This window comes from Williamsia sp. SKLECPSW1, from assembly GCF_054332755.1.
This window is the reverse complement of record NZ_JBTGLI010000001.1, coordinates 807,791-1,035,584: the sequence shown is the minus strand read 5'-3', so window position 1 is coordinate 1,035,584 and position 227,794 is coordinate 807,791. Positions and strand designations below refer to the sequence as shown.

The 227,794-nt window shown below is 69.3% G+C and carries 226 protein-coding genes (2 of these 226 cut by a window edge); 139 read left to right on the top strand and 87 right to left on the bottom strand.

Going from position 1 to position 227,794, the window contains the following annotated elements; genetic code table 11:
- Positions 1-734 carry the 3' portion of an amidase gene (locus tag ACXVUM_RS04660; protein WP_458520675.1) on the top strand. The gene continues 634 nt to the left of window position 1, outside the view, so the window shows 734 of its 1,368 coding nt (coding positions 635-1,368); its start codon lies beyond the left edge, outside the window; it ends in the stop codon at positions 732-734.
- Complete coding sequence (bluB, locus tag ACXVUM_RS04655) at positions 731-1,384, top strand: 5,6-dimethylbenzimidazole synthase (protein WP_458520674.1); 654 nt, start codon at positions 731-733, stop codon at positions 1,382-1,384. The genes ACXVUM_RS04660 and bluB overlap by 4 nt, the downstream gene beginning before the upstream one ends.
- 24 nt (positions 1,385-1,408) lie before the next feature.
- On the opposite strand, the gene ACXVUM_RS04650 is transcribed toward bluB, so the two are convergent.
- Both ACXVUM_RS04650 and ACXVUM_RS04645 read right to left on the bottom strand, forming a co-directional pair.
- Positions 1,409-2,227: a hypothetical protein gene (locus ACXVUM_RS04650; protein WP_458520673.1), complete on the bottom strand. Its 819-nt coding sequence runs from the start codon at positions 2,225-2,227 to the stop codon at positions 1,409-1,411.
- 128 nt (positions 2,228-2,355) lie between these two features.
- Positions 2,356-2,841 carry a PPOX class F420-dependent oxidoreductase gene (locus tag ACXVUM_RS04645; protein ID WP_458520672.1) on the bottom strand — a complete coding sequence of 162 codons (486 nt, stop codon included), beginning with the start codon at positions 2,839-2,841 and terminating at the stop codon, positions 2,356-2,358.
- A 137-nt stretch (positions 2,842-2,978) separates the two neighbouring features.
- On the opposite strand from ACXVUM_RS04645, the gene ftsH reads away from it, so the two are divergent.
- The 14 genes from ftsH (at position 2,979) to ACXVUM_RS04575 (ending at position 15,555) form a co-directional block, all read left to right on the top strand.
- Positions 2,979-5,438, top strand: coding sequence for an ATP-dependent zinc metalloprotease FtsH (gene ftsH / locus ACXVUM_RS04640; protein ID WP_458520671.1), 2,460 nt, complete (start codon positions 2,979-2,981; stop codon positions 5,436-5,438).
- A 71-nt stretch (positions 5,439-5,509) separates the two neighbouring features.
- Positions 5,510-6,121: a GTP cyclohydrolase I FolE gene (gene folE / locus ACXVUM_RS04635; RefSeq protein WP_458520670.1), complete on the top strand. Its 612-nt coding sequence runs from the start codon at positions 5,510-5,512 to the stop codon at positions 6,119-6,121.
- 38 nt (positions 6,122-6,159) lie between these two features.
- Positions 6,160-7,047 (top strand): dihydropteroate synthase, encoded by an 888-nt coding sequence (gene folP, locus ACXVUM_RS04630; RefSeq protein WP_458520669.1) that lies wholly within the window; start codon positions 6,160-6,162, stop codon positions 7,045-7,047.
- Positions 7,040-7,417 carry a dihydroneopterin aldolase gene (gene folB, locus ACXVUM_RS04625; protein WP_458520668.1) on the top strand — a complete coding sequence of 126 codons (378 nt, stop codon included), beginning with the start codon at positions 7,040-7,042 and terminating at the stop codon, positions 7,415-7,417. The genes folP and folB overlap by 8 nt, the downstream gene beginning before the upstream one ends.
- A 10-nt stretch (positions 7,418-7,427) precedes the next feature.
- Complete coding sequence (gene folK / locus ACXVUM_RS04620) at positions 7,428-7,964, top strand: 2-amino-4-hydroxy-6-hydroxymethyldihydropteridine diphosphokinase (RefSeq protein WP_458520667.1); 537 nt, start codon at positions 7,428-7,430, stop codon at positions 7,962-7,964.
- Positions 7,961-8,494, top strand: coding sequence for a DUF3180 domain-containing protein (locus ACXVUM_RS04615; protein WP_458520666.1), 534 nt, complete (start codon positions 7,961-7,963; stop codon positions 8,492-8,494). Before folK ends, ACXVUM_RS04615 begins: the two co-directional genes overlap by 4 nt.
- A gap of 86 nt (positions 8,495-8,580) precedes the next feature.
- Positions 8,581-9,642: a DUF6779 domain-containing protein gene (locus ACXVUM_RS04610; protein ID WP_458520665.1), complete on the top strand. Its 1,062-nt coding sequence runs from the start codon at positions 8,581-8,583 to the stop codon at positions 9,640-9,642.
- A gap of 142 nt (positions 9,643-9,784) precedes the next feature.
- Positions 9,785-10,726 (top strand): Rossmann-like and DUF2520 domain-containing protein, encoded by a 942-nt coding sequence (locus ACXVUM_RS04605; RefSeq protein WP_458520664.1) that lies wholly within the window; start codon positions 9,785-9,787, stop codon positions 10,724-10,726.
- Positions 10,723-11,637: a pantoate--beta-alanine ligase gene (gene panC / locus ACXVUM_RS04600; protein WP_458520663.1), complete on the top strand. Its 915-nt coding sequence runs from the start codon at positions 10,723-10,725 to the stop codon at positions 11,635-11,637. Before ACXVUM_RS04605 ends, panC begins: the two co-directional genes overlap by 4 nt.
- A gap of 28 nt (positions 11,638-11,665) precedes the next feature.
- Positions 11,666-12,106 carry an aspartate 1-decarboxylase gene (gene panD / locus ACXVUM_RS04595; RefSeq protein WP_458520662.1) on the top strand — a complete coding sequence of 147 codons (441 nt, stop codon included), beginning with the start codon at positions 11,666-11,668 and terminating at the stop codon, positions 12,104-12,106.
- 1 nt (position 12,107) lies between these two features.
- On the top strand, positions 12,108-12,950 hold the full coding sequence (locus ACXVUM_RS04590) for a type III pantothenate kinase (RefSeq protein WP_458520661.1): 843 nt from the start codon (positions 12,108-12,110) through the stop codon (positions 12,948-12,950).
- 87 nt (positions 12,951-13,037) lie between these two features.
- A complete protein-coding gene (locus tag ACXVUM_RS04585) occupies positions 13,038-13,511 on the top strand; it encodes a rhodanese-like domain-containing protein (protein ID WP_458520660.1) in 474 nt (157 codons plus the stop codon).
- Between the two features lie 64 nt (positions 13,512-13,575).
- Complete coding sequence (gene lysS / locus ACXVUM_RS04580) at positions 13,576-15,087, top strand: lysine--tRNA ligase (protein WP_458520659.1); 1,512 nt, start codon at positions 13,576-13,578, stop codon at positions 15,085-15,087.
- A 144-nt stretch (positions 15,088-15,231) separates the two neighbouring features.
- Positions 15,232-15,555: a histone-like nucleoid-structuring protein Lsr2 gene (locus ACXVUM_RS04575; RefSeq protein ID WP_458520658.1), complete on the top strand. Its 324-nt coding sequence runs from the start codon at positions 15,232-15,234 to the stop codon at positions 15,553-15,555.
- A gap of 33 nt (positions 15,556-15,588) precedes the next feature.
- Here ACXVUM_RS04575 and ACXVUM_RS04570 read toward each other — a convergent pair whose 3' ends face one another.
- Entirely contained in the window at positions 15,589-17,145 is a 1,557-nt protein-coding gene (locus ACXVUM_RS04570; protein ID WP_458522779.1) for a FadD3 family acyl-CoA ligase, read from the bottom strand.
- An 81-nt stretch (positions 17,146-17,226) separates the two neighbouring features.
- Between ACXVUM_RS04570 and ACXVUM_RS04565 the strand changes: the two genes are divergently transcribed.
- The 3 genes from ACXVUM_RS04565 to ACXVUM_RS04555 are packed head-to-tail and all read left to right on the top strand — an operon-like array spanning position 17,227 to position 20,475.
- Positions 17,227-18,480 carry an acyl-CoA dehydrogenase family protein gene (locus tag ACXVUM_RS04565; protein WP_458520657.1) on the top strand — a complete coding sequence of 418 codons (1,254 nt, stop codon included), beginning with the start codon at positions 17,227-17,229 and terminating at the stop codon, positions 18,478-18,480.
- Positions 18,477-19,280 carry an SDR family oxidoreductase gene (locus ACXVUM_RS04560; protein WP_458520656.1) on the top strand — a complete coding sequence of 268 codons (804 nt, stop codon included), beginning with the start codon at positions 18,477-18,479 and terminating at the stop codon, positions 19,278-19,280. The genes ACXVUM_RS04565 and ACXVUM_RS04560 overlap by 4 nt, the downstream gene beginning before the upstream one ends.
- A gap of 37 nt (positions 19,281-19,317) precedes the next feature.
- Entirely contained in the window at positions 19,318-20,475 is a 1,158-nt protein-coding gene (locus ACXVUM_RS04555; RefSeq protein ID WP_458520655.1) for an acetyl-CoA C-acetyltransferase, read from the top strand.
- A gap of 304 nt (positions 20,476-20,779) precedes the next feature.
- Here the strand turns inward: ACXVUM_RS04555 and ACXVUM_RS04550 are convergent, their stop codons facing one another.
- The gene (locus ACXVUM_RS04550; RefSeq protein ID WP_458520654.1) at positions 20,780-21,166 is read right to left on the bottom strand and encodes a hypothetical protein; all 387 of its coding nucleotides are present in this window, start codon (positions 21,164-21,166) and stop codon (positions 20,780-20,782) included.
- Between the two features lie 108 nt (positions 21,167-21,274).
- Here ACXVUM_RS04550 and ACXVUM_RS04545 point away from each other — a divergent pair, with 108 nt between their 5' ends.
- From ACXVUM_RS04545 to ACXVUM_RS04535, 3 genes are read left to right on the top strand one after another with little or no spacing between them, the layout of a single operon-like run.
- Positions 21,275-22,834, top strand: a complete 1,560-nt coding sequence (locus tag ACXVUM_RS04545; RefSeq protein ID WP_458520653.1) for an aldehyde dehydrogenase family protein — start codon at positions 21,275-21,277, stop codon at positions 22,832-22,834.
- Positions 22,835-22,871: 37 nt separating this feature from the next.
- Positions 22,872-23,627, top strand: coding sequence for a class I SAM-dependent methyltransferase (locus tag ACXVUM_RS04540; RefSeq protein WP_458520652.1), 756 nt, complete (start codon positions 22,872-22,874; stop codon positions 23,625-23,627).
- 41 nt (positions 23,628-23,668) lie between these two features.
- Positions 23,669-24,265, top strand: a complete 597-nt coding sequence (locus ACXVUM_RS04535; protein ID WP_458520651.1) for a TetR/AcrR family transcriptional regulator — start codon at positions 23,669-23,671, stop codon at positions 24,263-24,265.
- Positions 24,266-24,274: 9 nt separating this feature from the next.
- Here ACXVUM_RS04535 and ACXVUM_RS04530 read toward each other — a convergent pair whose 3' ends face one another.
- Positions 24,275-24,562 (bottom strand): putative quinol monooxygenase, encoded by a 288-nt coding sequence (locus ACXVUM_RS04530; protein ID WP_458520650.1) that lies wholly within the window; start codon positions 24,560-24,562, stop codon positions 24,275-24,277.
- A gap of 53 nt (positions 24,563-24,615) precedes the next feature.
- The gene (locus tag ACXVUM_RS04525; RefSeq protein WP_458520649.1) at positions 24,616-25,239 is read right to left on the bottom strand and encodes a TetR/AcrR family transcriptional regulator; all 624 of its coding nucleotides are present in this window, start codon (positions 25,237-25,239) and stop codon (positions 24,616-24,618) included.
- Between the two features lie 197 nt (positions 25,240-25,436).
- Between ACXVUM_RS04525 and ACXVUM_RS04520 the strand changes: the two genes are divergently transcribed.
- The 5 genes from ACXVUM_RS04520 to atzF are packed head-to-tail and all read left to right on the top strand — an operon-like array spanning position 25,437 to position 32,184.
- On the top strand, positions 25,437-26,996 hold the full coding sequence (locus ACXVUM_RS04520; protein WP_458520648.1) for an amino acid permease: 1,560 nt from the start codon (positions 25,437-25,439) through the stop codon (positions 26,994-26,996).
- Positions 26,993-27,838 carry an urea amidolyase associated protein UAAP1 gene (locus ACXVUM_RS04515; RefSeq protein WP_458520647.1) on the top strand — a complete coding sequence of 282 codons (846 nt, stop codon included), beginning with the start codon at positions 26,993-26,995 and terminating at the stop codon, positions 27,836-27,838. Before ACXVUM_RS04520 ends, ACXVUM_RS04515 begins: the two co-directional genes overlap by 4 nt.
- 22 nt (positions 27,839-27,860) lie before the next feature.
- Positions 27,861-28,490 (top strand): urea amidolyase associated protein UAAP2, encoded by a 630-nt coding sequence (locus tag ACXVUM_RS04510; RefSeq protein ID WP_458520646.1) that lies wholly within the window; start codon positions 27,861-27,863, stop codon positions 28,488-28,490.
- Complete coding sequence (locus tag ACXVUM_RS04505; protein ID WP_458520645.1) at positions 28,487-30,499, top strand: 5-oxoprolinase/urea amidolyase family protein; 2,013 nt, start codon at positions 28,487-28,489, stop codon at positions 30,497-30,499. Before ACXVUM_RS04510 ends, ACXVUM_RS04505 begins: the two co-directional genes overlap by 4 nt.
- Entirely contained in the window at positions 30,496-32,184 is a 1,689-nt protein-coding gene (gene atzF / locus ACXVUM_RS04500; RefSeq protein ID WP_458520644.1) for an allophanate hydrolase, read from the top strand. Before ACXVUM_RS04505 ends, atzF begins: the two co-directional genes overlap by 4 nt.
- Positions 32,185-32,272: 88 nt before the next feature.
- Here the strand turns inward: atzF and ACXVUM_RS04495 are convergent, their stop codons facing one another.
- The 7 genes from ACXVUM_RS04495 to echA20 form a co-directional block, all read right to left on the bottom strand.
- Positions 32,273-33,019, bottom strand: coding sequence for a class I SAM-dependent methyltransferase (locus ACXVUM_RS04495; RefSeq protein ID WP_458520643.1), 747 nt, complete (start codon positions 33,017-33,019; stop codon positions 32,273-32,275).
- Between the two features lie 122 nt (positions 33,020-33,141).
- A complete protein-coding gene (locus tag ACXVUM_RS04490) occupies positions 33,142-33,903 on the bottom strand; it encodes a class I SAM-dependent methyltransferase (RefSeq protein ID WP_458520642.1) in 762 nt (253 codons plus the stop codon).
- A complete protein-coding gene (locus ACXVUM_RS04485; protein ID WP_458520641.1) occupies positions 33,900-34,934 on the bottom strand; it encodes a TIGR03617 family F420-dependent LLM class oxidoreductase in 1,035 nt (344 codons plus the stop codon). The genes ACXVUM_RS04490 and ACXVUM_RS04485 overlap by 4 nt, the downstream gene beginning before the upstream one ends.
- A gap of 17 nt (positions 34,935-34,951) precedes the next feature.
- Entirely contained in the window at positions 34,952-36,022 is a 1,071-nt protein-coding gene (locus tag ACXVUM_RS04480) for an NAD(P)H-dependent flavin oxidoreductase (RefSeq protein ID WP_458522778.1), read from the bottom strand.
- A 14-nt stretch (positions 36,023-36,036) separates the two neighbouring features.
- Entirely contained in the window at positions 36,037-36,807 is a 771-nt protein-coding gene (locus ACXVUM_RS04475; RefSeq protein ID WP_458520640.1) for a CoA-transferase subunit beta, read from the bottom strand.
- Entirely contained in the window at positions 36,804-37,772 is a 969-nt protein-coding gene (locus ACXVUM_RS04470; protein WP_458520639.1) for a CoA transferase subunit A, read from the bottom strand. Before ACXVUM_RS04470 ends, ACXVUM_RS04475 begins: the two co-directional genes overlap by 4 nt.
- Complete coding sequence (echA20, locus tag ACXVUM_RS04465) at positions 37,769-38,527, bottom strand: (7aS)-7a-methyl-1,5-dioxo-2,3,5,6,7,7a-hexahydro-1H-indene-carboxyl-CoA hydrolase (RefSeq protein ID WP_458520638.1); 759 nt, start codon at positions 38,525-38,527, stop codon at positions 37,769-37,771. Before echA20 ends, ACXVUM_RS04470 begins: the two co-directional genes overlap by 4 nt.
- An 80-nt stretch (positions 38,528-38,607) precedes the next feature.
- Here echA20 and ACXVUM_RS04460 point away from each other — a divergent pair, with 80 nt between their 5' ends.
- The 3 genes from ACXVUM_RS04460 to ACXVUM_RS04450 are packed head-to-tail and all read left to right on the top strand — an operon-like array spanning position 38,608 to position 40,691.
- Positions 38,608-39,396 carry an SDR family oxidoreductase gene (locus tag ACXVUM_RS04460; RefSeq protein WP_458520637.1) on the top strand — a complete coding sequence of 263 codons (789 nt, stop codon included), beginning with the start codon at positions 38,608-38,610 and terminating at the stop codon, positions 39,394-39,396.
- Positions 39,393-40,313, top strand: a complete 921-nt coding sequence (locus ACXVUM_RS04455; protein ID WP_458520636.1) for an SDR family oxidoreductase — start codon at positions 39,393-39,395, stop codon at positions 40,311-40,313. The genes ACXVUM_RS04460 and ACXVUM_RS04455 overlap by 4 nt, the downstream gene beginning before the upstream one ends.
- Positions 40,314-40,337: 24 nt before the next feature.
- On the top strand, positions 40,338-40,691 hold the full coding sequence (locus ACXVUM_RS04450; RefSeq protein WP_458520635.1) for a hypothetical protein: 354 nt from the start codon (positions 40,338-40,340) through the stop codon (positions 40,689-40,691).
- 37 nt (positions 40,692-40,728) lie between these two features.
- On the opposite strand, the gene ACXVUM_RS04445 is transcribed toward ACXVUM_RS04450, so the two are convergent.
- Positions 40,729-42,342 (bottom strand): sulfatase-like hydrolase/transferase, encoded by a 1,614-nt coding sequence (locus ACXVUM_RS04445; RefSeq protein ID WP_458520634.1) that lies wholly within the window; start codon positions 42,340-42,342, stop codon positions 40,729-40,731.
- Positions 42,343-42,415: 73 nt separating this feature from the next.
- Between ACXVUM_RS04445 and ACXVUM_RS04440 the strand changes: the two genes are divergently transcribed.
- The gene (locus ACXVUM_RS04440; RefSeq protein ID WP_458520633.1) at positions 42,416-43,009 is read left to right on the top strand and encodes a TetR family transcriptional regulator; all 594 of its coding nucleotides are present in this window, start codon (positions 42,416-42,418) and stop codon (positions 43,007-43,009) included.
- 177 nt (positions 43,010-43,186) lie between these two features.
- Positions 43,187-45,442, top strand: a complete 2,256-nt coding sequence (gene katG / locus ACXVUM_RS04435; RefSeq protein ID WP_458520632.1) for a catalase/peroxidase HPI — start codon at positions 43,187-43,189, stop codon at positions 45,440-45,442.
- Between the two features lie 7 nt (positions 45,443-45,449).
- Here the strand turns inward: katG and ACXVUM_RS04430 are convergent, their stop codons facing one another.
- From ACXVUM_RS04430 to ACXVUM_RS04410, 5 genes are all read right to left on the bottom strand, one after another.
- Positions 45,450-45,818: a DUF1304 domain-containing protein gene (locus ACXVUM_RS04430; protein WP_458520631.1), complete on the bottom strand. Its 369-nt coding sequence runs from the start codon at positions 45,816-45,818 to the stop codon at positions 45,450-45,452.
- A gap of 8 nt (positions 45,819-45,826) precedes the next feature.
- The gene (locus tag ACXVUM_RS04425; protein ID WP_458520630.1) at positions 45,827-46,501 is read right to left on the bottom strand and encodes a GNAT family N-acetyltransferase; all 675 of its coding nucleotides are present in this window, start codon (positions 46,499-46,501) and stop codon (positions 45,827-45,829) included.
- Between the two features lie 41 nt (positions 46,502-46,542).
- Positions 46,543-47,913 carry a WS/DGAT/MGAT family O-acyltransferase gene (locus ACXVUM_RS04420; RefSeq protein ID WP_458522777.1) on the bottom strand — a complete coding sequence of 457 codons (1,371 nt, stop codon included), beginning with the start codon at positions 47,911-47,913 and terminating at the stop codon, positions 46,543-46,545.
- A gap of 107 nt (positions 47,914-48,020) precedes the next feature.
- Positions 48,021-48,515, bottom strand: coding sequence for a nitroreductase family deazaflavin-dependent oxidoreductase (locus ACXVUM_RS04415; RefSeq protein WP_458520629.1), 495 nt, complete (start codon positions 48,513-48,515; stop codon positions 48,021-48,023).
- Positions 48,516-48,527: 12 nt separating this feature from the next.
- On the bottom strand, positions 48,528-49,694 hold the full coding sequence (locus ACXVUM_RS04410) for a steroid 3-ketoacyl-CoA thiolase (protein ID WP_458520628.1): 1,167 nt from the start codon (positions 49,692-49,694) through the stop codon (positions 48,528-48,530).
- 125 nt (positions 49,695-49,819) lie between these two features.
- Here ACXVUM_RS04410 and ACXVUM_RS04405 point away from each other — a divergent pair, with 125 nt between their 5' ends.
- Positions 49,820-51,091 carry a cytochrome P450 gene (locus ACXVUM_RS04405; RefSeq protein ID WP_458520627.1) on the top strand — a complete coding sequence of 424 codons (1,272 nt, stop codon included), beginning with the start codon at positions 49,820-49,822 and terminating at the stop codon, positions 51,089-51,091.
- Between the two features lie 3 nt (positions 51,092-51,094).
- Here the strand turns inward: ACXVUM_RS04405 and ACXVUM_RS04400 are convergent, their stop codons facing one another.
- The gene (locus tag ACXVUM_RS04400) at positions 51,095-51,610 is read right to left on the bottom strand and encodes a putative immunity protein (RefSeq protein WP_458520626.1); all 516 of its coding nucleotides are present in this window, start codon (positions 51,608-51,610) and stop codon (positions 51,095-51,097) included.
- A gap of 60 nt (positions 51,611-51,670) precedes the next feature.
- On the opposite strand from ACXVUM_RS04400, the gene bla reads away from it, so the two are divergent.
- Positions 51,671-52,552: a class A beta-lactamase gene (gene bla, locus ACXVUM_RS04395; protein ID WP_458520625.1), complete on the top strand. Its 882-nt coding sequence runs from the start codon at positions 51,671-51,673 to the stop codon at positions 52,550-52,552.
- A 4-nt stretch (positions 52,553-52,556) separates the two neighbouring features.
- On the opposite strand, the gene ACXVUM_RS04390 is transcribed toward bla, so the two are convergent.
- Genes ACXVUM_RS04390 through ACXVUM_RS04375 form a run of 4 tightly spaced genes read right to left on the bottom strand, consistent with a single transcriptional unit; the run spans position 52,557 to position 56,222 of the window.
- Positions 52,557-52,997: a nuclear transport factor 2 family protein gene (locus ACXVUM_RS04390; RefSeq protein WP_458520624.1), complete on the bottom strand. Its 441-nt coding sequence runs from the start codon at positions 52,995-52,997 to the stop codon at positions 52,557-52,559.
- The gene (locus ACXVUM_RS04385) at positions 52,994-54,163 is read right to left on the bottom strand and encodes a thiolase domain-containing protein (protein ID WP_458520623.1); all 1,170 of its coding nucleotides are present in this window, start codon (positions 54,161-54,163) and stop codon (positions 52,994-52,996) included. The genes ACXVUM_RS04390 and ACXVUM_RS04385 overlap by 4 nt, the downstream gene beginning before the upstream one ends.
- Positions 54,164-54,165: 2 nt before the next feature.
- Positions 54,166-55,206 carry a thiolase domain-containing protein gene (locus ACXVUM_RS04380; protein WP_458520622.1) on the bottom strand — a complete coding sequence of 347 codons (1,041 nt, stop codon included), beginning with the start codon at positions 55,204-55,206 and terminating at the stop codon, positions 54,166-54,168.
- A complete protein-coding gene (locus ACXVUM_RS04375; RefSeq protein WP_458520621.1) occupies positions 55,203-56,222 on the bottom strand; it encodes a Zn-ribbon domain-containing OB-fold protein in 1,020 nt (339 codons plus the stop codon). The genes ACXVUM_RS04380 and ACXVUM_RS04375 overlap by 4 nt, the downstream gene beginning before the upstream one ends.
- 59 nt (positions 56,223-56,281) lie before the next feature.
- Between ACXVUM_RS04375 and ACXVUM_RS04370 the strand changes: the two genes are divergently transcribed.
- A complete protein-coding gene (locus ACXVUM_RS04370; RefSeq protein ID WP_458520620.1) occupies positions 56,282-57,319 on the top strand; it encodes an LLM class F420-dependent oxidoreductase in 1,038 nt (345 codons plus the stop codon).
- A gap of 69 nt (positions 57,320-57,388) precedes the next feature.
- The gene (locus ACXVUM_RS04365; protein ID WP_458520619.1) at positions 57,389-58,951 is read left to right on the top strand and encodes an acyl-CoA synthetase; all 1,563 of its coding nucleotides are present in this window, start codon (positions 57,389-57,391) and stop codon (positions 58,949-58,951) included.
- A gap of 124 nt (positions 58,952-59,075) precedes the next feature.
- Here the strand turns inward: ACXVUM_RS04365 and ACXVUM_RS04360 are convergent, their stop codons facing one another.
- The gene (locus ACXVUM_RS04360; protein WP_458520618.1) at positions 59,076-60,500 is read right to left on the bottom strand and encodes a cytochrome P450; all 1,425 of its coding nucleotides are present in this window, start codon (positions 60,498-60,500) and stop codon (positions 59,076-59,078) included.
- A 65-nt stretch (positions 60,501-60,565) separates the two neighbouring features.
- Here ACXVUM_RS04360 and ACXVUM_RS04355 point away from each other — a divergent pair, with 65 nt between their 5' ends.
- Positions 60,566-61,219: a TetR/AcrR family transcriptional regulator gene (locus ACXVUM_RS04355; RefSeq protein WP_458520617.1), complete on the top strand. Its 654-nt coding sequence runs from the start codon at positions 60,566-60,568 to the stop codon at positions 61,217-61,219.
- Here the strand turns inward: ACXVUM_RS04355 and ACXVUM_RS04350 are convergent.
- Positions 61,206-62,012 (bottom strand): crotonase/enoyl-CoA hydratase family protein, encoded by an 807-nt coding sequence (locus ACXVUM_RS04350; protein WP_458520616.1) that lies wholly within the window; start codon positions 62,010-62,012, stop codon positions 61,206-61,208. The two genes, ACXVUM_RS04355 and ACXVUM_RS04350, sit on opposite strands and share 14 nt — an antisense overlap.
- Before the next feature lie 78 nt (positions 62,013-62,090).
- On the opposite strand from ACXVUM_RS04350, the gene ACXVUM_RS04345 reads away from it, so the two are divergent.
- The gene (locus ACXVUM_RS04345) at positions 62,091-63,749 is read left to right on the top strand and encodes an acyl-CoA synthetase (RefSeq protein ID WP_458520615.1); all 1,659 of its coding nucleotides are present in this window, start codon (positions 62,091-62,093) and stop codon (positions 63,747-63,749) included.
- A gap of 32 nt (positions 63,750-63,781) precedes the next feature.
- On the top strand, positions 63,782-64,927 hold the full coding sequence (locus tag ACXVUM_RS04340; protein WP_458520614.1) for an NAD(P)H-dependent flavin oxidoreductase: 1,146 nt from the start codon (positions 63,782-63,784) through the stop codon (positions 64,925-64,927).
- Positions 64,928-65,176: 249 nt separating this feature from the next.
- On the opposite strand, the gene ACXVUM_RS04335 is transcribed toward ACXVUM_RS04340, so the two are convergent.
- The 3 genes from ACXVUM_RS04335 to ACXVUM_RS04325 form a co-directional block, all read right to left on the bottom strand.
- Complete coding sequence (locus tag ACXVUM_RS04335) at positions 65,177-66,742, bottom strand: long-chain-fatty-acid--CoA ligase (protein ID WP_458520613.1); 1,566 nt, start codon at positions 66,740-66,742, stop codon at positions 65,177-65,179.
- Entirely contained in the window at positions 66,739-67,971 is a 1,233-nt protein-coding gene (locus ACXVUM_RS04330; protein ID WP_458520612.1) for an acyl-CoA dehydrogenase family protein, read from the bottom strand. Before ACXVUM_RS04330 ends, ACXVUM_RS04335 begins: the two co-directional genes overlap by 4 nt.
- A gap of 114 nt (positions 67,972-68,085) precedes the next feature.
- The gene (locus ACXVUM_RS04325; RefSeq protein ID WP_458520611.1) at positions 68,086-69,288 is read right to left on the bottom strand and encodes an acyl-CoA dehydrogenase family protein; all 1,203 of its coding nucleotides are present in this window, start codon (positions 69,286-69,288) and stop codon (positions 68,086-68,088) included.
- A 134-nt stretch (positions 69,289-69,422) separates the two neighbouring features.
- Here ACXVUM_RS04325 and ACXVUM_RS04320 point away from each other — a divergent pair, with 134 nt between their 5' ends.
- From ACXVUM_RS04320 to ACXVUM_RS04265, 12 genes are all read left to right on the top strand, one after another.
- Positions 69,423-69,611, top strand: coding sequence for a ferredoxin (locus tag ACXVUM_RS04320; RefSeq protein WP_253647153.1), 189 nt, complete (start codon positions 69,423-69,425; stop codon positions 69,609-69,611).
- 78 nt (positions 69,612-69,689) lie between these two features.
- Complete coding sequence (locus ACXVUM_RS04315; protein WP_458520610.1) at positions 69,690-70,580, top strand: 3-oxoacyl-ACP reductase; 891 nt, start codon at positions 69,690-69,692, stop codon at positions 70,578-70,580.
- Between the two features lie 222 nt (positions 70,581-70,802).
- Positions 70,803-71,567, top strand: a complete 765-nt coding sequence (locus tag ACXVUM_RS04310; RefSeq protein ID WP_299576486.1) for an MlaE family ABC transporter permease — start codon at positions 70,803-70,805, stop codon at positions 71,565-71,567.
- A 2-nt stretch (positions 71,568-71,569) separates the two neighbouring features.
- Positions 71,570-72,418 carry an MlaE family ABC transporter permease gene (locus ACXVUM_RS04305; RefSeq protein WP_458520609.1) on the top strand — a complete coding sequence of 283 codons (849 nt, stop codon included), beginning with the start codon at positions 71,570-71,572 and terminating at the stop codon, positions 72,416-72,418.
- Between the two features lie 3 nt (positions 72,419-72,421).
- The gene (locus ACXVUM_RS04300; RefSeq protein WP_458520608.1) at positions 72,422-73,594 is read left to right on the top strand and encodes an MCE family protein; all 1,173 of its coding nucleotides are present in this window, start codon (positions 72,422-72,424) and stop codon (positions 73,592-73,594) included.
- Entirely contained in the window at positions 73,587-74,660 is a 1,074-nt protein-coding gene (locus tag ACXVUM_RS04295) for an MCE family protein (RefSeq protein WP_458520607.1), read from the top strand. Before ACXVUM_RS04300 ends, ACXVUM_RS04295 begins: the two co-directional genes overlap by 8 nt.
- Complete coding sequence (locus ACXVUM_RS04290; protein ID WP_458520606.1) at positions 74,657-75,823, top strand: MCE family protein; 1,167 nt, start codon at positions 74,657-74,659, stop codon at positions 75,821-75,823. The genes ACXVUM_RS04295 and ACXVUM_RS04290 overlap by 4 nt, the downstream gene beginning before the upstream one ends.
- Complete coding sequence (locus ACXVUM_RS04285; protein WP_458520605.1) at positions 75,820-77,112, top strand: MCE family protein; 1,293 nt, start codon at positions 75,820-75,822, stop codon at positions 77,110-77,112. Before ACXVUM_RS04290 ends, ACXVUM_RS04285 begins: the two co-directional genes overlap by 4 nt.
- A complete protein-coding gene (locus ACXVUM_RS04280) occupies positions 77,109-78,365 on the top strand; it encodes an MCE family protein (protein ID WP_458520604.1) in 1,257 nt (418 codons plus the stop codon). The genes ACXVUM_RS04285 and ACXVUM_RS04280 overlap by 4 nt, the downstream gene beginning before the upstream one ends.
- Entirely contained in the window at positions 78,362-79,798 is a 1,437-nt protein-coding gene (locus tag ACXVUM_RS04275) for an MCE family protein (RefSeq protein ID WP_458520603.1), read from the top strand. The genes ACXVUM_RS04280 and ACXVUM_RS04275 overlap by 4 nt, the downstream gene beginning before the upstream one ends.
- Positions 79,795-80,745: a hypothetical protein gene (locus tag ACXVUM_RS04270; protein ID WP_458520602.1), complete on the top strand. Its 951-nt coding sequence runs from the start codon at positions 79,795-79,797 to the stop codon at positions 80,743-80,745. Before ACXVUM_RS04275 ends, ACXVUM_RS04270 begins: the two co-directional genes overlap by 4 nt.
- Positions 80,742-81,422, top strand: a complete 681-nt coding sequence (locus ACXVUM_RS04265; protein WP_458520601.1) for a hypothetical protein — start codon at positions 80,742-80,744, stop codon at positions 81,420-81,422. Before ACXVUM_RS04270 ends, ACXVUM_RS04265 begins: the two co-directional genes overlap by 4 nt.
- Before the next feature lie 11 nt (positions 81,423-81,433).
- Here ACXVUM_RS04265 and ACXVUM_RS04260 read toward each other — a convergent pair whose 3' ends face one another.
- From ACXVUM_RS04260 to mhuD, 4 genes are all read right to left on the bottom strand, one after another.
- The gene (locus ACXVUM_RS04260) at positions 81,434-82,051 is read right to left on the bottom strand and encodes an FKBP-type peptidyl-prolyl cis-trans isomerase (protein ID WP_458520600.1); all 618 of its coding nucleotides are present in this window, start codon (positions 82,049-82,051) and stop codon (positions 81,434-81,436) included.
- Between the two features lie 47 nt (positions 82,052-82,098).
- A complete protein-coding gene (locus tag ACXVUM_RS04255; protein WP_458520599.1) occupies positions 82,099-83,580 on the bottom strand; it encodes an aldehyde dehydrogenase in 1,482 nt (493 codons plus the stop codon).
- Between the two features lie 90 nt (positions 83,581-83,670).
- Complete coding sequence (locus ACXVUM_RS04250; RefSeq protein ID WP_458520598.1) at positions 83,671-84,324, bottom strand: LON peptidase substrate-binding domain-containing protein; 654 nt, start codon at positions 84,322-84,324, stop codon at positions 83,671-83,673.
- Between the two features lie 153 nt (positions 84,325-84,477).
- Positions 84,478-84,786 (bottom strand): mycobilin-forming heme oxygenase MhuD, encoded by a 309-nt coding sequence (gene mhuD / locus ACXVUM_RS04245; protein WP_458520597.1) that lies wholly within the window; start codon positions 84,784-84,786, stop codon positions 84,478-84,480.
- Between mhuD and ACXVUM_RS04240 the strand changes: the two genes are divergently transcribed.
- Entirely contained in the window at positions 84,785-85,621 is an 837-nt protein-coding gene (locus ACXVUM_RS04240; RefSeq protein ID WP_458520596.1) for an alpha/beta fold hydrolase, read from the top strand. The genes mhuD and ACXVUM_RS04240 overlap by 2 nt on opposite strands.
- Here ACXVUM_RS04240 and ACXVUM_RS04235 read toward each other — a convergent pair.
- Positions 85,576-86,541, bottom strand: a complete 966-nt coding sequence (locus ACXVUM_RS04235; protein ID WP_458520595.1) for an A/G-specific adenine glycosylase — start codon at positions 86,539-86,541, stop codon at positions 85,576-85,578. The two genes, ACXVUM_RS04240 and ACXVUM_RS04235, sit on opposite strands and share 46 nt — an antisense overlap.
- Here ACXVUM_RS04235 and ACXVUM_RS04230 point away from each other — a divergent pair.
- Together ACXVUM_RS04230 and ACXVUM_RS04225 are read left to right on the top strand one after the other, a co-directional pair.
- Entirely contained in the window at positions 86,540-87,193 is a 654-nt protein-coding gene (locus ACXVUM_RS04230; protein ID WP_458520594.1) for a carbonic anhydrase, read from the top strand. The two genes, ACXVUM_RS04235 and ACXVUM_RS04230, sit on opposite strands and share 2 nt — an antisense overlap.
- Before the next feature lie 128 nt (positions 87,194-87,321).
- A complete protein-coding gene (locus ACXVUM_RS04225) occupies positions 87,322-88,083 on the top strand; it encodes a hypothetical protein (protein WP_458520593.1) in 762 nt (253 codons plus the stop codon).
- A 51-nt stretch (positions 88,084-88,134) separates the two neighbouring features.
- On the opposite strand, the gene disA is transcribed toward ACXVUM_RS04225, so the two are convergent.
- Positions 88,135-89,217, bottom strand: a complete 1,083-nt coding sequence (gene disA / locus ACXVUM_RS04220; protein WP_458520592.1) for a DNA integrity scanning diadenylate cyclase DisA — start codon at positions 89,215-89,217, stop codon at positions 88,135-88,137.
- 77 nt (positions 89,218-89,294) lie between these two features.
- Between disA and ACXVUM_RS04215 the strand changes: the two genes are divergently transcribed.
- The gene (locus tag ACXVUM_RS04215) at positions 89,295-89,807 is read left to right on the top strand and encodes a PaaI family thioesterase (RefSeq protein WP_458520591.1); all 513 of its coding nucleotides are present in this window, start codon (positions 89,295-89,297) and stop codon (positions 89,805-89,807) included.
- A 220-nt stretch (positions 89,808-90,027) separates the two neighbouring features.
- On the opposite strand, the gene radA is transcribed toward ACXVUM_RS04215, so the two are convergent.
- The gene (gene radA, locus ACXVUM_RS04210; protein WP_458520590.1) at positions 90,028-91,404 is read right to left on the bottom strand and encodes a DNA repair protein RadA; all 1,377 of its coding nucleotides are present in this window, start codon (positions 91,402-91,404) and stop codon (positions 90,028-90,030) included.
- 41 nt (positions 91,405-91,445) lie between these two features.
- Entirely contained in the window at positions 91,446-92,234 is a 789-nt protein-coding gene (locus ACXVUM_RS04205) for a hypothetical protein (protein WP_458520589.1), read from the bottom strand.
- Positions 92,235-92,524: 290 nt separating this feature from the next.
- On the opposite strand from ACXVUM_RS04205, the gene ACXVUM_RS04200 reads away from it, so the two are divergent.
- From ACXVUM_RS04200 to rlmB, 5 genes are read left to right on the top strand one after another with little or no spacing between them, the layout of a single operon-like run.
- Positions 92,525-93,013 carry a CarD family transcriptional regulator gene (locus ACXVUM_RS04200; protein ID WP_458520588.1) on the top strand — a complete coding sequence of 163 codons (489 nt, stop codon included), beginning with the start codon at positions 92,525-92,527 and terminating at the stop codon, positions 93,011-93,013.
- A 14-nt stretch (positions 93,014-93,027) separates the two neighbouring features.
- Positions 93,028-93,723, top strand: a complete 696-nt coding sequence (gene ispD, locus ACXVUM_RS04195; RefSeq protein WP_458520587.1) for a 2-C-methyl-D-erythritol 4-phosphate cytidylyltransferase — start codon at positions 93,028-93,030, stop codon at positions 93,721-93,723.
- On the top strand, positions 93,720-94,199 hold the full coding sequence (gene ispF, locus ACXVUM_RS04190; protein ID WP_458520586.1) for a 2-C-methyl-D-erythritol 2,4-cyclodiphosphate synthase: 480 nt from the start codon (positions 93,720-93,722) through the stop codon (positions 94,197-94,199). The genes ispD and ispF overlap by 4 nt, the downstream gene beginning before the upstream one ends.
- A 45-nt stretch (positions 94,200-94,244) precedes the next feature.
- Positions 94,245-95,633: a cysteine--tRNA ligase gene (gene cysS / locus ACXVUM_RS04185; protein ID WP_458520585.1), complete on the top strand. Its 1,389-nt coding sequence runs from the start codon at positions 94,245-94,247 to the stop codon at positions 95,631-95,633.
- Positions 95,633-96,619, top strand: coding sequence for a 23S rRNA (guanosine(2251)-2'-O)-methyltransferase RlmB (gene rlmB / locus ACXVUM_RS04180; RefSeq protein ID WP_458520584.1), 987 nt, complete (start codon positions 95,633-95,635; stop codon positions 96,617-96,619). The genes cysS and rlmB overlap by 1 nt, the downstream gene beginning before the upstream one ends.
- A 27-nt stretch (positions 96,620-96,646) precedes the next feature.
- Here the strand turns inward: rlmB and ACXVUM_RS04175 are convergent, their stop codons facing one another.
- The gene (locus ACXVUM_RS04175) at positions 96,647-97,522 is read right to left on the bottom strand and encodes an SDR family NAD(P)-dependent oxidoreductase (RefSeq protein ID WP_458520583.1); all 876 of its coding nucleotides are present in this window, start codon (positions 97,520-97,522) and stop codon (positions 96,647-96,649) included.
- Between the two features lie 204 nt (positions 97,523-97,726).
- Between ACXVUM_RS04175 and ACXVUM_RS04170 the strand changes: the two genes are divergently transcribed.
- Genes ACXVUM_RS04170 through ACXVUM_RS04125 form a run of 10 tightly spaced genes read left to right on the top strand, consistent with a single transcriptional unit; the run spans position 97,727 to position 107,844 of the window.
- The gene (locus ACXVUM_RS04170) at positions 97,727-98,512 is read left to right on the top strand and encodes an MlaE family ABC transporter permease (RefSeq protein ID WP_458522776.1); all 786 of its coding nucleotides are present in this window, start codon (positions 97,727-97,729) and stop codon (positions 98,510-98,512) included.
- Positions 98,513-98,522: 10 nt separating this feature from the next.
- Entirely contained in the window at positions 98,523-99,386 is an 864-nt protein-coding gene (locus ACXVUM_RS04165; RefSeq protein WP_458520582.1) for an ABC transporter permease, read from the top strand.
- An 11-nt stretch (positions 99,387-99,397) separates the two neighbouring features.
- Complete coding sequence (locus ACXVUM_RS04160; protein WP_458522775.1) at positions 99,398-100,435, top strand: MlaD family protein; 1,038 nt, start codon at positions 99,398-99,400, stop codon at positions 100,433-100,435.
- The gene (locus ACXVUM_RS04155; protein WP_458520581.1) at positions 100,432-101,442 is read left to right on the top strand and encodes an MlaD family protein; all 1,011 of its coding nucleotides are present in this window, start codon (positions 100,432-100,434) and stop codon (positions 101,440-101,442) included. Before ACXVUM_RS04160 ends, ACXVUM_RS04155 begins: the two co-directional genes overlap by 4 nt.
- Complete coding sequence (locus ACXVUM_RS04150) at positions 101,439-102,431, top strand: MlaD family protein (RefSeq protein ID WP_458522774.1); 993 nt, start codon at positions 101,439-101,441, stop codon at positions 102,429-102,431. Before ACXVUM_RS04155 ends, ACXVUM_RS04150 begins: the two co-directional genes overlap by 4 nt.
- On the top strand, positions 102,425-103,489 hold the full coding sequence (locus ACXVUM_RS04145) for an MlaD family protein (protein WP_458520580.1): 1,065 nt from the start codon (positions 102,425-102,427) through the stop codon (positions 103,487-103,489). Before ACXVUM_RS04150 ends, ACXVUM_RS04145 begins: the two co-directional genes overlap by 7 nt.
- Positions 103,486-104,529: an MlaD family protein gene (locus ACXVUM_RS04140; protein ID WP_458520579.1), complete on the top strand. Its 1,044-nt coding sequence runs from the start codon at positions 103,486-103,488 to the stop codon at positions 104,527-104,529. The genes ACXVUM_RS04145 and ACXVUM_RS04140 overlap by 4 nt, the downstream gene beginning before the upstream one ends.
- Positions 104,526-105,485, top strand: coding sequence for an MlaD family protein (locus ACXVUM_RS04135; protein ID WP_458520578.1), 960 nt, complete (start codon positions 104,526-104,528; stop codon positions 105,483-105,485). Before ACXVUM_RS04140 ends, ACXVUM_RS04135 begins: the two co-directional genes overlap by 4 nt.
- A 46-nt stretch (positions 105,486-105,531) precedes the next feature.
- On the top strand, positions 105,532-106,170 hold the full coding sequence (locus tag ACXVUM_RS04130; RefSeq protein ID WP_458520577.1) for a hypothetical protein: 639 nt from the start codon (positions 105,532-105,534) through the stop codon (positions 106,168-106,170).
- Between the two features lie 30 nt (positions 106,171-106,200).
- Positions 106,201-107,844, top strand: a complete 1,644-nt coding sequence (locus tag ACXVUM_RS04125; RefSeq protein WP_458520576.1) for a long-chain fatty acid--CoA ligase — start codon at positions 106,201-106,203, stop codon at positions 107,842-107,844.
- A gap of 95 nt (positions 107,845-107,939) precedes the next feature.
- Here the strand turns inward: ACXVUM_RS04125 and ACXVUM_RS04120 are convergent, their stop codons facing one another.
- The 5 genes from ACXVUM_RS04120 to ACXVUM_RS04100 form a co-directional block, all read right to left on the bottom strand.
- The gene (locus ACXVUM_RS04120; protein WP_458520575.1) at positions 107,940-109,187 is read right to left on the bottom strand and encodes an acyl-CoA dehydrogenase family protein; all 1,248 of its coding nucleotides are present in this window, start codon (positions 109,185-109,187) and stop codon (positions 107,940-107,942) included.
- A complete protein-coding gene (locus ACXVUM_RS04115; protein WP_458520574.1) occupies positions 109,184-110,263 on the bottom strand; it encodes a 2'-hydroxybiphenyl-2-sulfinate desulfinase in 1,080 nt (359 codons plus the stop codon). Before ACXVUM_RS04115 ends, ACXVUM_RS04120 begins: the two co-directional genes overlap by 4 nt.
- A complete protein-coding gene (locus ACXVUM_RS04110; RefSeq protein WP_458520573.1) occupies positions 110,263-111,627 on the bottom strand; it encodes an LLM class flavin-dependent oxidoreductase in 1,365 nt (454 codons plus the stop codon). The genes ACXVUM_RS04115 and ACXVUM_RS04110 overlap by 1 nt, the downstream gene beginning before the upstream one ends.
- 166 nt (positions 111,628-111,793) lie before the next feature.
- A complete protein-coding gene (locus tag ACXVUM_RS04105) occupies positions 111,794-114,880 on the bottom strand; it encodes an MMPL/RND family transporter (RefSeq protein WP_458520572.1) in 3,087 nt (1,028 codons plus the stop codon).
- A 92-nt stretch (positions 114,881-114,972) separates the two neighbouring features.
- The gene (locus ACXVUM_RS04100; RefSeq protein ID WP_458522773.1) at positions 114,973-115,314 is read right to left on the bottom strand and encodes a DUF4873 domain-containing protein; all 342 of its coding nucleotides are present in this window, start codon (positions 115,312-115,314) and stop codon (positions 114,973-114,975) included.
- 137 nt (positions 115,315-115,451) lie between these two features.
- Between ACXVUM_RS04100 and ACXVUM_RS04095 the strand changes: the two genes are divergently transcribed.
- From ACXVUM_RS04095 to ACXVUM_RS04070, 6 genes are all read left to right on the top strand, one after another.
- Positions 115,452-116,420 carry an AurF N-oxygenase family protein gene (locus tag ACXVUM_RS04095; protein ID WP_458520571.1) on the top strand — a complete coding sequence of 323 codons (969 nt, stop codon included), beginning with the start codon at positions 115,452-115,454 and terminating at the stop codon, positions 116,418-116,420.
- A 129-nt stretch (positions 116,421-116,549) separates the two neighbouring features.
- Entirely contained in the window at positions 116,550-118,073 is a 1,524-nt protein-coding gene (locus tag ACXVUM_RS04090; RefSeq protein WP_458520570.1) for a flavin-containing monooxygenase, read from the top strand.
- A 50-nt stretch (positions 118,074-118,123) separates the two neighbouring features.
- The gene (locus ACXVUM_RS04085; RefSeq protein WP_458520569.1) at positions 118,124-118,990 is read left to right on the top strand and encodes an SDR family NAD(P)-dependent oxidoreductase; all 867 of its coding nucleotides are present in this window, start codon (positions 118,124-118,126) and stop codon (positions 118,988-118,990) included.
- On the top strand, positions 118,987-120,057 hold the full coding sequence (locus ACXVUM_RS04080) for a 2Fe-2S iron-sulfur cluster-binding protein (RefSeq protein ID WP_458520568.1): 1,071 nt from the start codon (positions 118,987-118,989) through the stop codon (positions 120,055-120,057). The genes ACXVUM_RS04085 and ACXVUM_RS04080 overlap by 4 nt, the downstream gene beginning before the upstream one ends.
- Positions 120,047-120,949, top strand: a complete 903-nt coding sequence (locus ACXVUM_RS04075; RefSeq protein WP_458520567.1) for an alpha/beta fold hydrolase — start codon at positions 120,047-120,049, stop codon at positions 120,947-120,949. The genes ACXVUM_RS04080 and ACXVUM_RS04075 overlap by 11 nt, the downstream gene beginning before the upstream one ends.
- Before the next feature lie 44 nt (positions 120,950-120,993).
- A complete protein-coding gene (locus ACXVUM_RS04070; RefSeq protein WP_458520566.1) occupies positions 120,994-121,746 on the top strand; it encodes a TetR/AcrR family transcriptional regulator in 753 nt (250 codons plus the stop codon).
- Here the strand turns inward: ACXVUM_RS04070 and ACXVUM_RS04065 are convergent.
- The 5 genes from ACXVUM_RS04065 to ACXVUM_RS04045 are packed head-to-tail and all read right to left on the bottom strand — an operon-like array spanning position 121,732 to position 126,446.
- Complete coding sequence (locus tag ACXVUM_RS04065) at positions 121,732-122,817, bottom strand: BtrH N-terminal domain-containing protein (RefSeq protein ID WP_458522772.1); 1,086 nt, start codon at positions 122,815-122,817, stop codon at positions 121,732-121,734. The two genes, ACXVUM_RS04070 and ACXVUM_RS04065, sit on opposite strands and share 15 nt — an antisense overlap.
- A 2-nt stretch (positions 122,818-122,819) precedes the next feature.
- Positions 122,820-123,515 (bottom strand): transglutaminase-like domain-containing protein, encoded by a 696-nt coding sequence (locus ACXVUM_RS04060; protein ID WP_253655367.1) that lies wholly within the window; start codon positions 123,513-123,515, stop codon positions 122,820-122,822.
- Positions 123,512-124,711, bottom strand: a complete 1,200-nt coding sequence (locus ACXVUM_RS04055; protein ID WP_253655368.1) for an NAD(P)/FAD-dependent oxidoreductase — start codon at positions 124,709-124,711, stop codon at positions 123,512-123,514. The genes ACXVUM_RS04060 and ACXVUM_RS04055 overlap by 4 nt, the downstream gene beginning before the upstream one ends.
- Positions 124,708-126,099 (bottom strand): cytochrome P450, encoded by a 1,392-nt coding sequence (locus tag ACXVUM_RS04050; RefSeq protein WP_253655369.1) that lies wholly within the window; start codon positions 126,097-126,099, stop codon positions 124,708-124,710. Before ACXVUM_RS04050 ends, ACXVUM_RS04055 begins: the two co-directional genes overlap by 4 nt.
- Before the next feature lie 26 nt (positions 126,100-126,125).
- Complete coding sequence (locus ACXVUM_RS04045; RefSeq protein WP_253655370.1) at positions 126,126-126,446, bottom strand: 2Fe-2S iron-sulfur cluster-binding protein; 321 nt, start codon at positions 126,444-126,446, stop codon at positions 126,126-126,128.
- Positions 126,447-126,545: 99 nt separating this feature from the next.
- Between ACXVUM_RS04045 and ACXVUM_RS04040 the strand changes: the two genes are divergently transcribed.
- Positions 126,546-127,571, top strand: a complete 1,026-nt coding sequence (locus ACXVUM_RS04040) for an AraC family transcriptional regulator (protein WP_253655371.1) — start codon at positions 126,546-126,548, stop codon at positions 127,569-127,571.
- Between the two features lie 5 nt (positions 127,572-127,576).
- On the opposite strand, the gene ACXVUM_RS04035 is transcribed toward ACXVUM_RS04040, so the two are convergent.
- Positions 127,577-128,053, bottom strand: coding sequence for a PaaI family thioesterase (locus ACXVUM_RS04035; protein WP_253655372.1), 477 nt, complete (start codon positions 128,051-128,053; stop codon positions 127,577-127,579).
- Between the two features lie 102 nt (positions 128,054-128,155).
- Between ACXVUM_RS04035 and ACXVUM_RS04030 the strand changes: the two genes are divergently transcribed.
- The 3 genes from ACXVUM_RS04030 (at position 128,156) to ACXVUM_RS04020 (ending at position 132,640) form a co-directional block, all read left to right on the top strand.
- Complete coding sequence (locus ACXVUM_RS04030; RefSeq protein WP_372505037.1) at positions 128,156-128,764, top strand: TetR/AcrR family transcriptional regulator; 609 nt, start codon at positions 128,156-128,158, stop codon at positions 128,762-128,764.
- Between the two features lie 111 nt (positions 128,765-128,875).
- The gene (locus tag ACXVUM_RS04025) at positions 128,876-131,896 is read left to right on the top strand and encodes an MMPL/RND family transporter (RefSeq protein ID WP_253655373.1); all 3,021 of its coding nucleotides are present in this window, start codon (positions 128,876-128,878) and stop codon (positions 131,894-131,896) included.
- 237 nt (positions 131,897-132,133) lie between these two features.
- Positions 132,134-132,640, top strand: coding sequence for a DUF6764 family protein (locus ACXVUM_RS04020; RefSeq protein WP_253655374.1), 507 nt, complete (start codon positions 132,134-132,136; stop codon positions 132,638-132,640).
- 383 nt (positions 132,641-133,023) lie between these two features.
- Here ACXVUM_RS04020 and ACXVUM_RS04015 read toward each other — a convergent pair whose 3' ends face one another.
- On the bottom strand, positions 133,024-133,791 hold the full coding sequence (locus tag ACXVUM_RS04015) for a LamB/YcsF family protein (RefSeq protein ID WP_253655375.1): 768 nt from the start codon (positions 133,789-133,791) through the stop codon (positions 133,024-133,026).
- Between the two features lie 22 nt (positions 133,792-133,813).
- Between ACXVUM_RS04015 and ACXVUM_RS04010 the strand changes: the two genes are divergently transcribed.
- The gene (locus ACXVUM_RS04010) at positions 133,814-135,379 is read left to right on the top strand and encodes a carboxylesterase/lipase family protein (protein ID WP_253655376.1); all 1,566 of its coding nucleotides are present in this window, start codon (positions 133,814-133,816) and stop codon (positions 135,377-135,379) included.
- On the opposite strand, the gene ACXVUM_RS04005 is transcribed toward ACXVUM_RS04010, so the two are convergent.
- Positions 135,308-136,159: an alpha/beta fold hydrolase gene (locus ACXVUM_RS04005; RefSeq protein WP_253655377.1), complete on the bottom strand. Its 852-nt coding sequence runs from the start codon at positions 136,157-136,159 to the stop codon at positions 135,308-135,310. The genes ACXVUM_RS04010 and ACXVUM_RS04005 overlap by 72 nt on opposite strands.
- Positions 136,160-136,257: 98 nt before the next feature.
- On the opposite strand from ACXVUM_RS04005, the gene ACXVUM_RS04000 reads away from it, so the two are divergent.
- From ACXVUM_RS04000 to ACXVUM_RS03990, 3 genes are read left to right on the top strand one after another with little or no spacing between them, the layout of a single operon-like run.
- Positions 136,258-136,677, top strand: a complete 420-nt coding sequence (locus tag ACXVUM_RS04000) for a DUF2599 domain-containing protein (RefSeq protein ID WP_253655378.1) — start codon at positions 136,258-136,260, stop codon at positions 136,675-136,677.
- A gap of 39 nt (positions 136,678-136,716) precedes the next feature.
- The gene (locus tag ACXVUM_RS03995) at positions 136,717-137,121 is read left to right on the top strand and encodes an ArsR/SmtB family transcription factor (RefSeq protein WP_253655379.1); all 405 of its coding nucleotides are present in this window, start codon (positions 136,717-136,719) and stop codon (positions 137,119-137,121) included.
- On the top strand, positions 137,118-138,149 hold the full coding sequence (locus ACXVUM_RS03990) for a cation diffusion facilitator family transporter (protein ID WP_253655380.1): 1,032 nt from the start codon (positions 137,118-137,120) through the stop codon (positions 138,147-138,149). The genes ACXVUM_RS03995 and ACXVUM_RS03990 overlap by 4 nt, the downstream gene beginning before the upstream one ends.
- A gap of 182 nt (positions 138,150-138,331) precedes the next feature.
- On the opposite strand, the gene ACXVUM_RS03985 is transcribed toward ACXVUM_RS03990, so the two are convergent.
- The 5 genes from ACXVUM_RS03985 to ACXVUM_RS03965 form a co-directional block, all read right to left on the bottom strand.
- Entirely contained in the window at positions 138,332-139,216 is an 885-nt protein-coding gene (locus ACXVUM_RS03985) for a metal ABC transporter permease (RefSeq protein ID WP_253655381.1), read from the bottom strand.
- Positions 139,213-140,031, bottom strand: a complete 819-nt coding sequence (locus ACXVUM_RS03980) for a metal ABC transporter ATP-binding protein (RefSeq protein ID WP_253655382.1) — start codon at positions 140,029-140,031, stop codon at positions 139,213-139,215. Before ACXVUM_RS03980 ends, ACXVUM_RS03985 begins: the two co-directional genes overlap by 4 nt.
- Before the next feature lie 28 nt (positions 140,032-140,059).
- The gene (locus tag ACXVUM_RS03975; protein ID WP_308214019.1) at positions 140,060-140,998 is read right to left on the bottom strand and encodes a metal ABC transporter solute-binding protein, Zn/Mn family; all 939 of its coding nucleotides are present in this window, start codon (positions 140,996-140,998) and stop codon (positions 140,060-140,062) included.
- Positions 140,999-141,110: 112 nt separating this feature from the next.
- Positions 141,111-143,306 carry a SulP family inorganic anion transporter gene (locus tag ACXVUM_RS03970; protein ID WP_458520565.1) on the bottom strand — a complete coding sequence of 732 codons (2,196 nt, stop codon included), beginning with the start codon at positions 143,304-143,306 and terminating at the stop codon, positions 141,111-141,113.
- Positions 143,307-143,474: 168 nt separating this feature from the next.
- Positions 143,475-144,449 (bottom strand): pirin family protein, encoded by a 975-nt coding sequence (locus ACXVUM_RS03965; RefSeq protein WP_253655383.1) that lies wholly within the window; start codon positions 144,447-144,449, stop codon positions 143,475-143,477.
- Between the two features lie 287 nt (positions 144,450-144,736).
- Between ACXVUM_RS03965 and ACXVUM_RS03960 the strand changes: the two genes are divergently transcribed.
- From ACXVUM_RS03960 to ACXVUM_RS03945, 4 genes are read left to right on the top strand one after another with little or no spacing between them, the layout of a single operon-like run.
- Complete coding sequence (locus tag ACXVUM_RS03960) at positions 144,737-145,582, top strand: alpha/beta fold hydrolase (protein ID WP_372505054.1); 846 nt, start codon at positions 144,737-144,739, stop codon at positions 145,580-145,582.
- Complete coding sequence (gene mshA, locus ACXVUM_RS03955) at positions 145,579-146,931, top strand: D-inositol-3-phosphate glycosyltransferase (RefSeq protein ID WP_458520564.1); 1,353 nt, start codon at positions 145,579-145,581, stop codon at positions 146,929-146,931. The genes ACXVUM_RS03960 and mshA overlap by 4 nt, the downstream gene beginning before the upstream one ends.
- Positions 146,932-146,988: 57 nt before the next feature.
- A complete protein-coding gene (locus ACXVUM_RS03950) occupies positions 146,989-147,654 on the top strand; it encodes a YbjN domain-containing protein (protein ID WP_458520563.1) in 666 nt (221 codons plus the stop codon).
- Between the two features lie 53 nt (positions 147,655-147,707).
- A complete protein-coding gene (locus ACXVUM_RS03945) occupies positions 147,708-149,324 on the top strand; it encodes a 4-coumarate--CoA ligase family protein (protein WP_458520562.1) in 1,617 nt (538 codons plus the stop codon).
- 204 nt (positions 149,325-149,528) lie between these two features.
- On the opposite strand, the gene ACXVUM_RS03940 is transcribed toward ACXVUM_RS03945, so the two are convergent.
- Entirely contained in the window at positions 149,529-151,076 is a 1,548-nt protein-coding gene (locus ACXVUM_RS03940; RefSeq protein WP_458520561.1) for an MFS transporter, read from the bottom strand.
- A gap of 72 nt (positions 151,077-151,148) precedes the next feature.
- Between ACXVUM_RS03940 and ACXVUM_RS03935 the strand changes: the two genes are divergently transcribed.
- The 4 genes from ACXVUM_RS03935 to ACXVUM_RS03920 all read left to right on the top strand — a co-directional run bounded on the left by ACXVUM_RS03935 (position 151,149) and on the right by ACXVUM_RS03920 (position 154,576).
- A complete protein-coding gene (locus ACXVUM_RS03935) occupies positions 151,149-151,916 on the top strand; it encodes a phosphoglyceromutase (protein WP_458520560.1) in 768 nt (255 codons plus the stop codon).
- A gap of 48 nt (positions 151,917-151,964) precedes the next feature.
- Positions 151,965-152,264: a GNAT family N-acetyltransferase gene (locus tag ACXVUM_RS03930; protein ID WP_458520559.1), complete on the top strand. Its 300-nt coding sequence runs from the start codon at positions 151,965-151,967 to the stop codon at positions 152,262-152,264.
- Between the two features lie 156 nt (positions 152,265-152,420).
- Complete coding sequence (locus ACXVUM_RS03925) at positions 152,421-153,890, top strand: sensor histidine kinase (protein ID WP_458520558.1); 1,470 nt, start codon at positions 152,421-152,423, stop codon at positions 153,888-153,890.
- A complete protein-coding gene (locus ACXVUM_RS03920) occupies positions 153,887-154,576 on the top strand; it encodes a winged helix-turn-helix domain-containing protein (protein ID WP_458520557.1) in 690 nt (229 codons plus the stop codon). The genes ACXVUM_RS03925 and ACXVUM_RS03920 overlap by 4 nt, the downstream gene beginning before the upstream one ends.
- A gap of 68 nt (positions 154,577-154,644) precedes the next feature.
- Here ACXVUM_RS03920 and ACXVUM_RS03915 read toward each other — a convergent pair whose 3' ends face one another.
- On the bottom strand, positions 154,645-155,496 hold the full coding sequence (locus ACXVUM_RS03915) for a hypothetical protein (RefSeq protein WP_458520556.1): 852 nt from the start codon (positions 155,494-155,496) through the stop codon (positions 154,645-154,647).
- Positions 155,497-155,575: 79 nt separating this feature from the next.
- Between ACXVUM_RS03915 and ACXVUM_RS03910 the strand changes: the two genes are divergently transcribed.
- The 9 genes from ACXVUM_RS03910 (at position 155,576) to ACXVUM_RS03870 (ending at position 163,950) form a co-directional block, all read left to right on the top strand.
- Positions 155,576-156,553, top strand: a complete 978-nt coding sequence (locus ACXVUM_RS03910; RefSeq protein WP_458520555.1) for a Ppx/GppA phosphatase family protein — start codon at positions 155,576-155,578, stop codon at positions 156,551-156,553.
- A gap of 69 nt (positions 156,554-156,622) precedes the next feature.
- A complete protein-coding gene (locus ACXVUM_RS03905; RefSeq protein WP_458520554.1) occupies positions 156,623-158,149 on the top strand; it encodes a hypothetical protein in 1,527 nt (508 codons plus the stop codon).
- A 24-nt stretch (positions 158,150-158,173) separates the two neighbouring features.
- A complete protein-coding gene (locus ACXVUM_RS03900; RefSeq protein ID WP_458520553.1) occupies positions 158,174-159,058 on the top strand; it encodes a sugar phosphate isomerase/epimerase family protein in 885 nt (294 codons plus the stop codon).
- Entirely contained in the window at positions 159,055-159,921 is an 867-nt protein-coding gene (locus ACXVUM_RS03895; RefSeq protein ID WP_458520552.1) for a thioesterase family protein, read from the top strand. The genes ACXVUM_RS03900 and ACXVUM_RS03895 overlap by 4 nt, the downstream gene beginning before the upstream one ends.
- Positions 159,918-160,754 carry a pyrroline-5-carboxylate reductase gene (proC, locus tag ACXVUM_RS03890; RefSeq protein WP_458520551.1) on the top strand — a complete coding sequence of 279 codons (837 nt, stop codon included), beginning with the start codon at positions 159,918-159,920 and terminating at the stop codon, positions 160,752-160,754. The genes ACXVUM_RS03895 and proC overlap by 4 nt, the downstream gene beginning before the upstream one ends.
- Positions 160,755-160,950: 196 nt before the next feature.
- Positions 160,951-161,199, top strand: coding sequence for a helix-turn-helix domain-containing protein (locus ACXVUM_RS03885; protein WP_458520550.1), 249 nt, complete (start codon positions 160,951-160,953; stop codon positions 161,197-161,199).
- A 225-nt stretch (positions 161,200-161,424) separates the two neighbouring features.
- Complete coding sequence (locus tag ACXVUM_RS03880; RefSeq protein ID WP_003402602.1) at positions 161,425-161,526, top strand: 30S ribosomal protein bS22; 102 nt, start codon at positions 161,425-161,427, stop codon at positions 161,524-161,526.
- A 101-nt stretch (positions 161,527-161,627) separates the two neighbouring features.
- Positions 161,628-162,677, top strand: a complete 1,050-nt coding sequence (locus ACXVUM_RS03875) for an NAD-dependent epimerase/dehydratase family protein (protein WP_458520549.1) — start codon at positions 161,628-161,630, stop codon at positions 162,675-162,677.
- Between the two features lie 109 nt (positions 162,678-162,786).
- Positions 162,787-163,950 carry a lysophospholipid acyltransferase family protein gene (locus ACXVUM_RS03870; RefSeq protein ID WP_458520548.1) on the top strand — a complete coding sequence of 388 codons (1,164 nt, stop codon included), beginning with the start codon at positions 162,787-162,789 and terminating at the stop codon, positions 163,948-163,950.
- Between the two features lie 57 nt (positions 163,951-164,007).
- Here ACXVUM_RS03870 and ACXVUM_RS03865 read toward each other — a convergent pair whose 3' ends face one another.
- Complete coding sequence (locus tag ACXVUM_RS03865) at positions 164,008-164,832, bottom strand: DUF559 domain-containing protein (RefSeq protein WP_458520547.1); 825 nt, start codon at positions 164,830-164,832, stop codon at positions 164,008-164,010.
- A 150-nt stretch (positions 164,833-164,982) separates the two neighbouring features.
- On the bottom strand, positions 164,983-166,041 hold the full coding sequence (locus tag ACXVUM_RS03860) for an HAD family hydrolase (protein WP_458520546.1): 1,059 nt from the start codon (positions 166,039-166,041) through the stop codon (positions 164,983-164,985).
- A 93-nt stretch (positions 166,042-166,134) separates the two neighbouring features.
- Here ACXVUM_RS03860 and ACXVUM_RS03855 point away from each other — a divergent pair, with 93 nt between their 5' ends.
- From ACXVUM_RS03855 to ACXVUM_RS03810, 10 genes are all read left to right on the top strand, one after another.
- Entirely contained in the window at positions 166,135-166,383 is a 249-nt protein-coding gene (locus ACXVUM_RS03855; protein WP_253655404.1) for a glutaredoxin family protein, read from the top strand.
- A gap of 97 nt (positions 166,384-166,480) precedes the next feature.
- Positions 166,481-167,221 (top strand): redox-sensing transcriptional repressor Rex, encoded by a 741-nt coding sequence (locus ACXVUM_RS03850; protein WP_458520545.1) that lies wholly within the window; start codon positions 166,481-166,483, stop codon positions 167,219-167,221.
- A complete protein-coding gene (locus ACXVUM_RS03845) occupies positions 167,218-168,582 on the top strand; it encodes a glutamyl-tRNA reductase (protein ID WP_253655406.1) in 1,365 nt (454 codons plus the stop codon). Before ACXVUM_RS03850 ends, ACXVUM_RS03845 begins: the two co-directional genes overlap by 4 nt.
- On the top strand, positions 168,579-169,514 hold the full coding sequence (gene hemC / locus ACXVUM_RS03840; protein WP_458520544.1) for a hydroxymethylbilane synthase: 936 nt from the start codon (positions 168,579-168,581) through the stop codon (positions 169,512-169,514). The genes ACXVUM_RS03845 and hemC overlap by 4 nt, the downstream gene beginning before the upstream one ends.
- A gap of 45 nt (positions 169,515-169,559) precedes the next feature.
- Positions 169,560-171,143, top strand: a complete 1,584-nt coding sequence (locus ACXVUM_RS03835) for a uroporphyrinogen-III synthase (RefSeq protein WP_458520543.1) — start codon at positions 169,560-169,562, stop codon at positions 171,141-171,143.
- A gap of 20 nt (positions 171,144-171,163) precedes the next feature.
- Entirely contained in the window at positions 171,164-172,147 is a 984-nt protein-coding gene (hemB, locus tag ACXVUM_RS03830; protein ID WP_458522771.1) for a porphobilinogen synthase, read from the top strand.
- Positions 172,148-172,183: 36 nt separating this feature from the next.
- A complete protein-coding gene (locus ACXVUM_RS03825) occupies positions 172,184-173,176 on the top strand; it encodes a hypothetical protein (RefSeq protein WP_458520542.1) in 993 nt (330 codons plus the stop codon).
- A 5-nt stretch (positions 173,177-173,181) separates the two neighbouring features.
- Positions 173,182-173,583 carry a hypothetical protein gene (locus tag ACXVUM_RS03820; RefSeq protein WP_458520541.1) on the top strand — a complete coding sequence of 134 codons (402 nt, stop codon included), beginning with the start codon at positions 173,182-173,184 and terminating at the stop codon, positions 173,581-173,583.
- Complete coding sequence (locus ACXVUM_RS03815) at positions 173,576-174,229, top strand: DUF3093 domain-containing protein (protein WP_458520540.1); 654 nt, start codon at positions 173,576-173,578, stop codon at positions 174,227-174,229. Before ACXVUM_RS03820 ends, ACXVUM_RS03815 begins: the two co-directional genes overlap by 8 nt.
- Positions 174,226-174,504, top strand: coding sequence for a hypothetical protein (locus tag ACXVUM_RS03810; RefSeq protein ID WP_458520539.1), 279 nt, complete (start codon positions 174,226-174,228; stop codon positions 174,502-174,504). The genes ACXVUM_RS03815 and ACXVUM_RS03810 overlap by 4 nt, the downstream gene beginning before the upstream one ends.
- On the opposite strand, the gene ACXVUM_RS03805 is transcribed toward ACXVUM_RS03810, so the two are convergent.
- Positions 174,482-176,500 (bottom strand): acyl-CoA dehydrogenase family protein, encoded by a 2,019-nt coding sequence (locus ACXVUM_RS03805; protein ID WP_458520538.1) that lies wholly within the window; start codon positions 176,498-176,500, stop codon positions 174,482-174,484. The genes ACXVUM_RS03810 and ACXVUM_RS03805 overlap by 23 nt on opposite strands.
- Before the next feature lie 290 nt (positions 176,501-176,790).
- Between ACXVUM_RS03805 and ACXVUM_RS03800 the strand changes: the two genes are divergently transcribed.
- Entirely contained in the window at positions 176,791-177,237 is a 447-nt protein-coding gene (locus ACXVUM_RS03800; RefSeq protein WP_458520537.1) for an Hsp20/alpha crystallin family protein, read from the top strand.
- 453 nt (positions 177,238-177,690) lie between these two features.
- The gene (locus ACXVUM_RS03795) at positions 177,691-178,488 is read left to right on the top strand and encodes an SDR family NAD(P)-dependent oxidoreductase (RefSeq protein WP_458520536.1); all 798 of its coding nucleotides are present in this window, start codon (positions 177,691-177,693) and stop codon (positions 178,486-178,488) included.
- Here ACXVUM_RS03795 and ACXVUM_RS03790 read toward each other — a convergent pair.
- Positions 178,482-179,738 (bottom strand): EAL domain-containing protein, encoded by a 1,257-nt coding sequence (locus ACXVUM_RS03790; RefSeq protein ID WP_458520535.1) that lies wholly within the window; start codon positions 179,736-179,738, stop codon positions 178,482-178,484. The two genes, ACXVUM_RS03795 and ACXVUM_RS03790, sit on opposite strands and share 7 nt — an antisense overlap.
- Before the next feature lie 194 nt (positions 179,739-179,932).
- On the opposite strand from ACXVUM_RS03790, the gene hemL reads away from it, so the two are divergent.
- Genes hemL through ccsB form a run of 6 tightly spaced genes read left to right on the top strand, consistent with a single transcriptional unit; the run spans position 179,933 to position 186,113 of the window.
- The gene (gene hemL, locus ACXVUM_RS03785; RefSeq protein ID WP_458520534.1) at positions 179,933-181,249 is read left to right on the top strand and encodes a glutamate-1-semialdehyde 2,1-aminomutase; all 1,317 of its coding nucleotides are present in this window, start codon (positions 179,933-179,935) and stop codon (positions 181,247-181,249) included.
- A gap of 52 nt (positions 181,250-181,301) precedes the next feature.
- Entirely contained in the window at positions 181,302-181,931 is a 630-nt protein-coding gene (locus tag ACXVUM_RS03780) for a histidine phosphatase family protein (protein ID WP_458520533.1), read from the top strand.
- Positions 181,932-181,949: 18 nt separating this feature from the next.
- Positions 181,950-182,612, top strand: coding sequence for a TlpA disulfide reductase family protein (locus ACXVUM_RS03775; protein WP_458520532.1), 663 nt, complete (start codon positions 181,950-181,952; stop codon positions 182,610-182,612).
- Complete coding sequence (locus ACXVUM_RS03770) at positions 182,609-183,403, top strand: cytochrome c biogenesis CcdA family protein (protein ID WP_458520531.1); 795 nt, start codon at positions 182,609-182,611, stop codon at positions 183,401-183,403. The genes ACXVUM_RS03775 and ACXVUM_RS03770 overlap by 4 nt, the downstream gene beginning before the upstream one ends.
- Entirely contained in the window at positions 183,400-185,121 is a 1,722-nt protein-coding gene (gene resB, locus ACXVUM_RS03765; RefSeq protein ID WP_458520530.1) for a cytochrome c biogenesis protein ResB, read from the top strand. Before ACXVUM_RS03770 ends, resB begins: the two co-directional genes overlap by 4 nt.
- Before the next feature lie 5 nt (positions 185,122-185,126).
- Entirely contained in the window at positions 185,127-186,113 is a 987-nt protein-coding gene (ccsB, locus tag ACXVUM_RS03760) for a c-type cytochrome biogenesis protein CcsB (protein ID WP_458520529.1), read from the top strand.
- 36 nt (positions 186,114-186,149) lie between these two features.
- On the opposite strand, the gene ACXVUM_RS03755 is transcribed toward ccsB, so the two are convergent.
- From ACXVUM_RS03755 to ACXVUM_RS03745, 3 genes are all read right to left on the bottom strand, one after another.
- Positions 186,150-186,593, bottom strand: a complete 444-nt coding sequence (locus ACXVUM_RS03755) for a helix-turn-helix domain-containing protein (protein ID WP_458520528.1) — start codon at positions 186,591-186,593, stop codon at positions 186,150-186,152.
- A 242-nt stretch (positions 186,594-186,835) separates the two neighbouring features.
- On the bottom strand, positions 186,836-187,051 hold the full coding sequence (locus ACXVUM_RS03750; RefSeq protein WP_458520527.1) for a hypothetical protein: 216 nt from the start codon (positions 187,049-187,051) through the stop codon (positions 186,836-186,838).
- 120 nt (positions 187,052-187,171) lie between these two features.
- Positions 187,172-187,396 carry a BldC family transcriptional regulator gene (locus ACXVUM_RS03745; RefSeq protein ID WP_458520526.1) on the bottom strand — a complete coding sequence of 75 codons (225 nt, stop codon included), beginning with the start codon at positions 187,394-187,396 and terminating at the stop codon, positions 187,172-187,174.
- A gap of 156 nt (positions 187,397-187,552) precedes the next feature.
- On the opposite strand from ACXVUM_RS03745, the gene ACXVUM_RS03740 reads away from it, so the two are divergent.
- From ACXVUM_RS03740 to ACXVUM_RS03715, 6 genes are all read left to right on the top strand, one after another.
- Positions 187,553-187,903, top strand: coding sequence for a DUF4229 domain-containing protein (locus tag ACXVUM_RS03740; RefSeq protein ID WP_458520525.1), 351 nt, complete (start codon positions 187,553-187,555; stop codon positions 187,901-187,903).
- Between the two features lie 4 nt (positions 187,904-187,907).
- Positions 187,908-189,029: an L-cysteine desulfhydrase Cds1 gene (gene cds1, locus ACXVUM_RS03735; RefSeq protein WP_458520524.1), complete on the top strand. Its 1,122-nt coding sequence runs from the start codon at positions 187,908-187,910 to the stop codon at positions 189,027-189,029.
- A 53-nt stretch (positions 189,030-189,082) separates the two neighbouring features.
- Positions 189,083-189,715, top strand: a complete 633-nt coding sequence (locus ACXVUM_RS03730; RefSeq protein ID WP_458522770.1) for an ABC transporter ATP-binding protein — start codon at positions 189,083-189,085, stop codon at positions 189,713-189,715.
- Positions 189,712-192,276 carry an FtsX-like permease family protein gene (locus ACXVUM_RS03725; RefSeq protein ID WP_458520523.1) on the top strand — a complete coding sequence of 855 codons (2,565 nt, stop codon included), beginning with the start codon at positions 189,712-189,714 and terminating at the stop codon, positions 192,274-192,276. The genes ACXVUM_RS03730 and ACXVUM_RS03725 overlap by 4 nt, the downstream gene beginning before the upstream one ends.
- A gap of 187 nt (positions 192,277-192,463) precedes the next feature.
- Positions 192,464-192,685, top strand: a complete 222-nt coding sequence (locus ACXVUM_RS03720) for a helix-turn-helix domain-containing protein (RefSeq protein WP_458520522.1) — start codon at positions 192,464-192,466, stop codon at positions 192,683-192,685.
- Position 192,686: 1 nt separating this feature from the next.
- Complete coding sequence (locus ACXVUM_RS03715) at positions 192,687-193,490, top strand: Clp protease N-terminal domain-containing protein (RefSeq protein ID WP_458520521.1); 804 nt, start codon at positions 192,687-192,689, stop codon at positions 193,488-193,490.
- A gap of 55 nt (positions 193,491-193,545) precedes the next feature.
- Here the strand turns inward: ACXVUM_RS03715 and ACXVUM_RS03710 are convergent, their stop codons facing one another.
- Complete coding sequence (locus ACXVUM_RS03710; protein WP_458520520.1) at positions 193,546-194,421, bottom strand: 1,4-dihydroxy-2-naphthoate polyprenyltransferase; 876 nt, start codon at positions 194,419-194,421, stop codon at positions 193,546-193,548.
- Between the two features lie 101 nt (positions 194,422-194,522).
- Here ACXVUM_RS03710 and ACXVUM_RS03705 point away from each other — a divergent pair, with 101 nt between their 5' ends.
- Positions 194,523-197,759 (top strand): ATP-binding protein, encoded by a 3,237-nt coding sequence (locus ACXVUM_RS03705; RefSeq protein ID WP_458520519.1) that lies wholly within the window; start codon positions 194,523-194,525, stop codon positions 197,757-197,759.
- Here the strand turns inward: ACXVUM_RS03705 and ACXVUM_RS03700 are convergent, their stop codons facing one another.
- Both ACXVUM_RS03700 and ACXVUM_RS03695 read right to left on the bottom strand, forming a co-directional pair.
- Positions 197,760-198,581 carry an ABC transporter permease gene (locus tag ACXVUM_RS03700; protein WP_458520518.1) on the bottom strand — a complete coding sequence of 274 codons (822 nt, stop codon included), beginning with the start codon at positions 198,579-198,581 and terminating at the stop codon, positions 197,760-197,762.
- Complete coding sequence (locus ACXVUM_RS03695) at positions 198,578-199,579, bottom strand: ATP-binding cassette domain-containing protein (protein WP_458520517.1); 1,002 nt, start codon at positions 199,577-199,579, stop codon at positions 198,578-198,580. The genes ACXVUM_RS03700 and ACXVUM_RS03695 overlap by 4 nt, the downstream gene beginning before the upstream one ends.
- A 343-nt stretch (positions 199,580-199,922) precedes the next feature.
- Between ACXVUM_RS03695 and ACXVUM_RS03690 the strand changes: the two genes are divergently transcribed.
- The gene (locus tag ACXVUM_RS03690) at positions 199,923-201,323 is read left to right on the top strand and encodes an LCP family protein (RefSeq protein ID WP_458520516.1); all 1,401 of its coding nucleotides are present in this window, start codon (positions 199,923-199,925) and stop codon (positions 201,321-201,323) included.
- Between the two features lie 27 nt (positions 201,324-201,350).
- Here ACXVUM_RS03690 and ACXVUM_RS03685 read toward each other — a convergent pair whose 3' ends face one another.
- The 4 genes from ACXVUM_RS03685 to ACXVUM_RS03670 form a co-directional block, all read right to left on the bottom strand.
- Complete coding sequence (locus ACXVUM_RS03685; protein ID WP_458520515.1) at positions 201,351-201,614, bottom strand: LuxR C-terminal-related transcriptional regulator; 264 nt, start codon at positions 201,612-201,614, stop codon at positions 201,351-201,353.
- Positions 201,615-201,755: 141 nt separating this feature from the next.
- A complete protein-coding gene (locus tag ACXVUM_RS03680; RefSeq protein ID WP_458520514.1) occupies positions 201,756-202,805 on the bottom strand; it encodes a hypothetical protein in 1,050 nt (349 codons plus the stop codon).
- 4 nt (positions 202,806-202,809) lie between these two features.
- Complete coding sequence (locus tag ACXVUM_RS03675) at positions 202,810-204,036, bottom strand: sensor histidine kinase (RefSeq protein ID WP_458520513.1); 1,227 nt, start codon at positions 204,034-204,036, stop codon at positions 202,810-202,812.
- Between the two features lies 1 nt (position 204,037).
- Positions 204,038-204,625 carry a LuxR C-terminal-related transcriptional regulator gene (locus tag ACXVUM_RS03670; RefSeq protein WP_458520512.1) on the bottom strand — a complete coding sequence of 196 codons (588 nt, stop codon included), beginning with the start codon at positions 204,623-204,625 and terminating at the stop codon, positions 204,038-204,040.
- A 242-nt stretch (positions 204,626-204,867) separates the two neighbouring features.
- Here ACXVUM_RS03670 and ACXVUM_RS03665 point away from each other — a divergent pair, with 242 nt between their 5' ends.
- Positions 204,868-205,518 (top strand): nitroreductase family protein, encoded by a 651-nt coding sequence (locus ACXVUM_RS03665; protein ID WP_458520511.1) that lies wholly within the window; start codon positions 204,868-204,870, stop codon positions 205,516-205,518.
- 37 nt (positions 205,519-205,555) lie between these two features.
- Here ACXVUM_RS03665 and ACXVUM_RS03660 read toward each other — a convergent pair whose 3' ends face one another.
- The 8 genes from ACXVUM_RS03660 to ACXVUM_RS03625 all read right to left on the bottom strand — a co-directional run bounded on the left by ACXVUM_RS03660 (position 205,556) and on the right by ACXVUM_RS03625 (position 210,677).
- A complete protein-coding gene (locus tag ACXVUM_RS03660) occupies positions 205,556-205,714 on the bottom strand; it encodes a hypothetical protein (protein WP_458520510.1) in 159 nt (52 codons plus the stop codon).
- A gap of 62 nt (positions 205,715-205,776) precedes the next feature.
- The gene (gene menE, locus ACXVUM_RS03655; RefSeq protein WP_458522769.1) at positions 205,777-206,934 is read right to left on the bottom strand and encodes an o-succinylbenzoate--CoA ligase; all 1,158 of its coding nucleotides are present in this window, start codon (positions 206,932-206,934) and stop codon (positions 205,777-205,779) included.
- On the bottom strand, positions 206,931-207,260 hold the full coding sequence (locus ACXVUM_RS03650; protein WP_458520509.1) for a DUF3349 domain-containing protein: 330 nt from the start codon (positions 207,258-207,260) through the stop codon (positions 206,931-206,933). Before ACXVUM_RS03650 ends, menE begins: the two co-directional genes overlap by 4 nt.
- A 102-nt stretch (positions 207,261-207,362) precedes the next feature.
- Entirely contained in the window at positions 207,363-207,668 is a 306-nt protein-coding gene (locus tag ACXVUM_RS03645; RefSeq protein ID WP_458520508.1) for a DUF3349 domain-containing protein, read from the bottom strand.
- Positions 207,668-207,955, bottom strand: a complete 288-nt coding sequence (locus tag ACXVUM_RS03640) for a hypothetical protein (RefSeq protein ID WP_458520507.1) — start codon at positions 207,953-207,955, stop codon at positions 207,668-207,670. The genes ACXVUM_RS03645 and ACXVUM_RS03640 overlap by 1 nt, the downstream gene beginning before the upstream one ends.
- Positions 207,956-207,991: 36 nt before the next feature.
- On the bottom strand, positions 207,992-209,230 hold the full coding sequence (locus tag ACXVUM_RS03635; protein WP_458520506.1) for an anion permease: 1,239 nt from the start codon (positions 209,228-209,230) through the stop codon (positions 207,992-207,994).
- 136 nt (positions 209,231-209,366) lie between these two features.
- Positions 209,367-209,756 carry a VOC family protein gene (locus tag ACXVUM_RS03630; RefSeq protein WP_458520505.1) on the bottom strand — a complete coding sequence of 130 codons (390 nt, stop codon included), beginning with the start codon at positions 209,754-209,756 and terminating at the stop codon, positions 209,367-209,369.
- Between the two features lie 324 nt (positions 209,757-210,080).
- Positions 210,081-210,677 carry an RsiV family protein gene (locus ACXVUM_RS03625; RefSeq protein ID WP_458520504.1) on the bottom strand — a complete coding sequence of 199 codons (597 nt, stop codon included), beginning with the start codon at positions 210,675-210,677 and terminating at the stop codon, positions 210,081-210,083.
- Here ACXVUM_RS03625 and ACXVUM_RS03620 point away from each other — a divergent pair.
- Both ACXVUM_RS03620 and ACXVUM_RS03615 read left to right on the top strand, forming a co-directional pair.
- Complete coding sequence (locus ACXVUM_RS03620; RefSeq protein ID WP_458520503.1) at positions 210,667-210,879, top strand: hypothetical protein; 213 nt, start codon at positions 210,667-210,669, stop codon at positions 210,877-210,879. The two genes, ACXVUM_RS03625 and ACXVUM_RS03620, sit on opposite strands and share 11 nt — an antisense overlap.
- Before the next feature lie 134 nt (positions 210,880-211,013).
- Positions 211,014-212,066 (top strand): LLM class F420-dependent oxidoreductase, encoded by a 1,053-nt coding sequence (locus ACXVUM_RS03615; protein ID WP_458520502.1) that lies wholly within the window; start codon positions 211,014-211,016, stop codon positions 212,064-212,066.
- A 39-nt stretch (positions 212,067-212,105) separates the two neighbouring features.
- Here the strand turns inward: ACXVUM_RS03615 and ACXVUM_RS03610 are convergent, their stop codons facing one another.
- A complete protein-coding gene (locus ACXVUM_RS03610; RefSeq protein ID WP_458520501.1) occupies positions 212,106-212,423 on the bottom strand; it encodes a histone-like nucleoid-structuring protein Lsr2 in 318 nt (105 codons plus the stop codon).
- A 234-nt stretch (positions 212,424-212,657) separates the two neighbouring features.
- Between ACXVUM_RS03610 and ACXVUM_RS03605 the strand changes: the two genes are divergently transcribed.
- Positions 212,658-213,749: a diguanylate cyclase domain-containing protein gene (locus tag ACXVUM_RS03605; RefSeq protein ID WP_458520500.1), complete on the top strand. Its 1,092-nt coding sequence runs from the start codon at positions 212,658-212,660 to the stop codon at positions 213,747-213,749.
- Between the two features lie 286 nt (positions 213,750-214,035).
- Here the strand turns inward: ACXVUM_RS03605 and opgC are convergent, their stop codons facing one another.
- Positions 214,036-215,127, bottom strand: a complete 1,092-nt coding sequence (gene opgC, locus ACXVUM_RS03600; RefSeq protein WP_458520499.1) for an OpgC domain-containing protein — start codon at positions 215,125-215,127, stop codon at positions 214,036-214,038.
- A gap of 144 nt (positions 215,128-215,271) precedes the next feature.
- On the opposite strand from opgC, the gene ACXVUM_RS03595 reads away from it, so the two are divergent.
- The 4 genes from ACXVUM_RS03595 (at position 215,272) to ACXVUM_RS03580 (ending at position 219,007) form a co-directional block, all read left to right on the top strand.
- A complete protein-coding gene (locus tag ACXVUM_RS03595) occupies positions 215,272-216,177 on the top strand; it encodes a sialate O-acetylesterase (RefSeq protein ID WP_458520498.1) in 906 nt (301 codons plus the stop codon).
- A gap of 156 nt (positions 216,178-216,333) precedes the next feature.
- A complete protein-coding gene (locus ACXVUM_RS03590; protein WP_458520497.1) occupies positions 216,334-217,224 on the top strand; it encodes a cutinase family protein in 891 nt (296 codons plus the stop codon).
- Between the two features lie 323 nt (positions 217,225-217,547).
- Entirely contained in the window at positions 217,548-218,159 is a 612-nt protein-coding gene (locus ACXVUM_RS03585; RefSeq protein ID WP_458520496.1) for a cutinase family protein, read from the top strand.
- 86 nt (positions 218,160-218,245) lie between these two features.
- Complete coding sequence (locus ACXVUM_RS03580; protein ID WP_458520495.1) at positions 218,246-219,007, top strand: DUF6882 domain-containing protein; 762 nt, start codon at positions 218,246-218,248, stop codon at positions 219,005-219,007.
- Positions 219,008-219,208: 201 nt separating this feature from the next.
- Here ACXVUM_RS03580 and ACXVUM_RS03575 read toward each other — a convergent pair whose 3' ends face one another.
- Complete coding sequence (locus ACXVUM_RS03575) at positions 219,209-220,999, bottom strand: DUF4012 domain-containing protein (RefSeq protein ID WP_458520494.1); 1,791 nt, start codon at positions 220,997-220,999, stop codon at positions 219,209-219,211.
- Positions 221,000-221,140: 141 nt separating this feature from the next.
- On the opposite strand from ACXVUM_RS03575, the gene ACXVUM_RS03570 reads away from it, so the two are divergent.
- The 4 genes from ACXVUM_RS03570 to gmd all read left to right on the top strand — a co-directional run bounded on the left by ACXVUM_RS03570 (position 221,141) and on the right by gmd (position 224,373).
- On the top strand, positions 221,141-221,518 hold the full coding sequence (locus ACXVUM_RS03570) for a hypothetical protein (protein WP_458520493.1): 378 nt from the start codon (positions 221,141-221,143) through the stop codon (positions 221,516-221,518).
- Position 221,519: 1 nt separating this feature from the next.
- On the top strand, positions 221,520-222,185 hold the full coding sequence (locus tag ACXVUM_RS03565; protein ID WP_458520492.1) for a class F sortase: 666 nt from the start codon (positions 221,520-221,522) through the stop codon (positions 222,183-222,185).
- A gap of 117 nt (positions 222,186-222,302) precedes the next feature.
- The gene (locus tag ACXVUM_RS03560) at positions 222,303-223,262 is read left to right on the top strand and encodes a GDP-L-fucose synthase family protein (RefSeq protein WP_458520491.1); all 960 of its coding nucleotides are present in this window, start codon (positions 222,303-222,305) and stop codon (positions 223,260-223,262) included.
- Between the two features lie 40 nt (positions 223,263-223,302).
- Complete coding sequence (gene gmd / locus ACXVUM_RS03555) at positions 223,303-224,373, top strand: GDP-mannose 4,6-dehydratase (RefSeq protein WP_458522768.1); 1,071 nt, start codon at positions 223,303-223,305, stop codon at positions 224,371-224,373.
- Here gmd and ACXVUM_RS03550 read toward each other — a convergent pair.
- The 4 genes in view from ACXVUM_RS03550 to ACXVUM_RS03535 are tightly spaced (each overlapping or abutting the next) and all read right to left on the bottom strand, a layout consistent with a single transcriptional unit that may run on beyond the window.
- A complete protein-coding gene (locus tag ACXVUM_RS03550; protein ID WP_458520490.1) occupies positions 224,362-225,381 on the bottom strand; it encodes a cellulase family glycosylhydrolase in 1,020 nt (339 codons plus the stop codon). The genes gmd and ACXVUM_RS03550 overlap by 12 nt on opposite strands.
- Positions 225,378-226,601 carry a lipopolysaccharide biosynthesis protein gene (locus ACXVUM_RS03545; protein WP_458520489.1) on the bottom strand — a complete coding sequence of 408 codons (1,224 nt, stop codon included), beginning with the start codon at positions 226,599-226,601 and terminating at the stop codon, positions 225,378-225,380. The genes ACXVUM_RS03550 and ACXVUM_RS03545 overlap by 4 nt, the downstream gene beginning before the upstream one ends.
- Positions 226,598-227,425, bottom strand: coding sequence for a glycosyltransferase (locus tag ACXVUM_RS03540; RefSeq protein WP_458520488.1), 828 nt, complete (start codon positions 227,423-227,425; stop codon positions 226,598-226,600). The genes ACXVUM_RS03545 and ACXVUM_RS03540 overlap by 4 nt, the downstream gene beginning before the upstream one ends.
- On the bottom strand, positions 227,422-227,794 hold the 3' portion of the coding sequence (locus tag ACXVUM_RS03535) for a YveK family protein (RefSeq protein ID WP_458520487.1). The gene runs 731 nt beyond the window's last position; the window shows 373 of its 1,104 coding nt (coding positions 732-1,104); its start codon lies beyond the right edge, outside the window — the gene reads right to left on this strand; its stop codon occupies positions 227,422-227,424. The genes ACXVUM_RS03540 and ACXVUM_RS03535 overlap by 4 nt, the downstream gene beginning before the upstream one ends.

Below are 227,794 nucleotides of genomic sequence, written 5' to 3'. Positions count from 1 at the left end.
CCGTCGCCGACGCCGCCGTGATGCTGGGTGTCATGGCCGACGCCCCCACGCTCGCGGCGGCCGGTCGGGACACCGGGCACGCCCCGGTCGGCGTCGTCGTCGCCGACAACTTCCCGCTCGCCGTCGGGTCGACCGACCGCCACTGGGCCGGCGCCCTCTCCGACGCCGCGGGCGCGCTCACCGAGATCGGCCACCGCGTGACCGCGTCCCCGCTGCCCTATCCGACGAACCCCGCGCCGCTGCTGTTGCGGTGGGTCGGCGGTGCCGCCGCCGACGCCGACGAGATCGCCACAGAGGGAGGCGATCTCGGTCGTCTCCAGTCGCGGACACGTCGCCACACCGCGCTCGGACGCCTGGTGAACCGCCGCGGTCTGGTCCGCGACGGACAGCGCACCGCGATCGTCGCGCGCGTCGAGGAGTATCTCGACCGCACGGGCAGCGACCTCGTGATGACGCCGATGCTCGCGCGCCCCCCGATCCGCGCGCAGGAGTGGAACCGTCGCGGCTGGTTGTCGAACATGTACGCCAACATCGGCTACGCGCCGTTCGCCGGACTGGTGAACCTGCTGCACTGGCCGGCGATGTCGGTCCCGATGGGTGTGCACCCGGAGTCGAGGACGCCGATGGCGGTGCACCTCTTCGGTCGCCCGGGATCGGAGGCGACGCTGCTGGCCGTCGCCGCCCAGCTGGAGCAGGCGCGGCCCTGGCAGCGCGTCGCCCCCGCCTACACGTGACCGGGCCGTGTGACCCGTTCGCCGACGCCGAGCGGGCCGGGGTCTATCGCGCCATCGAGAATCGGCGCGACACACGTCATTTCGCCGGGGGAGAGGTCCCCGAGGATGTCCTGGCGCGGCTGCTCGCGGCGGCGCACCACGCACCCAGCGTCGGGTTGATGCAACCGTGGCGGTTCCTGCGGATCGTCGACCCGGCTGTACGCGTGTCGATCCGCGACGTCGTCGAGGCCGAACGCGTACGGACCGCAGCCGCCCTCGGCAGTCGGGCCGAGGAGTTCGGGCGACTCAAGGTCGAGGGCATCACAGAATGCGCCGAGGTGATCGTCGTGGCGCTCGGGACGGGCCGCGACGCGCACGTCTTCGGGCGGCGCACGATGCCGCAGATGGATCTCGCGTCGGTCGCCTGTGCCATCCAGAACATGTGGCTCGCCGCACGCGCCGAGGGATACGGGATGGGCTGGGTGTCGATGTTCGATCCCGTGGAACTGGCTGCGCTGCTGGGTATCCCCGAGGCCGCGCAACCCGTCGCGGTGCTCTGCCTGGGGCCTGTCGATGCCTTCTACGAGCGGCCGATGCTCGTGGAGACCGGCTGGGCGGTGGAGCGCCCGCTGTCCGAACTCTGCGCGACGGACCGCTGGCCCGCCACCTGAGCGGCCCCTCCGTCGAGCGTGCGGTCAGACCCTTGGGATCGACTGCAGCGCAGCGATGTAGCGATCGGCGGACCGTTGGACGGCGTGCCAGGCGTCGTCGACCTGCTGATCCCAGAACGCGCTGTGCAGGACGTCGAACTCCAGGCCGGCGAGGACGTCGGCGATGCGTCGGACCTCGATCGCGGGTAGCGGCACCATGTTCGGGTAACTCCACATGAACGACACCCACCGACGATCGGCCGCCGCGAGCGGGAGGTCTCCGGAGAGCAGCGCGGCCCGACGATCGTCGGCCGCCGGGACGTGCAGTGCCGCCGCACCCGGGAAGTGGCCGCCGAGTCGATGCACCGACAGGCCGTGGTCGAGCTCGAGGACGTCGCCGTCCCAGAAGCGGATCGCGGGGTCGGGACGCATGACCCACCGCTCGTCGACGCGGGGTAGGTGGATCGGGCAGTCGAACCGACGGGCCCACTCGACCATCGTCGACCAGTAGTGCGGATGGGAGATGGCGATCCCGGCGAGACCGCCACGGTCCTCGATCGTCTCGGCGACGTCGTCGTCGAGCAGGGCGACGCAATCCCACAGGAGATTGCTGTCGCCGTAGGGGACCAGAAGAGCGCGCTGGCCGATGCCGACCTTCGGCTCGGCGCCGACACCGAGGAAGTCGCCTTGCATCCGTGTCACGGAGTGGTGGTCGCGGCGGATCTCGCTCGATGACGTCCATCGTTGGCCGCCCTCGCCCACGTACTGCCGCGGGTCGACGCAGATCGGGCACTCGACGGGCGGGTCGTCGACGGGTGCCGCGAACTGCACCGCGCACGTCACGCAGACCGCGAGATCACTCATCCGGTGTGACCCTCACGTCCGTAACCGCCCACTCGACGTCTGGAAGCGCCCACTCGACGTCTGGAAGCGCCCACTCGACGTCTGGAAGCGCCCACTCGACGTCTGGAGCCGCCCACTCGACGTCGGTGTCAGCTGCCCTGCGCGTCGAGCTTGTCGGCGACGTCCCGGGGGAAGCCGCCGGTCGCGATCGGACCCCAACGGGTGGGGGTGACGCGGATCAGCGACTTGTCCTGTGTGGCCATGGCGGCCCGGTACTCGTCCCAGTCGGGGTGCTCGCCGGAGATGGACCGGAAGTACTCGACGAGGCCGTCGGTCGACTCGGGCTGGTGCAGCACCTCCGCGGTCCCGTCCACCTGCACCCACGCGCCGTCGAAGTCGTCGGAGAGCACGCACACCGACACCTCCGGGCGACTCTCGGCGTTCTTCGTCTTCGCCCGCCCGGGATAGGTCGAGATGACGATTCGCCCCTCGCCGTCGACCCCGCCGGTCACCGGTGAGACCTGCGGCGATCCGTCCGCTCGGGTGGTCACGAGGATCAGGTGGTGTCGGCTTCGTACGAATTCGAGCAGCTCGTCGAGCTCCACGCGGTCGGTGGTCGCGATGTTCCTCGCCATGTCCCCAGCGTAAGCGGTGTCACCACCCGCCCCGGGCTCATCGGGAACGCCCGACCGCCCCCCGGCGTTGACAGGTAGCCTGACTGGTCAGGTGTACCTACTGCGAAGGGACGCGCCGGCGCCGCCCGGGGCATGTGATGAATCGAAAGACTGTTTTCCGCAACCTCGCCATCGTTGCTGTCATCGTGCTCGCCATCTGGGGATGGACGGTGCTGCGTGACGGCAACCGCGAGTACAAGAGTGTGGACACGTCCGTCGCGCTGACGCAGCTGAACACGAAGAACGTGAGCAGCGTCCAGATCGACGACCGCGAGCAGCAGCTCCGCATGGAGCTGAAGAACGAGGTCGACGGCACCACCAAGATCTCGGCCAAGTACCCGGCCCGGGCCTCGGAGTTCGTCTTCACCTCGGTCCGCGACTCGGGCGCGAAGTACCAGACCAACGTCACCCAGGAATCCGTCATCTGGCAGATCCTGATCTTCGTCCTCCCGATGCTGATCCTGTTCGGCCTCTTCTTCTTCGTGATGAGCCGGATGCAGGGCGGCGGCAAGGGCGGGGTCATGGGCTTCGGCAAGTCCAAGGCCAAGCAGCTGTCCAAGGATCACCCGAAGACCACCTTCGCCGACGTCGCCGGCTCCGACGAGGCGGTCGAGGAGCTCTACGAGATCAAGGACTTCCTGCAGAACCCGTCGCGCTACCAGGCGCTGGGTGCGAAGATCCCGCGCGGCGTCCTGCTCTACGGCCCCCCGGGCACCGGCAAGACCCTGCTGGCCCGTGCCGTGGCCGGCGAGGCGGGCGTGCCGTTCTTCACCATCTCCGGATCGGACTTCGTCGAGATGTTCGTCGGCGTCGGTGCATCCCGTGTCCGTGACCTGTTCGAGCAGGCCAAGAACAACAGCCCCTGCATCATCTTCGTCGACGAGATCGACGCCGTCGGCCGCCAGCGCGGCGCCGGTCTCGGCGGCGGCCACGACGAGCGCGAGCAGACCCTCAACCAGCTCCTCGTCGAGATGGACGGCTTCGGCGAGCGTTCCGGCGTCATCCTGATCGCGGCGACCAACCGCCCCGACATCCTCGACCCGGCGCTGCTGCGTCCCGGCCGCTTCGACCGCCAGATCCCCGTCGGCAACCCCGACATCGCGGGCCGCAAGGCGATCCTCAAGGTGCACGCCGCGGGCAAGCCGATCGACCCCGACGCCGATCTGGACGGCCTGGCGAAGCGGACCCCCGGGATGTCCGGTGCCGACCTCGCCAACGTCATCAACGAGTCGGCGCTGCTGGCCGCGCGCGAGAACCGCACGACGATCACCGCCGAACTCCTCGAGGAGTCGGTCGACCGCGTCGTCGGCGGACCGCGTCGCAAGAGCCGCATCATCAGCGAGCAGGAGAAGAAGATCGTGGCCTACCACGAGGGTGGGCACACCCTCGCCGCGTGGGCGATGCCCGATCTCGACCCGATCTACAAGGTCACCATCCTCGCCCGCGGGCGGACCGGCGGTCACGCGCTGGCCGTGCCGGAGCAGGACAAGGACCTGATGACGCGCTCGGAGATGATCGCGCGCCTGGTGATGGCCATGGGTGGACGTGCGGCGGAGGAGCTCGTGTTCCACGAGCCGACCACCGGCGCGTCCTCCGACATCGACCAGGCGACGAAGATCGCCCGCGCGATGGTCACCGAGTACGGCATGAGCGCCAAGCTCGGTGCCGTCCGCTACGGCCAGGAGCAGGGCGACCCCTTCCTCGGCCGGTCGATGGGTGCCCAGAGCGACTACTCGTCCGAGGTGGCCGCCGAGATCGACGACGAGGTCCGTCGTCTCATCGAGGCCGCGCACACCGAGGCGTGGGCCATCCTGAACGAGTACCGCGACGTCCTCGACGATCTGGCGACCCAGCTGCTCGAGCGCGAGACGCTGACCCGCAAGGACCTCGAGGTCATCTTCTCGAACGTCGAGAAGCGTCCGCGGATCACCACGTTCAACGAGTTCGGTGACCGCACGCCCAGCGACAAGCCGCCGGTGAAGACCCCGGGCGAGCTCGCCATCGAACGCGGCGAGCCGTGGCCCCCGGTGCCGGCCCCGGACCTCCGCAAGGAGCCGGTCGGTGCGCCCGGCTACGGCCAGAACGGTCACGGACAGAACGGCCAGGGTCAGAACGGCCAGGGTCAGAACGGCTACGGCGGGCCCGGCCCGAACGGGTACGGACAGAACGGCTACGGCCAGGGTCAGAACGGCTACGGCGGCCAGGGCGGTTACGGCCCCCCGAACGGCGGTCAGAACGGCCACGGCGACACCGGGTACGGCCAGAACGGCTACGGCCAGGGCGGCCCGACGCACGGTCAGCCGAACCCACCCGGCCGCGGTGACGACTACCCCGGGTACCCGCAGGGCTACCCGGCACCCGGATACGGCGGTCCCGGCTACGGGAACCCCGGACACCAGCCGCGGCCGCAACCCGTCCCGCACGAGCAGGACCCGTCGCAGGGCAACCGCCCGACCGGACCGGACTACGGCCAACCCGACGGATGGTCGGCGCCGGGGTGGCCGCCCCGCGACAACGATCCGCGCCCGCCGAACGGCACCCCGCCGTCGCGCTGGTGACCCCTCGCCGACCCCTGGCCGGGGTCGGCGTCACTTCCGCCGCTCTCGAGAAATGGGTAGGCACCTCGACGATGACCGACATCACCGACGCCCCGATCGCCGGGGAGATGACCGAGTTCGACCAGCCGCGGGCGGAGGCGGCGGTCCGTGAACTGTTGCTGGCGATGGGGGAGGACCCCGACCGCGACGGTCTGAAGGACACCCCGGCGCGGGTGGCGCGCGCCTACAAGGAGATGTTCGCCGGGCTCTGGGTCGATCCCGACGAGGTCCTCGCGACCACGTTCGACGTCGGCCACGACGAGCTGGTGCTGGTGAAGGACATCCCGATGTACTCCACCTGTGAGCACCACCTGGTGTCGTTCCACGGGGTGGCCCACGTCGGGTACATCCCCGGCGCGACGGGTCAGGTGACCGGCCTGTCGAAGTTGGCGCGCGTGGTGGACCTGTACGCCAAGCGCCCCCAGGTGCAGGAACGGTTGACCACACAGATCGCCGACGCCCTGGTGCGCAAGCTCGATCCGCGCGGGGTGATCGTCGTCATCGAGGCCGAGCACCTGTGCATGGCCATGCGGGGGATCCGCAAGCCCGGTGCCAGCACCACCACGTCGGCGGTGCGCGGCATCTTCAAGACCAACGCGATCAGCCGCGGTGAGGCTCTCGAGCTCATCGCGCGACGGACCTGACACCCGTTCTCACGCCGCCCACGCCTACCGTGGACGGCGTGTCCACCCCGGTCGACCTGACACCCGGCACCCGCACACGGGTGCTGGGTGTGCTGAACGTGACGGCCGACTCCTTCTCCGACGGTGGCCGCTACCTCGATCCCGAACTCGCCGTCGAGCACGGCCTGATGCTCGCTGCGCATGGCGCCGACCTCGTCGACGTCGGCGGTGAGTCGACGCGCCCCGGCGCGTCGCGTGTCGATCCCGACGTCGAACGCGACCGCGTCGTGCCGGTCATCCGCCGGCTGGCCGCCGAGGGGGTCGCGGTCTCCGTCGACACCATGCGCGCATCGGTCGCGGCGGCGGCCGTGGAGGCCGGCGCCGTCGTCGTCAACGACGTGTCGGGTGGACGAGCCGACCCCGACATGGCGACGGTGGCCGCCGAGACCGGTGTCCCGTGGATCCTCATGCACTGGCGCCCCACCGTCGACACCTCCGGTGCCCCGCGCTTCGCCCACCGCGTCGACGACATCGGCGGATACCGCGACGTCGTCGCCCAGGTGAGTGCCGAACTGCTCGCCCAGGTCGACGCCGCGGTCGCCGCCGGGGTCAGCCCCGATCGGCTCGTGCTGGACCCGGGTCTCGGGTTCGCCAAGGCCGCCGAACACAACTGGGCGCTGCTGCATGCGCTGCCCACACTCGTCGGGCTCGGGTACCCGATCCTCGTCGGGGCGTCGCGCAAACGGTTCCTCGGCGCCCTGCTCGGCGGTGACGGCGACCCCCGACCACCCGACGGACGTGAGGTCGCCACCGCCGCGGTCAGCGCGCTCGCCGCCGCGCACGGGGCGTGGGGTGTGCGGGTGCACGACGTCGTCGCCGGTCGCGACGCCGTCGCGGTCGCGACGGCATGGACATCCGGCGGGAGAAGGGGATCGGTCGATGACTGACCGCATCGAACTGCGCGGCCTGGTGGTCCGCGGCAACCACGGCGTCTTCGACCACGAGAAGCGCGACGGACAGGGCTTCGTCGTCGACCTGATCCTCTGGCTCGATCTCAGCGGAGCCGCGGCGTCCGACGACCTCGCCGACACCGTCGACTACGGCGGGCTCGCGCAGCGTGCCCACGACATCGTCGCCGGTCCGTCGCGCGACCTCATCGAGACGGTCGGGGCCGAGATCGCCGACGATGTCATGACCGACGACCGGGTCGCCGCGTGCGAGGTGACCGTGCACAAGCCGTCGGCACCCATCCCGCTGACCTTCGCCGACGTGGCCGTCGTGACGCGCAGGTCGCGCAAGCCGGGCCGGACGTCGTGAGTCGGACATCGTGAGCCGGGCCGTCCTGTCGATCGGCGCGAACATCGGTGACACCGTCACGACGCTGCTCGGTGTCCGCGAGCACTTCGCCGACCGGGTCGTCGCGGCGTCCGCGATCCATGCGACGCCGCCGTGGGGCCCGGTCGCGCAGGACGACTTCGACAACGCCGTGCTCGTCGTCGAGGATCCCGCCGCATCGCCCCGCGACTGGCTCGAGGAGGGATTCGCGTGCGAGCGTGCGGCCGATCGGCGCCGTGAGGTGCGCTGGGGTCCACGAACTCTCGACGTCGACGTCGTGTCGGTGAGTGTCGACGGGCGCGTCGTCGTGGACGACGATCCCGAACTGACCCTTCCGCACCCGCGCGCCGCCGTCCGCGCGTTCGTCCTGATCCCGTGGCTCGACGCCGACCCGGCCGCCGTGCTGTGGACATCCGCCGGCGAGCGTCGGGTCGACGACCTGGTTGCGGCACTCCCCGCCGACGAGCGCTCCGGTGTCCGCCGACGTGACGTCGCGGGATGGACCGTCCTCCCGGAGGCCCTCCGATGACCACCGGTGACCCGCGTCGGCGTCCGCCCGACGATCCCGATCAGCCGGGCCTCAAGCCCACCCGGATCCGGGATCTGTTCGGCGTCGCCGTGGTGACCGGCGTCGTGGTCTGGCTGTTGGTGCGCGTCAGCTACGGCCAGCTCCCCCCGCTCCCGCTGCTCGCCGGACTCGTCCTCTACGTCCTCGCTCTCCTCGAGGCCGTCATCGCGGTGATCGTGCGCTCGCGGGTGTCGAGCTCACAGGTGGGTCGGGCATCGGGTCAGCTGCACCCGCTGACCGCGGCGCGGGTCCTCGCGTTGGCGAAGGCGTCGGCGTTGCTGGGTGCTCTCGCGGTCGGGGTCTGGGCCGGGATGGGTCTGTACCTGCTGTCGCTGTCGGAGTCCTCGGCAGCCGACCACGACCGGCCCGCCGCGATCGTCGGCCTCATCGGCGGCGTGCTCCTCGCCGCGGCCGCGGTGTGGCTCGAATATTGCTGTCGCACACCGGACGACCCCGAGGACGCCGCGAACGCGTCGCCGTCGGGGACGTGACCGGTCCCGCGACGCCGCGTCACCACGGCCCGACACCACCCGCGGGCTCGCACGTACCGGGCCCCGACGCCAGTAGGGTGGCCCGCATGACAGGGACGGGCGGTCGCTCCGCAGGCGCGCGCGGCTCGCGGCGCAGTCCCGCCCAGTGGCTCCTCGGCCTGCTGCTCCTGCTGGCCATCGGTGCGTCCATCGCCATGATCTTCTCCACCGATCGCAGCGTCGTCGCGTCCCTCGCGGTGATCGCCGCGCTGTGGGCCGCGGTCATCGGTGCCATCCTCGTCACCAAGTTCCGCCGCCAGGCCGACTCCGCCGAGGCCAAGACCCGCGACCTGCGGGTGGTCTACGAGCTGCAGCTCGAGCGGGAGATCGCCGCGCGCAGACAGTACGAACTCGGTGTCGAGGCGCAGATCCGTCGCGAGGTGCGTGCCGAGTCGTCCGAGGAGCTGCGGGCACTGCAGGAGCAGGTCGCGTCGCTGCGTGCCAGCGTCGAGGCCCTCGTGGGCGAACTGCCCGACCCGCGCACCGCGCTGGAGGCCGAGCGGCGTCACGCGCTGGGCCCCGTCGACGATTCGGCGCTCTCGGACGGCGCGGCCGCCGAACGCGATTTCGCGCGCACCGCACCGGAACCCGACGCGGTGCCCACCGCGCCGCCGCACGCCCGGACCGAGGTCATCGGTGTCGTCGACGACGCCGACGACCGGCCGCAGTTCGTCGACGAGACACCCACCGACGAGTGGGCGACCACCCCCGCCCAGGAGCCTGCCGCCGCGTCCACGTCGTCGGCTCCACCCGCCACCGCCGCCGCGGAGCCGACCGATGTTCCGGACGCCGGCCGGCCGCAGACCGAGCCCGCACAGGGTGGAGGACGCCACGGGCGCCCCGCCACGACGCAGCCCGCCGAGCCCGCCGTCACCCAGGCCTCGGCCGAGTCCGCGGCCTCGTCGGCGCAGACCGAGCCCGCCGAGGACGAGGCGATCGACGACGCGACCCCGGCGTGGACGACGTCGGTCGACGCACCCGCCCGGCGGGACCGTCACCGTGCCCGCGAGGCCGACAGCGGCGCACACAGCAACGGACGCTCCGTCGCCGAACTCATGGACTCCCTCCGCACCGCCGGCGGAGGACGCCGGCGTCGTCGCGAGGACTGACCCGCGGTCGCTCACCCGGTGGTCTCCCGGGTGAACCCGGTCACTCCCCGTTCCACCGAGTCGATCGCAGCGCCTATCCTCGACTGCAGAACACGTCCGGTACCCGCCACGCGGGACCGGAACGCTGCATGGGAGGACATCGGTGACCTCATCGGGCATCTCGAACTGGCCCGCGCCTGCTCGTCTGACGGTCGGCGTGGTCTCTGCCGGTCGGGTGGGATCCACGGTGGGGGCCGCCCTCGAGGCCGCGGGACATGTCGTCGGAGGCGTGGTGGCGCGCTCGGACCACTCGCGTGCGCGTGCCGCACGACTCCTGCCGGACTCGCAGATCCTCGATCTCCCCGACGTGGTGTCCCGCAGTGAACTGCTCGTCATCGCGGTCCCGGACGCGGAACTCCAGCAGGTCGTCGCCGACATCGCCGCCTCCGGCACCCTGAAGCCGGGGACGCTCGTCGCCCACACGGCCGGAGCCCACGGGATCGGCATCCTGCACCCGCTCGCCGCCCTGGGGGCCACGACGCTGGCGATGCACCCCGCGATGACCTTCGTCGACTCCGACGACGACGTCCGACGTCTGCACACCGCGTGCTTCGGCGTCACCGCCGCCGACGAGATCGGGTACGCGGTCGCGTCCGCGCTGGTCCTCGAGATGGGCGGGGAGCCGGTACGGGTCCGCGAGGAGGCCCGCACCCTCTACCACGCATCCCTGGCACACGGGGCCAATCACCTCGTCGCGCTGATCTCCGACGCCCTCGAGGGTCTGCGCATCGCCCTGGCGGGACAGGAACTCCCTGGGCAGGATCTCGTCGACGCCCGCCCGGGTGGTCTGCCCGCCCGGGTGCTGGGTCCGCTCGTCACCGCGGCCCTGCAGAACACGCTCGAACTCGGGCCTGCCGCACTCACCGGACCCGTCGCGCGCGGTGACGCCGACGCCGTCGCCCGCCACCTCGCAGCGCTCGACGAGGCCGACCCCGACCTCGCCGGCGCCTATCGCGCGATGGCTGCCCGCGCCGCCCACCATGCCGACGCCCCGGCCGCGGTGCGTGCGGTCCTCGACACCGATCACCTCGGAGGCTCACGATGACCGCGCCCGCGCGCCCCTACACACCGGGATCGCTGACGGTGCACCGCGATCCGGCGACGCTGGCGCAGGTGTCGCGCGCGCTGCGGGCGACCGGCAAGCGCGTCGTGCTGGTCCCGACGATGGGTGCGCTGCACGCCGGGCACCGCGAACTGATCCGAGCGTCCCGCGCCCAGGGGCCGACGGTCGTCATCGTGTCGATCTTCGTCAACCCGTTGCAGTTCGGCGCGAACGAGGATCTCGACGCCTACCCGCGCACCCTCGACGCCGACCGCGCGATCTGCGAGGAGGCCGGCGTCGAGCTGCTCTTCACGCCCACCGTCGCCGACATGTACCCGGCCGGGCGGCGGACCACCGTCCATCCCGGGCCGCTGGGCGACGAGCTCGAAGGTGCTTCACGGCCAGGGCATTTCGCGGGGATGCTGACCGTGGTGGCGAAGTTGCTCACCATCGCGGGCCCGCACGCCGCGTTCTTCGGGGAGAAGGACTACCAGCAGCTCGTGCTGGTGCGCCAGATGGTCACCGACCTGAACCTCGGCGTCGACATCGTGGGCGTGCCGACGGTGCGCGAGCCCGACGGTCTCGCGCTCTCCAGCCGCAACACCTATCTGAGCCCGGCGCAGCGTGATTCGGCGACGGTGCTCTCGGCCGCCCTCGTCGCCGGTGCCCACGCCGCGGCCGGCGGCGCCGACGTCATCGTCGACACCGCCCGGCAGGTGCTCGCCACCCACCCGGAGATGGAGGTCGACTACCTCGAGGTCCGCGGGCCCGATCTCGGGCCACCGCCGCAGCAGGGCGACGGCCGACTCCTCGTCGCCGCCCGCGTGGGCTCCACCCGCCTGATCGACAACGTGGGTGTCGCCGTCGGTACCGGCTTCCTCGCCCGCGGCACCACCCCGGACCCCGTCTCCTGACCGCCTCCCCGATCCGAGAGGACACCCCATGCTCCGCACCATGATGACGTCGAAGATCCACCGCGCCACGGTCACCCAGGCCGACCTGCACTACGTCGGCTCGGTCACCGTCGACGCCGATCTGCTCGACGCGGCGGGCCTGCTCGAGGGCGAGCAGGTGACCATCGTCGACATCGACAACGGCGCCCGCCTCGTCACCTACGCCATCGCCGGCCCGCGCGGCAGCGGTGTCATCGGCATCAACGGTGCCGCAGCCCATCTCGTACATCCCGGTGATCTGGTGATCATCATCGCCTACGGGGTGCTCAGCCCCGAGGAGGTCGCCGAGTACGCACCGAAGGTGGTCTTCGTCGACGCCGCCAACCGCGTCGTCGACCTCGGGTCCGACGCCGCGCACGTGCCGGACGGGTCGGACTTGCTCGACCCGAGGGTGCTGGACCACTCGCTGCTCACCGACGCCACCCGCTGAGATGCTGCTGGTCCTCGACGTCGGCAACACCAACATCCACCTCGGGGTGTTCGCCGGCCGGGGCGACCACGCGACCCTGGTGCGCGACTGGCGGATCCGGACCGAACCGCGGATGACCGCCGACGAGCTCGCCCTCACACTCGAGGGTCTGCTCGGCGACGACACCGACCGCATCGTGTCCGTGGCCGCGCTCTCGACGGTGCCGTCACTGTTGCGGGAGATGCGCGTGATGATCCCGAAGTACTTCGGCGCGGGCCCGCACGTGCTCTTCGAACCGGGTCTGCGGACCGGTGTCCCGCTGCTCGTCGACAACCCGCGTGAGGTCGGCACCGACCGCGTCGCCAACGCCCTCGCCGCACGCGAGACCTACGGGACCGCCTGCATCGTGGTCGATTTCGGTACCACGACGCTCGTCGACGTCGTGTCGGCCAAGGGTGAGTTCCTGGGTGGGGCGATCGCACCGGGAATCGACATCGCCGTCGACGCGCTCGCCCAGCGGACCGTGACGCTGCGGACCGTCGAACTGCTGCCCCCGCGCAGTGTCGTCGGGAAGAACACGGTCGAGGCCCTGCAGTCCGGCATCCTCTACGGATTCGCCGGGCAGGTCGACGGACTGGTGACCCGTGTCCGTCGCGAGGTGCCCGGGTTCGCCGACTCCGACGACGTCACCGTCGTCGCCACCGGCTTCCTCGCCCCGCTGGTGTTCGACGAGTGCCGCACCCTCGACATCGCCCACCCGTACCTCACGCTGGAAGGTCTGCGGCTGGTGTTCGAACGCCAGCAGGAGGTGCGGAGGAAGCGGGAGAACGCCGATGGCGTGCGCCGGGCGGCTGTGTCAGACTGAGCGGCGTGACGATGCGCTGTCGTGAGTGTTGCCGGGCCTGACGGCCCCACCTCACCCTGCCCGCATCACCTCTCGAGGACTCCTCCCATGCCCGACGTGGCTCTGCGTTCCCGCTCCCTGTCGACCTCCCTGCGCACACACCCGCTCACCCCTGGGCGTACGCACCCGATCACCTCGGCGCGCCGCATCCGGCTCGGTCTCGCCGTCGCCGACCTCGATGCCGCCCTCGCCGACGGCCACCGTCTCGTCGACGTCCGTGACCAGCGTGATCGCGACCTCGACGGCGTCGTCTCGGGGGCCGTCGCCCTCGACCCCGCGGTCGCCGTCGCCCGCCTGACCCCCGGCACGTCGGACTCGCTGCGGTTCGCGCAGGCGACGTCGCGGTGGGTGCTCGTCGGCACCGACGGTCACGACGCGGAGTGGCTCACCTGGCATCTCCACGCCGCGGGCGTCGTCGGGGCGCGCTTCCTCCTCGGTGGTGCGCGCACGCTGCGGTCCCGGACGGTGCTGCCCGTCACCGAGTCGCAGCGGCGTGAGGTGGCCGCGATCGTCGCGCACTGAGCGCGACGATCGTCCGCACGGCGCGACGACCGGGGCCGACCGGCGGGGACGATAGGGTCGTCCGGTGAGCGAGACCGCCCCGACCCCCGAGACCGACCACCTGCCCGAACAGCTGCGCATCCGTCGGGAGAAGCGTGCACGGATCATCGCCGAGGGCGGTCAGGCCTACCCCGTCGCCGTCGACCGCACCCACACCCTCGCCGCCGTCCGCGCCGCCTACACCGACCTGGAGACCGACACCGCGACCGGCGATCACGTCGGCGTCGCGGGACGGGTCATCTTCCTGCGCAACAAGGGCAAGCTCTGCTTCTCGACGATCCAGGAGGGCGACGGGACACAACTGCAGGTGATGATCAGCCTCAACGGTGTCGGCGAGGACCGCCTCGCCGCGTGGAAGGCAGACGTCGACCTCGGTGACTTCGTGTTCGTCCACGGCGAGGTGATCACCTCGCGTACCGGGGAGCTGAGCGTCATGGCCGACGCGTGGCAGATGGCGTCGAAGTCGCTGCGCCCGCTGCCTGTCGCGCACAAGGACCTCAGCGAGGAGACGCGCGTCCGGCAGCGTTACGTCGACCTGGTGCTCAACCCGGCCGCCCGCGAGACCGCCCGCACCCGCATCGCCGTCGTCCGCGCGGTCCGCGACATCCTCACCGAGCAGGACTTCGTCGAGGTGGAGACGCCGATGCTGCAGACGCAGCACGGCGGGGCGGCCGCGCGGCCGTTCGTGACCCACTCGAACGCGCTCGACATCGACCTCTATCTGCGGATCGCGCCGGAACTGTTCCTCAAGCGCGCCGTCGTCGGTGGCATCGACCGGGTCTTCGAGATCAACCGCAACTTCCGCAACGAGGGCATCGACTCCACCCACTCGCCGGAGTTCGCGATGCTCGAGACCTACCAGGCCTACGGCACCTACGACGACTCCGCCCGCATGACCCGCGAACTCGTGCAGGAGGTGTCGCGGCGCGCGCTGGGCACGCTCACCCCGACCTTGGCCGACGGCACCACCTACGACCTGTCGGGGGAGTGGCGGAGCATCTCGATGTACCCGTCGCTGTCGGAGGCCGCGGGTGCGGAGATCACCCCGCAGACCTCCGTCGAGGACCTCCGACGTCTCGCCGACCGCGTCGACCTGTCGGTGCCCACCGACAAGGGGTACGGCCACGGGAAACTCGTCGAGGAACTCTGGGAACACCTCGTGGGTTCGCACATCGTCGAACCGTTCTTCGTGCGTGATTTCCCGGTCGAGACATCGCCGTTGACCCGTGATCACCGGTCCATTCCGGGTGTGGTCGAGAAATGGGACCTCTATGTCCGCGGATTCGAACTCGCGACGGGATATTCGGAGTTGATCGACCCGGTCGTCCAACGCGAGCGATTCGTCGACCAAGCGCGTCTCGCCCGCGCCGGCGACGACGAGGCGATGGTGCTCGACGAGGAATTCCTCACCGCCATGGAACACGGCATGCCCCCGACCACGGGAACCGGCATGGGGGTGGATCGGCTGCTCATGGCGCTGACGGGTCTCGGGATCCGGGACACGATTCTCTTCCCGTTCGTCAAACCGTCCGACTGATCGGACGAGAGATCATGAATTCTCCGCAAGAATTGTCGACGAAGTCGGTTCTGGTTACCATCTGAATTCGATCGGGGGGTCGGTGGGGGCTCCGCATTCGAATCCCCGACTTCATCGGTTCGGGATGTCAGTGGGGAATTCGGGATGGCGAAAAAGGTGACGGTCACACTCGTCGACGATGTCGACACGAGCAGGTCGGCGGACGAGACGGTCTCCTTCGCGATCGACGGGGTCACCTACGAGATAGACCTGTCCCGCTCCAACGCCGAACGACTCCGCTCGGAGCTGCAGACCTGGGTGGAGCATGCCCGCCAGGTCGAGGGCGTACCCCGGGTCGCCGGGGCGGCGCGCGCCGATCCGGGTACCGCCGCCGCCATCCGTGACTGGGCCCGTCGGAACGGGATCGGGGTGTCCAGCCGCGGTCGCGTGGCCGGTGAGGTCGTCGACCTCTACAACGCCGCCCACTGAGCCGTCCCGCCGGTGTCGGGGAGACGCCGGCGATCAGCCCAGCTCGCGTTTGAGGATCTTGCCGGAGGCGTTGCGGGGGAACGAGTCCACCACGACGACCGATCGCGGGACCTTGAAGTTCGCGAGGTTCGCCCGGCAGAACGCGACGACGGAGTCGACGTCGAGCTCGGTTCCCGGGCGCAGCGTGAGGAACGCTCTGCCGACCTCACCGAGCCGTTCGTCGGGGACGCCGATCACGGCGGCCTCGGTGACCTCCGGGATCCGGGCGAGGGTCTGCTCGATCTCCGCGGGGTACACGTTGAACCCGCCGCAGATGTACATGTCCTTGAGTCGGTCGGTGATCCGCAGGTTCCCGGCGTCGTCGACGGTCCCGATGTCGCCCGTGTGCAGCCAGCCGTCGGGGTCGATGGTCTCGGCGGTCGCCGTCGGGTCGTCGAGGTAACCCCGCATCACCATCGCGCCGCGGGCGAGCACCTCACCTGCCTCCGACAGCGCGATCTCCATCCCCGCGAACGCCCGACCGCACGTGGTGGCGACGGTGACGTCGTCGTCGTCGGGGGTGCACGTCGACACGAACCCGCTGCACTCGGTGAGCCCGTAGGCCGTGATCACGGTGTCCACGCCGAGGTCACGCTGGATCCGTTCGACGAGCACCACCGGGACGATCGACGCGCCGGTCACCACCAGGCGCAGCGACGACAGGTCCCGACCGGCGCGGCCGGGATCGTCGAGGATCGTCTGGAAGACGGTCGGCGCGCCCGGGAAGACGGTCAGCCGGTACCGCTCGACCATGTCCATCGCGGCGGTCGTGTCGTAGACGGCGAGCGGGTACATCGTGGTCCCGGACAGCAGGCACGGCAGGATCCCGGCCTTGTAGCCGAAGGTGTGGAAATACGGGTTGACCATCAGATAGCGATCGGTGGGCGAGAGGCGCCCGTTGGCACCCCACGCCCGTGAGCCGGCGAGAGTCTGCCGGTGCTCGGCCATCACGCCCTTGCTGCGGCCCGTCGTCCCCGAGGTGAACAGGATGTCCGAGAGGTCGTCCGGCGCGACTGCCTCGGCGCGACGATCGGCCTCGGCCCGGCCGTCCTCCGTCCCCGACGCCGCGAGGTCGTCCCAGTCGACGGCGTCGTCACGCACCTCGTCGTGGGGGTCGAGTCGGATCCGCACCGCGACCGGCCGTCGCGGCAACCGGCTCCACCCGTCGAGGGCGACGAGGTCGGCGAGGCGGTCGGTGCCGAGGAACTCACCCGAGACGACGAGCACCCGGGCGTCGACGCGCTCGAGCACGTCGAGCACCTCGGGTGCGGTGTAGCGGGTGTTCAGCGGGACCAGGACCGCTCCCACCCAGTGGGTGGCCAGTGCCGCGATCGGCCACTGCACGCAGTTGGGGGCCCAGATGGCGACGCGGTCGCCGACACCGACGCCGTGGGCGACCAGCGCCGCGGCCGTCGTCCGCACGGCGTCGAGCAGGGCGGACCAGGTCAGTTCGACCGGCGTCGCCCACTGGTCGTCGACGATCGCCACCCCGTCGGGCCAGCGCGTCGCGGCGCGGCGGAGGGCGGCCGGCGTGGTGTGGACCGTCTCCACTTCCGCGGTCTCCGTGGTCACCGGACACTCCTCCCGATCGGGCAAAACCTAGCAAACGCTTGGTAGGTTATCCTAGGCCGCATGACCGTCATCGATCTCGCCGATCGTGCCGTCGACCTCGGCCGCGCGGAGGTCTCCGACGACGATTTCGCGCTGTCGGTCCGGTCGTGGCTGGAGTCGAACCTGACCGGTGAGTTCGCCCATCTCCGCGGCCGCGGGGGGCCGGGCAGTGAACACGAGTTCTTCGCCGAGCGACTCGCATGGGACCGTCACCTCGCAGCGTCGGGGTGGACGTGCCTGGGCTGGCCGACGGAGTACGGCGGTCGCAACGCGACCATCGCACAGCGCATCGCGTTCCACACCGAATACGCGCGCGCCCAGGCGCCGGCGCGGGTGAACCACCTCGGCGAGGAACTGCTCGGGCCGACGTTGATCGCGTTCGGGACCGACGCCCAGCGCGCGCGCTTCCTCCCGGGTATCGCCGACGTCACCGAACTGTGGTCGCAGGGCTACTCCGAGCCCGGTGCCGGCTCGGATCTCGCGAACGTCGCGACCACCGCACGTCTCGAGGACGGTCGGTGGGTCATCTCCGGCCAGAAGATCTGGACGTCGCTGGCGCACGTCGCGCAGTGGGCGTTCGTCCTGTGCCGGGTGGAGCGGGGGTCGGCCCGACACAAGGGCCTCGGCTTCCTCCTGGTCCCCCTCGACCAGCCCGGCGTGACCGTCCGCCCGATCCAGCAGCTCACCGGCACATCGGAGTTCAACGAGGTCTTCTTCGACGACGCCGTCACCGACGGCGACCTCATCGTCGGCGAACCCGGCGACGGGTGGCGGGTCGCGATGGGGCTCCTGGAGTTCGAGCGCGGGGTCTCGACCCTGGGGCAGCAGGTCGGATTCGCGCGCGAACTCGAGCGCGTCGTCGCGATGGCCCGTGCGAACGGCACGGCGACCGACCCGCGCATCCGGGAACGGATCGTCCGTGCGCGGATCGGGTTGCGCGCCATGCGCGCCCACGCCCGTCGCACCCTGGCCGAGGTCGACACCGGCGGCGCCGGTGGGCAGGCATCGGTGTCGAAATTGTTGTGGGCCAACTGGCATCGCGATCTCGGTGAGCTCGCGATGGCCGTGCAGGGTGCGCCGGGACTGGTCGCCCCGGAGGCCACGACCGAGGACGCACCCAACGACATCACCGCTCCCGACCGCGTCGAGCTGGGGGAGTGGCAACGACTGTTCCTGTTCTCTCGCGCCGACACGATCTACGGCGGGTCGAACGAGGTGCAGCGCACCATCATCGCCGAGCGCGTGCTCGGCCTGCCGAGAGAGGCCCGCCCGTGAGCGACCCGCGCCCCCTGTCGACCCCGCCCGAGGAGATCCCCGGACACGGCCTGCTGACGGGCAAGAAGGTGGTCGTCACCGCGGCCGCCGGCACCGGGATCGGTTTCGCGACGGCCCGTCGGGCCCTGCTCGAGGGTGCCGACGTCGTCGTCAGCGACTACCACGAGCGGCGCCTGGGCGAGACCGCAGAGAAGCTGGCCGCCGAGTTCGGCGGGCAGCAGGTCGAGGCGGTCACCTGCGACGTGTCCAGCACGGCGCAGGTCGACGCGCTGATCGACTCCGCCGCAGCGGCTCTCGGCCGCATCGACGTCGTCGTCAACAACGCCGGGCTCGGCGGTGAGACCCCGGTCGTCGAGATGACCGACGAGCAGTGGGACCGCGTCCTCGACATCACGCTCACCAGCACCTTCCGGTCCACGCGTGCGACCCTGCGGTACTTCGCCGGTGTCGACCACGGCGGGGTGATCGTCAACAACGCGTCGGTCCTCGGCTGGCGTGCCCAGCACGGGCAGGCGCACTATGCCGCGGCGAAGGCCGGGGTGATGGCCCTGACGCGCTGCTCGGCGATCGAGGCCGTCGAGCACGGCGTCCGCATCAACGCCGTGGCGCCCTCGATCGCCCGACATCCGTTCCTGGCCAAGGTCACCAGCGACGAACTCCTCGACGACCTCGCCTCGCGCGAGGCATACGGCCGCGCCGCCGAGGTGTGGGAGATCGCGGCGACCATCGCCATGCTCGCCGGCGACTACACCACCTATCTCACGGGAGAGACCGTCTCCATCTCGAGCCAGCGCGCCTGAGCATCACTCCAGGCGCAGACGGACAAGGAATCCAGTCATGACACAACCCCAGGCATACATCGTCGACGCGGTGCGGACCCCCGTCGGCAAGCGCAACGGGTCGCTGGCGAAGGTCAACCCGATCGACCTCGGCGCCCATGTCATCAACGCGGTCCTGGAGCGCACAGGGATCGACCCGAACGCCGTCGACGACGTCGTGTTCGGGTGCGTCGACACGATCGGCCCGCAGGCGGGCAACGTGGCGCGGTCGGCGTGGCTCGCGGCCGGCCGGCCGCTCGCGGTCCCCGGCACCACCGTCGACCGTCAGTGCGGATCGTCGCAGCAGGCGATCCATTTCGCGGCGCAGGCGGTGATGAGCGGGACCCAGGACGTGGTGCTCGCCGGTGGTCTGCAGAACATGAGCGCCATCCCGATCTCCGCCGCCATGATCGCCGGCGCGCAGTACGGGTTCGACAACCCGTTCCACGACTCGGTCGGGTGGCGGGAACGGTTCGGCGACGCCGAGATCTCGCAGTTCCACGGCGCGGACATGATGGCGCGCAGGTGGGACATCAACCGCGAGGATATGGAACGGTGGGCTCTGCAGAGTCACGAACGTGCCCGCGCCGCCATCGCCGACGGTCGCTTCGACGCCGAGACGGTGCCGCTGGGCGACTGCGTCGTCGACGAGTGCCCGCGCGAGACGTCGTTGGAGAAGATGGCCGGTCTGCCCGTCCTCGCCGAGGGGTCGTCGCTGACCGCGGCGGTCGCCTCGCAGATCTGCGACGGGTCGTCGGCCACGCTCGTGGTGTCGGAGGCGGCACTGAAGGAGCACGGGCTCACCCCGCGGGCGCGCATCCACCACATGAGTGTGCGCGGTGACGACCCGATCATGATGCTGTCCGCGCCCATACCCGCGACGAAGCACGCGCTGGAGAAGACGGGTCTGAGCATCGACGACATCGACGTCGTCGAGATCAACGAGGCGTTCGCGCCGGTCGTGCTCGCGTGGCTGAAGGAGACGGGTGCGGATCCGTCGCGGGTCAACCCGAACGGTGGCGGCATCGCGCTGGGGCACCCACTGGGTGCGACCGGGGCGAAGCTGTTCGCGACGCTGCTCAACGAACTCGAGCGTCGTGGTGGTCGCTACGGCCTGCAGACGATGTGCGAGGGCGGCGGCACCGCCAACGTCACCATCATCGAACGCCTCGGCTGAGGCCCCGCGCGATTCCGCGTGGCACCGAGCGACTCCCCCCCCGTCGGTTGGGCGTTACCGGACGTCGGTTGGGCGGTTCCGGACGTCCGTTGGGCAGTAGGAACCGTTCGTTGGGCAGTAGGAACCGCTTGTTGGGCAGTTGGAGCACGCCGAGTGTCCCAGCCGCCCAACGAACGGCTCCGGCCGCCCAACGAACGGTCGCAAGTGCCCAACCGACGTCGGTAACCGCCCAACCGACGTCGGCAACCGCCCAGTGGACGTCGGTAACCGCCCAACCGACGTCGGTAACCGCCCAGTCGACGGGTCAGTGGGCGAGGGTCTGGGCGATCGCCACGACGACGAGACCCAGCGACAGGCAGACGAAGGACACGCCCGACACCGCCTTGAAGAACATGTTCTGCTGGATCTCGGCGCGGAACGCCAGCGGCGCGAACAGGACGGGGTTCACCAGTCCGCCGATCGCGACGAGCACCAGCGACCAGTCGGGTGAGTCGTCCGCGACGGCCCCGACGGCGACCATCAGCACGCCCATGATCACCCAGTCGAGGTGCAGTTGGAGCACGCGGCGGGGGTGGCGGATGCCGATGGCGGCGAGCGCGTCGGGCTTCTCGACCATCAGCGTCACCGCGAATCCCGACACCGCGCCCACAGCCGCCGACCACAACCCGATGAGCACGAGGATGTCCGCCACGAGGCCCGAGCCTAGAGCCCCCTGGCGCGGTGGGTGTGACGTGGCGCATACTGTCAAAGCGACACATCGAAGATTTTGTTTCATTGCACGGTCGAAGGAGATCGCCCCATGACCGAACCGGCCACCCGCCCACACGCCGACTCCGCCGCCCCACGGTCCGACGCGACCGACCGGAGTGGCACGGTCGCGTCGATCCGCCCGCGCTCGGCCACCGGCATGTCGCTGAAGGAGATCCTCGACACCCAGCGCGCGGCGTTCCTCCGCGACGGGATCCCTGACGCGCGGACCCGCATCGACCGCATCAACCGGTTGTCGTCGCTGCTGCTCGACAACGCCGACGAGATCGCTGAGGCGCTGAGCGCCGACTTCGGTTCGCGTCCCCGAGAGCTGTCGATCGCCGCCGACGTCGCCGGCTGCATGATCGACCTCGCCGATCAACGTCGTCACGTGCGCAGGTGGATGGCGACGGACAAGGTCGCGAAACCCGCGGCGCTGATGGGCTTCTCGCAGCGGATCCGCCACGATCCGCTCGGTGTCGTCGGCATCATCGGACCGTGGAACTTCCCGTTGCAGCTCACCGTCGTCCCCGCCGGCGCGGCGTTCGCCGCCGGGAACCGCGTCATGATGCGCCCGTCGTCGGCCACCGCGCGGACCACCGCGGTGCTCGCAGCGCACGCGCCCGACTACTTCTCGGTCGAGGAACTCGCTGTCCTCACCCCCGAGCACGGCGGTGGGTCGGACTTCGCGAAGCTGCAGGTCGACCACATGTTCTTCACCGGCTCTCCCGAGGTGGGCCGGTCGGTCGCCGCGGAGGCGGGTAAGAACCTCGTCCCGGTCACGCTCGAACTCGGGGGCAAGAACCCCGTGGTGGTCGACGTCGACGCCGACATCCCCGCCGCCGCCGAGCGCATCGCCGACGCCAAGTTGGTCAACTCCGGCCAGGTCTGCCTCTGTCCCGACTACGCGTTCGTCCCCGCGTCACGGGTCGACGAGTTCGTCGACACCGTGGTCGCACGGTGGCGCACCGCCAACCCGACGATCGCCGACAACGAGCAGTACACGTCGACGATCAACGAGAAGAACTACACGCGCATCGTCGATCTCATCGACGACGCGGTCGCCCGTGGTGCGCAGAAGCGTCAGGTCGTCCCGCCGGGTGAGTCGCTGCCCGACAGCGTGACCCGCAAGATCCCGCCGACTGTCCTCACGAACGTCCGCCCGGGCAGCGACATCGAGGGCGACGAGGTGTTCGGGCCGGTGCTGACGGTCTACCCGTACCGGGACCTGTCGGAGGCGATCGAGTACATCACCGCCCATCCGCATCCGCTGACGATGTACTGGTACGGCCCGGACAACGACCGGTACGAGCAGTTGCAGGCGTCGACGCGGTCGGGGTCGGTGAACGGCAACGACTTCGCGCTCAACCTGCTCAGCGGCGCCATGCCGTTCGGCGGTGTCGGGACCAGCGGGATGGGCAGCTATCACGGACATTTCGGGTTCGCGACGTTCTCCCATGCTCGCGCGGTCACGCATTCGCGGATGCCGATCAGCTTCGGCCGCATGATGTCCGCGCCGTTCACGGCGTCGGATCGCCGCACCACCAACGTCCAGCTGGCGATGTGGAAGACCATCACCAAGCGGGCGACCGCGAAGAACAAGCGCCGCTGACCCGCAGGAGACGCCGGCGTCGGCCTATCCTGGCCGGATGTCCGACGGCATCCGCAGCTTCGACGACCGCCGACGGGCCGAGTCCTTCGGATCCGCGGCCGCCGCCTACGACAGGTGGCGGCCGCGGTATCCCGAGGCCCTGATCGATGCCCTCGACGTCGGCCCCGGTTCGCGGGTGCTGGACGTCGGGGCGGGAACGGGGATCGCGTCCACGCAGCTGGCCGCGACAGGGGCCGAGGTGCTCGCCGTCGAACCCGACGAGCAGATGGCGGAGATCGCGCGGTCGACGGGCCTCGCCGTCGAGGTCGCACCGTTCGAACGATGGGACCCCGCGGGCCGCACGTTCGACGTCGTGACCTTCGCACAGTCGTTCCACTGGGTCGATCCGGTCCCGTCGCTGGCGACGATCGCCGACATCCTCACGCCGCGTGGTCGACTCGGGCTGTTGTGGAACCGCATTCGTCCCGTCGAGCCGTCGCTGGAGGAGCTCGATGCGGTCCACGCCGAGCTGCGTGGTCCGGACACGGCGGCGGTCGTCGGTGGGACCTCGCAGGACCAGCTACTCGAGATGTTGTCGCAGAGCGGCTTCGACGTCGAGGAGCGTCGCGCCCCGGTCGAGATGCGCTACGACGCAGAGTCCTACGTCGAGATGCTGTTCACCTACTCCCGGCAGCTGATCCTCGACGCCGACACGCGTGCACGGCTCCGAGCACGCCTGACGGCGATCATCGGGAGCGCGGGTGTGACCGCGGTCAACGACGCGATCGCCCTGATCTGCACGCGCAGGATGTGAGACGACTCGCGGCCACCCAAGCGCTTGCTAGGGTGACAGACGTGCCGTCCAACGCCCCGACCCGCTCGACGCGGCGTGAGGAACTGTTGACGCTCGCCGGCCGGATGTTCGCCGAGCAGGGGCTGCGTACGACCACGGTCCGCGACATCGCCGACGCCGCGGGGATCCTGTCCGGGAGTCTGTACCACCACTTCGACTCCAAGGAGTCGATGGTCGACGAGATCCTGCGGGGCTTCCTCGATCGCCTCTTCGCGCGCTACCACGACATCGTCGACGCCGGTCGCCCTGCGGACGTGACGTTGACCGAACTCGTCGTCGCGTCGTTCGAGACCATCGACCGCGACCACAACGCCGTCGCGATCTACCAGGACGAGGCGAAACGCCTGTCGGTGCAGGATCGGTTCGCCTACATCGGCGAGCGCAACCGCGAGTTCCGTGGTCTGTGGGAGACGGTGCTGCGCACCGGCGTCGAGGACGGCACGTTCCGCGCCGACCTCGACATCGAACTCGTCTACCGGTTCCTCCGCGACACCGTGTGGGTGGCGGTGCGGTGGTACCGCCCGGGCGGATCGCTCGACGCCCACCGTGTCGCCGAGGAGTACCTCGGTGTCGTCCTGAGGGGTCTCACACCCCGCTGACTGTCGGGGTCAGTACGACTTCAGCGGGTGGATCGCGACATTGTCGATCGCCTCACCCTGGGTGGCGAACGCGTCGGCCACATGCGGGGCAGCCATGTGCGCGTCGAGTGCCTCCTGGCTCTCCCACTTCTCGACGGTGATGAAAGTGCCCGGGGTGCTGGCGGATTCGTACACCTCGTAGGCGATGCACCCGGCGTCCCCGCGGGATGCCTCGGCGAGCTTCTTCAGCGCGGCACCGAGGCCGTCGGCGGTGCCCTCCTTGGCCGAGATCGTCGCCACCACGTGCAAGTCCGCCATCGGATCCTCCGTCGCATCCGGTCCGGCGTTGTCGCCGGACGCTGGGTCCAAACCTACCCGCGGGCGGTGCCGAGGAGTATGCATTCCACCGCCTCGACGATGGAGTCGGCGAGCGGCCCCGCGTCGGTCTCGGTGATCTCGCCGTCCGAGCGCAGCCCGATCACCGACTCCACCAGCCGGAACGGCAGTCCACAGCGCGGGTCGTCGACGTCGGCCCCGAGCACCTCCGCAGCGAGATCGCGGTAGAGGTCGCGCAGGGCGAGCCGGTCGGCGCGGAACGCGTCGAAGGCGGCCGTGCGGATCTCCGGCAGCAGGTACAACACACCGAGATTCCATCGGGACGTGAGGAGTTGGGTCACGTCGAATCGGATGATCTCGACGAGGCGCTGAACCGCCGGTCGCAACGGATCCTGCGATCGCGCGACGTCGAGTGTCGGCACCACCGTCTGCCGGAGCAGCGCGATGAGGATGTCCTCCTTGGTGGAGAAGTGGTGGTAGAGCGACGCCTGCCGCAGACCCACCGCCTCGGCGATCGCGCGCGTCGAGGTGCCCGCATAGCCCTGCTCGGTGAACAGTTCGCCGGCGGCGTCGAGGATCTCGTCCTGCGGTGTGCCGCCGACACGACGACGCGGCATCAGTCGGGGACGTCCCCTGGCCGGCGTCTGTGGGGAGTTCATCGCCGCTCACGCTACCCAGCGCACGACGCCCGGTGCGCGGTGATCGGTCGTCGACCGTCGTGAGCACTCGTTGACACAGCGTTCACAGAGCGGAAACCCGTCGGGACCACGCTCTCACTACCTTTTCGATCACTCGACAGAAAACCGCCCCGAGGACGCGGCGGAGTCCGATCCCCCGTGTTCGTCAGGAGAGTCCCATGACCGCAGTCGACAGCCCCGCGGGTCCCCCGCACGGCGCGCCGCCCCCGCGCTCACCTCAGCCCGTCTCGTCCCACGCCGATGCCGACGCGCTGGCCGAGCTGGGATACACCCAGCAGCTCCACCGGGGGATCGGCGCGTACGCCGCCTTCGCCGCCGGGTTCTCGTTCGTGTCGATCCTGACGACGGTGTTCGCGCTGTTCGCCCTGGGATTCGGTCTCGGTGGCCCGGCGTTCTTCTTCACCTGGCCGATCGTGTTCGTCTGCCAGTTCTGCGTCTGCCTCGTGTTCGCCGAGCTGTCGGGCAAGTTCCCGGTCGCGGGGGCGGTCTACCAGTGGTCACGCCGCCTGGCCGGTGAGACCGTCGGCTGGTTCGCGGGATGGTTCATGCTCGTCGGCTACATCGTCTCGGTGGCCGCTCTGGCCATCGCGATGCAGAGCGTCCTGCCCTCCATCTGGTCCGGTTTCCAGCTCGTGGGCTCCGACACCGGTCTCGCGACCGTGTCGGGGGCGACCAACGCGATCATCCTGGGCACCATCACGATCGCGCTGTGCACGCTGATCAGCGCGATCGGTGTCTCCTTCATGGGCAAGGTGACCGTGATCGGCGTCAGCATCGAGATCGTCGGCGTGGTCCTCCTCGTCGGGCTGATGTTCGCCCACGCCGAACGCACTCCCGTCGCCGCGGTCACCGACACCGGCGGTCACGGCTCCGGCCTCGGATACGTCCCGGCGTTCCTCGCCTCGATGCTCATGGCCGCCTACGTCATGTACGGATTCGACTCCGCTGCAGAGCTGTCGGAGGAGACCACCGATCCCCGACGAACCGCGCCGAAGGCGATCATCACCGCGCTGCTGGTCTCGGCGGTCGGCGGCGGGTTGATGATCCTGGCGACCCTGATGGCTGCGCCGTCGCTCGGTGCGCCCGAGCTCTCCGCCGACGGCATCGCCTACGTCATCACCAGCCAGCTCGACACGTGGATGGGTCGCACGCTGCTGACGATCGTCGCGATCGCCATCTTCTCCGCCACCCTCGCCATCCAGGCGTCGGCATCGCGCGTCATGTTCTCGATGGCCCGTGACGGCCGACTCCCGTTCTCCGACTTCCTCGCCCGCGTGCACCCGCGCACCGGGACCCCGATCAACACCGGTGTGGTGGTCAGTGCGCTCGCCATCGTGGTGCTGCTGGTGAACCTCGGTCAGGCAGGTGTGTTCGCGGCCATCACCAGTGTGTCCGTCGTCATCGTCTACATCGCCTACCTGATGGTGACGGTGCCTGCTCTGGTGCACCGGATGCGTGGTCGCAGTCTGGCGTTCGGGCCAGGGGTGTTCGATCTCGGTCGCTGGGGGATCCTCGTCAACGCCATCGCCGTGGTCATGGGTGCGGCATTGATGGTGAACATCGCGTGGCCTCGTCAGGAGGTCTACGACCCCGACGGCACGTCGTGGTTCCTGCACTACTTCGCGATCATCTTCACCGCGGGCACGCTGGTGGTCGGCGCGCTGGCACACCTCCGGGTCCGGCGCACCGCCCCGACGGCGACGGCGGTGACCCGATGAGCATCACCCACGACGAACAGACCGCCTCCACCGCCGGCGCGCGTGCCCATGCCCGCGCGCAGGCCGCGGCCGCCGACGGGCCGATGCCCGTGGTCCCCGCGTCGGACTGGCCGACCCCGCCCGAGGGCGTCGATGCAGCGCGTCTCACCTGGGCCGAGACCGTGCCGGGTGGGCGCTACACGGCGAAGGTCCTCGGCCGTGGGACGCGTCTACGCCTCACCGATCTCGACGGGACGGCCTGCGCGCACATCCTGCTGTGGCGCGCCGACGCCCCGTGGGAGCGACTGAGCGTCGCCGACACGGTGAAGGTCCCGTGGCAGGCGTATCTGGGTGCCGGCCACCCTCTCCTCAGTGACCAGGGCCGCGTGCTCGCCACCATCGCCGAGGACACCTCCGGACACCACGACGCGCTCTGCGGCACCAGCACCCTCGCGTCGACCACCGAACGCCACGGCGACGGCGCACCGCAGTCGGCGACGCCGGCCGGTCGGGAGCTGTTCGTGCTCGCCGCCGCCAAGCACGGCATGGGGCCCGCCGACGTCCCGCCGAGCCTGTCGTTCTTCCACGGTGTGCGGGTCGACGACACCGGGTCGCTCGTCGAGACCGGGTCCGCGGGACCGGGCACGCATGTCGACCTGGTGCTGCATCTGCCGTGTGTGGTGGCCGTCGTCGACACCGCGCATCCGCTCGACGACGCGCCGGTCGTGGGGCCGGTGGAGGTGCTGGCCTGGTCCGCACACGACGATCTCGCCGGACTGATCGCCGGCGCGTCCGATGCGGACCCCGAATACGCACGTGCGGTGGCGAACTCGGAAGACGTGCACGCCGCCGCCCACCCCTGATCGACAGAGTCACGGAGACACCATGAACACCGCCATCGCATCCGACGTCCTCATCGACACCGAGATCGGCCCTCGCGCAGCGTGGTCCGGGATCGTGCCCGCCGGGGCGACCCTGGAACTGATCGACCTGCACGGCAACCAGGCCGTCGACACGCTGTTCTACGGCGCCCACGACCACGGCGTCCGCTACTCGGCCCAGGCGACCATCGCCGCACAGCGGTCGATCTTCCTCACCACGGGAACGGTCATCCGCGACCAGGAGTCGCGGCCGCTGATGACGATCGTCGCCGACGAGGTCGGCAACCACGACACCCTCGGGGGTGCCTGCTCGCAGGAGTCGAACACGCTGCGGTACGGCCACCACACGAAGCACCAGCACGCGTGCGTGGAGAACTTCCTCGCCGAGGGCGCACGACACGGGCTGGGCAAGGCCGACATCGTCGGCAACGTCAACTTCTTCATGAACGTGCCCGTCGACCCCGACGGCACACTCGGGATCGTCGACGGTCTGTCGGCGCCGGGGAAGTCGGTGACGCTGCGGGCCGAGGTCGACACCCTGGTGCTGATCTCGAACTGCCCGCAGATCAACAACCCCTGCAACGGTTTCGACCCCACCGCGGTACGCGTCGTGGTGCGCGGGGCGACGTCATGACCGTCGAGGTGCTGCGCGCCGGCCCCATGACGACCATCCAGGACTGGCCGGGTCGCGTCGGGTACTGGAGCGTGGGTGTGCCGCCGTCGGGTCCGATGGACGACCTGTCGTTCCGGCTCGCCAACGTGGCGGTCGGCAACCCGGAGGGTGCACCCGCCCTGGAGGCCACCCTTCTCGGTCCGCGCCTGCGCTTCGCCGCGCCGACGGTGGTCGCGATCACCGGTGCCCCGGTCGCGGTGAGCGTGACGACGGCCGGCGGTGGCGATCGCGCTGTGGCGCAGGGGGTACCGCTGTCGGTGGAGGCCGGCGACGTCGTCGACGTCGGGCCGGTCGGTGCCCTCGGGATGCGGGTGTACGTCGCGATCCGTGGTGGGCTCCTCGCGCAGGAGTACCTCGGCAGCACGGCGACGTTCGGCCTCGGGCGGTTCGGCGGCCTCGACGGACGTGCGCTGGCCGACGGCGACGACCTCGCCCTGAGGGCATCGGTCACCACCGAGCCACGCAGGCTGCAGCTCGACGAGTACCCGGCCATCGGGAACTCCTGGCAACTCGCGGTGACGATGGGCCCGCACGGCGCGCCGGAGTTCTTCACCGACGACGACATCGCCACCGTCCTCGGCACCGACTACGAGGTGCACTTCAACTCCGATCGCACCGGCGTGCGGCTCGTCGGACCGAAACCCACCTGGGCGCGCGACGACGGGGGAGAGGCCGGACTGCACCCGTCGAACATCCACGACACGGCCTATTCGGTGGGCGCACTGGACTTCACGGGCGACACCCCGATCCTGCTCGGGCCCGACGGCCCCAGCCTCGGCGGCTTCGTCTGCCCGGTCACCGTCACCACCGCCGATCGGTGGAAGCTCGGTCAGCTCAAGCCCGGCGACACCGTGCGCTTCGTGCCGGTCCGCGCCGACGACGCCGCCAGCCCGTCGGCTCTCGGCGCGGCCCGTCGCGCCCAGTTCACACCGGTCGTCTCCGCCGGATACGACACGGACAACGGCATCCTCGCGATCGATGCGACCGCCGACGGCGAGAGTTCGGTGACGTATCGCCGCAGCGGCGACGACAACATTCTCGTCGAGTACGGCGACATGTCTCTCGATCTGGAGCTGCGGGCACGCGTCCACGCCCTCGCCGCGCACATCGAGGACCATCGGCCTCGCGGCCTGGTCGACCTGACCCCGGGGATCCGGTCGCTGCAGGTCAAGGTCGACCCCACCGTGTGGTCTCCCACGCGCGTCCTGGAGTGGCTGCGTGAGGTCGAGGCGGCGCTCCCCGCGGCCGACGACCTCGTCGTGGACAGTCGTGAGGTTCACCTGCCGCTGTCGTGGGACGACCCCTCCACCCGAGAGGCCATCGAGCGCTACATGTTCGGTGTGCGGTCCGACGCCCCGTGGTGCCCGTGGAACATCGAGTTCATTCGGCGGATGAACGGACTCGACTCGGTCGACGAGGTGCACCGGATCGTCTTCGACGCCGAGTACCTCGTGCTCGGGCTGGGCGACGTGTATCTCGGTGCGCCGGTGGCCACCCCGATGGACCCGCGTCACCGCCTGGTCACCACGAAGTACAACCCGGCGCGGACGTGGACGCCGGAGAACGCCGTCGGGATCGGTGGCGCCTACCTGTGCGTCTACGGCATGGAGGGGCCGGGTGGATACCAGTTCGTGGGGCGGACGACCCAGGTGTGGAACCATCGACATCCGTTGCGGGCGGCCGGTTTCGATCCCGAGAACCCCTGGCTGCTCCGTCATTTCGACCGGATCCACTGGTACCCCGTCAGTGCCGACGAACTCCTCGACCTCCGCGCCGACGTCGCGGCCGGACGCGGCGACGTGACCATCGAGGCCGGCTCGTTCGCGCTGTCGGAGCACCGTGCCTATCTGGCGCGCAACGCCACCGACATCGCTGCCGTACGTGGGCGCATGGAGGAGGCGCGGGCGGAGGAGCGTCGGCGGTGGGCCGCGGACGGCGAGTTCGCGGTCGCGACGAAGGCCACCGCGTGACCGGGGTCCTCGACCGTTCGACGTCGGCGGTGGACGACCTCTTCGCCCGGCTGGAGGCGGTGGACCGGCCGGAGATCTTCCTGCACCTGCGGTCGCGCGAGGACGTCCGTCGCGATCACGCGGCCTCCCTCGCGGCCGGAGGGCCGCTGGCGGGTCTGATCCTGGTGGTGAAGAACAACGTCGACGTCGCCGGGTTCCCGACGACCGCCGCGTGCCCCGGTTTCGGCGTGGTGGCGCACGCGGATGCGCCGGTGGTGGCGGCGTTGCGTGCGGCCGGCGCGGTGCTCCTGGGGACGACGAACCTCGACCAGTTCGCCACCGGTCTGGTCGGGACACGCAGCCCCCACGGCGCGGTTCGCGACAGCCGTCGGCCCGAGTTCATCTCCGGAGGGTCGAGCTCCGGGTCCGCGGTGGCGGTCGCGCTGGGTGTCGCCGACATCGCGATCGGGACGGACACCGCCGGTTCGGGTCGTGTGCCCGCAGCGTTGCAGGGGATCGTCGGGATCAAACCCACCGTCGGGGTGGTGTCCACCGAGGGCGTCGTCCCCGCGTGTGCGAGCTACGACTGCGTGACCGTCTTCGCCCGCGACCTGGGCACCGCCGATGCGGCGATGGGGGTGATGGCCGGTGCGGCGGGGCCACGCCCGTTCCCGCTCGACGTGCGTCTCGCGGCTCCGCCGGTCCCGACGATCGCCGTCCCCGACACGCTGACCGCGATGAGCGAGACCTGGAGCGCCGCGTTCGCCGACGCGGTCGCGAGATGCCGCCGGCATGGGTGGGAGATCCGCGAGGTGCCGTTCGACGACTTCCTCGGCGCGGCCGCACTTCTCTACGACGGCGCCCTCGTCGCCGAACGGTACGACGCGGTCGGGGAGTTCGTCGCCACCGCCGACGGCGCCGTCGAGCTCGACCCGACGGTCGCCGGGATCATCGGTGCGGCAGGCGAGATCCGCGCCGTCGAGCTCCTGGCCGACCGTCGGCGCGTCGACGAGTTGCGCCGACGCGCGATGCGCTCGATCGCGGGCTGCGACGCGCTGATGGTGCCGACGGCCCCGTTCCACCCGTCGCTCGCCGCTGTCGCCGACGAGCCTGTCGGGACCAACGCACGGATGGGCACCTACACCAACTTCTGCAACCTGTTCGATCTGTGTGGGATCGCGATCCCGGCCGGTGAGATCGACGAGGGAGTCGACGGCACAGCACAGTTCGGCGTCACCGTGCTCGCCCCCGCGTACCACGACGCCGTCGTGGTCGACCTCGCCCGACGGTTCCGGGAGGAACCCACCGATCGGCCGTCGTGGCCGGAATCGGTGGCGAGCGTCGTCGAGCTGATCGTGGTCGGTGCGCACCTGCGAGGTCAGCCGCTCGAGCATCAGCTCACGTCGCGGGGTGCACGGTGGTCCGGCGAGGTGCGGACCGCCCCGGGCTATCGACTGGTGGAGTTGGCGACGCAGCCGGCCAAGCCGGGGCTGGTGGCCGACAGCACCACGACGCGATCCGTGCGCGGGGAGCGGTGGACGCTGTCGCCCGCGGCCCTGGGGTCGTTCCTGGCCGACCTGCCGCAGCCGATGTCGCTGGGCGCCATCACCCTCGACGACGGGACGTCGGCCATCGGATTCTCGTGTGCGCACGACGCGCTGGACTCCGCGCGGCCCCTCGACGTGGACCACTGGCTCGACCGCTGACCCACCCTCGCCGAGGGTGCCGAAACCACGCGCCCAACGTGCGGAAACCACTCGCCGAGTGGGCCGACAACCGCCGCCGAGCGTGTGGTCAGCGCATCCGGTGGGCGATGACCGCGCGCGGGGTGCCCTCGACGGTGACCGGTCCAGGCCCGATGGCGTCGGCGAGATCCCGGCGGAGTCGCGCCTTCTGGTCGGGGTCGAGCACGAGGAACCGTGAGTAGGTGAACATCGCGTCGAGCCACTCGTCGACGTCGACCACGGTGGTCGTCGGGAACTCCTCGACGTGCACGTCGAATCCGGCGTCGGTGAAGAGCCCGACGGTGCGGTCGTCGGTGGGGCGTCGGCGGGGCGTGTCGTCGCGTCGCACGTACTTCTCGACCACCGACTTCACCGGCTCGTGCGCGAACAGCGACCAGCTCGCCTCGTGGGTGAGCAGTGCGACGTGCCCGCCGGGAACGACGATCCGCACCAGCTTCTCGATGGCGGACTGCGGATCGACCCAGTGCCACGAGCGCGCGAAGGTGACGAGGTCGAAGACCCGCCCTCGTGGAGCCCACTCCTCGAACGTGCCGGGCTCGACGACGACGTGTTTGCGGCGGGCGATCGTCGCCATGTGCACGTCGGGTTCGACGGCGAGGACCGAGCAGCCGCGGTCGAGCAGGGCGCGCGCGGCCTTGCCCGTCCCGGCACCGACGTCGAGCACTCGGTGTCCCAGCCGGGCGACGACGTCCATCATCTCCGGTGGGAAGTCGGGTCGGTGCTCGTCGTACGACTCCGCCTCCGATCCGAAGCTGAGCGCGAGCGCCCGGTCACCGTGTAGCGGGGTGTCGGTCATGGCACCGTCCTCTCGTGTCCTCTGCCCGGTCGACGTCACTTGTGCCCACTCGGCGGGCAGTTTGTGCCCGCTCGGCGGGTCGTTTGTGCCCGCTCGGGGGGTGGTTTCGGCACGCTCGGCGGTCATGACGGGCGGGCGTCGATCCAGTAGGTGATCGCGGTGACGGTGAGGCCGTCCGGGCCGATCGCGATCGCCAACCGTTCGCGCAACTCGTCTGCGGCAGCGGCGTCCATGACGATGTGGTTCGAGAAGGTGAACGCCGTGTCCAACCAGTCGTCGGTGCGCAGGTGCAGTTCGGTGTTCGCGGTGTGGTCGGTGAACGTCCATCCGGCAGTGGTCAGTCGATCCCCGATCGACGGGGTGGCGGAGGGTCCGACGACACCGGACATGCCCGACTCCGCGTACGCGGAGTCGATCCGCTCGGTAACCGGGCCGCTGGGTGCGGTCACGTGCCAGAGCAGGACGAGATGTCCATCGGGGGTGAGGATCTCACGCAGGGTCGGCAGGACCGTGTCGACGTCGACCCAGTGCCAGGAGTTCCCGAACGCGATCAGCGAGAACTGTCGGCCTGCGGGCAGCCAGGTCTCGGCGGTCGCCTCCTCGACGGTGATCCCCTTGGCGCGGGCGACCGCAGCCATCTCCGGGTCCGGCTCGACGGCGAGCACGTCGAGACCGCGGTGCACCAGGGGCTCGGCGAGCATGCCGGTCCCGGCGCCCACGTCGAGCACGCGACCCCCGGCGGCCAGTGCGGCGATCTCGTCCACGACGGCCGCGGGGTAGCGAGGTCGGTATCGGTCGTAGGCGGCGGCGACGGAGCCGAAGGAACCCGCTCGGTCCCGCTGGGCGTGCAGGGGCGCTGCGCCCCGAGACTGTCGGCCGGTCACCCGGCCGATGGTACGACCGCTTCCTGCAGATGCCGCACGAGCGCGGACAGATCGGACGAATCCGGCTCGTAGTGCGGGAAATAACAGCACATCTCGGACGCGAACCCGCCGAAACGGTCGACGATCTCGTCGGCGCACTCGCGGGGTGTGCCGACGATCGCGAAGCGTCGGACGTCGTCCTCGGTGACCAGCGCCCGCATCTCGGCGTACCGGCCCTGCTTGGACAGGGCGTTCAGTTCCGGCTGCAGCTCGCCGCGACCCTCGGCGTCGAGAACAGGCCGGTAGGCCGGTGTGGAGGCGTAGAAGGCGATGAGCATCGCGACGGCGTCGATCGCCGTGCGGATGGAGGCGTCATCGGAGCCGACGGCGACCATCGCCTGTCCGACGACGGTGAAGACACCATCGTGGGCGCGCTGCGCCAACCCCCGGTCGACGGCGGGCAGTGTGCGCTCCACGAGGTGCCGACGGCTGTGGAACGGCATCACCAGTAGACCGTCGGCGACCTCGGCCGCGGTCCGTGTCATCACCGGGCCGAGCGCGCCCATCAGGATCGGGGGTCGACCGAACCCGGTCGCCGGTGGCACGAAGTTCGGCGGCATCAGGGTGTGCGTGGTGAACTCACCCCGGAAGTCCAAGGGGGCGCCGGACTCCCACGTGTCGAAGATCGCCCCGATCGCGCGGACGGTCTCGCCGAGACGTGCGGCGGGCCGACCCCACGTGGCTCCGTACCGCTTCTCGATGTGCGGTCGGATCTGCGACCCGAGGCCGAGTCGGAAGCGACCACCGCTGTAGGCCTGCAGATCCCACGCCTGGTGTGCGAGGTGCAGCGGACTGCGCGGACCGGCGATGGCGACGTTGGTCATCAGGTCGAGCCCGCGCGTCTCGTCGACGGCGGTCGCACGCACGAGCGGTGCGAAGACGTCGTGCGGACCCTCGAAGGTGAAGACGCCGTCGACCCCGAGGCGGGTCAGGGCGGTCACGTCGTCGACGACTGCGCCGGGATCGCCGGTCAGTTGCAGGTGGACGCGCATCGTCCTGCTCGCCGAGTTCAGCCGAGCGTGCCGAGGTGGCGGATACGCTCGCGCGCCCCGGCGACGATCGACTGGACCAGATCCCCGCAGCTGGGAAGGTCGTCGATCATCCCGACGACCTGGCCCGACGCGAGGACGCCCGCGTCGGTGTTCCCCTCCACCAGGCCGGCTTTCAGCAGCATCGGAGTGTTGCCCGCCATGATGATCTGCTGCCACGTGCGGTCCCCGGAGCGCCGCATCGATCGTCCGTCGCGGAGCATCGTCGTCCACCTCATGCCGGTCATCTGCTTGAACTCGTTGGCGTTCCTGGCCGCCGCGGCGAGCGCGGCCACGGGGTTCCCGCCCTCCAGCTTCGTCACGAGCGACGTCCGCAGGACCCGGTGGGGCATGCCGTCGACCTTGGTGGACACGACCGTGTCGGTGAGGCTGCGCTCCAGGTACTCCTGCTTCACCGAGTCCGGGACGGTGGAGTCCGACGTCAGCAGGAAACGCGTGCCCATCGCGACCCCGTCGGCGCCGTAGGCCAGGGCAGCGGCCAGTCCGCGGCCGTCGAAGAACCCGCCCGCGGCGACGACGGGGATGCTCGGCCGGCCGTCCTCGCCGGCGAGCGCGTCGAGCACGGACGGCAGGAGCAGGGTGGTCGCGACCGGGCCGGTGTGACCGCCGCCCTCCCCGCCCTGCACGATCACGGCGTCGGCGCCCCAGGAGGCGACCTTCACCGCGTGCTTCGCGGCGCCGATCGACGGGATCACGACGACGCCGTTGTCCTTCAACTTTCCGATGAGGTCCTTCTTCGGCGCCAGCGCGAAGGACGCGACCCGCACCCCCTCGCGGATGAGCAAATCGATGCGATCCTCGGCGTCGGTGGCGTCGGCGCGGATGTTGACGCCGAACGGCTTGTCGGTCAACGACTTCGTGCGCGCGACCGCCTTCTCCAGCTCCTCGAACGTCATCGTCGCCGACGCGAGGATCCCGAGGCCGCCGGCGTTCGACGTGGCCGAGGTCAGCGACGCACCGGACACCCAGCCCATCCCGGTCTGCACGACGGGGTAGTCGACACCGACGAGTTCGCTGAAGCGGGTCCGCATCGGCGCCTGACGGGTCACCGCGCCGCTCCTGCGTCTGCCGGCTTGACCTCTTTGTCCCGCAGGTTCGTCGGATCGAGCGTGTCGCGGATGAGCGACAGCTCCTCGTCGGTCGGGGTACGCGTCTCGCCGGCGTCGTCGAGTCCGTCGACCTCGAACCCGGTGTTCTCGACGACCTCGTCGGCGGTGACGCCGGGATGCAAGGACAGCGCGCGGAACGCGTGGTCCGGGCCGCCGAAGTCGAACACTCCGAGATTGGTGACCACCCGGTGGATGTGGTGGAAGCGACAGGCCGGGTTGTGCGGATCCAGCTGGTCGTACCCGACGCCGGAGATGATGTCGACGGTCTCGGTGAAGACCCGCGACGAGTGCCGGGCCACCCAGTAGCTGGTGGGGTGGTTGATGGTGTTGCCGGGAGCGCCACGGACACCGAACATCTGGCGCGTCGGGTGCTGCAGCGGCCCGAACGCCGAGAGGTTCTGGTTCCCGTACCGGTCGATCTGGTTGGCGCCCATCACCACATGGCGGCGGCCCGACGCGACCACGTCGAACACCTTGCGGAACGGCATCCACCCCTCGATGGGTGCCGACTTCCCGACCGCGGGGGTGTCGGCGAAGATCAGCGCCTCACCGTCGGTGATGAGCAGGTCGGGTTCTGTGGTGAGTCGGGCGAGTCGGGCTCCGATCAGCGGGGTCGTCGCCATGGGTGACGCCATGATCTCGCCGGCGCCGGTGAAGATCTCGGCGCAGGCGATCACGCAGATCTCGGCGCGGGTCACGTCGCTCATGCGGGTGCTCCCTCCTTCTGTGCGGTCGCCTTCTGAGCAGTCGCCTTCTGCGCGGCGCGCTCACGCGTCCACTCGACCACCCGTTCCTGGTAGGTCTCCTCGTCGACGGACAGGAAGTGGTCGCGGAACTCCGCCCACGACTCGGGATCGGCTGCGGCCTGGGCGTAGTGGCGCTGGAACGCCTCGTCGCGGCGGTAGTCGCCGGCGAAGGTGAAGTGCGCGCCGTTGGGCGCGTGGATCACACGGTCGACGTTCATGCGGTTGAGCAGCAGTCGTTGCATTTCGACGGAGTCGACGAGTTCCGCGGTGTCGACGACACGGTCGGCCTCGACGAACCGTCGACGTGCGGCGCCGCAGAACAGGTCGTCGAAGTACGGGTCGACGCCGGTGTAGGCGGCGTTGCCGTGGACGTCGGCGATGTCGAGATGCACCAGCGCCACGTCGAGATCGAGTGCGGGCATGGCGACCAGGGTCTCGGTGCGGCCGTCGGCGTCGGGGTAGGGGGAGTCGACGGTGCGCAGCTCGTTGCCCCAGAACTCCCGGACCGCGGAGCCGAGACCGGCGCGGATGGGCAGGAACGGCAGGCGCGCGGCGGCGGCCTCGAGACCGCACTTCACCATCCCCTCGTCCATCTCCCGGACCTCGATGGACCCGCTGGTACGCGCGGCGGCGAACCACGGGTCGTAGAACGGCGGCGAGTCGAGCGAGACGAACCCGTAGTAGGCCTTGCGGACCTTCCCGGCGGCACAGAGCAGTCCGAGGTCGGGACCGCCGTAGGTGACGACGGTGAGGTCGGTGACCGCCGACCGGGCGAGCGCGCGGACGAGCGCCATCGGCTTGCGCCGCGACCCCCACCCTCCGATGCCGATGGTCATGCCGTCACGGATCTCGGCGACGGCCTCGTCGAGGGTCGACGTCTTGTCGGTCTGGGCGCGCCGGGTGCCGTTCTGCGTGGTGCTGCTCATCGGCCACCTGCCTTGCTGGTGCCCGCGAAGGCGTCCCGGTGCTCGTCGGCGACGCCGGCGAGGTTCAACTCGAAGGTGTATCCCTGCTCGAGGCGATAGCTGGTCTTGACGTCGACGGGGTCGATGCCGTTGATCGCCTCCTTGGCGGCGCGGATCACGCGGGTGTCCTTCGCGGCGATCATCCGGGCGACGTCGAGGGCCGCGTCGAGCAGTTCCTCGCGGGAGACGACGCGGTAGACCGACCCGAAGTGGTGCAGTTGCTGCGCGGTCACGTTCTGCGCCGTGAAGTACAGGGTCCGCATCATGTGCTGGGGGACCAGTCGGGCGAGATGCGTTGCCGCGCCGAGAGCGCCGCGGTCGACCTCGGGGAGTCCGAACACGGCGTCGTCGGAGGCGACGATCACGTCGGCGTTGCCGACGAGACCGATCCCGCCGCCCACGCAGAACCCGTTGACCGCGACGATCACCGGCACCTTGCAGTCGTAGACGGCGCCGAACGCGTGTGCGCAGCCGCGGTTGGCGCCGATGAGGGCGTCGAAGCCGTCGGTGTTCTGCATCTCCTTGATGTCGACGCCGGCGTTGAACCCGCGGCCCTCGGCGCGCAGGACCACCACCGAGGTGGCGGGGTCGGCGCCGGCGGCCAGGATCGCGTCGCCGAGGTCGAACCACGCCGCCGACGGCAGCGCGTTGACCGGGGGGAAGTCGACGGTGACGGTCACGATCCCCGGCTCGATCGTCGATGTGGTGATGGGCACGGGCGTCCCTCTCGCTATGGTTACCAACCAAACACTTGCTTGGTAGCGTAGCAGGCAGCCGGAACCCGGAAGGGGGCACGATGGCCGATCTGGGCCTGTCGGACAGGGTGGTGCTGGTCACCGGAGGCGCGCGCGGGGTCGGCGCCGGGATCTGCACCGTGCTCGCCGATCTCGGTGCGATCCCGATCGCGTGCGCCCGTCGTCCCCCCGACGACGAGGGGACGTTGCCGACGGGGGTCGAGTTCGTGTCCTGTGACATCCGCGACGCGGACGCGGTCGAGGCGATGGTCACCGGCGTGGCCGACCGCCACGGTCGGCTCGACGGACTCGTCAACAACGCGGGCGGATCACCGTTCACCCTCGCATCCGCCGCGTCGCCGGGGTTCCACCGCAAGATCGTGGAGCTCAATCTCCTCGCGCCGCTGCTGGTCTCACAGGTCGCGCGTCCGCTGTTGGCCGAGTCCGACGGCGGCAGCATCGTCAACGTCTCCAGCGTCAGCGGGCACCGGCCGTCGCCGGGAACGGCCGGATACGGCGCCGCCAAGGCGGGCCTCGACAACCTCACCGGGACGCTCGCGGTCGAGTGGGCGCCGACGGTCCGCGTCAACAGCGTGGTCGGCGGACCCGTCGAGACCGAGCTGTCGGAGATGCACTACGGCGACGCCGAGGGTGTCGCCGCGGTGGGACGCACCATCCCGATGGGGCGGATGGCACGCCCGACCGACATCGGCCACGCGGTGGCCTTCCTGCTCTCCCCGCTGGCCGCCTACATCACCGGCGCGGCCCTCACCGTCCACGGGGGCGGCGAGAAGCCGGCGTTCCTCGACGCCGGCACCACAGACAACCGATTGGAGACGAAGACACCGTGAGCGGCATCAACGAGGGACGGGTCGTCGTGGTCACCGGCGCCGGTCGTGGCATCGGCCGTGAGCACGCGCTCGCGTTCGCGGCGTCGGGCGCGAAGGTCGTCGTCAACGACATCGGCGCGGGACTCGACGGCAGCGCGACAGGCGAGTCGCCGGGCGAACAGGTCGTCGCGGAGATCGTCGACGCCGGCGGCGAGGCCGTCGTCAACGGCGCCGACGTCGCCGACTGGGAGGGCGCGAAGAGCCTCGTCACGACCGCGGTCGACACCTTCGGCGGCCTCGACGTCCTGGTGAACAACGCCGGGTTCCTGCGCGACAGGATGTTGGTGTCGATGAGCGAGTCCGACTGGGACGACGTGGTCCGTGTCCATCTCAAGGGACACTTCGCGACGTTGCGCCACGCGGCCGAGTACTGGCGTGCCGAGTCGAAGGCGGGTCGGCAACGACAGGCCCGTGTGGTCAACACCTCGTCGGGTGCAGGTCTGTACGGGTCGGTGGGACAGGGGAACTACTCCGCGGCGAAGGCCGCGATCGCCGAGCTCACGATCCAGGCCGCGGCGGAGATGAAGGGCTACGGCATCACCGTGAACGCCATCGCCCCGTCTGCGCGCACCCGCATGACGACCAGCGCCGGCGACGCGATGGCGGCACAGATGGCCGCACCCGACGACGGCTCGTTCGACGCGATGGATCCCGCGAACGTCTCCCCGCTGGTGGTGTGGCTGGGGTCGCCGGGTTCCGGCGACGTCACCGGCCGTGTCTTCGAGGTGGAGGGCGGCAAGGTCTCGGTCTCCGACGGCTGGCAGCGCAGCGCGCAGCGGGACAAGGGCGCGCGGTGGGATCCGGCCGAACTCGGCCCCGTCGTCGCCGAGATCCTGGCCGAGGCGCCCACGCCGTTCCCGGTGTACGGCGCGCGTTGACGGTCCGTCGGCGATGATGGTGCGGTGACCGCCACCGCCGAGACCGTCGCCGCCGCCCGCGCCTACATCGAGGCCCTCGCGAGCCACGACGTCTCCGCCGTGCGCCTCGCCGAGGGGTGTCGCCGGGTGGAGAACGGGGTGCCGACGGGATCGAGTGGGCCCGCGATCATCCGGGATCTGGACCGCGGACGGAAGTATCGCGTGATACGTCGGGTGGAGATCACGAGCATCGGCATCGAGGGGGTCTCCGTCGACGCGGAGTTCCTCGTCCACGTCGTGTTCGGACTCTCCGCACGGGTCCGGGAGCGCTTCGACGCCGACGAGTCCGGTGCGATCGACCGCATCACCGCCCGCATCGGACTGCCTCGACGGCGCTGAGCGTCGCCGGGGCGATCGACGGCTCCGGCAGGCGATCTCAGCCGAACAGTGCGACCGTGTGGACCTTCTCGCGATAGTCGGCGAGACCCTCCGACTGGGCGGCGTGCAGGTGTGCCGGAAGCGGTGCGTCGGTCTCCGTGGGGATCACCGTCTTCTCGAGTGTGTCCATCAGCGGGGTACGGGGTCGCGAGCCGTGTGCCAGGTTGTCGATCTCCATCCGGCCGTGTGCGGTCGACAGGTCGTAGTGCTCGTACTCGATCTCCTGATGCCGGTCGATCTCGATGGTGTCGGGGCGCCAGTGCGCGTACATCGCGACCTTCTCGGTCTGCGTGCGGACGGCGGTGACGTGCGCGGGGGCGTCGTGCTGGAACGCCACCGCGCCCTCCTCGATGGCGTGCTCGTCGGTGACATGGGCGATCCACGGCCGTCCCGGCGCATCCGGGTCGGCGAGGATCGAGGCGATGTCGCCGCGGCCCGCGATGTGCGCCCACTGCGGATCCCGACGCCAGCGGGAGCCGCCGGACGCGACGGTCAGCAGGTAGGGGGCGAGGTCGACGCTCGACACCAACTGCGAGCGCTGCGCCGGTGTCGTCTGACCGGGTGCAGCGATGTACAGCGGGACGCGGATCGCCTCGTCGTAGGCGCCACCGCCCTTGCCGTGCAGACCGTGGGAGCCCGCGTAGTCACCGTGGTCGGCGGTGAAGACGACGATGGTGTTCGCCGCGACCTCCGGGGCGCTCTCGAGCTCGTCGAGGACGCGACCGATCTGTCGGTCCACCTGCTGCTGCAGCCAGAGGTACAGGTCGAGGAGGCCGGCGAACGCCCGGTCGCCTGCGGCGCCGAGGGTGGGCGGGACGCCGAACGCGATCTCCGCCACCTCGCGGAGTGCGGACTGCAGACGCGGCTTGTTCGCCGAGAGTGCCTGCGGGGTCTCGTAGTTGGGGGCGGCGTGTGCGAACACGCGGGGGATCTTCTCCTGCAGTTCGAGCAGCCGGGTCCACCGCGGCCACCACTGGACGTCGTGCGGGTTCACCAGGGACACGGTGGTGAACCACGGGCCGGCCGCGGACGACGAGGAGAACCAGGCCCGGAACTGGTCGACGATCCCGGGGTCGGAGTGCAGGCCCTGGTTCGGTGCGCCGTTCGGGGACGGGTAGGTGCCGCCGTCGAACCCGTAGGGCTCGAGGCCGCCCACCGTCGTGTCCGGGGTGTGCCCGAGATGCCACTTCCCGTACCACGAGCTCCGATACCCGTTGGCGCGCATCATCGTCCCCCACGTGGGGAACCGCGGTGACAGGGTCGACTGGTTGGTGAGCATGCACCCGGTCTGATGCGGGTAGAGCCCCGTCAGCAGCGCACCGCGCGACGGTGTGCACATGTTCGCCGCGGTGTAGTACTCCGTGAACTCGGTGGCGCGACGACGGATCCGCGCGATGTTCGGCAGCAGTGTGTCCATCCGGGCCTGATCGGGGAACCACTGATGTGCGCGCATCTCGTCGACCATGATGACCAGCACGTTCGGGTGGCGGGGGTCGAGGTCGGCCCGGGGTCGGGCCTCCGCGACCGGCGCCTGCGCCCATGTCGTGCCGGCAGCGGCAGCGGCGCCGACGGTGCCGCTTGCGAGAAAACCTCGACGAGTCATCCGGACCATGACTGAATGATTCAACAAATCGTTCAGCGGCGCAAGCGGGAGACGCGTCGGCGCCGCTCGCTAGTGTCGGGTGGTGGGAACCTCTGCAGATCACGGTCGCGCCGCGGCCACCCGGACCCGACTCCTCGACGAGGCGGCCCGGTCGTTCGCCGAGCACGGGTTCCGGTCGACGTCGATCTCCGCGGTCGCACGCAGCGTGGGGGTGAGTCCGTCCACCGCGTACTTCCATTTCAGCGACAAGAACGCGCTCTTCGTCGCGGCGTTCGATCGGGAGGCGGATGCTCTGTGCGACAGGGTGATCGGTGATCCCGAGGCGGTCGGTGAGGGATACTGGCAGACCGTGCTGGTGCGCATCGCGGCCGAGATCGGTGAGTTCCCCCTGATCCATCGCGTGGTGTCCGGGCTCGAACCCGGACTGCTGCGCAGACTGTTCGAGGGGAGCTTCTCGCGCCGTGTCCGCGAGGCCATCGCGACGTCGGTCCGCCTCGGTCGGGACGAGGGTGTCATCCGCGCGGACGTCGACCCCGAGGTCGCCGCACTCGGGCTGGAGACGGTGTTCGTCTCGCTGGTGCTCAGCGCCGTCCAGGTCGGCGCGCCCGGCGACGGGGAGCGCGCGGCCGCCGTGCGCTACGTGTTGGGGTCGGCACTGGCGTCGTCCGCCGGCTGAGTCCGGCGTCGAGGCGGAGGGGCGACCTCCGGTCGTTGCCGGGTCGACACCCTCGGCCACAGCATCGCAACTCTCCTCGCCCGCGCGCCGCGATGTGCGTATGAATGGAAGGGAGACCCAGACCCGGTCGCCGGTGGTCTGGTCCGTGCAGCCCACCGTTCGACGAGAGGTCCCGCCATGACCACCTATTCCGAGTACTCCGAAGTCCTCGAGGGCGCATGCCCGTTCGGGGGCAACACGATCGGCGGGGCGGAGACCTCACCTCCCACGCTGTCCGACTGGTATCCGGACCGTCTGCGTGTGGAGCAGCTCCACACCGACGGTCCGGCGGCGAACCCGTTGCGCGACTTCGACTACGAGGCGGCCTTCTCCGCCATCGATCTCGACGCGCTCAAGGACGAGATCAAGCAGTTCCTCACCACGTCGGTGTCGTGGTGGCCGTCGGACTACGGCAACTACGGGCCGCAGATGATCCGGATGGCGTGGCACGCCGCCGGCACGTACCGCATCGCCGACGGACGTGGTGGCGCCGGTCAGGCGCTGCAACGCTTCGCGCCGATCAACAGCTGGTGGGACAACGGCAACACCGACAAATCACGTCGCCTGCTGTGGCCGATCAAGAAGAAGTACGGGAACGCCTTGTCGTGGGCCGATCTGATGATCCTCGCCGGCAACTGCTCGCTGGAGATCATGGGCTTCCCGACCTACGGTTTCGGCGGCGGCCGTCGCGATGCGTGGGAGGCGGACGACGCGACGTACTGGGGTGCCGAGTGGATCGAGAACAGCAACCCCGAGTCGTACGACGCGATGGTGATGCGGAGCAAGCGGTGGACCGGGCAGCCCGGTGACGCCGACTACGAACTCGAGCAACCGCTCGCGGCGTCGCACCAGGCCCTGATCTATGTCAACCCCGAGGGGTCGAACGCCGACGGCGACCCCGCCGCCTCGGCCATCGACATCCGGATCACGTTCGGCCGCATGGCGATGAACGACGAGGAGACCGTCGCGCTCATCGCGGGCGGCCACGCCTTCGGCAAGAGCCACGGGAAGGTCGCCGCCGACAAGGTCGGCCCGCCGCCGGAGATCGCACCGATCGAGGCGATGGGCCTGGGCTGGCACAACCCGGAGGGGCCCGGGTTCGCGGAGTACACGATGACCAACGGCATCGAGGGATCGTGGACGCCGAACCCGACCCGGTGGGACAACTCCTACCTGGAGAACCTCTTCGCGTTCGAGTGGGAGAAGACGCAGAGTCCCGCGGGGGCGTTGCAGTGGACCCCGACCGACCCGACCGCACCGCAGACCCCGGACGCCCACATCGAGGGCCGGACCGAGCCGCTGATGATGATGACGAGCGACATCGCGCTCAAGGTCGACCCGGTCTATCGCGAGATCTGCCAACGCTTCCTGGCCGACTTCGACCACTTCACCGAGCAGTTCTCGAAGGCATGGTTCAAGCTGACCCACCGGGACATGGGCCCCAAGTCGCGGTACCTCGGTCCGGAGGTGCCCGCCGAGGACTTCTCGTGGCAGGACCCGCTGCCGGCCGCGGAGGGACCGACTGTCGGCGACGACGACATCGCCGGCCTCAAGCAGGCCATCACCGACTCGGGCATCTCCGTGTCCGACCTCGCCTACACCGCGTTCTCGTCGGCGGTCACCTTCCGCATCTCCGACAAACGCGGCGGCGCGAACGGCGCGCGGATCGCGCTCGCACCGCAGAAGGACTGGTCGGTCAACGCACGCACCGTCGACGTCGTCGCGGCCCTGCGCGGCATCGCCGAGTCGAGCGGTACCTCGGTGAGCCTCGCCGACGTCATCGTCCTCGGCGGCTGCGTCGCCGTCGAGAAGGCCGCTGCCGCCGCAGGGGTCCCGGTGACCGTCCCGTTCACCCCGGGGCGGGTCGACGCCTCCCAGGAGCAGACCGATCCCGAGCAGTTCGCCTGGCTCGCACCGGTCGTCGACGGGTTCCGCAACTACGTCCTGCCCGACTACCACTCGGTGTCCTCGATCGCACCCGAGCGGATGTTCCTCGACCGCGCCGCCCTGCTGGGGCTGTCGGCGCCGCAGTGGGTCGCGCTCACCGGCGGCCTCCGGGTGCTGGGATGCAACCACGACGGCTCGGCGACGGGCGTCTTCACCGATCGCGTCGGCACGCTCAGCACCGACTTCTTCGACGTCGTCACGACCATGGATCTGGAATGGACCAAGGCCGACGACGCGGGCACCGCGTTCACCCTCGACGACCGCGAGACCGGGGAGACCCGGTTCCACGCCTCACGCAACGATCTGTTGTTCGGCTCGAACCAGCAGTTGCGTGCGGTCGCCGAGGTCTATGCCGGCAGTGACGGCCTCGAGCGGTTCGTGCACGACTTCGTCGAGGTGTGGGACAAGGTCATGATGGCCGACCGCTATGACGTCGTGACGGGCTGAGAGGGGTCTACAGGACCGCGAACAGCACCAGCGCGACGACGGCGAAGGTTGCCTGCGACGCGGCTGCGCGCAGGTACGACAGGCCCGTCGTGAGGAGCACCGCGGCCGCGGCGACGATGCAGGCGCAGCAGAACACCACCAACGCCGTGCCCGCATCGCCGCCGATCGCGATGCCGACGACGATCCCGACGGCCAGGAAGAGGTTGTAGAACCCCTGGTTGTACGCCATCGAGCGCGTGGCCTCCGCCTCGGCGGTGGAGGCGAGTCCGAACCGGCGGAACACCGCGGGCCGCGTCCACAGGATCGACTCCATCGCGAAGATGGCGACGTGCAGGAGCGCGGCGAGCCCTGCGAAGACCGTTGCGAGAACGGGCATCGGGGACGTCAGGCAGGTGCGCCGGGAGCGCGGACGACCATCGGCACGCCCGGGAACGCCGACGCCATCTCCGACCGCGACTTCCGCAGTGCGGCGGTGCCGTAGCCCTTCTTGCGGTGATCGGGGTGGATCCAGATGCGGACGTTGACCTCGCCGTCGACGAGTTCGCCGAACACCAGACCGACCTTCTGCGTGCCGTCGGCGGTCAGCTCCTCGGCGACGTACCAGGCGGCCTCCTCGACGCGGACCCGCTCGATGGCCAGGGCGATCTCCTCGTCGAGGCCGGCGGCAGGGTTGCCCGAACCGTCACCGGCGGCACCGATCTCCTCGGTGCGGGCACCGAAGATGTCGCTGTCGGTGGTGCCGTGGAACGCCCGCAGCGCGAGTGACTCACCGGTGCTGCCCGGGCGGTCGGCGAGGGTGAACGTGAGCTGTTGGTCGAGGTCGTCGAGTTCGGCCTGGTTCGCCCGGCGCTCGTCGACGGTGAGCTGCTGCAGGGACATGCCCATCACCGCCTCGGCGCCGAGGGTCGATGCGTCGAGCAGTCGGGTCAGTGCGCGCACCGCACCGTCCCGGTCGGGGGCGTCGACGATGGCGTCGAGCACCTCGTGGCGCTTGTCGAAGGCGGTGAGGAGGGCGTTGGTGATCTCCCGGCGCGCTGCTGCACGGTCGTGATCGGTCATGGCGTCATCGTAGGACAGCGGCGCACCGACGTGTCCGGGTCTCAGGCGATGGACGCCTTCTCGAGATCGGTGAGCGCGTCCTCGAGATGGTGGATCATGCGTTGCAGACTGGGCAGTGTCTGACGACATCCGACGATCCCGAAGTCCAGCGAGTCGTCGTTGCTGGTGAACGTGATGTTCATGGCCTGTCCGTCCAGCACGATCGACGCCGGGTAGACGCCGTCGAGGCGAGAGCCGTTCCAGTACAACGGCTTCGTCGGCCCCGGGACGTTGGAGATGATCACGTTGAACGGCGGTCGGGTCAGCGAGACGTACCCCGGGATGGGTGACAGCGCCAACGCCGACATGTTGACCGCGCTGAGCAGGAGGATCTGCAGCGGCGTGAGCTCGCGCATCAGTCGCTTCGACGCCTGGGCCGACTCGCGGATGGTCCGCAGACGTGCCAGCGGATCGTCGAGATCGGTTGCCAGCGAGCAGATCACGGCGCCCACGGCGTTTCCGCCGGAGCTGTCGGCGTCCGAGCGCAGCGACACGGGGACCATCGCCGTCAGCGACTTGTCGGGCAGCGCGTCGAGCTCGGTCAGGTAGGCCTTCAACGCGCCGCTGCACATGGCGAGGACGACGTCGTTGAGGGTCGCGTCGGCCGCTTCCGCGACGCCCCGGACACGGTCGATCTCCCACGACTGGGCGACGAACCGCCGCGCACCGCCGATGGGCCCGTTGAGGATGCTGCGCGGCGCCTCGAACGGTGTGGTGAAGCTGTGGTCGCGCACGGCCTGCCCCAGCACCTTCAGCGATGCGGGTACGAGGCCGGCCGCCGTCGTCCCCAGCGAGACGCCCTTGCCGACGAGCGAGAGCGGCAGCGCGAGCGGGCCGCCGCCCGACGACCGCGTCGTGGCCTTGCCGGGCCGCGGATCCCAGGGGACACGGACGTCGGTCTCGTCGGGGTCGTCGGTGAGGGTCTCCTGCAGCATGCGCAGTGCCGACACACCGTCGACGAGGGAGTGGTGCACCTTGGTGTAGACGGCGAATCGCCCGTCCTCGAGGCCCTCCACGAGATGGGTCTCCCACATGGGGCGGTGGCGGTCGAGCAGGGTTCCGTGCCACCGGGAGGTGAGCTGGAACAGCTCACGGATGCGCCCCGGGCGGGGGACCGCCGAGTGGCGGATGTGGTAGTCGAGGTCGACGTCGGATTCCGTGGCCCACCACAGGTTGCCGACCGAGCTGACGGGGTCCGCCGGACGTCTGTTGAACCGAGAGTTGATGTCGGTGTGCGATCGGAGTTCGGCGACCATCGTCCGGACGTAGTCCGGGTCGGCACCGTCGGGTGGGGTGAACAGCTGGAGCCCACCGACGTGCATGGGGTGCTCGCGCGATTCGGCGAACAGGAACATCGCGTCGGTCGGGGGCATGTACGTCACGGGGTCAGTGTTCTCCCCGGATGCCCTGCGTGGTGACGGTTTGGCGGACCGTTTGGTCATCCGTGACCCGGGTCACGGAGAGGTCACCGACACCCGCGTCAGTCCGAGGGGACGCAGACCACCAGCGGGATGGTTCGGTCGGCCCAGTGCTGGTACTGGTCGACGTCGGCGTAGAGCTCGGCCATCTTCGGCCAGAGGCGCTCACGCTCGTCGTCGTCGGCGGGGTGTGCGCGATACGGACGGGTGGTCTTGCCGATCTGGATGGTGACCGCCGGGTCGGCGACGAGGTTCAGATACCAGAGCGGGTGGTTCTTGCGCCCACCCTGTGAGGCGACGAGGACGACGTCCTCCCCGTCGCGTAGGCACAGCAGCGGCACGGTCCGCGGCTCGCCGGACTTGCGGCCGGTCGTGGTGAGCAGGCAGACGGGCACAGGCTTGTGGAAGCCGGCGCCGATGCGCCAGCGTCCGCCGATGCGACCACCGGTGGCCTTGTACAGCGCGGTGTTGGCCTTCGACCCCCACTTGAGGATCGTCCCGACCGCGGCCGAGTCCAGCGCGTCGGGCTTCTCACGGTGCTGCTTGTCCGTCGTCATTGGAACATCTTCTCAGATTCGTTCCAATATGGTCCCGGTGGACAGGGCGCCGCCCGCGCACATGGTGATGAGCGCGGTCGAGGTGTCGCTGCGCTCGAGTTCGTGCAGGGCTGTCGTGATGAGCCGGGACCCCGTGCTGCCGACCGGGTGGCCGAGCGCGATGGCACCCCCGTTGACGTTGACCTTGTCCATGTCGGGCTCGTGCACCGACGCCCAGCTGAGCAGGACGGACGCGAACGCCTCGTTGACCTCGAAGCGGTCGATGTCCGACATCGACATGCCCGCCTTGGCCAGGACGCGCTCGGTGGCCTGGACCGGTCCGTCGAGGTGGTAGTACGGCTCGGCGCCGACGAGCACCTGGGCCCGCAGGCGTGCCCGCGGGGTGAGGCCGAGTTCGCGCGCCCGGTCCTCGTCCATCAACAGGACGGCCGCGGCGCCGTCGGACACCTGCGACGACGTCCCCGCGGTGTGGATGCCGTCGTCGAGGATGGGCGTGAGGCGGCCCAGCGACTCGAGGGTGGTGTCGCGCAGACCCTGATCGCGGGTGACGTCGAGCATCTCGCCGGTCAGCTCACCGTCCTTGGTGCGCTCGGGAGCCTTCATCGACAGCACCTCGCGGTCGAACCGGCCCTCGTCCCACGCCTGCTTGGCCAGGCGCTGACTGCGCTCGCCGAGGGCGTCGGTGTCCGCGCGGGTGATCCCGCGGCGCTGCGCGATCCGCTCGGCGGCGTCGAATTGGGTGGGCATGTCGATGTCCCACGATTCGGGTCGACGGGGTCCCGCGCCCTCGAGCATCACGTTCGCCCCGAGGGGGACCATGCTCATCGCCTCGACACCGCAGGCGATGCCGACGTCGATGGCGCCGGTCGCGATGAGACCCGCGACGAGGTGGTTGGCCTGCTGCGCGGACCCGCACTGGCAGTCGACGGTGGTCGCACCGGTCTGCCACGGGAGGCCCTCGTTCAACCAGGCCGTTCGCGTGATGTTGTTGCCCTGCGCGCCGACCTGCATGACGCAGCCGCCGATGACCTGCTCGACGAGCGCGGGGTCGATACCGGTGCGCTCGACGACTCCCCGCTGGACCGCGCCCAGGAGCTCGACCGGGTGCAGGCCCGAGAGCCACCCCGCCCGCTTGCCGATCGGCGACCGTACTGCTTCCACGATGACAGGAACACCCATGGGTCAAAACTAGAACACGTTCTCGCGGGAGTCCACATCGGACGGCGAAAGTGCTGTACGACCGGCACGGACGGGTCCACACTGGGAAGTGGAACAGGTTCACCTCCCGTGAAGGAAAATCGATCATGTCCGACACCCCGACCCACTCTGCCGCATGTCCGGTGTTCTCCGACCCCGTGCTGCGGGACGGCACGGACCTCACGAGTCCGTCGCTGTTGCAGGACGGGATCCCGCATGCGACCTTCGCCGAGCTCCGGCAGACCGCACCGGTGCACTGGATCGACCAGCCCGCGGGCAGCGGCGGCGGATTCCACGACGGCGGGTACTGGGCGGTCACCCGGCACGAGGACATCCGGGCGATCTCGAAGAACAACGAGCTGTGGTCGGCCAACGCGAACGGCGTCATCGTCCGGTTCGACGACGACATGGAGCCCGAACAGCTCGAGGTGACCAAGGCGCTCGTCATCAACCACGACCCGCCCGAGCACACGCGGCTGCGCAAACTGGTCGCGAAGACGTTCACGCCGCGCTCGGTGCATGCACTCGAGGAGGGGTTGGCGCAGCGGGCGCGACAGATCGTGGAGAAGGCGGCGACCCAGGAGGGGCCGGCCGACTTCGTGCACGACGTCGCGGTCGAGCTGCCGCTGCAGGCCATCGCCGACCTGCTCGGCGTACCGCAGGACGATCGTCAGAAGCTGTTCGCCTGGTCCAACGCGATGATGAACTACGACGACCCCGACTTCACCGACGATCCGCAGCTGGCCTCCGCGCAGATGCTCGGCTACGCCTACGAGATGGCCGAGGACCGCAAGAAGTGTCCGGTGGGGGACATCGTCACCGAACTCGTCCACGCCGACATCGACGGCCACGCACTCGACGAGCTCGAGTTCGGCTACTTCTTCATCATGCTGAGCGTCGCGGGCAACGAGACGACCCGCAACGCGATCACGCGCGGCATGAACGCATTCCTCGACAACCCCGACCAGTGGGACCTCTTCAAGCGGGAACGGCCTGCCACCGCCGCCGACGAGATCGTGCGCTGGGCGACGCCCGTGAACTGTTTCCAACGGACGGCGAAGGCCGACGTCGAACTCGGTGGCGCGCAGATCAAGCAGGGGCAGCGGGTCGGGATGTTCTACGGATCGGCCAACTACGACACCACGGTGTTCGACGACCCGTTCACCTTCGACATCACACGAGACCCCAACCCGCACCTCGGATTCGGCGGTCACGGCGCGCACTACTGCGTCGGCGCGAACCTGGCGCGGATGGAGATCGACCTCATCTTCTCGGCGATCGCCGACCACATGCCGGACATCGCCAAGATCGACGAACCGCGCTACCTCCGCCACGGGTGGATCAACGGCATCAAGGAGCTGTCGGTCCGCTATCGGTGACGGTCAGTCTCCGAAGACGTCCCAGCAGATCGCGTCCCGACGGATCTGGTCCTCGACGACGAGGTCACGCAGGCGGTCGGGGACGAGTGCGCGCTGCCGATCCCGGGTCCTCAGACGCACGGTCTCCCGGCGACCCGGTTCCGCGGCCGCGACCGCTGCCCTGATCGCGTAGGCCGCCGCGCCCAGATCGTGCTCGGGGACGTGGGCGACGCAGGCGGCCTGACCGGCCGAGTAGGCCGCCCACCGCGGCGCACCGGACAGTGGCCGGGCCGCGCCCATCGCATGCCCGCCCGCGGCGCGACAGGCCGTCATCCGCATCGCGCCGTCGGCCCACGCCCGCGTGGCGGCGATCGCCTCGCGGGGGCGGGTGTCGTCGGCGACATGTGACTCGACGAGGGCGAGAACGGATTCCGCGCACTCGGCAGCCCACAGGGCGAGCAGTCGGTGATCCTCGTCGGTCAGCGTGCCGCCTCGTCGCACGGTCACCAGACGCGGGTCGCGGACGGTCGGCAGGATCACGAGGGGCGATGCTACGGCCGGTCGAGCACGACTGCTTCCCGGCAGGGCACACTGTTCGCCATGCGTACAGTCCGATCGATCGTCGTGGCGCTCCTCGTCCCCGCCGCCCTCGCGGCCGGGCTCACCGCCGCTCCCGCACACGCGTCGCCGACCGTCGACGCCCAGATCCGATCGCTCTCCTCCGCATCTCGACTCGACCTCGGGGTGTGGGCCCGCGACCTCACGACGGGGCGTGTGATCGCGTCGACCGGATCGGATCACAGGTTCCCGGTCCTCTCGATGTCGAAGGTGTACCTCGCGGCGGCCGTGCTGGACGCCGCTCGCCACGGCCGGCTCCGCCTCGACAGCCCGGTACCCGTCCGGCGCGAGGACATCGTCACCCATTCACCGGTCACGCAGACCCGGGTCGGTCGCACCATGACCTACGCCGAGATCGCCACCGCCGCCCTGCAGCAGAGCGACAACACCGCGGCCAACCTGATGTTCGCGGCGATCGGCGGACCCCCGGGGGTGACGGCCTTCGCGCGCAGCGCCCACGACCCCGCGACGGTGATGGTGCGGCAGGAGACGGCGCTGAACTCCGCGATCCCCGGCGACCACCGCGACACCACCGTGCCGCAGGCGTTCGCGGCCGGCCTGCGGGCGGTCATGGTCGGCACCCGACTCGATCCCCGCGACCGGGCGACACTCGTCGGGTGGATGCGCGGGACCCGCACGTCGGACGAGCGGTTCCGTGCGGACCTGCCGGCGGGCTGGACGTCGGCGGACAAGACCGGCTCGGGCGACTACGGCACCGCGAACGACGGAGGTCTGCTCATCGGGCCTCGTGGACAGCGCATCCTGCTGGTGGTGCAGACCCGTCGCAGCAGTGTCGACCCCGACGCGACCGCCGATCAGGTCGTGATCGGGCGGGTGGCGGCGCTGGTGGCGCGCTCGGTCTGACCTGTCAGGCCTTCCGCATCGACTCCATGGTCTTCTGGACCTCCCAGAAGGCACGGAGGGCGACGAGCTTCCCGGCGTCGTCGGCGCGATAGGTGAACACCCCGCGCGAGGTGGTGACGTGCCCGCCGATGTGGGTGACGATGCGCCCGATGTAGGCGACCTCGTTCCCGCAGATGATCTCCTCGTCGAACTCGAAGTCGAGCCGCTCGGTGGTCGCGATCGTCATGTCCCAGAAGGCGGAGATGGCGTCCCGTCCGCGGTGGCCGACACCCTGCTCGTCGAACATCGAGGGGCCCACGGGATCCTCGACGATCGCGTCGTCGGCGAAGTTGTCGAGCCATCCCTGCTTGTCGCGGGCGGCGACCATCTCGCGCGAGACACGACCGGCGACGACGGCCGGGTTGTTCTCGCGGTCGATGTCGAGGTAGGCGGGTGTGTCGCTCACGGCTTGTCCGCGCCGAGCAGCCACATCGAGAAGTACTGCGACCCACCGCCGTAGGCGTGTCCCATCGCGGTGCGGGCCCCGTCGACCTGGTGGTCGCCGGCCTTCCCCTGCACCTGACGGGCGGCCTCCGCGCAGCGGATCATCCCGGACGCGCCGATCGGGTTCGACGAGAGCACACCGCCCGACGGGTTGACCGGCATCCGACCGCCGAAGTCGGTCTCACCGGCCTCGGTGAGCTTCCACCCCTCGTTGATCGCGGCGAAACCGAGGTTCTCCAGCCACATCGGCTCGAACCACGAGAACGGGACGTAGATCTCGGCGACGTCGACCTCGTCGAGCGGGTCGGTCACGCCGGCATCGCGCCAGAGCGCCGCCGACGCGTCGCGTCCCGCCTGCGGGCTGACCACGTTGCGGTGGGCGTAGGCGAGCGGCTCGGTACGCATGGCGGTCGCGCGGATCCACGCCACCGGGGTGCCGGATGCGACCGCGTCGTCGGCGGACTTCTCGTCGCCGATGACCACGGCGCAGGCGCCGTCGGACGACGGGCAGGTCTCGTCGTAGCGGATGGGGTCCCAGAGCATCTGCGACGCCATGACGCTCTCGACGGTGATGTCGGGCTGATGGAGGTGGGCGAGCGGGTTCTTCGCGCCGTTGCGACGGTCCTTCGCCGCGACGATGGCGCCGATGTGCTCGGGTGCGCCCGACTGGCGGATGTAGGCGCGCACGTGCGGCGCGAAGAAGCCGCCCGCGCCGGCGCCCACCGGCATGGTGAACGGGACGGGGATCGACAACGCCCACATGGCGTTCGACTCCGACTGCTTCTCCCAGGCGACCGCCAGCACCCGCTTGTGGATGCCCGACTTCACCAGCGACGACGCCACCACGGCGGTCGACGCGCCGACCGATCCGGCGGTGTGCACGCGGATCAGCCGCTTGCCGACCGCACCGAGCGAGGCCGCCATCGACAGCTCCGGCATCATCGACCCCTCGAAGAGGTCGGGGGCCTTGCCGACGACGACGGCGTCGATGTCGTCCATCGTGTAGCCGGAATCGGCGAGGGCGGCGTCGATCGCCTCCCGGCACATGCCCGCCATCGTCACGTCGTGACGCTTGGCGACGTACTTGGTCTGCCCGGTCCCGATGACCGCGGCGCGGTTGGCACCCATGCTCATTCCCCGCTTCCGGCGGCACCGGAGAGGGCCACCACCATGTTCTGCTGCAGCAACGGTCCGCTGGTCGCGTGTGCGAGCGCGGTCGAGGCCTCCCCGGCCAGGATCGCCGTCGCCGCGAAGCCGATGCGTTCGAGGCCGGCGGCGAACATCGGGTTGGCGGCGAGTGCTCCGCCCGACGGGTTGATCTGTACCGAATCGGGCAGCCGCAGTTCGTTTCTCAGGATGATCTCCTGGTGGGTGAACGGCGCGTACAGCTCGGCGACGTCGACGGAGCGGTCGTCGCCGAGTGCGGCGTCGCCGGCCAACCGGGTCGACGGTGACGCGGTCAGATCCCGCGCGCCGAAGTTCGGTGTGTCGATGCGGTGGTCCCAACCGGTGACCCAGGCGGGGTTGGCGACGAGCTGCTTCGCCCGCTCCTCACTCGCCAGGATGACGGCGGCGGCGCCGTCGGTGTACCGCGAGCTGTCGTGTGCGCGCAGGGGTGCGGCGGTCACGGGCTCGGCGAGGAGCTCGTCGACGTCGCGTCCGAGCGTGCGGGCGGCGACCTCGGCCATCTGACGTTCCGTCCACGCCCCGGACTCGAGACCCAGTCGCGCCTGCATGCCGGCCAGGGAGACGGCGTCCGGCCACAGCGGTGACACGGTGTAGGGGTCGGTCTGCAGCGCCAGGGTGAGGTCCATCGTGCCCGCCGACGTCTTGCCGAACCCGTAGGCGAGGGCCAGGTCGACCTCGCCGGTGGCGATCTTGACGTACGCCTCGTAGGCGGCCCATGCGGCGTCCATCTCGACGTGCGACTCGTTGATCGGCGGCACCGCGCCGATCGAGTCGATCGCGGAGATGAACGAGAAGGCCCGGCCGGCCAGGTAGTCCGAGGACCCGCTGCACCAGAACTCGATGTCGGTGCGGCTGATGCCGAGTTCGGCGTAGAGCTTCGCGAAGCACGGCATGAGCATCTCGACGCCGTTGGTGGTGCCGAAGCTCGCGTCGACATGGGGGCTGTGGGCGAATCCGACAATCGCCACGCGCGGTGCGTTCACAGGTGACTCCGGTAGGTCTCGTAGTCGGCGTCGGGCTCGCCGGACGGCTTGAAGTGGCTGATGTTGCGCAGCGTGTGGTCCCACTCGGACTCGTCACGCCACACGGCCTTCACGCGCATGCCCATCCGGACCTCGTGGGCCTCGCACTCGAGGATGAGGTGCAGGAACCCGATGTCGGCGCCGTCGAGCACGACGTAGGCGGCGACGTAGGGCGGCTTGATCTGCTGGCCCAGGAACGGGACGTTGACGATGCAGAAGGTGGTGACGATGCCGGTGTCGGGCAGTTCCACCCGCTCGGTGGTGGGGTCGCCGTTCGCCGGGCTGGAGACGCGCGGTGGGAAGTAGACACCGTCGCTGGCGCGGCCACCGATCAGCTTGCCCTCCTTGAGGCCCTCGAGGTACCAGGTCTCGACAACCGTTGCCGCGTGGTCGATCTCGAGACCGATGGGGTAGGTGACCACCCCGGGGGTCTCCTGCTCCGCGGTCGAGTCCGGCGCGTCCTGCGCGCTGTCGCCGAGGGCGAAGTGGGTGATGTCGGTGATGCGTCCGGTGCGGTCCGTACCCCACACGGGCACCACCCGGGAACCGGTCGACAGCGCGTCGGGGGAGTCGACCGCGACGGCGTGGAGCAGATCGGTGTCCGCACCGTCGAGACGGATGAGCGCCCAGGCGAACGGTCGGTCGAGCGGCTGACCCGGCAGGGGTGTGGGTTGCCAGGACCAGGTCGTGACGGTGCCGACCGGTCCGACGTCGACGAAATCGGTGGTGGGTGCGCCGGTCTCGGGATCGAACTCGCTCGGCGGCACCATCACGGTCCCCGCCGCGGTCCGCCCCGCGACGATCCGCCCCTCGCGGATGCCGTCCGCGAACCGGCCCAACACCGGTCCCAGCGAGCGGGTGTAGTCGAAGCTGTTGCGCAACGGTGCGGTCAGCACCGGCGTCTCTGGTTCGGGTACGTCGGCCTCTGCCGACGCCAACACGGCGGCCAGTCCGGGCCCGGTCTCGCTGATGGTCACCCAGCGAGTAGAACAGGTTCTAGTATTGCTCCGCAAGGAACCGTCGCCAGGAGGCTCGCGTGAAGCTGGGACTGCAGTTGGGCTATTGGGCCGCGGGGCCCATCGACGACGCCCCGGAACTGATCGCCGCAGCGGAGGAATCAGGCTTCGACGCGGTGTTCACCGCCGAGTCGTGGGGGTCGGATGCCTTCACGCCACTCGCGTGGTGGGGTAGTGCGACGACCCGTGTCCGGCTGGGCACCGCCGTCGCCCAGATCTCGGCGCGTCCACCGACGTCGCTGGCGATGCACGCCCTCACGATCGACCACCTCTCGGGCGGCCGCCACGTCCTCGGCATCGGCGTCTCCGGGCCGCAGGTCGTCGAGGGGTGGTACGGGCAACCGTTCGCCAGGCCGCTGGCGCGGACGCGCGAATACGTGCAGGTCATCCGGGATGTACTCGATCGGAAGGGTCCGGTGACCAACGACGGCCACCACTACCCGCTGCCCTACCCCTCCGATGCGCCCGGCGCGACCGGTCTGGGCAAGTCGCTGAAGCCGATCACGCATCCGCTGCGCTCGGATCTGCCCATCTGGCTGGGTGCCGAGGGGCCCAAGAACATCGCCCTCGCCGGCGAGATCGCCGACGGCTGGCTCGCGATCTACTACACCCCCCGCCTGGCCGATCGCTACGAGGAGTGGCTCGCCGAGGGCATGAGCCGGCCGGGCGCGCGGCGGACCCGCGACGAGTTCGAGGTGGCGGCGACGGTGCAGGTCGAGATCACCGACGACGTCGCCGCGACCGTCGCGTCGTACAAGCCCATCACCGCGTTCTACCTGGGCGGGATGGGGGCCAAGGGCCTCAACTTCCATGCCGAGGTCTACCGCCGGATGGGGTACGCCGAGGCCGTCGACGAGATCAGCGCGCTGTTCGCCGAGGGTCGTCGTGACGATGCGATCGCCGCGGTCCCCGACGAGCTGGTGCGCGAGACCATGATCGTCGGCGACGAGGAGGCGGTCCGCCGCGACATCGAACGATGGGAGGCCGCGGGCGTCTCGATGCTCATGGTGACCGCTCGATCGGCCGACCTTGTCCGCCGACTGGGGAAGCTGGTCTAATGAGCGGTCGAGCCAACTAGAACATGTTCTAGAAATCGCGGCATCCCGCCGCTCTGCGAGGAGGCACCCGTGTCCGACACCGACGCGCCCATCGGCCTGTGGAACATAGCCCGCGAGACCCCCGAGAAGATCGCCCTCGTCGACCCCGACGGCGTCGAACACACCTACGGCGAGATCGCCTCCCGGGCCAACCGGCTGTCCAACGGGCTGCGTGCCCACGGATTCGTCACCGGTGACACGCTCGTCATCGCGACCCCGAATTGCGTGGAGACGGTCTGCCTCCAGTTCGCGGCGCTGCAGATCGGCCTCTACCTCGCGCCGGTGAACTGGCACCTGACCGGTCCGGAGATCGCGTACATCCTCGGCGACAGCGAGGCGAAGGTCTTCATCGCGCACGAACGCTTCGCCGACACCGCCCGGATCGCGGCGCGCGAGGCGGGTTTCGCTCCCGAGGACCTCTTCGCCGTCGGATCCGTCGACGGCTTCCGTCCGCTCGACGACCTCGTCGCCGACGTCGACGACAGCCTGCCGTCGGACCGTACGACCGGCGCTCCGATGCTGTACACGTCGGGCACCACCGGGAAACCCAAGGGCGTCCGGCGTCCGCTGACCGGGGCCGCCCCGGAACAGGCCGCGCTCGGCGGGATCGGGTTCTTCGGGGTGATGGGGTTGGTCCCGCACGACGACCACGTCCACATCTGCGGGTCGCCGCTCTACCACACGGCCGTCGTCAACTTCGTGATGATCTCGATGCAGTTGGGCCACAAGGTCGTTCTCATGGACAAGTGGGATCCCGAGCGGATGCTCGCCCTCATCGAGAAGCACAAGGTGACCCAGAGTCACATGGTCCCGACGCAGTTCCACCGTCTGCTCGCGCTGCCGGAGGAGGTGCGTGCGAAGTACGACGTGTCGTCGCTGCGCAACATGATCCACGGCGCCGCACCGTGTCCCCGGGAGATCAAGCAGCAGATGCTCGAGTGGTGGGGACCGGTCGTGACCGAGTACTACGCAGCCACCGAGGGCGGCGGGACGACGATCTTCGGCGACGAGTGGCTCACCCATCCGGGATCCGTCGGCAAGGCGTGGTCGTACTCGGTCGTCAAGGTCCTCGACGACAGCGGGGAGGAGGTCCCGCGCGGCGAGAGCGGTCAGGTGTACATGGAGATGAAGGGCTCCTCGTTCGAGTACTACAAAGACAAGGAGAAGACCCAGAAGGCCCGCGTCGGGAACATGTTCACCACCGGCGACATCGGCTACATGGACGACGAGGGCTATCTGTACCTGCTCGACCGCAAGAACGACATGATCATCTCCGGCGGGGTCAACATCTACCCGGCCGAGATCGAGGGTGAACTCGCCGTGCACCCGAAGGTCGCCGACGTCGCCGTGTTCGGTGTGCCCCATGCGGATTGGGGCGAGGAGATCAAGGCCGTCGTGCAGCCGGCGCCGGGTGTCGTCGGGGACGAGGCGCTGACCGACGAGCTGATGACGTATGCCAAGGAGCGGCTCGCCAAGTTCAAGCTGCCCCGCTCGATCGACTACATCGACGAGATGCCCCGCGCCGACAACGGCAAGCTCTACAAGCGTCGTCTGCGGGATCCGTACTGGGAGAAGGCCGAACGCGCCATCTGACCCCACCCGTCGACTGGGCGTTTCCGGACGTCGACTGGGCGTTTCCGGACACTACGACGTCTGGTACCGCCCACTGGACGTCTGGTACCGCCCACTCGACGTCTGGTACCGCCCACTCGACGGGTCAGGCGGTGGGCACCACCGCGTGCGTGCGGGGACGCAGGGTGAGCTCGAACCCCTCGGGCAGCATCGTCAGACGCTCGGTGACCGTGAGGTCGTAGCCGGGGTCGCCGGCGAACTCGTAGCGGTGGATCAACGTCGCGAGGACGAGGACCGCCTCGTGGATGGCGAACTGACGCCCGATGCATGCGCGCAGACCCGCCCCGAACGGCTTGTAGCTGTGCGGGGGCCGCTTCTTGACGTTCACGGGGAGGAACCGGTCGGGCTCGAAGCGGTCGGGGTCCTCCCACACCGCGGGATCCTTGTGGACGGCCCCGAGACTGACGACCACGTAGTCGTCGGTGTCCATGCGGTACTCGTCCGCCAGGGTGGTCGCCTCGCGGGGGCCGCGCGCGAACCCGGGCACCGTCGGCCAGATGCGCAGCGACTCGTCCAGCACCCGTCGGACGTACCGGAACTTGGCGACCTGCTCGAACTCCGGCATGGCGTGAGGATCGGGGCCGAGGAGCTCGTCGACCTCCTCCCGGGCCCGGGCCAGGCACTCGGGGTTGCGCGCGAGGTAGTACAGCGCGAACGACAGTGCACCCGAGGTCGTCTCGTGTCCGGCGACGAGGAACGTGAGGATCTGGTGACGGATGTTCACCGGGGACAGCTTCTCCCCGGTCTCGGGGTGCGCCACGTTCAGCATGATGCCCAGCAGGTCGTGGCTGTCGTCGACGGCCGATCGGGCGCTGATGAGCTCGTCGAGCATCGAGTCGAGGTATCCCTGGTGCCGTGCGTACCGCCGGTCCAGCAACCAGCCCAGGGCGTTGCCCCCGGGCAGTGTCCGCAGCATGCCCTTGCGACGGCCGGTCTCCAGTGCGGTCACCATCGCCGCGACGAACGGGTGCGGCTTCTCCGACCGGAACGACCCGAAGTCCTGACTGAACGCCGTGCGCGTGAGCGTCTCCATGGTCAGCTTCGTCATGTCGCGGGACACGTCGACGGGGCCGTCGTCCATCCGGCTGTCCCAGTAGCCGAACAGCTCGCCGGCGGTCTCCACCATGATCGGGTGATACGACCGCATCGCCGGCTTCGTGAACGCCGGGACCAGGAGTTCGTGCGCCAGTTGCCAGTTCGGCTCGTCGTTGTACGCGGTGAACAGTCCGTCACCCGCATAGTCGCGCAGGGCGGCGACGGCAGGCGGCAGGGCCTTGCAGAAGCGGGTCTCGTCGCACAGCTCGGCGGTCAGCGCCGCGGTCGTCGCGAAGACCAGTCGCGTCCGCAACACCTGCAGCTCGTACAGGGGCCCGAGCCCGACGGCCGCCTCCGTCATGCTCTGGATGGGACGTCGTCGGTCGACGCTCAGCAGGTCGCCGATCACGGGTCGGCGGCGTCCCGGGTGGGGGAACCGTCGGCCGAACCAGTCGTTGGGTGTCCGTCTCGCCACGACCCGACTGTCCACCGCTACTGAACCCGTGTCAAGTAGTGGCGTCCGCGAGTAGCGTGAGCGCGGTGAACCGACGTACCCGGATGAGCCCCGAGCGGCGCCGGGATCAGTTGCTCGACCTCGGGGTCGAACTGTTCGCCACGCACCCGTACGACGAGGTGCACATCGAGCGGGTCGCCGAGATGGCCGGTGTCTCCCGCGGCCTGCTGTACCACTACTTCCCGGGCAAACGGGAGTTCTTCGTGGCCATGCTGACCCGCGAGAACGACCGACTGATGGAGGAGACCGCGCCCGACCCGACACTGCCGGCCACGGCGCAGTTGGAGAACGGGATCCGGGCGTTCGTCGATCACTGCCGTCTCCACGAACACGGGGTGCGTGCCGTCTTCCGGGGCGGTGTCAGCTCGGACCCCGAGGTCGTGTCGATGGTGTCGGGATCGATCGACGTGCAGGTGTCACGGATCCTGGCCGCGACCGGCGCCGACGACGACCCGGCGCCGATCCTCGCGCTCGCCATCCGCAGTTGGATCGGTCTCCTGCGCGCCGCCTGCTACGAGATGCTCACCGACAAGAGGATCGACCCCGACGAGGTCGTCGGGATGTGTGGTGCCGCGTTCTTCGGGACGATGGCCGGACTTCCCCCGGCGGTGCTCCCGCCGGTGGTGGCGGAGATCCTCGCCGACGGCGTGCCGCGAACGGACTCCGTCACCGCCCCGTGAACACCGGCTTCTCCTTGTTCGCGAACGCCTTCGGGCCGATCTTGGCGTCGTCGCTGGAGAAGACCTTCTTTCCCAACGCCGTCTCGACCGGGAACGCGTCGAGCTCGTGCATCCCCTCGGTGTCGCGGATGGTCCGCAGGATGTTCTGCACCGCCACAGGTCCGTTGGCGGCGATGCGTTCGGCGATCTCGAGCGCCTTGTCCAGTGCCGTGCCGTCGGGGACCACGTATCCGATCAGCCCGTAGGACAGCGCCTCCGGGGCCGTCACCTGGCGGCCGGTGAGCAGCATGTCCGCGGCGATCGTGTACGGGATCTGCCGCACCAGGCGGACCGCGCTGCCCCCGATCGGGAACAGACCCCACCGGGCCTCGGCGACGCCGAACCGGGCGCTCTCGCCCGCGACGCGGATGTCGGTGCCCTGCAGGATCTCGGTACCGCCCGCGATCGCGGGACCCTCCACCGCGGCGATCAGCGGCTTGCTCAACCGGCGACCCTTCAGCAGTGCCGGCAGGTGGGTGGGGTCGAACTCGCCGGAGTCGAAGCTGTCACCCGGGGCCCTGCTGTTCATCGACTTGAGGTCGGCGCCGGCGCAGAAGTACCCACCCGCACCGGTGAGGACGGCGACGCGGATCTCGTCGTCGGTGTCGACGCGGTCCCACGCCTCCTCCATGGTCCGCATCATCTCGGTCGACAGGGCGTTGCGCGCCTGGGGTCGGTTGAGCGTGACGACGAGGACGTGGCCGCGTTGCTCGACGAGGCACTCGGGTTCGCGGGTGGCGGGGTTGTCGGACACGCGGCGACTCGCTCTCGATCGGGCAGGTGTTCTGCGGTTTTCTTGCCCAAAACGGTAACACGTTCTAGTTTTGACCCCATGGCCTTCACCATCGCCGACCTCATCGAGCACGCCGTCGACCTCATGCCCGATCGCGTCGCCCTCGAGACCGACGGCGCCGCGCGCACCTACGCCGAACTCGAGGCGCGCAGCAACGCCCTCGCGCACCAACTCCGCGCCCTCGGCGTGCAGCCCGGGGACACCGTCGGGCTCTACAGCCGCAACACCCTCGAGTGCGTCGAGGCGATGGTCGCGATCTTCAAGGCGCGAGCGGTGATGGTCAACGTCAACTTCCGCTACGTCGAGGCCGAGCTCGAACACATCTTCACCGACTCGCAGATGTCGGTGCTGATCTACGAACGCCAGTACACCCAGAAGGTCTCGAAGGTGCTGGCGAAGGCGCCCGACCTGAAGCATCTGATCGTGATCGAGGACGGGACCGGCAAGGACGTCGCCGACGCCCTCAACCACGGGCACCTCACCGCCGACGCGATCGAGTTCGACGCCGCCGTGGCGGACAACTCCACCGACCGCGACTTCGAGGAGCGGTCCGACGACGACCTGTACATCCTCTACACCGGCGGGACGACGGGGAAGCCGAAGGGCGTCGTCTGGCGCCAGTACGACGTCTTCCGTGTACTCGGCGGTGGAACAGACTGGTATACAGGGGAACCCGTCACCGACGAGTGGAAGTTCGCGAACGAGGGTGCGGCCGGCGGACAGCTGGTGCGGTTCCCGATCCCACCGTTCATCCACGGCGGCTCGCAGTGGGCGGTGTTCCAGGCGCTCTTCGGTGGGCAGAAGGCGATCATCTACCCCGAGTTCGGCGCCCACCAGACGTGGGAGATCGTCGAGCGGCACAAGGCGAACGTCGTCTTCATCACCGGTGATGCCATGGGACGCCCCATGATCGAGGCGCTGCTGGAGAAGGACTACGACACGTCGTCGGTCGTCTCGATCGCGTCGTCCGCGGCGATCTTCTCCCAGAGCGTCAAGGACCAGTACGTCGACCGCTTCCCCAACGCGGTCATCGTCGACGCGATCGGCTCGTCGGAGACGGGGTTCGGTGGCATGACCGCCGTCGAGAAGGGGCAGGCGCACGCCGGCGGTCCGCGGGTGAAGGCCGACCCCAACACCGTCCTGCTCCGTGAGGACGGCACCGTGATCCCCGTCGGGTCCGACGAGGTCGGCCTGATGGCCCGGACCGGCAACATCCCGCTGCGGTATCACAACGACCCGGAGAAGTCGGAGAAGACGTTCAAGACCTTCGACGGTGTCCGGTATTCGATGCCCGGCGACTTCGCCCGCTATGAGCCCGACGGGACCATCACCATGCTCGGCCGCGGGTCGGTGTCGATCAACTCCGGTGGCGAGAAGATCTTCCCGGAGGAGGTGGAGCAGGCGCTCAAGGCGCACCCCGACGTGTTCGACGTCGTCGTCGTCGGTGTACCCGACGAGCGGTACGGCAGCAGGGTCGCCGCGGTCGTCGCGGCACGCGACGGGCACCGTCCCGCGCTGGCCGACCTCAACACGGTCGCCCGCGACCAGATCGCGGGGTACAAGTGTCCGCGCAGCGTGTGGTTCGTCGACGAGATCAAGCGGTCGCCCGCGGGGAAGCCGAATTACCGCTGGGGACATGAGATCACCGACTCCCGACCGGCCGACGAGTCGCTCGAGGTCACCTCCACCCGTTCCTGACACGCACCCATCCGCACACAGACAGGGCCACCATGCGCACCGCACTCGCCGACCGGTTCGGCATCGAGTACCCCATCTTCGGGTTCACACCGTCCGAGCACGTCGCCGCGGCCATCAGCCGGGCCGGCGGTCTCGGTGTGCTCGGGTGCGTCCGCTTCAACGAGGCCGACGAGCTCGACCGGGTGCTGACGTGGATGCACGAGAACACCGACGGCAAGCCGTTCGGCGTCGACATCGTGATGCCCGCGACGATCCCGACCGAGGGCACGAAGGTCGACCTCGACTCGCTGATCCCGCCGGAGCACCGTGCGTTCGTCGAGCGGACACTCGACGAGCTCGGCGTGCCCGCGCTCGACGGCGAGGAACGGGTGAACGCGGGTGTGTTGGGCTGGCTGCACTCGGTCGCGCGGTCGCACGTCGACGTCGCGATGGACCATGCCGACCGGCACGGCCAGATCACGCTCATCGCCAACGCACTGGGATCGCCGCCCGCGGACGTCATCTCGACCTCCCACGCGCACGGTGTCCAGGTGGCGGCGTTGGCCGGCGCGCGTTCGCACGCGCTGCACCACGTCGACGCCGGCGTCGACATCGTCATCGCCCAGGGCTACGAGGCCGGTGGGCACACCGGTGAGATCGCGTCGGTCGTGTTGTGGCCCGAGGTCGTCGACGCCGTGGAGGGTCGGGCATCGGTGTTGGCCGCCGGTGGCGTCGGCAGCGGCCGCCAGATCGCCGCGGCCCTGGCCTCCGGCGCCGACGGGGTGTGGATGGGCTCGTACTGGTTGACCGCGGCCGAGTACCGGCTCGGGGCGACCGGCGACGGGCCGACCACCATCCAGCAGGCGCTGCTGGCGGCCACCTCCCACGACACCGTGCGCCGTCGCATCTACTCCGGCAAGCCCGCGCGGCTGCTCAAGACGAAGTGGACCGACGCGTGGGACGCGCCGGATGCTCCTGCGCCGCTGCCGATGCCGCTGCAGAACCTGCTCGTCGCCGAGGCGCACTCGAGGATCTCCGCCGCGGACGACCCGCAGGTCGTCGCCATGCCGGCCGGGCAGATCGTCGGCCGGATGAACGCGATCACGCCGGTCGCCGAGCTGATCGACGGCCTCGTCGACGAGTACACCCGGACCGTCGAACGCCTCGCCGCGACGCTTCCCCACGCCGCGCCGGCCTGACGCTCCACCCGTGGTGCCCTGTGGTGCCGTGATGCTGGCGCTCCACTTCTGGTGGTGACGCTCCACTTGCAGGGCGGTCTCCGCGTGAACGCTCCACTTGTTCGAGGACGCTCCGCCTGCAAACGGAGCGTCCTCGAACAAGTGGAGCGCGAACCCTGGAACCGGAGCGGGAACCCTGGAACCGGAGCGCGAAGCCTGGAAGTGGAGCGGGAAGCCTGGAAGTGGAGCGCGGAGCCTGGAAGTGGAGCGTCAGAGATAGGTGCGGGTCACGGGGTCCAGCGACCACGTCGGGTCGGGTGCCGACGACGCGATCTCGCGGCGGAGCACCTTGAACGTCGCGGTCGTCGGGAGCTCGTCGACGAGGCAGATGTGGGACGGCCACTGCTTGGGTCCCAGATCCGACTGCGCCGCGAGGAACTCCGACAGGCCGTCGGCGGTGAGACCGTCGGCGACCAGCGACGCCACGATCTCGTCGCCGACCCGTCCACCGATCCCGTACACCGTGGCGAGGCGGATCGACGGGTGGCGCAGCAGGATCCGCTCGATCGGACCGGTCCCGATGTTCTCGCCGTCCACCCGCACCCAGTCACCGATCCGGCCCGCGAAGTGGACGAAGCCCGCACGGTCGACGTAGGCGAGATCGCCGGAGTGGTAGATCCCGCCGCGCATCCGCTCGGCGTCGGCGGCGGTGTCGCCGTAGTAGCCGGTGAAGGCGCCCCCGCCCGAGGTGTTGACGATCTCGCCGACGGCCACGTCGGCGTTCAGCAGTCGGCCGTCGTCGTCGAACTCCGCAGGTGGACAGGGGAGTCCGGTACCGGGGTCGACGACGGCGACGGGTGCCACCAGCGGACCGAGCGCCTCCGGCGGTGTCTCTGCGGTGCGTCCGATCGCGATGCCGCCTTCGGTGGACCCGTACCCGTCGACGACGCGAACACCGAAACGTCGACCGAACGCCACGATGTCACCGGCGGACGCCTCGTTGCCGTAGACGATCCGGAGCGGGTTGTCGGCGTCGTCGGCCCTCTCCGGCGTGGCCAGGACGTAGCTCAACGGCTTGCCCACGTAGTTGGCGTAGGTGGCGCCGTAGCGGCGGACGTCGTCGAGGAACCCCGAGGCCGAGAACCGCGGCCGCAGAGCGACGGACGCACCGGCCGCGATCGCGACACCCCATCCGGCGATGATCGCGTTCGAGTGGAACATCGGCATCGACAGGTAGACGACGTCGTCGGCACCCAGACCGAATCGGTCGGCGAGCATCACGCCGGCACCGGTGACCTTCGCGTGGTCGCACCGCACCGCCTTCGGGTCCCCGCTCGTCCCCGAGGTGAAGATCAGCATGAACAGGTCGTCGGGTCGCGGGGTGCGCGACCGGGCGACGGGGGCGGTCGTCACCTCGTCGGACCAGGAGGGCGCGGTGACGTCGACGACGTGCGCGTCGCCGAGATCGACCCCGTCGAGCAGCGCGATGGTCGTCGGTTCGACGAGGACGACCTGGCAGTCGGCGACCGCGATGTCGCGGGACAGCGCGGCGCCACGTCGCGTCGTGTTCAGCCCGACGACGACGAGTCCGTCGAGCGCGGCCGCCGACAGCACCGTCGCGAACTCGGTGGTGTTGTCGAGCAGGACCGCGACGTGCGGTGGCCGATCGGGGTCGAGGCGGGCGCGCAGCGCTCCCGCCCAGCGGCGAGCGGTGTCGAGGTGATCGCGCCACGAGAGGACGACGTCCCCGCACCGGACACCCCGGTCGTCGACCTCGGAGAGGCGATCGAGGAGGTCGGCGAGTGCGACCGTCCCGGCCGCCACTCCGGGACTCACACCGGCTCGGCCGCCAACGCCGCACCGATCCGACGCAGCGCGGTCGTCGCCGACCCCGATGCGAACTCGTTCTGCTTGGCGCGCAGGAAGTACCGGTGCAGCGGGTGGCTGGTGTCGATGCCGACGCCGCCGTGCACGTGGACCGCGGTGTGCGCGACGCGGTGCCCGGCCTCGGCGGCCCAGAACTTGGCGGTGGCCAGTTCGGTGCCGGCGTTCTCGCCGGCACCGACGCAGTAGGCGGCCTGCAGCGTGGTCAGCGTCGCGGCCCGCACGTCGATGTACCCGTCGGCCAGACGTTGCGCGACAGCCTGGAACGAGCCGANTTTTGTGCCTTTTTTCTCTCCCCCCCCGACGCAGTAGGCGGCCTGCAGCGTGGTCAGCGTCGCGGCCCGCACGTCGATGTACCCGTCGGCCAGACGTTGCGCGACAGCCTGGAACGAGCCGATCGGTCGGGAGAACTGTTCCCGTTCACGGGCATACGTGGCGGTGTGGTCCAGTGCCCCGGTCACCACACCGACCTGGTCGGCGCACTGGGCGAGTGTCAGGCGGTCGACGACGAACGCGACGGCATCGGCGCGGCCCAGGACGTCGTCGGCACCGACCCGCACACCTGTCAGCTCGAGATGAGCCGCGGGGACCTGGCCGGTGGTCCGCGCGTCCTCCCGGCCGACGCCCTCGGCGTCGGTCGCCACGAGCGCGGCGAGCGTCCCGTCGGGTGCGGTCGCCGTGACGACGACCGCTGCCGCGGACGCACCGAACGGCACCGCCAGCACCGTCCCGTCGAGCACCCATCCGTCGCCGTCGGGGCGGGCGGAGACCGTCGGGGCCAGCGGGTCCTCCGACAGCTCGCCGTCGACGGCGACGGTGACGACCGACGACCCGTCGGTGACCCGCGGGAGCCAGGTCGCACGCAGACGTCCGCCACCAAGTCCTGCGATCAGCGGCACGGCGACCATCGCGTGGGGCCCGAACGGCACGCGGGCCAGGACCTTGCCGAGTTCGGTGGCCACCGCGACGTTCTCGGCGACACCGAGTCCGGCACCCCCGTCGGCCTCTTCCGCCTCCAGGGCGAGCAGACCCGCGTCGGCCAGTGCCGACCACATCTCGGTGTCGATCGGGTCGCCCGCGGTCTCCGCGGCGGCGATCCGCTCGTCGGTCGCGAACCGGGCGGCGATGTCGCGCGCGAGTCCGGCGACGTCGCCCGACTCCTCGGAAGGACGGAAGTCCATGGTGTGCCTCTCGTCAGCGCCTGGGGGGGGGGGGGGGGGGGTCGACGCTCGTGTACCGGACGTCTGCTGTGTCAATGCTTCTGGGTCAACGCTTCTGCGATCAAAGCTTCTGGATCAACGCTTCTGGGCGGGCTGGCCCAGGGCGAGCATCGCGATGATGTCGCGCTGGATCTCGTTGGTGCCGCCGCCGAAGGTGAGGATCAGCGAGGACCGGTGGAAACGCTCGATCCGACCGGCCAGCTGCGCGCCGGGGGAGGTGCGGCGCAGTGTCGCCGCCGGTCCCAGGACCTCCATGAGCAACCGGTATGCCTCGGTCGCGAACTCGGTGCCGAACACCTTCGTCGCGGAGGCGTCCGCCGGCGACGGCGACCCGCCCTGTGTCGCCGTCGACGCGATGTTCCAGTTGATCAGCTTCAGGAACTCGACCTTGGCGTGCACGCGCGCGAGGTTCAGCTGCACCCACTCGGCGTCGATCACCCGGTCGCCGTCGGCGCGCTTGGTGTTCTGCGCCCACTCGACGGTCTCGCGCAGCGCCTGCTGGATCGGCGCCGCCGAACACAGTGCGACACGCTCGTGGTTGAGCTGATTGGTCACCAGCGGCCACCCGCCACCGAGCTCGCCGACGAGCGCCGAGCGGGGGACCCGGACGTCGGAGTAGTAGGTGGCGCTCGTGTCGACACCGGCCATCGTGTGGACCGGCGTGTAGCTGAACCCCTCGGCGTCGGTCGGCACGATGAGCATCGAGATGCCCTTGTGCTTCTTGCCGCCCGGTTCCATCGACGCCGGGTCGGTGCGGCAGGCCAGCCAGATGTAGTCGGCGTACTGGATCAGGCTCGTCCACATCTTCTGGCCGTTGATCACGAACTCGTCGCCGTCGAGGCGGGCGGTGGTCCGCAGCGACGCGAGATCGGTGCCGGCGCCGGGCTCGGAGTAGCCGATGGAGAAGTGCAGTTCGCCGGCCGCGATCTTCGGCAGGAAGAACGCCTTCTGCTCGTCGGTGCCGTAGTGCATGATCGTCGGCGCCACCGAGTTGATCGTCAGGAACGGCACCGGCACACCGGCGATCGCGGCCTCGTCGGTGAAGATCAGCTGATCCATCATCGGGCGGTTCTGTCCGCCGAACTCCGTCGGCCATCCCAGCGCCAACCAGCCGTCGGCGCCCATCTGCGCGACGACCTCCCGGTAGACGTTGCCGGCCCCGACCTCACCCGAGTCCGACGCGAGCGCGGCACGACGCTCGGGCGTCATCAGTTGCGCGAAGTAGGACCGGAGCTCGCGACGGAGCTCCTCGTGAGCCTCTGTATAGGCGATGCGCATCGGGGACTCCGTGAGAGTATCGGTGACGGAACGTTCGGTCGGTGGACTGACCGATGGTCAGATTCTAGAACACGTTCTAACGTGAATCGATGGAGTGCGTCAACCGACGTGCCCGGGGAACGGAAGGCCACGACATGCGCATCAAGGCAGATTTCGACCTCTGTGAGTCCAACGCCGTCTGCGTCGGCATGGCTCCGGATGTGTTCGACCTCGACGACAACGACTACCTGGTGATCCTCCAGGAGGAGGTCCCCGACGACCGCCTCGAGGAGATGCGTCAGGTCGTCGCGAACTGCCCCAAGGCGGCTCTGTCGATCGAATGACACCCGATGTCGGGCGCGGGTGCGCCCGACATCGCCGCGCCCCTTGACATCGCAGCAGAATTAGAACAGGTTCTAGCTGTGCAATCACTCGAAGGGCGCGTCGCCGTCGTGACCGGGGCGGCTGCGGGCCTCGGTCGCGCCGAGGCCATCGGACTGGGCGCGCTCGGCGCGACCGTCGTCGTCAACGACCTCGCCGCGGCACTCGACGACAGTGACGTCGTCGACGCGATCTCCGCCGCGGGCGGAAAGGGCGTCGTCGTCGCCGGTGACATCGGCGACTCCGCGACGGCCACCGAGATCATGCGCACCGCGGTCGACGACCACGGGTCGCTCGACGTCCTCATGTGCAACGCGGGCGTCGTGCGCGATCGCATGCTGTTCAACATGAGCGACGACGAGTGGGACCTCGTCGTTCGCGTACACCTGCGGGGCCACTTCCTGCTCAACCGCAACGCCGCGGCGCACTGGCGTGCTGCGTCCAAGGCGGCCGAGGCACCCGTGTACGGGCGCATCATCAACACCTCGTCGGAGGCCGGGCTCCTCGGGCCCGAGGGGCAGGCGAACTACGGAGCCGCGAAGGCCGGGATCACCGCGCTCACCCTCTCCGCGTCACGCATCCTGGGTCGCTACGGCGTGACCGCGAACGCCATCTGCCCGCGGGCGCGCACCGCCATGACCGCCGCGGTGTTCGGCGAGCCGCCGGCCGACGGCGTCGACCCCCTCTCGACCGACCACGTCGTCTCCCTCGTGCAGTTCCTCGCCGGGCCGGACTCGGCGGCGGTCAGTGGCCAGGTGTTCGTCGTCTACGGCCCGAAGGTGACGCTGATGGCGGCACCCACCGTCGAGGAGACGTTCGCCGCCGACGGCGATGCGTGGGATCCCGCGGACCTCTCCAGCCGTCTGAGCAGCTATTTCGCAGATCGTGACCCGTCGCGGACGTTCTCCGCGGCGAACGCGTTGGCGCAGTGACGACAACTCTCTGTGTATTCCTCGAATCATCCATGGCAACCAATTGGACGCATGCTAAGTTGCCTTCGACCACGCGCCGCCGACGGTGCGAATTCCGTTGTCTCATCGAGTCGAGAGGTGGCGACGGGTGCGGGTCTCAGTGATCGGACGTCGTGGGTTCGCCTCCCGGGCCGGGGCCGAACGGGTCGGGCTCCACGACGTGGCTGGGTGTGAGGAGAGTCGGTGAGGACACGACTGGCGGCCCCGTTCGCAGGCGTCGGCGACTTCGTCGGCCTCGCCGTCGCCGCCGCACGTGAGCTGCCGCGGCGGCCCTTCCAGGCCCGCGAGACCGTCGAGCAGTCCTGGGCGATCGCCCGCGTCTCGATGGTCCCCACGCTGCTGGTCGCGATCCCCTTCACCGTCCTGGTCAGCTTCACCCTGAACATCCTGTTGCGCGAGATCGGTGCCCAGGACCTCTCCGGCGCCGGCGCCGCCCTGGGCACCATCACCCAGATCGGTCCGATCGTCACGGTCCTCATCGTCGCCGGGGCGGGCGCGACCGCCATCTGTGCCGACCTCGGTGCGCGCACCATCCGCGAGGAGATCGACGCCCTCCGCGTGCTCGGCATCGACCCGATCCACCGTCTCGTCGTCCCCCGCGTCATCGCGTCGACCATCGTCGCTCTGCTGTTGAACAGCCTCGTCTGCACCATCGGGCTCGGCGGCGGGTTCGTGTTCTCGGTCTACCTCCAGGACGTCAACCCGGGTGCGTTCATCGCGAACCTCACGCTGCTGACGGGCCTCGGCGAACTCATCATCTCGATGGTCAAGGCGGCGCTGTTCGGACTGTTCGCCGGGTTGGTCGGCTGCTACCGCGGTCTCACCGTCAAGGGTGGCGCGAAGGGCGTCGGCGACGCGGTCAACGAGACGGTCGTCTACTCGTTCATGGCCCTGTTCGTGGTGAACGTCGTCGTCACCGCGGTCGGACTGAAGGCGACGGGAGGGTAGTCATGGCCTTGCCGCACAGCCTCGCGTTCCGCGGGTCCCGACTCGCGCGCCGCTCGACGGGGGAGTGGGACGCCCTCGGCGACCAGGCGATGTTCTACTTCGACAGCCTCGTCGCCATCCCGCGCGCCCTGCGTCAGTACAAGAAGGAGACGCTGCGGCTGATCGCCGAGATCAGCATGGGCACCGGTGCGCTCGCGCTCATCGGTGGCACGGTCGTGGTCGTCGGGTTCCTCACCCTGTTCACCGGCGGCACCATCGCCGTCCAGGGGTACAGCTCGCTGGCGAACATCGGCGTCGAGACCCTCACCGGCTTCTTCTCCGCCTTCATCAACGTGCGGATCGCGGTCCCCGTGATCGCGGGCATCGCCCTCGCCGCGACGATCGGGGCCGGCGCCACGGCACAGCTGGGCGCGATGCGGGTCAGCGAGGAGATCGACGCACTGGAGTCGATGGCCATCGCGTCGGTCCCCTACCTCGTCAGCACGCGGATCATCGCCGGACTGATCGCGATCATCCCGCTGTACGCGCTGGCCTCGGTCGCATCGTTCCTGGCCGCGCGGTTCGCCACGGTCGTGTTCTACGGGCAGTCGTCGGGCGTGTACGACCACTACTTCTCGACGTTCCTCATACCGTCGAACATCCTGTGGTCCTTCGTGCAGGCCATCGCGATGGCGGTCGCGGTCATGATGATCCACACCTACTACGGCTACAACGCCTCCGGCGGCCCGGTCGGCGTGGGCATCGCGGTCGGCAACGCCGTGCGCGCCTCGCTGATCGTCGTCGTCGTCATCACCCTGCTCCTGTCCCTCGCCATCTATGGCTCCGACGGCGACTTCAACCTGGCGGGCTGAACGATGGCGACCGGTCACTCCACGTTCAGCCGACGTCTCGCCGCGGTGGTGCTCGTCGCGGCGATCGTCGGTGCGGTGACCCTGTCGGTGATGCAGTTCTTCGACGCGTTCCGCTCGACCGTCCCGGTCACGCTCACCGCGGACCGCGCCGGACTGGTGATGAACCCCGACGCGAAGGTGCGCCTGCGCGGGGTGACCATCGGACGCGTCACCACGATCCGCCCCGACGGCGACAAGGTGGTCCTGCACCTCGACGTCGACTCCGGACAGCTGTCCCGTGTCCCGGCCGACGTGACCGCGCAGATCCGCTCCAACACCATCTTCGGCGCCAAATCGGTCGATCTGAGCGCCCCGCCCGACTCGTCGGGGCCGCACCTGCGCGCGGGGGCCACGATCTCCTCCGACCGCGTCCAGGTCGAACTGAACACCGTCTTCGGACGGCTCGTCGACGTGCTCGCGCAACTGCAACCGGAGAAGCTCAACGCGACGCTCGGCGCCGTCGACACCGCGCTGCACGGGCGCGGCGCGCAGATCGGGCAGGGTCTGGCCGACCTGTCGGAGACCGTCGGGGCCATCAACCCGTCGCTGGACGCGCTCAACGCAGACTTCCGGGACACCGCGACGGTGACGAACGTCTACGCCGACTCCTTCGCCTCGATCGCCCGCGCATTGGACAACACGACCACCGTGGGGAACACGTTGCTGGACAACGCTTCCGCGCTCGACGCCCTCCTGGTGAACACCACCGGGCTGGCGAGCACGGTCGACTCGATCGTGGGTCCGAAGAAGCAGACCCTCATCGGTGCGCTGACCAACCTCGACCCGGTGTCGGAGTTGCTGGGCTACCAGTCGCCGGGCCTCGCGTGTTTCCTGCGCACCGCCGCCGGCGTACTCCCGAAGGCGCTGCCCATCTTCGGTGACAAGACGGGGTACATCTCGCTGAACGCGGGCGCCCTGCCGGGCAAGGAGCCGTACCGGTACCCCCAGGATCTGCCCAGGGTGAACGCGCAGGGGCCGCCGACGTGCGCGTACGGGTTGTCGAACGTGTCCGACCCCCGGCACCCGCCGTTCTACGTCACCGACAACGCCCCCCAGCCCTACCAGCCGCGGTTCACCGCGAAGTTCGACCCGTCCAAGCTGTTCGAGATCATGTTCGGACCGGCGCCCCGTGGCTGATCCCCTCAAGCAGCGGCACATCGAGTTCCGTCGCACCGCGATCAAGCTGGGTGCGTTCGCGGTGGCGATGGTGCTCGTCTTCGTCGGCCTCGTCGTCGTCTTCAGTCAGTACCGCAGCGGGTCCACCAGCGACTACACCGCCACGTTCAGCAACGCGTCGCAGCTGAAGTCCGGCTCGAAGGTGCGCATCGCGGGTGTCGAGGTGGGCAAGGTCGGCAGCGTCTCACTCGACCACGACAACACCGCGTCGGTCGACTTCTCCGTCGACCAGCAGTACCGCCTGCCGCGGTCGGTGCACGCGAACGTGCGGTACGAGAACCTCACCGGGGACCGGTATCTGGAGCTCACCGAGGGCTCCGGCGACCCGACGGCCCTGCTGCCCGCCGGTGGTCACATCCCCGTCGCGCAGACGTCGCCGGCACTCGACCTCGACAAGCTGCTGGGCGGGTTCAAGCCGCTGTTCAACACCCTCTCGCCCGACGAGGTCAACAAGCTCTCGAACTCGCTGATCCAGGTCTTCCAGGGCCAGGGCGCGGGGCTGACCGAGCTCCTGCGCACCACGGCGTCGTTCACGAACTCCATCGCCGACCGTGACCGACTCATCGGCAGCGTCATCGACAACCTCAACCGGACGCTGGGCACCCTGGATGCGGACCGGTCCGGACTCGACTCCAGCCTGGACCGGTTGCAGCAGCTGGTGTCCGGGCTCGCGTCGGACCGGGGGACCATCGGTCGCGCGGTCACCGACATCTCGCAGGCGACGAACGGGCTGGCCGACCTCCTCGACACCAACCGGCCGAACCTGAAGCAGGTGGTCAGCAGCACCGGCGCGGTGGCCGGAGCCATCGACGCCGACGGGCCGTACCTGCGTGGTCTCCTCAGCCGGTTGCCCGAGGACTTCAAGAAGCTGACCAACCTCGGCAGCTACGGTGCGTGGCTGCAGATCTGGCTCTGCCGCGTCGACATCTACATCACCGGGCCGAACCACCAGGAGATCGTGTACCGGTCGGTCAACGATGCGAGCCCCACCACCAACCCCGGCGGGAGGTGTGCGACGCCGAAATGACGTTCTCCTTCACACCCCGACGCGGCAACGGGCGCGTCCGGATCGGCATCATCGGCGTGGTCGTGACCGCGCTGATCGTGATCACCGCGCTGCAGATGGACAAGCTGCCCTACCTGACCACCGGGAGCGTCTACACCGCCTACTTCGCCGACGCCGGAGGTCTGCGCCCCGGCGACGTCGTCGTGGTGTCCGGGGTCGACGTCGGGAAGGTCAACGCGATCTCGTTGGCGCACACCGACGACGGCACGCCGCGCGGACGTACCGCCGCGAAGGTGTCGTTCACCATGGCCGACGGGACGATCGTCGGCGCGGACAGCCAGGCGTCGATCAAGACCGAGACGGTGCTCGGACGCCGCAACCTCACCGTCGAACCGCACGGCAGCGGGCGGCTGCAACCGGGTCAGTCCATACCCTTCCGCAACACACTCGCCCCGTACTCGCTCACCGACGCACTCGACGACACCACGTCGACCCTCGAGCAGACCGACACCGGCACGCTGAACCGGGCGCTGAACACCCTGTCCGACACCTTCTCCGACACGCCGCCGCAGGTGCGCGGCGCGGTCGACGGTGTCGCGCGGTTGTCGAAGTCGATCGCCGACCGCGACGACGCGCTGCGATCGCTGCTCGGTCGGGCGAAGTCGGTGACCGACGTCGTCGCGAAACGCAGCTCGCAGATCAACACCCTCCTCGTCGACGCGAACTCCCTCCTCGGGGAACTCCAGGCCCGGCGGATGGCGTTGGGCGAGTTGATCGTCGGTGTGAAGAACGTGTCGGCGCAGATCAGCGGGTTCATCGCCGACAACAACGCCCAACTGCAGCCCGTGCTGACGAACCTGAACAAGGCGCTGACGATCTTCGAGGACAACCGGCAGAACCTGAACGTCACCCTCGACCGACTCGGCCCCTACGCGAACGTGCTCGGCGAGGCCGTCTCCAGTGGGCCGTACTTCTCGTCGTACGTGGGCATCCCGACGTTCGGCGACTACACGAACACCTTCCTGAAACTGCTCGAGCAGAAGTACCCGGAGGCGTACAAGGCGTTCACCTACAGCGGCAACCCGTTGTTCCCGTCGAACTACTTCACCCGCCCCGACGCCGAGACCGATCCGAACAAGTCGATCCCCATCCCGGGGACGCCGCGCGACAGGGGACAGGGATGAGCTTCAGCGTCCAGAACCTCAGTCCCGCCAACCTCGGCCGCCGCTTCTGGATCGGCCTGATCGCGACGCTCGTGATCATCGCCGTGGTGATCGCGGGCTACATGGCCTACCAGCGGGTGACCTACAAGACCTACACCGCCTACTTCACCGAGGTGAACGGTCTCTACCCGGGTGACCCGGTGAAGGTGATCGGCGTCGACGTCGGTTCCGTCGCGTCCATCACGCCGCGCTCCGACGACGTGAAGGTCGAGTTCCACGTCGACCGCGACGTGCGGGTGCCCGCGAACGCGTCCGCGGTGATCGTCGCGCAGAGCCTGGTGTCGGGTCGTTTCATCCAGCTCAACCCCGTCTACGACACCGGCCCCACGATGAAGGCCGGCGCAGCGATCCCGATGGACCGCACCGCGGTCCCCGTCGAGTGGGATCAGATCAAGGCCCAGCTGGCGAAACTGTCGGAAGCCGTGGGCCCCGACGGTGCGGACCCGGGGTCGGTGGCACGGCTGGTCGACACCGCCGACAAGAACCTCGACGGGAACGGGAAGGCGATCGGCGCCTCGATCCAGGAGCTCTCCGCACTCACGAAGACCCTGTCGGACAACCGCGGTGACCTGTTCTCGACCATCCGCAACCTGCAGTCGCTCACCGACGCCCTGGCGCAGAGCCACGAGGAGATCGTCCAGTTCAACGGCCGGATCGCCTCGGTGAGCCAGGTTCTGGCCGACAACACACGCAACCTCGACGGGGCGCTCACCAACCTCGACGGCGCCCTGGGTGATCTGAAGACGTTCATCGACAGCAACGGGCGCCGACTCACCGAGTCCGTCGCCCGCCTGGCCGACACGACCGACATCCTGGCGCGGAAGGACGAGCAGATCCGCGGGCTGTTGCACTCCGCACCGACGCAGCTGTCGAACTTCTACAACATCTACAACCCGATGACCGCGTCACTCAGCGGTATCTTCGGCCTCGGTCAGTTCGGCAACCTGGTGAACCTGTTGTGCGGCACCATCGCCGGCAACGACCGGCCCGGGAGCACACCGGCCGACGCGGAGAAGTGCGTCGACGTGCTCGGCCCGCTGATCTCGACGATCTCGGTCAACTATCCACCGGCACTGGTGAACCCGGTGACGGGCCGCAACGCCCTGCCGGGACAGGTGACCTACCAGAACGCGTCCGTGGAGGCGCGTGCCAAGCAGGGGATCATCGACCAGGACGCGAAGACGCGTCGGGCCTACGGCGGCAACGTCGGACTGGCGGGCCTGCTGGTCCCGTTCGGAGGACAGGGATGAGCGCCCGCCGGATCCGTGCCGCGGCGATCGGGGCGACGTGCGCCGCGGTGCTCGCCACGTCGGCCTGCTCGTTCTCGGGCCTGAACTCGCTGCCCGTCCCCGGCGCCCAGGGAACCGGCGACGGCTCCTACGAACTGACGGCGCTGCTCCCCAACGCGGCGAACCTCGTCGAGAACGCCCCGGTGCTGATGAACGACGCCACCGTGGGCAGCGTCGGCCCCACCACCGTCGAGGACTGGAAGGCCCGTATCACCGTCCGCCTGGACAAGGGGACACGCGTGCCCGTGGGGTCGTACGCGATCGTCGGCCTCACCAGCGTGCTGGGGTCGCTCAACCTGCAGATCGTGCAGCCGCAGAACCCGACCGGCGGGATCCTGCCGCCCGGTGGCCGGCTCTCGACGGCGAACTGCCCGGAGCAGCCCGAGGTCCCGACACCCGACAACCGGCCCGCGATCGCCGACGTCACCGAGGCGCAGCAGGTCGCGCAGTGCACCTACCCGACGGTCGAGCAGGTTCTCAGCTCGCTGTCGGTGGTGCTCAACGGCGGCGGCCTGTCGCAGATCGGTGACATCGTCCACGAACTGTCGAGCGCGCTCAACGGTCGCGAGAGCACCATCCGCGCGCTGATCCCGCGCCTGACGACCCTCGTCGGTGACCTCGACGATCAACGCGACAACATCATCGACGCCATCTCCGGCATCGATCGGCTCGCGGCGAGCGTCAACGCCCAGCAGCCTGCCGTCGACCGGGCGCTGACGCAGCTGCCGGCCTCCCTCAAACTCCTCGTCGACCAGCGGTCGAACCTCACCGAGACGTTGGGGTCGACCGGCAGGTTGAGCCGGACCGTCGACGACATCCTCGATGCCAGCGGTGACGACATCACCACCATCGTCAGCAACCTGAAACCCGTGCTCGCGCAACTACAGGAGAGCGGGCAGTCGCTGACACGGTCGCTCGGGGTGCTGGTGACGTTCCCCTTCGCGGAGTCGGTGATCCCGAAGATCGTCAAGGGCGACTTCGTCAACGGTGTCATCAACCTCGACCTCACCGACGGGCGGCTCAGCCGCGGTGCCTTCGCGAGTCTCGGCGCGGCAACCCCGTCGTTGATCTACGGGCCCGAGGCGGCGCTCGGCACACCCGCGGGCGCGGCGAAGCGCAACGTCAACCCGTTCCTCGCGCCCCTGCAGGACACCGCACCCACCCCCGCCCCCGCCCCGCGGACACCCGCCCCGACGACGGGAGGCCGTCCGTGACCATCTCCCGGTTCGTCCGCATCCAGTTGGCGATCTTCGCGTTGGTGTCCGTCGTGTCGCTCGTCGTCGTCGGCGTCTACTACATCCAGGTGCCCGCGATGCTCGGGATCGGCCGCTACACCGTGCATCTCGACCTGCCCAGCACGGGCGGTCTGTACGCGAACGCCAACGTCACCTATCGGGGTGTGACGGTCGGCCGGGTCGACGCGGTCCGTCTGACGTCGACCGGGGTCCGCGCCGACCTCTCCATCGACAGCGACCGCAAGATCCCCGCGTCGTCGGCCGCGTCGGTGCAGAGCGTCTCGGCCGTGGGCGAGCAGTACGTCCAGTTCACCCCGCGCCCCGACGCCGGTGATGCGCTGCTGCGCAACGGGTCGGTGATCCGCAACGGGTCGGTGCCCACCGAGATCTCGACCCTCGTGAACCGCACGAACGCGCTGCTGCAGTCGGTGCAGAGCAGCAAGTTGCGCCGCGTGCTCGACGAGACCTTCGACGCGTTCAACGGCAACGCCGAGGACCTCCAACGACTGCTGGACTCGCTGACGTTGTTCGCCGGTGAGGCGAACCGCAACTCGGCCGTGACACGCACGCTGATCGAGCAGGCCGAGCCGCTGTTGGCGACGCAGACCGCCACGGTCGGCGACATCCGTCGGTGGACGGCCAACGTCGCCGCGGTGACCGACCAACTGCGCGAGAACGATCCGGAGATCCGCGGGATCCTCGCGAAGGGCCCCGGGACGGTGTCGCAGGCGCGGGACCTGTTCACCTCCTTCAACCAGACGCTGCCGCTGCTCATCGACAACATCGCCACCGCGGGTAAGACGCTCGCGGTCTATCTCCCCAACCTGCGCCAGGTACTCGTGCTCTACCCGCGCGTGTTGCAGGCGCTGGTCTCGGCGGTCAACAACGAGGATCCGCGCAAGGGCGCCAACGTCGACTTCGCACTCGGGTTCCAGGATCCGGGCACCTGCACGGTCGGGTTCCTGCCCGCGTCGGAGCGACGGTCGCCGGCGATCCAGACGCCGCAGGATCTCCCGCCCGGACTGCTCTGCCGGGTGCCGCAGGACTCCAACGTCGCCGTGCGCGGCTCCCGCAACTTCCCGTGTGCGGAGTTCCCGGGCCGTCGTGCCCCGACCCCCGCGGAATGCCGCAGCGGGTACAAGCCGCTCGCCGAGAACGTGCCCTTCCCCCAAGGCCTCCCGGGCGTCAGTGGCCTGCCCGACGGCAAGCTCACACCGGCGACGCCGTCCGCCTACGACGGCAAGCCCTCGGTGTACGCCGGCGCGTACGATCCGGGGTCGGGCACCGCCATCGGACCCGACGGCAAGACCTACGCCGTCGCCGCGCCCGATCCGACGGCCGCCGGCCAGGGCGGTGCCGGAGGAGGAAACACCACATGGCAGGGCCTGATCACCGGGACGGTGACGGGATGAGCACGACGGCCGACGACCGCGTCGAGCGCGAGGGCCGACGCACCCGTCGCCGGGTCCGACGACCCGCGGGACCGCCCGGAGCCGACACGACGTCGACGACAGCACCGACCGCCCCGTCCGCCGGTGCCCCGTCCGCGTCGCCGCGGCCCGTCCGACGCTCGGCACCCATCACGGGGCTGCGCCGCAGCACGCGCGCAGGCGACCCCGGTGCGCACGCCGGTCCGGACACCGACGCGGTGACCCCTGCGGACACGGCGCCTGCGGATACGACGCCTGCGGACACGGCCCCTGCCGAGACATCCCCCGCCGACGCCGTTCGAGACGGCAGCACGGCCGACGAGGCCCGCATCGGCACCGCCACCACCGAGCCGTCGACGGAGGCCGCCCCCGACCGGTCCGGCGCGACTCTGAGCTACCGCGAACGGCGGCGTGGCGCCCCGACCGTCGCGAAGCGAGCACCGGTGCGGCGGTCCCGGCTCGGTCTGTACCTCGCGGGCACGCTCGCCGTACTCGTCGTCGCGGCGCTGGCCGCGGTGTCGGTCTTCTTCGCCGTCGGGACGCACCGCATCGACGACCGCGCCGCGCAACGCGCGGAGTACGTCGCCTTCGCGCGGCAGATGGTGGTCAACCTGACGTCGCTGAGTCCCTCGACCGTCGACGCGACCCTCGCCGAGTTCCGCAAGGACGCGAGCGGCAAGGCGCTCGAGGACACGCAGCAGACGCTGCAGCAGACCGTCGACCTCATCAAGTCGCAGAACGTCACGACGAAGGGCACGATCCTCGCCGACGCGGTGGAGTCCAGCGACTCCGAGCAGGCGACGGTCCTCATCGTGTCGGGCTGGACGATGGACAACCCGCAGCCGGTGGTGCAGACGTTCCGGTGGAAGGTGACCGTGAGTCGGATCGACGGTGCGTTGAAGCTGACCGGATACGAGTGGGTGACATGACGATCGACACCCCGGTCTCCGAGACCGACCCGACGCCCCCGCCACCGGTGAGCCCGTGGAAGTCGACCCGGGTCCGCATCGTCGCGGCGGTGCTCGCGCTGCTCGTCGTCGCGGGGGCGGTCACGGCCACCGTGCTCGGCATGCGGTGGTCGTCGGCGAACGACCGCGAGGATGCCCGCGGTGCCGCGGTCGCCGCCGGGGAACGCTACGCACGCGTCATGTTCGGCTTCGACCCGGCCACCGTCGACGGCAACGTCGCGACGGCCAAGGGGGCGCTCGTCGGCAAGGCGCGGACCACCTACGACGACATCATGCAGTCGAGTGATCTGTCGGCCCAGGTGAAGAAGCAGAAGGTCACCTCGTCGGTGACCATCCAGGAGGCCGGTGTCTCCTCGGCGAGTGCCGACCGGGCGACCGTCCTCATATTCATGAACCAGTCGGTGTCCAAGGGCGACAACCAGTTGGTGCGCGTGGAGCCGAGCCGCGTCGAGTACTCGATGGTGAAACGCGGCAGCCGGTGGCTCATCGACGACATCACCGTGATCACCGACGACTCGCTGCGCTCCAAGCTGAAGCTGGACCCGTCGAGCGCGCCGTCGGCGAGCGGTGCGGTCACCCCGCCCGGGTCGTCGTCACCCGCGCCGCCTCCCGCGTCGTCACCCGCTCCCGCGGGCTGACCGCGACCCGCTCAGCTGATGCCGACCAGGTCCACCACGAAGACGAGGGTCGACCCGGCCGGCAGGCCCGGCTGCGACTGGTCGCCGTAGCCGAGCGCCGGCGGGATCACGATCTCGCGGCGGCCGCCGACCTTCATCCCCTCGATGCCCTGTGCGAACCCCTCGACGACACCCGAGAGCGGGAAGTCGACGGGAGTGCTGCCCGCCTTCCAGCTCGCGTCGAAGACGGAGCCGTCGGAGTAGAGGGCGCCGACGTAGCGGACGGACACGGTGTCCGCGGCCGTCGCGACGCGGCCGTTGCCGGGCACGAGGTCGGCGATGCGCAGATCGCTGGGCGGGGTCCCGGAACCGGCGGCGATGGTGGGTTCCTTGCCGGTGTCGGTCGCGTTCGCGGTGATCCGCGGGATCCCGTCGGAGCCCGGTGTGCCCGAGCGCACCGTCGCGGTGTCGGCCGGCGCCGCCGGAGTGGTGTCGGTGGTGCCTGCGTCGGCGCTCGGGGTGTCGGCGGTCGTGGTGGTGCTCGACGCGGACGAACTCGGCGAGTCGGAGTCGCTGCATGCCGCGCCCACGAGGGAGACGGCGACGGCGAGGGACACGGCGGCGGTGGCGGTCTTGAGGTCTCGGCGCATGTCCAGACCGTAGCCTGCGCGACCGCGCACGCCGCCGACCCCGACGGTCAGGCGGTCGGCTCGTACCCCATCGGGAGGATGATCGACTTCGTCTCGAGGTAGCTCTCCACGCCCTCGCGGCCGTTCTCCCGGCCGACACCGGAGTTCTTGTAGCCGCCGAACGGGGAGCCGGGATCGATGGCGTACCAGTTGATCCCGAGCGTGCCGGTCCGGATCCGCCCCGCGATCTCGATGCCGCGCTCGACGTCGGCGGTGTAGATGGCGCCGGCGAGTCCGTACTCGGAGTCGTTCGCGATGTCGACGGCCTCGTCGACGGTGTCGTAGTCGATGATCGACAGGACCGGCCCGAAGATCTCCTCCTGCGCGATCTGCATGTCGTTGGTGACGTCGGCGAACACGGTCGGGGCGAGGTAGTAGCCGGCGTCCATGCCCTCCGGGCGACCGCCCTCCACGACGGCGGTCGCGCCGGCCTCCTTGCCCAGGCGGATGTAGTCCTCGATCTTGTCGCGCTGCTTCTCGGTGATGATCGGGCCGAGGACGAGTCCCGGCGCCATCGCCTCGGCGGCCGCGGCGACGGCCGCGACGATCTCGTCGTGGCGGGCGCGCGGGATGAGGATGCGGGTCTGGGCCACACACGCCTGGCCGGTGTTGAACAGTCCGTAGAACGCCAGCATGCCGGCGATCTCGTCGATCGCTGCGTCCTCCAGCACGATCGCGGCGGACTTGCCGCCGAGCTCGAGCTGGCAGCTCTTGAGCTGCTCGCCGCAGGCTGCGCCGATCTGCTTGCCCGCCCGGGTGGAGCCGGTGAAGGTGATCTTGTCGACACCGGGGTGGTCGACGAGTGCCTTGCCGGTGTCGACGCCGCCGGTGACCACCGAGAGCACGCCCTCGGGCAGGCCGGCCTCGGCGAAGATCTCCGCGACGACGAACGCGCTCAGCGGCGTCTCGGGTGCGGGCTTGAGCACCACCGAACAGCCGGCGGCGAGCGACGGGCCGAGCTTGTTGCACGTGAGGAACAGCGGCACGTTCCACGCGGTGATCGCGCCGACGACGCCGACCGGTTCGCGCTCCACACGCGTCGTGCCGAACAGGCCGGTCCGGTGCTCGACCCAGGCGACCTCGTTCTCGATCGCGTCGGCATAGGCACGCAGCACACCGGTTCCGGGCAGCTGCTGCAGTGTGGCGATGTCGCCCTCGCTGGCGCCCATCTCACCCGACACCAGCGCGGCGATCGGCGAGATGCGCTCCTCGATCAGGTCGGCCACGCGTCGCAGCACGGCGGCGCGGTCGGCGGGGGAGGTGCGGCTCCACACCCCCGACTCGAACGAGGCGCGGGCGGCCTGCACCGCGGCGTCGATGTCCTGGGCGTCGCCGTCGGGCGCGCTGCCGACGTGCTCGCCGGTGGCGGGCGACCGCACCTCGAGCCGGTCGGTGGAATGCGGCGTCACCCAGCGTCCCCCGATGTAGAGCTTGTCGTGATCGTGCGATCCCGTCGTCGCTGCTGTGGGGGTGTCGATGGTGTCGGTCATGAGGGTGCGCGCTCCAGTCCGCCGAGGTGTGATGCTCGACACCGATACTAGAACACGTTCCAGTTTTGCGGAACGTCGTGTGGTGGCCGGTCAGTCCATCAGCTGGAAACGGATGGCCGCCGTCACCGACTCCACCGCGTCGGCCAGCTCCTCGATGCGTTCCAACGGCGAGGGCGCAGCGAGGATCGCGTAGCGGTCCGCCTGCCCGATGGGCAGTTGTCCGGCCCAGCGGAAGGCCCGGTCGATCTCGTCGAGATCGTCGACGTCCGAGGTGTCGTCGAACTCGGCCTCGGTACGGCCCGCCTGACGGACGAGCTCGAACAGCTCGCGGATGCTGTCCGCGACCGCGCGGTACTGCGAGTCCAGCGACTCGGTGCCGAACGAGACGATCGGCTCGTCGGGGTACTCCTCGACCAGGGCACGCGGATACGGGTCGTCCGGGAGCCAGTCGACGACGCGGAGCCGATCGGTGCCGACGCAGCGGACCAGGGCGCGGCCGTCGACGTTGACGTGATGCTCGACGATCGACGCGCGGGTGGCGACCATGTGCCGCTCGTCGCTGCCGCCGACCTCGGCTCCACGGGCGATGAGGACCACACCGAAGTGCGGGTCCTCGGACTCCAGGCAGGCCGCCAGCATCTCGCGGTAGCGGGGCTCGAAGATCTGCAGGGGCAACAGCTCCCCGGGGAGCAGCGCCATCCCCAGCGGGAACATCGCCATCTGCTGCACCGGGGGAGCGGCCATGACCCACGGTAGCTCGCGCGCTCGCCTGCGCGCCGCCGTCAGGAGGACCTGTGCGTGACCCTCACGACGATCGCAAGCGGCCCGTCACGACGACGGACGTGCGACTGTCACGACGACGGACGTGCGACTGTCACGACGATGGACGTGCGACTGTCACGACGATGGACGTGCGTCCAGGACAACCTCGAACTCGAGCAGATCCGCGCCGCTGGACACCGGGTTCGCCCGCTCGCCGGCGTGCGCTTCCCGGGCCGGGCCCTGCGCCCAGGCGGCGAACGCCTCGTCGGACTCCCACTGGGTGACGACGAAGTAGCGGTCGTCGCCCTTCACCGGTCGCAGCAACTGGAAACCGAGGAAACCCGGCGTCCCGTCGACGGAGTGGGCGCGGTTGGCGAAGCGCTTCTCGAGCTCGGGGCCGGCGCCCTCGGGGACCGAGATCGCATTGATCTTCACGACTGCCATGACCGCTATCGTATCGGCCGTGTCAGCCGAGGCAGGATTGCGTGATCACGGGGCCGCCGTCGGCGGAGGAGACCACGAGGCCGGGGCCGACGAGGACGCCGCTCCGATCCTGTTGCTGCACGGGCTGATGGGTCGCGGTCGGACGTGGCGGCGGCAGATCCCGTGGCTGCGGAGGTACGGACGGGTGTTCACCGTCGACGCCGCCTTCCACACCGGGGCCGGTCGGCACGCCGGGCTCGACGATCTCGCCGCAGACGAGGTCGCGACCGAGCGGTTCGTGGCCGACATCGCCGAGATCCTCGTGTGGATCGATCGGGGCCCGGCCGTGCTCGTCGGGCACTCGATGGGCGGGCTGCACGCCTTCTGCACCGCGGCCGCCTACCCCGAGTTGGTGTCGGCCGTGGTGGTGGAGGACATGGCGCCGGACTTCCGCGGGCGGACGACCGCCGAGTGGTCCGACGTGTTCGCGCAGTGGCCCCGGCGGCTGGACTCGCCCGAGCACGCCGAGGAGGTGTTCGGTGCGGTCGCCGGCCGCTACTTCTTCGAGGCATTCGACGACGGGGCGATGCACGGTGATCTCGACATCTGGCAGGCGATCGCCGACGAGTGGGGTCGCCGTTCGTTCTGGGACGACTGGGCGGCGGTGTCCTGTCCGGCGTTGCTGATCGAGGCGGGCAACGGGGTGACACCGCCGGGCCAGATGGCTCGGATGGCCGAGATGAACCCTGAGGCAACCCATCTCGCTGTCACCGGGGCCGGGCACCTCGTCCATGACGACCGGCCGGAGACCTACCGGGGTGCGGTCGAGGCGTTCCTGTCGGCGACGCTGCCCTGATCGGCGGGCACCGCCGCGCTCTCGCCGGCGAGCCAGAACAGCGATCCGTCGGTGGTCTCCACCAGCCCGTCGGCGAGCAGGGAGTCGAGGGCCCGCTCGCGCTGTCCCGGGTCACGGGTCCACACCGTGTCGAGCCGTCCGCGCTCGACGGGGCCGGTGGCGGAGCGGAACTCGTCGAGGATCAGCCCCCGGACCTGCCGGTCGGTGCCGGCGAACTTCTGGACCTTCTTCGCGGTGGTCACCTCGGGTCGCCCGGCCTGCACCCAGGCGCAGTCCGGGAGCGGACAGACGGCACACGACGGGGTGCGCGCGGTGCACACCAGTGCGCCGAGTTCCATCAGCGCCGCGGAGAAGCGTGGCGCGAGGTCGACGCGGGTCGGCAGCAACGCCTGTGCGTCGGCGAGATCGGTCCGAGCGGGCGATCCGGCGTCGCCGCGGCCGTGGATCGCCCGGGCGATCACGCGGCGCACGTTGATGTCGACGACGGGAACCGGTGCGGAGTAGGCGAAGCAGGCGACCGCCCGAGCGGTGTAGTCACCGACACCCGGCAGGCTCAACAGCGTCTCGACGTCGCGGGGGACCTCGTCGTCGAAGCGGTCCGCGAGGACGGTCGCGCATTCGTGCAGGCGCATCGCGCGACGCGGATAGCCGAGTTTCCCCCAGGCGCGGACCACCTCGCCGACGCCGTCGCGAGCCATCGCCGACGGGACCGGCCAGCGGTCCACCCACTCCAGCCACTTCGGGATCACGCGGGCCACCGGTGTCTGCTGGAGCATGATCTCGCTGATCAGGATCTGCCACGCGGTGACGCCCTCGGCACGCCAGGGCAGGTCGCGTTCGTGGTCGTCGAACCAGGTCAGCAGGCTGTCGTGGAATGTCACAGAGGCGTCCTGTCCGGTTTTCGGCACAATGTCATGCATGGCAGACATCACTCCCGCACAGGCATGGCGCGATCTGCGCGACGGCAACGACCGGTTCGTCTCGGGGACACCCGCTCATCCGAGTCAGGGTATCGAGGACCGCACGCGCCTCACCGAGGGGCAGCATCCCAAGGCGATCCTGTTCGGGTGCTCGGACTCCCGCGTGGCCGCCGAGATCATCTTCGACCAGGGTCTCGGTGATCTCTTCGTCGTCCGTACGGCCGGCCAGGCGATCGACTCCGCGGTGCTGGGGTCGATCGACTTCGCGGTGGCGGTGCTGCAGGTGCCGTTGATCGTGGTCCTCGGTCACGACAGCTGCGGGGCGGTCGGCGCCACCATCAAGGCGCTCGACACCAACGAACTCCCCGGCGGTCACATCCGCGACGTCGTCGAGAAGGTCACCCCCAGCATCCTGCTCGGTCGCAGCGAGGGGCTCTCCACCACAGCCGATTTCGAGGCCAAGCACGTCTCGGAGACCGCGGCCCGTCTGCTCGAGCGCAGTTCGATCGTGTCCGACAAGGTCGAGTCGGGCGAGCTGGGCATCGTCGGACTCACCTACAGCCTGGCCGAGGGCAAGACGTACCTGCGCCAGGCGATCGGTGCCGTCGACGACGCTCCGGATGCGGCGCACGCGATGGCGGCGTCGTCGTAGGACGGAGCCGGTCCCGTCGTCGTCGACGACGGGCGAACCGCTGAATCGTCAGTAGTGCCCGTCACTTTGTGACGACACGCCGTTGGAGGTCGGGCCGCATGTGTGGCCCGACCTCTAGCGTTTGGTCTGTGTTGGAACCGCAGGGGCCGCTGCCACCGGAGATCTACTGGCGCCGTCGTGCGCTGGCGATCGCTGTCGTGGTGGTGGTCGTCGCGGTGATCGTCGGGCTGATCGTGTGGGCGTCGGGCGGTTCGGACTCCCCGCGCAACACGAGTGCGTCGGCGAGTTCGTCGTCGCAGACGTTCCCGTCGCTGTCGCCCTACGCGTCGGACAGCGCCGTCCCCGGCAGCGGGTCGGGGGGCTCGGGCGGATCCGGCGGTGGCGGTGGCGCTCCCGGCCAGTCACCGGCGTCGTCGGACGTCCCCGGCGGCGCCGTCCCGGGGACCACGTCGTCGACGGCCCCGACCGCGGTTCCCGCGTCCGGCCTCTGCCCGGATCAGAACATCTCGGTGGTCCTCTACACCGACAAGCCGACCTACACGGTCGGCGACAAGCCGGTGTTCACCATCGTCGTGACCAATGCCGGTCTCGCGGACTGCACCCGCGACGTCGGCAAGGACATGCAGAACGTGACCGTGCGCAGCCTCGACGGCACCCGGTACATCTGGTCGGCCACGGACTGCTCGCCGATCGCGTCGGTGAACAACCAGACGCTCAAGCCCGCCCAGCAATTCAAGGACACCATCGTGTGGTCGGGGACGACGAGCAGCCCGGGATGCAAGACCCCGCGTGTGGTGGCGCCCGCCGGTCCCTACCAGGCGGTCGGCAACCTCGGCACCAAGGTCAGTGCCCCCATCACCTTCAACTTCACCGATCCGCCCAGTCGCTGAGTCCCCGCCCCGTCTGTCGGGCGGTCGGGACCGTTTGTCGGGCGGCCGGGTTCAGTCGAAGCGTTCGATCGTGGTCTCGGCGAGGCGGGACAGGCCTTCGCGGATGTGGCGGGCCCAGATCTCGCCGATCCCGTCCACGGCCTGCAGGTCCGCCGCGCTGGTGGCGAGGAGCGCCTGCAGCGTCCCGTAGTTCCGCACGAGCCGGTCGACGTGGGCGAACTGCAGGCCCGGGATCCGGGACAGCAACCGGTAGCCCCGCGGATTCATCGTCGTGTCCTGGGCGTCGAGGGTGGTCGGGTAGCCGAAGGCGCCGGCGAGCAGGGTCGAGTCCAGCAGGTCGGTGTCGTTCAGCGTCTCGATCGCCTCGAGGGCGAGCCGCACCTCCTCGGTGGTGGCCGGCTCGGGGCTCGAGTAGTAGTCGCGGACGACGAGCTCGCGGACGGTGTCGTTGTCGCCTTCGAGCTCCTCGAGTTGCAGGCTCAACTGGCGGCCGTTGCTGCCGAGTTCGAGGACGTACTGGCGGATCTCGACCGACACGCGACGGACCATCTCCATGCGCTGCACGGCGGTCATCGCCTCGCGCAGGGAGACGTAGTCCTCGATCTCGGCGCGGGACAGTCCGGCGCTGACCTCGTCGAGCCGTGTCTTGTACCGCTGCAGGGTCGCGACGGCGAGGTTCGCGCGGGACAGGATCGGGTCCGAGCCCTCGACGACGTGCCGGACGCCGTCGACGTAGGCGGAGACGATCGACATCGAGGCGCTCACCGAGATCACGGGGTGGCCGGTCTGTACCGCGGTGCGCTCGGCCGCACGGTGGCGGGTGCCGGACTCCTCGGTCGGGATCGACGGGTCGGGCACGAGCTGCACGTTGGCGCGCAGGATCTTGCTGCCGTCGGTGGACAGGACGACAGCCCCGTCCATCTTCGACAGCTCCCGCAGGCGCGTCGGCGCGAACTCGACGTCGAGGTGGAACCCGCCGTCGCAGATGCGTTCCACGGCGTCGTCGTAACCGAGCACGATGAGAGCGCCGGTGCGTCCCCGGAGGATGCGTTCGAGCCCGTCCCGGAGGCCGGTGCCCGGGGCCACCCGTGCGATCGTCGCCCGCAGCAGGTCGCCGTGCGCCACGTCCACCATCGAGAAATCCCTTGTCGTCGGGGCCGCGGCAGGGGTCGCGACCGGGACAAGCGTAACGACGACTAGATTCGCGCTGCGTGAAGACCACCTTCGTCGTCCCCGCCGACCTCGAGCCGGTCCAGCGCGATCCGGCTGCCCCGGCGGTGGGTGAGGTGATCCCGCCGCACAACCGCCGGTGCCACGGGTGCGGACCCGACGCCGAGAACGGGCTGCACCTCCGCGCGATCGTCGGTGAGGATCTCACCGCCACAGCGATTTTCGAGGTGACGAGCCGGTTCGAGGGCGGGCCCGGTGTCATCCACGGCGGCGTGGTCGCCACGGTCTTCGACGAGATGATGGGACTGGCGAACATGCAGCTCGGCAGTACGGCCGTCACCGTCGTCCTCGATGTCGACTACGCGCTCCCGATCCCGATCGGGACGACGCTGCGGCTCACCGCGCGCGTCCTGGGCCGTCAGCGCCGGAAAGTGTTCAGCGCCGTGGAGGCGTTCGACGCCGCCGGTCCGGCCGACAGCCCTCCGCTCGCTGCCGGTCACGGGATCTTCGTGATCGTCGATCCGCGCGCGCACTTCGGCGCCGCACGGCCCTGAGGGATTTCCTGCCGGCGCACTCGTCGATCAGCCGTCTGTCCGCCGGCGCCGGCGTGGTTCGCACGCTGGACGCGCTCTCGCATTCTCGGGGGCCGTTCGCATGGTTCCGGCGGCATGCGAACGACCTGCGGCCGTGCGAACGACGGGCAACCGCTCCAACCGCCCACTGAACGGCTCCGGCCGCCCACCGAACGGCTCCGGCCGCCCAACAGACGGCGGGTCAGAACGAGAAGGCGTCGACCGAGGTGACGAGGGCGGCGCGGACGGCCTCGTGGAGGTCGGCGACCTGGGTGATCCTGATGCCCGACGGGAGGTCGTCGGATCCGGCGGGGACGATCGCGTGCCGGAAGCCGAGGCGTTTGGCCTCGGCGACGCGACGTCCGATGGCGCTGACCCGACGCACCTCGCCGGCGAGACCCACCTCGCCGATGGCGACGGTGGACCGGGGGAGGGCCTTCATGCGGCGGATCGACCCGACGGCCAGTGCGATCGCGAGATCGGCCGCGGGTTCGGTGATCTTCATCCCGCCGACGGTCGCGACGTACACCTCGACGTCGGACACCTTCACCGCGATGCGCCCCTCGAGCACCGCGAGGATCATCGCGACCCGCGACGAGTCGAGGCCGCTGACGGCGCGACGGGGCGACGCCATGTGGGTGTCGGTGACGAGCGCCTGGACCTCGGCGACCATGGGCCGTCGGCCGTCCATCGCGACGGTGATGGCGGTGCCGGGGACGTCGTCGTCGCGGTGGTGCAGGAACAGTCCTGTCGGGTCGGGCACTTCATGGATACCGTCGCCCCGCTGCTCGAAACACCCCACCTCGTCGGACGCCCCGAAGCGGTTCTTGATCCCGCGCACCATCCGCAGCGCGGAGTGCTTGTCGCCCTCGAACGCCAGCACGACGTCGACCATGTGCTCCAGGGTCCGGGGTCCGGCGACGGCGCCCTCCTTCGTCACGTGTCCGACGAGGACCACCGAGATCCCGGTGTTCTTGGCCAGCGAGGTGAGAGCGGTGGTGACGGAACGGATCTGGGTGACGCCGCCGTTCACGCCGTCGGCGCCGCCGGCGATCATCGTCTGCACCGAGTCGACGATCATCAGCGTCGGCGCGACCTGCTCGGCGTGCCCGAGGACGGTGTCGAGGTCGGTCTCGGCGGCGAGGAACACCTCGGCGTGGACGGCGCCGGTGCGTTCGGCGCGCAGCCGCACCTGCGCGGCCGACTCCTCGCCGGTGACGTAGAGCGCGCGGCGACCCTGTTCGGCCCAGCGCTTCACCGTCTCCAACAGCAGCGTCGACTTGCCGACACCGGGCTCACCGGCGAGCAGCACCACCGATCCCGGTACGACTCCGCCCCCGAGGACGCGGTCGAGTTCACCGATCCCGGACGGCAACGCGCCGGCCGACGTCGCGTCGATCTCGGTGATGCGGCGGGCCGGGGACGCGGGTGCCGAGCTGGTGGAACCGGGGCGACCCGTGGCGACCGTGGGTGCCTCGTCGACCGTGCCCCACTCCCCGCACTCGGGGCATCGGCCCACCCATTTCGCGGCGCGCGCGCCGCAGGCGGTGCATCGATAGCTCGGACGGGGTTTGGCCACGGCGTGACCCTATCGGCGGGGGCCGACAGTGCGGGCGGGCGTCAGCCCGTGGTGCCGCCGGACCCGTTGTTCGGCTTGTTCGAGCCGTAGTTGCCGAGGCCGGACTCGGCCTCGCTGCCGGCGTTGGTCCGCTCGTTCTGCTCGGTGGCCTCGGCGTTCTCGCGGTTGAGGAACTGCGAGTCGCGGCGGCCGTTCTCGGAACCGGCGTCGACGGGGACCCGGACGGTGATCTTCCCGGCGCGCTGGAAGGTGAACTCGAGCGGGACGGTGAGGCCCGGGCGGACCTTGGTGCCCATGCCGGTGAGGGTGACGGTGATGCGGTTCTCGCTCGGGTCTGCGGAGTTCCCGGCCGACCCCTCCGCGGATTCGGCGACCGACGCCGCGGGAGCCGCGGTGAGCAGCTGCGACGGCTGGCCGGCGCGCAGGGACTTGGTGGCCGGGAGTGCGCGGCTGCCGGTGATGGTGGCGCTGCCGCCGCCGGGCACGCTGATCGACTCCAGGGTGTCGTCCTGGTAGGCGCTGTTGTTCGAGATCAGGAACGCCATCTCGAACGGTCCGCCGTTGACGAAGGCGTCGTCGGCGTTGACCTTCGGGTAGACGATGTGGACGTCGCGCAGGGCGAGCTGCCCGACACCGGCGGCGTTGCCGTTGACGGCGGCCTCCTGACCGGCGGTCTGCGAGATCTGGCCGGCGCCACAGGCGCCGACGCCGAACACGACAGCCGATCCGATGGCGGCCGCGGCGACGGCGCGTGCGACGCCGTGGGGCGAGGTCAGACGGGCGACGACCCGCTGTGAGCGGGCGACCTGGGCGGGGGACTGCTCTGCCACCGGGATTCCTCTTCAGCCTGAAGGACCCGTGCGGGTCACGCCGACGATGCACTACGGAGCGTAGTGGCTGCGGGCCGTCGCCGGTGCCGCGGGTGCGCAAACAGGTTGTCGCCCGGTGCCGCCCGGGCCGCTGCGGGGTGTCCGACGGCGTGTCCGTGACGCCCGTGTGGGCTCCCCCCGGGGGCTCTCCGTGTGGCGATCGCTGCTGGTAGGCCCCTGACCTGCACCGTTGTGTGATGCACGGAACACCCCCGTGCTAGACTGGCCCCATCGAAAGGGGCTAGTGAACAGTGAATTTCAAAGTCGGTGACACCGTCGTATACCCCCACCACGGAGCTGCGAAGGTCGAAGACATCGTGGTCCGCACCATCAAGGGTGAGCAGGTGGAGTACCTCGTCCTCAAGATCGCCGATGGTGACATGACCGTCCAGATCCCGTCCACCAAGCTCGAGTACGTCGGAGTCCGCGACGTCGTGGGCGAGGAGGGTCTCGGCAAGGTGTTCGACGTCCTGCGTGCCCCGCACACCGAGGAGCCCACCAACTGGGCCCGTCGCTTCAAGGCCAACCAGGAGAAGCTCATCTCCGGCGACATCATCAAGGTGTCGGAGATCGTCCGCGACCTGTGGCGTCGTGAGCAGGATCGTGGTCTGTCCGCCGGTGAGAAGCGGATGCTGACCCGTGCCCGTCGCGTCCTCGTCGACGAGCTGTCGCTCGCCCAGGGCACCGACGAGGCCAAGGCGTCGACCATGCTCGACGAGGTTCTCGCCGCCGCGTCCTGACGGACAGCGAGACCATGACGTCCGCCGCCTCGACGGTGGCGTTGATCCCTGCTGCCGGGTCGGGGACCCGACTCGGCGCGGGGATGCCCAAAGCATTCGTCGACCTCGGCGGCCGCACCATCCTCCGGCGTTGCGTCGACGGTGTGCTCGCCGCCGGGGTCGACCAGGTCGTGGTCGCCGTCCCGGCCGATCTCGTCGACGTCACCCGTTCCGATCTGCCCGACGCCCACGTGGTGGTCGGTGGATCGGTGCGCAGTGACTCAGTCCGCGCGTGCCTCGCCGCGACCGTCGGCTCCGGTGCCGCCGAACCCGACGTCGTCCTCGTCCACGACGCCGCCCGTGCCCTGACACCGCCTGCGGTGTTCGCACGGGTCGTCGACGCCGTTCTCGCCGGCCACGACGTCGTCATCCCCGTCGTCCCGGTCACCGACACCCTCAAGCAGGTCGACGGCGACGGCACCGTCGTCGCGACGGTCGACCGAGGCCCGCTGCGCGCCGTCCAGACCCCCCAGGGTTTCCGGCCCGAGGCCCTGGTCCGCGCCCATGCGTCGAGCGGCGACGCCACCGACGACGCCGGCCTCGCCGAGGCGCTCGGGACCCCGGTCCACGTGGTCGACGGCGACCTGATGGCCTTCAAGATCACCACCGAGTGGGACCTCCGACTGGCCCGCATGCTCTGCGCGCAGGGCGCGGCCGCGGCGTCGACATGACCGGCATGCGGGTCGGCATCGGCACCGACGTCCATCCCGTCCAGCCGGGCAAACCCTGCTGGATGGTGGGACTGCACTTCCCCGACGACGACGGCTGCGAGGGCCATTCCGACGGCGACGTCGGCATCCACGCGCTGTGCGACGCACTCCTCTCGGCCGCGGGTCTCGGTGACCTGGGCGCGGTGTTCGGCACCGGGCGACCCGAGTGGGACGGGGTCGACGGCGCCACCATGCTCACCCACGTCCGTGGCCTCGTCACCGACGCCGGCTGGGACGTGGGGAACGCCGCGGTGCAGGTCATCGGCAACCGCCCGAAGATCGGACCCCGGCGCCACGAGGCGCAGACACTGCTCACCGACCTCCTCGGCGGGCCGGTGTCGGTGTCGGCGACCACCACCGACGGCCTGGGCCTCACCGGACGGGGTGAGGGCATCGCCGCCGTCGCGACCGCACTGCTCGTCGCCCGCGGGGCCTGAGCGACCGCCACGACCACAGGCATCTCTCCAGTAGGATCGCCGCACGTGACCCTTCGCCTGTACGACTTCGCCGCGCGCGAGCTGCGTGACTTCGAGCCGCTGCGTGCGGGCGAGGCGTCGGTCTACCTGTGCGGCGCGACGGTCCAGGGCGTCCCGCACATCGGACACGTCCGCAGCGGCATCGCGTTCGACATCCTCCGCCGCTGGCTCGCGCACTCGGGTCTCGACGTGCGGTTCGTCCGGAACGTCACCGACATCGACGACAAGATCCTCACCAAGGCCGCCGACGCGGGCCGGCCGTGGTGGGAGTGGGCGGCGACGCACGAACGGGAGTTCTCGTCGGCCTACGACGCCCTCGGGGTGCTGCCGCCGTCCGCGGAACCGCGGGCGACGGGCTTCATCACGCAGATGGTCACCTACATCGAGCGCCTGATCGACCGCGGGCATGCCTACGCCTCCGACGGCAACGTCTACTTCGACGTGCGGAGCCTGCCGGAGTACGGGGCGCTGTCCGGGCATCGCCTCGACGACGTGCATCAGGGCGAGAGCGCGGGCACCGGCAAGCGTGACGAGCGGGACTTCACCCTGTGGAAGGCCGCCAAGCCGGGTGAGCCGTCGTGGCCGACGCCGTGGGGACCCGGCCGACCGGGCTGGCATCTCGAGTGCTCGGCGATGGCGACGTCGCTGCTCGGTGCCGAGTTCGACATCCACTGCGGCGGGATGGATCTGATCTTCCCGCACCACGAGAACGAGATCGCCCAGTCCCACGGCGCCGGAGACGGTTTCGCGCGGTACTGGCTGCACAACGGCTGGGTCACCATGGGCGGCGAGAAGATGAGCAAGTCGCTCGGCAACGTCGTGTCGACCCCGGCGATGATCCAGCGTGTGCGACCGGTCGAACTCCGCTACTACCTCGGGAGTGCGCACTACCGCTCGATGCTGGAGTACTCCGACGGCGCGCTGACCGAGGCCGCCGCGGGATACCGCCGGATCGAGAGCTTCGTCCACCGGGTGCGGTCGCGGTTCGGTGACGTTCAGATCGGCGGCGTGACAGACGGATTCGCGGCCGCGCTCGACGACGACCTCGGGGTGCCTGCCGCGCTCGCTGAGATCCACGCGTCGGTCCGACAGGGGAACTCGGCCGCCGAATCGGGCGACGCCGCAGGAGCTCTCGAGGTCGCGGCAGCGGTGCGGGCGATGACCGCGATCCTTGGTGTCGACCCGCTCGACCCGCGATGGGAGAGCGCCGGCGACGACTCGCAGGCGATGTCCGCGCTCGACGTGCTGGTGCGGGCGGAGCTCGAGCGACGGACCGCCGCACGGGCCGAGAAGGACTACGCGACCGCCGATGCCGTGCGGGACCGGTTGGCCGCCGCCGGTGTCGAGGTGACCGACACCCCCGACGGCCCGCAGTGGAACCTGAAGGGGCAGTGATGGCCGGCAACTCGCAACGCAAGGGCGCGGTCCGCAAGACCGGGTCGAAGAAGGGGCAGGTCGCAGGGTCGGGCGGCAATCGTCGTCGCGGCCTGGAGGGCCGTGGCGCCACGCCGAAGGCCGAGGACCGGCCGTACCACGCCGCCCACAAGCGGGCCAAGGCCGCGTCGAAGGCCGCACCCGCCGGCCGGGGTGGCCGGTCCACCACCCGTCGTCGTGACGAGGACGGTCCCGAGTACGTGGTCGGGCGCAACCCGGTCGTGGAGTGCCTGCGCGCGGGCGTGCCCGCGACCGCGCTGTACGTCCAGGTGGGTGGCAACCCCGACGAGCGCTTGTCCGAGGCGGTCGCGATCGCCGGCGATAAGGGGATCGCGATCCTCGAGGCGAGCCGCGCCGAGCTGGATCGGTTCAGCGCCAACGGCCTTCACCAGGGTGTCGGGCTGCAGGTGCCTGCCTACACCTACGCCCACCCCGACGACGTCATGCGCGCCGCCGTCGACAGCGGCACGCCGCCGCTGCTGGTCGCGCTCGACAACATCACCGACCCCCGCAACCTCGGTGCGGTGATCCGGTCCGTGGCCGCGTTCGGCGGGCACGGCGTGGTGATCCCGCAACGTCGCAGTGCCAGCGTCACCGCGGTCGCGTGGCGGACCAGTGCCGGCGCCGCAGCGCGGCTCCCGGTGGCCCAGGCGCCGAATCTCACCCGCACGCTGAAGGACTGGGCTGCCGACGGTGCGCAGCTCGTCGGACTCGACGCGGACGGTGACGTCACCCTCGACGAGTACGACGGCACCGGCCCGACCGTCGTCGTCGTCGGGTCCGAGGGCAAGGGGCTCTCGCGGCTGGTGCGCGAGTCGTGCGACTCGATCCTGTCGATACCGATGTCGGGTCCCGTCGAGAGCCTCAACGCCTCCGTCGCCGCGGGCGTCGTCCTCGCCGAGTTCGCCCGCCAGCGTCGGGGCGGTTCAGGGTCCACTCGGGCATGATCAGCAGGACGGCGCACGTCCCTCGTGTCAGGGTGCGCCTCTGGCGGCAAGCCAGTCCGCAGCCACCGGCGAGAGAGCGCCGAGGCCTCGCATGAACGAGGCCATCACCGGGATCACCTCCGCGCCGCGCCGCGAGGCCGCGTGAACGATCCAGTCGGCGGCTGCCTCGGGAGTTATCGCCGGGGCCTCAGCGTAGTCGGCGGTGGGCGCGATCATCGCGGTCCGGACCAGAGGGAAGTAGACGAGGGTCACCGCCACCCCGGTTCCACGCAGGTCGGAGGCAACTGCCCTGCTGAATGCCGTCAAGGCCCCCTTTGAACCCGCATATGCCGAGAACATCGGCATGGCGCCTATAGGAATCCCGCAGGTCGACACGTTGATGAAGTGTCCGCGGCCCCGTTCCTTCATCGCCGGAAGGAATCCGAGTGTCAACTGAACGGGTGCGAGATAGTTCAGCGCCAGCGTGCGATCGAAGTCGTGGAGACGGTCGGTCGACTCGAGCACATGTCGACGAATGGACCGGCCCGCGTTGTTGACGACGATGTCGGGGCACCCGTGTTTGTCGAGCACGTCCCCGATCATCCGTTCCGTGGCGACACGATCGGACAAGTCGACCGGCCAGGCGGATGCACTTCCTCCGTCGCGATGTATGCGTGCGACGACATCGTCCAACTCGCTGGTGCGTCTCGAAGCCACGAGCACGTGCGCGCCGCGCCGCGCAAGACTCGCAGCCGTCGCGGCGCCGATACCTGACGAGGCGCCGGTCACCAACACGGATTGTCCGTTCAGGTCGTCTGCTCGAGATCGCCAGCGCGACAACGGATAAGTCCGCGGAACCGCCATGCGGGGTCTGTCGATCACCAGCTGCAGCACGGGGTTGGGAACACGCCGATGGGCCTTCATGCGCCATGACGGTAGCCGACGACGACGAAGCACCTTCGCAGACTGATGTCGCCGACTCCGGTACCGGCTCGTCGAAACGCGGCGACCGCGAGACCGATCTGTGAGAACGTAGGTAATACGCCAAGTACCTGATACTGTGCTGAACGCATTCCAGGGTGACCTGGTCCATTATCGTGACGACGGGAGACGGTGATCACCACACGGATCAGTGACCGCGCGGTCGACGGTGCGGCGACGTTCGGCAGCACCATCGGCCTCGCCGGGCAAGCACTTCGATGGGCGATCGGCGACATCGTCGCCGCGCGCTTCCCCTTCAGGGAGTTCGTGACCCAGACGTGGTTCGTGATCACCGTCACCACGCTCCCGGCCATCCTGGTGGCGGTTCCCTTCGGCGTGATCGTGTCGGTCCAGGTCGGCAGTCTCACCCAGCAGGTCGGCGCGACGTCCATCGCGGGTGCCGCCGGCGGCCTGGGGATCATCCAGCAGGGAGCGCCGATCGTCACCGCGCTCCTCCTCGGCGGAGCGGCCGGTTCGGCGATCGCCTCCGATCTGGGCGCACGCACGATCAGGGAGGAGATCGCGGCGATGGAAACGATCGGGCTGAACCCGATCCGCCGCGTCGTGGCTCCGCGATTCGCCTCGGTGCTGTTCGTCGCTCCGCTGCTGTGCATGCTGATCGTGTTCACCGGACTCCTGGCCGGGTACCTCATCAGCGTCAACGTCCAGGGCATCACGGCCGGTAGCTACGTCGCGTCTTTCGCGTCGTTCGCGTCGGTCACCGACGTCGTCGTGGCACTCGTGAAGTCCTTGATCTTCGGTCTCGTGGTGGTCTCCATCGCGTGTCACCGCGGTTTGTCGACGAAGGGCGGACCGAAGGGGGTGGCCACCTCGGTCAACGCGACCGTGGTGCTCGGTGTGGTCGCATGTTTCGTCATCAACGTGTTCGTCACCCAGCTCACCACCATGTTCATCCCGCAGACCATCGGATGAGGACCATCGCGTGACCACCGTTCCATCCAACAAATTCCCGACGCTGACACAGATTGCCGGAAAGACGCTCGGTCCATTCGCCGACGTGCCTGAGCAACTGGGACACGTGAGCACATTCGTGATCGAGACGGCAGGCGGTATCAGGCACGTTGCGACTTCCTATCGCCGTCAGACGATGCTCTACATCCAGGAGTTCGCGTGGGGACGGGGTGCGATCCTCGTCGGAGGTGGCACCGCCATCGTGCTCGCCATTCTCGGCATCGCGGTCGGCGCGTCGATCGGCATCCAGGGATACGCATCGCTGGACCTCGTCGGGATGGGGTCGCTGACAGGCTTCCTCTCGTCCTATGCAAACACTCGCGAACTCGCACCCATCATCGCCGGTATAGGGTTCGCGGCGCAGGCTGGGTGCCGGCTCACCGCGGAGATCGGGTCGATGCGCATCGCCGAGGAGATCGACGCATTGGAGTCGATGGCCGTCCGGCCGATCCCGTTCGTGGTGAGCACCCGTGTCGTCGCAGCAATAACGACAGTCATCCCGCTCTACATCGTGACCCTCATCCTCGGCTTCTTCGCAGCCAAGCTGGTCGTCACCCAGGTCCACGGTCAGTCCGGGGGCACTTACGACTTCTACTTCAACGAGTTCCTCAAACCGCAGGACCTGGTCTTCTCGCTCATCAAGGTCCTCGTGTTCGTGGTCTCCGTGGTCATCGTGCACAGCTACCAGGGTTACTACGCGACCGGTGGGGCCGAGGGCGTCGGCAGAGCGTCGGGGCGGGCGATCCGCAGCAGTCTCATCATCATCGTCGTGGAGGACATGATCTTGACTCTCCTGATGTGGGGATTCGACTCCGGCGTGCGGATCTCGGGATAGGCGGCGATCAGGTGGCAGTGTTCCAAGACCCGTCTGGCCGCGCTCCGTCGCGCCGGAACCTGATCGTTCGCGGCCTCATCCTCATCGTCGTCGGCGTGACCGCGGCGTACTTCCTCATCGGGAACGCGAACGGCGACTACACCAACACGTCGACGCTGACGATAAACACGGACACGATCGGCGACGGCCTGAAGAGCGGTTCGGAGGTGAAGTACCTCGGATACACCGTGGGAAAGGTCTCCGATGTCGTGGTCCGCGATCGCGGAGCCACACTCACGGTGGACTTCACGGGCTCGCGCGACGACTTGCAGTTACGACAAGGGTTGAGCGTGAACTACACGTCCGCCAACGCGCTGGGGCCCACCGCGCTGGAGATCCTCGATCCGGGCCACGGACCGCGCGTGCGCAACGGCGGCACGGTGTACGTGAACCGACAGCAATCTGAACAGACGTCGGTCTCGACCCTGATCCGCAAGATCTCCACCCTTGTCGAGGCGCTTGATCAGCCGTCGTTCAACGCCGTGGTGAAGTTCGTGGTCGACGACTCACAGACGCTCGCGGACACCGGCAAGCTCGTGTTCGAGATCGCGCAGCTGACACGAGAGGTTCAACGGCGGCCGGTGGGCGCCGACCTCGCCATCGCTGCCGACCTGTCCAACGGTGTCGCCGACTTCATGACGCCATTTGTACCTGGCGTGCTGAAGAACGTGGACATCGCAGACTTCTTCGCCTCACAGCAGAACATCGCCCGCACGAAGAGCAACCTGAACGACACCGGAAAAGTCTTGTTCGGTGCGCTGGGCGGCCTGCTGACCAAGAATTACCCGGCACTGAGCTCGCTGCTCGACGTCGGACTCGACCTCGCCAGGCCGGTCGCTCGCTCGGCCTCGGGGTTGGTGCGAACCATTTACACCATCCCGCAGATCCTCGACAGCATCGACAAGGCGACGCCGATGGTGGGTGGGCGCGCTCAGCTGCAGCTTGCGCTGGTCGTCCAGACCTCGCCGGCACTGCAGAGTGCGCTGGGGATGGGAGGGCCCACGCGATGACACTTCGATCCATCACACCGACGATTCTCAAGATCGTCGCCTTTGTCGCGGTGATCGGCGTCCTGTCGTACACGATCGTCGCGCTGCTCCAACCGTCGGGCGACGGGTCGATGCGTCAGCGCTCGGCGGTCTTCTCCGACGCTTCGGGACTGAAGCCACGCGACGGTGTGCGCCTGGCAGGTGTCAAGGTCGGATATGTCACCGACGTCGAGCTGAGAGGCTCGACTGCACTCGTCCGGTTCGACCTGGACGACAACGTGTCCATCACACCGCAGACCACCGCGGCAGTCCGTTACCAGAATCTTCTCGGCCAGCGGTATGTCGAACTCATCGGAGCTGCGCAGGGCTCGTCGGCGAACTCGATCGCCCAGGTGGCTCTGGACAAGACGATCCCCTCGTTCGATGTGTCGACGCTCTTCAACGGCTTCAAACCGGTGTTCGACACGCTCAACGCGAACGAGATCAACGAATTGCAATCCAACCTGCTGCGTGTCGCCCAGGGGGATGGACGCGGTATCGCACCGGTGATGCGGCAGATCGCGAACATCACCGCCTACGGGACGCAGAGAACGTCGATCATCACCAACATCGTCACGAGTCTCGGTCAGGTGTCCGACCAGCTGAAGGGTCGCTCCGCCCAACTCGTCGAGTTGATCGACAAACTGGGGTCGATCGTCGACGCTTTCAGCCGGGTGAGCGACCGCCTCCGTGCGTCGCTCCGGGAGGTGAACCGCTCGTTGTCGAAGACGGTGCTCAGCGGTGAGCAGCTGGAGTCGACCTACGACGCGAGTTTCGATGCCATCTACGGCCGACTGTCCCGAGAGCCCGGTGACTCCGAGGCGCTGCTGAACGGCGCGGTGCTGCTCAAGCCGGTTCTCGAGGCTCTTTCCGCGGCGTCGAACGCCCCACCCGCAGCAGCCGGCGCAGGGTGTTCTCGAGGAACCATGACCTTGCCGAGGACGGCGCAGGTCGCGTTGATGGGACAGCGATTGGTGGTCTGCCAGTGAAGTCGTGGTTTCGGACCCGCCCGCACCATCGCCCGCAACGACGGCGAGATCTCATCGTCGCCGGTGTGGTGACGGTGGTCATCGTGGTCGGGTTGGTGATCGCGGGCGTCGTGTACGTTGCGCCGCCGGGCCAGCGCACGTATTCCGCCCAGCTGGTCAACACCGGTGGGTTGAAGCCGGGTGATCAGGTTCGTATTGCCGGCATACGCGAGGGCAAGGTATCGACCGTCGAGTTGACCGGCACATTCATCACGGTGACGTTCCGGCTGGCCACTTCTGTGGCCTTGCGTTCGGATGCAACTGCAAACGTGCGTCTCATCACCCCCATCGGCGGGCGAGTTCTGGACCTCGACCCGGGGCGCGGTCCAGCGAACCTGGACCGAGCGATCCCGCTCACCCAGACGGGGAGCACCTACGACATCTCCAGCACCCTGGAAACGACGACACCGGTGTTCCGAGATGTGCGTGGTGTCGATCTGCGCAGGACTGCATCGCTGCTCCAGGGCGCGTTCTCCAACGGGAACACCGACATCCCCGACGCGCTGCGAAACTCGAGCGCTCTGATGGACCTGCTCGAACGCCAGTACGGGCAACTGGACAAGACGGTGGCGCTCTCCGACGAGTACGTGGCGGCTCTGGCCGACCGGAAGCAGGTCCTCGTCGACTTCCTCCGGCAACTCAGCTTCCTCGCCCGCACCCTGGGGCCCGACATACAGAACGTCCGCGACGGGTTCGACTACCTACGACGCCTGTTCAAGCTGCTGACCCGGCCCATCGTCGCGTACCGGGACGGGATCGAGCCGTCGGTGCAGGAGTTCAAGGGACTGTTGACCAAAGTGTCCGATCAGATGCCCGGCTACGCAAATGCTCTGTCGCAGGTGGATCAGATATCCCGGCGACTGAGCGTCCTGTTGGACGCTCCGGTCGGGGGCCCCGCCGCCGAACCCGCGGTGCGGCTGTGTATCCCGAGTGGTGATGTGAGGTGCTGACAGACATGCAGCGACGGCTTCTGCTTCCTCTGGCCGCGGTCCTCGTGCTCGTGGTGGTGATCGTCGGCGTGGTGGTGGCGCGGACGTCGGCTGCCGACGACACACGGGCGCTGTGCGCCGACTTCGGCGACGCGTCGGGGTTATATCCGGGAAACGCGGTCGCGATGCTCGGCAAAAAGGTCGGAAGCGTCACGGGTATCCACCAGAACGGCGATCAGCCGGGCGTGCGAGTCGACATGAAGATCGACAAGAACGTTCCGCTGCCCTCGGATGTGGGCGCGACGTTGGTGTCACTGTCGATCGTCACCGAGAGGCAGATCGAGTTCTCGAAACCGTTCGCCGGCGGGGCGCGATACGACTCGAACGAGTGCATCCCGCTGTCGCGCACCAGGACTCCGCTGGGTGTCAGTCAGACACTGGACTCGATCAGCAACCTGTCCGACGACCTCGTGCGGGACAACGGCCGCAACACCGACGCTGTCATGCAGTCACTCAAGCTCGTCTCCGCGAACCTGCAGGGAACCGCAGGTGACGTCTCCGGCATCATCAAGGACTCGGCGGCCCTCATCGACGACCCCGCCAAGCGGGACGGCCAGATCCGCCGCATCGTGTCTAATCTCGCCACCCTGACCGGGGTCGCGACGGAGAACAGTACCGAGGTGACACAGCTGTTCGACAACTTCGTCGGTGCGATCGAGGTGATCATCGCGTTCGGTCAGACATTCGGCGCCGCGACCGAATACGCGGGCACCTTCGTCCCGATCCTGTCGCGCCTCGCCTCGGATTTCGGTCCGCCGATCTTCGCGATAGGTGACGCCGCTGTCCCGCTCATCGCGAACGCCGCCAAGCAGCCGAACGTGGTGGCGACAGTCGCGGCACGCACAGCCAAGCTCATCGTCGATCATCCTGACTCGGAGTCGATTCTGAAGGCCTTCGCGACGTCGGTGCCTCTCGCTCGAGTCGCCGGGGCGTGCGGGTCTCCGGCCGCACGAGGGGTATGCCAGACAGCGGCATCGGGTGCAACCATCGCCGGATTGATCGGCGGTCGATCTCGATGATCAGAACAGTCAACGCATCACGGCGCGTAGCCGGTGCTGTAGTCGTCTTTGTCACTCTCGCAGTACTGGTGGCGTCATGCGGTATCAGCGCGGACAACCCGCCGACCCTGGGGGGCTCCGGCGAAGGTGGCTACGACGTTCGCATCGAGTTCACGAGTGCACTGAACCTGCCTGCGCGGGCCAAGGTGCTTTCCGAGGGCGCCGAGGTGGGGGCGGTCGACAGCGTCGACTACGACCGCGGCCACGCGGTGGTGACCGCACGGATCAAAGACAAGGCTGTGTTGCCGGCGGATTCTCGAGCCGAACTCCGCCAGGACACCCTTCTCGGCGAGATCTACGTCGCGCTCCTGCCGCCGTCGCAGCCGTCCACCACCCAGACATTGCACTCGGGCTCGGTGATCCCGTTGTCCCGAACCGCTCCGGCCGCGAATGTCGAGGACGTGATGCGCGGGATGGCCAACGTCCTCGGGGGTGGCGAACTGGGCAAGATCCACACTGCCATCGCGACGCTGAACACGACATTCCCGTCCGACGCCGCCCAGTTCGACGCGTTGTACCGCACCACTCTGCAGACGGTGTCCCAGGTGTCGGCGAACACGGACAAGCTCGACGTCGTCCTGCAATCGGCCGATCGCACGCTCAAAGTCATCCTGGCCGACCCGACCGGCACCGATCGGATGCTCACCAAAGGCGGCACCAATTTCTACGGACTGGGCTATTCACTGATCGACGTGGCGCTGCTGATCGCGAACCTGCGCGACTTCGCGGTCGCGGCGGGCAGGATCGTCGACCCGGAGTACACGAGGATCAAGGAGTCGGTCGGAGCCATCGCGCCGGTGATCGCGTCGATCGCCAACTCCGACCTGTACAGCAAGGCCGTCACGGACAAGGCGACCCGCGTCATCCGCGACAAGCTCATCCCGTTCGTGGGCCGGCCGGACGTCAACGTGTCGGATGTCTCCATCGACGGCCGCGACCTCGCGCGACGTGACGCCGGGTCGTTCGTCGCCGTCCTCAGATCGATCGGAATGATGCCGTGAGCCGTAGCACTCTCGCGTCGCTTGTAGCGCTCGCCGTCGTCCTGGTCATAGGTACGGCGTACCTGGTCGTCGACGTCGCACGGGTCGATCCGACCCGCTCGTCGTACACCATCTCCGCAAGGATCGACAGCTCGGGTGGATTGCTCGACACCTCGCCGGTGATGTGGGAGGGCGTCCCGGTCGGAAAGGTGACGTCGATCCATGTCGACGGAGCGCAGCTGGTGGTCGACATGTCGATCGACTCGACGCACGAGATCCCCAGGGACACCGTCATGTCGATCCAGAACCTGTCGGTGGCTGGTGAGCAGTACGTGAACTTCGTCCCCTCGAACACGACGACGGCAGGTGGTTATCTCCGGGGAGGCGACGTCATCCCCGCGAGCGCAGTCCACGTCTCAACCTCGGTACCCGAGGTGCTCCCGAAGATGTCCGCGGTCGCCGACGCGCTCGACCCGGCGTCGATCGCATCGATCGATTCGACGATCGCGGCGGCTGTCGACGGTCGATCGCGAGACCTCGACACCATCGGTGACATGATGCGCCGTCTGGTCGACTTCGTCGGCAAGGACGGGGCGGTCCGTGTCACCGCCGACAACGCCGAGTTCCTCCTCGGCCTCATGTCGAACGTCGGTGGCGTCCTCAGCAGAGCGTCGGTACGCACGCCTGCAGCGGTCGACGGGCTGGCGAGGATCCAGCGGGCGTTCATCGTGTTCACCTCCACGTCTTATGACAAGTGGCCACCCATCTTGAAGCTCGTCGAGAAGTTGAGCGGCTACATCCAGATACTGCAACCCGACCTGCTGACCATCACCCGGGCGGTGAAGCCGGCCACCGCGACCATCGCCGACACGTACGTAGACTTCGGGTCGATCGGAGACCTGCTGGCTCGGACCTTCCCCGCGTCGCGGCCGGGACGGGCAGAGGTCCCCGTCGCCGTCCAGGCGGCGCCACGATGACTCGATGCCGAGCACAATCCTTGCAAGCGCGAAGAGGAAGCCGATCATGACAAAGCACGTCGATGTGAGAGAGTCCCCGACCAGTGGCGGCGCTGAACCGGCGGAACAGGTGACAGCGGCCGACACCGCAGACGAATCGGGTGTCCCACCCGATGCCACCAAGTCCGTCGGGCGTAACGGGTGGTGGCGATCAGCACGTACGCGTGCGACGTGTGCGGGCGCCCTGATCGCGGTCCTCGCGGCGCTGGTAGGGGTGTTCGCGTTCCTCTACTCCGACGCCGACGAGGCGAAATCGTCGATGGAGGATGCGGCCGCTCAGCACGCTGCTGCCGGCAAGGTGGCAGCGGATTACACGACCAGATCGCTGACCTACAGCTATCAGAACACCGATGCATTCTTCACGGCGGTGAAACAGGACGCCGGTGATGCATTGGTCAAGCGCTACGACGACGTGAGACCGACGTTGACGCAGATCATGCAGCAGGCGCAGGTGCAGGCCTCCGGCCGCGTGCTGGGGACGAGCGTCAGCGGCGCTGACGGAAAGTACACGGTTCTCGTGTTCGCGAGCCAGAAGACGCAGAACGTCCAGAACCCGCAACCCAGCGAGCTCCCGACCTTGCTGAAGGTCGTTGTGTCCAACACCGGTCGCGGCTGGCAGATCGAGGACTACGGTCCTGCTCAGTGACGCGGCAGACGCCGCAGAAGGGTTCTGACGATGAAGAGCACGATGCAGGACATGTCGCTGACGGTTGCGTCGATACTGCGACATGTGACCACCAACCACGCCACGCGCCGGGTGATCACCTACATGGGAGACGGGCCCGCCCGGACCGCCTCCTACGGTGAGATGGAGGAGCGGTGCGCGCGGCTGGCGAATGCGCTGCGACGGGTGGGTGTGACCGACGACGATCGCGTCGCGACCATGCTCTGGAACAACCAGGAGCACCTCGAGGCCTATGCCGCCATCCCCTCGATGGGCGCGATCCTGCACACTTTGAACATTCGCCTTTCCCCGGCGCAGTTGCAGTTCGTCGCGAACCACGCCGAGGACAAGGTCGTCATACTCGACAGTTCCCTGATCCCGTTGCTCGCTCCGGTACTGCCCGGCCTCACCACGGTCCGGGTGGTCCTGGTCACGGGCGACGGCGACATCTCCTCGCTCGAAGGCGGCGACGTCACGGTGCTCCGTTACGAGGAAGCGCTGGCAGCCGAGTCGTCGGTGTTCTCGTGGGTCGACCCGGACGAGAGGTCGGCCGCGGGGATGTGTTACACGAGCGGTACCACCGGGGATCCGAAAGGTGTCGTGTACAGCCACCGTTCGGTGTTCCTGCATTCGATGGCAGCGTGCACGGGCAACGCTCTTGCGTTGGAGGAAGCCGATCGCGTGCTGCCCATCGTGCCCATGTTCCACGCCAGCGCCTGGGGCCTTCCCTACGCGTCGTTGATGGCGGGTGCGGAGTTGCTCATGCCCGACCGGTACCTGCAGGCCGCTCCCCTGGCTGACATGATCCAGACACACCGCCCGACGAAAGCGGGTGCGGTGCCGACGATCTGGAACGACGTGCTCCAGTACGGCGCCGCGAACCCGGATGTCGATCTGTCGTCGATCGACCTTGTCGCCTGTGGCGGCGCCCCGGTGCCGCAGTCGCTGATCCAGGGCTTCCGGGATCGCTTCGACGTCCAGATCATGCAGGCATGGGGTATGACCGAGACGTCGCCACTCGCGACCAGCGGGCGCCCGCCCGCGGGGACGAGCCTGGAGGACGAGATGTCGTTCCGCAAACGACAAGGCCGGTCCATCTGCGGTGTCGAGATGCGGCTCGTGGATGACGACGGCCTGCTCGTTCCGCGCGACGACAAGTCGGTGGGGGAGCTCGAGGTCCGCGGGCCGTGGGTCACCGGCAGTTACTACCGCCTCGACGACGCCGACAAGTTTCGCGACGGTTGGCTGCGCACCGGCGATGTGGGGCACATCAGCCCGGACGGGTTCCTCACCCTCACCGATCGGACGAAGGACGTGATCAAGTCCGGCGGAGAGTGGATCTCGTCGGTCGAACTCGAGAACCTCATCATGGCCAATCCGGACGTGTCCGAGGCCGCCGTCGTCGCGATGCCGGATCCCCGCTGGCAGGAGACCGCGCTTGCCGTGGTGGTTCCCGCCCCCGGGCGCGAGGTGACGGCCGATCAGCTCCGCACGTGGTTCGCGGAGAACTGCCCGCAGGAGATCCCACGGTGGTGGATCCCGAGGAACTGGGCGTTCGTGCACCAGGTTCCCCGCACCAGCGTCGGCAAGTTCGACAAGAAGGTCTTGCGCGCTCAACACGAACGCGGTGAGCTGACCGTCGTCGTGTCCGACTGACTGACGACACGACTGACCGACGACACGACTGACTGACGATACGACTGTGCCCGTCGGACCCGCCGACGGGCACAGTCGCCTCTCATGGCACTGCGTCAGGACGTGAAGCCGGGAACCGGGTCACGACCGTTCAAGAAGTACTGCCCGACGTCGGCGATCTTGTAGGACACCGGGTCGTGCAGGCTGTGCGTCCGAATGTTGCGCCAGAACCGGTCCAGTCCGAAGCGCGGGTGGGTACCGCGTGCCCCGATCACCTCGAAGATCCGGCTGCCGATCGACAGCCCCGCCTCGGTGGCCAGCACCTTCACCCCGGATACCTGGACCATCAGTGAGGCGCGGTCGGCGGGCGTCAGAGCGGCACCCTTTTCCCACACCCGCTGCACACTGTGCGCGGCGTCGCGGGCCGCCGCGTCCGCGCCCTGCAGCGCGATCGCGAGCTCGCCGAAGGTCCGGACGACGTAGGGATCCTGGGTCGCTTCGGTGACACCCGCGGGGGTCCACGGTCGAGCATGCGCGAGTGTGTAATCACGCGCCGACTCCAGCGCGCCGGTCGCGATCCCCACGTACACGTTCGAGAAGATCAGCTGTACGAGCGGACCGAAGAGGCTGGCTCGTCCGAAGGTGAAGAACTCGGTGATGACGCTGTTCGGTGCTCCGAGAACCTCGTGCGGGAGCACCTCGACCTGGTGGAAATCGGTCGTCCCGCTGTCGGTCCGCCGCATGCCGAGGGCGTTCCAGTCGTTGTTGGGTCGCACACCCTCGCGATCGGTCGGTATGACGGCGGTGATGATCCCCGACCGCTCGGGTGCATCGTCGTCCTGCGCGACGCCGAACACCAGGAGCAGATCGGACCCCAGCGCTCCACTGCAGAAGTGCTTGGTCCCGTCGAGCACATAGCCCCCGTCCTCCCGGGGCGTGGCGCGGACCTTCCAGTCCAGGATGTGGCTGTTGTTCTCACTGGACGCGTTGCCTGTCCACGATCCCTCCACCACCCGCCGGTAGGTTGCGTCGCGCTGATCCGGTGAGCCGAGCAGTTCGACGAACGCGGCGCACACCAGGTGGTACCCGTAGAGGTGGCCGAGCGACCCGTCGACCTTCGCGATCTCACGGATGACCGCGAAGACGGTCGGCCAGTCGGCACCCCAGCCGCCGTACTCTTCCGGCACGGCGAGGGAGAGCAGACCGCTGCGCCGCAGATCCTCCTTCTCGCGGGACGCCGGCCCGCCGTCCCGATCGCGCTCCACGAGTCCCTCCCGCCACCCTGCGGCGAGTCTGCGGGCGACGGCGACGGGATCGCCCCGGTGCGTGCTGATGTTCGACGTCGTGTCGTCGGTGAGTGTCATTCGATCTCTCCGTTCGCTGTTGAGCGCAGACTCGTCTCGAGGAATTCCGGCGCCGCCCAGCGCTCGAGGTCGATCTCGCGATCGACGAGGTTGTTCTCGACGAGATACCGCTGGGTGTTCGCAAGCGCGGCGAGCGCGTCGTCGCCGAGGGTCGGGACCAGGTGGTCGACGAAGTCGGCCCCGAACCCTCGGAGGACGGCAGGCTCGGTCACACCGAGGTTCCGGGCATGGATGCCGATGGTCTCCGCACGGTGCTCCCGAGCCCACGTGCCCGCCTGCACCACCGTGTCCACCAACCGCGCGACGAGTTCGGGGTCCTCGTCGACGAGCTGTGCACTGACGGTCCAGACACTGGCGTAGTGATTCGCTGCGTCGGCTTCGAGGTCCACCAGCGGCGCAACGCCGGCGAGGTCCTCGAGCTCTGCAGCCCAGGGAAGCCAGCTGAACAACGCGTCCACCTCGCCACCGGCGAGGATCTTCGCCTGATGCGCCCCGACGGCGGGAAAGAGGTCGGCGCCGTTGACACTCGCCGACGCCGCCAGCCGGTCCGGCGGGAGGTCCACACCGGCCACCTCGATGGGAACCAGCTCGACCTGGTCGAGCGTGACACCTGACCCCCGCAGCGTGTTCTGCAACGCCCGCGCCTCCCACGTGCCCAGCGCCACGAGGGTCTGACGCCACGGATCCAGCGCGCGGTAATCACCGAGCACGCCACGCAGGATGCGGATGGCCGACGCGGACACCCCAACCCGCCTCCCGGCGAGGTCAGCCGGCGAGGACACCGCGGGGTCGGACGAATAGAAGCCCTGCCGACCACGGAAGACCGTTGCGCCCAGGAGCCTGGTACGCCCCGGTGCTCGCAGTCCCTCGCTCACCAGTGGTGGTATCTCTCCGCCGAACCGCGTGTACGCAGGGTGGTCATAGGTGAAGTGCAGAGTGCCCTGCGCCCCACCCAGGACTGCGAGGTCGATCCCGACACAGGAGAGCAGCTGCGACTCTCGGGCCACCAAGAGACCGTTGGGCACCGGGCAATTGCTGTACGCGAGTGTGTCGGTGCGGGTCGATGCGCCGGTCATCACGTGTTCACCGCGCTCGGCAGTTCGAGCCCGAGGTGGTCGCGCAGGGTTGCGCCCTCGTACTCGTCGCGGAACACCCCCCGCTCTTGGAGCAGCGGCACCACCTGGTCCACGAAGTCCTCGTACACACCGGGGAGGTACGCGGCGGAGATGATGAACCCGTCGGCCGCGCCTGCGTCGAAGTGCTCCACCAGTGCGTCGGCGATCTGGGTGGGCGTTCCAGCCCACTGGGGTACGAATCCGACGTTGGTGCCGTATCGGCGGCCCAGATCGGCCACCGTGAGGTCCTCGCCGCCTCCGGCGACGGTCGAGAACATCCGGAGCATCGTCGGGATGTGCGCGTCGCCGAGGCTGGCGACGATGTCGGAGTATTTCGTGTCGAGGGGAAATGCCGACAGATCGATACCGCTGTGGCTCGACAACGTGGACAGGCCCACCTCGGGATGGACCAGGCTGTTGATGTATTCCAGGCGTTCGCGCGCGATGGCCTCCGTCTCACCGAGAACCGGCATGACCGCGGTGAACACCTTGGTCGCGTCCGGGTTGCGGCCCGCCGCAGTGACCTGAGCCTTGATGTCGCGATAGGTGTGCTGCATCGTCTGCAGCGTCGGGGAGATGCTGAAGACCGCGTCGGCCCACCGACCCGCGAATTGACGGCCGCGGGGGGACAACCCCGCCTGCAGGAGTACCGGCTCGCCTTGACGCGACGGCGGGATCTGCAGAGGGCCGCGGACGTCGAACCACTTTCCCCGATGGTCGACGTAGCGAACTTTCTTGGGATCGGCGAAGCGTCCACCGACCTTGTCGAGCAGCAGCGCGTCGTCGTCCCACGAGTTCCACAGCTTCCGAACGACTTCCACGAATTCGTCCGCGCGGTCGTACCGGGTGTCGTGCTCGAGATGTGTGTCGATGCCGAAGTTCTGCGCCTCGGAGTCGTTCAACGAGGTGACGATGTTCCAGGAGACCCGTCCGTCCGACAGATTGTCCAGAGTGGCGAGTATCCGTGCGACGTGGAAGGGGGGGTAATACGTCGTCGAGATGGTCGCCCCGAGTCCGAGGCGGTTCGTCGCCCCCGCCATCGTCGCCACCACGGTGGCAGGTTCGAGGGCCACCGCGCCCTGTCCGCCCAGGCCGACCCCCGTCTGGAGATCGTGGCCATAACTGTCCTCGACCGCGAGCGCGTCCGGCAGGAAGAGCAGGTCGAACTTGCCGCGCTCCAGGGTCTGCGCAATCTTCTTGTAATAGGCGCCGGAGAGGAACTCGTTCGTGGCCGCCAGGTGGCGCCACGCGCCGTGCGCATGGGTGACGTTGCCCGCCGAGAAGAACCCGGCGAGGTGAAGGTGACGGTCTCGGACCGTGGCCATGGTGAAGCCTCCTGTGGAAGTTGGTCGGCCACCAGGTTCGGCCCGTGCGAGACGTCCGGCAACGATTGCGTTCAGGGCGAACGCAACCCGGACGCGCCACACGAACGAGTCCGGCGCGGCACCCGTGGACGGGTACCGCGCCGGGGAGTCGGCTTCGATCAGGTTGTCAGCGGCCGACGCTCGTGAGATCGGCCTCGGGCACCGTCCAGTCGGTCTCGTTGTCCGGGACGCGTCGGAATCGGTCGAGGTTTCCAGGCCACCAGCTCGCATTGCCCAGCAGCGCAGCGAGAGCGGGCACGACGAGGGTACGCACGAGGAAGGTGTCGACCAGCAATCCGACACCGATGATGAAACCGATCTGCACCATCACGTCGATCGAACCGACCATCAGTCCGAACATGCTCGCTGCGAAGATCAGGCCGGCCGAGGTGATCACCGACCCGGTGTGCGCCACCGTACGAAGTACACCGAGTCTGATGCTTCCGGTCGTCTCCTCCCTCAGTCGGGACACGAGCAACATGTTGTAGTCGGCGCCCACCGCCACCAGCACGATGAACGACACCAGCGGGACAGGCCAGGCGATCCCCTGCCCGAAGACGTGCTGAAGCACCAGCACGCCGATGCCGAGAGCTGCCGCGTAGTTGAGCACGACGGTGGCCAACAGGTAGAGCGGTGCGACGACAGCGCGTAGCAGCATCATCAGGATCAGCCCGACGATCAGCAGGGTCGCGATGCCGAGGAGCTTGAAGTCATGCGCCAACAGGCGCTGCACATCGGCGTTGATCGCGGGAAAACCGGCGACCGATGCGCGCGACCCCTCGAGCGTGGTGTTGGGCATGGCATCCTCGGCGACTCGTGACAGCTTGTTGGCCAATGTCATCGCGTCCGCCGTATAGGGGTCGTACGAGGTCTGGACGGCGTACCGAACGGTCTTGCCGTCCGGTGAGATGAACTGTCGGGCGATCTCGCTGAACTGCTTGTCCTTGAAGGCGTCTGCGGGGAGGTAGAACCCGGTGGCGGAGTCGGAGTCGCCGACCTCGCGCGCGGGTGCCCGAAGCTGCGCGGCGACCTGTGACAGTCCACCCAGCAGCTGAATGTTGCTGTCGACGAGTGCGCCTACCCCACCGGAGAGCTGTCGCGCACCGTCGGCGAGAGCGCCCACACCGGTCTCGAGCTGGGACAGCCTGCTTCCAAGGTCCTGGCCGTTGATGGTCTGTAGCGCAGAGTCGAGCGTGGTCAGCGAACCCTGCAGCGCCGCGAGGTCCGACGCACCGGGTGTGTTCACCGCGCCCAGCTGGGTGGCGAAGTCTGCCAACTTCCCCAGCGACTGGCTCGTCGCGACCTCCCGGAGGTCGGCGGTCTGTGTGCGCAGAGCTGAGCACTGCGGGATCTGCCGGCACCACGGCGCGTCGAGCGCAGACAACGCGGGCGCCACGGTGTCGGCGGCTGATTGCGCCTGACGCGCAAGTCGGGACAGCTCAGGCGCCTGTTGCGAGAACTGCTCGAGGGCAGGAGCCGCATCGGCGAGCTGGTTCACCAGCGGGCGGTACTGATCGAGTTGCTCCCCGGCGGAGGACGCCTGACCCAACAGTCCCGACAGTGGGGCCAGATTCGTTGCGATCTGTGAGTTCAGCAAGGCCAGGCCGCCGGCGAGCTGCGACGAGCCTGATTTGAGAAGTTGCAAGTCCCCCTTTCTGGCGTCGGCACCGCTGGTCTGTTCGGTGATCTTGCTGCCGATCTGATCGTTTTGCCACGACAGCTGTGCTTGCTGCAACTTCTGCCCGGTGGGACGAGTGACGCCGATCACGCGGGTGACGCCTGGGGTCTGTGCGATGCGTGATGCCATCTGATCCAGGTCGGCGAGCCCTTGAGCCGTTCGAAGGTCCTTGGGTGACTCCACGACAAGGAACTCCGAGATGATGATGTCCTTGGGGAAGTGGCTGTTCAACAGCGCGTAGCCCTCGTTGCTCGGTGTGTCGGAGGGTTGCCCCTCGCGGTCGTCGTACGTGATCCGCATCGAGAGCGAGATGAGAGCCAGGCCGATCAGCGCCACCACGCTGACCGCCAGCAGGGGTACGGGACGCCGGATGACCATCGTCCCGACGCGGTGCCAGTACTTCCGCGTGAGGTCACGACGCGGGAGCCCGGCGCCTCGCTTCGCAGCGAATGAGAGTACGGGTGGCAGCAGGGTGACTGTCGCCAAGAATCCGAAGGCGATCGATATCGCGCAGGCCGGTCCGAGGGTGTTGAAGACACTGAGCTTCGCGAATGCCATCGCGAGGAAGGCGAGCGCCACGGTGGCCGCCGAGGCGAGCACGACGCGACCGATGGTCGCCGTCGCGTGTGCTATCGCGACATCCGGGGCATGACCTGAACGAATGCCCTCGTGATACCGACTGATGAGGAAGACCGAGTAGTCCACTCCCGCACCGAAGATGATGACGGTCATGAACATCGACGTGAACTGCGACACGGGCATGCCGATCTCGCCGAGACCGGAGAGGACGCCGCGACCCACGGCAAGGCTCATCCCTACCACCAACAACGGCATGAGAGCTGTGAACACGGAGCGGTAGACGATCAGCAGGATCGCTGCGATGAGTGCCACCGTTGCGACGGTGATGAGGATGAGGTCCGACTCGCCGACGGCGAGTTGGTCGCTGAACGTCGCCGGCGGACCAGTGACGCGAACTGTCGTGTTCGTTCCCGCGAAGATGCGATTCGTGGTGTCGCGCACTGCTTTCACCGCGTCGGCGGCGTCGGGGCCCCCAAGTGTGCCGGTGACTCCCAGCGGCAGATACCAGGCCTGTCTGTCCTTGCTCAACGCCTGGCTCTCGGTGAGTGGGTCACCGAGGAGATCGCGCACCGCGAGGACGTGAGTGGTGTCTGCTCGCAGGGCGGAAACGAGCTCGCTGTACCGGGCGCGCGTGGTGTCGGAGAGGCCGTTCTTGTTCTCCATCGCGACGAACACCGTTGTCTTGGCGCCGCGCTCGTCGAACGCGTCACCCATGCGGTCGAGCGTCTGGAACGACGGGACCCCGGCAGGGATCGGATCGACCGATTGCTGGCGGATGACCGATTCCAGTTGGGGGAACAGAACGGCGAGGCCCACCGCGACGACGATCCATGCAAGCGCCACGACGCCCTTGCGACGCAACGTGAACCATGCGACCCGCTCGAGGAGGACGCTGTATTCGCCCGCCTTGTCGGGTGTCCCGCTCGGACGTGAGCGGGTGGGGGACGAACTCGCCACGGGGCGCTTCCTCTCGGTCAAACGGTTGCGAACGACGTCGGGCCCGTTCCGCGCCGTCGGTCCGGCGCGACGGGCTCACCCGACACAGGAACTCAGTCGTGGTGCTCGGACTGCGCGATGGCCTCCACTTCTTCGAGGCTGCTCGGCACGTGGTACGGCGGCCGGCTCTTCCCCGAGATCCGATAGCGACCCCAGAAGTCGGGATCCCCGATCACGCACTCGGCCCGTCCTTCCGAGGTGGAGAACACCGCCACGGTGCGATTTCCGCCGAGCGCCGCGTCGAGTTGATCGTTCTTCTGAATTCGGCCGTACCAGGTGTAAAGCCCGCTCAAGGGCTGGAAGTACCCCTTGATCTTCGCCTGCACCGGGATCTCCGTCCCACGGCAGATCACGGTGCCGTGTCCGGAGAAGTCGAGGTCGTGGTCGTCGGTCACTTCGTAGTCCAATCTTCTTCACATCGAACATTGACAAAGAACGGGGTTCGTGGGGACACTATCAGTATCGGATACCCAGAGTAACGGGTATGAAGTCGAGGTCACTCGGCCCGTACGATCCACGGAGGATGTGAACCATGACCGTTCAAGACGTGCAGACCAAGCCTGACTTCTCCACTGAGGGACTGGCCCGAGTCAACGGACGCAAGCCAGTCGACATGGAGCGGTCCGCGGGCCGCCTGCTCCGCTCGTCGGCGGAGAAGTTCTACGACGCTGAGATCGACATCGACTGGGATGCACCGTGGGAGTCCGACAAGCGCTATCTCCCCGAGCATCGGGTATCGCTCTACGGCACGAAGCTATGGGAAAAGATGAGCGAAGAGCAGCGCATCGAGCTCGGACGCCACGAGATCGTCAGCATCCTCAGCTTCGGCATCTACGCCGAGAACCTGCTGAGCCAGGCGTTGCTGAGGATGACGGCCAAGGGTGGCCTCACCGACCAGAAGTCCCTCTACTCTCTCACGGAGATCGGCGACGAGTCGCGCCACTCGACGATGTTCGCTCGCCTGATCAACAAGACCGGGCTGCCCCCGTACAAGCTGCCCAAGGGATTTCTGAGCGTCGCCAAGATCCTGCACTTCGTTCCGATCGGTCCGTCGGTCTCCGGTGCCACGCTCCTCATCGAGGAGATCCTCGACCGTGCTCAGCGGGAAGCGATGAACGACCCGGGGATGCAGCCGCAGCTGCGTCAGCTCATGAAGATCCATGTGCTGGAGGAAGCGCGCCACATCACCTTCGCCCGCCTGGAGATGGTGCAGGGGATGCAGCGACGCGGAAAGCTTGCAAGGGCCTGGCACCGCGGTGTCCTGGCAGTGATTGCGAATCTCGCCTACCCGCTGCTCATCAATCCCAAGGTCTACCCAGCGGTCGGCATCAGCAGGCTGCGTGGTGTCTGGGCTCAGCAGACCAGCCCGAACTATCGGGTCAACCTCCAGTTCATGTCCGAGCCGATGATCCGGTTCTTCCACGAGGCGGGGATGATGGAAGGAAAGTTCACGATGGCGATGTGGCGCGCCACTCGGAGCCTGCCCGACGACCTTCGCTGAACCCCGAATCAGTTGTGCGACCGATAGATTCCCGCCCGGGAGTCCGGGCGGGAATCTGTTCTGCGGCGGTCCCGGGACGACCGGCACAGTCGCGGTCCGACCCAATCACCTCGTGAGGAGAAGACATACATGACCCCTTCAACAACCGCAACGACGCCAAGTGCGTCCGATACAGCCGCCCCGTCTGCGAGCGAGCCGATCAGGACGAAAGTTCTCATCGTCGGCAGCGGCTTCTCCGGCCTCGGGATGGCGGTGCAATTGCGTCGCCGCGGTTACAGCGACTTCATCGTTCTCGAAAAGGCCCAATCCGTCGGTGGTACTTGGCGCGACAACACCTACCCGGGATGCGCCTGCGATGTCCCGTCGCTGATGTATTCCTACTCCTTCGAGACCCGGGGGAGTTGGTCGAAGGTCTGGTCGTCTCAGCCGGAGATCGAGGAATACCTCAAAGAGATCTCGGACAAGCGCGGCGTCACTCAGAAGGTCCACTTCGGACAGAAGCTCGTCTCCGGTCACTGGAGCGAGTCGGAGTCGCGATGGCACCTGCAGACCGAGTCGGGGCGTGAGTACATCGCACAATATGTTGTGTCCGGCGTCGGCGCTCTGCACATCCCGAATTACCCCGAGATCGAGGGCATCGAGGACTTCGCAGGTGAAGCCTTCCACTCCGCCGAGTGGGACCATTCGGTGGACATCGAGGGCAAGCGGGTAGCGGTGATCGGGACGGGTGCAAGTGCCATCCAGTTCGTACCGTTCGTGCAGAAGGACGCCGGGACCCTCACCTTGTTCCAGCGAACGCCCGCGTGGGTGTTGCCGCGCAAGAACTTCACGGTGCCTGCCGCCGTCCGGACCGTCCTGAGCAAGATCTCGGTGTCCCGTCGCCTCGCTCGGTGGTCGGTCTACTGGGGTGCGGAGAGTCTGGCATTCGGCCTGAACGGCCACTCGAACCTCATGCGCCCGATCGAGAAGGTCGCCAAGTGGAACATCGCGCGATCCATTTCCGATCCCGAGCTCCGGAAGAAGCTGACGCCGTCCTATCGGATCGGCTGCAAGCGGATCCTGGGTTCCAATGACTACTACCCGGCGCTCGCGGCCCCGAACACCCAGGTCGTGACCGACGCGATCGAGAAGGTGACGGCTGATTCCGTCGTCACCTCCGACGGTGTCGCCCATCCGGTGGACGTGATCATCTACGCAACAGGCTTTCACGTCACCGACGGATTCGATCAGTTGGCGCTCAAGGGATCTCGCGGTGAGGATCTCCCCTCGCACTGGCACCAGACCGGTATCAACACTCACCTGGGCATCACCACGGAAGGATTTCCCAACCTGTTCTTCCTGCTCGGCCCGAACACAGGTCTCGGCCACAACTCGGTCGTCTTCATGATCGAACAGCAGATCAAGTACATCTTGAAGGCCATCGACGCTGTCGAGAGCAGGGGCGCGCAGAGCGTGGATGTGCGTCCGGCTGTCCAGGAACGGTTCAACACCGACATCCAGGACAAGCTCGCCAACGGTGTCTGGACCAACGGCGGATGCACGAGTTGGTACCTCGACTCCCACGGGGTCAACCGGACGGTCTGGCCGGGATTCACTTGGCAGTACTGGCGGGCCACGAAAGATTTCGAACCTTCAGACTACGAGATCGTCTGACGACGACCTGATGCCAAACGGACAGCCTACGAAGATGGTGAGACACGACAGTGAGTGACGTTCAGCGGCGCGATTACCACGGCAAGGTGGCCGTGGTCACCGGCGCAGCATCGGGAATCGGCCGGTCCCTGGCGGTTCAGTTGGCGGCGCGGGGTGCGACCTTGGCGCTCTCGGACATCGACGACGTTCGGTTGAAGGAGACCGCGGACCTCTGTCGTGTCGATCACGGATCCACGGTGTCGACCTCGGTCCTCGACGTGGCCGATCGTGCGGCGTTCCAGCAGTATGCCGACGATGTCCAGGCCGAGGCCGGCAAGGTGAACATGGTGTTCAACAATGCCGGTGTCGCTCTGGGCGCCGACGTTGTCGACATGTCCTGGGAGGACTTCGACTGGCTCATGGGCATCAACTTCGGTGGCGTGGTGAACGGTTCGAAAGCCTTTCTGCCGCATCTGATCGCTTCCGGTGACGGGCATCTGGTGAACACGTCCAGCGTGTTCGGATTGATCGGTATCCCGAGCCAGAGTGCTTACAACGCGGCGAAATTCGGCGTTCGCGGATTCACCGAGGCACTTCGCCAAGAGATGAAGATCAGCCGATACCCGGTGTCGGTCACATGCGTCCACCCGGGTGGTGTCAAGACGAACATCGTGCACAATGCGCGCGGTGTCTCCGAGATGGGAGACTCCGCCACCATCGCATCGATGTTCGACAAGATCGCTCGGAGCACTCCCGACAAAGCGGCGTCGACGATTCTGAAGGGCATGGACAAGAAGAAGCCTCGCGTGCTCATCGGTGCCGACGCCCGGGGATTCGATCTCGTGGCCAGGGTGGTCGGCCCCCGTTACCAAGACGTCGCAGCGCCGCTCACGCGAGCGGGATACGCCATCGCTCGCCGGCGGGGAGTCATCAGATGACAGTGGACACCGACGCACCTGTTGCGCCTCCGGCGCGGTCGCGGACACTCTCGGTCGCCGAAGTCGTGGCCGAGACGAAGGATTCGGTCACCATCTCCTTCGAGATCCCCGACAGCATGGTCGAGGACTTCAAGCACGTCCCCGGACAATTCATCACGATGAAGATCCCGTCGGACAAGACCGGGCACGTGGCGCGCTGTTACTCGCTGAGCAGTTCGCCGCACGTCGACGACTTCCGTCTTCAGATCGGCGTCAAGAGAACCGTCGGTGGTTACGCGTCGAACTGGCTGTGCGACAACGCGACTGAGGGTATGGAACTAACAATCCTCCCGCCCTCTGGTCATTTCACGGCCAAGAATCTCGACGTGGACTTCCTCTTCTTCGCCGGTGGAAGCGGGATCACGCCGGTGTTGGCGCTGATCAAGTCCGCCCTCGTCGTCGGCGGGGGTGCCGTGTCGCTGTACTACGCGAACCGCGACGCGGAGTCGATCATGTACGAATCCCAATTGGCGCAGATCGCCGACGAGTTCCCCGAGCGCTTCACTCTCGTCCACTGGTTGGAGTCCGAGATGGGGATCCCGTCGGCTGCTGTCGTCGAATCCGCTGTCGACGCGCACAAGGGGTCGCAGATCTACACCTGTGGCCCAGGGGCGTTCATGGACCTGGTTGAGAAGTCGGCCGAGTCACGCGGTGTCGACCACTCCGCGGTGCACCGTGAGGTCTTCCAGTCGTTGACCGGTGATCCGTTCGACACCGCCACACTCCGCCGGCTCGGCGATGACGACGGCGTGGCGACCGCCACGGTCTACTTGGACGGCGAATGCATCACCATGGAGTGGCCACGCAACACTCCGTTGCTCGACGTGCTGCTGTCGAAGGGGCACAACGCCCCGTACTCCTGCCGGGAAGGCGCATGCAGCGCGTGCGTCTGCAAGTTGGTCGAGGGCGATGTGGACATGGTGCAGAACAACATCCTCGTCGAGGATGACATCGCGGACGGTGAGCGGCTCGCATGTCAGGCCCTTCCTCTGACCGATGCTGTGACGGTGAGCTTCGATGACCTCTGAGGTCGCCGGGCTCGCTCCGGTGTCGCGGGATCGTGAGATCGCTTCGTTCGACGGCACGAAGCTGTTCGTGCAAGAGTACGGGCCGGAGGATGCTCCGTTGCTGGTGTTCAGCCACGGATGGGCCTGCCAGGGGCGGTTCTGGCGCCCGCAGATCGAGCATTTCGCACCCAACCACCGCGTGGTCGTCTATGACCAGCGCGGACACGGTTGGAGCGATCGCGGTCGGGTTCCGTTCTCGGCGAGCCTCCTCGCCGATGACCTGGAGTCGGTCGTCCGCGCGGTGGCGACTCCGAGCCAGAAGGCGATCGTCGTCGGCCACAGCATGGGTGGGATGTCCGTGATGAGTTGGGCTGGTGAACATCCGGACTCGGTGTCGGAGTTGGCGCGAGGCGCGATGCTGGCCAGTACCGGGCCGGCAGACCTCGTGAGCCGCTCCACTCTGGTGAAAGCGCCTCGTCGCCTTCGAGTTCGGGCAGAAAGAGCCTTCGCCGCGGGATTGTCCGTCGTGGGTCCCGAGATGCCCGACACACGGTTGTCTCGTGTACTCATCCGTTACGGGACCCTCGGACCGCGGGCGAGCGCCGCTGTGGTCGACGAGTGCGCAGATATCGTGCTGCGTTGTCCGCCGCAGGTGCGCGGTATGTGGGGCGGTGTGCTGGCGACGATCGACGTCAGTCGGGGGGTCGACGCATTGTCCGTCCCGGTCACCGTCATCGTGGGCGGCTCCGACAGGCTGACACCGACGGGTCATTCGGTGGACCTCGCTCTGCGCCTCGCGACCCGCGGCCTTTTGCATGAAATTGTGCGCGTCGAGGGAGCCGGGCACATGGTCAATCTGGAGTGCACCCAAGAGTTCAACAACGCACTGGACAGATTGGGTACTGCAGTCTGACGGGCGTCGTTCATCCCGCGTGCCTTTGATACGATGTGACGAACATGTCTGTTGTTCGTCGTATCTCGGCAGCCCCCGTAGAGGTCCAGCGTCGGGTTCGTGATGCTCGCAGCACGCGCTGGGATTCTCACCGGACCGTGGTCAAAGCCGAACTGGTCGACGCCGCGATCCGTGCGATCGAGAAGTGTGGCGACGGCGTCAGCATGGATGACATCGCGGCGGAGGCAGGCGCCTCGAAGCCGAAGCTGTACCGACACTTCGGGGACCGAGCGGGCCTGTACTCCGCCATCGCCGCTCGGCTTGGATCAATGATCTGGGATTCGGCGCAATCGACGCTGTTCGCCGACACGGAGGGAAGCTCCGTAGACGATTTGTTCCAGTCGTCGATCGCAGCGTATGTGGGACTGGTCGATGACCACCCCGTCCTGTTTCGCTTTCTCATGACGAACCATATGTTCGACGGTGCGCAGTCAGCCGACGGGAACGCTGCGGAGCAGCTGCGCTCCGTGATGGACATCGTGTCCGGCGAGTTCGCACGGAGTCTGCGGTGCGTGGGTGCGGACGAGTCTCTCGTGACCCTCACCGTCGCATCCATCCTGGGAGCGGGCGTCTCCGCCACAAGATGGTGGATCGATCAGGGTCGATCCGGATCAGTGAGCCGGTCACTCTTCGCCACCCACATCCTCGAGACCTCTTGGGGTATCATCGACGGGGCGGCTGCGTCGGTGGGTGTTCGTTTCCGTCGCGACGTCCCATTCGGGCATCCGGAATTCGCGAGTCCGCTAGCTGTTCCGTGATGTGTTCGGCTCACCTGCTTTGTCTGCAAGGCTCGCTGCGGCCATCTGTAGCGAATCTCTCAGAGTCTGTTCCGCTCCGGGCAGAGCCGCCGCATGGGTGATCACGGATCGAAGTCGCTCAGACGCATGCAAATCCCTGTTTACCGCCGCGCGCGCGACCGCAGTCCATGATGACGCCGCTCGATGGGCGTCGGACGCGAGGTCGGCGGTTGCCTGATCCCCTGTCAGGCGTGCGATCTCATCGCATCCTTCCGCCAGCAGTCGGCGGAACAAACCGCCGCCGGTACCTGCCTTCTCGATGAACGCGCCGAGGCTGAACAGGTGCATCTCGAGTTCGTCGCCGGACAGGGTCTCCCAGCTGAGGACGTCAACGGCGAGAGCGCCGGCCGCGTCGAGGCCGTGCGAGCCCTGCTCTGCGGGGCCTGCGATCGTCGACCCGCTCGGAGTGCTCAAGCTTTCGGCGGATTGTGCGAACGCCTGTGCCGCCACCTCGTGAATCGAAGGAGGCGTCTGCGGCCAATCGATGTGAAACAGCGTGTGTCGGGTCGGCTCAGGGAAGGAGGTCGAGCGGCGCGCGCGTGCGAGTGCGTCCAGTGGGATGCGTTGAAGGTCTTGACGATCGTTGTCGGCGATGTATGCGACGCCTTGTGCCCGATCGTAGCCGACCACCACGATGTCGTGGCGGCTCATGCGCAACTGGACCCGCAGATAGGGGAGTTCAGCGATCTCCGCCCAGACCAGTGCAGGGCGGCCTTGATCGATCTCGCCACGAAGGTTCTCCCAACCCTCGGCCGGGTCGTCGGTGGCGAGCACCTCTACGGTGCCGCCCAGACGGCGGGGGAGGTCGACCTCGAAACCAGGTCCTCGTCCGACCAAGTACACGGGTGGCATCAGCGCGTTTGATCGAATGTAGGTGAGGGAGAGGGCTCCGCCGAGGGCAAAGACGAGGCCCTCGTCGGGTGGTCCGTCGTAGCCGAGCCCGGTCCACTCCATCAGGTCTCGCATCGCACCGGACCCGCAGTGGCCACCCATGCGGTGCGGGTAGGGGTCGATCAACGAGGGGCCGGACATCGTCACGAGTCTCCTGTGTTGGGGCGTGAATGAAATGCATCCTTCGGCAGTGCACGCCTCGCGAGTATCAGAGGGCCGTAGGCTTCTGTGAGGGCCGCAAGGATGTCGTCGAGAGGCAGGTCGTCGAACACACCTCTCTCGCGGACGTACTCCATGTGTGTGGAGCCGTCCGCGGAGTGAGCGTGGAGCAACGCGTCGCTGTCGCCGGTGAAGTCGATCGGGGCAACTCCGAACCGTGCGCACAGCTCCGAATTGAACGCGGGTGTCGCCTTGAGCCACCGGCCGTCGATGTAGACGTGGCTGTACCCGTGATAAACGAAGACGTCGGTTCCCATCAGCTCACGCAGTGTGCCCGTTTGTAGGTGGTTGCGGACGTCGGCGAAGCCGAGCCGCGCTGGGATACGCGCGGCGCGGAATGCGGCGGTGAGCACGACGGCCTTGGGGACGCAGTATCCACGTCCGGATTCGATGATGTGGCTCGCCCGGTAGTGCTCCGGGTCGTCGGAGACGCTGTACGGGTCGTAGCGGATCTCGTCGCGCACCGCGGCGAACAGTCGGCGGGCCTTGTCCCGGTCGGTGTCCGCGGTGCCCACAGCCTCGCGAGTGAAGGTCCGAACGGTGGCGTGGTCTATGTCGAGAAAGCGCGAGCGCGCCAACGCCGCTGCCGGCCTGTTCGCGGTCATGGGGGAGGTGTTCACGAGGTGGCTCCGATCAGTTCGGCCCTGTCGATCGACGAGCGCTGCGCGATCGCGCGCTTGGCAGTCATGAAGTCCTGGGGCCGGTTGATGCAGTCAGCCGCGATCAGTTCGCGGTCGCGGAAGTAGTAACAGGTGAAGCCGCGGTCGTGGGCGGGATCACCGCTGAGAAGTACCTCGTCGTACCCGGTGTTCAGCCCGGCGATCTGCAGCTTCAAGTCGTACTGGTCGGACCAGAACCACGGCAGTGACGAGAGAGCCGAGTCGTTGCCGCAGATGGTGGCGGCCGCGACCTTGGCCTGCTCGGTGGCGGCTGCCACACATTCGAGACGGGCGCGACGGCCGTACCGCTCGATTGGGTGGCTGACGCAGTCGCCGGCCGCGAGGATGTCGGGGTCGCTGCTACGAGCGCGGTCGTCGACGAGGATGCCGTTGTCGACGTCGATGCCCGCAGCTGCTGCGAGCTCCGTGTTCGGAATGACGCCGACGCCGACGATGACCAGTTCAGCGGCCAGCGTCTCTCCGCCGGCGAGGACAACGCCGGCGACGCGTTCGTCGCCGCAGAACCCTTCGACGATTGTGTCGGTCCGTACCTCAACACCTTTCTCGCGATGAATTCGCTCAAAGAATTCCGACACGACGGGCGCCGTGACACGTTCGAGTACGCGTCCTGCCGCCTCCAGGACGGTGACCTCGACACCCAGTGTTCGAAGCGAGGCCGCTGTCTCCAGGCCGATGTACCCGCCGCCGACGATGACGACCCGCGAACCCGGGACCGCGGCGGCGCGGATGGCCTCGACGTCGGTAGCGGTGCGCAGATAGTGCACGCCCGGCAGGTCGGCACCGGGGACCGGCAGTGCGCGAGCTCGAGCGCCGGTGCACAGGGCCAACTTGGAGTAGGGCACCGCGTTGTTGTTGCCGAGAGTGACGGTTCGTTCTGCACGGTCGATCGAGGTCACGGTTGCGTCGACGAGTTGGATCCGTTGCTTGTCGTAGAACTGGTGGCTGCGGATCGCGACGTCGTCGAGATGGCAACCGCCAGCCAGGTATGCCTTGGACAGCGGTGGCCGCTGATACGGCAGGCGGCCCTCGTCGCCGATCAGCAGGATGTCCCCAGCCCACTTCTCTTTGCGCAGATTGGCCGCCAGCTGTGCGCCGGCGTGGCTGGCGCCGACGATCACGACCCGATCAGCGGTCACTTCTCCTGCTTGGGGGTCAGACGGACCATCATCTTGCTGATCCCGCGAACGAAGTTGGACTGCACGTACTCTGGATCACCGACCACCTCGATGTCGTCGAAGCGCTCGAGGAGTTCTTCCCAGAGAATGCGTAACTGCAATTCGGCCAGTCGGTTTCCCATGCAACGGTGCACGCCGAAACCGAACGCGATGTGGTTGCGTGCGTTGGATCGATCGATGATGAGCTCGTCCGGGCGGTCAAACACCCGCTCGTCGCGGTTGCCGGAGGCGTACCACATGACGACTTTGTCGCCTGCGCGGATGAACTGACCGTTGAGCATCACGTCCTTCTTGGCGACCCGGCGCATGTATGCCAGCGGGGTTTGCCACCGGATGATCTCCGACACGGCATTGGGGATCAGATCCGGGTTGGCTTTGAGTTTCTCGAACTGCTCGGGAAACTCGTTGAGAGCCAGCACTCCGCCGCTCATCGAGTTGCGGGTGGTGTCGTTGCCGCCGACGATCAGCAGCACGAGGTTCCCGAGGAACTCCATGGGGCTGTCGTCGAGAAGGTTGTTGGTGTCATCGTTGCTCTGCAGCATGGTGATGAGGTCGAAACCGGGCTCTTCGCCTGCCGCGGTCCGAGCGGCCTTGTCTCGCCACAACGCACTCAAGCCCTGTGCCATCGCGACCATCTCGCGAAAAACCTTGTCGTTGTCCGATGGTCCGCCGTTGGCCTGCTCCATCGACGTGGCCAGATCCGACCACTGGACGAGTTTGTGGCGCTGCTCGTAGGGGTAGTCGAGCAACGTCGCGAGCATCCGCGCGGTCAGTTCAACCGACACGGTCTGGACCCAGTCGAACGGTTCGTCGAGCGGTAGCTCGTCGAGGACCTCCCGGACGCGGGAGCGGATGAGGCCCTCCATCTCGCGCAGGTTCTTCGGTGCGACGACTCCCTGGACGGCGGCGCGCTGCTTGTCGTGCCGCGGCGGGTCCATGGCGATGAACATTGCGATGTCCATGAATCGGGGCGGCCGACCGATGATGATGAACGGTTCGGCGGAGAACGCGTCGTGGTTCTTGTCGACAGCGATGATGTCGGCATGTCGAGTGACCGACCAGAACGGTCCGAAGGGACTGCGGGGCTGGAAGTGAACGGGCGCCTCATTGCGCACCCGCTCGAAGTAGGACCGCCACATGCCCTGTCGGTAGAGAAATGGGTTGCTCAGATCGATGTCGGTGAGTTCGACGTCCTCGACCGGCGGGATGGGGGTCTCGGTGAAGATCTTCTTGCCGTCGGTTCGAGTGACGATCCGGCGGGTCTTGTCATAGACGTGGGCGCCACGGATCTGTAGATCGATCGGGATCATGGACTGCGCTTTGTCGGCGAGGGCAGTTGCGATGCTCATAGACGTTGCTCTTTCGCTCTAGCCGTTCACAACTGGAACTCGGGAAGGCGAACGGTCAGACCGTCCCACTCGTTGCTGGCGGTCATCTGACAGGCCAGTCGCGAATTGGCTTCACGCTCGGGATGCATGCTCAACATGCCTTCTTCGACGTCTGTGCTGTGGCCGACGGTGTCGATCCACGCGCTGTCGACGACGACGTGGCACGTTCCGCATGCCGCCTCACCGCCGCAGTCGCCATCGATGCCCGGTATCGCCTCGTCGACTGCGATCTGCATCAGTGACCTGCCGGGGGTCACCGGCGCGGGGTAGTCCTCGCCGTCGTGGGTCACGTAAGTGATCGTGGCCATGGCCACCTCCTGATTCGTGGGTCGTGGAAGTGAGTGTGCGCGCGGCGGATGTGCCTGATCCAGGCTCGGACGTCGCGATGTCTTGTTAATTTGGCTCATGTGAGCCTTGTCGAGTTGGGGATGCCGCCGCTGGCGTTCGCGCAGCTCGTCGACAGCGGTGCCCTGGGCGCGGCGGAGACGCGGGCGTTCGGACGCATCATGGCCCGCGAGGGCGTCGATCTCGCGGCCGTCATTGCGCGACAGGGCCAGGTACCTGTCCGGTGGTTTCACGAGGTGTATCCGGCGATGGACGCTCAGCAGGGGTTCCGGTTGGGTGTGGCGTTCGCCGAGCACGCCCAGCTGACCTCGTTCGGTCCCCTGAGTTTGCCGCTGGTCAGTGCGGGTTCCGTCGTCGAAGTTGTTCAACTGCTTCAGTTCTTGCCCCTGATATCGACCGCGTTGAGCACCGAGTTCCAGCACGGAGAGTCTGGACTGACGATCGCTCTGGCCGGGCGCACCGACAGCGCCGGCACCGATTGTTTCGCCGTTACCTACGGTGGTCTGGCTGTCCTGCGGTTGGTGGACATGCTCGCCGGTGCCGTCCCTTCCGTGGAGCTTCATCTGACGTGCCAGGCGCCGTCTGACCCGATCGTCGTGGGTGAGGTCGGCCATCGGATCGTTTTCGACGCGCCTGCGGCGTTCGTGCACATACCGGCTGCTGTGCTCCACGACGTGTGCCGTTTCTCCGACCCTGTGGCCTACCGGATCGGTATCGCCGAGCTTCGACGCGTCTACGAACAGCGCAGGCCCAGTTCCTACACGCAGCTGGTCCGCGCACAATTCGACGCCGATCCTGCGCGCGCTGACGGCACTCGTATCGCGGCGGAGCTCTCGACATCGGTGAGCACACTCAAGCGGCGCCTGCACGCCGAGGGCACCACCCTGCGCCGCCTGCGGCAGCAGTTTGTTCAAGAACGAGCGACAGCGCGACTGCTGGATCCTGGCATCGGTGTGGGCGAGATAGCCGCAGAACTGGGGTACTCCGACGTCGCCAGTTTCTCTCATGCGTTTACACGGTGGGTCGGGTGCTCCCCGACTCAGTTCCGCCGCGCACCGGGGAATCAGCAGGCAGCGCCGGGCACCTGAGCAGGTCAGTCCGCGCGGAGGAAATTAACGAAAAAGGTGTCCACCGTGGAGGTGTCGGCGTAGCGCGCGAAGTGCGTGAGGTCGACTTTCACGAACTCGCCGGTGGCGGAGAAGTAGGTCTCGCCCTCCACGGTCCCGCTCGCCCCGATGTGCAGGATGTGATCGACGTCCTCGTCGATCCACGCCGTGAGGCGTACTGGCAGGTGCAGGGGCACCGGTCGGCGGTACTTGACGGTCAACGTGCGCGTGACGGCCGGGGTGCCGGCGATCCACAGCGTGAATCCCATGATGTCGTCGCACGCGGCCGAGATGGCCCCTCCGTGCGCCAGGCCGGGTCCACCAGCATGCTTTTCGGTGAAGGAGTGATCGGCGAAAACTCGGTCCTCGTCGCGGTAGACCTCGAGCTGCAGGCCGCTGGCATTGTCCGGCCCGCAGCCCATGCACGATGGGGAGTGCGCGGGCAGTCTGGCGGGTGCTGACATCACAGTCCTCGAATCGATGCTCGTGCCGGTAGCGGACCGCTACCGACGGTATCGTTGGCAGAATGCCACATCTGTGGTGGACCAACAGCGAGGAGAGCGCGGGTGGCGGTGAGCATCGATGGCCTCGACGACGTCGATCCGCGGCGGGTTCGGTCCCGAAACCGGCTACTCGACGCCACGGCGGTGTTGCTGCGCAGCGGGGGAGTGGAGGCTGTGACCGTCGAGGCGGTCACCAGCGTGTCGCGGGTTGCCCGCACAACCCTCTATCGGCACTTCGGCAGTACCACCGATCTGGTGGCCGCCGCCTTCGAGCGTTTGCTGCCCCAGGCCGATGGCCACGAACTGTCGGGCTCGGTGCGCGAGGACCTGATCCGGTTGATGGACCGTCAGGCGGCCGTGATCGAACAGGCACCGCTACAGGTCACCACGGTCGCGTGGTTGGCGATGGTGCCTGAACGGGCCGGCGAGCAGAGCAACGCCCTTGCCCCACTGCGTGCGCGGGTGGTCGATCACTACCGCGAACCGTTCGACCGAGTACTCACCAGCGCCAGTGCCGTCGACGAACTCGACGATTTCGACCTCACTCTGGCCATCACCCAGCTCGTCGGGCCACTGATCTTCGCCAAACTCACCGGGATCCGGGCCGTCGACGCCGATGACCGCCGCCGCATCGTCGACGACTTCCTGACGGCGCATCGCCGCCTGCCCTGACCGCTCGAACAATCCACGCCCAGTCCGAAGACGAGCGATCGCCGCACGGTTTTCGCTACATCCTGTAGCGTACCGATCCAGCTAGTTCCGTTTCCGGCAGGAGTGGTGTTGATGGTGGTGCACCACCCTTTACGGCGATCGGCCGGCGCGCGGTCGGAACGCGCGGAATACAGCGCCACGCTTGCGCGGGTGGCTCGGTACGCGCTGGCGCACAAGGTTGTCGTCGTCGGTGCGTGGCTCGCGGTGGGTGTGGTGTTGGCGCTGGCGTTCCCGCAGCTGGAGACGGTCGTGCGCCAGCAGTCGGTCGACCCGATCCCTGCAGGGGTGCCGTCGTTTCAGGCATTCGACCGGATGGGCACGGCGTTCGGTGAGAAAGGCGCCAAGACAACGGTGTTCATCGCCATGGAGAACCGTGGCGGCCTCACCCCGACGGTGCGCGCACGCTACGACGAGCTTGTTCGGGAACTTCGTGGCGCCACCGCCGATGTCTCTTCCGTCCGCGACCTGGTGGGGGATCCGACGACGGCGTCACAGGCGGTGAGCCGCGACGGGACGGCCTGGTACCTGCCAGTGGGGCTGACCGGGACGCTGGGCGGCCCTGCCGCCACTCGCGCCCTGGAATCCGTGCGCGACCTCGCCGATCGTTCCTTCTCCGGCACCGGCACCACCGTGCACGTCACCGGGCCCACGGCCACCTTCAGCGATCAGATCGTCACGGCCGAGAAAGACCTCGTGGTGATCACCGTGGCCACGGTTCTGCTGATCGCGTTCATCCTGCTGGTGGTCTACCGGTCGCTGTTCACCGCACTCGTACCCCTGCTGGTGATCGGGATCAGTCTCGGCGTTGGGCGCGGTGTGGTGTCAGCGCTGGGCGAGCTCGGAATGCCCGTCTCACAGTTCACCGTCGCGTTCATGACGGTGATCCTGCTCGGTGCCGGCGTGGACTACACGGTCTTCTTCATCAGCCGCTACCACGAGCGACTACGGTCGGGCGCCGAGCACGCACCGGCACTCATCGACGCCACCGCCACGATCGGGCGCGTCATCCTCGCCTCCGCCGCAACCGTCGCCCTGGCGTTTCTGGCAATGGTGTTCGGGAAACTGAGCGTCTTCTCGACTCTCGGACCGGCATGTGCGATCGCGATCGTCATCGGATTCCTCGCAACGGTCACCCTGCTACCGCCGGTCCTGCACGCCGCCTCCCACCTCGGGTGGGGTGCACCACGCGCGGACCTGACACGGCGCTACTGGAACCGCATCGCGGTCCTCGTCGTGCGGCGCCCCGCCTCGCTGCTGGCAATGACACTGGTCGCACTACTCGCCCTCGGCGCAGTGGCGTTGGGCATCACCATCACCTACGACGACCGCAGCGGACAACCCGCCACCACCGACAGCAACGAGGGCTACGCGCTGCTCGACCGGCACTTCCCGACCAACACCACCGTCCCGGAATTCCTCGTGATCCAGTCCCCGACCGACATGCGTACCGCGAAAGGGTTGGCTGACCTCGACGACCTGGCATCACGAGTCGCGCAGGTCCCGGGAGTGACCCGGGTCGTCGGCGTCACCCGACCCACCGGCAGCCGCCTCGAGCAAGCCCAGCTGTCCTGGCAGAACGGACAGATCGGTGACCGACTCGCCACGGCAGTCAGTGACGGCCGATCACGCACCGGCGACCTGTTCCAACTCCGCGACGGCGCCGACCAACTCGCAACCGGACTTGCCACGCTCGACAGCCAGATCCGCGCCAACCTCACACCGCTGTCAGGGATTCTCGACCAGGCCACGACCGCAGGACAACAGATCCAGCAGTACCGGCCACTGCTCGGCCAACTCCGCACAACCGCACCCGCACTGGACCAACTCACCGCGCAGGCACCGCAACTGGCCACCGCAGCACGGCAGGCATCCGACGCTCTGAGTCTCGTGAGCGCCGCGCGGCCCTTACTCGACAACGCTCCCTGGTGCGCTCCGATCCCGCAGTGCGCCGCCGTCCAGCAGCAGCTCCGGACCCTGAGCACACTGCGGGACTCCGACTTCCTCCCCCAAATCGGCGCACTCTCCGGTCAACTGAGCAACCTGGGCACACCCATCACCACCATCACCACGCAACTCACCACCGCAGTCGACACTCTCGACACCACGCTGGGTGCTGTCACCGCCCGCGACCTCCCCGCTCAGCTCGCCCAGCTCCAGGATGGGGTGAGTCAACTCGCCGCCGGCTCCCGCGCCATCGCCGGGGGAGTGGCCGCACTCGTCGACAGCAACCTGCAACAGCTCGCCGGGATGGCCACGCTCGCCGCGCAACTGCAGACCACCGCCCGCGAAACCCGCGGCTCGGACGCCGCCACAGGCTTCTACCTACCGCCCGACGCGTTCGCCAACCAGAAATTCTCCGACGTCGCCGCGCAATTCGTCTCCCCAGACGGACGCACAGTGCGCTACGCCATCCAGAGCGACGCCGATCCATACAGCAGCCACGCGATCGAACTCACCAACACCATCACCACCGCGGCCCAGACAGCGAAACCCAACACCGCCCTACAGAACGCATCGGTGTCGCTCGCGGGATTCCCCGCCATCAACGCCGACCTGCAACGCCTACTCAGCCACGACTTCCGACTCCTGGCCCTGGCCACCCTCATCATCGTCGGCGTCATCCTGATCGCACTCCTCCGAGCACTCATCGCACCGCTGTACCTGCTGGGAACCGTCATCCTCAACTATGGCGCCGCACTCGGCATCGGGGTGCTGATCTTCCAACACATCCTTCACACCGAGATCGCATGGCCAGTACCGCTTCTCGCGTTCATCGTGCTCGTCGCCGTCGGCGCCGACTACAACATGCTGCTGATCTCCAGGCTGCGCGAGGAATCCCACCGCAGCATCCGCATCGGAGTCCTACGAACCGTCACCAACACCGGCTCCGTCATCACCTCCGCCGGCCTCATCTTCGCGGCCAGCATGTTCGGACTCATGGTCGGCTCGATCGCCATCATGACCCAAGTAGGCCTCATCATCGGTGTCGGACTACTCCTCGACACCTTCATCGTCCGAACCATCGTCGTACCCGCAATCGCCACCCTCGCCGGACCTGCGAGCTGGTGGCCAGGCAAACACGGCGTGACCTGACTCGGGTATGCCATCGGGAGGCTTGGCCGGAGACGTCGACTTTGCGCGCCCATCGGAAGGAAGTGTGCGTCAGACAGAGTCGCGCCCGTCGTCGAGCTTCCTTGATGTCCAGAACGGTGATGCGATGACCACATCGCCATGCTGGAGAATGTAATAAAGTTGTGCCGCAACGCGTTTGATGTGCCGCCGCAGCGTGCGGCACACTGATTGAGCAACCCCTTCGAACAAAGGATTCTGATGTCCACTTCTCGTCGTATCGCGACCACCGGAGCGTTCACCCTGCTCGCCGGTGCCGGCATCGCCTTCGCCGCCGCCCCGGCGTCCGCCGCGCCGCTCGCCTGCCCCGCCCTGCCGAACCAGACGTCGGTCACCGACAACTGCTCGGCCACGTCGTCACCAACCGGCACCTCGGCCGGCATCGGTGACACGAAGGGTGCCGCGTCGGCCGACGCCAAGGCCAATGGCCTGTCGCTGGCGATCGGTCTCGGTGGTGGCAGGGCCACCTCGCAGGCTCAGAACTTCGCCGCACCGGCGGCGATCGCCTCGGGTCGGGGCGCGATCGTGAACCTGACAGGAGTGAAGCCGGGCCTCGCGATCGGCATCGCCGGCCCCGGCGCGACCGTCACCGTCACCGGCACCTCGGCCGCCACCTGCACCGGCGGTCAGGGCTTCGCCGGCGACTTCCAGACGTTCTCGGGTTGCATCAACCTGGGTAATGGTTCGATCCCGCTCGGCAACCGCTGAACGCGCAGCCGTACACATGCTCCGTGACACGGGATGCGGCGTGACCACCCACACTGTGTGACGGGGTGCGCTTCGGTGACAGACGCCGAGCGGTCATCTCACCAAGATCGCGGCGGGGGAAGATGCCGACGATGAGCGTTCTGCAGTCGGTCGGACCGACGATGTCAATAATTGCGTTCTGATGTCGTCGGTTCGGCCGTCCGGCGTCGGGCGCGTGCGCAGCGCATCCCCGACATGTGACCTTCCGGAAGGGTAGAGCCGCCCCCTCTTCGGTCGTGCTCAGCCCGGCAAGACGAGAGAGCGCTATCGTCCCGTCGTGGCGGTCAGCGGCGGCTATCGATGCGCCGGAGACGGTGTGTCTCCACGTGAGTTGGTCTGAGATATCACGGCAGGAACGATCTGAGCCGGACACCGGCGTCGGCCAGCGCCGAGGCGACGGCGCGGGCGTGCTCGATCGCGCCCGGGGTGTCACCGTGCAGGCAGATGGAGTCGACGTCGACCGACACGACCGTCCCGTCGACGGCGACCACCTCGCAGGCGGTCACCATACGGACTGTGCGCGAACAGATCTCGGCGGTGTCGGTGAGCACCGCTCCCTCGGTGCCGCGCGGGGCGAGTGACCCGTCGGACCGATAACCACGATCGGCGAAGCCCTCGGCGATCACGCGGAGTCCGGCCTCGCGCGCGAACCGCGCTGCGACCGAGCCCGGCAGCGTCACCAGCGGCAGGGTCGCGTCGACCGCAGCGACCGCCGCGACGACGGCCCGCGCCTGGTCTTCCTTGTGGACGATCGTGTTGTACAGCGCGCCATGCGGTTTGACGTAGTCGACCCGACCGCCCACCGACCGGGCGATGCCGTCGAGCGCGCCGATCTGGTAGATCACGTCGGCGGCGAGGTCGTCCGGCGCTGCGTCGACGAAACGTCGCCCGAACCCGACGCGGTCGGGGTAGGAGACCTGCGCCCCGATCCGCACCCCGGCGGCGACCGCCGCGGCGCAGGTCCGTCGGAGTCCCGCGGGGTCACCGGCGTGGAAGCCGCAGGCGACGTTCGCCGACGTCACCACCGACAGCAGCGCCTCGTCGTCGCCGAGGCGCCACACCCCGTACCCCTCGCCGAGATCGGCGTTGAGATCGGTCCGCGGAGTGGCCATGAGCACAGGCTAGTGTCGATCCATGGGACACGCTGACACGCTCGTGACCACCGAGAACGGTGTCGTCGACGGGGTCGCGCACGACGGACTGCACTCCTGGCGCGGGATCCCCTACGCCGCACCGCCGATCGGGGAGCGGCGCTTCCGGGCGCCGCAACCCCCGGTCGGCTGGCGGGGCGTCCGTCGCTGCGTCAGCTTCCGCAACGCGGCACCGCAGGCACGTCGCTACACGACGACCGGCATCAACAAGCACCAGCCCGTCAGCGAGGACTGCCTCACCCTCAACATCATCGCGCCGGCGCGCCGCAGCGGTCCGCTGCCGGTCATGGTCTTCATCCACGGCGGCGCCTACATCCTCGGCTCGTCACAGACCTACCGTGGCGACTCGCTGGTCCGGGCGACCGGCGTCGTCTACGTGTCCATCAACTACCGCCTCGGCGCGCTGGGCTACCTGGACCTCACCGGGTTCTCCACCGAACAGCGACCGTTCGACGGCAACCTCGGCCTGCGGGACCAGCTCGCCGCGCTGCAGTGGGTGCAACGCAACATCGCCGGGTTCGGCGGCGACCCCGACAACGTCACCGTCTTCGGGGAGAGCGCCGGCGGCAACGCCGTGACCACCCTGCTCGCGACGCCGTCGGCGGAGGGACTCTTCGCCCGCGCGATCGCGCAGAGCTCGGCACCCGCGCTCACACTCCCGCAGGAGTGGGCGACGACGTTCGCCGAGACCTACGTCGACATCCTGGGCGAGACCCACGACGACCCGGTCGCCGCCCTGCACACCGCGACACCGGGTGAACTCGGTCGCGCCGGAGATCGTCTCGCGCGCAAGGCAGGCAAGCTCGTCCCGGGCGCGCAGCCGTTCGGCCCGACGATCGACGGCGTGCTCCTGCCACAGGACCCCATCGACGCCGCGGCCGACGGGCGCACCCACCCGGTCCCGCTGATCATCGGGACGAACCGCGTCGAGGCCAACCTCTTCGCCAAGGTGTTCCCGGTGTTGCCGACGTCGCCCGGCGCGGTACGCCGGTCGCTGGAGGGGGCCCGTCCCGAGGTCCGGGATGCGATCCTCGCCGCCTATCCCGGCTTCCCGGAACCCGCCGCGTGCCGGAAGATCATGGGCGACATGATCTTCTGGGCGCCCTCGGTGGCGATCGCGGACGGTCACAGCCGACACGCGCCGACGTACATGTACCGCTACGACTACTCGACCCGCATCCTCGACTGGGCCGGCTTCGGGCCGACCCACGCGATGGAGCTGATGGCCGTGTTCGGTCTCCTCACCTCACCGTGGGGGAGGCTGTTCACCGCGGCCGGTGACAAGCACGGTGCGCGACGCGTCACCGAGGCCGTGCAGGCCGACTGGGGATCGTTCGCGGCGACGGGTGCGCCGCGGTCCGGCTGGCCGCGCTACGACACGCAGACGCGGGCGGTACGGATCATCGACGACCCGCTGCGCGTCGAGTTCGATCCGAAGGCGCAGCGTCGCGAGGCGTGGGCCGGGTACCGCTCGTACTCAGAGGTCCCACTCGGCGGGGGGATCTCCGGCGAGGAAGGACAGCATCAGCGGGTTGAAGACGTCGGGTGACTCCAGCGGCAGCAGGTGCGTACCCGGCAACACCGCTGCCCGCGCGTCGCCCAGCGCGTCGACCACGTCGAGCGTGTGCGCGACGGTGACCTCGTCGCGATCACCCTGGATCACCAGCGTCGGCGTCTCGACCTCGGCGAGCGTGGTGAGGTCGATCTCGGGTTCCGACGTGATCATCTCCATGGTCTTGCGATGGATCTCGGGGAAGTGGTCCGGACCGTCGGGGCTCACCGCGTCGTACTCGGCCGACAGGAACCGCATCGTCTCCGAACCGACGAGCAGCGAGTCGGTGATCCCGTCGGCGACCTTGCCGTCGCTGTTGAAGTACTGACCGACGAGCACCATCCGGTCGACCAGGTCGGGGCGTCGCCGAGCGACGAGCAGCGCGACGACCGCGCCGTCGCTCCAGCCGACCAGTCGTGACGGTGCGCCGAGCACGGTGTCGAGGTAGGTGATGGTGTCGTCGGCCATGCGTGAGTAGTGGAACGGTCGCGCGTCGTCGGGGGAGTGGGCGTGCCCGGCGCGTTCCGGAGCCAGCACCCGCCACCCGGACTTCAGCAGTTCGGGGATCTGCGCACCGAACGACGACGCCCCGGCGAACGCGCCGTGGAGCAGGACGACGGGGCTGCCGTCGCCGGAGTCGAAGTGCCAGATCGGGTGGCCCCCGACGTCGACGTAGCAACCACCGTCGACACAGTCGCCGGGCCGGACGGTGCGGCCGTCGTCCTCGGGGGCGGCGGGACCAGGCTGCGTATGGTCGACGGCAGGCCGAGTGGGCATGGCGAACATGCTGGCAGATCCCGGGGAGAGGCGCGGACATCGACATCCGATCGACACCTTGCTCGCGACGGGCGTCGGCGTCTGCGGTCGGGGCCCTCGTGCTGATCGCGGTGTCCGCGTGCGGTTCGCCGGGCGCAGGCGAGACCGCGTCCGCACCGTCCTCGTCGTCTGGTCCGCCGGCCGTCGTCACGTCGTCGCTGTCGCCTGCCGCGCCGCCGTACATCGATCGCGTCGTCTGGGTGGACACCCCGTCGGGCCGCAGCCTGCAGGTGTACCCGACGTCGTCGGGCCGACGCGCCCAGGGCGACGGCGACGCGGCAGAGGCCTGGCGGGAGGTCCTCGCCGACGACCCGACCGCGGGGACGCCCGGCATGCAGGCGCAGTTCGACTGTCACTGGACCTTCGCCCGGCTCGTCGAGCCGGACAAGCCCAGCTGGAACCTCGAACCCTGGCGGCCGGTCGTCGACCAGCAGCAGATGATCGCGGCGCGCTGCAATCCCGGCGGCCCGGAGGTCTGATCCGTCGGCGGTACGGGGACCGTTCGCTACTATCTGCGTATGCATGCAGATAAGAAGGTCTGCCGCCGAACCCTCGCCGACGACCAGGTCGCCCTGATCGTCGAGGTCTTCCGGATGCTCTCCGACGCCACTCGCGTCCAGGTGCTGTGGGCCCTCGTCGACCGCGAGTGTTCGGTCACCGAGCTCGCCGAGAAGGTGGGCAAACCGGCGCCGTCGGTGAGCCAACACCTCGCGAAGCTGCGGATGGCGCGGCTGGTCCGCACCCGCAAGGAGGGCACGACCGTCTTCTACCGACTGGAGAACGATCACGTGCAGCAGATGGTCGTCGACGCGGTCTTCAACGCCGAGCATGCCGGGCCCGGTGTCCCCGGACATCACCGTGCCGACGCGCACGCCGAGCTGCCCGGGGTCGTCGAGCCGATCCGGGACGTGTCGGGGCGATGAGCGACCACGCGCACGACCATCACCATGCGCACGACGACCACGACCATCACCATGCGCACGACGGGTACGACCATCACCGCGCGCAGGGGGTGTGGCGGTTCGTCCCGCACGCGCTGACCCCACACAGCCACGACGCCGCCGACCGCATCGACGACGCCGTCGAGGGAAGTGTGCGAGGCATCAGGGCCGTCGGGATCAGCTTCGCCGTCCTGTTCGCGACCGCGCTGGTTCAGCTGGTCGTGACCCTGCTGTCGGGATCGGTGGCGCTGCTGGCCGACACGATCCACAACTTCTCGGACGCGTTCACCGCGATCCCGCTCGCGCTGGCGTTCCTCGTCGGCCGCCGCTCACCGACCCGTCGCTACACCTACGGTTTCGGACGCGCGGAGGACCTCGCCGGTCTGGTGGTGATCGTCATGATCGCGGCCAGCGCCGTGCTCGCCGGGTACGAGGCCGTCCGGCGCCTCGTCGACCCCCTGTCGCCGACGCACCTGCCGTGGGTCGCCGCGGCCGGGGCGATCGGGTTCGTCGGCAACGAGCTCGTCGCGCAGTACCGGATCCGGGTTGGTCGGGCGATCGGCTCGGCCGCGCTCGTCGCCGACGGTCAGCATGCGCGCACCGACGGGTTCACGTCGCTGGCGGTGCTCGGCGGGGCGGCGGGCACGGCGCTCGGTGCGCCGATCGTGGACCCGATCGTCGGGTTGGTCATCACCGTCGCGATCGCCGGTGTGCTGTGGACGGCCGGTCGGGACGTGCTGCGGCGGCTGATGGACGCGGTCGATCCCGCGGTGGTCGGTGAGGCCGAGCGGGTCGTCGGTGCGGTGCCGGGCGTGCTCGGGGTGGCCGGCGTGCGCATGCGCTGGATCGGCCACCGGATGCACGCCGAGATCGAGGTCGACGTCGACGAGTCGGCACCGCTGAAGGACGCCCACGCCACCGCGCACCGCGCCGAACGCGAACTCGTCGACCACGTCCCCGGGGTCTCGTCGGCGCTCGTGCACGCCTATCCAGGACATCGCGTCGCCTGACGCTCCGCTTCTGGTGGCGTCGCCCGGCGAACGCTCCACTCGTAGGGTCCCCGCTCCACATACAGGGAGTCGCCGGGCCAGACGCTCCACATGTTCGAGGACGCTCCGGATACTTCCGGAGCGTCCTCGAACACGTGGAGCGGGAACCCTGTAGGTGGAGCGCGAACCCTGGAAGTGGAGCGTCAGCTCGCTGGGGCGGTCGTGGCGGCCGGGGCCTCGACGAGCGCGCGTCCCGACGCGCGGCGCCGTCGACTGCCGACGACGCGGCAGACGACGTAGATCAGGAACGAGATCGACGTGATGACCGCCGACGACGGCACGTTCGGGGACAGCGAGAGGATGAACCCGCCCAGTGCGGAGATCTCGGCGAAGACCACCGACAGCACCACGACCCGCGCCGGTGACGCCGTGAGACGCACCGCGGCGGCGGCGGGGGTGATGACGAGCGACATCACCAGCAGCGCCCCGATGATCTGCACGCACTGCGCGACCGCCGCGCCGAGCAGGACCGCGAACACCACCGACAGGGTCCGTGTCGGCAGTCCCAGCGACTCGGCCACGACGGGGTCGGTGCTCGCGAAGAGCAGTGGCCGCCAGATGATCGCCATTACGGCGAGGACGATGGCGGTCGTGACGGCCACGGCGATCAAGCCCTGTGACCCTACGGCGACAACCTGACCGGCCAACAGCGCGAACGCGGTACCGACCTTGCCGTACAGCGACACGAAGAGGATCCCGAGTCCGAGCCCGAAGGCCATGACGACCCCGATCACGGAGTCGCGCTCCTTGGCGCGGTAGCCGAGCAGCCCGAACACGACGGCGGCGACGATCGAGCCGAGGATGCCGCCGACGTTGACGCTGAACCCGGCGAGCAACGCGGCGGCAGCGCCGGTGAAGGACAGTTCGGCGGTGCCGTGCACGGCGAACGCCATCTGCCGCGATACGACGATCGGACCCAGGACCCCACCGAGGATGCCGAGGAAGAACAGTGCGGCCAGGCTCTGCTGGACGAACTCCTTGGTCAGCAGGAAGCCGATGAGCGACGGGTCGAAGACGCTGGCGTTCACCGGCCGGTCTCCGGAACGACCTCGTTGGTGCCCGGCACCTGGCCGGCGTCGACCTGCCCGTGACAGGACGCGTCGTCGGCCCCCACCACGACCAGTCGACCGGCGACCCGGAGCACCTCGACGGGGCTGCGATACAGCTCGGTGAGTGTCTCGGAGGTCATCACGTCGGCGGTCCGTCCGATCCGGAACCGGCCGTCGACGAGGTACACGACGCGGTCGACGAAGGGCAGGATCGGCGTGATCTCGTGGGTCACGAACACCACGGCGGTCGACGCGGCGCGACGGCGGCGGTCGATGAGCTGGGCGACGCGGGCCTGGTTCTTGGGGTCGAGAGACAGCAGCGGCTCGTCGCAGAGCAGGACCGCGGGGTCGGAGGCGAGTGCCTGCGCCACCCGCAGGCGCTGTTGTTCACCGCCTGACAGCAACCCCAGTGGCGCGTCGGCGAATGCGCGGGCGTCGACCTGGTCGATCGCGGCGTCCACCGCTGACCGACGAGCCGCGCGGCGGCGGAACCCGACACCCCATCGCGCGCCGTCGACGCCGAGCCCCACGAGGTCGCGACCGCGCAGGGGGACGTCCTCGTCGTGGGGGCGCTGCTGCGGGACGTAGCCGACGGACCCGGCGACGCGCACCTCACCCGCGTCGAGGCGGTATTGGCCGAGCAGGGTGCGCAGCAGCGACGTCTTCCCCGAGCCGTTCGGGCCGAGGACGGCGATGAACTCTCCGGGCGCGATCGTCAGGTCGAAGTCGCTCCACAGCACACGGTGCCCGAAACTCAGTCGTGCGCCGCGGATCTCGACGGCGGGCGCGGTCACCGGGACCGCGGTGGAGTCGGTTCCGCGCTCACTTCGCGACCGCGGAGGCGATGGCGTCGACGTTCGTCGTCTGCCACGCGACGTAGCTCGACACGCCCTCGGGCAGTGTCTCGGAGATCTTCACGACCGGCAGGCCGTTCGACCCGGCGACCGACAGCAGCCGCTTGGTGGTCTCGTCGACCGCCTGCACGTTGTAGAGCAGGGCGGCGACCTCCTTCTTGCCGATGAGGTCCTCGGTGGTCGCGATCGCCGCGGCGGGCGGATCGTTGCCCGCCTCCACGGCGTCGGTGAACGCCGACGGCGTCGCGTCGACGAGACCCGCCTCGGCGAGGAGGTACGCGGCCAGTGGTTCGGTCTGCGCGACCTTGACGCCCGAGTGGGCCGCCTTGATCTGCGCGGCCTTGCCCTCGAGCTCGTCGATCTGCCGGCCGAACGATTCTGCGTTGGCCCGGTAGGCGTCGCGGTTCGGCGGATCCTTTTCGGCCATGGCGTTCGCGAGATCCGACGCGACGGCCTTCACGACCGCGAAGTCGTAGAAGAAGTGCTCGTTGACCTGTCCCTCGCCGGTCGGGGCGTTCGGGTTCGCCTTCTTGTAGGCGTCGAAGGCACTGATGACGGGGGTGTCGGGGTTCTTCTGCGCCTTGTCCATGTAGGCGTCGTAGTCGGCGCCGTTCTCGACGATGACGTCGGCGCCGCTGATGGTGGCGGTGTCCTGCGCGGTCGGCTCGAACTCGTGGGGGTCGCCGTCGGGGGAGGTGTAGATCGACCGCACGCCGGCCTTGTCGCCCGCGACCGCACTGGCGACCGCACCCCACACGTCGGTCGACGCGATCACGTTCAACGTGCCGGGTACCGCGGGGCCGGTGTTGCCCGAGCATCCCGACGCGGTGACCACCACCGCGGTGGCCACGGCCACCGCCGCGACACCCGCCCGCACACGTCCTGCCCTGTCGCGCAGCCTCATCATCTGGACTCCTTCGCCGTCTCGGTCGGAAATGGTAACCGTTGTCAAGAAGGCCTGCCCGCCCGGGACCCGGTTGCCGGCGCACCCCTCGTCGCGTCGGCCACCGGGTGTGCCGCTACACCGCGACCGTCACGCCGGTCGCGGTGACGTCCATGACGCGTGCGGTCGGGATGTCGAAGAACATCCCGGCGACGAGCACCCGTCCGTCGGCGATCGCCCGACCCACCAGCGGATGTCGCTGCAGTGTCTGCATCTGGACGGCGACGTTGACGATCGCGAGCTGGTCGATCTCGCCGAACCCGGCGTCGGCGGCGCTGCGGGCGGCGGGGTGCCCGCTGCGGAACGCCGCCAGGCTGCCCCGGGCGTTGCGCAGCCACGCGCCGACCGCCCCGACGGGCTCGTCGTCGGCGAGCAGCCCGGTCATCGCTCCACACGACGAGTGGCCGCACACGACGATCGAGCTGACGCCGAGGTGCTCGACCGCGAACTCCAGCGCCGCCTCGACCGACGGGTCGGTGTGGGGCTCGGTGGGCACGAGGTTGCCGACGTTGCGGACGGTGAACAGGTCGCCGGGACCGCTCGAGGTGATGACGTTCGGCACGAGCCGCGAGTCGGCGCACGTGAGGAACAGCGTGTCGGGGTCCTGACGGTCGACGAGGCCCGCCATCAGCTCTCGCATGTGGTCGACGTCGTCGCGGTGATAGCGGTCGACGCCGGTGCGGATGGGACGCAAGGCCGGGCTCTGGCCGTCCGGCGTGAGCACCCGCGAGCGCCACGGCGTCATGCCGAGGACGCGGCGTCGGACCTGGTGGCGACGCGGCGGGGCGGTGGAGGCGTCGGCGAGCAGGGCCATCCCCGTCTCCTCGACGACGACGGTGCCGCCGCCGGCCTCGTGCGCCCAGGTCCAGTCGCCGATCAGCTCCGACGCGGCGTGGTCGAGGAAGTCGGCGTCAATCGAGATGGTGACGTGCGCGCCGGCCGGGACCTCGGCCAGTGCCCGGTTCAACCGGGGGAGTGACAGGAAGCTGAGCGACCCGCGGATCGCGACCTCCCACTGTCGGGAACCGGGCGTGCCGAACGGCTGCGACGTGATCGAGGCGCGGACCACGCGCCACACCACGATCCCCACGGCGAGTGCCAGGCCGATGCCGACGCCCTCGAGCAGGTTGAGGAACACGACGCTGAGGATGGTGATCACGTAGACGACGAGGTCGCCGGTGCGCAGGGCGGTGCGCATGTGGGCGAGCTTCACCAGCTGCACACCGATGACCACGAGCAGGCCGGCCAGCGCGGCCATCGGGATCTGTTCGACGACGGCGGTGAGCATCACCGCGAACACGAGCACCCACACGCCGTGCAGGATCGCCGAGGCGCGCGTGCGCGCACCGGACGCGACGTTGGCGGTGCTGCGGACGATGACGCCGGTGATGGGCAGTCCGCCCGCCATGCCGGAGACGATGTTGCCGGTGCCCTGCCCGAGCATCTCGCGGTTGAAGTCGGTCCGCGGACCGGTGTGCATCTTGTCCACCGCGACCGCCGACAGGAGTGACTCGACGCTCGCGATCAGGGCGACGGTGATGATGCCGAGGACCACCGCACCCCAGTTCCCGGATGGCAGTTCGGGCAGGGCCAGCGCCTGGAAGAAATTGCCGTCGAGCGAGATCCGGTCGACCGAGAGTCCGGCGGCGAGGGAGACCGCGGTGGCGGCGACGATGGCCACCAGCGGGCCGGGCACCTTGCGCACCGATGCCGGCAGCGACGGCCACCCCAGCATGACGACCACGACGATGCCGCCGACGAGCAGTTCGGGCCACGAGACGTCGGCGATCGATCCGGGGAGTGCGGCGACGTTCTCCCACGCCGAGCTCTGCGTGGTGCCGCCGAGCAGCACGTGGATCTGCTGCAGGGCGATGGTGACGCCGATGCCCGCGAGCATCGCGTGCACCACCACGGGCGCGATGGCCAGCGCGGCCGACGCGATCCGGCTGAGCCCGAACAGGATCTGCAGGACACCCGCGCCGACGGTGATGAAGGTGGTGACCTTCCAGCCGAACGTGGCGACGAGTTCGGCGACGACGACGGTGAGGCCGGCGGCGGGACCGCTCACCTGCAGGGGAGCGCCGCCGAGGGCGCCCGCGACGATGCCGCCGACGACGGCGGCGATGAGGCCGGCCATCACGGGCGCGTCGGAGGCGATGGCGATGCCGAGCGAAAGAGGAAGTGCGACAAGGAAGACGACGAGCGACGACGGCACGTCGTAGCGGAGGACATCGCGGAGGGACGCCGGCGACAGGGCGGCTGGTCGGTGCATGACCGCAACGTACGGGCGAATTGTTAAAGCGATCTTAAATCGTTTACCAAGAGACATAAATGACTCGGAAGTCTGGAGCGAGCCCGATCGGGACCCCGGCGGGACTGTGGGACGTCACAGGGCCCGGGTGTGACCCCGGCCCTGCGACGGCTCGTCAGATGACGACGGTCACCGCACCGAGCGGTGCGGCATCAGCGCATCGGCGGGGATCACGCCGAACCGCCCTGCGTTGAAGTCCTCGATCGCGTCGACGACCTCCTGCTTGGTGGTCATCACGAACGGCCCGTAGGCGACGACCGGTTCGCGGATCGGGCGGCCGCCGAGCAGCAGCACCTCCATGGCGGGACGGTTCGAGTCCTGGGTGCCCGACGCCGAGACCGTGATGCGGTCCCCGGGTCCCAGCACCGCGAGCTGTCCGCCCGCGATCGGGTGACCGAGCGGGCCGACGGTGCCCTCGCCGGAGAGGACGTAGACGAGCGCGTTGTGGTCCCGCTGCCACGGCACGTTCAGCTGCGCACCCGGCTCGACGGTGGCGTGGGCCAGCGTGATCGGCGTCCGCGTCGACCCCGGTCCGCGGTGGGTGCCGATGGAGCCGGCGATGATGCGGACCAGCGACCCGCCGTCGGGCGACGAGATCAGGCGGGTCTGCTCGCCCTCGATCGACTGGTACGCGGGCGTGGAGAACTTCTCCGACCGCGGCAGGTTGACCCAGAGCTGGATGCCGTGGAAGACGCCGCCGCTCTCGACCAGTTCGGCCGGCGGGGTCTCGATGTGCAGGATGCCGGCGCCCGCGGTCATCCACTGCGTGGCGCCGTCGGCGATGAGTCCGCCGCCGCCGTGGCTGTCCTGGTGGGCGAACTTGCCGTCGATGATGTAGGTGACGGTCTCGAAGCCGCGGTGCGGGTGCCAGCTGGTCCCCTTGGGCTCACCGGGCTCGTAGTCGACCTCGCCCATCTGGTCCATGTGGATGAACGGGTCGAGGTCGGCCTTGCTGACGCCCGCGAAGGCGCGGACGACGGGGAAGCCCTCGCCCTCGTAGCCCCGGGGGCCGGTGGTGACGGAACGGACCGGACGCTCGGTGTCGGTGGGGGCGGGGCCCTCGACACGGTCGAGCGTCAACGTGTCTGCGGTGACTGCGGGCATGGTGGTCCTCCTCGCGGCGCGGTCTGGCGCGCGTCGGTGACGATCGTTGCCGATCGCGTCCCGGTGGGCGGGACACCCGATGTAACCGGACCGCGGTCCGTATTGTTCCCCGGCGTGATGTCGGTCGCGGCCGACCGTGACCGCCCGTGCCGGGTGCCTACTGTGGAGACATGTCCAGCGTGCAGCCCACGACCGCGGGCGGAGCGGCGTCGACAGCCGCAGGGGGTCCGGTGACGGCCGCGGTGCGGTCGGTGACCGGCCCCGACGGTGTCGCCGTCGCCTACCGCGTGTGGGGCGACGCCGCCGACCGCCCGACGCTGCTGCTGATCCACGGGTGGGCGCAGAACGGCGGCAGCTGGGGCGCCGATCTCCTGGCCGACCTCGCGACACGGCACCGGGTGATCGCCGTGGACCTGCGCGGCCACGGCGCCTCCGGGATGCCCGTCACCTCCGACGACCCCGGCGACGGGTTCTCCGCCGACCTCCTCGTCGGTGACGTCGAGGCCGTGCTCGCGGCCGAGGCGGGCGACGACGGGGTCGTCGCCGTGGGGTGGAGTTACGGCGGCCTGGTGATCTGCGATCTCCTGGCCTCGCGCGCCGCGGGCGTGACCGACGGTCCGCCGATCGCGGGTGTCGGTCTCGTCGGGGCCATCACGTCGCTGGGGCGCGGCGAGCGCGGTGGTCGGGTCGGGACCGCGATGCGCGCGGCGCTGCCCGACGCCTACTCCGAGGACCCGCGCACCGCGATCCGCGCGCTGTCGTCGTTCGGGGCGGCGCTCGTCCCGGCCGACCGCCCCGACCTCGGAACGATCTCGCAGTACTTCTTCGGTGCCTCGCTCTCGACCCGTCCCGCCGCCCGCGCCGGACTGTTCGCCCGCACCGCCTCCCACGACGACATGCTCCCGACGCTGGCGATGCCGGTGCTCGTCCTGCACGGCACCGACGACACCGTCGTCGACGTGAGTGCCGCCCACCACGCCGCGGGCCTGCTGTCCGGCGACGTCGACGTCGACCTCTGGGAGGGTGCGGGGCACGCGCCGTTCGTCGAGGACCCCGCGCGGTTCGCCGCCGCGCTGGACCGGCTCGTCGAGCGGGCGGTGTCGGTCGCGTCGGCCGCGGGAGGCGCGCGATGACCCTGCGTCGCGTCGCCGTCCTGTCGGTGCACACCTCACCGCTCGCCCAGCCCGGTACAGGTGACGCCGGTGGCATGAACGTCTACGTCTGGCAGACCGCCCGCGAACTGGCGCGCCGGGGCGTCGAGGTCGAGATCTTCACCCGCGCGACGTCGTCGGCGGACGAGCCCGTGGTCGACGCGGCCGACGGCATCACGGTGCGCCACGTGGTGGCCGGGCCGTTCGAGGGGCTCGACAAGCGCGACCTCCCGACGCAGCTGTGCGCGTTCGCCGCGGGGGTGCTGCGGGCCGAGGCATTGCACCCGCCGGGCCACTACGACCTCGTGCACTCGCACTACTGGTTGTCGGGGCAGGTCGGCTGGCTCGCCCGCGACCGCTGGCGGGTGCCGCTGGTGCACACCGCGCACACCCTGGCCGCGGTGAAGAACGCCTCGCTCGCCGCCGGCGACGAACCGGAACCGATGCTGCGGCAGATCGGTGAACAGCAGGTCGTCGACGAGGCCGACCGCCTCGTCGCCAACACCGACGCCGAGGCGCGTCAACTCATCTCGATCCACCACGCCGACCCCGCCCGCGTCGACGTCGCGACCCCCGGGGTCGACCTCGACGTCTATCGGCCCGGGTCGCGGCAGCGGGCCCGCGCCGAACTGCGCTCGCTCGGCGTCGATCTCGCCGACGACGAGACCGTCGTGACGTTCGTCGGCCGCATCCAGCCGCTCAAGGCACCGGACGTGTTGCTGCGCGCTGTCGCGCCGCTCATCCGCGACAGACGGCGACGCATGCGGCTGCTCGTCGTCGGTGGACCGTCGGGATCCGGGTTGGCCCGGCCCACCGCCCTTATCGACCTCGCCCGCGAGCTCGGCGTGGCCGAGTCCGTCACCTTCCTGCCGCCGCAACCGCCGCGGGACCTCGCGCGGGTGTACCGCGCCTCGGATCTCGTGGGCGTCCCCAGCTATTCGGAGAGCTTCGGTCTCGTCGCCGTCGAGGCGCAGGCGTCGGGCGTGCCCGTCGTCGCCGCGAACGTCGGAGGTCTCGGCATCGCCGTCGACGACGGCGTCAGCGGCACGCTGGTCGACGGCCACGAGATCGACCGGTGGACCGCTGCCGTCGACGCGACCCTCGCCTCGCCGGAAGCGCTGGGGCGCATGGGAGATGCCGCAGCGCGTCATGCCCGCCGCTTCTCCTGGGCGTCGACGGCGGACCACCTCCTCGACAGTTACCACCGTGCCGTCGACGACTACGCCGCCGCCCAACGCCGGGACGACGCGGACCGCGCGGCACGCAGCACCCCGGCCGCGCCTGCGCGCGCCCGACGGTGGGCCCGCCGCCGCACCGGGATCCGCGCCTGACCCACGTCGCCGGTCCCGACGACCACCACCTCGATGATCAACACGGAGGAGCACGAGATGACCCGGTCGGTCGACCCGCAACTGCACGGCACGCGACGTCCCCCACGCATCGTCGAACAGTCCGATGCGATCCAGAAGGCGTTGCGCGAGCGGGAGATCGAGTTCTCCCTGAAGCAGACCGGTGGCTCGGACACCGAGCACATCGTCATCGAGCTGCCCGGCGAGCGGAAGCTGAAGACCACCGTCCTGCTCACCGTCGGCAAACCCGGTGTGCGGGTGGAGGCGTTCGTGTGTCGTCGCCCCGACGAGAACCACGAGGGTGTCTACCGCTATCTGCTCAAGCGCAACCGCCGGCTCTACGGCGTCGCGTACACCATCGACAACATCGGTGACATCTACCTCGTCGGGCGGATGTCGGCGGAGTCGGTGAGCCCCGGCGAGCTCGACCGTGTGCTCGGGCAGGTCCTCGAGGCCGCCGACGGTGACTTCAACACCCTGCTCGAGATCGGCTTCTACACGTCCATCCAGCGGGAGTGGGCGTGGCGGGTGTCGCGCGGGGAGTCGCTGCGCAACCTGCTGGCGTTCGAGCACCTCATCGACAAGGAGAACCTGCCGACGATCGGGCCCGCCGACGACGCGCCGGAGCAGTCGGTGACCGAGCTGGCGCAGGGCGGACCGCCCGAGGCGGGACGTGTCGCGGATCCGGACGAAACGGACAGCTGAGGGTCGGGGCGAACGCCTCCGTCCGGCACGCGCGCGTTGTTAGTGTTTGCCCCATGACCTTCGCCAGTCCGCATCCTGACGTCACGATTCCCGAGTCCAGCGTCTACGACTACCTCTTCGGTGGCATCGACGACGCCGACCTCGACCGGCCCGCACTGGTCGACACCAAGCCCGAGGTCGCGACGACGTCGTATCGCGAGCTGATCGGCCGGATCGACGCCTTCGCCGGGGCACTCGCCGCCCGGGGCATCGCCGTCGGCGACGTCGTCGGGCTGCTGTCGCCGAACTCGTCGGCGTTCGCGATCGCGTTCCACGGCATCCTGCGGGCCGGCGCCACGGCCACCACGATCAACGCGCTGTTCACCCCGAACGACATCGCCAAGCAGCTCACCGACGCGAAGGCCACCATGCTGGTGACCGTGAGCGTGCTCGCCGAGGGGGCGAAGGCCGCCGCCGAGCAGCTCGGGCTGGCCGCAGACCACGTGATCGTCCTCGACGGTGAGGGGGAGGCGGCGACCGGACACCCGAACGCCGCGGATCTCCTGGGCGCGAACGCCCCGGCTCCCGACGTCTCGTTCGACCCGGCGACGCACATCGCGGTGCTGCCGTACAGCTCGGGCACCACGGCGAATCCCAAGGGTGTCATGCTGACCCACCGCAACCTGGTGGCGAACGTCTGTCAGATCCGGCCGCTGCAGGGGATGGCCGCGGACGACAAGATCCTCGCGGTGCTGCCGTTCTTCCACATCTACGGGATGACCGTGCTGCTGAACGCCGCGCTGCACGCCCGCGCGAGCCTCGTCATCATGCCGCGGTTCGACCTGCCGGAGTTCCTCGACAACATCGCCACCCAGAAGTGCACCTACGGGTTCATCGCCCCGCCGGTCGCCGTCGCGCTGGCCAAGCACCCGCTCGTCGAGAAGTACGACCTGTCGTCGCTGCACACGGTGATGTCCGGTGCCGCACCCCTCGACGCCGAGCTCGGGCACGCCGTCGAGAAGCGCATCGGCTGCCGGATGGTGCAGGGCTACGGCATGAGCGAACTGAGCCCGGTCAGCCACGTCATCCCCTTCGACGGCGGCTCGGCCATCGCCGGCCACGACGCCGAGCTGAGCTCGTCGGGCTGGACGGTCCCGAACGCGGTCAGCAAGCTGGTCGATCCCGCGACCGGTGAGGAGATCGAACTGCCGACCGAGGGTCTCAGCGAGACCGGCGAACTGTGGTTCAAGGGTCCCAACGTCATGAAGGGCTACCTGAACAACGACGCGGCGACCGCGGAGACCATCGACGCCGACGGGTTCCTCCACACCGGCGACCTCGCACAGGTCGACCCGACGGGCTGCGTCTACATCGTCGACCGGCTCAAGGAGCTCATCAAGTACAAGGGCTACCAGGTGCCGCCGGCCGAACTGGAGGCGCTGCTCCTCAGCAACCCCGACATCGCCGATGCCGCGGTGATCGGTGTGACCGACGCCGAGTCGGGCGAGGAGGTGCCGAAGGCGTTCGTCGTACGGCAGGGCGATTCGCAGATCACCGCGGACGAGGTCATGGCCTTCGTCGCCGACAAGGTGGCCCCGTACAAGAAGGTCCGTCAGGTCGAGTTCATCGACGCGGTGCCGAAGTCGACCGCCGGGAAGATCCTCCGCAAGGACCTACGCGCCTCGTCGTGACCCGCACGGGCGGGTGTCGGCCCGCTCGGCGGTGAGTTTTGGCCCGCTCGGCGGTGAGTTTTGGCCCGCTCGGCGGTGAGTTTTGGCCCGCTCGGCGGTGATCTTCTGCCCGCTCGGCGGCGTGTCGGGCTGACCCCGCCGAGTGGGCGGAAACACCACGCCGAGTGGGCGGAAACACCCCGCCGAGTGGGCGGAACACCTCCGTCAGCGGCGGCCGACGGGTGCGCGGGCGGGGGTCCCGTCGACGCGGAGTTCGCCCTCGAGGATCTCCTCGGCCACCGACTCGTCGGGGCGGTCCTTGTTCTCGGGCAGGTCGACCGGCTGACGTCCCGGAAGGTTCTTCGTGGCGTCGCCCGGGATGAGCAGGATCAGCGCGGCGGCGACGAGCGTCGCGATCGCGCCGACGATGAACACCATCTGGAACGCCGACCGGTCGGGGACCGTCGCCGAGCCGATGTTGATGGTCGAACTGGCCAGGATCGTCGCGAGCAGTGCCGACGCGATCGCGGTGCCGACGGACCGCATGAGTGAGTTCAGTCCGTTCGCCGACGCCGTCTCGGACAGCGGCACCGCGGACATGATCAGCGACGGCATCGCGGAGTAGGCGATCCCGACCCCGGAGCTGGTGACGATGACCGCCATCGCGACCTCCCACGGGGCGGCGGCGAACACGATGGCGAGCGCGTACCCGAGGCCGATGACGACGGTCCCGATGAGCAACGTGAACTTCGGGCCGATGGTGACGTTCAGGCGCGCCGAGACCGGCGACAGGAACATCATCATCAGTCCGCCGGGGGCCATCCACAGGCCGGCCTCGATGATGCTGCGGCCCATGCCGTAGTCGAGGACGCCGGGGATGTGGGGGAGCTGCAGCAGCTGCGGAGCCGCGAGGCTGATGCCCATCAGGGCGAAACCGATGACGACGGAGACGATGTTCGTCAGCGCCACCCGCGGGATGATCGAGGTCCGGATGTTGACCATCGGCGAGCTGGTGCGCAGCTCGTAGACCACCCAGGCGGCCAGGACGACGAGCCCGGCCACCACCAGGCCGAGCGTGAGCCCGCTGGTCCAGCCCCACGACCGCCCCTTGCTCAGCGCCAGCAGCAGGCAGACCAGTCCGATGGTGAGCCCGACCGCGCCGACGCCGTCGAACGTCCCGCCCGACCGGGCGGGCGACTCCCGCACCATCGTCAGGACCAGGAGGAAGACGACGGCACCGAGCGCCGCCGACGTCCAGAACAGGACGTGCCAGCTGAAGTTCTGCGAGATCCACGCCGCGATGGGCAGCCCGATCGCACCACCGACGCCGAGGGTCGCGCTCATCGTCGCGATGGCGCCGGCGATCCGGTTCGGCGGCAGCTCGTCGCGCAGCAGGCTGATGCCGACGGGGATGACGCCCATCGCCATGCCCTGCAGGCCGCGGCCGACGATGACCGGGATGAGCGAGTCGAACGTCGCGCTGACGACCGACCCGATCACCATCAGCCCGATGCTCGCCAGGATCACCGACCGCTTGCCGAACATGTCGGCGATGCGTCCCGCGATCGGCATGACGACCGCGGCCGCCAGCAGCGTGGCGGTGATGACCCACGACGCGTTGTCGGCCGAGGTGTGCAGATAGCTCGGCAGCAGCCCGACGATCGGGACCACCAACGTCTGCATGTACGAGGCGAGCAGGCCGCCGAAGCACAGCACCGCGATGAGAACGCTCGGTGACGGTGACGTGGTGGGCTGGAGCCGGATGGTACTCATTACTTGCATGATGCACGTAATGGCGCAATGCAAGCAATTCGGACGTACGTGACGTGTGAAACACTGTCTCGCATGGCAACCGGCACGTTGATCCTCATGCGCCACGGCGAGAGCGAGTGGAACGAGTCCAATCAGTTCACCGGTTGGGTGGACGTCGCGTTGACCGACAAGGGTCGGGCGGAGGCGAAGCGGGCCGGCGAGCTCCTCGTCGAACACGACCTTCTGCCCGACGTCCTGTACACCTCGCTGCTGCGGCGCGCGATCGCGACCGCGCAGATCGCGCTCGACGTCGCCGATCGCCACTGGATCCCGGTGACCCGCGACTGGCGCATCAACGAACGCCACTACGGCGCGCTGCAGGGCCTCGACAAGGCGGCCACCAAGGAGAAGTTCGGCGACGAGCAGTTCATGCTGTGGCGTCGCAGCTACGACACCCCGCCGCCCCCCATCGAGAAGGACGCCGAGTACAGCCAGGTCGGCGACCCGCGCTACGCCGACCTCGACGCGGTCCCGCTGACCGAGTGCCTCAAGGACGTCGTCGCGCGGATGATCCCGTACTTCACCGACGTCATCGCCGCGGACCTGCGGGCGGGCAAGACCGTGCTGATCGCCGCCCACGGCAACTCGCTGCGCGCGTTGGTCAAGTACCTCGAGGAGATATCCGACGACGACATCGCCGGGCTGAACATCCCCACGGGCAACCCGCTGCGCTACGACCTCGACGAGAACCTGAAGCCGCTCCGCAAGGGCGAGTACCTCGATCCCGAGGCCGCCGCCGCCGGGGCCGCGGCCGTCGCCGCGCAGGGGTCCGCGCCGAACCCGTCCGCAGCGGCCGAGTAGCCCCCTCGACTCCCTGTCGCGACCGGGGGAGCGGCGCTATCCTGGTGTATGGCCGATGTCACAGCTATTGCACGCGTGGTTCATTCGCTCTCACAGGAGAGATACGAGGCGTTCCTCGACGATGAACTGGTCGGCTTCCTGGACTATCAACCCCGTGACGACCAGGTGGTGATCACCCACACCGTGGTCTTCGATCGCCATGCGCACCACGGGATCGGGGCCCAGCTGGTCCGGCACGTCCTCGACGACGTCGCGCAGAGTGGCCGCAAAGTTGTGCCGGTGTGTTCGTTCGTGCAGCGTTTCATCGCGGACAACCCCGCCTACGCGGCGATGGTGGTCGACGCCTGAGGCCCGTATCCGCGCCGCAAGGGTGCGGCGGACGAAATCCGGGTGAACAGCGTCCCAACTGGGCACACCCGGCTTGTTACGGATGACCCGACTCGTCCATCCTGTCGGGGTGTCCGCTCGTCCCACCCATTCCGCCGATGCCGTCGCGTGGACCCCGTGAGCACCGCCCTCGCGGTCGTCGTCCCGGTCGCGGTGCTGCTGATCGGGGCGGCCGCGATCGTCGGGTGGACCCTCGGGCGGCGTCGGTCCTCGGCGGACTCGCGACGGGCCGCGGCCCTGCGGGCGGCCTCGAATCTCGGACCCGCGGCCCCGCGTCCCGATGACGTCGACGGGCCCGCGTCGGCGCATGCCTCCTCCGCCCGACCGGAGGTCCTGCTGGTCCGTGGCACCGAGACCGTCGACGGTCGGATGTCGAAGGCCGCCCTGCTCGCGCTGATCGTGCAGAGCGCCGACATCGGTGTCGCCGTCGTCGACGAGCACCGTGACGTGGTCCTGTTCAACAAGCGGGCGTCGGCGTTGGGGCTGGTCGCGTCCGGACTCCTCGACGACGAGGTCTGGCGCGCGGCGTCGGGGGTCCTGGCCTCCGGCGAGGACTGCGACGTCGAGTTGGTGCCGTCCCCGCCGGTCAACGGCTTCGTCTCCACCGCGCGCGCGATCGTGCCCCCGGTCGCGGTGCGCTGCCTCATCCGACTCGTCACCGACGGAACCGAGCGGTACGCCGTCGTCTACGGCACCGACGACTCCGACAACATGCGCCTCGAGGCCACTCGCCGCGACTTCGTCGCGAACGTCTCCCACGAGCTCAAGACGCCGGTCGGGGCGATCGGGCTGCTCACCGAGGCGCTGTTGGAGTCGCAGGACGACCCGGAGGCCGTCCGGCACTTCGGTGAGCGGGTCATCACCGAGTCGGTCCGCATGGGCAACATGGTCAACGAGCTGATCGCGTTGTCCCGGCTGCAGGGCGCGGAGAAATTGCACGACATCGACGACGTCTCCGTCGACGAACTGATCGACGAGGCCGTGCACCGCGCGCAGGTCGGCGCCGAGGCCGCCGGCATCACGCTCGACTCCGATCCCGCGAGCGGCCTGTTCGTCCGCGGCGACCGCACACTGTTGCTGACCGCGCTCAACAACCTCATCGCCAACGCGATCGCCTACTCGCCGCCGAACACCCGCGTCTCGGTGAGCCGCCGCGTCATCACCGACCGGCCCGTCGTGCCGGCCGTCCCGGATGCGACCACCGCGCCCACCGACCGACCGATGGTCGCGATCGCCGTCACCGACCGCGGCATCGGCATCGCACCACGGGATCAGCAGCGGGTGTTCGAGCGCTTCTTCCGCGTCGACAAGGCGCGTTCGCGGGCGACCGGCGGCACCGGGCTGGGGTTGGCGATCGTCAAGCACGTCGCCGCCAACCACGACGGCGCCATCACCCTGTGGAGTCGACCGGGCACCGGGTCGACGTTCACCCTGGCGATCCCGCAGTCGCGCGTCGTCGCCGACACCGACGGCCGGAGCGCCCCGCCCGCCGGGCGCGGGCACCGATCCACCCCCGCACGCACCACCCACACGCCCCGGACGAACCCGGATCCCCGGGTTCTCGAGACGAAGGAAATCAACCGGTGACGCACGTCCTGATCGTCGAAGACGAGGAATCCCTCGCCGACCCGCTGGCCTTCCTCCTCCGCAAGGAGGGGTTCGAGACCACCGTCGTCAACGACGGCACCCGCGCGCTGAGCGAGTTCGACCGCGTCGCACCCGACATCGTCCTGCTCGACCTGATGTTGCCCGGCGCGTCGGGCACCGAGGTGTGCAAGGCGCTGCGGACGAAGTCGAGCGTGCCGGTCATCATGGTGACCGCCCGCGACAGCGAGATCGACAAGGTCGTCGGGCTCGAGCTCGGCGCCGACGACTACGTCACGAAGCCGTACTCCGCGCGCGAGCTCATCGCGCGCATCCGCGCGGTGCTGCGGCGCGGGATCGACACCGCCGACGAGGTGCTCGACGACGGCGGCATGCTCGAGGCCGGTCCGGTGTCGATGGACGTCGACCGGCACACCGTGTCGGTGCGGGGAGCGTCGGTGACGTTGCCGCTCAAGGAGTTCGACCTCCTCGAGTACTTGCTGCGCAACGCCGGTCGCGTGCTCACCCGCGGCCAGCTGATCGACCGGGTGTGGGGCGCCGACTACGTCGGTGACACCAAGACCCTCGACGTCCACGTCAAGCGCCTGCGATCGAAGATCGAGGAGGACCCGGGCAACCCGAAGCACCTCGTCACCGTGCGCGGCCTGGGCTACAAGCTGGAGTTCTGAGCCTCGGGACTCGGGCACAGCCGGTGCAGTTCTTCCCGCTCAGCGGGAAGAACTGCATCGGATGACGTCTACTCCGGCGCGAGTTCGGAGTACTTGATGTCGGTCTCCCGGCGGCCGGTCGCAGCGGCGGTCGCGGGGTGGACCGCGACGATGCCCAGTCCGGCGCGGCGTCGGCAGATGCGGGCGAGTTCCTCGTAGGCGTCGGCACCGATCAGCTCGGTGAGCTCGGGGGCGTACGACTTCCACACCGGCTCGGCGCCGACGTGCGCCTCCGGCGACCCCGAGCAGTACCACTTCAGGTCGTGACCGCCCTCGCCCCACCCTCGGCGGTCGTACTCGGTGATCGTCGTCTTCAGGATCTGGGTGCCGTCGGGACGGTCTACCCAGTCCTGCTCGCGACGGACCGGCAGCTGCCAACACACGTCGGGCTTCACGGTCAGCGGCTCGAGGCCCTTCCGGAGCGCCATCCCGTGCAACGCGCAGCCGACGCCGCCGGCGAACCCGGGCCGGTTGAGGAAGATGCACGCGCCCTTGTGGACCCGGGTCTTGAGGGCAGGCTCGTCCTCGAGTTCACCCTCCTCGAGGTATCCGCGCTTGCCCAACGGGTCCTTGCCCGAGCCCTTGGCGTGGAACTGCCAGTCCTCGGCGGTCAGCATCGACATCCCGCGTTCGAGCCGCTCGCGGTCGTCGGCGTCGGACAGATAGGCCCCGTGGTTGCAGCACCCGTCGTCGGGGCGGCCCTCGATGATCCCGTGGCACGCCGGCGTGCCGAACACACACGTCCAGTGCGACAGGAGCCACGTCAGGTCCGCGCTGACGAGGTGTTCGGGGTCTGCGGGATCGAAGAACTCGACCCACTCCCGCGGGAAGTCGAGCGGGACCTCGGGCACGGGGTCCGGTCGTTCATCACGTGCCTGCACCCGGGCAACGCTAGTCGCCACGGGCGGGGTCGGCGTCGCCCTGCCCGCGACGGGAAGTGCGACGCAGTAGGTTGTCCCCGTGCGACTGGGAGTTCTCGACGTGGGCAGCAACACCGTCCACCTGCTGGTGGTCGATGCTCATCGTGGTGGACACCCCACGCCGATGAGCTCGACCAAGTCGACGCTGCGTCTGGCCGAACAGATCGGCGCGTCGGGTGAGCTTTCGTCGTCCGGGGCGGCCGCGCTCACCGAGGCCGTCGAGGAGTTCACCACCATCGCCCGCAGCAGTGGCTGTGAGCAGGTCATGGCGTTCGCGACGTCGGCGGTGCGCGACGCGACCAACTGTGACGCGGTCCTCGACGCCGTCGCCGACAGCACCGGTGTCCGCGTCCAGGTGCTCTCGGGTACCGACGAGGCCCGGCTGACCTCGCTCGCCGTGCGCCGCTGGTATGGCTGGAGCGCCGGGCGGATCCTCGCCCTCGACATCGGCGGCGGGTCGCTGGAGCTGAGCAACGGGGTCGACGAGGATCCCGACGTCGCGGTGTCGCTCCCGCTGGGTGCCGGACGGTTGACCCGCGAGTGGCTGTCGGAGGACCCGCCGGGCAAGCGACGGGTGGCCGTGCTGCGCGACTGGCTCGACGCCGAACTCGCCGACACCGCCAAGGCAATGGCCGACGTCGGCAGCCCCGACCTCGCGGTCGGTACGTCCAAGACGTTCCGGTCGTTGGCCCGCCTCACCGGCGCGGCCCCGTCGAGCGCCGGACCGCGCGTGAAGCGCACGCTGACCAGCAGTGGGCTGCGTCAGCTCATCGCGTTCATCTCGCGGATGTCGACCCCCGACCGCGCCGAGCTCGAAGGGGTCAGCGAGGACCGCGCCGGCCAGCTCGTCGCGGGTGCCCTGGTGGCCGAGGCGTCGATGCGGGCGATGGGTGTCGATACCCTGGAGATCTGTCCGTGGGCCCTGCGGGAGGGTGTCATCCTGCGACGGCTCGACGCCGAGCCCACCGCGACCGACGCGCTGCTGGCGCCGCGGCCGTCGGTGCCCAGCCGGGGCTAGCGACACCGGCGGGCACGAGCGAACCGGCGACGCCGGCGTGCACACGAATCACCCGACGAGAGGACACCGATGGCGAGAGAACCCGACCCGGAATCGCGGCCGATCTCGGTCGCGGAGATCCTCGCGCGCCGAGCGGCCGAGGATGCCGCCGGTGATCCACCGTCTGCGGGTGACGCCTCTGCGAACTCCGCGCCGACGGGTCGTCGTCGGCGCGGGTCGGAGGGGTCGGTGTCGGTGGCCGAGCTGACCGGTGAGATCCCGCGCATCCGGGGCGGTGCCCATTCCGGGTCGTTCCGCGCCATCGACCGCGACGAGGTCGAGGCCCCCGCCCCGGCCCCGGAGGAGGCGCGCGTCGGCCGCAGGCGCCGGGCCGAGCCCGTCGAGGACGAGGCACCTGCCGACGTCCGCCCCGTCGGCGTCGGTGACGAGCTGAGCGATGCCGCGCCGTCCACCGACCACCTCGCCGCCGCGTCCGCGTTCGTCCCGGATGAGCCCCACGTCCCGGAGCCGCCCGCCCGCTCGCCGTTCCCGCGGTCCGATCGGCCGACGGCGCCCGGCCACGACGGCCACTTCCCGCGGTCGGGGGAGCCACGGCCGACCTGGGGTGACGACGCCGGCGCATGGTCGCGCCCGGCCGGTCCGGATACCCCACCGGCGACGCGCGACCTGAACAGCGCCGACGTCCGCGACCGGTTCACGCGGTCGCGCCCCGAGGTGTCGGACGACGCCGACACCACCGGCGACGAGCGCGCCGACGAGGTCACCGGCATCATCCCGCGGTTCGGTGCGCCGCATGATCCCGACGGTCACGACCCCGACGACCTCGCGGGCATGACGCAGGAGGAGCGCGACCGCGCGTTCGAGAGCTACCGGAACTTCGACGACGTCGACGTCGACGAGGAGACGCCGCGGCGTCGGCGTGGACTGTTCGGCGCGCTGCGTCGTCCGCGCCCGGACAGCGACACCGAGGCGACGGCCGTGCCCGACGACGACGTCACCATGGCTCACACAAACCTGCTCGCGGGGGGCGCCGACGACCGGCTCGAGGCCCCTGACGACACCCCCACCGAGCTGACCGACGTCGCGCAGCCGGAGTGGGGAGCGCGCGCCTGGTCCGACACCGCGGACGTCGACGACGAGCCCGAGCGCGCCTCCGAGGCGCCGTGGACGACCCGGTTCGCCGCGGACCCAACCCCCGACACCGGTGTCGTCGACCTCGACAAGGCACAGGGCGACGTCCGCCCGGCCTGGCGTGGCGCGGACAGCCCGCGTGCCGACGACGACGCCACCCCGGACACCGACCGCGACACCGACCACGACACCGCCGAGCCCTCGGCCGGCCGCCAGTGGGCGATGCTCGGCCTGCAGATCGTGCTCGGACTCCTCGTCGGTGTCGGGCTGTTCCTCGGCTTCACCGAGCTGTGGCGGTGGAACGTCTACTTCGCGCTGGTCCTGGCGATCGTCGTGGTCTTCGGGCTTGTGACGTTCGTGCACGTCGTCCGGCGGAGTTCGGATCTCCTGTCGACGCTGATCGCGCTGGCCGTGGGACTGATCGTCACCCTCGGGCCGCTGGCGCTGCTCGCGTCGGGCAGCTGACGTGCGCATCGGGGGAGTCCGCCGATGAGGGTCGACATCCCTGTCGGCCTGTCCACCGCATCGGTCTACCCGCAGAACACCGAGGCGGCGTTCCAGTACGCGAACGAACTCGGCTTCGACGGCGTCGAGCTGATGGTGTGGGGTGAGGCGGTCAGCCAGGACATCGACCACGTCGCCTACCTGTCGGACCGGTACGCCGTCCCGGTGCTCAGCGTCCACGCCCCGTGCCTGCTGATCTCGCAGCGCGTCTGGGGGCGTGACCCGATCGCGAAGCTCGCCCGGTCGGTCGACGCCGCCGCGCAGCTCGGTGCGGCCACCGTCGTCGTGCACCCGCCGTTCCGGTGGCAGCGGCGCTACGTGAAGGCGTTCGCGGAGACGGTCGCCGAACTCGAGGAGAGCGGCGTGGCCGTCGCGGTGGAGAACATGTTCCCCATGCGCGCCGACCGCGTGTTCGGCAAGTACACCGAGGCGGCCGAACGCATGTCCCGTCGCGGCGGTCCGGGGCCGGCGGTGTCGGCGTTCGGCACGTCCATCGACCCCACCGACGACGGGTTCCGGCACTACACGCTGGACCTGTCGCACACGGCGACCGCCGGGCACGACGCGCTGGCGATGCTGGAGCGGATGGGCTCGGGACTGAACCACCTGCACCTCACCGACGGTGTCGGCGCGGCGGTCGACGAACACCTGGTGCCCGGCGACGGGACCCAGCCGTGTGTGGAGGTCTGCCGACGCCTCGCCGAGAGCGACTTCGACGGCGCCGTCGTCCTGGAGGTCTCCACCGGGTCGGCACGCACCAAACCCGAGCGGGCGGAGATCCTCGCCCGCTCCCTGGCCTTCGCCCGCGAGCACCTGGCCCGCGAACACCTCGCCCGCGACCCCGCGCCGACCGGAAGGGACCGCCCGTGACCGTCTCCGTGGCCGACCTCGGCCGACTGGACCGGCACCCCGACGGCGGATCGGCCGACATCGTGCGGTTCTCCACCACCGTCGACCCCGTCTTCACCATCGGCCCGAAGGTGCACGGCGGTGCGCTGCAGGCCGTCTCCGCCCACGCCGCCGTCGCGGCGTGCGGTCGCGACGACCTGATCCCGGTCGCCATCTCGAGCGACTACCTGCGGGCGCCCGAACCGCGCGACGTCGACGTCGTCGCGACCGTCGTCAAACGCGGCCGACGGGTGTCGCTGGTCGACGTGGTGGTCGGCCAGGACGGACGCGACGCCGTGCGGTCCGTCATCACCCTCGCGGCGCCCGATCACGGCACGCCCCGGCACTCCGAGGTGCCCGACGTCCTCGCGTCGATGCCCGTCGACCCGCCCGCCGACGGCGCACCGGTCCAGGGCTCCCCGGTGGCCGACATCGTGCACCTCGCCGCGGCGATCGACATGATCTACGACCGCTCGTCGGTACCGGTGATGAGCGGCGCGACCGGCGCCCCCGAGACCCGGTTCTGGGCACGGCCGATCGGTGGCGAGACCGACGGGTTCTTCGCCGTCCTGTGCGGCGACCTGTCGATGCCGGTCGTGATGAACCTCGGCATCTTCGGCTGGGCGCCCACCCTGCAGATGACGACGTACCTGCGTCGTCGGCCCGCACCGGGATGGTTGCGGGGGCGGGTCACCTCCGCCGAGATCGGTCAGGGATGGTTCGAGGAGGACCACCTCGTCATCGACAGCACCGGCGCGGTGGTCGCCCAGTCGCGACAACTCGCCCTCGTGCCGGAGGCGCCTGGGGAAGGCGCGCCGGCGGCACCTCGGAAAGGACACGCATGACCACACGGGTCGCCATCATCGGCGGCGGCAAGATCGGTGAGGCACTGCTCTCGGGACTGGTCCGGTCGGGCCGACCGACGCGGGACCTCGTCGTCGCCGAGAAGAACGCCGGGCGGGCGAGCGAGCTGACGGAGGACTACGGCGTCCGCGTCACCGACATCGCCGACGCCGTCGAGGGCGCGGCGATCGTGGTCCTCGCGATCAAGCCCGCCGACGTCGACGGCGTGCTGGGGATCATCTCCGGCGTCGAGGACAGCGGTGAGACGGAACGGCTGACCGTGAGCCTCGTCGCCGGGTTGCCGACGCGGCACTACGAGGACGCCCTGCCCGCGGGTGCGCCCGTGGTGCGGGTCATGCCGAACACGCCGATGCTCGTGGGTGAGGCGATGTCCGCGATCACCGGCGGTCGCTACGCCACCGACGAACACGTCGGGACGGTCGCGTCGCTGCTCGAGTCGGTCGGCAAGGTCATCGTCGTCGCCGAGAAGCAGATGGACGCCATCACCGCCGTGTCCGGTTCCGGACCCGCCTACGCGTTCCTGATGGCCGAGGCGATGATCGACGCCGGCGTCGGACTGGGACTGACCCGGGCGACGGCGACGCTGCTCGCCGCGCAGACCATCCGCGGCGCGGGTGTGCTGCTCACCGACTCGGGGTTGTCGCCGGTGGACCTGCGGGCCGCGGTGACCTCACCGGCGGGGACGACCGCCGAGGCCATCCGCGAGCTGGAGTCGCACGGGTTCCGACACGCCTTCTACGACGCGTTGCGCGCGAACGCGGCGGCGAGCGCCGCCCTGCGGATGCCCGCCCCGAACGGCGACAACGAGGGCTGACCAGCCGCGGAGCCCGGGTGGACGGCTCCCGCGTCACAGATATCGGCCAGATGACCGAGAAATATCGAAAAGGTCACCCACTCACGTCGCAACTTTCCCATGCGCCACGCTAAGCTGCCCTGAGCACGTGCGTGTCTGGTGTCCGCGGGAGGGGAAGCCCGCGGCCGCGACGCGTGCACCGGAGGTCGAAAATTCAATGGCGCCTGCAAACACGCCTGGCGACCGACCCAGCGCCCCCGGCGCAGGGCCGTCGAACAGTGCCGGTTCGGGTACGCAGTTCCTCACGGTCGCGGAGGTCGCGGCCCTCATGCGCGTGTCGAAGATGACCGTGTATCGCCTGGTGCACAACGGTGAGCTCCCTGCCGTGCGGGTGGGCCGGTCGTTCCGGGTCCACGCCAAGGCCGTCCACGACTACCTGGAGAACTCCTACTTCGACGTGGGGTGATCGTCCCCCTCGGACGGGACCACCGCGTCCCGGGCGACCTGCGGCGACACCCGGCCCCACCATGGGCTGATTTCGTCCGTCCCACGCCCCCGGAGTACCCTGGACCCCTGTTGCGCTCGCCGGTCCGGCGCGCGCCCGCCCGGGTTCGGGTGGGCCGCATGCCGACGCCGTGAGTCCGACGAGCCGAGTACCACCAATCGCCCGGTAGAGAACGTGAGGTGCCCCATGGGGTCAGTGATCAAAAAGCGCCGCAAGCGCATGTCGAAGAAGAAGCACCGCAAGCTTCTCCGCCGCACCCGCGTGCAGCGTCGCAAGCTCGGCAAGTGATGCATGTGTCGGCGGGCCCGCCCGACCGGCACACTCCACGACCACCCTCCGACCCGTCGCATGCGCGGCGGGTCGGAGTGCGTTGCGGCTAGCCTGACGCCATGAGCGACGCTCCCGCCTCACCCTCGGTCGTGCTCGTCACCGGGGCCTCGACGTTCCTGGGCGGGTATCTGACCACCCGACTGGCGCAGAACCCCGCCATCGAGCGGGTCATCACCGTCGACTCCCGCGTCCCCAGCAAGGACATGATGCGACGGATGGGCCGCGCCGAGTTCGTCCGCGCCGACATCCGTCGCCCCACCATCGGACGCATCATCGACGCCGCCGGCGTCGACACCGTCGTGCACGCGGCGACCTCGGTGATGGACACCGTCGGCCACACGCCGGCCATCAAGGAACTCACGGTGATCGGCGCGATGCAGGTGTGCGCCGCCTGCCAGCGGGCGCCGTCGGTCAAACGGGTCATCGTGCGGTCGTCGGGCATGGTCTACGGCGCCAGCGCGGCGGATCCCGCGCACTTCTCCGAACAGACCCGCGCCCGGGAGGAGCCGACCACCGGCTACGCCCGCGATCTCCTCGACGTGGAGTCGTACGCACGCGGCCTGTCGCGGCGACGGCAGGACATCGCGGTGACGATCCTGCGGCCCACCGCCATCCTCGGTCCGCAGATCTCGACGCGGATGAGCAACTACTTCTCGTCGCCGATCATCCCGGTGGTGCTCGGCTACCAGCCGCGCCTGCAGTTCCTGCACGAGGAGGACGCACTCGCGGCGATCGAGCACGCGACGCTGCTCGGTCGGGCGGGCACGTTCAACCTCGCCGCGGACGGCGTCGTCACCCTCGCCCAGGCCATCCGCCGGGCGGGACGCATCGAGCTGCCCGTCCCCGCGAACCTCATGGGCACGGTGGCCGGTGTGTTCCGCAACATGGGCATCAACACCCTGCACGGCGACCAGGCCGGCTACCTGACCTACGGACGTGTCCTCGACACCACACGCATGCGCGCCGAGCTGGGGTTCGCGCCCCGGCGGACGAGTCTGGAGACCCTCGACGACTTCATCGCGCGCAAGCCGCTCGAGCCCGTCGTCTCCGCGGCCGCGTGGCATCGCCTCGAGCAGCGCATCGTCGACACCGCCCGGGCGTTGGCCTGAGGTGACGGTGGGCGCGCGTGATTGAGCACGACGCGGCTTTACCTCCTACACTGAACGCGCACGTGTACGGGGGCGGAGAACGGCGGGGGACGATGGTGTCGGCAGGGGTGTGACCGTGGCAAAGAGCAACAACGCACCGGACTCACGCACCGCGAAGGTCATCCAGCTCTACGCGTCGCCGCCGGCCTCGCCGACGGATGCGGGGCGCCGTCGGCATCCCTCGCAGCAACGCTCGGCACCTGCCCCCTCGCGACGCACCACCCCGCGGCCCGTGACGCCGTCGGAGGGTTCTCTCGGGCATCCGAACACCGACGGCTTCGGCGACGCCGACGTCACCCCCATCAGCGCCGACGTCGTCCCCCGGATCGACGAGTCGGGCCTCCCCGTCCAGCGGACGGGCAGCCCGCTGTTCAGTCTCGGCGGCATCCGGTCGGCCGTCGCCGACTCCGTCGTCTCGAGCGCCGGGTATCTCCGCGAGCGGCTCACCGGCGACTACGAGATCGACGACTTCGGCTTCGACCGCCACTTCACCGAGAACGTCTTCCTGCCCGCCATGCGGGTGCTGTTCGACAAGTGGTTCCGCGTCGAGGTCACCGGTGTGGAGAACCTCCCCGACGACGGCGGTGCGCTGCTCGTCGCCAACCATGCGGGGACCGTTCCCGTCGACGCGCTCATGCTGTCGGTCGCCGTGCACGACCACCATCCGCGGGAGCGGTTCCTGCGGATGCTCGCCGCGGACCTCGCGCTGGAGTCGCCGTTCGTCGGGGCGCTCGCGCGTCGCACCGGGTCGACGCTGGCGTGCACCGCCGACGCCGAGCGGCTGCTGCGGTCGGGTGAGATGACCGCCGTCTGGCCCGAGGGGTTCAAGGGTGTCGGCAAGCTGTACCGCGATCGCTACAAGCTGCAGCGGTTCGGACGCGGCGGGTTCGTCACCACCGCCCTGCGCACCGCGGTGCCGATCGTGCCGGTCTCGATCGTCGGGTCGGAGGAGATCTACCCGATGCTCAGCGACCTCAAGCCGCTGGCCCGGGTCCTGGGGTTGCCCTACCTGCCCGTCACCCCGACCTTCCCGCTCCTCGGTCCGCTCGGACTGGTCCCGCTGCCCGCGAAGTGGCACATCCACTTCGGCAAGCCCATCGAGACCAACCGCTACGACGAGCAGGCCGCCGACGACCCCATGGTCGTCTTCGACCTCACCGACCACGTGCGCGAGGAGATCCAACAGACCCTCTACCGCATGCTCAGCCGCCGCGGTTCGGTCTATTTCGGCTGATCGGTCCACAACCGACGCGAATACGGTCCGCCGTGTGCACTGTGCACGCGGCAGACCTCATCCGTGCTGGTTGCGGCGTGGCCATCGGTGACGACGCGCCCGCACCATCTCCACGATGAGTTCCTCGGTCCGCTCCCACCTGTCGACGACGTCGGCGTAGGTGAGGCGCAAGGTGATGTACCCCAGACGGGCGGCCTCGCGATCACGTCTCCGATCCTCGGTGAACCTCTCGATCCCGGAGTGATAGCGCTCGCCGTCGGTCTCGATGATCAGTCTGTCCCCCACGACGAGGTCGACACATCCGACGTCGCGTATGACGACCTGGGTCCGGACCGGGATGTTCCGGGCGCGGAGACGTAGGCGCACCATCGTCTCCGTCCCGGATTGTGACGCACCGTCGCATCGGTCGAGCAGCGATCGGACGCGTACGGGCGCATCGCGCAGGATCGCCCGGAGGTCGTCGACGGTGAAGTGTCCCCGTTCCACGATCGAGTCGCACACGACGATCAACCCTTCGCCATCGAGACAGCGCGCCGCGTGCCGGAGCGCGATCGGGATCTCGTCGACCGGGCCGATCACCGATTCGGGTCTGCCGTGCTGTGAGCAGAACACTCCGGTGCGATCGCGGCTCACGCCCGCCCGGGCGTGGACGTCGTCAGAGCGACCCGGCACCCAGATCCCCCTGAAGCGCAGAGCCGACACACAACTCAGCACGCCGCCCCGGCGCACTGCCTCGACGACACGCTGGTCGGCAGCAGGCGTGGCGTACCACCCCCGACGGAGCCGGATCAGGGTTCCCGCCGCCACCGCTCGCCGCACGCCGGCCTGAGTTTCTCCCCGGCCCACCAACGTCTTCCATGTGTGCACCCCCACGTCCTGCATGTGGGACAGCGTGGGATCGAGTCGCGACGAATCGGCTGTGCCGGACGGAGTTGTCCACAGAGGTCACCGATCAGCGTCGACCTGTGCACAAAGCACGTGCCGAGGGCTGGCGGTGGGGGCTGTGGACGCCGCCGTGATGTATCGCCCGGATCAGTCGCGGAAACGACGGGCCGCGGCGACGGCGCCGCCACCGGCGGCGCCGAGGAGGACGGCGGTGGGGAGGCCGATCTTGGCGGCCTTGCGGGCCGTGCGGTAGTCACGGATCTCCCAGCCGCGGACCCGGGCGACGTCGCGCAGGTCGGCGTCGGGGTTGATCGCGACGGCGGTCCCGCACAGCGACAGCATCGGCACGTCGTTGTGGGAGTCGGAGTATGCGGTGCACCGCTTGAGGTTCAGCCCCTCACGGATCGCGAGGCTGCGGACGGCGTGGGCCTTGCCGAGGCCGTGCAGGATGTCGCCGACGAGTCGCCCGGTGAACTTGCCGTCGACGCTCTCGGCGACGGTCCCGAGGGCACCGGTGAGACCGAGGCGGTCGGCGATGGTCTGCGCGAGTTCGACGGGCGTGGCGGTGACCAGCCAGACCTGCTGGCCGGCGTCGAGGTGCATCTGCGCGAGAGTCCGTGTGCCGGGCCAGATCTTGTCCGCGATGACCTCGTCGAAGATCTCCTCGCCCAGGCGGACGAGTTCCTCGGTCGAGCGACCGGCGATGAAGCTCAGGGCCTTCTCCCGGCCCGACGCGACGTCGTCGGCGTTCTCGCGGCCGGTGATGCGGAACTTGGCCTGGGCCCAGATGAACTCCGCCATGTCGCGGTAGGAGAAGTAGTCGCGGGCGGCCAGACCGCGGGCGAAGTGCACGATCGACGCGCCCTGGACCAGGGTGTTGTCGACGTCGAAGAAGGCCGCGGCGGTGAGGTCGGGCGGGACGTCGGTGGGGGTGCCGGGCTCGTCGTCGAGGTGGTCGCCGTCGGCGCGGCCCCGGCGCTGCAGGGTGTTGTACGCGGCCTGGGCGCTGGCCTCACCGGCCAACGAGTGGCGCAGTTCGGCGGCGGACTGACGGAAGCGGCCGACGCGTCCCGACTGGGCGGCCCGGACAGCGCGTGAGGACACCCAGTTGCTGACGGTTCCGCCGGCGTCACGGTCGTCGTCGGGGGCCGTGGGGCCCTGTGTCGACGACCGCTCCGGATCGTTCTCGCCGGGCGTGTCGCTCACCGGATCGCCTCCTGCTGGTGCGGGTCTCCCAGAGTAGTCGTCGGGCCGGACGCGCCCCGAGCGCCGCCCCGGGGCGGTGGGAGGATCGTCGACGTGGCCGTCACCCTGCTCACCCGCGCCGGCTGTCCGGCCTGCGCACGCGCCCTCGATGACCTGCGACCGCTGTGTGCGGAGTTCGCGGCGGACCTGTCCGTCGTCGACGTCGACGAGGCCGCCGCCGACGACCCCGAACTGCGCGCGGAATTCGGCGACCGACTCCCCGTGGTTCTGCTCGACGGCGTCGAACACAGCTACGGCGAGGTCGACGCACCCCGACTGCGCGCCGACCTCCGGTCCAGGTGAGAGCCGCTTTGTGAACACGTTCACAAGCGGTATACCCTCGGATGCCGAATGCCCTCACCCGGCACACCGTGTGTCCGGGTCGACGCCGGAGGTGACAATGACGCGAGGTCCGCAGTCGTCGTCCCCCGATCCCGACATCGGCGGGCACATCCCGGCCGCGTCCGTCGCGCGGCTCGCCGCGTATTTGCACGTGCTGCGCACGCTGAGCGAGAACGGTGTCGTGGTGACCTCCAGCGGTCAGCTCGCGATCGCCGCCGGCGTGAATCCCGCGATCCTGCGCAAGGACCTGTCCCACATCGGCGCCAACGGCGTCCGCGGCGTCGGATACGACGTCGCGCGCCTCACCGCCCGCATCTCGCGCGCGCTGCGCACGTCGGACACGCACAACGTCGCGCTCGCCGGGGCCGGTCTGCTCGGGCGCGCACTGATCGCCCACACCGGTTTCGGCCGCGGGTTCCGCGTGGTTGCGATGTTCGACACGGATCCGGCCGTCGTGGGTACGGGATTCCGGTCGGAGGCCGTTGACATCACCGTGGCACCGATGTCGGATCTGGCGCGACAGTGCGTCGAACGCGAGGTGGACGTGGCCGTGATCGCCACGCCCGACCCTCTCGCGCAGTCGACCTGCGACGCGTTCGTCCACGCCGGCATCCGCCAGATCCTCAACGTCAGCACCGTGACCCTGCGCACGCCGCCGAGCGTGCACGTGCGCCCGGTCGACCTGGCGCTGGAGCTGCAGGTGCTCTCGTTCAACGCCTCCCGCGACGCGGTCGACCCGCCGTCGCCCGGGGGCCGGATCGATTCCCGCGACGGCTGCGGGGAGAAGGTGAGCGTGTGAGCGTCTTCCTGTTCGGCGTGTCCCACCGCAGTGCACCGGTGCCGGTGCTCGAGCGGTTGGCCGTCTCCGACGGTGACCGGCCCAAGCTGGTCGACCGGCTGCTGCGTGTCCCGCAGATCTCCGAGGCGATGGTGGTCTCCACCTGCAACCGCGTCGAGGTGTACGCCGTCGTCGACGCGTTCCACCCCGCTCTCGAGGCGGTCGGTGACGTCCTCGGTGAGCACTCGGGCATGAGCGTCACGGAGATGACCCGCCACGCGTACGTCCGCTACTCCGAGGCCGCCGTCGAGCACCTGTTCACGGTGGCCGCGGGCCTCGACTCGCTCGTCGTCGGCGAGCAGCAGATCCTCGGGCAGATCAGGGCCGCCTACGCCAGCGCCGACGAGCACTCCTCGGCCGGCCGCGTCCTGCACGAGCTCGCCCAGCAGGCGCTGCGCGTCGGCAAGCGGGTGCACAGCGAGACCGGCATCGACCGCGCCGGCGCGTCGGTGGTGTCCGTCGCCGTCGACCGTGCGCGCGGTCTGCTGTCGGCCGACGGGGGCACCACCCTCGACACGGCGGTCGTCCTCGGCGCCGGCGCGATGGGCGGCCTCGCAGCGGCCCACCTGGCCCGCGAGGGCGTCACCGACCTCGCCGTCGTGAACCGCACCGCCGAGAAGGCGCAGCACCTCGCCGAGTCGGTGCAGGCGCACCAGGGTGTCGCCGCCCGCGCCGTCGACATGGCCGATCTCGCCGACGCCGTCGCCGACGCCGACCTGCTCGTCAGCTGCACCGGTGCCGTCGGCGCGGTGGTCAGCGTGGGGGAGATCCACTCCGCGCTCGCGCGTCGCACCCGGTCGACGCCGCTGGTCATCTGCGACCTCGGACTGCCCCGCAACGTCGACCCGGCCGCGGCCCGACTCCCCGGCGTCCACGTCGTCGACATCGAGAGCCTGCGCGGCACGCCCGCCACCCAGGCCGCCACCGACGACGCCGCCGCGGCGCGCGACATCGTCGCCGGCGAACTCGCCGACTACCTGGCCCACCAGCGGCAGGCCGAGGTCACCCCGACGGTCACCGCCCTGCGACAGCGCGCCGCGGAGATGGTCGAGGCCGAGATCCTGCGCCTGGAGACCCGCCTGCCCGGGCTCGACGAGCCGCAACGGGACGAGGTGGCCAAGGCCGTGCGCCGCGTCGTCGACAAGCTGCTCCACGCCCCGACGGTGCGCGTGAAGCAGCTCGCCTCGACCCCGAACGGCGACCACTACGCGGAAGCGCTGCGCGAGCTGTTCGAGCTGACCCCCGGTGCGGCCGAGTCGGTCTCGGCTCCCGAGACGGGACTCGCCGTCGACGACGCACCCGCCGCACGGGGAGCCCGGTGACGGGTCGGGGGACCATCCGGATCGGCACACGCGGGTCGCTGCTGGCACGCACGCAGTCCGGGGACGTCCGGGACGCGCTGATCGAGGCCGGGCACGACGCGGAGCTCGTCGTCATCACGACGGCCGGCGACCTCTCGGCCGAGCCGGTGGAGAAGATCGGCGTCGGTGTCTTCACCACGGCGATCCGCGCCGCCCTGCACAACGACGAGATCGACGTCGCCGTGCACAGCTACAAGGACCTCCCGACCGCGCCCGAGGAGGGTCTGACCATCGCGGCCGTGCCGCCGCGGGCGGACTCGCGGGACGCGCTGGTCGCCGCGGGTGGACGGGTGCTCGGCGAGCTGCCTCCCGGCTCGACGGTCGGGACGTCGGCGCCGCGGAGGGTCGCGCAGCTTAACGCACTGGGTCTGGGTTTGGAAATCCGCCCCCTACGAGGCAACCTGGACACTCGGTTGGGCAAAGTCGCCGGCGGCGAACTCGACGCAGTGGTGGTGGCCCGAGCCGGGTTGGTCCGCATCGGTCGCGAAGACGAGGTGACCGAGGCATTCGACCCGGTCGTGCTGCTCCCGGCGCCCGCACAGGGCGCACTCGCGGTGGAGTGCCGCTCCGATGATGCCGAACTGGTGAGCATTCTCGCCGAGCTCGACGACGCCCCATCCCGGGCCACGGTCGACGCGGAACGGTCGGTGCTGGCGGCCCTCGAGGCCGGGTGCACCGCGCCGGTCGGCGCGATCGCGGAGGTGGTGGAGTCGCTCGACGACGACGGGCGCGTCGTCGACGAGCTGTCGCTGCGGGCGGGTGTGGCCGCGCTGGACGGATCCGACGAGATCCGCGCCTCCGTGGTCGGACCGGTCGCACGCGCGGTCGAACTCGGTCGGGAACTCGCCGCAGAACTGCTGGAGCGTGGGGCCGCCGAGGTCATGCGCGACTAGCAGCCACCTCGGACGACCCCAGGAGGGGTCAGGAGAGTGCACCGCATGAGCCGCACGAAGAAGGCAAGCCCCGGTCGGATCCTGTTCGTCGGGTCGGGCCCCGGGAACCCCGCTCTGCTCACCGTCCGCGCGCGTGACGCGCTCGCCGGCGCGACCACCGTCTTCGTCGACCCCGACGTCCCCGCGGGCGTGCTCGAGCTGGTCGGCGCCGACGCCCCCGTCGTCGAGCCGACCGAGACCGACGGCGACGACACCGCCCGTGTGCGTCCCGCGCTGGGTGATCCGAGTGAGGTCGCCAAGACCCTGGTCGCCGCCGCGAAGGCCGGCGACGACGTCGTCCGCCTCGTCGCGGGCGACCCGCTGACCACCGACTCCGTCCTCACCGAGGTGTCCGCGATCGCGCGGACGTCGGTGCCGTTCGAGGTCATCCCCGGTCTGCCCGCAGCCGCCGCGGTCCCGAGCTACGCCGGGATGCCGCTGGGCTCCGGCCACACCGAGGCCGACGTCCGCGGCGAGGTCGACTGGGCCGCCCTGGCCGCCGCCCCCGGACCGCTGGTGCTGCACGCGACCGCCGCCCACCTCGCCGAGGCCGCGAGCGCGTTGACCGAACACGGCCTGGCCGCGCAGACCCCGGTCGCGGTGACGGTCAACGGCACGACGTGCCAGCAGCGCACCGTCGAGGCCACGCTGGCCACCCTCAACGACTCGGCCGCCGGCCTGCAGGGTCCGCTGATCGTCACCGTCGGCAAGGTGGTGAGCCAGCGCGGCAAGCTCAACTGGTGGGAGTCGCGGGCGCTCTACGGCTGGACCGTCCTGGTGCCGCGTACCAAGGACCAGGCCGGCGAGATGAGCGATCGTCTCGTGACCCACGGCGCGGTCCCGATGGAGGTCCCGACCATCGCCGTCGAGCCGCCGCGCAGCCCCGCGCAGATGGAGCGTGCGGTGAAGGGTCTGGTCGACGGTCGCTACCAGTGGGTGGTGTTCACCTCCACCAACGCGGTGCGTGCGGTGTGGGACAAGTTCGCCGAGTTCGGTCTCGACGCCCGCGCGTTCAGCGGTGTGAAGATCGCCTGCGTCGGTGAGGCCACCGCGGCGAAGGTCCGCACGTTCGGCATCGAGCCCGAGCTGATCCCGTCCGGCGAGCAGTCGTCGCTGGGTCTGCTCGACGACTTCCCGCCCTACGACGACGTCTTCGACCCGGTGAACCGGATCCTGTTGCCGCGCGCCGACATCGCGACCGAGACCCTGTCCGAGGGTCTGCGGGATCGCGGCTGGGAGATCGACGACGTCACCGCGTACCGCACCGTCCGCGCGGCCCCGCCGCCGGCGACGACGCGCGAGATGATCAAGACCGGCGGCTTCGACGCGGTCTGCTTCACCTCGAGCTCGACGGTCCGCAACCTCGTCGGCATCGCCGGCAAGCCGCACGCCCGGACCATCGTCGCGTGCATCGGGCCGAAGACCGCAGAGACGGCAGCGGAGTTCGGTCTCCGCGTCGACGTCCAGCCGGAGAACGCGTCCGTGCCCGATCTCGTCGACGCGCTGGCCGAGCACGCCGCACGCCTGCGGGCCGAGGGTGCGCTGCCCCCGCCGCGCAAGAAGGCCCGCCGGACCTCACGGTCGTCCTGATCCCGGTGTCGGACAGCCCGATCCGTCCAGTCGGCGACATCCGGCCGCGTCGTCTGCGCACCTCGTCGGCGATGCGGCGGTTGGTCGCGGAGACTTCGGTCGAGCCGCGGCACCTCGTGCTGCCGGTATTCGTCGCCGACGGCATCGATGCGCCGCAGCCGATCTCCTCGATGCCGGGCGTCGTGCAGCACACGATCGATTCCCTGCGCGCCGCCGCCGACGAGGCGGTCGCGGCCGGTGTCGGTGGCCTCATGCTGTTCGGTGTCCCGAAGGCCGAGGACAAGGACGGAACAGGGTCCGGCGCCGACGATCCCGACGGCATCCTCAACCGCGCGCTGCGGGCCCTGCGCGACGACCTCGGCGACGCGACGGTCCTCATGGCCGACACCTGTCTCGACGAGTTCACCGATCACGGGCACTGCGGCGTCCTCGACGACCACGGTCGCGTCGACAACGACGCGTCGGTGGAGCGTTACGTGTCCATGGCCGTCGCCCAGGCGCAGGCCGGCGCCCACCTCCTGGGACCCAGCGGGATGATGGACGGCCAGGTCGGCGCGATCCGCGCGGGCCTCGACGACGCCGGGTTCCTCGACACCGGCATCCTCGCCTACACCGCCAAGTACGCCTCGGCGTTCTACGGGCCGTTCCGCGAGGCGGTCGCGAGCACGCTGCAAGGCGATCGCCGGACCTACCAGCAGGACACCGCCAATCGGGGCGAGGCGATGCGCGAGCTGGAGCTCGACCTCGCCGAGGGCGCCGACATCGTCATGGTGAAGCCGGCGATGAGTTACCTCGACATCGTCCGCGACGTGGCGAACGTCGTCGACGTGCCCGTCGCGGCGTACCAGATCTCGGGGGAGTACGCGATGATCACCGCCGCCGCCGAGCGCGGCTGGATCGATCTCGACGCCGCGATCGTCGAGTCGGTGACCTCCATCCGTCGTGCCGGCGCGTCGATCGTCCTCACATACTGGGCGACCGACCTCGCGACCCGGTTGCTCTGACCCGGTCGCTCCGACCCGACGGTTACCCTGGCGGCCATGTCAGACCGGTTCAGCCCACCGCCGACCGGGCCCGCCCCGGAGCCCGGCGCGAAGCCGACGCTGCCGTCGCCGATGGCGATCGCGACCGAGCTGTGGCTCGTCGTGGTGATCGGTCAGGCCGTCGCCTTCGCCGGCCAGTACTCCACCGCCGCCGACTCGGTCCGGGAGGCGGCGCGCAACGCCGCATCGGGCGCCTCGGCCGACGAGGTCCGCATGCTCACCTCGACGGGCACGATCGTCGGCGTGTACGTCGCCGTCGGCGTGGTGCTGTCGCTGGTGTCGCTGCTGATGGTGTGGCTCGCGCGGACCGGACACAACTGGGCGCGGCTCGTGCTCGTCTTCTTCAGCGCGTTCATCGTCGTGCAGACCGTGCTCGGGCTGTTCGGTGACGCGGCGTCGTCGTGGACGACGATCCCGTCGGTCCTCAGCGGTGTGGCCGCGTTGGGTGCCTCCTATCTGCTCGTCCAGCGGGACAGCGAGGCCTACTGCCGGGCGATGGCCGACCACCGACGCAGCGGCGGTCGGATCGGTGGGTCCGGGCCGGCCGGACCGCAGCCTCCCCACCCACCCGGTCCGCACCAGCAGGGTCCGTACCAGGGAGGCCCCCACCAGCAGGGGCCACATCAGCACGGGTCTCAGCAGTACGGCTCGCAGCAGCCGACGTACCCGTCGTATCGGCCGCCGGAGTCCGGGCCCCGATACGACCCGCACGCGTATCACCCGCCGCAGCAGCAGCAGCCGCCGTCCTGGTCCGGGCCGGACACGAGGTCCTACGGCGCACCGCCGCCGCTGTACCCGTCGACGCCGTATCCCTCGCCGCCCTATCCGTCGTCGCCGCCCCCGTCGTCGCCGCAGTCCGAGGACCGTCGACCGAGCGAGCAGTGGGAGCCGGCGCGCGGCGAGAACGTCCGCGAGCGTGAGCCGGATCGCCCCGACGACACCGATGAGGACGGTCCGGGGACCGACGGTCCGCGGCACCGGGGAGAATGACGCGCGTGACGGACAAAGAACGCGCTGAGCAGGTGCCGACGCCGAAGCAGGCGAAGTGGGCGGCCAGGTTGTGGATCGCCTCCGGGGTGTTGCTCGGACTGACGGCCGTCTACGCGCTGATCGTCGGGATCCTCGCGGTGCGCGCGTTCCCGATCGGCCTCGCGGTGATCTGCGCGGGTGTGGGGATCGCGACCGTCGTCCTGGGCCGGCGAGCCGGTGCCGGTGATCCGCGGTGGCGGTCGTCGGTCGCGGTGCTGACCCTCGTGGTCACCGTCTTGGGGATGCTGATGGCGGTGCTGTACGGCCTGCCGTTCATCCTGCTGGCGGGCCTCGTCGGCCTCGTCGGGTCGATGTTGTCCTACCGGCCGGGGGCGGAGCCGTGGTTCGCGGGACCCGCGCGTGGCTGATCCGGCCGACCGCGAGGACCCGACCGATCCGGACGATCTCGAGGATCTCGACGACCTCGAGGATCCCGACGACCCCGCGGATCCCGACGACCTCGACGGGGACACCCGGCCTGCATCTCCGAAGGCGGTGTTGCCGCCGCCGTCCGAGCGCGGCGACGTGCTGTTCCGTGAGTCCGGCGGCAGCTGGTGGGTGGTCCTCCTCGGGCCCGCGCTGATCGCCGCTGTCGTCGCCGTCGAGGCGAGCGGTCCGGGCCGTGTCCACTGGCCGGTGCTCTCGATCTTCTTCGTCGTGCTGACGGGGTTCTCGGCGTTGCAGGTCTATGCGGCCAGGCGGCACGTGAGTGTCGAGTTGACCGAGGCGACCCTCCGCCAGGGTGAGCGGACCATCGTGCTGTCCGAGGTCGCCACCATCCACCCGGAGAACACCGGCGGGGACGCGCAGGAATGGGAGAGTGCGCCGGCGCTCGGCGAGTTGTCGGGGGTGCCGCGCCGACGCAAGGGTGTGGGGCTCACGCTCACGTCGGGCGCGCTGGTCCAGGCGTGGGCGCGGGACCACCAGCGGTTCCGTCAGGAACTCACCGAGGCGGTCATGGCCGTGCAGATGGGGTTGGGTCCCCGGCATTCCCGGGGAGACGACGCGTCATGAGGTCTCTTCGCGCTCGAGCAGTGCTGGCCCTGGTGGTGGGGCTCGTGCTCGTCGGCGTCACCGTGTGGCTGGCATTGTCCGCGGTGCAGACCGCCGACTATCCGCCGTTGCAGATCGGTGACCGCACGGTCGCCGGGTCCTACCGCCTGACCGAGGTCCACGGCGACCTGGTCGGGGCGGCGACGGTCTGCGCGATCGCCGCCGTCGCCGCCCTCGCCTGGTGTGTGTCCTCGTTCAGGCGTGACTCGTCGCTCAGGGCTGCATCGCGACGGTGAGCAACGCCGGCGGCACACCGAACGCGTCGACGAGCGTCTGGGCGTGTGGCCGCAACTGGGCACACAGCTCGTTGACGCCGCGGCGGACGGCCTTCGCCCGCTCCACCGAGATGTGCCGGTGCATGAGGAACCACCCCATGTCCGCCTCGATGGTCGAGTAGACGTACAGGTCGCACACCTTCCACAGCAGGTCCTTGGCGGCCTTGGAGTCGCACGACTCGATCGCGGAGATGAACGCCTCCAACACGATTCGCTCGATGTGCACCTGCCCGACCTTGAGGATGTGGTCCTGGGCGTCGTTGAAGACCTCGAACTCGTCGGCGTCGTCGGACAGTGCGCGCCGCATGCGGTTCGCGGCCGTGCGGAGCAGGTGGTCCTCCCGGTTGCGGAACAGACGGATCTGCGTGCCGCGGTTGGTGAGATCGGACTGTTCGGGGTCCTCGTCGGAGGAGTCCATCAGCGTCTGCACGACCTGACGGGCTGCCGACTTCTCCAGGAAGACGTCGCGCGCCATGCCGGCGATGAAGCGGGCCCAGCCACGGGTGTCGTAGCCCTGGACCTCGTCGGCGTAGGCGGAGAGCAGCTCCTTGGCGACGAGCTGGGTGAGCACGGTGTTGTCACCCTCGAACGTGGTGAAGACGTCGATGTCGCCGCGCATGATCGGCAGCTGGTTCTCCGAGAGGTACCCGGCGCCGCCGCATGCCTCCCGGCACACGTTGATGGTGTGCGACGCGTGCCACGTGGTGGCCGCCTTGAGGCCGGCAGCGGTGCTCTCGAGCTCCCGCTGACGGCCCGCCATCGAGTCGTCGCCCTCGGTGTTCTCCGGGTTCGCGGTCTGCACCTCGTGCAGTTCCTCGATCATCTCGTTGGTCGCGAACTGCAGCGCGTAGGACTTGGCGACGAGGGGGAGCAGCTTGCGCTGGTGTGCGCGGTAGTCGAGCACGGGGATCTCGTCGTCACCGGACGGTGCGTCGAACTGACGACGCTGCGTGCCGTAGTCGACGGCGATCGCGAGCGCCTTGCGGCCGGCGGCGCCCGCGGTGGCACCGACGCTCGCGCGACCGCGGATCAGGGTGCCGAGCATCGTGAAGAAGCGACGGTTGTCGCTCTCGATCGGTGAGGTGTACGTGCCGTCGGACTCGACGTCGGCGTACTTGTTGAGCAGGTTCTCCCGCGGGATGCGGACCTCGTCGAACCGCAGGGTGCCGTTGTCGACACCGGCGAGACCACCCTTGGGTCCGTCGTCGCCGATGGTCACACCGGGCAGCGCGTTGCCGTCCTCGTCGCGGATGGGCACGACGAAGCAGTGCACGCCGCGGCTGACGGGTTCCTCGCCGGGGCCGGCGGTGACGAGTTGGGCGAACACGGTCGCCAGGCGGGCGTGCTTCGCGGCGCCGCCGATGTAGTCCTTCGTCGCCGACGGGGTCGACGACTGCACGACGAACTCGTCGGAGTCCTTGTCGTAGGTGGCGATGGTCTCCAGCGCCTGCACGTTGGACCCGTGCCCCTTCTCGGTCATGGCGAAGCAGCCGAGCAGGTCGAGGTTGATGAGGTCGGTGACGTACTTGTCGTGGTGGCGCTGGGTGCCGAGGTTCTCGATGGCACCACCGAAGAGTCCCCACTGCACGCCGGCCTTCACCATGAGCGACAGGTCCGCGTACCCGAGCATCTCGATGGCTGTCACCGAGGCGCCGACGTCGCCCGTGCCGCCGTGCTCCTCGCGGAAGCCGTACGCCGCGAACTTGAGTTCCGACAGCTGCTTCATCTTCTCGAACGTGGCGTCGCGCGCCTCGTCCATCGTGAGCGTCGGGTCGGGGAGGAGGTCGGCGCGGTTCATGTGCTCGCGGGTGTACTCGCGCAGACCACGCCACCGGCCGTCGAGCGTGTACCTGAGGTTGTCGACGAGCAGGCGACGTTCGGCCTCCGCGCTGTCGGGCACCGTGGCGTCTGCTGCGGAGTCCGTGGACGGGTTCTCGGATGCTGGTGCGACGGTCATGACTCCACGGTAGGCGGAGACCACCGACCCTGGTCCGCTTCATTGGTCACAGTTGCCGCCCATTTCGTCCGACCTCACCCGAGCGGGTAACAGGGAGATCACGGGCACGTCCGTCGTGGTACCGGTGATCACCCGAAGGTGCTGTCCCGGTGACGAACTGGGCCGGAATCGAGTGGTGACAGACTCTGGCACTCGACGGCATCGAGTGCTAAATTCGGTGGTGCATCAGCGACCGGCCCCGTACGGGCGGGGCCGGATGTCACGAACAGAACACAGGAGGTGTTGTGGCCATGCTGCGCTTCGATCCCTTCACGGAACTCGACACCATCACCCGCGGACTGCTCAACGGAGCTCAGGCGGGGTCGGCCCGGGTCCCGCGGTTCATGCCGATGGACCTGTGCAAGGTCGACGACCACTACCTGCTCACGGCCGATCTCCCCGGTGTCGATCCGGGCTCGATCGACGTCGACGTCGACAACGGGACACTCACGCTGTCGGCGCAGCGCACGGCCCGCTCCGACGACTCGGTGCAGTGGCTGAGCGGGGAGCGGTTCTTCGGCACCTACCGTCGCCAGCTGAGCCTGGGCGACAACATCGACGCCTCCGGCATCACCGCGTCGTACGAGAACGGCGTGCTGACCGTGACGATCCCGGTCGCCGAGCGCGCGAGGCCGCGCAAGATCGAGGTCGCCCACAGCGACAGCCCACGCTCGATCGAGGCCGAGTCCGTCACCTGATCCCACCGCCGGCGACGGTCGTGTGACACGACGCCCGCGGATCCGCACGGACCCGCGGGCGTCGTCGTCTCGAGCGTCGCCCGTTCGAGTTCTGGACTCCGGTCTGGTTGTCCCACGTCGTCGGGCCGAAAGTGCGACGGTGAGTGCTCGCGAATTCGTTTGTTGGACAGAAAAGTTCGACCGTGAGGATACTTGTGGACCGCTAAAAGCTGAATGTCGACACCGCGAGTTGGGCGCCCCTCGGTGGGGAGGAGGACCAGGCCGGCGGAGCGAACGTCTCACGGGACCACCCCGGGGCTCTGCGACTGCGACGACCGGTGTTCGCGGAAGGCATCCCGGTCCGACGCACCCCGCTGTCCCCCGCACGACCGACCGACTCGTGCCCGACAGGCCGCCGGGGCGAGACTGGTGGACGGAGACCGGTGGGCGGGACTCCGCGGAGAGGACACACACATGGACCTGGGGCTGACGGGCAAGCGCACCATCGTGACCGGTGGCAGCCGGGGGATCGGGCGTGCGATCGCCCGCGCCCTGGCGGCGGAGGGGGCCGAGGTCGTGGTCGCCTCGCGCGGCGAGGAGGCACTGCGCGCGACCGCCGACGAGCTCAGTCGTGAGACGTCGGGCCGTGTCGTGGCGATCCCGGTCGACACCGGTGACCAGGCCTCGGTGGATCGGCTCGTCGAGCAGACGGTGGCGCGGCTCGGCGGAGTCGACATCCTCGTCAACTCCGCGGCCACCCCGTGGAGCGCCGGGCGACCCACCGACTTCGCCGGCACCAGCGACGACGTCGTGCGCGAGGAGGTCGAGATCAAGGTGCTCGGCTATCTCCGTACCGCACGTGCCGTCGCGCCCCACCTCACCGATCAGGGGTGGGGTCGCATCATCAACATCAGCGGACTCGGTGCGCGACAGGCGAAGTCGATCGCACAGACCATCCGCAACGTGAGCGTCTCCGCGCTGACCAAGAACCTCGCCGACGAACTCGGGCCGATGGGCGTGACGGTCACCGTCGTCCATCCGGGCCTCACCCGCACCGAACGGTTCGTCGCGCGCCTCGAGAAGCGAAGCGCCGCAGAGGGAACGGCGATCGCTGATCTGGAGGAGGAACTGGCGACCAACTCGATCCGCAGGGTCGTCGACGCCTCCGAGGTCGCCGACGTCGTCGCGTTCCTCGCCTCACCGCGTAGCGGGGCGATCACCGGTGACGCGATCGCCGTGGGTGGCGGGATCCCCGGTGCCGTGTACTACTGACCGGACTGCCCGGCGGGCACCGGTGCGGCGCGCGGCGCGAGCCTGCGCATGATGCAGGCCGCGACCTCCCGCACGATCGCCCTGTCGTGGGTGAAACACCATGCGTACCGCCGATCCCCGAGCGGGGCGTGATCGCCGAGATCCTTCGCGACGACGGCGCAGGCGTATCCGTCGATCAGGATGGCCAGCGAGAACTCGCCGGGGAAGCCGGCGTCGGCGTCCACGGGACCCCGCACCCCGGGGACGGCGAAGTCGCCGGCACCGATGACCCCGACCAGGGTGTGCTTGCGCGCGAACTCCTCGTACCGGTCACCGAAGCGTGCCGCGAACTCACCCGGCTCCTGCACCGAGACGAGCAGCATCCCGGGCCAGGACAGCGACGACCCGAGCAGGCTCAGCTCGTCGAAGACGCGGGCGATCAACTCGTACCGCGCGACCTGACGCGGCAACCGTTCGAGGACGTCGGACGGTCGGGAGATCGGCGTCGGCACGCTGCGGAAGAGGCGGAGCGGCTCGGAAGGGAACGGCGGTGGCACCGGGGCGGGGGCCGCCGCACCGAACAGGTACCCCTGCCCCAGACTCGCCGACGCGAGCGTGGCGAGGTGTGCGTCGTGCTCGGTCTCGATCCCCTCGGCGATGACGCGTGCCCCGGTCGACACCGCGTAGTCGGCGACGAACGACGTCGTCTCGTCGTGGGATCGGGTGCCCGGGTTCATGACGACGCTGCGGTCGAGCTTCACCACGTCGGGGAGGGCGACGGGCAGCACCACCAGCGACTCGGGATTCACGCCGACGTCGTCGATGGCGATGCCGCAGCCGAAGTGGCGCGCCCAGTCGATGGCGGTCATCACCGCGCCGGGGTCGGCGAGCAGCTCCCGCTCGGTGAACTCGACGACGATCTGCATCTCCGACGACGCGATCTCGTGGAACCGTTCGAACGGGAACTTCCAGCGCGGCATGGGTCCGAGGGCGAGGGGTTCGACGTTCACGAACAGCGTCAACGGGCGGACGAGGCCGGCGTCGAGACCTCCCTCCACGGCGGCGCGGCGACACATCCAGTCGAGATCGGTGAGGGTGCCGGCCGCGGTGGCGGCGGCGAACACCTCGTCCGGGGTGGCGTCCGGGACCTCCGGCCACCGCGCGAGCGCCTCGTAGCCGACGACGGATCGGTCCACGAGATCCACGATGGGTTGGAACTGGGGGACCACACGGGTGGCGAGGGCGCGATCGGCCCTCCGATGCCGCTCCATCGGCTCCGACCTCCCCACCCCCCGGACGAGACGTCACCCCGCGTGCCCGTTCGGGCGACGATTCTCACGAGGTGGTTCGAGATATGCAACCATCTCCCGGCCGATTCGCCCGAACAACACGGATCTCCATCCCATCGGCGCAGGTCAGCGGGGTGTGGGCCCGGCCACTGTCGATCGTTTGGAACACTGGGCCCGTGACTGTCACGACCACCCGATCGGCCGAGCTGTTCCAGCGGGCGACGCAGGCCATCCCCGGCGGCGTGAACTCGCCGGTCCGTGCGTTCTCCGCCGTCGGCGGGACCCCGCGGTTCATCACGTCCGCCCAGGGGTGCCGGATGACCGACGCCGACGGCGCCACCTACGTCGACCTGATCAGCTCGTGGGGTCCGATGATCCTGGGCCACGCCCACCCTCAGGTCGTCGAGGCCGTGACCCGGGCCGCGGCCACGGGCCTGTCGTTCGGCGCCCCGACCGAGGCCGAGATCGCCCTCGCGGAGGAGATCATCGGCCGCGTCGCGCCCGTCGAGCGCGTGCGGCTGGTCAACTCCGGCACCGAGGCGACGATGTCGGCTGTCCGACTCGCCCGCGGCTTCACCGGACGGACGAAGATCGTCAAGTTCTCCGGCTGCTATCACGGCCACGTCGACGCGCTGCTCGCCGACGCGGGGTCCGGCGTCGCGACGCTCGGGTTGCCCACGACGCCCGGTGTGACCGGGGCGCAGGCCGCAGACACCCTGGTGCTGCCCTACAACGACCTCGCCGCCGTCGAGGAGGCGTTCACCCGGTACCCCGGCGAGATCGCGTGTGTCATCACCGAGGCGGCCGCGGGGAACATGGGTGCGATCGCACCCGTGGAGGGTTTCAACGAGGGCCTCAAGGCGATCACCGCCCGCGACGGCGCACTGCTGGTCGTCGACGAGGTGATGACGGGCTTCCGCGTGAGCGCGGCGGGCTGGTTCGGGATCGACGGCGTCGCCGGCGACCTCTACACGTTCGGCAAGGTGATGAGCGGTGGCCTGCCCGCCGCCGCGTTCGGCGGCAGGGCCGACATCATGGCCCACCTCGCACCGACCGGCCCCGTCTACCAGGCCGGCACCCTCTCGGGGAACCCCGTCGCCGTCGCCGCCGGTCTGGCCACGCTGCGCCTCGCCGACGCCGACGTCTACCGCACGCTCGACGCCAACGCGACGCGCCTGGGGGCCCTGATCACCGATGCGCTGACCGCCGAGGGCGTGGCGCATCGCGTGCAGTTCGCCGGGTCGATGCTCAGTGTGTTCTTCACGACCGAGCCGGACCGGCCCGTCGTCGACTACGCCGGGGTGAAGGCCACGCAGACCTGGCGGTTCGCCCCGTTCTTCCATGCGCTGCTCGAACGCGGGGTCTACCCCCCGCCCAGCGCGTTCGAGGCGTGGTTTGTGTCCGCGGCGCTCGACGAGGATGCTTTCGGTGTCCTGGCCGACGCCCTGCCGGCAGCCGCACGCGCGGCCGCGGCCGCGCAGAGCCCGTCATGAGGTGCGACAGACCCGTCGACACATGCGGGTGCGACACCGAGGAGCTCCACTGATGCAGCGCACCATCGTGCACATGATGCGGCACGGCGAGGTCCACAACCCCGAGGGCATCCTGTACGGACGCCTGCCGAACTTCCGTCTCTCGCAGACCGGATCGGGGCAGGCGCGTCGGGTCGCCGACGAGTTCGCCGACCACGACATCACCGCGGTCTTCGCATCGCCGCTGCAGCGTGCGCAGGAGACCGCGACGCCGATCGCGGCCGCGCACGGGCTCGACATCATCACCGAGGACGGGCTCATCGAGGCCGAGAACGTCTTCGAGGGTCTGCGGGTCTCGGTCGGGGACGGCGCGTTGCGCCGGCCGCGGCACTGGATGAAACTGCGCGACCCGTTCACCCCGTCATGGGGTGAGCCCTACATCCAGTTGGCCCATCGCATGCTCGGCGTCGCGACGAAGGCCCGCGAGACCGCCCGCGGTCACGAGGCCGTCTGCGTCAGTCACCAGCTGCCCGTCTACATCCTGCGACGGTTCCTCGAAGGGCAACGCCTCTGGCACGACCCGCGCCGTCGCCAGTGCTCGCTGGCCTCGGTCACCAGCCTCCTCTACGACGGGGACACCCTCGTCGACATCGTCTACTCCGAGCCCGCCGGCGCATCCGACCCGCTCGCCACAGGGGCGTGAGCGACGACCGTGTCGAGGATGTCCGTGTCTGAGGGTCTCGGGTCCAGGCTGCTGTGGATCCCGGTGGTGGTCGCTGCGCTCGTCGTGGCCCTCGCCGGATGCGCCACCGGCAAGGACGCGGTCAGTCAGGGCGACACCTTCGAGTTCGTGTCACCCGGCGGCAAGACGGAGATCACCTACGACCCGCCGTCGTCGCGCAAACGCGTCCGCGACCTGTCGGGCGAGAACGTGATGACGAACGCCCCGCTCGCCCTGTCCGACTTCGACGGCAAGGTCGTCGTCATCAACGTGTGGGGCCAGTGGTGTGCCCCGTGCCGCGCGGAGGTCGGTGACCTGGAGCAGGTCTACACCGACACCGCGCCGCTGGGTGTGGCGTTCCTCGGCATCGACTTCCGCGACAACCGGCAGGAAGCCCAGGACTACATCCGCAACAACGACGTCACCTACCCGTCGATCTACGACTACCCGGGCCGCACCCTGGTCCGGCTGACCACCCCGACGTCGGTGGTGCCCACCACCGTCGTGCTCGACCGATACCACCGTGCGGCCGCGGTGTTCCTGCGCACCATCAGCGCCGAGGAGCTCGACCCGCTGGTGCGACGCCTGGCAGCCGAGCCGTACAGCCCGCCGCCCACACCCGCGGGCACGGGGACGTCGGTGGTCCGCGGGGAGCCGTCGTGATCCTGGCGTCGGTGGGCAGCGAGTTCGCGTCGACCGCGGCGTCCGGACCGATCGTCCTGGCGCTCGTCGCCTGCGCGGCCGCCGGCCTCATCTCGTTCGCGTCACCGTGCGTGGTGCCACTGGTCCCGGGGTACCTGTCGTATCTCGCGGGGCTCGTCGGCGCCGAGGCCCCGCCGGTGCGCGCGGGGGAGAAGCCGTCGAGCGGCCGCGGCCGTGTGGCCGGTGCCGCGCTGCTGTTCGTCCTCGGGTTCACCGTCGTGTTCGTCCTCGCCACGGCGACGGTGTTCGGACTGACGTCGTCGGTCCTGGTGAACCGGGAACTGCTGCAGCGCATCGGTGGCGTGGTCACCATCCTGATGGGCATGGTCTTCATCGGTCTCGTGCCGATGCTGCAGCGCGAGGCCCGATTCCACCCCCGCCTGGTGTCCAACCTGGTGGGGGCGCCGCTGCTCGGCGCGGTGTTCGCGCTCGGCTGGACGCCGTGTCTCGGTCCGACGCTGGCGGCCGTCGTCGCGACCGCATCCGGCACCGAGGGATCGACGGCCGCGCGGGGCGTCGCCCTGATTGTCGCCTACTGCCTAGGACTGGGCCTGCCGTTCGTGCTGCTCGCGTTCGGGTCGGCCACGGCCCTGCGGGCGGTCGGGTGGATGCGCACCCACGCCCGCGCCATCCAGGTCGTCGGGGGCGTCCTGCTCATCCTGGTGGGCATCGCACTGGTGACCGGACTGTGGGACGGCTTCGTCACCTGGGTCCGCGACGCCTTCATCACCGACACGGAACTGCCGATATGACCGACACCCAGACCCGCCCCGCCGCCGCGACACCGCCGCCGCCCACCCCGTCGGTGCTGCGCCGCCGTGTGCTGTGGCCCGCGCGCAACCTGTGGCGGTCGCTGACGTCGATGCGCACCGCGCTCGCATTGTTGTTCCTCCTCGCACTCGCCGCGGTACCGGGCGCGCTGCTGCCGCAGCGGGAACTGAACTCGCAGAAGACCCAGGCCTACATCGACTCCCACGGGTTCGTGGGGCGTCTGCTGGACCGGCTCCAGTTCTTCGAGGTCTTCTCGTCGGTCTGGTTCACCGCGATCTACGTGCTGCTGTTCATCTCGCTGGTCGGGTGCCTGACCCCGCGCATGATCGAACACGCCAAGTCGTTGCGCGCGCAGCCGGTGGCCACACCGCGCGTGCTGTCACGTATGCCGCGGCACGAGCTGCGTGAGGTCGCCGGTGATCCCGAGCAGGTCGCCGCCCGGATCAGCGGCAACCTGCGTGGCTGGCGTCGTCGGACCACCGTCCGCGACGACGGCGTCGTCGAGGTGTCCGCGGAGAAGGGCTACCTGCGGGAGTTCGGCAACCTCGTCTTCCACTTCGCGCTGCTGGCGCTGCTCGTCTCGATCGCCGCGGGGAAGATGTGGGGATACGAGGGCACTCGCATCCTCGTCGCCGACGGTCAGCAGGGTCTGTGCAACTCGTCGACCGCCGTCTACGACTCCTTCCGCGGCGGCAACCTCGTCGACGGCACCGACCTCACCCCGTTCTGCATCCGGATCGACAGCTTCTCGGCGAAGTACCTGCAGAACGGCCAGCCCGACATGTACTCGGCGAAGCTGGACTACCAGACCGGCTCCGAGCTCGACAGCGGGCAGTCGAAGTCGACGACGGTGAAGGTCAACGACCCGCTGCGCATCGCCGGCGACCGCATCTACCTGCTCGGACACGGATACGCCCCGACGTTCACGGTGCGCTTCACCGACGGTGAGACCCGCACGCAGACGGTGCCGTTCACACCGAACGAGTCGGCGACGCTGCTCTCCTCGGGTGCCGCGCGATTCGACACCCCGGCCGGGATGTACCCGAACCCCGACGACCGACGGAAGAACCAGATCGCGCTCGAGGGGATCTTCGCCCCGACCGCGGCGTTCAGCGGGACGAACAACACCCTGCTGTCGTCGTCGTTCCCCGCTGCCCGGGACCCGTACGTCGCCATCCGCATCTACGAGGGCGACACCGGCCTGGACACCGGGCGGCCGCAGAACGTCTACTCGCTCGACCAGAACCTCATCAACCAGGGCCGTCTGCGGCAGCAGGTCACCACCGGCGGTTCCCGCCTGGGCACCAATCTGGGCGTCGGCCAGTCCACCCGACTGCCCGACGGCACGACGGTCAGCTTCGACGGCTACAAGCAGTGGGCATCACTGCAGGTCAGCCATGACCCGACGCAGCAGTACGTCCTCATCTCGGCGATCATGATGCTGGCCGGCCTGCTGGTGTCGCTGCTGGTGAAGCGTCGGCGGGTGTGGGCCCGGGTGTCGCCGGCGCCCGCGGGCACGGCGTCGAAGGAATCGTCCACAGCCGGGCAACGACTTACAGTAGTAGAGATGGCCGGCCTGGCCCGTACGGATCAGGCCGGTTGGGGCGAGGGTTTCTCCGACCTCGTCGACAAGGTCACGACCGAGAGGGCCGGGACCGACGGGGCCGCCTCCGACGGGGCCACCACGACCGAGAGGTGAACCAGGTGCAGATCGACGAGAACCTGTCGCGGTACTCCGACCTCCTGTTCGGCACCACGCTGACGGTGTACGTGCTGGCGATGATCATGTTCCTCGCCGCGCTCGCGTCGGCGCGGGGCCGTGTGGAGTCGGCCGCCGAGGAGCGTGTGCTCGTGAAGGCCGGGGCCGGCGGCGGGTCGACCGGTTCCGACATGCCGGTACGCACACCGGGCCGCGTCGTGGAGAAGGAGCGTCGTCCCTGGGGCGATCGTCTCGCGCGGATGGCCTTCCCCGTCGTCATCGTCGGCGCGCTCGCGCACATCGGGTCCGTGGTGCTGCGTGGTCTCGCGACCCACCGCATGCCCTGGGGCAACATGTACGAGTTCATCAGCCTGTCGTGCATGGCCGGTGTGGTCGCCGGGATCATCGTCCTGCGGCGCCCCGAGCACCGTCCGCTGCTCTCGTTCGTCCTCGTGCCCGTGAGCCTGCTGATGTTCGTCGCCGGCAAGTGGCTCTACACCCAGGCCGCGCCGGTGGTGCCCGCGCTGAAGTCCTACTGGCTGGCCATCCACGTGTCGATCGTCTCGGTCGGATCCGGGGTGTTCCTCGTGTCGGGTGTCGCGAGCGCCCTCTACCTGATCAAGCTGCGCTGGCCCGACGCCGGATCGTCCGTCGGCGGACGCATCCTCGATCGCCTGCCCAGCCCGGAGGCGCTCGACCGCGTCGCCTACAAGACCGTCGTCTTCGCGTTCCCGCTGTTCGGCCTCGGCGTCATCTGCGGCGCCATCTGGGCCGAGTCGGCCTGGGGACGTTTCTGGGGTTGGGATCCCAAGGAGACGGTGTCGTTCATCGCCTGGATCATCTACGCCGCCTACCTGCACGCACGCGCGACCGCGGGCTGGCGCAACACCAACGCGGCATGGATCAACATCGCCGGTTTCGTGGCGATGCTGTTCAACCTGTTCATCATCAACCTCGTCGTCTCGGGGCTGCACTCCTACGCCGGTCTGTGACGGCGGTCGGGCGCAGCACCCGAGGACGGGGGACGACTACGACGTCGCGGCCTGGTTCCCGGCGGCGGCCTGCTTCTTGACGACCTTCAGCAGCTCGATGACGGTGTCGATCGTCGAGGGGGAGAGGTCGCCGTGGCGGAACGCCGCGATGTGGGCGCCGGTCTCGGCGGCCAGGGCGACGTACTCGCGCTGCTGCTCGACACGCTTGAGGTCTTCCTCGGGATCGGTGAGGAAGTACGTCACGCTGATCTCGAAGGCGCGCGAGATGGCCTCGACGGTGCGGAACGACGGCGTCTTCGCCTTCCCGGTGCGCAGCTGCGAGATGTAGGCGTCCGACAGCGTGTACCCGAGGCGGTTGGCCTTCAACGCGATCTTCTTCCCCGTGTAGGGGATGCCGTTCTCGTCCCGCACCGTGTCGAACAGCTCGTTGAGGCTGTCGGCGAACGGTTTCGTGGTCCGGACGTCGTCTGAGATGGTCATGTGCGTGCTCTCCCGAATCCATCCGAGAGGCCGCATCCGCCGGATCCCCACGACCCTGGACTGCGCTGCGGGCTTCCCGTCTGGTTTGTAGTCACGCACGGCGGAGCACGCCGTGCATGTTTGACGAATGCTACCGCTCGCCGCGGATTTAGCGGAGCCGCGTCACAGAGTGGGATCGGCGTCTCACGGCCAGGGGCGGACGTTCGGAAGCGAAACGAAAAGACTCTGCGGGAGAGAGGATCTCAGGTCGGCGTCGGGGACTGGGGGTCGTCGTCCTGGTCCACATCGGATCGACCCGTCCGACGACGCTCGGCGCCGAGGTCGAGAAGGAAGTCCGGGTCGTCGTCGGGCCCGATCGGCCCGCGGCGTGAGGACGTGACGTCCTGCTCGGGCTTGAACGCACGCCACACGAGGTAGGCAACGCCGACTGCCACCACGAACGCGATCACAAAGACCACCAGACACCTCCACTACCCGTCATTCCAGGGTACGCGAGGAACGTCCACGGCAAGCGGACCTCCGACGACGGACGGGCCCGCGATCACTGCGGATCGGGGCCCGGCCGGGAAGCGGTGAGATCAGTCGGTGCGACGGTTGAGCAGCGCGACGACGTCGGCCTCACGGAACCGGCGGTGGCCACCGGGGGTGCGGATGGCGCCCAGGAGGCCCGAGCTGGCCCAGCGGGCGACGGTCTTGGGGTTGACGTTGAACATCGCGGCGACCTGACCGGGCGTCAGCGTGTGCTGGCTCGCCAGGCGGGGGGTGATCATCGACGGTGTCCCGGTGATGTGAGCTGCGGTCATGGTGCCTCCTGATACGAGGTCGAACGAGTGGGTTCGTGGTCCGACGTCGTCATGGATACACCCGAATTGCCAGGTGTTCGAACCGTCAGCGGCTGGTAAACCAGTGGTAAAAATCGGACATCGCGGGCGTGGGAGGCCCCGTCGTAGGCTGACCGGGTGAGCACCACCCCTGATCCAGTCCCCTCCGACGACCCCGCGCAGCCCGCGCCCCGACCGGGCGCCGGCGGCCGCCTCGCGTCCGCACTGGCGCTGTACACGCTGGTCCGGCTGGCCCTCGTCGTCGTGATCGCCGCGATCATCTACGGCGTCGGACGCGTCGCCGGGATCGACGTGCCGATCCTCGTCGCCGCCATCTTCGCCGTCATCATCGCGCTACCGCTGGGCATGATCGCGTTCAAGTCGCTGCGGTTGCGGGTGAACGCCGCCATCGCCGAGGTCGACGAGGACCGGCGCCTCAAGCGCGACGCGCTGCAGGCCCGTCTCCGGGGCGAGTCGGGCGGGGCGTGACGCGGTGACCGCGGGTCTCTCCGATGTCGGGAGCTGGACCGACCACCGGGCCGATCGGTCCTGGACGCAGAACGCGATCCGCCTGATCGAGGCCGACGCCACCCGCAGCGCCGACACCCACCTGCTGCGGTTCCCGCTGCCCGCCTGGAGCGGGGCGTCGGGCGGGATCGACCTCTACCTCAAGGACGAGAGCACCCACATCACGGGTTCCCTCAAGCACCGGCTCGCGCGGTCGCTGTTCCTGTACGCCCTGTGCAACGGATGGATCCGTCAGGGCGCGCCGGTCGTCGAGGCGTCGTCGGGGTCCACGGCGGTCTCCGAGGCGTACTTCGCCGCGCTGATCGACGTGCCGTTCGTGGCCGTGATGCCCCGCACCACGTCGGCGAGCAAGGTCGCTCTCATCGAGCGTCAGGGCGGGCAGTGCCATTTCGTCGACTCCGCCGGAGAGGTGTACGTCGCCGCCGCAGACCTGGCCCGGCGTACGGGCGGGCACTTCATCGACCAGTTCACGATGGCCGAGCGCGCCACCGACTGGCGCGGCAACAACAACATCGCCGAGTCGATCTTCGGTCAGCTCGCCGACGAACGACACCCCGTCCCGACGTGGATCGTCGTGGGCGCCGGCACCGGCGGCACGTCGGCCACCATCGGCCGCTACATCCGCTATCGCCGGCATCCCACGTGGCTGGCCGTCGTCGACCCCGAGAACTCGGTGTTCGCGCCGGCGTACGCCAGCGGGGATCCGTCGGTGTCGTCACAGGTGGGTTCCCGTATCGAGGGGATCGGCCGGCCCCGGGTCGAACCGTCGTTCGTCTCGCAGGTCATCGACGCGATGGTCACCGTCCCTGACGCCGCGTCCGTCGCGACGGCCCGGCTGGTCAGCGACGTGCTCGGCCGTCGGGTCGGCGGGTCCACCGGCACCAACATGTGGGGTGTGTTCGGGCTGATCGCGCAGATGGTCGCCGCCGGCCGATCGGGCAGCGTCGTCACGCTGCTCTGCGACGCGGGAGACCGATACGGCGACACCTACTTCGACGACGACTGGGTCGCGGTGCAGGGGATGTCGCTCGACAGGCCGCGGGCGATCCTCGACGCCTTCTGGCGCGACGGGTCCTGGCCGAGGTGAGCCGTCCGGGGGGATCGGCGATCGAGGCCACCGACCTCGTCCGCGAGTACCGCATGGGGGATCAGACGGTGCGCGCCCTCGACGGGTTGACGCTCACACTCGATCCCGGACAGTTCGTCTCGGTGGTCGGGCCGTCGGGCGCGGGCAAGTCGACGCTCCTGCACGTGATGGGCGCGCTCGACGTCCCCGACTCGGGCCGGATCCTGGTGGACGGGAGCGACATCACCGCGATGGACGACGACGAGCTGTCGACGTTCCGGCGGCGTCGCGTCGGGTTCGTGTTCCAGTTCTTCAACCTCGTGCCGACGCTGTCGGCGTGGGAGAACGTCGCCCTGCCGCGCCTGCTCGACGGCACCCCGTTGCGCCGCAGCCGATCCGACGCGCAGGAGCTGTTGGACCGGGTCGGGCTCGGGCACCGCGCGTCACATCGCCCGGGTGAACTCTCCGGTGGTCAGATGCAGCGCGTCGCGATCGCGCGGTCGCTGATCATGGGGCCGCGGATCGTGCTCGCCGACGAGCCGACCGGCAACCTCGACTCCCAGACCGGCGCGGCCATCCTCGAGCTGCTCGGCGAGGTCGCCCGCGACGGTGCCGGGCGGCTGGTCGTCATGGTCACCCACGACGTCGCGGCCGCGTCGGTCGCCGACCGCACGGTGACCGTGCGGGACGGCCGCATCGCGTCGTGAGCCCCACACCCCTCGGGCGGGTCGTCGCCGCCGCCGGACGCCTGCGGGTGCTCAACCTGCGGGAGACCCGCACGCACCGTCTGCGGCTGCTCACCTCGCTGCTCGTCATCGCGGTGTCGTCGTTGCTGCTGGTGGCGGTGCTCAGCACCTACGGGTCCATCACCAGTTCGGTGTCACGGCTGTCGGCGACGATCGCCGGCGACGCCGACCTCGACGTCGGCGCGATCGGGGACGCGGGCATCGACCAGGCCCTCGTCGGCGAGATCCGTCGCGGGGTCCCGCAGGCGCAGACGGTCGCGCCGATCGTGCGGTCGTCGGCGACGCTCGGCTCCGACGACAGACGCGTCGCCGTTCTCGGTGCGGACGCATCCGTCCTCGGTCTCGGTGGCGCGCTGCGGTCGGTGCTCGCCTCCGGAGGGCAGGCAGGGTCGTCGTCGCCGCGGTTCGACCCGGCGACGTCGGTGGCCGTAGGGCCCGGGCTCGGACTGTCGGTGGGCCAGACGATCCGCGTCGGCGGTGTCCCGGTGACGGTGGCGGAGATCGTGCGGTCCGCGGCCGCACGGCCGATCGCATCCGGACGGTTCGTCGCGGCGTTCCTGCCGCTCGCGCAACGCATCACCGGCCAGTCGGGCCGCGTCGACTCCATCCTCGTCGCGGCACGTCCGGGTGTCGCGACCGACGACCTGCGGGCTCGCGTCGAGGCGGTCGTCGAGGGGCGCGCGGTCGTCAACGACCCCGACTTCCGCGCCGCGCAGGTGGCGACAGCCAGTGCGGTGACCCGTGATTCGACTCTGCTCGTCGCGTTGATCTCCGTGGTCATCGCGGCGTTCCTGGTGTTCAACACGATGACGATGGCCGTGGCGTCGCGGCGACCCGTGCTCGCGATGGTCCGCGCGATCGGCGGCCGACGGGGGCCGCTCGTGCGTGACCTCGTCGCCGAGGCCGCGGTGATCGGCGCCGTCGGCGGTGTCATCGGCGTGCCGCTCGGGATGCTCGCCGGGCGGTGGATCATCGGCCGGTTGCCGTCGGCGAACATCGACAGCGTCTCGGCCACCGTGACCTACTCGCTCGCCTGGTATGCACCCGTCGTCGCGCTGGTGGCGTGTGTGCTCGCCTGCGCCGCGGCCAGTCTGCTCGCCGCGCGATCGGTGCTGCGTCTCTCGCCGGTGGAGGCGATGTCCCCGGCCCAGTCCGACGAACAGTCGCGCGGATCGGTGCGACTCGAGATCGCCTCGGGTGTCGCCGGTCTCGCCGCGATCGGTCTCGGCTGGGTCATCGCCTACACGGTCACCGATCGGGCGGTGTTCTCGGGCGCGGTGCTCTCCAGCATCGGGGGACTGCTGGTGTTCTTCGCCCTCACACGGCCGATCGTGGGTGCGATCACCGGGCTCGTCCGTCGGCTGGGCGGTCCGGGGCAACTCGCGGCCGTCACCGCCGAACGCACGCCGCGGCGGGTGTGGACGACGGCGATGACCGTCGCGGTCGCGGTGTCGGTCGGCATCGGGACGTCGGGGGCGATGAACGATCTGATCGGGTCGGTGTCCGGCGCGCTCGACGGCATCGGCGACCCCGACCTGTACGTCTCCACGCAGCCGGTGACCGACATCCCCGCGGGCCCCGTCCTCGATCCCGCCGTGCGCGAGGCGGTCTCGTCCGTCCCCGGGGTGTCACGCGTTGTCGGCGGACAGTGGGCGTATCTGAACCTGGGCGCCGCGCGGGTCGTCGTGCAGGGGCTGACGCAGGGGGTGCAGTCACCGTTCGTGAAGCGTGCCTCGCCGGAGGTGGTGCGGCAGACCATCGCCGGCGACGGGATCGTGCTGTCGAAGGTGCTGGCGTCGACCGTCGGCAAGGGCGTCGGCGACGAGGTGCGGCTCGCCACGCCCGTCGGCTACCGCACGCTGCGTGTGCTGCAGGTCGTGGACTACCCCGCGATCGAGTCGGGGACGGCGGCGATGTCGTTCGACCTGCTGCAGACGTGGTTCCAGCGACCGGGCGACACGTTCCTCCAGGTGACCGTCGCGCCCGGGGCCGATGCGACCGCGGTGCGTGCGGCGGTCACCCGCGCCGCGCAGGACGCCGTCGTCGGGAAGGCCGGGGCGGTGAGGCCGTATGTCTACTCGGGGCCGGAGACGCTCGACGCGACACGGTCGTCCGTCGAGCAGTCGGGTCAGTTCACCATCGCCATCCAGTGGATCGTGGCGCTGGTCGCTGCGGTGGCGCTGCTCAACACGCTGCTGCTGTCGGTGATCGAGCGTCGACGCGAGATCGGGGTGCTGCGCGCGATGGGTGCATCACGGCGGTTCGCGTCGAGGATGGTGGTCGCCGAGGCCGTCGGGATCGCTGGTGTCGGCGCGGTGCTCGGTGTCGCGAGCGGTGAGCTCCTGCACGGCATCAGCAACCAGGTCCTCGGGGTGACGACGGCGGTCTCCATCGACTACCACCTGCACCTGTTCACCGTCGTCTACGTGGTGGCCGCGTTCGTGTTGTGCGTCGTCGGCGCGGTGATCCCCGCCCAGCGCGCCGGCCGGCTCACCATCGTCGACGCCATCGCCGACGAGTAGAGACCCCACCCACCCCTCAGGCGTCGAGTGGGCAGTTCCAGACGTCGACTGGGCGGCTCCGGACACCGACTGGGCGGTTGGGACACGACCCCGCGTCCCAACCGCCCAACGAACGGTTCCGACCGCCCAACAGACGGTAGTCAAGAAAGGTTGACATCGCCGACGGTGTCAACATAACCTGACAGCCATGCACGGCGACAACGACGACATCACGACAGCGGCCGCCAGCACGGACCCCGCACAGGGGCTCGCTGCGGTCCGCGCGCTCCGGACGCTCGCCGACCGCCTCGAGGAGGTCCAGGTCGGCAACGCGCGCGAGCAGGGATGGAGTTGGCAGGCGATCGCCGAGATCCTCGGCATCAGCCGCCAGGCCGTGCATCAGAAACACTCGACCCCGAAGGGACACTGACATGTTCGACCACATGAACCGCGAGAACAGGCACATCCTGTCCTTCGCCATGGAAGAGGCCGCCGACCTCGGGCACGCCCAACTCGGCACCGATCACCTGATCCTGGGCATGCTCTGCAATGCCCGCAGCGACGTGTACACCCTGCTCACCGAGCAGGGGTTCACCCTGACCGCCGCCCGCGAGACCGTTCGCGAGATCCACGGCGACGACGACGGCTCCGAGAGCGCCGCCGCCGAGACCGACGCCGAGCAGGTCGACGAGGACCGTGAGGCCCTGAAGTCCGTCGGCATCGACCTCGACAAGGTCGCCGACGCGATCAAGCGGGCGTTCGGCACCGACATCACCGACGGCTGGTCCAAGCGTGGGCCGGACCGTCGTGGCCGGGGCGGACCGCACCACCACGAGCGCGGCGGTCGCGACCACGATCACCGTCGCGGGCGCGGCGGCCCCTGGGACGGCCCCGACCACGGTCCGGGCGGACGACGGGGCCCGGGCGGACCCGGCGGGTGGGGCGACCCCGAGTCGTGGGAGGCCGGTCCGTGGCAGCACGGACGGGGACGACGCGGCCCACGCGGTCGCGGCGGGCCCTGGGGCCGTCCGCGGTTCTCCGCCTCGGCACGTGCGGCGCTCGGCGAGGCCGTGCGCATCTGCCGCGAGTCCGACAGCGACGAGCGCGGCGGCAGGCTCCGCGCCGAGCACGTGTTGCTCGGGATCCTGGCCGTCGGCGACGAGAGGTCGCGCCGACTGATCGAGTCGGTCACCACCGTCGAACGGCTCCGCGAGGCACTCACCGCCACCGTCTGACACCCCGATGATGTGTAGTTCTCGTGGCCGTCACCTGCGGGGATGGTCGCGAGAACTACACACTTCCGGCGATGAGACCGACGGTCGTCGCCACCGACCACGCCACCATCGCCAGCCCGGTCTGGGCCAGGGCGGGGATCAACGCCATGCCCTGCGCCCCCGATCGGACCGGGGCGTTGGCCCGAACGGCCAGCGGGACGGCGAGGAGCCCGAGCAGCGCCCACGGTGTCGCGGCGACGAGGACGAGCGTCGCCACCGTGGGCACCGCGAGGAGGGCGAGATGCGCGGTCCGCGTGCGGGTGTCACCGAGACGCACCGCGAGGGTGGTCTTCCCGGTCACCGAATCACTGGGGATGTCACGCAGGTTGTTGGCCACCAGCACCGCGCTGGAGTAGCTGCCGACGGCGATCGCGGCGACCGCACCCACCCAGTCGATCCGTTCGGCCTGGACGAACTCGGTGCCGAGCACCGCGACGAGCCCGAAGAACACGAACACGGCGACCTCGCCGAATCCCGCGTAGCCATAGGGTTTCGAGCCGCCGGTGTAGAACCAGGCGCCCGCGATGCAGACCGCGCCGACGACGATGAGCCACCACGCGGATGTCAGCGCGAGCACCACGCCGGCCACAGCCGCGATCCCGAACGCCGCGAACGCCGCGGTCTTCACCGCCGACGCCGGCGCCGCACCCGACCCGACGAGCCGCATCGGCCCGACGCGGTCGTCGTCGGTGCCACGGATGCCGTCGGAGTAGTCGTTGGCGTAGTTGACGCCGACGATCAGCGCGACGGACACGACGAGCGCCAGCACCGCCTTCCACCAGACCGCGCCGTCGAGCCATGCCGCGGCACCGGTTCCCGCGATCACCGGCGCGATCGCGTTGGGGAACGTGCGCGGGCGAGCACCCTCGACCCACTCCTTCGGACTTGCCATGCCGCGATTGTCCCACCCCGCGGCTTACCCTCGATGAACGGACCGACCCGTCCCTGAGGCGCCGGTCCGCCGAGCCCGATCCCGCCGACGACGAGGAACCCATGACGACCGTGATCATCGGACTGCTCGGTCCGGTCGCGGTCGACACCGGCGGCGGGATGCAGAACGTCCCGGGCGCCCGCGCGCGCCGACTGCTCGCAGCGCTCGCCGTCGAACCGGGCACCCTGCGGTCCTCCCGTGCCCTCATCGAGGACGTGTGGGACGACGCCCCGCCGCAGTCGCCGCAGGCGGCGCTGCACACCCAGGTCTCCCGCCTCCGACAGGCGCTTCCCGACGGGGTCCTGCTCGCCGAACCCTCCGGGTACCGGTTGCTCGTCGACGCGGTCACGACGGACATCGACCGCGCCGACGCTCTCCTCGACGCCGGGACCCCCGGGTCGCTCGACGAGGCGATCGGGCTGTGGCGCGGCACGCCCGGCGACGATCTCGTCGGGCCGCTCGCCGACAGCGTCCGCTCGCGCGCCGACGAGCTGCGACGGCGCATCGACTTCCGACGCGCGGAGGTCGCGCTCGAGGCCGGCGATGCCGAGATCGCCCGCCGGCTGGCCGCGGCCCTGTGCGCCGCGGACCCGCTCGACGAGACCGCTCATCTGCTCCACATGCGCGCTCTCGCCGACGCCGGCCGCACGGGCGACGCGCTCGCCGTGTTCGCCCGCATCCGACGCACCCTGTCGGCGGAACTCGGCGTCGAACCCTGTGCCGAACTCGACGACTTCCACCGCTCCCTGCTCCGGTCGACCGGCCCGGCCGCCGCGCCGACACCACCGTCGATCCGGCAGGCCCGTGCCGTCGGTCTGCGCGCCGAGCCGAATCCGCTCCTCGGTCGCGACGACGAGATCGACGACCTGGTCACCGCTCTCGAGGCCAATCGCGTGGTGACGGTGACGGGACCGGGTGGTGCCGGCAAGACCCGCGTGGCGCAGGCGGTCGCGCGGACCGTCCACGCCTCCGGGCGGGACGTCTTCGTCGTCGAACTCGCGTCGGTGCGGTCGGACGAGGACGTCGTCGCCGCGATCGCCGGCGGTGTGGGGGTGGGGGAGAACGACGTCGTCGCCACCAACCGCGGACGCCTGCCCGTCGGCGACCTCGCGGTGCGTGTGGCCGACGCGCTCGCCGGTCGGTCGGTGCTGCTCGTCCTCGACAACTGCGAACAGATCGTCGACGGCGCGGCGCGTGCGGTCGCCGATCTCATCGCCGCGGCCGCGGACGTGACGGTCCTCGCCACCTCACGGTCACCTCTCATGATCGCCGGCGAGGTGACACATCGGTTGCGCCCGTTGGCGATCGAGGAGACCGCCGCGGCCTCGTCGCCCGCCGTCGACCTGTTCGTCGCCCGTGCCACCGCCGTCCGTCCCGACGTCACCATCGACCGTGCGCGGATCGCGGACCTGTGCGCACGCCTCGACGGGCTGCCGCTGGCCATCGAACTGGCCGCGGCGCGGGCGCGCAGCATGTCCGTCGCCGACATCGCCGACCTGCTCACGCGGCGCCTCGCGACCGGTCGGCTCGCGGTGTTCCGGACCGGGGATCGCACTGCGCCGCAACGCCACCGGACGTTGGAGGCGGTGATCGGGTGGAGCTGGGACCTGCTCGACGACGACGCCCGCTCGCTGATGCGCACGATGTGCCGGTTCCCGTCGGGGTTCACCGCGGCCGCGGCGCACAGTGTCATGGGGGACGTCACCGGCGCCGACCCGATCGTGGTCGACGACGCGCTCGAGTCGCTGGTGGCGCAGTCGCTGGTCGGGGTGGACGAGGCGGACGGGCAGACCCGCTACCGCATGCTGGAGATGGTGCGCGAGTTCGGCGACGAGCGCCTGGCCGAGATCGGCGACGCCCACCGCGTCGACACCGCGATGGTGCGGTGGGCCGCGGGGTTCACCGAGGCGGCCCGCGATCTGTTCGACGGTGGCGAGAACCGCGCCGCCGCCGCGGCAGTCGCCATGGAGAGCGGCAACCTCGTGTGGATCCTGCGACGCTGCGTCGACGACGACCCGGATGCGCGGCCCGGTGGAGCCGTCGACGGCGTGCTCGCGATCTTCCCCGTGGTCGCGGCGAGTTGGGTGGCGCGCGGACTGCACGCGGAGGTGCGGGCGTTCGCGCCGCGGGTGGTGGGAACCCCCGTCCCGGATCGGCTCGACGACGAACGGATCCGGGAGAAGTGGCTCGCCGCGCTGCTCATGGCGACCGGGCACCTCATGATGATCCGTCCCGACCTCCGTGCCGTGGCCCGGGGGATGACCGCGTTGCGCGCCGCCCACCGGCCGTCCGACTCCCTCACCCGCCCCGCCGATTTCGCCGCCGCGCTGATGCTCAGCCGACGGCGCTACGCGGGACTGCGCCTCATCACACGTGGCGTGCGGGCCGACGATCCCGAGGTACGGACGATCGCGTTGTCGCTGCGGTCCAACGTCGCCGAGAACCTGGCCGACCTGGATCGAGCCCTGCAGGACTCCCTCGCCGCGCAGGCGCTCGCCGCAACCCGGGGGAACAGCTGGATGCTCGCGATGGGGTCGACGGAGATCGCCGGGATCCACGGTCAGGCAGGCAATTACGCCGAGGCCGCCACGGTCTACCGCGCGTCCGTCGCCGGACTCGAGGACCTCGGTGCGCTCGACGAGTCCCGGCAGGTCCGCTGCTACCTCGTCGCGACGCTGGCCGGCCTGGGGCGCGTCGACGAGGCGTCCGCCGAGTTCGACACGGTGTCCGGCGGGTGGAAGCCCGGCGATCCGATCCCCGCCGGATCGCCGGAGACGGTCGGTCTGATGCTCGTCGTCGCGGCCGAACTGGCCTGGCAGCGCGGGGAGATCGAGGCGACGGCCGAACTCGGGCTCGCCGTCGCTCGGTTCGTCGTCGGCGAACACCTGCTCAGCGCGGACCCGTCGTATCTGTTGACGCTCAGCGCGGCCATCGCTCTGGCCGCGACGTGCGGCCGTCCCGACGAGGCACTGGCCTTCGCCGGGGTGCTGGCGGGGATGGTCGGCGGACACCACCCCGGAGGTGTCGCGGACCTGCCCCAGTACGGCGCCGCCGCGATCGCGGTCGGCGCCGCGCGGTGCGCCCGGCAGGCCGGCGACCTCACCGGGCGACGACTTCTGGCCGCCGGTGTCCGCATCGGTGGGCGCCGGGACCACCCCGTCCTGCTCCGCATCGTCGACGACCCCGCGACGATCGCCGGGGTGGATGCCTCGACGTGGGACGCGACACTGGCCGACGCACAGAGGATGCCCCGCCGCGACATCGGGCAGGGCATCCTCGAGTTGTTGCAGGCGAGGTGATCAGGCGTTGCGCATGTAGGCACGCACGGTCAGCGGCGCGAAGATCGCGGTGATGATGGCCGCGCCGAGCAGCGACCACAGGACGTGGATGCCGACGTGGCCGTTGTTGGTGAGCTCCCGCACCGCGGTCACCAGGTGCGAGACCGGGTTGACCTTGACGAAGGCCTGCAGCCACCCGGGCATGGTGTCGACGTTGACGAACGCGTTGGACAGGAACGTCAGCGGGAACAGCAGCATCAGCGAGAAGCCCTGCACCGCAGAGGCGCTCTTGACCAGCATGCCCATCAGCGCCCAGATCCACGACACCGCGAAGCTGCACACCAACACCAGCAGTGCGGCCCCGATCAGGCCCAGGGCGTCGGGACGCCAGCCGATCGCGATGCCGACGACGAACGTGATGATCGTCGCGATGAGGTAGCGCAGGACGTCGGCCAACAATGCGCCGGCGAGCGGGCTCACCCGTGCGATCGGCAGTGCCCGAAAGCGGTCGAACACACCCTTGTTCATGTCCTCCCGCAGCTGCGTGCCGGTGACGACCGACGTCGTGATGACGGTCTGCACGAGGATGCCCGGGATGATCACCGGCAGGTACGCCGAGACGCTGCCGGCGAGCGCGCCGCCGAAGATGTAGGTGAACATCAGCGTGAAGATGATGGGCTGCAACACCACGTCGAACAGCTGCTCGGGGTTGTGCCGGATCTTCAGCAGGCCGCGATAGCCCATGGTGAACGACTGCGCGACGGTCGCGGCGAGGCCGACGGTGCGCGGGGGATCGGTGAGGCGGCCGGCGGGCACGGGCCGGTCGAGGGTGGTGGCGCTCATGCTGCACTCTCCTGGGTGATGTCGGTGGTGTCGGAGTCGGGGGAGGGCTTGCCGGTGATGGTCATGAAGACCTCGTCGAGGCTGGGCTTGGCGACGGTGAGTTCGCTGACGGAGATCTCGGCCGCCACCAGTGCGGCCATCACCTCGCTGACCTGCTCGGCGCGGGGGAGAGGGATGGACACGCGGCCCGCCTCGGGCGACAGCGTCGCGTTCTCGCCGAGGGCGCGTTCGACGACGGTCATCGTCGCCACCGCGTCGGCGCGATCGGTGGGTCGCACGACGAGGGTGTTCGCCCCGACGGAGTCCTTGAGTTCGTCGGCGGTGCCGTCGGCGATCTTGCGACCGCGGTCGATCACGGCGATGCGGTCCGCGAGCTGATCGGCCTCGTCGAGGTACTGCGTGGTGAGCAGCACCGTCGACCCCTGCGCGACGAGACGGCGGATCGTCTCCCACATCTGTGCGCGCGTGCGCGGATCGAGGCCGGTGGTCGGCTCGTCGAGGAACAGCAGGGGCGGGGTGGAGATGAGGCTCGCGGCGAGGTCGAGACGACGACGCATGCCGCCGGAGAACTCGTTGAGGGGCCGGGTGGCCGCCTCCGCGAGTCCGAATTCCTCGAGCAGGTCGGCGGCGGTGGTGCGCGCCTGCGACCGTGACAGGCCGAGAAGCCGCGCGAAGACGATGAGGTTCTCGCGGGCGGAGAGGGTCTCGTCGACCGAGGCGTACTGGCCGGTGACCCCGATGAGGGAGCGGACCGCGACGGGTTCGGCGACGACGTCGTGGCCGAAGACCTTCGCCGAGCCGCCGTCGGGGCGCAGGAGGGTCGCCAGCATGCGGACGGTGGTGGTCTTGCCGGCGCCGTTGGGCCCGAGGACGCCGTAGACGGAACCGGTGGGGACGACGAGGTCGACCCCGTCGACCGCGCGGGTCGACCCGAACTTCTTGACGAGGCCGCGGGCGTCGATCGCCGGCGGCTCGGTGGAGCTGTGGTGTGTGGTCATGCCGAGAACTCTGGCCGGGCGTCCTGTCATGACGCTGTCGTCGTCTGTCGTGTGCCTGACAGGTCCTGACACGCCCTGACAGGCCGACCCGCCGACCGCTCCCGTCCCGCCCCGTCTGTTGGGCGCCAGGAACCGTCTGTTGGGCGCCAGGAACCGTCTCTTGGGCGCCAGGAACCACCTGTCGGGCAGTCGGGACCCGGGTGAGGTGTCCCAAACGCCCGACGAACGGTTCCGACCGCGGGTGCTCTGGCCGAAAAGCGTTGTACGCACCGCTTTTCCGATTCGTCCGGGTCGGTGGTGCTCTCAGTGGGTTCTCAGCGACACCTGCATACAGTGACCGGCGATGCCGCAGACCCCGCCCCCGCCTCGCCGGCCCACAGCCGGCGAGTTGCTGCGCGCCCGACAGGCCGACGACGGCTCTGTCCCCGACCTGGCGGCGGGCTACCGGTCGATTCCCGAGGCCACGAAGTCCCGACGTTCACCCACCCCGCACAAGCGACGAGCCCGGTCGACCCGGCACCGATCACCCCTGGCGATACCGCGGGGTGTGGCGGCGGTCCTGTCGTGCGCGGTGCTCGTCGCGTGCGGGGTCGGATGGGCCGGTGCCCGACAGGTCGTCGGGGGCTTCCACACGTCCAACGCCCTCGCCGATGCGCCGCGATCGCACGACGGGGCCGAGAACATCCTGCTGATGGGTCTCGACACCCGCAACGACCGCGACGGCAACCCCCTACCGCCCGACATCCTCGCGCAGCTCCACGCCGGCGACGGGTCCGAGGGCGGCTACAACACGAACACCCTCATCCTCATCCACATCCCCTCCGACGGGAAGAAGATCGTCGCCTTCTCCATCCCGCGCGACGACTACGTGACGATGGTCAACCCCGACGGCAGCACCGGCATCGACGGCACCGAGAAGGCGAAGATCAAGGAGGCGTACGGGCGTCGCAAGGCCGAGGCCGAGAACGAGCTCGCCGCACAGGGGATGACGGACCCCGTCGAGCTGGAGACGCGGGGCCGCGACGCCGGCCGCGCGGAGACCCTCGCGACGGTGCGCGCGCTGACCGGCGTCCCCATCGACAAGTTCGCCGAGGTGAGCCTGGTCGGTTTCTACGACATCGCCAAGGCGTTGGGGGGTGTCACCGTCTGTCTGAACCACGCTGTCTCCGACAGCTACTCGGGTGCGCACTTCTCCGCCGGCGTGCACAAGCTCAACGCAGCGCAGGCACTGGCCTTCGTCCGGCAGCGCCACGGACTCGACAACGGCGACCTCGACCGCACCCACCGTCAGCAGGCGTTCCTGCTGTCGGTGGAGCACGAACTGCAGTCGTCGGGTGTCTTCTCCGACCTGGGCAAGCTCAGTGCTCTCGTCGACGTGGCCCAGCGCGACGTCGTGTTGTCGTCGGGGTGGAACCTCGTCGACGACGCCCACGAACTCGGCGACATCGCCGGCCAGTCGGTGACGTTCACGACGCTGCCGGTGGTGCGGTACGACACCGTGGACGGGCAGGACGTCAACATCGTCGATCCCGCGGCGATCAAACAGCAGGTGCAGACGGCATTCGGGATGATCCCGCCTGTAGCCACCACCCCGTCGTCGTCGGCGACCGACGAGGCGGCGCAGACGGTGTCGACCAGTCAGGACCAGGCGTCGTCCGACACCGGTGACGGCGACACCGACAGCACCCCCGACCAGGGGAAGCCGGTCACGACGACCGCGTCCGGTGTCCCCTGCGTCAACTGACGCGGGACCGGATCTGCCGGGCGGGTCTCAGAGCTGGTCGAGGTCGACGATGCCGTCCTGCAGCGCGCGTGCCAGCAGTGCCGCCTTCGTCGACGCAGGGCGGCCGACGGCCTCGTACTTGGTGCGGATCCGCGAGATGTGGGTGTTCACGGTCGACTCGGCGATGAAGAGTCGCTGACCGACCTCTTCCTTCGACTCCGACAGCACCCACGCACGCAGGACCTCACGCTCGCGCATGCTGAGTCCGGGGTCGGGGATGTCGGTGCTCGGGGGTTCCGTCACGACGGTCATGTATCTCCTCCAGCGCTGCCGACGCTGAGTGCGCTCGGCGATGAGAGGGACAGTAACGGTCCAGTCGGACAATTTTCCAGACGCCGACACGGGTGACCCCCGACCGGGTATCACCGTTAGCCACAACAACCTTCGCCGGCGTCAGGCGGTTGCGCGTCGCATCTTCTGCCCCGTCTCGTCGAGGTCCAGACGTCGCCCTCCGGCCTCGTCGCGGACCGTCACGGATGCGATCGCCGCACGTCCGGATGGGAGCAGACGTACACGTACGTCGCCGGAACCCGCCCCGTCCAGTGTCTCGACGACGATGCCGACGACGCGTTCCCACACGGCAGGGTCCAGCGCATCGGGGCCGCGGGAGTCGTCGAGCAGTACCACCTCGACGCCGCGTGCCCGAGCCGCGCGGGCGGCGTCGGCGACCGCGGGGACGTCCAGGCCCGGGGCGCGCAGACGATCACGCAGTTGTGCCTCGAGAAGCCGACACACGGTGCGGTCGTCGTCATCGAGCACATCCCCCGCGGCGATGCGATCCAGCATCGGGCGCACCAACCGGTCGAGCTCGCCCAGTTGCGCATCGCGTTCGAGGCCGGTCGCCTCGGCTGCCGCGAGTTCCGCGCTGCGTCGCTCGCCGGCATCGCGCAGGTCGAAGACCAGCTTCGCGCCAGGGCGCAGTGTCAGGCTGAAGACGGTGGCCATCGCGAGCGGGCCGAGATCGACGAGCACGTTGTCGATGTGATCCAGCGGGGCGAGTCCGACGAGCGTCGATCGTGCGATGTAGACGCCGACCATCAGCGCCATCCCGATCCACGCGCTCCCGGTCCTGCCGCGGACGCACATGAACGCCAACACCATCGTGCCGATCCCGTGGGACCATCCGGACACCGGCGACGGCAGGTCGCGTCCGCACCCGGCCAGGATGACGGCGCAGGACACGCCAGGCGCGGACGCCATGGCGGTGGCCGCGAGCCGAGGGAGGGGGTCGCCGGGGACGGCGAGCAGGGCCACGGTGGCACTGCCGACGACGAACAGGCCGACGACCATCGCGGAGGTCGCCATGAGCGTCTTCGGAACGACCCACAGCAACGCGAACACGATGCACGTCAGATAGATCCCGACGACGATCCGCGCCGCCGGGGTGTGCATCCCGATGAGTGCGCGGGCGTCCCGAGGGGTCTCGTCGTCGATCAGCAACATGCGGCTACCGCCGCCACGTGATGGTCACGTCGGTCCCGCGCCCGGGAGTCGACACGACCCGGGCGTCGCCGCCGTCGATCTGGCGCATCCGGCCGACGATGCTGACCGCGATGCCCAGCCGGTGCGGTGCCACGGACCGTGTGTCGAATCCGCGCCCGTCGTCGGCCACGGACACCTCGATCGAATCGTCGCCGAGTGTCGCGGTGACCTCGTGCGACACTGCCGCGGCGTGGCGGATGCTGTTGCGCAGTGCCTCGCCCATCGCCGCGCCGATGGTCTGCACGACGCCGATCGGGTACACGACGTCGTCCGGAACGGCGGGTAGGACGATCTGGGGGCGCACGGTGTCGTCGACGTCGGTGAGGGCGGCGCGCAGTTGTCGTGCTGCGGAGATCGCGGGTATGTGGTCGACTCCGGCAGGGGGAGCGGCGATCTCGGCGAGATCGTCGAGTGTCCGGCGGGCGAGGGCCTTGACGTCCTCGGTGGCCCCCATACGAGCGGCACCCAGCAAGGTTGCCATCACACCGTCGTGGGTCAGCGCGTCGAACCGCGCTCTCTCGACGCTTCGCGCCTGCGCCGCAGCCGTTTCCGCCGCGATCCGGTACGTCTCGTCGCGCGTGCGGTCGAGAAGTCGGGCCGTCCGGACACCGATGATCGTCGCGCAGACGTAGGGCATCGAGTAGGCGAATGCGAACGCGATGTCCGCAGGGCGGCCGACGGCGTTCGCGTCCACCTTCACCGGGGAGTTGCAGATGATGACGGCCCCCGAGACGACGGCGAGGTAGATGATCGGCCGCAGGCCGGGCTGCAGACCGAGCGCGACTGCGACGAGGCCGGGAAACGTCGCGTACCAGAGTCCGGCCCCGTTGGTGGTGTGCGCGCCGGTCCACGCGATGTCGGTGAGCAGTACGGCGCCGAGGAACATCACGGCCGCGGCCGTCGTGGTCAGACGGATGCCTCGCGCTGATCCGGTCGCGCCGGCCACCCCGATCGCCAGCCCGCTGCCGAACACCACGATCGGCGCGCCGAGTGCCCACCACGACGCCATGAAATCGAACGAGTCGACGATGTTGGCGAGGTTGATCAGCAGGTAGGCGAGGTATCCGGCGCCGACGAAGAGTGCGAACTGACGCGTGATCCGCTGCTCCGCGTCACCGGCGCGTGTCCCGTCGACGGGCCGCGCCTCGGCGCCCGCGGGCGGGCGTGCGAGTTCTGCCGGCGCGGTGACCATGTCAGCCGATCGAGTCACGCCGTGGCATCGGGAGGAACCCGTCCTCGACGGCGCGTTTGTAGAGGTCGGTCTTGGTCCTCGCGGGTCGGCCGGCGTTGGCGTACTTGAGTCGGATGCGGTCGAGATGCATGTTGACCGTGTCGGCGGCGAGGTCGGTGAGCTCGGCGACACGCGCGGTGGACTCGCCGGACGCGTACAGCTCCAGCACTTCTCGCTGTCTGGGTGAGAGTTCGACGACGAACACGTCGTCGGCGTCGATGGCCGCGGCCCAGTCCATCGTCGGCACCGGATGGCCGGCCGCAGCGGTGCGGATCGCGTCCAGGACGACCGCTGCCGGGCTCGACTTGCGGACCACACCCAGGACGTCCGCCGACGCCGCCGAGCGGACCAGGAACGGGTCCTCGGCTGCGGTGTAGACGAGGGTCTGGATCCCGTGGGTGTGCAACGCCTCGACGTTCGCGCGGGGCGAGCTGCCGTCGAGCAATCGCAGATCCAGGACGGCGAGTGTCACGCCGTCGGTGGTCTCGAGGAGTTCGTCGACGGTGGGGGCACCGCCGGCGAACTCGAGATCGTCGGCGGTGCTCAGCATGTGTTCCACGCCGAGGATGGAGATCTCGTGATCATCGATGACTCCGATGCGAGGGGGCCGGTCCGCCGACTCTGCCACTGATGGGTGTCCCGTCTCGTCCGTTGTTCTGACCACAGTTCAGCGACATCGTGACCGATGAGGGCTCGTCAGGCACGCGTGCGCGGGCGACTCGTCTCGTTTTGTGGTTCGAACGTACGACTGTGTCGTACTCGTGTGCGGCACCGATCGGCCACGATGGACCCATGAGCACACTCGACCTGACCCCCGATGACCTGTTGACGACGACGCGCACCGTCCGCAAGCGCCTCGACCTCGATCGACCGGTCGAGATGGCGATCGTCCGGGAATGCCTCGAGATCGCGCTGCAGGCGCCGTCGGGCTCGAACCGGCAGGGGTGGCAGTGGGTGGTGGTGACGGACGCGGAGCAGCGTCGGCTGGTCGGCGACATCTACCGCGAGGAGACCGAGCGCTACCTCGAGTCGTCGTATGCGGCGGACAAGCTCTTCGCCGACGACGCAGGCCGCTCGCAGGTGCAGAAGCGCGTCGGATCCAGCGTCCGACACCTCGGGGAGACGATGGGCCGGGTGCCGGTCCTGCTGGTGCCCTGCATCAAGGCGGGCCGCGAGCTACCGGCCGGGAATCAGGCCGGGTTGTGGGGATCGTTGCTGCCGGCGGTCTGGAGCTACGCCCTCGCCGCCCGTGCCCGCGGGCTCGGCACCGCGTGGACGACGCTGCACCTCGACCGCCGGGAGCGCGACGTCGCCGAGATCCTCGGCATCCCTGAGGGGTACCACCAGGGCGCGCTCATCCCGACCGCGTACTTCACGGGCGAGACGTTCAAGCCCGCCCCGCGTGCTCCGCTCGACGAGGTCCTGCACGTCGACCGGTGGTGAGCTCGGAGCCCAGCCTGTTGCGCGAACTGCGTCGACCTCAGTCGTCGGCGTCGTCGGAGGATCCCGACGGCGGCGCGGTGTAGCCCTGTGCGTTCTCGTCGGGAGTCGCCGGGGCCGCGGTCTCGTCGAGTCCGTCGGTGGGGGCGGTGTAGCCGGTGGCGTTCTCGTCGGGGGTGGCGGGATCGGTGTCGGGCACGGGGTCTCCTGAGCGTCGGCGGTGGTGGTCGGAGATGTACCCGAACCCCGCCGTCCGAAACGTCAGCTGTAGCGCGCCCGCAGGGCGGACCGGTCGACCTTGCCCGGACCCCGCGACGGCAACTCCTCGACGACGATCACCTCGCGGGGGACCGCCGCGCGGTCGAGGCGGTCGCGGACGACGGACTGCACCGCCTCGGCGCGGACGACGGCGTCGCGCGCGGCCACGACGACGGCGACCACCTTCTCGCCGAGGCGGTCGTCGGGCAGGCCGACCACCGCGCACTCGGCGACGGTCGGGTCGGCGAGCACCGCGGCCTCCACCACCTGCGGGACGACGGTGAGCCCGCCGGTGGTGATCGCCTCGTCGGCGCGTCCGACGATGCCCAGCACCCCGTCGTCGACGCGACCGAGGTCGTCGGTGAGGAACTCGCCCGGGGTCGCGAACGCGGGGTGGTCGGGCCGGTTGCGGTAGCCCAGCGCCACCATCGGTCCCGACAACGCGACTCGACCGACCCCGTCGACCGGGGATTCGAGACGAATCCGTACCCCGGGCAACGGGATCCCGTCGTAGACGCAGCCACCGCCGGTTTCGCTCATGCCGTAGGTGCGCACGATGGGCAGCCCCGCGTCGACGGCACGCGCCTGTAGCGGGGCGGGTGTGGCGGCGCCGCCGACGAGGATCGCGTCGACCTCGCGAAGGGCGGCGACGGCCTCCGGGTCGTCGAGGACCTTCACGAGTTGGGTCGGCACCAGCGAGGTGTACCGACGCGGGCCGTCGACGCGGTCGAGCGCGCGCACCAGGTCCGTCGGTGCGAATCCCGCCCCGACGTCGACGACGACCGGCGTGAAGCCCGCACGCAGGCACCGCAGCAGGACCTGCATGCCCGCGATGTGGTGCGCGGGGAGCGCCAGCACCCATCCGCCGGGGCCGCCGAGTCGATCCTCGGTGGCGGCGGCCGAGGCGGCGAGGGTCGCGGCGGTGTGCATCGCACCCTTGGGGACGCCGGTGCTCCCGGAGGTGGCGACGACGAGCGCGACGTCGTCGTCGATGGGTCCTCCCGCGGCGAGAGCCGTTGTGAGGCGGTCGGTCTCGCGCGGATCGTCGGCGGGGACGGGCAGCGCGGCGGTCCGTCCGGCGATGATGTCGCGGAGACGATCCGTCGCGTCGAGGACTGCCGGTCCCGAGCGCAGGGGCAGGGGCTCGAGGATGCGGCTCAGCTCGGGTCCGCCTTCGGCGAGTCGATGTCGCAGGTCCAGCCGGCGCCTTCGAGTACCGATCGCACACGGTCGATGTCGGCGTCGGCGGGCATCTCGTCGGTCACCTTCGTGATGAGCACGGCGACGTCGACGCGGGTGATCGGCTCGAAGTCGGGGTCGGTCGCGGCCTCCGTGGCCAGGTGGTCGGCGATCTGGCCCACCTCGTCGTCGGTGAGTTGCCGACGCAGCAGCGCCACCAACGGGATGTAGTCACCGACAGGCACGCCGTGGGGATATCCGGCACGCAGCCAACCGACGATCGAGCGGAGCAGGTGGGAACGGTCCACGACGCCCTCCTCGGTCACGACAGCGACGGCGCTGTCTTCTCAGCGCCCGGGTTCGGGCTCCCAGGATAGTCCGTCGACGCTGGTGGCGACGGGTGCGAGCCGCTAGTCGACGGGCTGGGCGAGCGGCCAGCCGACCGCTGCGAGCCGGGAGGCGACCTGGTTGATCTCCTCCGGGTTCGGCTCGGTCTCGATCACCTTCTGGATGGCGAGCCGGATCTGCTCCTCGGTGACCGGCTCCTCGGTGCCGTGTTCCTTGAACACGGTGAGGATCGCGAGGGTGACCTGCTCCTCGTCGAGGGTCCGCTTGAGCAGTGCCAGCAGCGGGAAGTAGTCCTTCGGCGGGACGCCTTCCGGGTAGCCCTTGCGCAGCCACCCCAGGACCGCGTCGAACGTGCTCGCGTCGGCCATCACTTCACCGGCGCGAACGGGAAGAGGTTGACACCGAAGTGGTAGTTGATCGTCGTGCGGGTGATCCACAGGATGCCCACGAGGATCACCACGCCGATCAGCGTGAACAGGGCGATCCCGGCCGCCTTCAGCGCCGGGTTGCCCGGCGCGGTGGTGGCGCCGTCGGTGCCGGTGTCACCGGAGCCGGCCGCGAACAGTCGCAGCCCGACGGCGAACAGCGCGGGCAGTCCGGCGCCGAGCACCAGGCCCACCACCAGGACCTTGAAGATGGCCTCGAATTCGTGCATGTCGTCCTCGTTCGATTCGTCTGGAGGAGGGGCAGGTCAGCGTGAGCCGGCGGTGGCCGCCGGGCGGGTCTCGACGACCTCGGCCGGGATCACCGAGTTCGACGTGTCGTCCCAGTCGGCGTTGACGTTGTTGTGGTCGACCTTCTGCTGCTGTGCGCGCCAGTACATGAAGCCCGACAGGGTGGCGAGGATCAGGAAGATCACGATCGCGCCCACCGCGCCGCCGATCGCGTTCGCGATGAAGTAGGTCGCGGCGCCGACCAGTCCGGCCAGCGGGAGGGTGGTGACCCAGGCGACGACCATGCGGCCGGCGACGCTCCAGCGGACGGCCGCGCCGGGCTTGCCGACCCCGGTGCCGAGGATCGACCCGGTGGCGACGTGCGTGGTCGACAGCGCCATGCCCGCGGCGCTCGAGGTGAGGATGATCGCGGCCGACGACGCCTCGGCGGCGAGTCCCTGCGGAGCCTTGATCTCGACGAGGCCCTTGCCCAGGGTGCGGATGATGCGCCATCCGCCGAGGTAGGTGCCGAGCGCGATGGCCAGGGCGCAGGACAGCACGATCCAGATCGGGAGTCCCTCGCTGACCGAACCGGCCGAGAGGTGGCCGGTGGCGATGAGCGCGAGCGCGATGACGCCCATCGTCTTCTGCGCGTCGCCGGTGCCGTGGGCCAGGGAGACCAGCGACGCCGTCGCGATCTGGCCGGCGCGGAAGCCGCCCTCCTTGCGGGACTCGGCGATCGACGCGGTGATCTTGTAGATCATCCAGGTGCCGGCCGCGGCGACGACCAGCGCGATGACCGGTGCCAGCAGGGCGGGGATGACGACCTTGTCGACGATGCCCTCCCAGTTGACGCCGCCGGTCCCGATGGCGGCGATGCCCGAGCCGATCAGGCCGCCGAACAGCGCGTGCGACGAGCTCGACGGGAGGCCGAAGAGCCAGGTGAAGAGGTTCCAGAGGATGCCGCCGATGAGGCCGGCGAAGATGATGATCAGCGCCTTCTGCGCGTCGAGCCCGGGGAGGAGGTCACCGGCGTCCGCGCCCTTGGTCTGCTGGATCTTCAGGACGTCCTTGGTGATCGTCGCCGCGACCTGCACCGAGAGGAACGCGCCGACGAGGTTGAGGATCGCGGCGAGTCCGACGGCGATCTTCGGCTTGAGAGCGCCGGTGGCGATGGATGTCGCCATGGCGTTGCCGGTGTCGTGGAAGCCGTTCGTGAAATCGAAACCGAGGGCTGTGATCACCAGCAGAACCAGGATCAGCATCTCTGCGCTCATGCCCGAAATCTTCCGCTGCGCGGACCGGGAAATCCAAATGAGACAGGACGATTACCTGTTTCTGACCTGCAGGTTTGTGGGACCTACAGTCGCCGTTTGCCAACTGTTCATCTCGGGGTGGCACGCGTGCCGCGTACTACCGGTCGTCGTTGCGGGTGTCGCGTCGCAGCGGATGGTCCGACGGGACCTCGACGACGATCAGCGTGCGCCCGTCGGGGTCGTGGATGTGCATCTCCCTCAGCCCCCACGGTTCGGTTCGCGCCTCCCGGTCGATGGTGACGCCCGCCTCGCGGAGCGAGGTCTGGGTGGCCTCGATGTCGCGCACCTGCAGCCACAGGGAGGTCGACGCGGAGTCGGCGTCGGTGGTGAGGTGTGCAGCCACCTCGACGAGCGTCGACCCCGCGAAGAACACCGTCCCGCCGGGGTACTCCCGGGCGATCGCGAGACCGAGTGCGTCGCGGTAGAAGGCCGTGGTCGCGGCCGGATCGCGCGGTCGCAGGAGGACACGGGCGCTGAGGATCTCCACGGGTCCTTCCTACCGGGTTGGAGCGCTCCACTTCAGGGTTGCTGCTCCGGCTCTGGCGTTCGCGCTCCACTTCCAGGGCTCTCGTCGATTGACGCTCCGGTTCCAGGGGTCGTGGTCGGTGGACGCTCCACTTGTTCGAGGACGCTCCGCCTGCAGGCGGAGCGTCCTCACAGAAGTGGAGCGCACACCCTGGAACCGGAGCGTCAACCCTGCAGGTGGAGCGCACACCCTGGAACCGGAGCGTCAACCCTGCAGGTGGAGCGCACACCCTGGAACCGGAGCGGAAAGGGGACTGCAGAGGCTCATCCCGTCCGCGACGAGGTCTCAGCTGCTGAGGACGTCCTGCATCCCGGGCGCGAGGACGTCGGAGAGGTCCGACCAGGGGACGGTGATGGAGATGAGGCCGTCGGCGTAGGCGCCGACCTGGTAGTCCCCGAAGTGGATCTGCATGCCGTCCGGGGACGCGGTCCAGTTGGCGAAGTTCTTCTCCGCCGGGGTGATCCCGCTGCGCTCGAAGCGCGCGCCCGCCCTCGTCGTCGGCAGGATCCGCGCCGCCTCCCGCGACAGCCGCCGAAGCCCGGCGTTCAGGTTGCCGAACACGTCGGAGAGAGTGATCGGCTTCGCGGTGTCCGCGTCGATGGTGACGGTCGCGAGCAGCGAATCACCGTGCGCGCCGGGCGGGTCGGCGATCCAGTAGCTGATCAGCTCGGCACTGACGACCCGCGAACCGATGTGGAACGGGCCCTGACGGGAACCGTCGGAGAGCGTGAAGGACATGCCCGAGTAGTCGTGGTCGATCTGGTCCTGCAGCGCGGCGCGCATCGACTGGTTGAACTCGGCGGTCACGGCCTGCTTTCCGCCGGCGAGTTGGGGGATGACGACGTCGTAGCGCGCGCGATCGGTCGAGCCGGTGACCCGCACGCTGCTCTTCGTGTACGCCGCCGCGGGCGCGCTCGACGACGTGGTGGTGGTCGGTGCCGTCGACGACGATCGCGTGACCGTGACCAGCGTCGTGACGGTGCTCGGGCCGGGGTCGCCCCCCGACGAGCACGCGCTCAGAGCCGAGGTCGCCACGACCAGTGCCGCGGATGCCAGTGCTGCACGTCTCATGCGTCAGGCTTAGCGGCCGGAGACCCGTACGACAAGCACCGACCCACCCCGACGACCATGGGGGAAGTTATGGTGAGGCCGATCCCGGTGGCCTGTCGCGGTCGGGCATCATCGACGACGACGAGGTCGGGACGAGAGGCGGTTCGCGTGAAGATCGGTATGGCCATCAACTATGCGGGGGACTTCACCGAGACGATCGACCACCTGCTGGAGTTCGAGGCCGCCGGCCTGGACCGTGTGACCGTCCCCGAGGCCTACAGCTTCGACGCGGTCAGCCAGCTCGGGTTCATCGCCGCGAAGACGACCACCCTCGAGCTCGCCACGGGCATCCTGCCGATGTTCTCGCGCACGCCGACGAACATCGCGATGACCGCCGCCGGCCTGGACTACATCTCCGACGGTCGCGCCGTGCTGGGCATCGGCGCGTCCGGCCCGCAGGTGATCGAGGGCTTCCACGGGGTGAAGTACGACGCCCCGCTCGGCCGTGCCCGCGAGTACGCCGACATCTGCCGGATGGTGTGGCGTCGCGACCGCGTCGAGTACAAGGGCAAGTACTACACGCTGCCGCTGACGGCCGAGGACGGCGGAACCGGACTGGGCAAGGCCCTCAAGCTCATCAACCACCCTGTGCGCGAACGTATCCCGATGGCCCTGGCCGCGATCGGCCCGAAGAACGTCGCGCTCGCCGCGGAGAAGTTCGAGGAATGGCAGCCGATCTTCTTCCACCCCGAGCACGTCGACGTCGCGTTCGGTGAGCCGCTGGCGAAGGGCAAGGCGAAGCGGGAGGCCGAACTCGGCGACCTGAACATCTCCGTCACCACCGCGCTGCTCATCACCGACGACGCCGAGAAGGCTGCGGCCGCACGGGAGATGGTCTCGCACCAGGTGGCGCTGTACGTGGGCGGGATGGGTGCGCGCGGCAAGAACTTCTACAACGATCTCGCCGTCCGGTACGGCTACGTCGACGAGGCCAAGACGATCCAGGATCTCTACCTCGACGGCAAGAAAGACGAGGCGGCACAGGCGGTCCCGGACGACCTGGTCCGGCAGATCTCGCTGATCGGATCGCGTGACGAGGTGACCGATCGCGTCGCCGCGTTCCGCGACGGTGGGGTGACGATGGCACTCGCGACCCCGATGGCGGGCAACCACGCCGACGACGTCGCTCAGGTGCGCACCCTGAAGGAGATCGTCAGCTGATCGGTGCGCCCGGCGTCATGCCGGGCGACGGGTGAACGCTCAGTGCGCCTCGTGGTAGGCGTCGACGATCACCTTCGGGACGCGACCGCGTTCGCTGATGTCCCATCCGTTCTCGACGGCCCAGGCCCGGATGTCGGCGACGGACACCGCGGCACGGGCGGTGTCGGAACGACGCGTCGTCCTCCTCCGGGACACCTCGACGTACTTCTGCAGAAGAGAGCGCAGTTCTTCTGCGCTCTCGTGGGACGTCTCGAGTTGATACTCGGATCCGTCGATACCGAACCGGACGGTCTCCGGGTCGGACAAGATCTTCCCGCTCAGATCGTCGACTACTTCAACAACCGTAATTCGTGCCATTTGGTAATGGTAACGCTTATTTGCAGTTCATGACAGTTAATTTTTGTGACGATCCACAACTATTGGCCCGCAAGTCGCACAAGAAGTCCTGAATCGGGCTTCAACAGTTGTGCTGTGTCCCGCTTGTGCATTGCTGGTGAGAGCCCCGAATTTCCGGCGAAAGTGCATGTCGGAGGGGATCGGTTGTCTGTACAGTCGTCATGGGTAGTGTCTGCGGGACCGGGGGGAGCGCCGATGCGCGACGGGGTTGCGCCGATCCTCCGTCGTTGGTGGTCCGACGATTTCGATCGCGTGTGGTCGTTCCAGCATCTGCAATCCAGCGGATTGTTGCGGTCACAGAAGCTGATCATCGGTGCGGGAAGTCTGTTGTTCGGGATCTCGGCGTTGTTGTCGCTGCCCGCCGTGAACACCTGGGTGCACACCGGCACCTTCGTGACCGCGGTGCTGGTCGCCATCACCCTGAGCTCGATTGTCATCGCCATGCTCTGGTGGTTCCGTCCGTGGCCGGGCCCGGTCGCCTCCTTCGTGTTCATCGTCTACGCCGACATCTGCGTCATCGCCGTGATGTCGACCTATCGCGACGTCTTCGAGTCGATGCCCGGGTTGACCCTGCTCGCGGCGGTCACGGTCTACACGGTGATCCACCACGGCCCGCGGGCGGTGATCGTGCAGACCGTCGCGGTGCTGGTGGTGACCTGCGTGTTCGCCGTGTGGTCGGGCGTCGACCGATCCGCACCCGCCGAGATCATCGCCATCCGGTCTCTCGTCGTGGTCCCGGTGACCGTGTGCATCCCCCTACTCCTGGTTCCGTTGGTGGCGGTGCTGCGGCGTGATGCGAGCGGTTCCTACCGCGACGACATGACCGATCTGCACAACCGGCGCGGCATGCAGATCCGCACTGCGGAGTTGATCGACCGCGGGGTCGAGTTCTCGTTGTTGCTCATCGACATCGATCAGTTCAAGACCATCAACGACGAGTACGGGCACGCCGCCGGCGACGACGCTCTGGTGCACGTGGCGTCGATGATGCGGTACCTCTCACCGGTGGGTGCCGTCGTGGCCCGGATCGGCGGCGACGAGTTCGCGATCGTGCTGCAGGGTGATCATCCGGCGGCCGAGCGACTCGCTGCGGATCTCCACGCCGCGATCGCCCGTGAGACCGCCACCGGCGCGGCCCCGCCGATGACCGTCAGCATCGGGATCGCGACCGTCCCCGGTGACGACTCGGGCGAGGGTCTCTTCGACCTCGAACAGGTGCTGCTGCGCGCGGACCGCGCGATGTACGCCGCGAAGAACGACGGGGGAGCGCGCACCGTCCAGGCGTGAGGCGCCGACCGGACACGGTCGCGCCGATTGTGAACGCGCATCAATCGCAGCCCGATAATTAGGGTATCTAAGTGAATTCCCACCGCGGGTTCCCTCAGTGTGTTGCACTCTGCGGCAAGCGTTGGTGAACGAATGAATGAAAGGGTGGTCGCCACATGGGTTCCGTCGACACGCTGATCAGCATCGCGCAGCTCCTCAAGCTGCTCCAGTCGCTCGGACTGCTGGGCTAGCACATCGAAAGTCTCTGCTGTGCAGGTCGCTTCGCGTTCAGGAGACTCGTGGTCGGTCAGTCGACGTCGGCCCGCTCCCGCGACGGTGTGACGCGTGCGATGGCCGTCGTGCGAGCGGCGGTCAGCGGTGGCCCCAGGGCTCCGCGGATCCGGGCGACCGGCCACATGGCGACGACGGCGACCACCGCGACGATCTGCGCGAGCAGGGTGGTCTGGTCGTCGCCGATCACGTACGGCAGCGCGATGCCCAGCGCACACAGCGTGACGAAGCACGCCAGGCTGCGTGACCCGATCGTCGCGACGGGACCGACCAGCCGCGGCCGGGTCACCATCAGCCGTCGCGCGAGGTGGTACAGCAGCAGGAACACCGCCCACGCCATGACGATCCGACCGGGCGCGCAGAAGGACTTGCCGAAGAGCGGGTCGTAGACGCCGAAGGCGCCGGCCGTGACCTGGGCGATGAAGAGGGTCACCGCGACGACCGTCGCGACGACGCGTGCTCGGCGCGACTGCACCACCGCCGCCACCCGATCCCAGTGCCACCCGACCATCAATCCGCTGCAGTACAGCGCCTGCCACGACGCCCACGCGAAGTAGGTGTGCGGATTCGGCTGGTCGGGGAGTCGACCCCATTCGAGGACGGTGTTGACCACGTAGAGGGCCACCGACGAGATGGCCACCGCGTGCCACCAGCCGCGCGCCAGGAGCGGGATCCACAGCAGCGTCAGCCCCATGAGGATGACGTACAGCGAGAGGATGTCGATGTTCTCGGGGTTGATCTGCAGGGTCAGCAGCCACCCGGTGATGCGTGCCGCGGAGAACGACTCGAGATCGGGCAGGGACTCGCGGGGTGCGAAAATCCCCGCGATCACTGCAGTCCCGGCCAGCGAGATGTGCGCGACGTAGAGCAGCAGGAGTCGTCGTCCGACGCGGCGCTCGGCCACCGCGACCGACCGACGCGCGCGACGTGAACTGACCATCCCGAGCACGACGCCGGCGAGCAGGATGAAGCCCGACGCCCCGTCGACCCCGGGCACGATGTGGACGAGCCACCACAGCGGTGACCCGAGGCTCAGGTGGCCGATCACCATGCTGGCGATGCAGACACCGCGGACCACGTCGAGTGCTGTGTCCCTCTGACCGGCCATCGCGTGACCGTAACCCGACCTCACGAATCCGGCATCTCCCGCTGTCGGTCCATCGATCTCGCCCCCGCCTGCGCGGCGACGCACGACGGGCCATGATGAGCGGAAGGCCGCGACGTTCGGCGGCCCGATCCGCCTGGAGGTGGCATGCCCTCGCCGTTCGACCCGGAGTTGCGTTCCTATGACGAGGACCGCGCGATCCACGGCAGCTTTCCCCGGCACCTGCAGGCGGTGATGGCTGCGAAGACCGTCGTGAAGAAGGCGATCGCGACGGGGACACCTGCGCCCCCGGTCGACAAGCCGTATCGCGTCGTCGCCGTGCTCGGGCAGTCCAACGCCAGCGGCGCGGGCAACGAGGAACCCGGGGTGACACCGCCCCCGGTCCATCCGCTGGTGCACCAGTGGCCCGGGTGCGGCCGCTACCGGGGTCGTCGCATCCTTTTGGCGAAAGACCCACTGCTGCACGAGGTGCCGGGTGCCGGTGTGGGTTTCGCGACGATGTTCGGATCGCTGCTGGCGGAGACGACCGGCGACCCGGTGCTGCTGGTGCCCTGCGCACGCGGCGACACGTCGTTCTATCCCAAGAACGGGTACTCGTGGGATCGCGACAACCACGATGTGCGCGTCAACCTCTACGACTACTCGATCAAGCAGATCGACTCGGCTCTCGCGAAGACCGGGCAGAAGCTCGACTGCATCCTGTGGCACCAGGGGGAGTCCGACGGCCCGCTGTCGGAACACGACGTCTTCCAGCGCCAGTTCGACCGGCTGATCGGCGGACTACGCGAGCGCTACGGGCCGGTGCCGTTCATCCTCGGTCAGCTCAGCCCCGACTACATGCACTTCGGCCCGCCGAAGCTGGCCGGGATCGACGCCGTCCACCAGGACACCCCGAACCGATGGGACCACGCCCGCTTCGTCCCGTCCCCGGCCGGGATGCTCAACGGAGCACCCGGCAGCGGCCTGCCCGAGGACCCGCACTTCACCGCCGAGGCAGGCCGCATCATCGGCCGTCGGATGTTCGAGGCGTACCAGGGATTCGCGGCGACCTGAGTCGTCACAAACGTCCGCTACAGGTGAGCCGAGGGCAATGCTCCCTCTGCGCGCGCCCAGCGGACGTTTGTGACGTATCCGGGGCGACTGCGGACCGCGGATTGCACGGTGAGCTGCGGTTTCACCGCGGAGCTCGTCATCCGGCATCATCGAGGGGTGCGGAGGAGGAATCGGTGGTGGGCGGCGACGGTGGTCGGGCTCTCCGCGATCGGCCTCCTGGCCGTCCCCGCGCCCGCCGTCGCGCAGGGATCGTCGTGCGCTCCGGTCGTGGTGATACCGATCCGGGGCAGCGGTGACGGCAGCGTCGGGCCCAAGCGGTACGGCGACATGGTCACGAAGGGCTGGGAGGGCGCGACGCTCAGCACGCTGCTGACCGCCACGTATGCAGACCAGCCGGCGATCCGCGCCGTGCCGGTGCTGTCGGTGGGTGCGGGATACGCGGCCGTCGGCACCGAGGACGGGATCCGGCATCGCAGTTTCGGCCGGTCGATCGCCTCGGGTGTGTCGACGGCGGTGGATGCCTACGACTCCGCGCGGGCGAAGGGGAGTCCGGGATGCGCGCCGATGGTGGTGCTCGTCGGGTTCTCGCAAGGCGCGGCCGTCGCGCGCGGTGTGGCCGTCGAACTGGCGAAGCGGTCGGTGGTCGCCGCCGCGGTGTTGATGGGCGACCCGCTGCAGAAGCCCGGGGCCGACGGGGTGATGGGCACCGGCAACCGCGGCGAGGGGATCTGGCGTAGCCCGGTGGGCGCCTTCGTCAGCGGTGTCGACGACCGCGGCGCCGACGCGTACTACTCGTTGCCGCGAGTCCGGCGGATGTCGGTCTGTCACGTCGGTGATCCGGTGTGCGACTTCCGGGTGGGTACCGACCTCTCGGGACATCCCCACACCACCTACCTCGCCGAATCGACGATGTTCCAGACGTCCGGGTCCGCACCCCCTCTCGGCCCGAGCGAACTCTCCGTCCTCGCCGCCACCCTCCGTGGCGACATCCTGTGGGCGGCCGAGCAGTTCCGGCCGGCGTCGAGTCGTAGTCGGGACGTCATCTGAGCGGTCGACCGCACACGGGTCGACACACGCGATCGTGTTCCACGGTGCATGCTTGTCCGATGACGGTGAGGCGGTGGGGGACCCGCGCCGGAGCGACGATCGTGATCGTCGTCGCGTGTACGGCAGCGATGGTGTCGGCGGGAGCCGCGAGTGCGAGAACGCCGGCGGCGCACGATGTGTGTCCGGCGGCAGTGGTGATCCCCGCTCGGGGGAGTGGCGATCCAGCGGTCGGTCCTCAGCGGTACGGGAACAGTCGCAGTGATGGGTACGAAGGTCCTCTGCTGCGGACGCTGCTCACCGCGACGTACCGGGGCGACCGGTCCGTGGCGTCGATCCCGGTGGTGACAACGGGTCCCGCGTACCGCGCGGTGTCGGTGGTGGAAGGTGCCCCGACCCGCTCATTCGGGTCGTCGATCGCCTCGGGTGTCGCTGCCGTGGTCTCCCGCTACGATGCGGTGTCCGCCGCGGGCGGCCAGGGATGCCGACCCGGGGCGGTGCTCATCGGTTACTCCCAGGGCGCTGCAGTGGCCCGGGAAGCGTCGATCGCACTGGCACCACGTCACGTGGTCAGCGCGGTCATGCTGTTCGGGGATCCACAGCAGATCCCGTCCGCGCCCGGTGCGGCCGGGACGGGGTCGACGGGCACCGGCATCTGGCGCACTGACGCCACCGCGGCGTTCTCCGGGGTGTCGACGGTGGGGGTCGACGACTACTACCGCCTTCCCGGGTTGCAGCGATGGGCACTGTGTCACGCGGGGGATGCGGTGTGCGACTTCGGTCCTGGCGTCGACATCCTCGTCGACCAACATCAGACCTACCTCCAACCCGGACGACGGTTCATCCCCTCCGCGGGACGTCCGCCGTCGACGCGCACCGAGCTGCAGGTCGCGGTCGCCACCCTCCGCGGGTTCATCCGCGACGCCGCCCATCGCTGACCGCTCCTGCGGGAACACGGGTACCCGCGCACCGCGAGTAGTTCATCTGTACGGTGTCTCCCGGCATGTGACGTGGGAGGGACGACATGGGTGATCTGCCGGGCCACTTCTGGATCGACCAGGAGCGTGATGTGGTCGCGCAACTCGCGGACCACACCGCGGTCCTGTCGGGTGAGGCGCAGGAGATGTTCGCCGAGCGGTACGGGCACGCGGCGTGGGATGCCTCCCTCGGAGACCCCGTCTCGTTCGTGTTCCACACCGACCCGCCGACGTTCTTCGCCCCGTGCTTTCTCGGTTCTCGCGCGGAGGACGGTTCGTGGATGTGGGGGTGGAACAACATCAACGGATTCGCCGATCCCGTTGTCGCGATCGCCCATTCGGTCTACCAGTGCGGTGACCATCTGTCCGTCGACGAGTTCCGGATCCCGCTGCAGCACACCGATCCCAGGCTCCGTGAGGCCGACGGGCTCCCCGTGCGCGCAGACTGTGAGACCACGTTCCTGCTCGCCGCGCAGGCGCTGTCTCTGGATCCCGCTCCCGCCTACTTCCGGGTGATGGGAGACAGCGACGAGTCACGCTCGTACCTGTTGCTGCGCAACGACGACGAGTTCGCGCTGCCACCGGCGACGGCGATGTCGGTGCAGCATGCCCTCACCGCGGCGCTCGCAGCCGGCACCATGACCGACCACGCGCTGGCGGTGTTCGCCTACGCCGACCGTCGCGCGGGAGTGACCATCGACGATCCCGGCGACCAGCACTACACCCTGCACACCGCCGACGGGTCGGTGACGGTGTCCTTCGACGGTCAGGGGCGGATCGCACGGATCGAGTCCCGAAGCGGCGGTTGAGCCGCCGGGGCACCGGGGATGCTCAGTCCCGTGTCCAGCTGCAGGCGGCGCAGGTGCACTCGGGATCACGGTGACGGCGGCGTCCGACGAGCCGCGTGATCGCGGCTACGAGGGCGGCTACGCCGATCAGTCTCACCCCGTCGAGAGTACGCATCGGTGTCGTCCGAACAGCCGAACAGCGAAGAACATGCACATGTCGATTCACTGAGGTGCCCCACATGAGGTGCCGGTCACGACGCTGCGCAAGTCGCCGGTGAGGGCCTGATCCTGGAGATCGACGGGGACATCCGACCGCTTCTCGGTCACCTCGAACCGGACGGTGACCGGAGTCTGGGGAGGCAATGTCACCACAGCGAACGTCACCAGGTGACCCAGCTCGACGCCCGTGCCGAACCCGACCGGCTCACCGTTGACGAGCACACGGAGGATCGCCGAGTCCCAGGACGAGTAGAGGTACACGGCGACTCGGTTGGTTCCTTTCGGCAGGCCGCCCGAGCCCGGCAGATAGGTGCCGAGCACCTCGGGGGAGAGGGTCGGTATCGCCGCGACGGGGACAGCGTTCGTGAGGGTCGCGTCGACGCGCACCAGTTGGCGATCCGCTGAGCACAGCCCGTACCGATAGTCGACGTCACGCTCGAGGTAGTAGTCCAGTTTGCTCCCGTAGGCGTTGTTCACGACCACCTCGGCGTACGGGGCCGGGGAGTACGGGATCTGGTGGGCCAGTGTGGTCGTCGAGAGCTCGGCTTCCTCCGCCGCTCGCGCGCTCCACACCGAGATCCGCCCCTGCGTGACGGCGGCCTCGGAACTCCGCCCCAACGTGCCGAGGTCGAAGCGACCCGCGGTGAGGCGGTCGACGGCGGCGGCTGCGATCTGGCCCAGGTAGTCCTTGCGGGCGCTCCGGCGGTCGTCGAACCGTCGGTACGCGGTCGACTCGGTGATCTGGACGATGTTCTCGCTCGTCACGGTCGTCCCGTCGTCGAGTCGGACCGGACCGATCGCGCCGAGGATCCCGGCGAGCACGGTCGGATCGATCCCGACGACGATGTCGGGTGTGAGCCCGGTCTGTTGGCGCGTGAGACTGCGCCAGATCTGGGCCGCGTACGGAAAATGTGGGCTCAGGTTCGAGTTCTGCCACAGGGTGGTGGGATCTGCCTCGCCGTAGAGCTTCTCGTAGTCGGAGCCGAGATCGATCGCGCGGCCCGGCGGGACGGCGAGATCGGACACCGTTCGACGCTGCTGGACACGACCGTCGTCGGCGGTGAGGACGAACAGCGCCCCGGGCAATCCGCCGGTGGCACGCGCCTCGGCGGGGTTCTGGACGACGACCGCGATGGTGCGGGGCCCGTCGCTCCCGAGCATCGTGGGGAGCAGACGCGTTGCGCGATCGGCCGAGGTCAGTTGTCCTCGTAGATCATTCAACTTCGCGCGGAACTCCCGGACGGCCGAGTTCACCTCCGACGACCAGGTGTCGGAGCCGATGGACTGCACCTCTCGGCGCACGGTGGTGACCGCATCGAGTGCAGCGGTCACCGATGGCCGCGCGGAGTTCAGAGCGGACAGGTCGACGCGACCGCGGTCCACGAGTGGCTCTGCGAACACCGCTTGCGCGGCCGTGCTCGCCTGGGGAAGCGCGGTCGCGGCGAGCCGATCGGCCGCGCCGGAGAGCTGCCGGACGGAGTCGACCGGTGCTCCGACCCACGGCACGGCCGCGGCGACCCTCAGCGGGAGGCGATTGGAGGCGTCCTCGGCATCGTGCGCGGCGCGTGCCGTCGCGCTCACGGCCCGATCGACGGAGCCACGGTCGCCTGTTCTGACGGCCACCTCGAGGCTCGTGATGGAGTTCTGGGCTGCGGCCAGGTGATCGCGCACGGTCATGAGTTCGACGACGATCCAGACCGCGACGGCGATGGCTGCGAGCAGCAGCGCCAGGAGGATCCACCGGACGGCATCCACCATCGCGTGGCGGCGGGTGCGGGGCACGGTGGGGGTCATGAGACGGCCGAGCCTCCTGTCCCTGATCGCGGTCGAGACCAGGATGCCGCAGGTCGCCGCGGTTCTGTGGCGTGTTGCGGTAACGTATTAAGACTCGCAGAGATTGAATTCATGGTAGTGAATCGCAGTAAGGATCCGACGATGCCGCAGCGGCTGCACACCCGGGGCAGGGCCCGTGTCTTCGCAGCTGCGGCGGGGCCGGTGATCGCGATGGGGATCCTGGCGGCACCTGCCTCGGCTGCGCCCTATCCGCCGGTCCCGGTCACCAGTTCTCCACAGGGGCCCGCGGTGGGTGCGGCGAGCCCGGTGAACCCCGGATCCGCCGGGATCGCTCCAGGGCTGCGGACCCCCGGCGCCGCCGGACTCGCACCGGGAGCGTTCCCTGTGCAGGCGCAGACCGGAGCGCCGCCCGCCGAGTCGGGGTCCGAGGCGGCGCCACTCGTCTGGTCGGTGTCCGGGGGAGCCCTCGTCTTGCTCTGTGCCGCCGCCGCCATCGTCTGGCGACGCAGAATCCACTGACATGTCGCACGGGCGGTCACGCTCCGCGGGGTCTGTGATCGCGCTGTGTGCCGCGCTCGTGATCGTGGCCGGCTGCGACGACGCGTCCACCACTGCTGTCCGGCCCTACCCCGAAGGGAACCCGGTCGCGGCGTCGAGGCCGTTGAGTCCGTCGGCGGCCGTCGTGGTCCCGACGGCGCGTCGGCCGCTGGTCCCCGGTCATCTGGTCATCCCCGCGATCTCGGTGAACGCGCGCGTCGTCGGTCTCGGGACCACCGTCGCACCGGATCCCTTTCTCGGCGGCAAGCAGGTCACGAGCTTCGAGGTCCCGGCCGACCTCTCGACGGTCGGATGGTGGCGGGACGGCGCTCGGCTCGGCGATCGCGGAATGGCGGTCCTGTTGGGGCACAGTCAGGTCGGTGGTGGGTACGCCGTCTTCAACGACCTGTCCCGCCTGGCGGCGAGCGATTCGATCATCGTCGAGACCGCCGACGGGCGGGAACGTGCACAGTTGCGGGTGACACGCGTGGTCGCCGGGATCCCCAAGGACGACGAGGCGGCACTGCAGACCGCGTTGTCGTCCAACGCGCAGACGTCCGACCTGGCATTGATCACCTGCAGTGGCCCCTTCGACATATCTAGTTCGGAAAGCGAAGAGAACACAGCGGTTTTCGCTCGTCTGTCCTGACCGCTGAGCAGACGCGAACCCGTATTTGAGATCGCAAGGTCGCAATACGTCACCGCAAAGACCGTGGTATAACTGTGGCCTGGGTCACCTATTTGACCGACACGCCAGGGAGCTCACGTGACGCACCGGACAGCCTTCGCGCTCCCGCATGGGGATCCGATCTTCGTCGCCGGCCATCGAGGTCTCGTCGGCTCGGCGATCATGCGTCGTCTGCGGGAAGCCGGACATCGAAACCTGGTGACCCGCGCAAGGACTCGGCTCGATCTGCGCGATCGCGGTGCCGTGATGGAGTTCTTCGACGAGACACGTCCGGCGGTCGTCGTCCTCGCAGCCGCGAAGGTCGGCGGCATCGCAGCGAACAGTGCGGCGCCGCACGACTTCCTCTCCGAGAACCTGCAGATCCAGGTCAACGTTCTCGACGCCGCGCTGCGGGTGGAGACACCGCGCGTCCTTTTTCTCGGGTCGTCGTGCATCTATCCGAAGTTCGCCGACCAGCCCATCCGCGAGGACTCGCTGCTGACCGGTGCGCTCGAGCCGACGAATGATGCGTACGCGGTCGCGAAGATCGCGGGGATCATGCACGTGCAGGCCGTCCGTCGGCAGTACGGTCTGCCGTGGATCTCGGCCATGCCGACCAATCTCTACGGCCCCGGGGACAACTTCGCACCGGAGACGTCGCATGTCCTGCCCGCCCTGATCCGTCGATATGACGCTGCGGTCCGCGAGGGTGCGGACTCGGTCGTCAACTGGGGTTCCGGCACTCCGCGACGCGAACTCCTCCACGTCGACGACATGGCCGACGCCTGCCTCCATCTCCTCCGCCATCACGACGGCGCGACCCAGGTGAACGTCGGCACGGGCGAGGACGCGACGATCGCCGAGATCGCAGGACTGGTCGCCGACGCCACCGGTTACACGGGCCGGACCGACTGGGACACATCGAAACCCGACGGGACACCGCGCAAGGTGCTCGACGTCAGCACACTCACCGCCACCGGCTGGAAGCCGTCGATCCGTCTCGACGACGGGATCCGCTCCACCGTGCAGTGGTACCGCCGGGAGCCGGCCCCGGCATGACACAGACCCCCACCACGCCGCCCACCCGAAGGAGCTCATGATGCGTCGGGCGCTGATCACCGGGATCACCGGTCAGGATGGTTCGTACATGGCCGAACTCCTCCTGCTCAAAGGCTATGAGGTGCACGGACTCGTCCGCCGCTCCTCCACTCTCTACAAGCCACGTATCGAACACCTCTACGTGGAGCCGCAGAACAAGAGTCGGTTCCACCTCCACTACGGCGACATCACCGACACGGCGCGCCTGATGACGTTGATCGCGACCATCCAGCCGGACGAGGTCTACAACTTCGCCGCGCAATCGCACGTCCGCGTCAGCTTCGACGAGCCCGAGCACACCAGTGAGGCGACCGGGATCGGCGTCACCCGGATCCTCGAGGCGATTCGACTCACCGGCGGCAACTGTCGCTTCTATCAGGCGTCGAGTTCGGAGATGTTCGGGTCGACGCCACCCCCGCAGGACGAGACCACACCGTTCCACCCGCGCTCGCCCTATGGCGCGTCGAAGCTCTACGGCTACTGGATCACCCGGAACTACCGCGAGGCATACGGGATGTTCGCCGTCAACGGCATCCTCTTCAACCACGAATCACCCCGTCGTGGAGAGACGTTCGTGACCCGCAAGGTGACACGGGCGGTCGCTGAGATCCGCGCAGGACTCCGCGATCATCTGTATCTCGGCAATCTCGACGCCATCCGCGACTGGGGCTACGCACCGGAGTACGTGGAAGGGGCCTGGCGGATGATGCAGGCCGACACGCCGGACGACTACGTCCTGGCCACCGGGATACCCTGCACGGTCGAGAGATTCGTCGAGGTCGCCTTCGCTCATGCCGGACTGGAGTGGCGGGACCACGTGCGCTTCGACGAGCGGTACCTCCGGCCGACGGAGGTCGATGCACTGATCGGCGACTACAGCAAGGCGCTGGACGAACTCGGATGGGATCCGACCGTGGACGCGGAGATGCTCGCCCGCATCATGGTCGACGCCGACATCGCCACCCTGGGGACACAGCAGCTCACCGCGGCCGACAAGGTTGCCGTGCCGTCGTGGAACTCCATCGTCAGTGTCGAGACACGACCACACCTCCGTCCGGTGTCAGGACATTGACCGGAGTCGCTGCACGACGGGTTTGGGTGTCCAGTCGAAGCGGTACAAGCCGAAGTTGAGCTCGGCCTCCGCCGGGTTCGGTGACCAGTCCTTGCTGGTGTACAGGAAGACCGGTCCGATCCCCGGCTGGGATCGGAGGAAACGCAACCCGTCCACCAGGATGGATGCCTGTCGGTCGTCGGTGACCGCCGTCGCGCCGCTACCGGTCGGCTGACCCCATTCGCTGATCCAGATCGTCGTGTCCGCGTGCCCTGTCCGGGTGAGGAATGCCCGCAGGTCCGTGATGGTCCGCGAGGCTCGGGACCCCCGAAGCGGGTGGGGATACGAGTACGGATGGAGACCGACAGCCGTGAGGGCGGCCCCACCGCCCGCGGCGTAGATGCCCCGGATGAAGTCGACGGCCCCGATTCCTCCCGGGGCAGTGGACAACCCGCCGGTCACCACCGTGGCATCGGGCTGCACCGAGGTGATGGCGCGGTGCGCGGCCGTGAGTGTCGCGACATAACCGTCCGGTGACGGATTCGACCAGAACTGGGGGAGGTTGGGTTCGTTCCATACCTCCCAGTGCGAGACGCTGCCGGCGTAGCGCTGGGCTGCCGCGCGGGCGAAGTCGCCGAACCGTGCGGGGTCGGCGGGCGGCGCGGCCGCCTGGTTCGCGCCGAGGAAGTTCTCCCACGCCGGGGCGGGCCCGCTGAGCAGGGCGAGCACCGACAGCCCGTGCGACCGTGCGCTGGTCACCGCGCCGTCGATGCGACCCCAGTCGTAGACGTCCCGCACCGGCTCGATCTCGTTCCAGTTCATGACGATCCGGATCCACGTCGCCCCCACCCGGCGGATCGCGTCGTTCTCTGTGTCGTATCCCTGGCTGGTGCGGTCGGTGAGCGTCGCGATACTCGCGACGCCGAGAACGCGAGGGGCGTCTGCCCGGACCGGGGCACATGCGGACACCGCGGACACCAGCAGGCAGAGGAGAGCAGCTGCGATGTCGGTCTTGCGACGGCGTGTCATACGAGGGCCTTTCGTCGATGCCGCGCCGTCGAGGGCTCTCGGGAGCCGGCGAACCCCACCAGCATGACCAGGGTGATGATCTGGGTGACGACAGGCGCGACCCACAGCCAGTCGCCGTTCAGCCACACACCGGACACGACCAACAGGCCGAGCCCGACCGTCGCACCGGCCACGATGGCCACCGCCGACAGTCCCGCTCCGCCGACTGCCAGCAGCACGGAGTTGGCCGCCTGCCCGAAGGCGGCGATCCCCGCCGCGACGATCATCGCGAACACCAGCACGGCCGCGTCACGGTACTTCGGACCGGCGAGAGCCACCACCGCGAGTGCGCCGGGCCATGCGGCGACCATGACGATCAGCAGGTAGACCCCCGACAGCCTCGTCGAGAACCGGTACAGGGTGCGGAACGCGATGACGTCGTCGAGGCGGCGCGCGAGCTCGGGTACGAGGACCGCGGACAGCGATGCGGTGAGCAGGGTGATGGGCCCGATCACCCGGGTGGCCAACGAGTACTCACCGACCAGCTGCGGTACCACCACGAGCGCCAGCAGGGGGATCTGCAGTTGTGGGATCACCGCGGCCAGGGAGTACACCCAGTAGCCGCCGGATCCGCGCAGGGCCTCCCGCCATGCACGCGTCGCACCGATGGAGACGTCGGACATCGGCGCGAGGACGCCGATCGCGATCGGGATGAGGTAGACCGCGGCGAGCACCGCGAAGTCGACCCGTGCGGTGAGAGCGAGGGAGCAGATGACCGCCACCAGCGGTATCAGGCGGTGGGAGACGACGACGATGTTCGCCAGCACCTGGCGGTCCCGCGCCGTCAGATGCGCCTGCGCGTAGTTCTGCACGGTGTCGCCCACCGCGAACAGCACACCGGCGACGGTGACGGTCGCGACGCCGACGCCGGCCAGGGCGGTGAGGCCGACGACGACCGCGATCGTGACGGCGACGGTGTGGGTGGAGAACAGCGTGCCCGCCAGGGTGGTCTTCTCCACACCCGCCCGCAGGATCCGGGTGGGTGCGCCGAAACCCACTGCGAGACCGACGATCAGGCCGACGGTGTATGCGGTCATGAAGTGGCCGAAGTCGGCGACGGAGGTCCCGCGGGCGATGAGCAGAAGCGACATGCCCAGCGCGATCGAGCTGACGGCGCGAGAGCCGACACGGGCCACGGCGAGCGAGGCGACCCGTCGGTTCCCGACCGCCGTGACGCTCACCGGATGGACACGATCCGTCGGCGGAGTCTGCGGTATCCGTCGGTGAGTTGGATACGGAACGTCACTCCGTACAGGACGTGCATCCCCGTCAGGCCCACCGAGATCGCCCGCGTCGGCAGGGAGTGAGCGTGCGCCATCCGCACACGGTGGCTCTCGCGGACGAACTGTGGCCAGAGCGTCGCCGACTTGGAGGTGTCGTGGAAGCGCAGCGCACCGATCGGTGCGTCGACGACGACCTGGCGCGGCGTCCTCTCGGCGAGGCGGAGCTGCAGCTCGAGATCCATCACGGTGTTCAAGCTCGCGTCGAATCCCCCGGCGTCCCAGAGGAACTCGGTCCGCATGGCGATCGAGCCGGAGAACGCGACGGGGCCACGTCGCAGGATCCCGTCCACGTCGAGGCGGCGGCCGGGATAGTGGTCGATCACCGTCCCGTCCTCGCGCAGCATCTGGTGTGCCCCCACCACGAGGTCGACGGTCGGATCGGCGGCGAGTGCGGTTCGGATGGCGTCGACACCACCGTCGACGATGATGTCGTCGGCGTTGAGCCACAGGACGACACCGTTCGCCGCCCTGCGCAGCGCACGGTTCAGCGCGTCGGATTGGCCGTCGTCGCGTTCGGAGACCACGCGCAGTCGCGGGTCGGCGGCGGCCATGCGCGCGAGCACATCGGTGGTGCCGTCTGTGGAACAGGCGTCCTGGACGACGATCTCGTCGGCGGGCCCGAGCTGTGCGAGCGCGCTCGTCAGCGCCGTCTCGAGGTGTCGTCCGGGGTTGTAGGACGGCACGATGACGCTGAGACCCTCGCCCCGCGACGACGGGCTCATGACGGTGCGGTCTCGTCCCGCCGGCGGTCGTCGCGTCCGCCGTTCGGGGACAGGGGGTCCGGGCTGTCGCCGAACTGCCACGCGCCGCTCTCGCGGCGGTGTCGCCGCCGTGGTGCGGGGGTCGTCGCGGATGACGCGAAGGGGGACACCCATCCGCGCGGGTCGGTGGTCGCCTCCCAGCCGTTGGTCTCCGGATTCGGGCGGTGGCCGTTCCCGTTGTGGCCGATCTCGCGGGATGCGACGGGCCCGACAGGGGGTGCCGCAGGCGCCCGCCCCGCCGGCGTGCGATCCACCGCTGCCCGTTCCGTCGGCGCTCGTTCCGCGGGCGCCCGGTGGGTCTCTGCGCGTTCCACCGGGTGCGGAACGTCC

Excerpts from the sequence above, each read along its gene's own strand:
- ACXVUM_RS04650 (WP_458520673.1), bottom strand. The coding sequence starts at position 2,227 with ATGAGTGATCTCGCGGTCTGCGTGACGTGCGCGGTGCAGTTCGCGGCA.
- ACXVUM_RS04645 (WP_458520672.1), bottom strand. The coding sequence starts at position 2,841 with ATGGCGAGGAACATCGCGACCACCGACCGCGTGGAGCTCGACGAGCTG.
- ftsH (WP_458520671.1), top strand. The coding sequence starts at position 2,979 with ATGAATCGAAAGACTGTTTTCCGCAACCTCGCCATCGTTGCTGTCATC.
- folE (WP_458520670.1), top strand. The coding sequence starts at position 5,510 with ATGACCGACATCACCGACGCCCCGATCGCCGGGGAGATGACCGAGTTC.
- folB (WP_458520668.1), top strand. The coding sequence starts at position 7,040 with ATGACTGACCGCATCGAACTGCGCGGCCTGGTGGTCCGCGGCAACCAC.
- ACXVUM_RS04615 (WP_458520666.1), top strand. The coding sequence starts at position 7,961 with ATGACCACCGGTGACCCGCGTCGGCGTCCGCCCGACGATCCCGATCAG.
- ACXVUM_RS04610 (WP_458520665.1), top strand. The coding sequence starts at position 8,581 with ATGACAGGGACGGGCGGTCGCTCCGCAGGCGCGCGCGGCTCGCGGCGC.
- panC (WP_458520663.1), top strand. The coding sequence starts at position 10,723 with ATGACCGCGCCCGCGCGCCCCTACACACCGGGATCGCTGACGGTGCAC.
- panD (WP_458520662.1), top strand. The coding sequence starts at position 11,666 with ATGCTCCGCACCATGATGACGTCGAAGATCCACCGCGCCACGGTCACC.
- ACXVUM_RS04590 (WP_458520661.1), top strand. The coding sequence starts at position 12,108 with ATGCTGCTGGTCCTCGACGTCGGCAACACCAACATCCACCTCGGGGTG.
- ACXVUM_RS04585 (WP_458520660.1), top strand. The coding sequence starts at position 13,038 with ATGCCCGACGTGGCTCTGCGTTCCCGCTCCCTGTCGACCTCCCTGCGC.
- ACXVUM_RS04575 (WP_458520658.1), top strand. The coding sequence starts at position 15,232 with ATGGCGAAAAAGGTGACGGTCACACTCGTCGACGATGTCGACACGAGC.
- ACXVUM_RS04565 (WP_458520657.1), top strand. The coding sequence starts at position 17,227 with ATGACCGTCATCGATCTCGCCGATCGTGCCGTCGACCTCGGCCGCGCG.
- ACXVUM_RS04555 (WP_458520655.1), top strand. The coding sequence starts at position 19,318 with ATGACACAACCCCAGGCATACATCGTCGACGCGGTGCGGACCCCCGTC.
- ACXVUM_RS04545 (WP_458520653.1), top strand. The coding sequence starts at position 21,275 with ATGACCGAACCGGCCACCCGCCCACACGCCGACTCCGCCGCCCCACGG.
- ACXVUM_RS04540 (WP_458520652.1), top strand. The coding sequence starts at position 22,872 with ATGTCCGACGGCATCCGCAGCTTCGACGACCGCCGACGGGCCGAGTCC.
- ACXVUM_RS04530 (WP_458520650.1), bottom strand. The coding sequence starts at position 24,562 with ATGGCGGACTTGCACGTGGTGGCGACGATCTCGGCCAAGGAGGGCACC.
- ACXVUM_RS04525 (WP_458520649.1), bottom strand. The coding sequence starts at position 25,239 with ATGAACTCCCCACAGACGCCGGCCAGGGGACGTCCCCGACTGATGCCG.
- ACXVUM_RS04520 (WP_458520648.1), top strand. The coding sequence starts at position 25,437 with ATGACCGCAGTCGACAGCCCCGCGGGTCCCCCGCACGGCGCGCCGCCC.
- ACXVUM_RS04515 (WP_458520647.1), top strand. The coding sequence starts at position 26,993 with ATGAGCATCACCCACGACGAACAGACCGCCTCCACCGCCGGCGCGCGT.
- ACXVUM_RS04510 (WP_458520646.1), top strand. The coding sequence starts at position 27,861 with ATGAACACCGCCATCGCATCCGACGTCCTCATCGACACCGAGATCGGC.
- ACXVUM_RS04505 (WP_458520645.1), top strand. The coding sequence starts at position 28,487 with ATGACCGTCGAGGTGCTGCGCGCCGGCCCCATGACGACCATCCAGGAC.
- ACXVUM_RS04495 (WP_458520643.1), bottom strand. The coding sequence starts at position 33,019 with ATGACCGACACCCCGCTACACGGTGACCGGGCGCTCGCGCTCAGCTTC.
- ACXVUM_RS04485 (WP_458520641.1), bottom strand. The coding sequence starts at position 34,934 with ATGCGCGTCCACCTGCAACTGACCGGCGATCCCGGCGCAGTCGTCGAC.
- ACXVUM_RS04480 (WP_458522778.1), bottom strand. The coding sequence starts at position 36,022 with ATGCGGACCCGCTTCAGCGAACTCGTCGGTGTCGACTACCCCGTCGTG.
- ACXVUM_RS04475 (WP_458520640.1), bottom strand. The coding sequence starts at position 36,807 with ATGAGCGACGTGACCCGCGCCGAGATCTGCGTGATCGCCTGCGCCGAG.
- ACXVUM_RS04470 (WP_458520639.1), bottom strand. The coding sequence starts at position 37,772 with ATGAGCAGCACCACGCAGAACGGCACCCGGCGCGCCCAGACCGACAAG.
- ACXVUM_RS04460 (WP_458520637.1), top strand. The coding sequence starts at position 38,608 with ATGGCCGATCTGGGCCTGTCGGACAGGGTGGTGCTGGTCACCGGAGGC.
- ACXVUM_RS04445 (WP_458520634.1), bottom strand. The coding sequence starts at position 42,342 with ATGGTCCGGATGACTCGTCGAGGTTTTCTCGCAAGCGGCACCGTCGGC.
- katG (WP_458520632.1), top strand. The coding sequence starts at position 43,187 with ATGACCACCTATTCCGAGTACTCCGAAGTCCTCGAGGGCGCATGCCCG.
- ACXVUM_RS04430 (WP_458520631.1), bottom strand. The coding sequence starts at position 45,818 with ATGCCCGTTCTCGCAACGGTCTTCGCAGGGCTCGCCGCGCTCCTGCAC.
- ACXVUM_RS04425 (WP_458520630.1), bottom strand. The coding sequence starts at position 46,501 with ATGACCGATCACGACCGTGCAGCAGCGCGCCGGGAGATCACCAACGCC.
- ACXVUM_RS04420 (WP_458522777.1), bottom strand. The coding sequence starts at position 47,913 with ATGCCCCCGACCGACGCGATGTTCCTGTTCGCCGAATCGCGCGAGCAC.
- ACXVUM_RS04415 (WP_458520629.1), bottom strand. The coding sequence starts at position 48,515 with ATGACGACGGACAAGCAGCACCGTGAGAAGCCCGACGCGCTGGACTCG.
- ACXVUM_RS04410 (WP_458520628.1), bottom strand. The coding sequence starts at position 49,694 with ATGGGTGTTCCTGTCATCGTGGAAGCAGTACGGTCGCCGATCGGCAAG.
- ACXVUM_RS04405 (WP_458520627.1), top strand. The coding sequence starts at position 49,820 with ATGTCCGACACCCCGACCCACTCTGCCGCATGTCCGGTGTTCTCCGAC.
- bla (WP_458520625.1), top strand. The coding sequence starts at position 51,671 with ATGCGTACAGTCCGATCGATCGTCGTGGCGCTCCTCGTCCCCGCCGCC.
- ACXVUM_RS04385 (WP_458520623.1), bottom strand. The coding sequence starts at position 54,163 with ATGGGTGCCAACCGCGCCGCGGTCATCGGGACCGGGCAGACCAAGTAC.
- ACXVUM_RS04345 (WP_458520615.1), top strand. The coding sequence starts at position 62,091 with ATGGCCTTCACCATCGCCGACCTCATCGAGCACGCCGTCGACCTCATG.
- ACXVUM_RS04340 (WP_458520614.1), top strand. The coding sequence starts at position 63,782 with ATGCGCACCGCACTCGCCGACCGGTTCGGCATCGAGTACCCCATCTTC.
- ACXVUM_RS04325 (WP_458520611.1), bottom strand. The coding sequence starts at position 69,288 with ATGCGCATCGCCTATACAGAGGCTCACGAGGAGCTCCGTCGCGAGCTC.
- ACXVUM_RS04320 (WP_253647153.1), top strand. The coding sequence starts at position 69,423 with ATGCGCATCAAGGCAGATTTCGACCTCTGTGAGTCCAACGCCGTCTGC.
- ACXVUM_RS04305 (WP_458520609.1), top strand. The coding sequence starts at position 71,570 with ATGGCCTTGCCGCACAGCCTCGCGTTCCGCGGGTCCCGACTCGCGCGC.
- ACXVUM_RS04300 (WP_458520608.1), top strand. The coding sequence starts at position 72,422 with ATGGCGACCGGTCACTCCACGTTCAGCCGACGTCTCGCCGCGGTGGTG.
- ACXVUM_RS04290 (WP_458520606.1), top strand. The coding sequence starts at position 74,657 with ATGACGTTCTCCTTCACACCCCGACGCGGCAACGGGCGCGTCCGGATC.
- ACXVUM_RS04285 (WP_458520605.1), top strand. The coding sequence starts at position 75,820 with ATGAGCTTCAGCGTCCAGAACCTCAGTCCCGCCAACCTCGGCCGCCGC.
- ACXVUM_RS04280 (WP_458520604.1), top strand. The coding sequence starts at position 77,109 with ATGAGCGCCCGCCGGATCCGTGCCGCGGCGATCGGGGCGACGTGCGCC.
- ACXVUM_RS04270 (WP_458520602.1), top strand. The coding sequence starts at position 79,795 with ATGAGCACGACGGCCGACGACCGCGTCGAGCGCGAGGGCCGACGCACC.
- ACXVUM_RS04265 (WP_458520601.1), top strand. The coding sequence starts at position 80,742 with ATGACGATCGACACCCCGGTCTCCGAGACCGACCCGACGCCCCCGCCA.
- ACXVUM_RS04260 (WP_458520600.1), bottom strand. The coding sequence starts at position 82,051 with ATGCGCCGAGACCTCAAGACCGCCACCGCCGCCGTGTCCCTCGCCGTC.
- ACXVUM_RS04255 (WP_458520599.1), bottom strand. The coding sequence starts at position 83,580 with ATGACCGACACCATCGACACCCCCACAGCAGCGACGACGGGATCGCAC.
- ACXVUM_RS04250 (WP_458520598.1), bottom strand. The coding sequence starts at position 84,324 with ATGGCCGCTCCCCCGGTGCAGCAGATGGCGATGTTCCCGCTGGGGATG.
- ACXVUM_RS04240 (WP_458520596.1), top strand. The coding sequence starts at position 84,785 with ATGACCGCTATCGTATCGGCCGTGTCAGCCGAGGCAGGATTGCGTGAT.
- mhuD (WP_458520597.1), bottom strand. The coding sequence starts at position 84,786 with ATGGCAGTCGTGAAGATCAATGCGATCTCGGTCCCCGAGGGCGCCGGC.
- ACXVUM_RS04230 (WP_458520594.1), top strand. The coding sequence starts at position 86,540 with ATGGCAGACATCACTCCCGCACAGGCATGGCGCGATCTGCGCGACGGC.
- ACXVUM_RS04235 (WP_458520595.1), bottom strand. The coding sequence starts at position 86,541 with ATGCATGACATTGTGCCGAAAACCGGACAGGACGCCTCTGTGACATTC.
- disA (WP_458520592.1), bottom strand. The coding sequence starts at position 89,217 with ATGGTGGACGTGGCGCACGGCGACCTGCTGCGGGCGACGATCGCACGG.
- ispD (WP_458520587.1), top strand. The coding sequence starts at position 93,028 with ATGACGTCCGCCGCCTCGACGGTGGCGTTGATCCCTGCTGCCGGGTCG.
- ispF (WP_458520586.1), top strand. The coding sequence starts at position 93,720 with ATGACCGGCATGCGGGTCGGCATCGGCACCGACGTCCATCCCGTCCAG.
- rlmB (WP_458520584.1), top strand. The coding sequence starts at position 95,633 with ATGGCCGGCAACTCGCAACGCAAGGGCGCGGTCCGCAAGACCGGGTCG.
- ACXVUM_RS04175 (WP_458520583.1), bottom strand. The coding sequence starts at position 97,522 with ATGAAGGCCCATCGGCGTGTTCCCAACCCCGTGCTGCAGCTGGTGATC.
- ACXVUM_RS04155 (WP_458520581.1), top strand. The coding sequence starts at position 100,432 with ATGACACTTCGATCCATCACACCGACGATTCTCAAGATCGTCGCCTTT.
- ACXVUM_RS04140 (WP_458520579.1), top strand. The coding sequence starts at position 103,486 with ATGATCAGAACAGTCAACGCATCACGGCGCGTAGCCGGTGCTGTAGTC.
- ACXVUM_RS04130 (WP_458520577.1), top strand. The coding sequence starts at position 105,532 with ATGACAAAGCACGTCGATGTGAGAGAGTCCCCGACCAGTGGCGGCGCT.
- ACXVUM_RS04125 (WP_458520576.1), top strand. The coding sequence starts at position 106,201 with ATGAAGAGCACGATGCAGGACATGTCGCTGACGGTTGCGTCGATACTG.
- ACXVUM_RS04120 (WP_458520575.1), bottom strand. The coding sequence starts at position 109,187 with ATGACACTCACCGACGACACGACGTCGAACATCAGCACGCACCGGGGC.
- ACXVUM_RS04115 (WP_458520574.1), bottom strand. The coding sequence starts at position 110,263 with ATGACCGGCGCATCGACCCGCACCGACACACTCGCGTACAGCAATTGC.
- ACXVUM_RS04110 (WP_458520573.1), bottom strand. The coding sequence starts at position 111,627 with ATGGCCACGGTCCGAGACCGTCACCTTCACCTCGCCGGGTTCTTCTCG.
- ACXVUM_RS04095 (WP_458520571.1), top strand. The coding sequence starts at position 115,452 with ATGACCGTTCAAGACGTGCAGACCAAGCCTGACTTCTCCACTGAGGGA.
- ACXVUM_RS04090 (WP_458520570.1), top strand. The coding sequence starts at position 116,550 with ATGACCCCTTCAACAACCGCAACGACGCCAAGTGCGTCCGATACAGCC.
- ACXVUM_RS04080 (WP_458520568.1), top strand. The coding sequence starts at position 118,987 with ATGACAGTGGACACCGACGCACCTGTTGCGCCTCCGGCGCGGTCGCGG.
- ACXVUM_RS04075 (WP_458520567.1), top strand. The coding sequence starts at position 120,047 with ATGACCTCTGAGGTCGCCGGGCTCGCTCCGGTGTCGCGGGATCGTGAG.
- ACXVUM_RS04070 (WP_458520566.1), top strand. The coding sequence starts at position 120,994 with ATGTCTGTTGTTCGTCGTATCTCGGCAGCCCCCGTAGAGGTCCAGCGT.
- ACXVUM_RS04065 (WP_458522772.1), bottom strand. The coding sequence starts at position 122,817 with ATGTCCGGCCCCTCGTTGATCGACCCCTACCCGCACCGCATGGGTGGC.
- ACXVUM_RS04050 (WP_253655369.1), bottom strand. The coding sequence starts at position 126,099 with ATGAGCATCGCAACTGCCCTCGCCGACAAAGCGCAGTCCATGATCCCG.
- ACXVUM_RS04045 (WP_253655370.1), bottom strand. The coding sequence starts at position 126,446 with ATGGCCACGATCACTTACGTGACCCACGACGGCGAGGACTACCCCGCG.
- ACXVUM_RS04035 (WP_253655372.1), bottom strand. The coding sequence starts at position 128,053 with ATGTCAGCACCCGCCAGACTGCCCGCGCACTCCCCATCGTGCATGGGC.
- ACXVUM_RS04025 (WP_253655373.1), top strand. The coding sequence starts at position 128,876 with ATGGTGGTGCACCACCCTTTACGGCGATCGGCCGGCGCGCGGTCGGAA.
- ACXVUM_RS04020 (WP_253655374.1), top strand. The coding sequence starts at position 132,134 with ATGTCCACTTCTCGTCGTATCGCGACCACCGGAGCGTTCACCCTGCTC.
- ACXVUM_RS04015 (WP_253655375.1), bottom strand. The coding sequence starts at position 133,791 with ATGGCCACTCCGCGGACCGATCTCAACGCCGATCTCGGCGAGGGGTAC.
- ACXVUM_RS04010 (WP_253655376.1), top strand. The coding sequence starts at position 133,814 with ATGGGACACGCTGACACGCTCGTGACCACCGAGAACGGTGTCGTCGAC.
- ACXVUM_RS04005 (WP_253655377.1), bottom strand. The coding sequence starts at position 136,159 with ATGCCCACTCGGCCTGCCGTCGACCATACGCAGCCTGGTCCCGCCGCC.
- ACXVUM_RS03995 (WP_253655379.1), top strand. The coding sequence starts at position 136,717 with ATGCATGCAGATAAGAAGGTCTGCCGCCGAACCCTCGCCGACGACCAG.
- ACXVUM_RS03990 (WP_253655380.1), top strand. The coding sequence starts at position 137,118 with ATGAGCGACCACGCGCACGACCATCACCATGCGCACGACGACCACGAC.
- ACXVUM_RS03975 (WP_308214019.1), bottom strand. The coding sequence starts at position 140,998 with ATGATGAGGCTGCGCGACAGGGCAGGACGTGTGCGGGCGGGTGTCGCG.
- ACXVUM_RS03970 (WP_458520565.1), bottom strand. The coding sequence starts at position 143,306 with ATGCACCGACCAGCCGCCCTGTCGCCGGCGTCCCTCCGCGATGTCCTC.
- ACXVUM_RS03965 (WP_253655383.1), bottom strand. The coding sequence starts at position 144,449 with ATGCCCGCAGTCACCGCAGACACGTTGACGCTCGACCGTGTCGAGGGC.
- mshA (WP_458520564.1), top strand. The coding sequence starts at position 145,579 with ATGACCCTGCGTCGCGTCGCCGTCCTGTCGGTGCACACCTCACCGCTC.
- ACXVUM_RS03950 (WP_458520563.1), top strand. The coding sequence starts at position 146,989 with ATGACCCGGTCGGTCGACCCGCAACTGCACGGCACGCGACGTCCCCCA.
- ACXVUM_RS03945 (WP_458520562.1), top strand. The coding sequence starts at position 147,708 with ATGACCTTCGCCAGTCCGCATCCTGACGTCACGATTCCCGAGTCCAGC.
- ACXVUM_RS03940 (WP_458520561.1), bottom strand. The coding sequence starts at position 151,076 with ATGAGTACCATCCGGCTCCAGCCCACCACGTCACCGTCACCGAGCGTT.
- ACXVUM_RS03935 (WP_458520560.1), top strand. The coding sequence starts at position 151,149 with ATGGCAACCGGCACGTTGATCCTCATGCGCCACGGCGAGAGCGAGTGG.
- ACXVUM_RS03930 (WP_458520559.1), top strand. The coding sequence starts at position 151,965 with ATGGCCGATGTCACAGCTATTGCACGCGTGGTTCATTCGCTCTCACAG.
- ACXVUM_RS03905 (WP_458520554.1), top strand. The coding sequence starts at position 156,623 with ATGGCGAGAGAACCCGACCCGGAATCGCGGCCGATCTCGGTCGCGGAG.
- ACXVUM_RS03900 (WP_458520553.1), top strand. The coding sequence starts at position 158,174 with ATGAGGGTCGACATCCCTGTCGGCCTGTCCACCGCATCGGTCTACCCG.
- proC (WP_458520551.1), top strand. The coding sequence starts at position 159,918 with ATGACCACACGGGTCGCCATCATCGGCGGCGGCAAGATCGGTGAGGCA.
- ACXVUM_RS03885 (WP_458520550.1), top strand. The coding sequence starts at position 160,951 with ATGGCGCCTGCAAACACGCCTGGCGACCGACCCAGCGCCCCCGGCGCA.
- ACXVUM_RS03880 (WP_003402602.1), top strand. The coding sequence starts at position 161,425 with ATGGGGTCAGTGATCAAAAAGCGCCGCAAGCGCATGTCGAAGAAGAAG.
- ACXVUM_RS03875 (WP_458520549.1), top strand. The coding sequence starts at position 161,628 with ATGAGCGACGCTCCCGCCTCACCCTCGGTCGTGCTCGTCACCGGGGCC.
- ACXVUM_RS03865 (WP_458520547.1), bottom strand. The coding sequence starts at position 164,832 with ATGCAGGACGTGGGGGTGCACACATGGAAGACGTTGGTGGGCCGGGGA.
- ACXVUM_RS03850 (WP_458520545.1), top strand. The coding sequence starts at position 166,481 with ATGACGCGAGGTCCGCAGTCGTCGTCCCCCGATCCCGACATCGGCGGG.
- ACXVUM_RS03835 (WP_458520543.1), top strand. The coding sequence starts at position 169,560 with ATGAGCCGCACGAAGAAGGCAAGCCCCGGTCGGATCCTGTTCGTCGGG.
- ACXVUM_RS03825 (WP_458520542.1), top strand. The coding sequence starts at position 172,184 with ATGTCAGACCGGTTCAGCCCACCGCCGACCGGGCCCGCCCCGGAGCCC.
- ACXVUM_RS03810 (WP_458520539.1), top strand. The coding sequence starts at position 174,226 with ATGAGGTCTCTTCGCGCTCGAGCAGTGCTGGCCCTGGTGGTGGGGCTC.
- ACXVUM_RS03805 (WP_458520538.1), bottom strand. The coding sequence starts at position 176,500 with ATGACCGTCGCACCAGCATCCGAGAACCCGTCCACGGACTCCGCAGCA.
- ACXVUM_RS03800 (WP_458520537.1), top strand. The coding sequence starts at position 176,791 with ATGCTGCGCTTCGATCCCTTCACGGAACTCGACACCATCACCCGCGGA.
- ACXVUM_RS03795 (WP_458520536.1), top strand. The coding sequence starts at position 177,691 with ATGGACCTGGGGCTGACGGGCAAGCGCACCATCGTGACCGGTGGCAGC.
- ACXVUM_RS03790 (WP_458520535.1), bottom strand. The coding sequence starts at position 179,738 with ATGGAGCGGCATCGGAGGGCCGATCGCGCCCTCGCCACCCGTGTGGTC.
- ACXVUM_RS03780 (WP_458520533.1), top strand. The coding sequence starts at position 181,302 with ATGCAGCGCACCATCGTGCACATGATGCGGCACGGCGAGGTCCACAAC.
- ACXVUM_RS03775 (WP_458520532.1), top strand. The coding sequence starts at position 181,950 with ATGTCCGTGTCTGAGGGTCTCGGGTCCAGGCTGCTGTGGATCCCGGTG.
- resB (WP_458520530.1), top strand. The coding sequence starts at position 183,400 with ATGACCGACACCCAGACCCGCCCCGCCGCCGCGACACCGCCGCCGCCC.
- ACXVUM_RS03755 (WP_458520528.1), bottom strand. The coding sequence starts at position 186,593 with ATGACCATCTCAGACGACGTCCGGACCACGAAACCGTTCGCCGACAGC.
- ACXVUM_RS03745 (WP_458520526.1), bottom strand. The coding sequence starts at position 187,396 with ATGACCGCAGCTCACATCACCGGGACACCGTCGATGATCACCCCCCGC.
- ACXVUM_RS03730 (WP_458522770.1), top strand. The coding sequence starts at position 189,083 with ATGGGGGATCAGACGGTGCGCGCCCTCGACGGGTTGACGCTCACACTC.
- ACXVUM_RS03720 (WP_458520522.1), top strand. The coding sequence starts at position 192,464 with ATGCACGGCGACAACGACGACATCACGACAGCGGCCGCCAGCACGGAC.
- ACXVUM_RS03715 (WP_458520521.1), top strand. The coding sequence starts at position 192,687 with ATGTTCGACCACATGAACCGCGAGAACAGGCACATCCTGTCCTTCGCC.
- ACXVUM_RS03710 (WP_458520520.1), bottom strand. The coding sequence starts at position 194,421 with ATGGCAAGTCCGAAGGAGTGGGTCGAGGGTGCTCGCCCGCGCACGTTC.
- ACXVUM_RS03705 (WP_458520519.1), top strand. The coding sequence starts at position 194,523 with ATGACGACCGTGATCATCGGACTGCTCGGTCCGGTCGCGGTCGACACC.
- ACXVUM_RS03700 (WP_458520518.1), bottom strand. The coding sequence starts at position 198,581 with ATGAGCGCCACCACCCTCGACCGGCCCGTGCCCGCCGGCCGCCTCACC.
- ACXVUM_RS03695 (WP_458520517.1), bottom strand. The coding sequence starts at position 199,579 with ATGACCACACACCACAGCTCCACCGAGCCGCCGGCGATCGACGCCCGC.
- ACXVUM_RS03690 (WP_458520516.1), top strand. The coding sequence starts at position 199,923 with ATGCCGCAGACCCCGCCCCCGCCTCGCCGGCCCACAGCCGGCGAGTTG.
- ACXVUM_RS03685 (WP_458520515.1), bottom strand. The coding sequence starts at position 201,614 with ATGACCGTCGTGACGGAACCCCCGAGCACCGACATCCCCGACCCCGGA.
- ACXVUM_RS03680 (WP_458520514.1), bottom strand. The coding sequence starts at position 202,805 with ATGTTGCTGATCGACGACGAGACCCCTCGGGACGCCCGCGCACTCATC.
- ACXVUM_RS03675 (WP_458520513.1), bottom strand. The coding sequence starts at position 204,036 with ATGGTCACCGCGCCGGCAGAACTCGCACGCCCGCCCGCGGGCGCCGAG.
- ACXVUM_RS03670 (WP_458520512.1), bottom strand. The coding sequence starts at position 204,625 with ATGCTGAGCACCGCCGACGATCTCGAGTTCGCCGGCGGTGCCCCCACC.
- ACXVUM_RS03665 (WP_458520511.1), top strand. The coding sequence starts at position 204,868 with ATGAGCACACTCGACCTGACCCCCGATGACCTGTTGACGACGACGCGC.
- ACXVUM_RS03645 (WP_458520508.1), bottom strand. The coding sequence starts at position 207,668 with ATGGCCGACGCGAGCACGTTCGACGCGGTCCTGGGGTGGCTGCGCAAG.
- ACXVUM_RS03640 (WP_458520507.1), bottom strand. The coding sequence starts at position 207,955 with ATGCACGAATTCGAGGCCATCTTCAAGGTCCTGGTGGTGGGCCTGGTG.
- ACXVUM_RS03635 (WP_458520506.1), bottom strand. The coding sequence starts at position 209,230 with ATGAGCGCAGAGATGCTGATCCTGGTTCTGCTGGTGATCACAGCCCTC.
- ACXVUM_RS03610 (WP_458520501.1), bottom strand. The coding sequence starts at position 212,423 with ATGGCACGAATTACGGTTGTTGAAGTAGTCGACGATCTGAGCGGGAAG.
- ACXVUM_RS03605 (WP_458520500.1), top strand. The coding sequence starts at position 212,658 with ATGCGCGACGGGGTTGCGCCGATCCTCCGTCGTTGGTGGTCCGACGAT.
- opgC (WP_458520499.1), bottom strand. The coding sequence starts at position 215,127 with ATGGCCGGTCAGAGGGACACAGCACTCGACGTGGTCCGCGGTGTCTGC.
- ACXVUM_RS03595 (WP_458520498.1), top strand. The coding sequence starts at position 215,272 with ATGCCCTCGCCGTTCGACCCGGAGTTGCGTTCCTATGACGAGGACCGC.
- ACXVUM_RS03580 (WP_458520495.1), top strand. The coding sequence starts at position 218,246 with ATGGGTGATCTGCCGGGCCACTTCTGGATCGACCAGGAGCGTGATGTG.
- ACXVUM_RS03575 (WP_458520494.1), bottom strand. The coding sequence starts at position 220,999 with ATGACCCCCACCGTGCCCCGCACCCGCCGCCACGCGATGGTGGATGCC.
- ACXVUM_RS03570 (WP_458520493.1), top strand. The coding sequence starts at position 221,141 with ATGCCGCAGCGGCTGCACACCCGGGGCAGGGCCCGTGTCTTCGCAGCT.
- ACXVUM_RS03565 (WP_458520492.1), top strand. The coding sequence starts at position 221,520 with ATGTCGCACGGGCGGTCACGCTCCGCGGGGTCTGTGATCGCGCTGTGT.
- gmd (WP_458522768.1), top strand. The coding sequence starts at position 223,303 with ATGCGTCGGGCGCTGATCACCGGGATCACCGGTCAGGATGGTTCGTAC.
- ACXVUM_RS03550 (WP_458520490.1), bottom strand. The coding sequence starts at position 225,381 with ATGACACGCCGTCGCAAGACCGACATCGCAGCTGCTCTCCTCTGCCTG.
- ACXVUM_RS03540 (WP_458520488.1), bottom strand. The coding sequence starts at position 227,425 with ATGAGCCCGTCGTCGCGGGGCGAGGGTCTCAGCGTCATCGTGCCGTCC.